Source organism: Aquabacterium fontiphilum (assembly GCF_009909205.1).
GTDB lineage: Bacteria > Pseudomonadota > Gammaproteobacteria > Burkholderiales > Burkholderiaceae_C > Aquabacterium > Aquabacterium fontiphilum.
On the sequence record NZ_JAAAPN010000003.1, the window covers coordinates 169,040 to 356,194 of the forward strand.

The 187,155-nt window shown below is 64.5% G+C and carries 174 protein-coding genes and 1 tRNA gene (1 of these 175 running past the window's edge); 97 read left to right on the forward strand and 78 right to left on the reverse strand.

Annotation, left to right across the window (positions count from 1 at the left end):
- The 11 genes from GTZ97_RS04555 to GTZ97_RS04605 form a co-directional block, all read left to right on the forward strand.
- On the forward strand, positions 1-303 hold the end of the coding sequence (locus GTZ97_RS04555; protein ID WP_161649337.1) for a hypothetical protein. It extends 447 nt beyond the left edge of the window; 303 of the gene's 750 nt are visible here — the last part of the coding sequence; its start codon lies beyond the left edge, outside the window; its stop codon occupies positions 301-303.
- Positions 304-354: 51 nt separating this feature from the next.
- Positions 355-1,434 (forward strand): AI-2E family transporter, encoded by a 1,080-nt coding sequence (locus tag GTZ97_RS04560; protein WP_161649338.1) that lies wholly within the window; start codon positions 355-357, stop codon positions 1,432-1,434.
- A gap of 18 nt (positions 1,435-1,452) precedes the next feature.
- The gene (gene hda, locus GTZ97_RS04565) at positions 1,453-2,232 is read left to right on the forward strand and encodes a DnaA regulatory inactivator Hda (protein WP_236651014.1); all 780 of its coding nucleotides are present in this window, start codon (positions 1,453-1,455) and stop codon (positions 2,230-2,232) included.
- Positions 2,229-2,897, forward strand: a complete 669-nt coding sequence (locus tag GTZ97_RS04570; protein WP_161649339.1) for a histidinol-phosphatase — start codon at positions 2,229-2,231, stop codon at positions 2,895-2,897. Before hda ends, GTZ97_RS04570 begins: the two co-directional genes overlap by 4 nt.
- Complete coding sequence (pcnB, locus tag GTZ97_RS04575) at positions 2,894-4,483, forward strand: polynucleotide adenylyltransferase PcnB (protein WP_161649340.1); 1,590 nt, start codon at positions 2,894-2,896, stop codon at positions 4,481-4,483. The genes GTZ97_RS04570 and pcnB overlap by 4 nt, the downstream gene beginning before the upstream one ends.
- 8 nt (positions 4,484-4,491) lie before the next feature.
- Positions 4,492-5,010: a 2-amino-4-hydroxy-6-hydroxymethyldihydropteridine diphosphokinase gene (gene folK, locus GTZ97_RS04580; RefSeq protein ID WP_236651015.1), complete on the forward strand. Its 519-nt coding sequence runs from the start codon at positions 4,492-4,494 to the stop codon at positions 5,008-5,010.
- Between the two features lie 277 nt (positions 5,011-5,287).
- Positions 5,288-5,500, forward strand: a complete 213-nt coding sequence (gene rpsU / locus GTZ97_RS04585; protein ID WP_161649341.1) for a 30S ribosomal protein S21 — start codon at positions 5,288-5,290, stop codon at positions 5,498-5,500.
- Positions 5,501-5,614: 114 nt separating this feature from the next.
- A complete protein-coding gene (locus GTZ97_RS04590; RefSeq protein ID WP_161649342.1) occupies positions 5,615-6,061 on the forward strand; it encodes a GatB/YqeY domain-containing protein in 447 nt (148 codons plus the stop codon).
- Between the two features lie 70 nt (positions 6,062-6,131).
- The gene (locus GTZ97_RS04595; RefSeq protein WP_161649343.1) at positions 6,132-6,485 is read left to right on the forward strand and encodes a protein tyrosine phosphatase family protein; all 354 of its coding nucleotides are present in this window, start codon (positions 6,132-6,134) and stop codon (positions 6,483-6,485) included.
- Between the two features lie 29 nt (positions 6,486-6,514).
- Positions 6,515-7,045 (forward strand): TRAP transporter small permease subunit, encoded by a 531-nt coding sequence (locus GTZ97_RS04600; protein WP_161649344.1) that lies wholly within the window; start codon positions 6,515-6,517, stop codon positions 7,043-7,045.
- Positions 7,046-7,050: 5 nt separating this feature from the next.
- Complete coding sequence (locus tag GTZ97_RS04605) at positions 7,051-8,544, forward strand: TRAP transporter large permease (protein WP_236651016.1); 1,494 nt, start codon at positions 7,051-7,053, stop codon at positions 8,542-8,544.
- A 49-nt stretch (positions 8,545-8,593) separates the two neighbouring features.
- Here the strand turns inward: GTZ97_RS04605 and GTZ97_RS04610 are convergent, their stop codons facing one another.
- From GTZ97_RS04610 to pmbA, 3 genes are all read right to left on the reverse strand, one after another.
- Positions 8,594-9,058 (reverse strand): YbaN family protein, encoded by a 465-nt coding sequence (locus tag GTZ97_RS04610; protein ID WP_161649347.1) that lies wholly within the window; start codon positions 9,056-9,058, stop codon positions 8,594-8,596.
- A gap of 204 nt (positions 9,059-9,262) precedes the next feature.
- On the reverse strand, positions 9,263-10,345 hold the full coding sequence (locus GTZ97_RS04615; protein WP_161649348.1) for a TRAP transporter substrate-binding protein: 1,083 nt from the start codon (positions 10,343-10,345) through the stop codon (positions 9,263-9,265).
- 104 nt (positions 10,346-10,449) lie between these two features.
- On the reverse strand, positions 10,450-11,862 hold the full coding sequence (gene pmbA / locus GTZ97_RS04620) for a metalloprotease PmbA (protein WP_161649350.1): 1,413 nt from the start codon (positions 11,860-11,862) through the stop codon (positions 10,450-10,452).
- Between the two features lie 63 nt (positions 11,863-11,925).
- Here pmbA and yjgA point away from each other — a divergent pair, with 63 nt between their 5' ends.
- The 4 genes from yjgA (at position 11,926) to GTZ97_RS04640 (ending at position 15,215) form a co-directional block, all read left to right on the forward strand.
- Positions 11,926-12,534 carry a ribosome biogenesis factor YjgA gene (gene yjgA, locus GTZ97_RS04625; protein WP_161649352.1) on the forward strand — a complete coding sequence of 203 codons (609 nt, stop codon included), beginning with the start codon at positions 11,926-11,928 and terminating at the stop codon, positions 12,532-12,534.
- Positions 12,531-13,136, forward strand: a complete 606-nt coding sequence (gene mog, locus GTZ97_RS04630) for a molybdopterin adenylyltransferase (RefSeq protein WP_161649353.1) — start codon at positions 12,531-12,533, stop codon at positions 13,134-13,136. The genes yjgA and mog overlap by 4 nt, the downstream gene beginning before the upstream one ends.
- Positions 13,137-13,312: 176 nt before the next feature.
- A complete protein-coding gene (locus GTZ97_RS04635; protein WP_161649354.1) occupies positions 13,313-14,398 on the forward strand; it encodes a phosphotransferase family protein in 1,086 nt (361 codons plus the stop codon).
- A 34-nt stretch (positions 14,399-14,432) separates the two neighbouring features.
- Positions 14,433-15,215, forward strand: coding sequence for an SDR family oxidoreductase (locus tag GTZ97_RS04640; RefSeq protein WP_161649356.1), 783 nt, complete (start codon positions 14,433-14,435; stop codon positions 15,213-15,215).
- Positions 15,216-15,316: 101 nt separating this feature from the next.
- On the opposite strand, the gene cysE is transcribed toward GTZ97_RS04640, so the two are convergent.
- Both cysE and GTZ97_RS04650 read right to left on the reverse strand, forming a co-directional pair.
- Positions 15,317-16,117, reverse strand: coding sequence for a serine O-acetyltransferase (gene cysE, locus GTZ97_RS04645; protein WP_161649357.1), 801 nt, complete (start codon positions 16,115-16,117; stop codon positions 15,317-15,319).
- Positions 16,118-16,218: 101 nt separating this feature from the next.
- The gene (locus GTZ97_RS04650; protein WP_161649359.1) at positions 16,219-16,992 is read right to left on the reverse strand and encodes an RNA methyltransferase; all 774 of its coding nucleotides are present in this window, start codon (positions 16,990-16,992) and stop codon (positions 16,219-16,221) included.
- Between the two features lie 178 nt (positions 16,993-17,170).
- On the opposite strand from GTZ97_RS04650, the gene GTZ97_RS04655 reads away from it, so the two are divergent.
- The 3 genes from GTZ97_RS04655 to GTZ97_RS04665 are packed head-to-tail and all read left to right on the forward strand — an operon-like array spanning position 17,171 to position 21,707.
- On the forward strand, positions 17,171-18,157 hold the full coding sequence (locus tag GTZ97_RS04655; RefSeq protein ID WP_161649360.1) for an inositol monophosphatase family protein: 987 nt from the start codon (positions 17,171-17,173) through the stop codon (positions 18,155-18,157).
- Positions 18,158-18,207: 50 nt separating this feature from the next.
- A complete protein-coding gene (mutS, locus tag GTZ97_RS04660; RefSeq protein ID WP_236651017.1) occupies positions 18,208-20,886 on the forward strand; it encodes a DNA mismatch repair protein MutS in 2,679 nt (892 codons plus the stop codon).
- The gene (locus tag GTZ97_RS04665) at positions 20,883-21,707 is read left to right on the forward strand and encodes a proteasome-type protease (protein ID WP_161649362.1); all 825 of its coding nucleotides are present in this window, start codon (positions 20,883-20,885) and stop codon (positions 21,705-21,707) included. Before mutS ends, GTZ97_RS04665 begins: the two co-directional genes overlap by 4 nt.
- Here GTZ97_RS04665 and GTZ97_RS04670 read toward each other — a convergent pair whose 3' ends face one another.
- Both GTZ97_RS04670 and GTZ97_RS04675 read right to left on the reverse strand, forming a co-directional pair.
- Entirely contained in the window at positions 21,708-22,946 is a 1,239-nt protein-coding gene (locus GTZ97_RS04670) for an MFS transporter (protein ID WP_201748162.1), read from the reverse strand. It abuts the gene before it with no gap.
- A 40-nt stretch (positions 22,947-22,986) separates the two neighbouring features.
- A complete protein-coding gene (locus GTZ97_RS04675; RefSeq protein ID WP_161649365.1) occupies positions 22,987-23,718 on the reverse strand; it encodes a lysophospholipid acyltransferase family protein in 732 nt (243 codons plus the stop codon).
- Positions 23,719-23,920: 202 nt separating this feature from the next.
- Here GTZ97_RS04675 and pyrG point away from each other — a divergent pair, with 202 nt between their 5' ends.
- The 7 genes from pyrG to GTZ97_RS04710 all read left to right on the forward strand — a co-directional run bounded on the left by pyrG (position 23,921) and on the right by GTZ97_RS04710 (position 30,258).
- The gene (pyrG, locus tag GTZ97_RS04680) at positions 23,921-25,576 is read left to right on the forward strand and encodes a CTP synthase (protein ID WP_161649367.1); all 1,656 of its coding nucleotides are present in this window, start codon (positions 23,921-23,923) and stop codon (positions 25,574-25,576) included.
- A gap of 43 nt (positions 25,577-25,619) precedes the next feature.
- The gene (gene kdsA, locus GTZ97_RS04685) at positions 25,620-26,474 is read left to right on the forward strand and encodes a 3-deoxy-8-phosphooctulonate synthase (protein WP_161649368.1); all 855 of its coding nucleotides are present in this window, start codon (positions 25,620-25,622) and stop codon (positions 26,472-26,474) included.
- Between the two features lie 33 nt (positions 26,475-26,507).
- Positions 26,508-27,791, forward strand: a complete 1,284-nt coding sequence (gene eno / locus GTZ97_RS04690; RefSeq protein ID WP_161649369.1) for a phosphopyruvate hydratase — start codon at positions 26,508-26,510, stop codon at positions 27,789-27,791.
- A 110-nt stretch (positions 27,792-27,901) separates the two neighbouring features.
- Entirely contained in the window at positions 27,902-28,231 is a 330-nt protein-coding gene (ftsB, locus tag GTZ97_RS04695; protein ID WP_161649371.1) for a cell division protein FtsB, read from the forward strand.
- Between the two features lie 14 nt (positions 28,232-28,245).
- A complete protein-coding gene (gene pnuC / locus GTZ97_RS04700) occupies positions 28,246-28,875 on the forward strand; it encodes a nicotinamide riboside transporter PnuC (protein WP_161649373.1) in 630 nt (209 codons plus the stop codon).
- A 1-nt stretch (position 28,876) separates the two neighbouring features.
- Positions 28,877-29,521 carry an AAA family ATPase gene (locus tag GTZ97_RS04705; RefSeq protein ID WP_161649375.1) on the forward strand — a complete coding sequence of 215 codons (645 nt, stop codon included), beginning with the start codon at positions 28,877-28,879 and terminating at the stop codon, positions 29,519-29,521.
- Positions 29,518-30,258: a pseudouridine synthase gene (locus tag GTZ97_RS04710; RefSeq protein ID WP_161649376.1), complete on the forward strand. Its 741-nt coding sequence runs from the start codon at positions 29,518-29,520 to the stop codon at positions 30,256-30,258. Before GTZ97_RS04705 ends, GTZ97_RS04710 begins: the two co-directional genes overlap by 4 nt.
- On the opposite strand, the gene hslO is transcribed toward GTZ97_RS04710, so the two are convergent.
- On the reverse strand, positions 30,250-31,230 hold the full coding sequence (gene hslO / locus GTZ97_RS04715) for an Hsp33 family molecular chaperone HslO (protein WP_161649378.1): 981 nt from the start codon (positions 31,228-31,230) through the stop codon (positions 30,250-30,252). The genes GTZ97_RS04710 and hslO overlap by 9 nt on opposite strands.
- Positions 31,223-31,771: a gamma carbonic anhydrase family protein gene (locus GTZ97_RS04720; protein WP_161649379.1), complete on the reverse strand. Its 549-nt coding sequence runs from the start codon at positions 31,769-31,771 to the stop codon at positions 31,223-31,225. The genes hslO and GTZ97_RS04720 overlap by 8 nt, the downstream gene beginning before the upstream one ends.
- Positions 31,772-31,933: 162 nt before the next feature.
- On the opposite strand from GTZ97_RS04720, the gene yaaA reads away from it, so the two are divergent.
- Complete coding sequence (yaaA, locus tag GTZ97_RS04725) at positions 31,934-32,710, forward strand: peroxide stress protein YaaA (RefSeq protein WP_161649381.1); 777 nt, start codon at positions 31,934-31,936, stop codon at positions 32,708-32,710.
- 49 nt (positions 32,711-32,759) lie between these two features.
- Here yaaA and GTZ97_RS04730 read toward each other — a convergent pair whose 3' ends face one another.
- Complete coding sequence (locus GTZ97_RS04730) at positions 32,760-34,139, reverse strand: DEAD/DEAH box helicase (protein ID WP_161649383.1); 1,380 nt, start codon at positions 34,137-34,139, stop codon at positions 32,760-32,762.
- Positions 34,140-34,412: 273 nt separating this feature from the next.
- On the opposite strand from GTZ97_RS04730, the gene dnaX reads away from it, so the two are divergent.
- From dnaX to recR, 3 genes are all read left to right on the forward strand, one after another.
- Entirely contained in the window at positions 34,413-36,212 is a 1,800-nt protein-coding gene (gene dnaX / locus GTZ97_RS04735) for a DNA polymerase III subunit gamma/tau (RefSeq protein ID WP_161649385.1), read from the forward strand.
- A 64-nt stretch (positions 36,213-36,276) separates the two neighbouring features.
- Positions 36,277-36,603 (forward strand): YbaB/EbfC family nucleoid-associated protein, encoded by a 327-nt coding sequence (locus GTZ97_RS04740; protein WP_161649387.1) that lies wholly within the window; start codon positions 36,277-36,279, stop codon positions 36,601-36,603.
- A gap of 19 nt (positions 36,604-36,622) precedes the next feature.
- A complete protein-coding gene (recR, locus tag GTZ97_RS04745; RefSeq protein ID WP_161649389.1) occupies positions 36,623-37,210 on the forward strand; it encodes a recombination mediator RecR in 588 nt (195 codons plus the stop codon).
- A gap of 16 nt (positions 37,211-37,226) precedes the next feature.
- Here the strand turns inward: recR and GTZ97_RS04750 are convergent, their stop codons facing one another.
- Both GTZ97_RS04750 and gloB read right to left on the reverse strand, forming a co-directional pair.
- The gene (locus GTZ97_RS04750; protein ID WP_236651018.1) at positions 37,227-38,942 is read right to left on the reverse strand and encodes a transglycosylase SLT domain-containing protein; all 1,716 of its coding nucleotides are present in this window, start codon (positions 38,940-38,942) and stop codon (positions 37,227-37,229) included.
- Positions 38,942-39,721, reverse strand: a complete 780-nt coding sequence (gloB, locus tag GTZ97_RS04755) for a hydroxyacylglutathione hydrolase (RefSeq protein WP_161649390.1) — start codon at positions 39,719-39,721, stop codon at positions 38,942-38,944. The genes GTZ97_RS04750 and gloB overlap by 1 nt, the downstream gene beginning before the upstream one ends.
- Between gloB and GTZ97_RS04760 the strand changes: the two genes are divergently transcribed.
- Complete coding sequence (locus GTZ97_RS04760; RefSeq protein WP_161649392.1) at positions 39,720-40,502, forward strand: class I SAM-dependent methyltransferase; 783 nt, start codon at positions 39,720-39,722, stop codon at positions 40,500-40,502. The two genes, gloB and GTZ97_RS04760, sit on opposite strands and share 2 nt — an antisense overlap.
- A gap of 41 nt (positions 40,503-40,543) precedes the next feature.
- The gene (gene rnhA, locus GTZ97_RS04765; RefSeq protein WP_161649558.1) at positions 40,544-40,984 is read left to right on the forward strand and encodes a ribonuclease HI; all 441 of its coding nucleotides are present in this window, start codon (positions 40,544-40,546) and stop codon (positions 40,982-40,984) included.
- Here rnhA and GTZ97_RS04770 read toward each other — a convergent pair.
- The 16 genes from GTZ97_RS04770 to queF all read right to left on the reverse strand — a co-directional run bounded on the left by GTZ97_RS04770 (position 40,971) and on the right by queF (position 56,396).
- Positions 40,971-41,516, reverse strand: coding sequence for a GNAT family N-acetyltransferase (locus GTZ97_RS04770; protein ID WP_161649394.1), 546 nt, complete (start codon positions 41,514-41,516; stop codon positions 40,971-40,973). The genes rnhA and GTZ97_RS04770 overlap by 14 nt on opposite strands.
- Positions 41,503-42,153 carry a molybdenum cofactor guanylyltransferase gene (gene mobA / locus GTZ97_RS04775; RefSeq protein ID WP_161649396.1) on the reverse strand — a complete coding sequence of 217 codons (651 nt, stop codon included), beginning with the start codon at positions 42,151-42,153 and terminating at the stop codon, positions 41,503-41,505. Before mobA ends, GTZ97_RS04770 begins: the two co-directional genes overlap by 14 nt.
- Positions 42,146-43,324, reverse strand: a complete 1,179-nt coding sequence (gene moaA, locus GTZ97_RS04780; protein ID WP_407926727.1) for a GTP 3',8-cyclase MoaA — start codon at positions 43,322-43,324, stop codon at positions 42,146-42,148. The genes mobA and moaA overlap by 8 nt, the downstream gene beginning before the upstream one ends.
- Before the next feature lie 98 nt (positions 43,325-43,422).
- Positions 43,423-44,238: a C40 family peptidase gene (locus GTZ97_RS16460; RefSeq protein WP_407926728.1), complete on the reverse strand. Its 816-nt coding sequence runs from the start codon at positions 44,236-44,238 to the stop codon at positions 43,423-43,425.
- Between the two features lie 87 nt (positions 44,239-44,325).
- Positions 44,326-44,748, reverse strand: coding sequence for an organic hydroperoxide resistance protein (locus GTZ97_RS04790; RefSeq protein ID WP_161649397.1), 423 nt, complete (start codon positions 44,746-44,748; stop codon positions 44,326-44,328).
- Positions 44,749-44,847: 99 nt separating this feature from the next.
- A complete protein-coding gene (locus tag GTZ97_RS04795; RefSeq protein WP_161649399.1) occupies positions 44,848-45,330 on the reverse strand; it encodes a MarR family winged helix-turn-helix transcriptional regulator in 483 nt (160 codons plus the stop codon).
- 46 nt (positions 45,331-45,376) lie between these two features.
- Positions 45,377-47,407, reverse strand: a complete 2,031-nt coding sequence (locus tag GTZ97_RS04800; protein WP_161649400.1) for an ABC-F family ATP-binding cassette domain-containing protein — start codon at positions 47,405-47,407, stop codon at positions 45,377-45,379.
- Positions 47,408-47,443: 36 nt separating this feature from the next.
- Positions 47,444-48,325, reverse strand: a complete 882-nt coding sequence (gene prmB, locus GTZ97_RS04805; RefSeq protein ID WP_161649401.1) for a 50S ribosomal protein L3 N(5)-glutamine methyltransferase — start codon at positions 48,323-48,325, stop codon at positions 47,444-47,446.
- Positions 48,322-49,470 (reverse strand): succinyl-diaminopimelate desuccinylase, encoded by a 1,149-nt coding sequence (gene dapE, locus GTZ97_RS04810; RefSeq protein ID WP_161649403.1) that lies wholly within the window; start codon positions 49,468-49,470, stop codon positions 48,322-48,324. The genes prmB and dapE overlap by 4 nt, the downstream gene beginning before the upstream one ends.
- A gap of 3 nt (positions 49,471-49,473) precedes the next feature.
- Positions 49,474-50,652 (reverse strand): PilT/PilU family type 4a pilus ATPase, encoded by a 1,179-nt coding sequence (locus GTZ97_RS04815; protein ID WP_161649405.1) that lies wholly within the window; start codon positions 50,650-50,652, stop codon positions 49,474-49,476.
- A 48-nt stretch (positions 50,653-50,700) separates the two neighbouring features.
- On the reverse strand, positions 50,701-51,525 hold the full coding sequence (dapD, locus tag GTZ97_RS04820; RefSeq protein ID WP_161649407.1) for a 2,3,4,5-tetrahydropyridine-2,6-dicarboxylate N-succinyltransferase: 825 nt from the start codon (positions 51,523-51,525) through the stop codon (positions 50,701-50,703).
- 47 nt (positions 51,526-51,572) lie between these two features.
- Complete coding sequence (dapC, locus tag GTZ97_RS04825) at positions 51,573-52,799, reverse strand: succinyldiaminopimelate transaminase (RefSeq protein ID WP_161649408.1); 1,227 nt, start codon at positions 52,797-52,799, stop codon at positions 51,573-51,575.
- Positions 52,800-52,848: 49 nt separating this feature from the next.
- Entirely contained in the window at positions 52,849-54,045 is a 1,197-nt protein-coding gene (locus GTZ97_RS04830) for a GGDEF domain-containing protein (protein ID WP_161649409.1), read from the reverse strand.
- The gene (locus GTZ97_RS04835; RefSeq protein WP_161649411.1) at positions 54,042-55,211 is read right to left on the reverse strand and encodes a GGDEF domain-containing protein; all 1,170 of its coding nucleotides are present in this window, start codon (positions 55,209-55,211) and stop codon (positions 54,042-54,044) included. Before GTZ97_RS04835 ends, GTZ97_RS04830 begins: the two co-directional genes overlap by 4 nt.
- Before the next feature lie 108 nt (positions 55,212-55,319).
- On the reverse strand, positions 55,320-55,970 hold the full coding sequence (locus GTZ97_RS04840; RefSeq protein ID WP_161649412.1) for an energy-coupling factor ABC transporter permease: 651 nt from the start codon (positions 55,968-55,970) through the stop codon (positions 55,320-55,322).
- Between the two features lie 3 nt (positions 55,971-55,973).
- Positions 55,974-56,396, reverse strand: coding sequence for a preQ(1) synthase (queF, locus tag GTZ97_RS04845; protein WP_330863553.1), 423 nt, complete (start codon positions 56,394-56,396; stop codon positions 55,974-55,976).
- Positions 56,397-56,701: 305 nt separating this feature from the next.
- On the opposite strand from queF, the gene smc reads away from it, so the two are divergent.
- The 4 genes from smc (at position 56,702) to GTZ97_RS04865 (ending at position 64,078) form a co-directional block, all read left to right on the forward strand.
- Positions 56,702-60,217: a chromosome segregation protein SMC gene (gene smc / locus GTZ97_RS04850; RefSeq protein ID WP_161649415.1), complete on the forward strand. Its 3,516-nt coding sequence runs from the start codon at positions 56,702-56,704 to the stop codon at positions 60,215-60,217.
- 13 nt (positions 60,218-60,230) lie between these two features.
- Positions 60,231-61,292: a cell division protein ZipA C-terminal FtsZ-binding domain-containing protein gene (locus GTZ97_RS04855; RefSeq protein WP_161649417.1), complete on the forward strand. Its 1,062-nt coding sequence runs from the start codon at positions 60,231-60,233 to the stop codon at positions 61,290-61,292.
- 6 nt (positions 61,293-61,298) lie between these two features.
- The gene (gene ligA / locus GTZ97_RS04860) at positions 61,299-63,386 is read left to right on the forward strand and encodes an NAD-dependent DNA ligase LigA (protein ID WP_161649419.1); all 2,088 of its coding nucleotides are present in this window, start codon (positions 61,299-61,301) and stop codon (positions 63,384-63,386) included.
- Positions 63,387-63,466: 80 nt separating this feature from the next.
- On the forward strand, positions 63,467-64,078 hold the full coding sequence (locus GTZ97_RS04865; protein WP_161649420.1) for a MarC family protein: 612 nt from the start codon (positions 63,467-63,469) through the stop codon (positions 64,076-64,078).
- A 23-nt stretch (positions 64,079-64,101) separates the two neighbouring features.
- On the opposite strand, the gene GTZ97_RS04870 is transcribed toward GTZ97_RS04865, so the two are convergent.
- From GTZ97_RS04870 to GTZ97_RS04880, 3 genes are read right to left on the reverse strand one after another with little or no spacing between them, the layout of a single operon-like run.
- Entirely contained in the window at positions 64,102-64,503 is a 402-nt protein-coding gene (locus GTZ97_RS04870; RefSeq protein WP_161649423.1) for a DUF2237 family protein, read from the reverse strand.
- Positions 64,504-64,556: 53 nt separating this feature from the next.
- Positions 64,557-65,471, reverse strand: coding sequence for an SPFH domain-containing protein (locus GTZ97_RS04875; protein WP_161649424.1), 915 nt, complete (start codon positions 65,469-65,471; stop codon positions 64,557-64,559).
- A gap of 3 nt (positions 65,472-65,474) precedes the next feature.
- Complete coding sequence (locus tag GTZ97_RS04880; RefSeq protein WP_161649426.1) at positions 65,475-65,915, reverse strand: NfeD family protein; 441 nt, start codon at positions 65,913-65,915, stop codon at positions 65,475-65,477.
- Between the two features lie 206 nt (positions 65,916-66,121).
- Between GTZ97_RS04880 and GTZ97_RS04885 the strand changes: the two genes are divergently transcribed.
- Positions 66,122-68,395, forward strand: coding sequence for an arginine/lysine/ornithine decarboxylase (locus GTZ97_RS04885; protein WP_161649427.1), 2,274 nt, complete (start codon positions 66,122-66,124; stop codon positions 68,393-68,395).
- Between the two features lie 45 nt (positions 68,396-68,440).
- On the opposite strand, the gene GTZ97_RS04890 is transcribed toward GTZ97_RS04885, so the two are convergent.
- The 8 genes from GTZ97_RS04890 to GTZ97_RS04925 all read right to left on the reverse strand — a co-directional run bounded on the left by GTZ97_RS04890 (position 68,441) and on the right by GTZ97_RS04925 (position 78,232).
- Positions 68,441-69,064: a sensor histidine kinase gene (locus GTZ97_RS04890; protein ID WP_161649429.1), complete on the reverse strand. Its 624-nt coding sequence runs from the start codon at positions 69,062-69,064 to the stop codon at positions 68,441-68,443.
- A gap of 1 nt (position 69,065) precedes the next feature.
- The gene (locus GTZ97_RS04895) at positions 69,066-70,709 is read right to left on the reverse strand and encodes a tetratricopeptide repeat protein (RefSeq protein WP_161649431.1); all 1,644 of its coding nucleotides are present in this window, start codon (positions 70,707-70,709) and stop codon (positions 69,066-69,068) included.
- Positions 70,710-70,910: 201 nt separating this feature from the next.
- Complete coding sequence (gene dnaJ / locus GTZ97_RS04900; RefSeq protein WP_161649432.1) at positions 70,911-72,050, reverse strand: molecular chaperone DnaJ; 1,140 nt, start codon at positions 72,048-72,050, stop codon at positions 70,911-70,913.
- Positions 72,051-72,153: 103 nt separating this feature from the next.
- Entirely contained in the window at positions 72,154-74,091 is a 1,938-nt protein-coding gene (gene dnaK / locus GTZ97_RS04905; RefSeq protein ID WP_161649434.1) for a molecular chaperone DnaK, read from the reverse strand.
- A 127-nt stretch (positions 74,092-74,218) separates the two neighbouring features.
- The gene (grpE, locus tag GTZ97_RS04910; protein WP_161649435.1) at positions 74,219-74,758 is read right to left on the reverse strand and encodes a nucleotide exchange factor GrpE; all 540 of its coding nucleotides are present in this window, start codon (positions 74,756-74,758) and stop codon (positions 74,219-74,221) included.
- A gap of 107 nt (positions 74,759-74,865) precedes the next feature.
- Positions 74,866-75,297, reverse strand: coding sequence for an RNA-binding S4 domain-containing protein (locus GTZ97_RS04915; protein WP_161649437.1), 432 nt, complete (start codon positions 75,295-75,297; stop codon positions 74,866-74,868).
- Positions 75,298-75,374: 77 nt separating this feature from the next.
- A complete protein-coding gene (gene mnmC / locus GTZ97_RS04920; RefSeq protein WP_161649438.1) occupies positions 75,375-77,483 on the reverse strand; it encodes a bifunctional tRNA (5-methylaminomethyl-2-thiouridine)(34)-methyltransferase MnmC2/FAD-dependent 5-carboxymethylaminomethyl-2-thiouridine(34) oxidoreductase MnmC1 in 2,109 nt (702 codons plus the stop codon).
- Positions 77,450-78,232: a 3-hydroxybutyrate dehydrogenase gene (locus GTZ97_RS04925; RefSeq protein WP_161649440.1), complete on the reverse strand. Its 783-nt coding sequence runs from the start codon at positions 78,230-78,232 to the stop codon at positions 77,450-77,452. Before GTZ97_RS04925 ends, mnmC begins: the two co-directional genes overlap by 34 nt.
- Before the next feature lie 120 nt (positions 78,233-78,352).
- Between GTZ97_RS04925 and GTZ97_RS04930 the strand changes: the two genes are divergently transcribed.
- The 4 genes from GTZ97_RS04930 to phaR all read left to right on the forward strand — a co-directional run bounded on the left by GTZ97_RS04930 (position 78,353) and on the right by phaR (position 82,365).
- Positions 78,353-79,267 (forward strand): alpha/beta fold hydrolase, encoded by a 915-nt coding sequence (locus GTZ97_RS04930; RefSeq protein ID WP_161649561.1) that lies wholly within the window; start codon positions 78,353-78,355, stop codon positions 79,265-79,267.
- Entirely contained in the window at positions 79,264-81,567 is a 2,304-nt protein-coding gene (locus tag GTZ97_RS04935; protein WP_161649442.1) for a RelA/SpoT family protein, read from the forward strand. Before GTZ97_RS04930 ends, GTZ97_RS04935 begins: the two co-directional genes overlap by 4 nt.
- A gap of 20 nt (positions 81,568-81,587) precedes the next feature.
- A tRNA-Val gene (locus GTZ97_RS04940) sits at positions 81,588-81,664 on the forward strand.
- Between the two features lie 92 nt (positions 81,665-81,756).
- Positions 81,757-82,365 carry a polyhydroxyalkanoate synthesis repressor PhaR gene (gene phaR, locus GTZ97_RS04945; RefSeq protein ID WP_161649444.1) on the forward strand — a complete coding sequence of 203 codons (609 nt, stop codon included), beginning with the start codon at positions 81,757-81,759 and terminating at the stop codon, positions 82,363-82,365.
- Between the two features lie 27 nt (positions 82,366-82,392).
- On the opposite strand, the gene GTZ97_RS04950 is transcribed toward phaR, so the two are convergent.
- Positions 82,393-83,058, reverse strand: a complete 666-nt coding sequence (locus tag GTZ97_RS04950; protein WP_161649562.1) for an arylesterase — start codon at positions 83,056-83,058, stop codon at positions 82,393-82,395.
- 25 nt (positions 83,059-83,083) lie between these two features.
- Between GTZ97_RS04950 and GTZ97_RS04955 the strand changes: the two genes are divergently transcribed.
- On the forward strand, positions 83,084-83,791 hold the full coding sequence (locus GTZ97_RS04955; RefSeq protein ID WP_161649446.1) for an ABC transporter ATP-binding protein: 708 nt from the start codon (positions 83,084-83,086) through the stop codon (positions 83,789-83,791).
- A gap of 9 nt (positions 83,792-83,800) precedes the next feature.
- Positions 83,801-84,547: a 23S rRNA (guanosine(2251)-2'-O)-methyltransferase RlmB gene (gene rlmB, locus GTZ97_RS04960; protein ID WP_161649448.1), complete on the forward strand. Its 747-nt coding sequence runs from the start codon at positions 83,801-83,803 to the stop codon at positions 84,545-84,547.
- Here the strand turns inward: rlmB and GTZ97_RS04965 are convergent.
- The 5 genes from GTZ97_RS04965 to bfr form a co-directional block, all read right to left on the reverse strand.
- Positions 84,520-85,674: an MFS transporter gene (locus GTZ97_RS04965; protein WP_161649450.1), complete on the reverse strand. Its 1,155-nt coding sequence runs from the start codon at positions 85,672-85,674 to the stop codon at positions 84,520-84,522. The genes rlmB and GTZ97_RS04965 overlap by 28 nt on opposite strands.
- A gap of 46 nt (positions 85,675-85,720) precedes the next feature.
- Positions 85,721-86,728 carry a D-2-hydroxyacid dehydrogenase family protein gene (locus GTZ97_RS04970; RefSeq protein ID WP_161649452.1) on the reverse strand — a complete coding sequence of 336 codons (1,008 nt, stop codon included), beginning with the start codon at positions 86,726-86,728 and terminating at the stop codon, positions 85,721-85,723.
- An 87-nt stretch (positions 86,729-86,815) separates the two neighbouring features.
- Positions 86,816-87,223: a hypothetical protein gene (locus GTZ97_RS04975; protein ID WP_161649453.1), complete on the reverse strand. Its 408-nt coding sequence runs from the start codon at positions 87,221-87,223 to the stop codon at positions 86,816-86,818.
- A gap of 178 nt (positions 87,224-87,401) precedes the next feature.
- Positions 87,402-87,623: a (2Fe-2S)-binding protein gene (locus GTZ97_RS04980; RefSeq protein ID WP_161649455.1), complete on the reverse strand. Its 222-nt coding sequence runs from the start codon at positions 87,621-87,623 to the stop codon at positions 87,402-87,404.
- 120 nt (positions 87,624-87,743) lie between these two features.
- A complete protein-coding gene (bfr, locus tag GTZ97_RS04985; RefSeq protein ID WP_161649456.1) occupies positions 87,744-88,220 on the reverse strand; it encodes a bacterioferritin in 477 nt (158 codons plus the stop codon).
- Positions 88,221-88,505: 285 nt separating this feature from the next.
- Here bfr and carA point away from each other — a divergent pair, with 285 nt between their 5' ends.
- From carA to GTZ97_RS05005, 4 genes are all read left to right on the forward strand, one after another.
- Positions 88,506-89,699, forward strand: a complete 1,194-nt coding sequence (gene carA / locus GTZ97_RS04990) for a glutamine-hydrolyzing carbamoyl-phosphate synthase small subunit (RefSeq protein WP_161649458.1) — start codon at positions 88,506-88,508, stop codon at positions 89,697-89,699.
- Complete coding sequence (gene carB, locus GTZ97_RS04995; RefSeq protein ID WP_161649460.1) at positions 89,692-92,967, forward strand: carbamoyl-phosphate synthase large subunit; 3,276 nt, start codon at positions 89,692-89,694, stop codon at positions 92,965-92,967. Before carA ends, carB begins: the two co-directional genes overlap by 8 nt.
- Positions 92,968-93,106: 139 nt before the next feature.
- A complete protein-coding gene (gene greA, locus GTZ97_RS05000) occupies positions 93,107-93,583 on the forward strand; it encodes a transcription elongation factor GreA (RefSeq protein ID WP_161649462.1) in 477 nt (158 codons plus the stop codon).
- A 9-nt stretch (positions 93,584-93,592) separates the two neighbouring features.
- On the forward strand, positions 93,593-94,036 hold the full coding sequence (locus GTZ97_RS05005; RefSeq protein WP_161649464.1) for a DUF4149 domain-containing protein: 444 nt from the start codon (positions 93,593-93,595) through the stop codon (positions 94,034-94,036).
- A gap of 11 nt (positions 94,037-94,047) precedes the next feature.
- On the opposite strand, the gene GTZ97_RS05010 is transcribed toward GTZ97_RS05005, so the two are convergent.
- Entirely contained in the window at positions 94,048-94,518 is a 471-nt protein-coding gene (locus tag GTZ97_RS05010; protein ID WP_161649466.1) for a YhbY family RNA-binding protein, read from the reverse strand.
- 17 nt (positions 94,519-94,535) lie between these two features.
- Here GTZ97_RS05010 and GTZ97_RS05015 point away from each other — a divergent pair, with 17 nt between their 5' ends.
- The 4 genes from GTZ97_RS05015 (at position 94,536) to glmM (ending at position 99,639) form a co-directional block, all read left to right on the forward strand.
- Positions 94,536-95,231, forward strand: a complete 696-nt coding sequence (locus GTZ97_RS05015) for an RlmE family RNA methyltransferase (protein ID WP_161649468.1) — start codon at positions 94,536-94,538, stop codon at positions 95,229-95,231.
- A gap of 185 nt (positions 95,232-95,416) precedes the next feature.
- The gene (gene ftsH, locus GTZ97_RS05020; RefSeq protein ID WP_161649470.1) at positions 95,417-97,327 is read left to right on the forward strand and encodes an ATP-dependent zinc metalloprotease FtsH; all 1,911 of its coding nucleotides are present in this window, start codon (positions 95,417-95,419) and stop codon (positions 97,325-97,327) included.
- Between the two features lie 61 nt (positions 97,328-97,388).
- Positions 97,389-98,249 (forward strand): dihydropteroate synthase, encoded by an 861-nt coding sequence (gene folP, locus GTZ97_RS05025; RefSeq protein ID WP_161649472.1) that lies wholly within the window; start codon positions 97,389-97,391, stop codon positions 98,247-98,249.
- A 52-nt stretch (positions 98,250-98,301) separates the two neighbouring features.
- Positions 98,302-99,639: a phosphoglucosamine mutase gene (gene glmM / locus GTZ97_RS05030; RefSeq protein WP_161649474.1), complete on the forward strand. Its 1,338-nt coding sequence runs from the start codon at positions 98,302-98,304 to the stop codon at positions 99,637-99,639.
- 34 nt (positions 99,640-99,673) lie between these two features.
- On the opposite strand, the gene GTZ97_RS05035 is transcribed toward glmM, so the two are convergent.
- Positions 99,674-100,186 carry a fasciclin domain-containing protein gene (locus GTZ97_RS05035; RefSeq protein WP_161649476.1) on the reverse strand — a complete coding sequence of 171 codons (513 nt, stop codon included), beginning with the start codon at positions 100,184-100,186 and terminating at the stop codon, positions 99,674-99,676.
- Positions 100,187-100,436: 250 nt separating this feature from the next.
- Between GTZ97_RS05035 and pstS the strand changes: the two genes are divergently transcribed.
- The 7 genes from pstS (at position 100,437) to phoR (ending at position 107,123) form a co-directional block, all read left to right on the forward strand.
- Complete coding sequence (gene pstS, locus GTZ97_RS05040; protein WP_161649478.1) at positions 100,437-101,474, forward strand: phosphate ABC transporter substrate-binding protein PstS; 1,038 nt, start codon at positions 100,437-100,439, stop codon at positions 101,472-101,474.
- Between the two features lie 185 nt (positions 101,475-101,659).
- Positions 101,660-102,619 (forward strand): phosphate ABC transporter permease PstC, encoded by a 960-nt coding sequence (pstC, locus tag GTZ97_RS05045; protein ID WP_236651041.1) that lies wholly within the window; start codon positions 101,660-101,662, stop codon positions 102,617-102,619.
- Positions 102,616-103,473: a phosphate ABC transporter permease PstA gene (pstA, locus tag GTZ97_RS05050; protein WP_161649480.1), complete on the forward strand. Its 858-nt coding sequence runs from the start codon at positions 102,616-102,618 to the stop codon at positions 103,471-103,473. Before pstC ends, pstA begins: the two co-directional genes overlap by 4 nt.
- Positions 103,474-103,511: 38 nt before the next feature.
- Entirely contained in the window at positions 103,512-104,297 is a 786-nt protein-coding gene (pstB, locus tag GTZ97_RS05055) for a phosphate ABC transporter ATP-binding protein PstB (RefSeq protein ID WP_161649482.1), read from the forward strand.
- A gap of 42 nt (positions 104,298-104,339) precedes the next feature.
- Positions 104,340-105,047, forward strand: a complete 708-nt coding sequence (gene phoU, locus GTZ97_RS05060) for a phosphate signaling complex protein PhoU (protein WP_161649484.1) — start codon at positions 104,340-104,342, stop codon at positions 105,045-105,047.
- An 18-nt stretch (positions 105,048-105,065) separates the two neighbouring features.
- Complete coding sequence (gene phoB, locus GTZ97_RS05065) at positions 105,066-105,767, forward strand: phosphate regulon transcriptional regulator PhoB (RefSeq protein WP_161649485.1); 702 nt, start codon at positions 105,066-105,068, stop codon at positions 105,765-105,767.
- A 12-nt stretch (positions 105,768-105,779) separates the two neighbouring features.
- Positions 105,780-107,123, forward strand: coding sequence for a phosphate regulon sensor histidine kinase PhoR (phoR, locus tag GTZ97_RS05070; protein ID WP_330863549.1), 1,344 nt, complete (start codon positions 105,780-105,782; stop codon positions 107,121-107,123).
- Position 107,124: 1 nt separating this feature from the next.
- Here phoR and GTZ97_RS05075 read toward each other — a convergent pair whose 3' ends face one another.
- The 4 genes from GTZ97_RS05075 to trxA form a co-directional block, all read right to left on the reverse strand.
- Positions 107,125-108,816 carry a hypothetical protein gene (locus GTZ97_RS05075; RefSeq protein ID WP_161649486.1) on the reverse strand — a complete coding sequence of 564 codons (1,692 nt, stop codon included), beginning with the start codon at positions 108,814-108,816 and terminating at the stop codon, positions 107,125-107,127.
- Positions 108,817-108,927: 111 nt separating this feature from the next.
- Positions 108,928-109,185, reverse strand: a complete 258-nt coding sequence (locus tag GTZ97_RS05080) for a type B 50S ribosomal protein L31 (protein ID WP_161649487.1) — start codon at positions 109,183-109,185, stop codon at positions 108,928-108,930.
- A gap of 93 nt (positions 109,186-109,278) precedes the next feature.
- Positions 109,279-110,550: a transcription termination factor Rho gene (rho, locus tag GTZ97_RS05085; protein ID WP_161649488.1), complete on the reverse strand. Its 1,272-nt coding sequence runs from the start codon at positions 110,548-110,550 to the stop codon at positions 109,279-109,281.
- Positions 110,551-110,808: 258 nt separating this feature from the next.
- Positions 110,809-111,138 (reverse strand): thioredoxin TrxA, encoded by a 330-nt coding sequence (gene trxA, locus GTZ97_RS05090; RefSeq protein WP_161649489.1) that lies wholly within the window; start codon positions 111,136-111,138, stop codon positions 110,809-110,811.
- Positions 111,139-111,260: 122 nt separating this feature from the next.
- Here trxA and GTZ97_RS05095 point away from each other — a divergent pair, with 122 nt between their 5' ends.
- The 3 genes from GTZ97_RS05095 to GTZ97_RS05105 all read left to right on the forward strand — a co-directional run bounded on the left by GTZ97_RS05095 (position 111,261) and on the right by GTZ97_RS05105 (position 119,516).
- A complete protein-coding gene (locus GTZ97_RS05095) occupies positions 111,261-114,194 on the forward strand; it encodes a PD-(D/E)XK nuclease family protein (protein ID WP_161649490.1) in 2,934 nt (977 codons plus the stop codon).
- The gene (locus GTZ97_RS05100) at positions 114,191-117,550 is read left to right on the forward strand and encodes a UvrD-helicase domain-containing protein (RefSeq protein WP_161649491.1); all 3,360 of its coding nucleotides are present in this window, start codon (positions 114,191-114,193) and stop codon (positions 117,548-117,550) included. Before GTZ97_RS05095 ends, GTZ97_RS05100 begins: the two co-directional genes overlap by 4 nt.
- Positions 117,551-117,686: 136 nt before the next feature.
- Entirely contained in the window at positions 117,687-119,516 is a 1,830-nt protein-coding gene (locus tag GTZ97_RS05105; protein WP_161649492.1) for a serine/threonine protein kinase, read from the forward strand.
- On the opposite strand, the gene GTZ97_RS05110 is transcribed toward GTZ97_RS05105, so the two are convergent.
- Complete coding sequence (locus tag GTZ97_RS05110; protein WP_161649493.1) at positions 119,506-120,540, reverse strand: quinone-dependent dihydroorotate dehydrogenase; 1,035 nt, start codon at positions 120,538-120,540, stop codon at positions 119,506-119,508. The genes GTZ97_RS05105 and GTZ97_RS05110 overlap by 11 nt on opposite strands.
- Positions 120,541-120,691: 151 nt before the next feature.
- On the opposite strand from GTZ97_RS05110, the gene GTZ97_RS05115 reads away from it, so the two are divergent.
- Positions 120,692-123,025 (forward strand): Tex family protein, encoded by a 2,334-nt coding sequence (locus GTZ97_RS05115; protein WP_161649565.1) that lies wholly within the window; start codon positions 120,692-120,694, stop codon positions 123,023-123,025.
- A 23-nt stretch (positions 123,026-123,048) separates the two neighbouring features.
- Here GTZ97_RS05115 and GTZ97_RS05120 read toward each other — a convergent pair whose 3' ends face one another.
- Positions 123,049-123,441, reverse strand: a complete 393-nt coding sequence (locus tag GTZ97_RS05120; protein ID WP_161649494.1) for a hypothetical protein — start codon at positions 123,439-123,441, stop codon at positions 123,049-123,051.
- 68 nt (positions 123,442-123,509) lie between these two features.
- Here GTZ97_RS05120 and GTZ97_RS05125 point away from each other — a divergent pair, with 68 nt between their 5' ends.
- On the forward strand, positions 123,510-124,031 hold the full coding sequence (locus tag GTZ97_RS05125) for a hypothetical protein (protein WP_161649495.1): 522 nt from the start codon (positions 123,510-123,512) through the stop codon (positions 124,029-124,031).
- Positions 124,032-124,061: 30 nt separating this feature from the next.
- On the opposite strand, the gene GTZ97_RS05130 is transcribed toward GTZ97_RS05125, so the two are convergent.
- A complete protein-coding gene (locus GTZ97_RS05130) occupies positions 124,062-126,413 on the reverse strand; it encodes a heavy metal translocating P-type ATPase (RefSeq protein ID WP_161649496.1) in 2,352 nt (783 codons plus the stop codon).
- Between the two features lie 93 nt (positions 126,414-126,506).
- Between GTZ97_RS05130 and GTZ97_RS05135 the strand changes: the two genes are divergently transcribed.
- A complete protein-coding gene (locus GTZ97_RS05135; RefSeq protein ID WP_161649497.1) occupies positions 126,507-127,577 on the forward strand; it encodes a patatin-like phospholipase family protein in 1,071 nt (356 codons plus the stop codon).
- A gap of 31 nt (positions 127,578-127,608) precedes the next feature.
- Positions 127,609-128,949: a polyamine export protein PaeA gene (gene paeA / locus GTZ97_RS05140; RefSeq protein ID WP_161649498.1), complete on the forward strand. Its 1,341-nt coding sequence runs from the start codon at positions 127,609-127,611 to the stop codon at positions 128,947-128,949.
- Here paeA and gbd read toward each other — a convergent pair.
- Positions 128,919-130,055, reverse strand: a complete 1,137-nt coding sequence (gene gbd / locus GTZ97_RS05145) for a 4-hydroxybutyrate dehydrogenase (RefSeq protein ID WP_161649499.1) — start codon at positions 130,053-130,055, stop codon at positions 128,919-128,921. The two genes, paeA and gbd, sit on opposite strands and share 31 nt — an antisense overlap.
- 213 nt (positions 130,056-130,268) lie before the next feature.
- Between gbd and GTZ97_RS05150 the strand changes: the two genes are divergently transcribed.
- From GTZ97_RS05150 to GTZ97_RS05175, 6 genes are all read left to right on the forward strand, one after another.
- The gene (locus GTZ97_RS05150) at positions 130,269-131,051 is read left to right on the forward strand and encodes a TetR/AcrR family transcriptional regulator (RefSeq protein WP_161649500.1); all 783 of its coding nucleotides are present in this window, start codon (positions 130,269-130,271) and stop codon (positions 131,049-131,051) included.
- A 101-nt stretch (positions 131,052-131,152) separates the two neighbouring features.
- The gene (locus GTZ97_RS05155) at positions 131,153-132,562 is read left to right on the forward strand and encodes a 3-oxoacyl-ACP reductase (RefSeq protein ID WP_161649501.1); all 1,410 of its coding nucleotides are present in this window, start codon (positions 131,153-131,155) and stop codon (positions 132,560-132,562) included.
- 16 nt (positions 132,563-132,578) lie between these two features.
- Positions 132,579-133,439 (forward strand): MaoC family dehydratase, encoded by an 861-nt coding sequence (locus GTZ97_RS05160; protein ID WP_161649502.1) that lies wholly within the window; start codon positions 132,579-132,581, stop codon positions 133,437-133,439.
- Between the two features lie 33 nt (positions 133,440-133,472).
- Positions 133,473-134,762 (forward strand): acetyl-CoA C-acetyltransferase, encoded by a 1,290-nt coding sequence (locus GTZ97_RS05165; RefSeq protein ID WP_161649503.1) that lies wholly within the window; start codon positions 133,473-133,475, stop codon positions 134,760-134,762.
- Positions 134,763-134,872: 110 nt separating this feature from the next.
- Positions 134,873-136,615: an AMP-binding protein gene (locus GTZ97_RS05170; protein WP_161649504.1), complete on the forward strand. Its 1,743-nt coding sequence runs from the start codon at positions 134,873-134,875 to the stop codon at positions 136,613-136,615.
- A 30-nt stretch (positions 136,616-136,645) separates the two neighbouring features.
- On the forward strand, positions 136,646-137,497 hold the full coding sequence (locus GTZ97_RS05175) for a YbgC/FadM family acyl-CoA thioesterase (RefSeq protein WP_161649505.1): 852 nt from the start codon (positions 136,646-136,648) through the stop codon (positions 137,495-137,497).
- Here the strand turns inward: GTZ97_RS05175 and GTZ97_RS05180 are convergent.
- The 3 genes from GTZ97_RS05180 to ygfZ all read right to left on the reverse strand — a co-directional run bounded on the left by GTZ97_RS05180 (position 137,487) and on the right by ygfZ (position 139,912).
- Positions 137,487-138,476 (reverse strand): NRDE family protein, encoded by a 990-nt coding sequence (locus GTZ97_RS05180; RefSeq protein ID WP_161649506.1) that lies wholly within the window; start codon positions 138,474-138,476, stop codon positions 137,487-137,489. The genes GTZ97_RS05175 and GTZ97_RS05180 overlap by 11 nt on opposite strands.
- 39 nt (positions 138,477-138,515) lie before the next feature.
- Positions 138,516-138,878 carry a DUF4936 family protein gene (locus tag GTZ97_RS05185; protein WP_161649507.1) on the reverse strand — a complete coding sequence of 121 codons (363 nt, stop codon included), beginning with the start codon at positions 138,876-138,878 and terminating at the stop codon, positions 138,516-138,518.
- A 101-nt stretch (positions 138,879-138,979) separates the two neighbouring features.
- Positions 138,980-139,912 (reverse strand): CAF17-like 4Fe-4S cluster assembly/insertion protein YgfZ, encoded by a 933-nt coding sequence (ygfZ, locus tag GTZ97_RS05190; RefSeq protein WP_161649508.1) that lies wholly within the window; start codon positions 139,910-139,912, stop codon positions 138,980-138,982.
- 39 nt (positions 139,913-139,951) lie between these two features.
- Here ygfZ and mltG point away from each other — a divergent pair, with 39 nt between their 5' ends.
- The 6 genes from mltG (at position 139,952) to GTZ97_RS05220 (ending at position 144,395) form a co-directional block, all read left to right on the forward strand.
- Positions 139,952-140,998, forward strand: coding sequence for an endolytic transglycosylase MltG (mltG, locus tag GTZ97_RS05195; RefSeq protein ID WP_201748163.1), 1,047 nt, complete (start codon positions 139,952-139,954; stop codon positions 140,996-140,998).
- Entirely contained in the window at positions 140,995-141,618 is a 624-nt protein-coding gene (gene tmk / locus GTZ97_RS05200) for a dTMP kinase (protein ID WP_161649509.1), read from the forward strand. The genes mltG and tmk overlap by 4 nt, the downstream gene beginning before the upstream one ends.
- Positions 141,615-142,655, forward strand: coding sequence for a DNA polymerase III delta subunit-related protein (locus GTZ97_RS05205; RefSeq protein ID WP_161649510.1), 1,041 nt, complete (start codon positions 141,615-141,617; stop codon positions 142,653-142,655). Before tmk ends, GTZ97_RS05205 begins: the two co-directional genes overlap by 4 nt.
- Before the next feature lie 107 nt (positions 142,656-142,762).
- The gene (locus GTZ97_RS05210; protein ID WP_161649567.1) at positions 142,763-143,191 is read left to right on the forward strand and encodes a PilZ domain-containing protein; all 429 of its coding nucleotides are present in this window, start codon (positions 142,763-142,765) and stop codon (positions 143,189-143,191) included.
- A gap of 59 nt (positions 143,192-143,250) precedes the next feature.
- Entirely contained in the window at positions 143,251-144,036 is a 786-nt protein-coding gene (locus GTZ97_RS05215) for a TatD family hydrolase (RefSeq protein WP_161649511.1), read from the forward strand.
- Positions 144,037-144,173: 137 nt separating this feature from the next.
- On the forward strand, positions 144,174-144,395 hold the full coding sequence (locus GTZ97_RS05220) for a hypothetical protein (protein WP_161649512.1): 222 nt from the start codon (positions 144,174-144,176) through the stop codon (positions 144,393-144,395).
- 106 nt (positions 144,396-144,501) lie between these two features.
- On the opposite strand, the gene GTZ97_RS05225 is transcribed toward GTZ97_RS05220, so the two are convergent.
- Genes GTZ97_RS05225 through mtnP form a run of 4 tightly spaced genes read right to left on the reverse strand, consistent with a single transcriptional unit; the run spans position 144,502 to position 148,352 of the window.
- Positions 144,502-145,536, reverse strand: coding sequence for an amino acid ABC transporter permease (locus GTZ97_RS05225; RefSeq protein ID WP_161649513.1), 1,035 nt, complete (start codon positions 145,534-145,536; stop codon positions 144,502-144,504).
- Positions 145,533-146,390 (reverse strand): ABC transporter permease subunit, encoded by an 858-nt coding sequence (locus tag GTZ97_RS05230; RefSeq protein ID WP_161649514.1) that lies wholly within the window; start codon positions 146,388-146,390, stop codon positions 145,533-145,535. The genes GTZ97_RS05225 and GTZ97_RS05230 overlap by 4 nt, the downstream gene beginning before the upstream one ends.
- Positions 146,391-146,401: 11 nt before the next feature.
- On the reverse strand, positions 146,402-147,463 hold the full coding sequence (locus GTZ97_RS05235; RefSeq protein WP_161649515.1) for an amino acid ABC transporter substrate-binding protein: 1,062 nt from the start codon (positions 147,461-147,463) through the stop codon (positions 146,402-146,404).
- Positions 147,464-147,482: 19 nt separating this feature from the next.
- Positions 147,483-148,352, reverse strand: a complete 870-nt coding sequence (gene mtnP / locus GTZ97_RS05240) for an S-methyl-5'-thioadenosine phosphorylase (RefSeq protein WP_161649516.1) — start codon at positions 148,350-148,352, stop codon at positions 147,483-147,485.
- Between the two features lie 128 nt (positions 148,353-148,480).
- On the opposite strand from mtnP, the gene GTZ97_RS05245 reads away from it, so the two are divergent.
- Entirely contained in the window at positions 148,481-148,660 is a 180-nt protein-coding gene (locus GTZ97_RS05245; RefSeq protein ID WP_161649517.1) for a DUF6496 domain-containing protein, read from the forward strand.
- A gap of 17 nt (positions 148,661-148,677) precedes the next feature.
- Here the strand turns inward: GTZ97_RS05245 and GTZ97_RS05250 are convergent, their stop codons facing one another.
- Positions 148,678-148,887, reverse strand: a complete 210-nt coding sequence (locus GTZ97_RS05250) for a DUF3606 domain-containing protein (protein WP_161649518.1) — start codon at positions 148,885-148,887, stop codon at positions 148,678-148,680.
- Positions 148,888-149,097: 210 nt separating this feature from the next.
- Between GTZ97_RS05250 and GTZ97_RS05255 the strand changes: the two genes are divergently transcribed.
- The 7 genes from GTZ97_RS05255 to GTZ97_RS05285 all read left to right on the forward strand — a co-directional run bounded on the left by GTZ97_RS05255 (position 149,098) and on the right by GTZ97_RS05285 (position 158,445).
- Positions 149,098-149,607 (forward strand): ferritin-like domain-containing protein, encoded by a 510-nt coding sequence (locus GTZ97_RS05255; RefSeq protein ID WP_161649519.1) that lies wholly within the window; start codon positions 149,098-149,100, stop codon positions 149,605-149,607.
- Positions 149,608-149,959: 352 nt separating this feature from the next.
- Positions 149,960-150,850 (forward strand): hypothetical protein, encoded by an 891-nt coding sequence (locus GTZ97_RS05260; RefSeq protein ID WP_161649520.1) that lies wholly within the window; start codon positions 149,960-149,962, stop codon positions 150,848-150,850.
- A gap of 397 nt (positions 150,851-151,247) precedes the next feature.
- Positions 151,248-151,679: a MerR family transcriptional regulator gene (locus GTZ97_RS05265; protein ID WP_161649521.1), complete on the forward strand. Its 432-nt coding sequence runs from the start codon at positions 151,248-151,250 to the stop codon at positions 151,677-151,679.
- On the forward strand, positions 151,676-152,092 hold the full coding sequence (locus GTZ97_RS05270; protein WP_161649522.1) for a hypothetical protein: 417 nt from the start codon (positions 151,676-151,678) through the stop codon (positions 152,090-152,092). Before GTZ97_RS05265 ends, GTZ97_RS05270 begins: the two co-directional genes overlap by 4 nt.
- 182 nt (positions 152,093-152,274) lie before the next feature.
- On the forward strand, positions 152,275-153,603 hold the full coding sequence (locus GTZ97_RS05275) for a TolC family protein (protein ID WP_236651022.1): 1,329 nt from the start codon (positions 152,275-152,277) through the stop codon (positions 153,601-153,603).
- Positions 153,604-153,616: 13 nt separating this feature from the next.
- Positions 153,617-155,287 (forward strand): efflux RND transporter periplasmic adaptor subunit, encoded by a 1,671-nt coding sequence (locus GTZ97_RS05280; RefSeq protein ID WP_161649523.1) that lies wholly within the window; start codon positions 153,617-153,619, stop codon positions 155,285-155,287.
- Complete coding sequence (locus tag GTZ97_RS05285; RefSeq protein WP_161649524.1) at positions 155,284-158,445, forward strand: efflux RND transporter permease subunit; 3,162 nt, start codon at positions 155,284-155,286, stop codon at positions 158,443-158,445. Before GTZ97_RS05280 ends, GTZ97_RS05285 begins: the two co-directional genes overlap by 4 nt.
- Positions 158,446-158,459: 14 nt before the next feature.
- Here GTZ97_RS05285 and GTZ97_RS05290 read toward each other — a convergent pair whose 3' ends face one another.
- The 7 genes from GTZ97_RS05290 to GTZ97_RS05320 all read right to left on the reverse strand — a co-directional run bounded on the left by GTZ97_RS05290 (position 158,460) and on the right by GTZ97_RS05320 (position 164,214).
- Positions 158,460-158,714: a heavy-metal-associated domain-containing protein gene (locus tag GTZ97_RS05290; RefSeq protein WP_161649525.1), complete on the reverse strand. Its 255-nt coding sequence runs from the start codon at positions 158,712-158,714 to the stop codon at positions 158,460-158,462.
- A gap of 217 nt (positions 158,715-158,931) precedes the next feature.
- Entirely contained in the window at positions 158,932-159,894 is a 963-nt protein-coding gene (locus GTZ97_RS05295) for an IS5-like element ISBmu20 family transposase (protein ID WP_161649526.1), read from the reverse strand.
- Between the two features lie 90 nt (positions 159,895-159,984).
- Positions 159,985-160,326, reverse strand: coding sequence for a copper-binding protein (locus GTZ97_RS05300; RefSeq protein ID WP_133611068.1), 342 nt, complete (start codon positions 160,324-160,326; stop codon positions 159,985-159,987).
- Between the two features lie 8 nt (positions 160,327-160,334).
- Positions 160,335-160,823 carry a DUF411 domain-containing protein gene (locus GTZ97_RS05305; protein WP_125244137.1) on the reverse strand — a complete coding sequence of 163 codons (489 nt, stop codon included), beginning with the start codon at positions 160,821-160,823 and terminating at the stop codon, positions 160,335-160,337.
- Between the two features lie 2 nt (positions 160,824-160,825).
- On the reverse strand, positions 160,826-161,329 hold the full coding sequence (locus GTZ97_RS05310; RefSeq protein ID WP_236651023.1) for a cupredoxin domain-containing protein: 504 nt from the start codon (positions 161,327-161,329) through the stop codon (positions 160,826-160,828).
- 27 nt (positions 161,330-161,356) lie between these two features.
- On the reverse strand, positions 161,357-162,769 hold the full coding sequence (locus tag GTZ97_RS05315) for a multicopper oxidase family protein (RefSeq protein WP_161649527.1): 1,413 nt from the start codon (positions 162,767-162,769) through the stop codon (positions 161,357-161,359).
- A 14-nt stretch (positions 162,770-162,783) separates the two neighbouring features.
- Positions 162,784-164,214, reverse strand: a complete 1,431-nt coding sequence (locus GTZ97_RS05320) for a TolC family protein (RefSeq protein WP_161649528.1) — start codon at positions 164,212-164,214, stop codon at positions 162,784-162,786.
- Between the two features lie 476 nt (positions 164,215-164,690).
- Between GTZ97_RS05320 and GTZ97_RS05325 the strand changes: the two genes are divergently transcribed.
- The 10 genes from GTZ97_RS05325 (at position 164,691) to GTZ97_RS05370 (ending at position 177,368) form a co-directional block, all read left to right on the forward strand.
- Positions 164,691-165,380 (forward strand): heavy metal response regulator transcription factor, encoded by a 690-nt coding sequence (locus GTZ97_RS05325; protein WP_058089017.1) that lies wholly within the window; start codon positions 164,691-164,693, stop codon positions 165,378-165,380.
- Complete coding sequence (locus tag GTZ97_RS05330; protein ID WP_171010168.1) at positions 165,377-166,792, forward strand: heavy metal sensor histidine kinase; 1,416 nt, start codon at positions 165,377-165,379, stop codon at positions 166,790-166,792. The genes GTZ97_RS05325 and GTZ97_RS05330 overlap by 4 nt, the downstream gene beginning before the upstream one ends.
- Before the next feature lie 210 nt (positions 166,793-167,002).
- The gene (locus tag GTZ97_RS05335) at positions 167,003-167,356 is read left to right on the forward strand and encodes a hypothetical protein (protein ID WP_137839878.1); all 354 of its coding nucleotides are present in this window, start codon (positions 167,003-167,005) and stop codon (positions 167,354-167,356) included.
- Positions 167,357-167,472: 116 nt separating this feature from the next.
- Complete coding sequence (locus GTZ97_RS05340; protein ID WP_407638773.1) at positions 167,473-167,667, forward strand: DUF2933 domain-containing protein; 195 nt, start codon at positions 167,473-167,475, stop codon at positions 167,665-167,667.
- Between the two features lie 100 nt (positions 167,668-167,767).
- Positions 167,768-170,128, forward strand: coding sequence for a heavy metal translocating P-type ATPase (locus GTZ97_RS05345; RefSeq protein WP_330863550.1), 2,361 nt, complete (start codon positions 167,768-167,770; stop codon positions 170,126-170,128).
- Between the two features lie 798 nt (positions 170,129-170,926).
- The gene (locus GTZ97_RS05350) at positions 170,927-172,099 is read left to right on the forward strand and encodes a TolC family protein (RefSeq protein ID WP_161649529.1); all 1,173 of its coding nucleotides are present in this window, start codon (positions 170,927-170,929) and stop codon (positions 172,097-172,099) included.
- 30 nt (positions 172,100-172,129) lie between these two features.
- Entirely contained in the window at positions 172,130-172,684 is a 555-nt protein-coding gene (locus GTZ97_RS05355; RefSeq protein WP_161649530.1) for a hypothetical protein, read from the forward strand.
- Entirely contained in the window at positions 172,681-173,814 is a 1,134-nt protein-coding gene (locus tag GTZ97_RS05360) for an efflux RND transporter periplasmic adaptor subunit (RefSeq protein ID WP_161649531.1), read from the forward strand. The genes GTZ97_RS05355 and GTZ97_RS05360 overlap by 4 nt, the downstream gene beginning before the upstream one ends.
- A 14-nt stretch (positions 173,815-173,828) precedes the next feature.
- A complete protein-coding gene (locus tag GTZ97_RS05365) occupies positions 173,829-176,948 on the forward strand; it encodes an efflux RND transporter permease subunit (protein ID WP_161649532.1) in 3,120 nt (1,039 codons plus the stop codon).
- A 30-nt stretch (positions 176,949-176,978) separates the two neighbouring features.
- Positions 176,979-177,368: a hypothetical protein gene (locus GTZ97_RS05370; RefSeq protein WP_161649533.1), complete on the forward strand. Its 390-nt coding sequence runs from the start codon at positions 176,979-176,981 to the stop codon at positions 177,366-177,368.
- Between the two features lie 44 nt (positions 177,369-177,412).
- Here GTZ97_RS05370 and GTZ97_RS05375 read toward each other — a convergent pair whose 3' ends face one another.
- From GTZ97_RS05375 to GTZ97_RS05385, 3 genes are all read right to left on the reverse strand, one after another.
- Positions 177,413-177,784 (reverse strand): hypothetical protein, encoded by a 372-nt coding sequence (locus tag GTZ97_RS05375; RefSeq protein ID WP_161649534.1) that lies wholly within the window; start codon positions 177,782-177,784, stop codon positions 177,413-177,415.
- Positions 177,785-177,898: 114 nt separating this feature from the next.
- Complete coding sequence (locus tag GTZ97_RS05380) at positions 177,899-178,228, reverse strand: hypothetical protein (protein ID WP_161649535.1); 330 nt, start codon at positions 178,226-178,228, stop codon at positions 177,899-177,901.
- A 73-nt stretch (positions 178,229-178,301) separates the two neighbouring features.
- The gene (locus GTZ97_RS05385) at positions 178,302-180,545 is read right to left on the reverse strand and encodes a heavy metal translocating P-type ATPase (RefSeq protein WP_161649536.1); all 2,244 of its coding nucleotides are present in this window, start codon (positions 180,543-180,545) and stop codon (positions 178,302-178,304) included.
- A gap of 78 nt (positions 180,546-180,623) precedes the next feature.
- Between GTZ97_RS05385 and cadR the strand changes: the two genes are divergently transcribed.
- Positions 180,624-181,076 carry a Cd(II)/Pb(II)-responsive transcriptional regulator gene (gene cadR / locus GTZ97_RS05390; RefSeq protein ID WP_161649537.1) on the forward strand — a complete coding sequence of 151 codons (453 nt, stop codon included), beginning with the start codon at positions 180,624-180,626 and terminating at the stop codon, positions 181,074-181,076.
- 216 nt (positions 181,077-181,292) lie between these two features.
- Here cadR and GTZ97_RS05395 read toward each other — a convergent pair whose 3' ends face one another.
- The gene (locus GTZ97_RS05395; RefSeq protein WP_161649538.1) at positions 181,293-181,955 is read right to left on the reverse strand and encodes a hypothetical protein; all 663 of its coding nucleotides are present in this window, start codon (positions 181,953-181,955) and stop codon (positions 181,293-181,295) included.
- Positions 181,956-182,050: 95 nt separating this feature from the next.
- Between GTZ97_RS05395 and GTZ97_RS05400 the strand changes: the two genes are divergently transcribed.
- Positions 182,051-182,419, forward strand: coding sequence for a hypothetical protein (locus GTZ97_RS05400; RefSeq protein ID WP_161649539.1), 369 nt, complete (start codon positions 182,051-182,053; stop codon positions 182,417-182,419).
- A 127-nt stretch (positions 182,420-182,546) separates the two neighbouring features.
- Here GTZ97_RS05400 and GTZ97_RS05405 read toward each other — a convergent pair whose 3' ends face one another.
- On the reverse strand, positions 182,547-182,846 hold the full coding sequence (locus GTZ97_RS05405; RefSeq protein ID WP_330863551.1) for a helix-turn-helix domain-containing protein: 300 nt from the start codon (positions 182,844-182,846) through the stop codon (positions 182,547-182,549).
- Between the two features lie 95 nt (positions 182,847-182,941).
- Between GTZ97_RS05405 and GTZ97_RS05410 the strand changes: the two genes are divergently transcribed.
- Positions 182,942-183,355: a hypothetical protein gene (locus GTZ97_RS05410; RefSeq protein ID WP_161649540.1), complete on the forward strand. Its 414-nt coding sequence runs from the start codon at positions 182,942-182,944 to the stop codon at positions 183,353-183,355.
- 38 nt (positions 183,356-183,393) lie between these two features.
- Here GTZ97_RS05410 and GTZ97_RS05415 read toward each other — a convergent pair whose 3' ends face one another.
- The 3 genes from GTZ97_RS05415 to GTZ97_RS05425 form a co-directional block, all read right to left on the reverse strand.
- The gene (locus GTZ97_RS05415) at positions 183,394-183,855 is read right to left on the reverse strand and encodes a hypothetical protein (RefSeq protein ID WP_161649541.1); all 462 of its coding nucleotides are present in this window, start codon (positions 183,853-183,855) and stop codon (positions 183,394-183,396) included.
- The gene (locus tag GTZ97_RS05420; RefSeq protein ID WP_161649542.1) at positions 183,845-186,127 is read right to left on the reverse strand and encodes a hypothetical protein; all 2,283 of its coding nucleotides are present in this window, start codon (positions 186,125-186,127) and stop codon (positions 183,845-183,847) included. The genes GTZ97_RS05415 and GTZ97_RS05420 overlap by 11 nt, the downstream gene beginning before the upstream one ends.
- On the reverse strand, positions 186,120-187,155 hold a 1,036-nt coding region (locus GTZ97_RS05425), incomplete at its 5' end, for a site-specific integrase (protein WP_236651024.1). The genes GTZ97_RS05425 and GTZ97_RS05420, both read right to left, overlap by 8 nt.

Consider the following 187,155-nt stretch of genomic DNA (forward strand, 5'->3'; position numbering starts at 1 on the left):
GGCGAGATCGGCATGGGCGAAGCCATGCTGCTGCAGACCGCATTGCTGGTCGACATCGAGCCCGATGAGCAGGCCCGCAAACAGCGCCTGGAGCGGCTCCAGGCCGAGCTCGCCGAGGCTGCACCCAAGCCGGACGCCGAACAGCAGGCCCGCGAGGCGGCCTTGCTGGCTGAGTACAAGCGCCGCGAGGCGGCCATTGTGGCCGACTACCAGGCGCGTCCCGAGAGCCAGCGCAACCACGCGCAGCTCGAAGAGGCGCTTGAGGCTGCGCGTCGGTCGGTTTATGGAACGGGCCGCCCCTGAGGCCGACACCTGCGTGTGCGGGCCCGGTGGGGCCGATAGAATCGGTCCCACATGAGTTCACGATTCATCCGATCCATGGGCTGGAAGCCCGCGGCCGTGCTGGCATTGATGCTGGTACTGGTCTGGTACCACGCGGCAGTCCTGGCGCCGTTCATTCTGGCCACCGTGCTGGCCTATGTGCTGCGCCCCCTGGTGGTCCGGCTGGTAGCTTGGCGTATGCCGTTGCCGCTGGCCATCACGCTGTGCCTGCTGATGGTTGCCGTTCTTGGCGCCACGCTCGTCGTGCTGCTCGTGCCCATCGTCTCCGAGTTGGTGCCGCTGCTGCGCAATCGCCTGCCAGATCTGGCGGTGCAGATCTGGCGTGACGTCATGCCATGGTTCGCCCAATGGGGCATCCACGTCCCGGAAAGTGTCGACGAATGGCGCACTGAACTCACCAACCTGTTGCAGAACCATGTGCCGCAATGGAGCGGTGCGTTGTGGCGCTCTCTGGTGGTGGGGGGCAGCAACCTGATCATGCTGGTGGGCCTGGCGGTGCTGGTGCCGATGCTGGCGTTCTACTTCATGCTGGATTGGCCTCATCTCACGGAGCGCGCCCGCATGTTGCTGCCTGTTCGCTGGCGCCATGCCCTTGACGGACTGGTGGGCGAGATCGATGAATTGATGGGGCAGTACCTGCGCGGTCAGCTCATCGTGATGCTGATCCTGGCGGTGTATTACAGCGTGGGTCTCGGGTTGGCGGGCTTTTCGCTTGCCTTGCCCATCGGCGTGTTCACCGGGCTGGCCGTGTGCATTCCCTACGTCGGCTTCGGCCTGGGGCTTGTGCTGGCGCTGCTGGCCGGCGTGGTGCAGTTCGCGCCGACCGAGGCCGGCTGGGTCTACCCCATCGCGGTCATCACCGTGATCTACGGGATCGGCCAGGCCGTCGAAAGCTTCTTCCTGACCCCCCGTCTGGTGGGCGAGCGCATCGGGCTGCATCCGCTGGGCGTGATCCTGGCACTGATGCTGTTCGGGCAATGGCTGGGTTTCTGGGGCTTGCTGATCGCCTTGCCTTGTACCGCGTTGTTCACGATCCTGGCGCGTCATGCCGTGCGGGTCTGGCAAGGCAGCCGCTACTACTTGAGCGACTGATTCGTGTCCTCGATGACCATGGCGATGGCCCCCGACGCGCCTGCTGATCGTCCCGTGACCATCTGGGCAGGTGCCCCCGCGCCCGCCATGCGGCAACTGCCGCTGGACCTGGGCCCGGAGCGCCCCCAGACCCTGTCGAGCTATGTGGCTGGCAGCAACGGCGACGCCGTGAGCTGGCTGACCGCCTGGCCCCCGGCCGGTCAGGCACCGTCTCCCGTCTATCTCTGGGGGGCCGAAGGCAGTGGCAAGACACATCTGCTGCGCGCCTTGCTCGCCCGGGCCCTTGCACAGGGCTGGGGCGCCATCTGGCTGGCGCCGGGCAGCTGTCAGATGTGGGACGGCCACGCGCCTGAAGCGCCTACGCTGGCGCTGATGGACGACTGCGGTGCGCTGCACCCTGACGAGCAGCATCTGGCCTTCAACCTGTTCATCGAATCGGCCGGATCGGCCTCTCGCGCGGCCGAAGAGGGCGGGCCCTTGCACGTGGCTGCAGCGGGCCATGCCCCGCCTGTCGATCTGCCGGTGCGCGACGACCTGCGTACGCGCCTGGGCTGGGGGTGGGTGTTTCACCTTGCGCCGCTGGATGAAGCGGGGGTGCGGCAGGTGTTGGCTCAGGAGGCCGAGCGCCGCGGGCTGGGCTTGCCCGATGAAGTGCTCAATTACCTGTTCGCGCGTCACAGCCGGGACCTGAGCGCGCTCATGCGCCTGCTGGATCAGCTGGACGCCTATGCCCTGTCTGCTCATCGGCCGGTCACCGTGCCGCTGGTGCGTCAGGTGTTGTCTCTGGAGACCCCATGAATCTGTGTCTGTTCGATCTGGATCACACCCTCTTGCCGCTGGATTCGGACCACGAATTCGGCGAGTTCATCATTCGGCAAGGGCTGGTCGACCCCGACGACTACCGCCGTCGCAACGACGGCTTCTACCAGCAGTACTGCGACGGTACCCTGGTGCTGGATGAGTACATTGCCTTTACCACCAGCGTGTGGCGCGAACTCGATGTCGCCGCGCAGCAGGCGCTGCAGCAGGCGTTCATGGAAGAGGTGATCCTGCCGGCCATTCAGCCTCAGGCGCGTGAGCTGGTCGAGCGCCACCGCATGGACGGTGACCTGCTGGCCATCGTCACCGCTACGAACGAGTTCGTGACGCAGCCCATCGCCGATGCGTTCGATGTGCCGCATCTGCTGGCCGTGCGACTGGCACGGGATCCGCACGGCCGCGTCACAGGCTCGATCGACGGTGTTCCGTCGTTCAGAGAAGGCAAAATCACGCGTGTGGAACAATGGCTGGCTGGCCTGGGCCGGCAGTGGTCCGATTTCGAGCGGATCAGCTTCTACAGCGATTCCCCCAACGACCTGCCTTTGCTGGAGCGCGCCAGCCACCCGGTCGCCACCAACCCCAGCCCCTCGCTGGAAGCCGTGGCGCAAGAGCGCGGCTGGCCGATCCTTCGTTTGTTTGCATGATCAAAACCCTCATCAACAAGATCCTGGGCAAGGGCCCCGCGGCCATGCGCAGCGGCGCCGCGACGGGCGCCCGCGCCGCACGCGCGCCGCGCATCCCCGTCGGCAAGCGTGTGGATGTGCCGCAGAGCGAGCACGGCATTGACCCGAACCTGCTGGATGACCGCGCCCGCAGGGTGGTCGAGACCCTGCAGGAGGCCGGCTACGAGGCCTACATCGTGGGCGGCGCCGTGCGCGACCTCATCCTCGGGCATCGTCCCAAGGATTTCGACGTGGCCACCAACGCCACGCCCGAGCAGGTCAAGGCCTTGTTCCGTCGGGCGTTCATCATCGGCCGGCGCTTCCGCATCGTGCATGTGGTCTATGGCCGGGGGCGTGAGCACGAGGTCATTGAAGTCTCGACCTTCCGCGCCTACCTCGACCCCAATGCGGCCGAGCAGGTGGCGGGCAACGAAAAGACCTCCAAGCGCGAACTCGCCGACAAGTCGCATGTGGTGGACGCCAGCGGCCGCGTGCTGCGCGACAACGTCTGGGGTCCGCAGGACCAGGACGCAGCCCGCCGCGATTTCACCGTCAACGCGATGTACTACGACCCGCACACGGGCGTGGTCGTTGACTACCACGGCGGCATCAAGGATGCGAAGAAGCGCGTGCTGCGCATGATCGGCGATCCGGCCACGCGTTACCGCGAGGATCCGGTGCGCATCATCCGCGTCGTGCGTTTTGCAGCCAAGCTGGGCTTCGACATCGACCCGCGTACCCGCGAGCCCATTCGTGAGATGGCCGCCCTGCTGGAGAACGTGCCGCAGTCGCGCCTGTTCGACGAAATGGTCAAGTTGCTGCAGACTGGTCATGCACAGGCCTCGTTGGCCGAGTTGCGCAAGCAGGGGCTCGACCGGGGTGTGTTCCCGATTCTGGATGCCGTGTTCGACGAGTCGCGCCGCCATCCGGGGCGAGACCGCTTCGTGCAGCTCGCGCTGGCCGACACCGACCGCCGTGTGGCAGAAGACAAGCCGGTGGCTCCCAGCTTTCTGCTGGCCTGCCTGCTGTGGCACGACGTGTTGGCGCACTGGCAGCGCTACCAGGCGCAGGGCGAGCCCGCCTTCCCGGCGCTGCAGTCGGCCATCGATGAGGTGTTCAATGCCCGCGTCGGCGACATTTCGGGCCGAGGCAAGCTCGGCGCCGACATGCGCGAGATCTGGTCCATGCAGCCCCGTTTCGACCGACGTGTCGGCAACGGGCCGTTCACCCTGGTCGAGCAGCCGCGGTTCCGAGCCGGCTTCGACTTTCTGCGTTTGCGGGCGCAGGCAGGCGAGGCCGAGACGGCGCTGGCCGACTGGTGGGAGCGGTTTTCGCTCGCTGATGACGGCGAGCGACGCCAGTTGTTGCAAGAGGCGCGCGAGCAGGAGGCGATGCGTCGAGTGGGGCGCGCCCAGGGGGGAGGCCATCCGGGCGCCTCAGAGGCTGAGGGCGAAGGCGGGGCACTCGCGCCGGCACGCAAGCGACGCCGCCGTCGGCGCAAGCCTTCCGGCGAAGGCGGGCGGGGCGATGCGGGCGGTGGAGACGCCGCGGGCGGCGACGGCGAATGATGGTGGGCATGCCGTCCTGGCAAGGTTATGTGGGCCTGGGGGGCAACCTGGGCGACGTGCGCCAGGCACTGGCTGATGCCGTGCGTGCGCTGGCGCAGACGCCCGGCGTGCAGGTCGATGCGGTCTCCAGCCTTTACCAGACGCGCCCCGTGGACGCTGGCGGGCCGGATTACCTCAATGCCGTGGTGGCCGTGACGGCGACGCTGGGACCGCAGGAGTTGCTGTCGGTGCTGCAAGGGCTGGAGCAGGGCGCAGCCCGTACACGGCCTTTCCGCCATGCGCCGCGCACGCTGGACGCGGACCTGCTGTGGTATGGCGGGCTGCATTGCGATACCGTCAGGCTGACCTTGCCGCACCCACGGATGTTGCGGCGGGCTTTTGTGCTGTGCCCGCTGGCCGAGGTGCTGGCTGCACTGGGACGTGATCCCGCGCGCGATTTGCCGGATCTGGCGTGGCCAGACGATGCGCTGTGCCAATCGCTGGCGGGAGAGCAGGGCATTTTTCGCTTGGGCCCGCTGGAGTATTGAACAATATCGGGGTATAATCGCGGGCTTTGTTGGTTGGGCTTGTTGCATGAACGCATGCACCGCCTGCCGGCAGGCCGGATGCAGCCGGCTTTCGGGCACATTTTCTGCCACGGGCAGTTCGGGCCGTTTTCCTCCGCGGAAACGGAAAACGGGCTGAACCCCGCACCACCCTCACGGGATGAGGGTGCACGGCAAGACTGTGAGGGAAGCGGTCGCAACGGTCCGTCCAGGCCATGCTCAAGCCCGTTGAATGCATTCACATTGAAAGCGAAACCGAATGACGACCATCCGTGTCAAGGAAAACGAGCCGTTTGACGTGGCCCTGCGCCGCTTCAAGCGCACCATCGAGAAGCTGGGTCTGCTGACCGAACTGCGCGCTCGCGAGTTCTACGAAAAGCCCACTGCCGAGCGCAAGCGCAAGAAGGCTGCCGCCGTCAAGCGCCACTACAAGCGCGTGCGCAGCATGCAACTGCCCAAGAAGATGTACTGATCGGCGGTTGCCGGGCGGGCAGGCCAGTTTGGCCCCTGCTTGACACCTTGAGCCCGCGCGGGGACGCCCATGCGGGCTTTTGCTTTTTCACGAGCCCTTTTCATTGTTTCGACCATGAGCCTCAAAGACCGCATCACCGAAGACATGAAGGCCGCCATGCGCGCCAAGGAAACCGAACGCCTGGGCGCCATCCGCATGCTGCTGGCTGCCATGAAGCAAAAGGAAGTCGATGAACGCATCACGCTTGATGACGCGGCCGTGGTGTCGGTGGTCGACAAGCTCATCAAGCAGCGCAAGGACGCGGCCCAGCAATACGAGGCTGCCGCCCGGGCGGATCTGGCCGACAAGGAGAAAGCCGAGATCGCTGTGCTGGAAGCCTACCTGCCCGTGCGCCTGAGCGCCGAGGAGATCCAGGCAGCCGTGCAAGCCATCGTGACCGAGCTGGGCGCCAGCGGTCCTGGCGACATGGGCAAGGTCATGGGCGTGGTCAAGCAGCGTCTGGCAGGCCAGGCCGACATGGGGCTGGTTTCCGCTGCCGTCAAGGCGACGCTGGCTGGCTGACACGACGCATCGGGCTGATACGCTACCTCTGATCGCCAACCACTCCGCCACTTCACTTTCTGGAGCCGCCATGAGCCAATCCGTGACCCTGCAACCCATTGCCGAAGACGTCTACGCCGCTCCGCAGCTGACCCCGGAGGCCATGGCAGCCGTGGCCGAGGCCGGCTTCAAGTCGGTGATGAACAACCGTCCCGATCTCGAAGGCGGCCCTGACCAGCCGCGCAGCGCAGATGTCGAAGCCGCCGCGGTGGCTGCCGGCCTGGCCTATGCCCACCTTCCGGTTCAGGGCGGATACCAGTCGCCCGAAGAGATTGCGCAGTGCGCTGCTTTGCTCAAGACCTTACCGCGCCCCCTGCTGATGTTCTGCCGCAGCGGAGCCCGCTCGACCAAGCTCTACATGCAGGCCGTCTCGCTTGAGGACTGAGTGGCGATGGCCACGGTGACAAGGCAGGCATGCAGCACTACATTCGTTTGATGGATGCGCTGGCCCGGCTGGGCGGGCTTGGGGCAGCGTGGGCCCTGCTGCTGGCTTGCCTCATCAGCGCGGGCGTGGCTGTGGCGCGCTATGCCTTCAGCGTAGGCTCGAATGCCTGGCTTGAGATCCAGTGGTATCTGTTCGGCATGGCAGTGTTCCTCGGTGCGCCTTTGCTGCTCAAGCTCAACGAACATGTGCGGGTCGACGTGCTTTATGGCGGGCGATCGGCTCGCACCAAGGCCTGGATCGACGCGCTGGGCCTGCTGTGCGTGCTGATCCCGCTGTGCGCCATCGTGGCCTGGTTGTCGTGGCCGGTTGCCTGGGATGCTTACCTGCAGCGTGAGATGTCGCCCAGCGCCGGAGGCTTGATCCGGTGGCCCATCAAGGCCGCCATCCCCCTGGGCTTTGCATGGCTGGCGCTTCATGGGCTGGCCGAACTGTTTCGGCGCGTGGTTTTTCTGCGTGGCGACGGTGAGCTGAATCTGAATTACGAGAGGCCCATGCAATGAGCGGCATGGAGATGCTGGCGCCCGTCATGTTCGCCAGCCTGGTGCTGGCCATGCTGGTGGGCTTTCCGGTGGCTTTCACGCTGGGCGGCCTGGGTCTGGGCTTTGGCTTCTATGCCGTCTCGCAGGGCTACTTTCCCGAGGCCTTCATGGCCAACCTGCCGCTGCGGCTGTTCGGCATCCTCTCCAACGAGCTGCTGCTGTCCATCCCTTTCTTCACATTCATGGGAGCCATCCTTGAGCGTTGCGGTCTGGCTGAAGACCTGCTCGAGGGCACCGCCCACTTGTTCGGGCGATTTCCGGGCGGCATCGCCTTTGCCGTGATCGTGGTGGGCGCTATCCTGGGTGCCATCACCGGCACGGTGGCGGCCAGCGTCATCGCGATGGGCGTGATTGCCCTGCCGGTGATGATGCGTGCGGGCTACAACATGCGGTTTGCCTCGGGCGTGATCGCTGCCTCTGGCACCATCACCCAGGTCATTCCGCCGTCGCTGGTGCTGATCATCCTGGCTGACCAACTGGGTCGTTCGGTCGGCGACATGTATCTCGGCGCCATCGGTCCATCGCTGCTTCAGATCGCCATCTTCCTGGGCTTTACCTTGCTGGTGGCCCTGATGCGCCCGCAGTGGGTGCCGCCGTTGCCGGAGTCCGCGCGCACGCAGCGCGGCTGGCCGCTGATGCGCCGCGTGCTGTGGGGCATGCTGCCTTCGATGGCGTTGATTTTTCTGGTGCTGGGCACGCTCTTCATGGGCTTGGCCACCCCGACCGAGGCGGGCGCCATGGGCGCTGTGGGCGCCATGGTCCTGGCGGCCCTGCACCGGCGCCTGAACACGACGCTGATCTGGCAAGCCATGCAGTCCACCATGCGGGTCACGGTCATGGTGATCTTCATCCTGCTGGGCTCGAGCGTCTTCTCACTGGTGTTCCAGGGGGTGGACGGCCACGTCTGGATCGAGGACATGCTGGGCGACCTGCCCGGTGGCCCGGTGGGCTTCCTGATCGCGGTAAACCTGTTCATCTTCTTCCTGGCGTTCTTTCTCGATTTCTTCGAGATCGCCTTCATCGTCGTGCCGCTGCTGGCCCCGGTCGCGCAGGCCCTGGGCATCGATCTGGTCTGGTTCGGCGTGCTGCTGTGCGTCAACATGCAGACCAGCTTCATGCACCCGCCGTTCGGTTTTGCGCTGTTCTACCTGCGTGGGGTGGCCGACCAGATTCACAAGAGCGGAGCGATTTCGCAGCCGATTGCCTCGCGGGATATTTACCTGGGCGCCATCCCCTGGCTGGCCATGCAGCTGCTGCTGGTGGCGGTGCTGATCTTCTGGCCCGAGTCGGTGACCTACTGGCTCGACAAGGAGGCAGCGGTCAATGTGGACGATGTCACGATCGACATGCAGATCGAGGACATGGGTGGGGACCCGCTCTCGCTGCCCACAGAGCCTGGTGAGGATGGGACGGAGGCTGCCCCTGGCGGCACGTCGGATGGCGCGCTTGACGTCAGGTGAGCGTCAGGTGAGCGCCAGGTAAGCGTTGGGCGAATGTCCGGGGTGAATGTCAGGCCGCTTCGGGCTCTGCCCGCGTGGCCAGATACAGCGACAGCACGGCGAGTCCGCCCACGATGCCCCACAGCAGGGGGCGCGGGCCGAGCATCACGGCTGTGACGGCCGCGCTGCCGGCAATGCCGGCAATCGCAGCCAATTTGCCTTTGCGGCTGATCTGGCGCTTTTCTACCCACAGGCGCAGCGTCGGGCCGAAGCGGGGATGGGCCAGCAGGCGGTTGCGCATACGCGGGTCGCCCTTACCGTAGGCCCACAAGCCCAGCAGCAGGAAGACCGTGGTGGGCATGACCGGCAGGAAGGCGTTGATGACGCCGATGCCGAAGAAGAGGGCGCCGAGGCTGCGCCAGGTCTGCTGCAGGGCGCGCTCGCCCCAGTCCCGGCCACCCATGCGGGCCACGGCGGGACGGATCCCATGCGGGCGGCGGACCGCCCGTTGTGTGCTCAAGGATGCTGAGGCCATGTGCTGCGCTCCAGATAAGCGGCTGAACCCATGATGACACCGTTCAGCCCATGTCGTCACCGTGATCGACCCTGATGTGCCCGGGCTTGAGCCCGATGCACCTCCCGGGGCGTTGCAACCGTGACGTTCTCACTGTAAGCGCGCCTGGCGAGGCCGTCCAATACGGCCTGCCTGTGGCGCTCATGGCCACAGGCTATCGCGCGGTCAGAGCTTGGCTGCCTGCATGTAGCGGTCGTAGGTGGCCTCTGTGAAGCGGAACCACATGTTCTGGTCGGCGCGGAACTTGGCGTAATCGGTATACACCTTGCGCCAGGCCGGATTCTTCTCGTTGAGCTCGGCGTAGATGTCCATCGAGGCTTTGAAGGCCGCATCCAGCACCGGTTTGGGGAACTGCACCAGCTGGGTCTTGGCCGCCACGAGCTGCTTGAGCGCGATGGGGTTGCGGGCATCGTAGCGGGCCTGCATCTCGACATGGGCCTGCGAGGCGGCGACCTCGATCATGGCCTTGTACTCGGCGCTGAGCGCGTTGTAGGCCTTGCTGTTGATGAAGAAGTCCAGCTGCGGACCGCCTTCCCACCAGCCGGGGAAGTGGTAGAACGGCGCCACCTTGTGGAAGCCCAGCTTCTGGTCATCGTAGGGGCCCACCCACTCGGCCGCGTCGATCGTGCCTTTTTCGAGCGCCTGGTAAATCTCGCCGCCCGGCAGGTTCTGCGGGACGGCGCCCAGTCGCTCGATCACCTTGCCGGCAAAGCCGCCAATGCGGATCTTCAGCCCCTTCATGTCGGCCAGGCTTTTGACGGGCTTGCGGTACCAGCCGCCCATCTGCGCGCCGGTGTTGCCGCCTGGGAAGTTCACGATGTTGTACTTGGCGTAGAACTCGCGCATCAGTTTGAGGCCGTTGCCTTCGTACATCCAGGCCGACATCTGGCGCGAGTTGAGACCAAACGGGATGGTGCACCCGATGGCGAAGGTCTCGTCCTTGCCGACGAAGTAGTAGGGGGCGGTGTGCGCCATCTCGACGCTGCCCGACTGCACGCCATCCACCACGCCGAACGGGGGCATCAGCTCGCCACCGGCATGCACCGAGATCTGGAACTTGCCGCCTGACATCTCGGAGACCTTCTGCGCGAACACGTCGGCTGCGCCGAAGATGGTGTCCAGCGACTTGGGAAAGCTCGAGGCCAGGCGCCAGCGCAGTTGAGTCTGTGCATGGACGATGGCGGGTGCGGTACCGGCGGCCAGCACACCGGCGATGCCAGCGTGGTGAAGAAAGGAACGGCGTTCCATAGGGGGCTCCTGAAAATCGGTCTGCGATGCGCAGGATTCTAGGGAGCGCCGTCATGGGTCCACCTCCTGCAGGGGGCGGACTTACCCGGGGGCGGGGCCGTTCGTCAGTGACCGGCCACCTTCATGCGCTCGATCAGCATCGAGCCCACGGTCTTGCTGCCGTAGGTGTAGGCGTCGGCGCCGATGGCCACGATCTGCTGGAACATCTCGCGCAGGTGCCCAGCGATGGTGATCTCGTGTACCGGGTACTGGATCACGCCGTTTTCGACCCAGTAGCCGGCCGCGCCGCGCGAGTAGTCGCCCGTCACATAGTTCACGCCCTGGCCCATCAGTTCGGTCACGAACAGTCCCGTTCCCAAGCGCTTGAGCATGGCGTCCAGGTCGTCGCCGGGTTGCGTGAGCTGGCTGCTCATGAAGAGGTTTTGCGAGCCGCCCGCGTTGCCGGTGGTCTGCATGCCGAGCTTGCGTGCGGAGTAGCTCGACAGGAAGTAGCCCTGCACCACACCGTTGCGCACCACGCGGCGCTTGCGCGTCACGACCCCTTCGTCATCGAAGGGCGCGCTGCCTTTACCCTTGGGGATGTGCGGGTCTTCGACGATGTCGACGTGCTTGGGGAAAATGGGCTCACCGAGGCTGTCCAGCAGGAAGCTGGCCTTGCGGTACAGCGCGCCACCACTGGTGGCCTGCACATAGGCGCCGAGCAGGCCGGCGGCCAGCGTGTTCTCGAACAGTACCGGTACCTCGCAGGTGGCGATCTTGCGTGACTTCAGGCGCGACAGCGCCCGCTCGGCGGCATAGCGGCCCACCGCTTCGGGCGAGGCCATGTCACGGGCATCGCGCTCGGAGGTGTACCAGAAGTCGCGTTGCATGTCGCGCCCGCGACCGGCGATGGGCGAGACCGACAGCGAATGCCGTGAGCTCGCGTAGCCGCCACGGAAGCCGGCGGTGTTGCCGGCAAAGAAGTGCGATTGTTGTGCCGAGACACCTGCGCCTTCGGAGTTGGTGATGCGGCCGTCGACCGACATCGCCGCCCCTTCACACCGGCGGGCCAGTTCGGCTGCACCTTCGGCATCGATGGCCCAGGGGTGGAAGAGGTCCAGATCGCGTTTGGCCGCGCGCCCCGTGGCCAGATCGGTCGGGTCGGGCAGGCCGGCGGCCGGGTCTTCGGCGGTGTAGCGCGCGATGTCGTAGGCCGCGCGCACCGTCTGCGCCAGCGCCTCGGAAGAGAAATCGGAGGTGGTGGCGTTGCCGCGACGCTGGCCGACGTAGACCGTCACGCCAATGGTCTTGTCGCGGTTGCGCTCGACGTTTTCGAGTTTGCCCTTGCGCACCGAAACCGACAGACCCATGCCTTCAGAGACTTCGGCCGCCGCGTCGGTGGCCCCCAGCTTGCGTGCCAGCGTCAATGCGTCCTCGACCAGTTGCTGGAAGGCGTCCTGGCTGTAGGCAAAGCCGTGGGAGGGCCCGGTATTGGCTGTGCGGGGGGCGGTGGGGCGTGTCGACTTGTGTGCGGGCATGGGGTGCGGCAAGGCGGGTGGAGCGGCTGAATGCCGCACTGGGCCTCGTATCATAGCGAGGACATGAACGCACACCTTCACGACCACGACGGGCGGGACGCACTGGACGACGCCGAAGACGGCAGCCAAGGGCGCCCCAGCCGCAGCGCACTCAAGCGCGCCAGCCATGAACTGCAGGCCCTGGGCGAACAATTGCTCGGCCTGCCAGACAGTCACCTGAACGATCTGACGATGCCGGATCGCCTGCGCGAGGCCATTGCCGACTGCAAGAAGATGAAGGCCGGCGAGGGCCGCCGCCGCCAAATGCAGTTCATTGGCAAGCTGATGCGCGATGTCGACCCTGAGCCGCTGCGTGAGGCTGTAGCCGTCTTCCAGCTTGGCCACGCCCGCAATGCGCTGGCGCTGCACCAGGCCGAGCGTTGGCGCGCGGATCTGTTGGCCGAAGAGCGCTCGGGGCTTGATCGGTGGCTGGCCGAGCACCCGGACACCGACGTGCAGCGCCTGCGCACGCTGATCCGCAACGCCCGCAAGGATGCGGCAGCCGCACCCGAGCAGCGCAGCGGCCGCGCCTTCCGCGAGTTGTTTCAGTTCATCAAATCGGCGCTGGCTGACGCTGACGCGCAGGCGCAAGCTGCCTCGCAGCGCGGGGCGGATGACGAGGGTGCGCCATGACGGTTGCCTCGGGCTTGGATGCCGTGCGCATCGGCGTGGTCTCCGTCAGCGACCGCGCGAGCACGGGCGTCTACGAAGACAAGGGGCTGCCGGCACTGCAGGACTGGCTGGGGCGGGCCATTCGTAACCCGATCAGCTGGGTGCCGCGCCTGATTGCCGATGAGCGGGCCTTGATCGCCGACACCCTGCGCGAGCTGGTGGACGATGCCGACTGCCATCTGGTGCTGACCACTGGGGGCACCGGCCCGGCGCCACGCGATGTCACGCCCGAGGCCACGTTGGATGTGGCCGACAAAGAGATGCCTGGCTTTGGCGAGCAGATGCGCCAGATCAGCCTGCGCTTTGTGCCGACCGCCATCCTGTCACGCCAGACAGCGGTGATCCGCAAGCAGGCACTCATCCTGAACCTGCCCGGGCAGCCGAAGTCCATCGCGGAAACGCTCGAAGGCCTGCGGGATGCTGAGGGCCGCAGCATCGTCCCGGGCATTTTCGCTGCCGTGCCGTATTGCATCGACCTGATCGGCGGGCCTTATATCGAGACCGATCCGCGCGTGTGTGAGGCGTTTCGGCCAAAGTCGGCTCGGCGGGTTGTGCAGGCGTGAGCGTCGGGGAGCGTCGGGCGGGTCATTCGCTGAATGCATCAGCCTGCATGCAGATAATGCAGTTGATTCATCTGCGGCGGGTTTCTACACTAGTTCGCTGACGCGGGGTCGGTTCGATGCGCTCGGATGCGCGGGGCCGGTCGTGCGGTTTCGCCCAACAGAGGAGACCATCGCCGATGAGCGACAAGCACAACGAACAACTGATCGACCAGGCCGGCCAGGTACGCACTGGCGAAGAGGTGGATGCCGCCAAGGTGACGGCCTACCTGCAGACCCAGGGGATGCAGCTTGAAGGCCTCCCCGAAGTGCAGCAGTTTCCAGGCGGGGCATCGAACCTGACCTACCTGCTGCGCTATGCCAACATCGATCTGATCTTGCGCCGGCCGCCCTTCGGGCACATCGCCAAGTCGGCCCACGACGTGGTGCGCGAGGCGCAGATCATGCAAAAGCTCAAGCCGGTGTACCCCACGGTGCCGGTGATCCACGCCATCTGCGAAGACACCGAGGTGATCGGTGCGCCGTTCTATGTGATGGAGCGGCTGGTAGGCTACATCCCGCGCCAGAACCTCTCGCCTGAGCTGGGGCTGGACGAGGCGAAAACGCGGCAGCTGTGCCTGAACGTGCTGGACACGCTGGTCGAGTTGCACAAGCTGGATCCGGCCCGAGCAGGACTGGACACCCTCGGCAAGGGTGAGGGCTACGTGGCCCGGCAGGTTGAAGGCTGGACGAAGCGCTATCGCGCGGCGCGCACGGATGACGTGGGCGATTTCGAACAGGTCATGGCCTGGCTGGCCGAGAAGCAGCCCAAGCAGGAAGTGGCCATCCGCCTGATCCACAACGACTTCCGTTTCGACAATGTCGTGCTGGATCCGAACGATCCGCTGAAGGTCATCGGCGTGCTGGACTGGGAAATGGCGACGCTGGGCGATCCGCTGATGGATCTGGGCAGCTCGCTGGCCTACTGGGTGCAGGCCGACGACGACATGTTCATGAAGGGCTCACGGCGTCAGCCCACCAACGCCAAGGGCATGCTGACCCGCGACGAGGTGATCCGCTACTACGCCGAGAAGACCGGTTTCAGCGTCGACAACTTCGATTTCTACACGGTCTATGGCCTCTTCCGCCTGGCCGGCATCGCGCAGCAGATCTACAAGCGCTTCAAGGAGGGCAACGCCCGCAACCCGGCGTTCGCCACCTTCGGCCCGTTTGTCAGCTACCTGGAGCAGCGCTGCCTGGGCATCATCGCCCAGTCCAAGCTCTGATCACGCCGCTCACCCTCGCTCGTTTATCTGCACCATGACCACCCCGTTTAACCTCAAGAACCCGTTTGACCTGACCGGCAAGGTCGCCCTCGTCACTGGCTCCAGCCGCGGCATCGGCGAGGCCATTGCGCGCCTGCTGGCCGCACAGGGCGCGCACGTGATCATCTCCAGCCGCAAGGCCGAGCCCTGCGAGGCCGTGGCGGCTTCCATCCGTGAGGCCGGCGGCAAAGCGTCTGTATTGGCCTGTCACATTGGCGAGATGGAGCAGATCGATGCCACCTTCGCGGCGATTGAAAAAGAGTTCGGTCGGCTGGACATCCTGGTCAACAACGCCGCGGCCAATCCGTACTTCGGTCACATCACCGATACCGATGTGGGCGCTTTCCAGAAGACGGTGGACGTCAACATCCGCGGCTACTTCTTCATGTGTTCGCGCGGCGCCAAGCTGATGGCCAAGAACGGCGGCGGCTCGATCGTGAACGTGGCATCGGTCAACGGCATCATCCCTGGCATGCTGCAGGGCATCTACTCCATCACCAAGGCGGCCGTGATCTCCATGACGCACGCCTTTGCGAAGGAGTGCGCGCCGATGAAAGTGCGGGTGAACGCGCTGCTACCGGGCGCCACGGACACGAAGTTCGCCTCGGCGCTGACCAGCAACGAGATGATCCTCAAGACCGTGCTCGCCCACGTGCCGATGAACCGCGTGGCCGATCCGTCGGAGATGGCGGGCGCGGCGCTGTACCTGGTCTCGGACGCCGCCAGCTACACCACGGGCACCTGCCTGAACGTGGACGGCGGCTACTTGTTGGCCTGACACAGTCGCGCGCAGACAGCACAAAGCCCGCATGTGCGGGCTTTGTCGTCAGGGCTGCCGAGGCCATCGGGTTGTCGGGCCCAGCGTCGCGCTGGCGGTATTCATTTTACGAGCCGGTTGAGCTCGTCGGCGTTGAAGGTTTCGGTCTTCTGGGCGTCCTGCGGCATGCAGTCGCGCCCGAGGTCGCTCTGGGCGCAGGCGGCGAGCTTCTCGACCGCCTGCCACAACAGGGCGATTTGGTGCTCGTGGCCCGCCGTGTTGTCGATGATGCCCCGAAGGGCCTGGGACAGTGGGTCATCGCCTTCGGTCACGCCGTAAGCCGAAAAGCCCATGCGGGCCGCCACCGCCTCGCGCTCGGCCTGCTTTTCGTCGAGCACCTGCTGCTTGGCCACGATGATGCGCGCCGGGTTGCCCACGGCCGTGGCCCCTTCGGGCACCGGCTTGGTGACGACGGCGTTGGAGCCGACCCGTGCGCCATCACCCACGGTGAACCCGCCCAGCACCTGGGCATTGGCCCCGACGATCACACCCTTGCCGAGCGTGGGATGGCGCTTGGCGCCTTTCGACAGCGAGGTGCCGCCCAGCGTGACGCCCTGGTAGATCGTGCAGTCGTCGCCGATCTCTGCGGTTTCGCCCACGACCACGCCCATGCCGTGGTCGATGAACACCCGGCGGCCGACGCGGGCCCCTGGGTGAATTTCAATGCCGGTGAAAAAGCGCGACCAGTGCGACACCCAGCGACCCAGCCATTTGAAGCCATGCGTCCAGCACCAATGCGCGAAGCGATGCATCGTCAGCGCGTGCAGACCTGGATAGCAGGTCAACACCTCCCAGGATGTGCGCGCAGCGGGGTCGCGGTCCAGGATGCAGGCGATGTCTTCTCTCAGACGGGCAAAGAGCATGGCGCGGGGCAGGGCGTTCTTGTGTTCAGCACTTCAGTGTAGCGGGCCCGCAAAGGGCGCAGACGCAGGCGGGTTGCGTGGCGCAGGCCGGTGCTGGCGTTTCAACGGCTTCGATTGGCCTGGATGGCACGGGCCATGCCTCGCAGGATGTGCACTTCCTCTTGACGCAACTCGGCGCGGTTGAGCAACTGGTTCAGGCGCGGCATCAGCTTCTTGGGGCTGTCCGGGTCCAGAAAGCCGATCTTCACCAAGGTGTCTTGCCAGTGGGCGAGCACGCCCTGGATGGCCTGGGCATCGGCCAGACTGGCGTCGGGCGTACGGGGTTCGACGGGGAAGCCCCCGAGGGCCTGCCGCCATTCGTAGGCCAAAACCTGCACGGCCTGCGCGAGGTTCAGTGAGCCGTAATCCGGGGCGGTCGGGATGCTGATCACGGCGTGGCAACGGTAAACGTCTTCATTGGCCATGCCGTGGCGCTCGCTGCCGAACACGAAGCCCAGACGATGGCACGGCTCGGCCTGGGCCAGTCGGGCCAGGCCTTCCCTCGGCGTGAGCGTGGGTGGGCCGAAGTCGCGCGGGGTCATGGCCGTGGCCAGGGCGAAAGTCACGCCGTCGAGCGCGGCCTCCAGCGTATCCACCACGCGCGCTCGTACGAGGATGTCTGCCGCCCCGCTGGCCATGGCCACGGTTTCTTCCTGCGTAAGCACGTCCGCAAAGCGCGGGCGCACCAGCACCAGATCTGAAAATCCCATGACCTTCATGGCCCGCGCGACCGCGCCCACATTGCCCGGGTGGCTGGTGTCGATCAGGATGAAGCGGGTCGGGTCTGGTTTCGGGTTCAAGTTCTGGCGGTTTGGCAGATCGGTCACGTCAGGCATGCGTGCATGGGGGTGCACAGCGCGGCCCCCGTTGGATACAATGCGCGATTCTCGCTCTTTGTTCACTGCTGCGCCCGTTTGTCCGCCGGTTTAGACGCCGGGTGGCCGTTCGTTTTTGTCCGTTGCGCCCGCATCGCGTCGGGGGCTGCGGCGTTTTGTTCTGGTTCGAAGGTTTCTCATGTCTCAAACCCTGCACCCCATGCTCAACATCGCCATCAAGGCGGCTCGTGCCGCGGGGGCGATCATCAACCGGGCGTCGCTGGACATCGAGCGTCTCACGGTCACCGCCAAGTCGCACAACGACTTCGTCACCGAGGTGGACCGTGCAGCTGAAGAAGCCATCATCGCCACCATTCTTGAGGCCTATCCTGGCCACGGCATCCTGGCCGAAGAGTCTGGGCGCGCCCAAGGCGCCAAGCACAGCGATTACGTCTGGATCATCGATCCGCTGGACGGCACCACCAACTTCATCCACGGCTTCCCGGTCTACGCGGTGTCGATCGCGCTGACCTTCCGTGGTCAGGTGCAGCAGGCGGTGGTCTATGACCCCACCCGCAACGATCTGTTCTATGCCTCGAAGGGCAAGGGCGCTTTCCTCAATGACCGCCGCATCCGTGTCTCCAAGCGCACGCGCATGCTGGAAGCGCTGATCGGCACGGGGTTCCCCTTCCGCAAGGGCGACAACTTCCAGCGCTACATGCGCATGTTTGAAGACGTGATGGTGCAGTGCGCCGGCCTGCGCCGCCCGGGCGCGGCCTCGCTCGACCTGTGTTACGTGGCGGCCGGCTACTACGACGGTTTCTTCGAAACCGGCTTGAGCCCCTGGGATGTGGCCGCGGGCGCGCTAATCATCACCGAGGCTGGTGGCCTGGTCGGCAACTTCACCGGCGAGCCGGACTACCTTTACCAGCGCGAGATCGTGGCCGGTACGCCGCGCATCTATGGCCAGCTGGTCAAGACGCTGGCGCCCTACACCCGGGTGATCAAGGAAGATGACGCGCCCGCAGCCGAGGACGAGGCCGTGACGCCCGAGGCGGCCCTGCAGCAGGCGGCCGAAGCAGCTGAGTCAGTCGAACCGGCCGCAGCGCCCGCCCGCCGTGTGCTCAAGGCCAAGGCTGCACCGGCTGCAGACGCCGACACCCGCGGCGACGACGCCCCGTTCTGACCGACGCGGGCCGTCCAGGCCCGTGCCCCACGTTCTCCTGACCGTCGCAGATGGACTTCAGCGCGCACACGCCGATGATGCAGCAGTACCTGCGCATCAAGGCCGAGTACCCGGATACCCTCGTGTTCTACCGCATGGGGGATTTCTATGAGCTGTTCTTCGACGATGCCCGCAAGGCCAATCGGCTGATCGACATCACCTTGACGGTGCGCGGCCAGTCGGCTGGAGAGCCGGTCGTGATGGCCGGCGTGCCGGTGCATGCGGTCGAGACCTATCTGGGCAAGCTGATCCGGCTGGGCGAGTCGGTCGCCATCTGCGAACAGGTGGGTGAGGTCGGGGCCAGCAAGGGCCCGGTCGAGCGCAAAGTGGTGCGGGTGGTCACGCCTGGCACCTTGACCGACAGCGAGCTGCTGTCCGAGCGCGCTGACGCGCTGCTGCTGGCCGTGGTGCTGGGCAAGCGCGGTCGCGCGGCCGATGCGGTCGCGCCCTGCGGCCTGGCCTGGCTGGGCCTGTCCAGCGGTCGGCTGGGTGTGACCGAATGCAGTGAGCGCGAGCTGGGCGGCTGGCTGGCCCGCTTGCAGCCGGCCGAGGTGCTGTTCGACCGTGAGCGCACGCCTCAGGCCCTGCAAGGCCTGCTGTCGGCATCGCGGCAGGGAGTGGCCCTGACGCCTCGGCCCGGCTGGCAGTTCGATGCCGGCCTGGGTCTGCGCAAACTATGCGAGCAACTGGGCGTGGCCTCGCTGCAGGGCTATGGCGCGCAAGAGTTGGCGCTGGCCCACGCGGCCGGCGCAGCGCTGCTGAGCTACGCCGAGCACACGCAAGGGCGGGCGCTGGCTCACGTGAGCAGCCTGGAGGTGCCCCGGGCGAGCGAATTGCTGGAGCTGCCGCCCGCCACGCTGCGCAACCTGGAGCTGACCCAGACCCTGCGCGGCGAAGACGCGCCCACGCTGCTGTCGCTGCTCGACACCTGCCGCACCGGCATGGGCAGCCGCACCTTGCGGCAGTGGCTGACCCAGCCGCCGCGCGACCGTGCGCTGGCTACTGCCCGCCACGATGCTCTGGCGGCTTTGCTGGCGCCCGCGTCGCTGGATGAAGGGGCTGATGCACTGCGCGAGGCCCTGCGCGAAGTCAGCGATGTGGAGCGCATCACCGCCCGCATCGCATTGCGCCAGGTGCGCCCGCGCGAGCTGGCAGGCCTGCGCGACACGCTGACCAAACTGCCCGATCTGGCCCGGCGCGTGCCGCAAGGTGCCGAGCTGCTGGCCCAACTGCACACTGCACTTCATCCCGACGCCGCCATCGGCGAGCGCCTGGCCGCTACGCTGCTGGAGACACCGGCGGTGCTGCTGCGCGACGGTGGCGTGATCGCCACCGGCTTCGACCCCGATCTGGACGAGTTGCGCGCCATTTCGCAGAACTGCGACGCCTTTTTGCTGGATCTTGAGGCCCGCGAGCGCGCGCGCACCGGCATCGGCAACCTGCGTGTGCAGTTCAACAAGGTGCATGGCTTCTACATCGAGGTCACGCAGGGGCAGGTCGACAAGGTGCCGCTGGACTACCAGCGCCGTCAGACACTCAAGAACGCCGAGCGCTTCATCACGCCCGAGCTGAAGGCGTTCGAAGACAAGGCCCTGTCGGCACAAGAGCGCGCGCTGGCGCGCGAGAAGCTGCTGTACGAACAGCTGATCGACTTTCTGCAAGCGCATCTGGCTGTGTTGGGGCGACTGGCCCGCGCATTGGCCAGCCTGGACGCGCTGGCCGCGCTGGCCGAACGTGCAGCGACGCTGGGCTGGAGCCGCCCGGTGTTCTGCAGCCACCCGTGCATCGAGATCGATCGCGGCCGCCACCCCGTGGTCGAGGCGCGCCTGCAGGAAACCGGCGCAGGCAGCTTCATTCCGAACGATTGCCGCCTGGACGCCAATCGCCGCATGCTCATCGTCACCGGCCCCAACATGGGCGGTAAATCGACCTTCATGCGTCAGGTGGCGCTGATCGCGCTGCTGGCGGCCATGGGCTCGTACGTGCCGGCAGCGGCGTGCCGCCTCGGCCCTATCGACGCCATCCACACCCGCATCGGCGCGGCCGACGACCTGGCCAATGCCCAGTCCACCTTCATGATGGAGATGACCGAGGCGGCCGCCATCGTCCACACCGCCACCGAGCATTCGCTGGTGTTGATGGACGAGATCGGCCGGGGTACCTCGACCTTTGATGGCCTGGCCCTGGCTGGCGCCATCGCCAGCCATCTGCACGACCGCAACCGCTCCTTCACGCTGTTCGCGACCCATTACTTCGAGCTGACGCGCCTGCCCGAAAAGCACCCTCGCGCGCTCAACATGCACGTCGGCGTGGCCGAGTCGGGCGACGACATCGTCTTCCTGCACGAGTTGCAGCACGGCCCCGCCAGCCGCAGCTATGGCGTGCAGGTGGCGCGGCTTGCAGGCATGCCGCATGCCCTGATCCGTCAGGCCCGCATGACGCTGGAGTCGCTCGAAGCGCAGCAGCGCCAGTCGGACCAGCAGATCGACCTGTTTGCCCAGATCGATGCGCCCGTGGTGGCGCCGCTGGATGATGGCCTGCCCGCCGCGCCATCTGGCGGCTTGGGAGACGGCATGACGCCGGCCGAGGCCCGCACCCTGTCGTTGCTCGACAGCATCGATCCGGATACCCTGACCCCACGCGAAGCGCTGGACGCGCTGTACAAACTCAAATCGGTGATCTCATCATGACCTACTGCGTCGCCATGCGGCTCAATGCCGGGCTCGTGTTCCTGTCCGACTCCCGCACCAATGCGGGCATGGACCAGATCAGCACCTTCCGCAAGATGACGGTCTACGAGAAGGAAGGCGACCGGGTCCTGGTGCTGCTGTCAGCCGGCAACCTGGCCATCACCCAGGCGGTCAAGCAGCTGCTGAGCAGTGAAACCATCGAGGGCTCGGACGGCGAACCGTGCACGATCTGGACGGCCAACAGCATGTTCGATGTGGCGCGCATCGTGGGCAGTTGCGTGCGCAAGGTGCACGCGCGCGACGCCGATGCACTCAAGCGCCACGGCATCGATTTCAACTGCAGCCTCATCATCGGCGGTCAAATTGATGGCGAGACCATGCGCCTTTTCAACGTCTACGCCGCAGGCAACTTCGTCGAGGCCGGTATCGACGGGGTGTGCTACTTCCAGATCGGCGAGTCGAAGTACGGCAAGCCGGTGATCGACCGCGTCGTGACGCCTCAGACGCCGCTGCAGGAAGCGGCCAAGTGCGCATTGATCTCCATGGATTCGACGCTCAAGTCCAACCTGTCGGTAGGGTTGCCGCTGGACTTGATGGTCTACGAGGCCGGCTCGCTGAAGGTGGACAAGCTCATCCACATCGACGAATCGAACGCGTATTTCCGCATGATTCGCACGACGTGGGGGCAGCGCCTGCGCCAGGTGTTTGATTCGATTCCAGAGCCGACCTGGTCGGGCGAGCAGCCCGATCTTGCTGCCGGGGCGCCCGCCCAGCCGCAGGCCATGAACCCGCTGAGCAAGATCAGTGCGCCAAACGCCTGATCAGCCGCGCCAGGCCTGCGCAATGCGTGGGTGAATGGGATGGCGGTCCAGCCATCCCACCAGCACCAGGCAACCCAGGGCGGACGACACCGCCGCCAGCGTGAAGGTGGGCAGGTAGCCGAAGGCATCGGCCACCACGCCGCCCACCAGATTGGCCAGCCCGCTGACCAGCGAGGTCATGCAGGCCAGCAGGGTGAAATCAGTGCCGGCGTGGGCAGGGTCGGCTGCGTCCATCATCAAGGTGAACAGCGCCACGGTGGCCATGGTGCCAAAGATGCCTTCGAGCACCGTCGCGGCCCACAGGGCGTTCATCCCACCCCAGCCCGCTGCCGCGGCCACATAGCAGGTGAAGGCCAGCGCCTGTGTGAGCCCGCTGAATAGCAGGGCTGTCCGGCGCCCCAGGCGAAAGGCCAGCCAGCCGCCTGCGAAGGCCCCGACCAAGCTGGCGCCCGAGCCGACCACGCCCTTCATCATCGCGATTGTTTCCTTGCTGATGTCCTGGTCACGCATGAAGGGCCCGGTCAGCGAGCCGAGCAACTGGTCGCCGAAGCGATAGGCCAGGATCAGCACGGCGAAGGTGAGCATGCCGGGGGTCAGCGCGCGTTCCAGCCAGGCCCAACTCAGCGCCATCCCGCGCGGGCGCGCCTGAGGGGCGAGGGCGCGCACGGGCTCTGGCGGATACCATGCCGGCACGGCCAGCAGCGCCAGCAGGCCTGCCATGCACAGAAACATGGTTTCCCAGTTGGTGCGCGCGAACACCCACAGCAGCACGCCGCCGCCCAGGATCATGCCCAGACGGAACCCCCCTACCTGCAGCCCGTTGGCCAGCCCCCGTTCGCGCACATCGAGCAGACGCACGGCCAGCCCGTCGGTGATCACGTCCTGAGAGGCGGCCAGCAGGTTGAACAGCAGCACGGCCGCAAACAGCATGTTTGTCTGAGACGACAGAGACAGCTGCGACAGCACCAGCGCCATCACGCACGACGAGCCGAGGAACAGGCGGAGCCACATGCGCCGGCTGCCGTGATGGTCGAGCACCGGCGCCCACATGAACTTGAGCGCCCAGGGCAGGGCCAGAAACTGCAAGAGGCTGATGGCGGTGAGTGACCAACCGGCATCGCGCATCAGCACGGGCAGCGCCAGCGTGAAAAAACCGAACGGCAGCCCTTGGGCCATGTAGAGCGCGCCCAGCAGGCTGACCTGTCTCGCGCGGGGCAGGGGCGTGTGAGGCGACGGCATGCCGGGCATCATGTCATGCGTCGGTCGCGCCCGTGGTGCCTCACGCCTGGGCGGCCTGCACGGCCTGCCGATCCAGTTCGGCGATGCACTCGGCCATGCTGGCGTGGCACGAGGCCATCAGCGCGGGCATGTCCTGCAGGGTGAGCCCCGTGGTCGGGATGGGGGGCAGGGCGCGCAGGTAGATCGTGCCGCTGTGCCAGCGGTTGAGTTTCCAGTGGTTCACGTACTGGCTGCCGCAGATCGGCACGATGGGCACGCCTGCATTGATGGCCATCTGGAAGGCGCCCTTCTTGAACGGGGCCAGGCCGCGACCGTGGCTGCGCGTGCCTTCTGCAAACACCCAGATCGACAGGTCGCGCTCGTGCATGGTCTGCGTCAGGCTGGTCATCGCGCGCTTGGCGGCGTGGGCGTTGCCACGGTCGAGCAGCACGTTGCCGGCCAGCCAGTAAATCTGCCCGAACAACGGCAGCCACTTCAGGCTTTTCTTGCCCAGGCTGACGGTGCGAGCCGGCACGACGCAACCGAATACGAACAGGTCGTAGTTGGACAGGTGGTTACCGACAATGACCGCCGGTCGCGCATGGTCTCGCAACAAGGCTGTATCGGTCACCACACGCACGCCCAGGATCTTCAGCGCAGGCAGGGCGTAGACACGGGCACACAAACGGGTGTTGTCGGGGTTGAATGGGCGACACAGCCCGATCATCAGGTTGATCAGGCTGGCAACAACAAAATGCACGCTCAGCAGCAGCATGCGCACGGCGAACAGCACGGGCACTCCACGGGACGGGGGCAGGGAAGGATCACCACGGTGCAGGTTTGCGAACCTGTCTGGGTTTCTGTCTGAATGCGGCCGCGATCATACGGCCGACCAGGGCAGATCGCACACGCCGGCACACCCTTTCATCCCGGTCAGCGCCTATAATGCCGATTTACCACCGCAGCGCCCGCTTCCCAGCGGGCGCTTTTGCGCAATGACCAAGTTTGTCTTCGTCACGGGCGGTGTGGTGTCCTCGCTGGGCAAGGGCATCGCCGCCGCCTCTTTGGCCGCCATCCTCGAGTCGCGCGGCCTCAAAGTCACCCTCATCAAGCTCGATCCGTACATCAACGTGGATCCGGGCACGATGTCGCCGTTTCAGCACGGCGAGGTCTTCGTGACCGACGATGGCGCCGAAACCGACCTCGATCTGGGCCACTACGAACGCTTCATCACCACGCGGATGAAGAAGGCCAACAACTTCACCACGGGCCAGATCTACAAGAGCGTGCTCGAGAAGGAGCGCCGGGGTGATTACCTGGGCAAGACCGTCCAGGTGATCCCGCACATCACCAACGAGATCCAGGATTTCGTGCGCCGTGGCGCCGGCATCGGCACGGCCGATGCGGTGGACGTGGCCATCGTGGAGATCGGCGGCACGGTGGGCGACATCGAATCGCTGCCCTTCATGGAGGCGGCGCGTCAGATGAGCCTCAAGCTGGGGCCCACCAACACGGCCTTTGTTCACCTGACCTATGTGCCCTACATCGCGGCCGCGGGTGAGCTCAAGACCAAGCCCACGCAGCACACGGTGCAGAAGCTGCGCGAAATCGGCATCCAGGCCGACGCGCTGCTGTGCCGCGCCGACCGCGCCATTCCGGACGATGAGCGCAGCAAGATCTCGCTGTTCACCAACGTGCCCGAGTCTGGCGTGATCTCGGTGTGGGATGCCGACACCATCTACAAGGTGCCGCGCATGCTGCACGAGCAGCATCTCGACGACCTCATCTGCACCAAGCTGCAGCTGCAGACCAAGCCGGCCGACCTGTCGCGCTGGGACAACCTGGTCTATGAAGTCGAGAACCCCAAGGGTGCGGTCACCATCGCCATGTGCGGCAAGTACACCGACCTGTCGGATTCGTACAAGTCGCTCAACGAGGCGCTGCGCCACGCGGGCATCCACAACCACGTGCGCGTCAACATCGAGTACGTTGACTCCGAGACGCTGACGCCCGAGACGGTCGACCAGCTTGCGCAGTTCGACGCCATCCTGGTGCCGGGCGGCTTCGGCAAGCGTGGTGTGGAAGGCAAGATCTGCGCGGCCCAGTACGCCCGAGAGCATGGCATCCCCTACCTGGGCATCTGCCTGGGCATGCAGGTGGCCACCATCGAGTACGCCCGCCACAAGGCCGGCCTGGAAGGTGCCAACTCGACCGAGTTTGACCCCCAGACTGCACACCCGGTGATCGCCCTGATCGACGAATGGCTGGATGCCGATGGCACGGTCCAAAAGCGCGATGCCAGCTCTGACCTTGGGGGCACCATGCGCCTGGGCGCCCAGAGCTCGGACGTCAAGCCCGGCACCATCGCCCACGAGATTTATGGCCCGGTCGTGACCGAGCGCCACCGTCACCGCTACGAGGCCAACGAGCGTTACCTCGACAGGCTGCAGGAAGCCGGTCTGGTGATCTCGGCCATCACACAGCGCGAGAAGCTCACTGAAATGGTCGAGCTGCCCAAGTCGGCTCACCCCTGGTATGTCGGCGTGCAGTTCCACCCCGAGTTCAAGTCCACGCCGTGGGACGGCCACCCGCTGTTCAAGGCGTACATCAAGGCGGCGGTGGACCACCATGCCGCACGCGCCAAGGCCTGAAGCGGCCTGGGCAGCGAACGAAACGGCCCCGAAAGGAAACGCCATGAAACTCTGCGGCTTTGACGTTGGCCTCAACCATCCCTTCTTCCTGATTGCAGGCCCCTGTGTGGTCGAGTCGGAGCAGTTGCAGATGGACACCGCTGGGCACCTGAAAGAGGTCACCTCGGCACTGGGCATTCCCTTCATCTTCAAGTCGAGCTACGACAAGGCCAACCGGTCGTCGGGCGCCTCGTTCCGAGGCCCGGGCATGGAAAAGGGCCTGGCGATCCTCGAGAAGGTGCGCGCCACGCTGGGCGTGCCCATCCTGACCGATGTGCACACCGAGGCTGAAATCCCGGAGGTGGCCAGCGTGGTCGATGTGCTGCAGACGCCCGCCTTCCTGTGCCGTCAGACGGATTTCATCCGTGCTGTGGCCCAGTGCGGCAAGCCGGTCAACATCAAGAAAGGCCAGTTCCTGGCGCCCGGTGACATGAAGAACGTCATCGACAAGGCCCGTGCCGCTGCGCGCGAAAAAGGCCTGGACGACGACGTCTTCATGGCTTGCGAGCGCGGCGTGAGCTTTGGCTACAACAACCTGGTCTCGGACATGCGTTCGCTGGCCATCATGCGTGACACCGGCGCGCCGGTCGTCTTCGACGCCACCCACAGCGTGCAGCTGCCCGGCGGGCAAGGCACCAGCTCGGGCGGTCAGCGCGAGTTCGTGCCCGTGCTGTCGCGTGCGGCCGTGGCGGTGGGCATCTCCGGTCTGTTCATGGAAACCCATCCCGACCCGGCCTGCGCGCTGAGCGACGGCCCCAACGCCGTGCCGCTCAAGCACATGAAGGCCCTGCTTGAGACGCTGGTCGAGCTGGATCGCATCACCAAGAAGAACGGCTTCCTCGAGTCGTCCTTCAACTGATTTTCAAACCATCCAACCTTTGAGGAAACCCAGATGAGCGCCATCGTAGACATCATCGGCCGCGAAGTGATCGACAGCCGAGGCAACCCCACCGTCGAGTGCGACGTGCTGCTGGAAAGCGGCGTGATGGGCCGCGCCGCCGTGCCTTCGGGCGCCTCCACCGGTTCGCGCGAAGCCATCGAGCTGCGCGACGGCGACAAGAGCCGTTACCTGGGCAAGGGCGTGCTGAAGGCTGTCGAGCACATCAACACCGAGATCTGCGAGGCCGTGCTGGGCCTGGATGCTGCTGAACAGGCCTTCCTGGACAAGACCCTGATCGACTTGGACGGCACCGAAAACAAAAGCCGCCTGGGCGCCAACGCCATGCTGGCCGTGTCGATGGCGGTGGCCCGTGCTGCCGCTGAAGAAGCCGGCCTGCCGCTGTACCGTTACTTCGGTGGCATGGGCGCCGTGCAGATGCCCGTGCCCATGATGAACGTCATCAACGGTGGCGCACACGCCAATAACAACCTCGACTTGCAGGAGTTCATGATCCTGCCGGTGGGCGCGCCCAACTTCCGCGAAGCCATCCGCTACGGCGCGGAGGTGTTCCATGCGCTGAAGAAGATCATCCACGACAAGGGCATGAGCACCGCCGTGGGCGACGAAGGTGGCTTTGCGCCCTCTGTGGCCAGCCATGAGGCCGCCATCCAGCTGATTCTGGAAGCCATCGAGAAGGCCGGTTACGTGGCCGGCGAGCAGATCGCCCTGGGCCTGGACTGTGCTGCCTCCGAGTTCTACAAGGACGGCAAGTACCACCTCGAAGGCGAAGGCCTGGTGCTGACCGCCGAGCAGTGGACCGACATGTTGGCCACCTGGTGCGACAAGTATCCGATCATCTCGATCGAAGACGGCATGCACGAAGGCGACTGGGCCGGCTGGGCCCACCTGACCGAGCGCCTGGGCAAGAAGGTGCAGCTGGTGGGTGACGACCTGTTTGTCACCAACACCAAGATCCTGAAGGAAGGCATCGACAAGGGCATCGCCAACTCGATCCTCATCAAGATCAACCAGATCGGCACCCTGACCGAGACGTTTGCTGCCATCGAAATGGCCAAGCGCGCCGGCTATACCGCTGTGATCTCGCACCGCTCGGGCGAAACCGAAGACAACACCATCGCCGACATCGCCGTGGGCCTGAACGCTGGCCAGATCAAGACCGGCTCGATGAGCCGCTCGGACCGCATCAGCAAGTACAACCAGCTGCTGCGCATCGAAGAAGACCTGGGCAACGTGGCCGTCTACCCCGGCCGCAGCGCGTTCTACAACCTGCGCTGATGCCACTCGGTCGGGCCGGCTGCTTGCTTGCCTGACAGACACACTTGAACGGAGCCCGCGAGGGCTCCGTTTTTGCTTGGGCGACTCGGCAGCTGAGTGATAATCCCGCCATGCGTGTTGCCACCCTGATCCTCCTGGCCTTGCTGGCCGTGGTGCATGCCGAGCTGTGGTTCGGCAAGGGTGGCCTGCCGCGTGTGTGGTCGCTGGGTGAGCAGGTCACGGCCCTCCAGCAGGCCAACGAAGCGGCCAGCCTGCGCAACGACCAATTGGCCGCCGAGGTGCGCGACCTCAAAGAGGGCCTGGAGATGGTGGAAGAGCGCGCGCGGCTCGAGCTGGGCATGCTCAAGCCCGATGAGCTGTATGTGCACCTCAGCCGCGAAGCGGCCCAGGCTGCATCGGTGTCGCAGCCCGCTGCAACAGGGCAGGTCACGACGCCTTGAGCTGGGCCGAGATCATGAGCCTGGCGGCACCTGCCTTGCAGCCCGCCATGAGCCTGTGGGGCGCCGATCTCACGTGGCTCGAATTGGTGGCGGTTGTGCTGTCGCTGGTCATGGTGGCGCTCAACCTGCGTGTGAATCCCTGGGCGTGGCCATTCGCGATCGCCGCGTCGATGCTCTATGCCATCCTGTTTGCCCATTACCGGTTGTATGGCGAATCGGCGCTACAGGGGCTGTTCATCATGGTCTCGCTGTGGGGCTGGTGGCAGTGGCTGCGTGGCACCGATGCCCATCACAGGCCCTTGGTGGTGCGCGTGCTGTCCCGGCAGGGGGTGGCGGGCATCTTGTTGGCCTGGGCTGTCTTGTGGGTGGCTATCGGCCTGCTACTGGACCACATCACCGATTCCGACGTGCCGTACTGGGATGCCTGGCCGACAGCCGGCAGCGTGGTGGGGCAGTACCTTCTGGCCCGCAAATGGGTCGAGAACTGGCCGGTGTGGCTGGCCGTCAACCTGATCAGCGTGGGCCTGTTTGCCTACAAGGGCATGTGGCTGACGGTGGTGCTCTACGGCATGTTTGCCGTGTTGTCGGTCTGGGGCTGGCGTGCCTGGTGGCAACTGGCCGCGGATGCGGCCGGGAGGCGCTGAGATGTCCGGCCTGGTCATTGCCCTGCTGGGCGCTGAAAGCACAGGCAAGACCACGCTGGCTGGTGAGCTGGTGGCGGCGCTGAGCGCCAGGGGGCACGACGCTGTCATGGTGCCCGAGGTGCTGCGCCAGTTCTGTGATGAGCAGGGGCGCACCCCATTTGCGCACGAGCAGGCGGCGATCGCGGCGCAGCAGGCGCATCACATGGCCGAGGCTGCTGCTCGCCACGCGCTGGTGGTTGCCGATACCAGTCCGGTGATGACGGCGGTGTATTCCGACTTGCTGTTTGCCGATGACGGCCTGTACGCCTCTGCTGTTGCGCAACATGCCCGCGAAGTGGCGTTTACCTTGCTAACGGGGCTGGATCTGCCCTGGGTGGCCGATGGGCTGCAACGCGATGGGCCGCATGTGCGCGAGCCGGTGGACACGCGCCTGCGCGCGGTGCTGGCCGACGCGGGTGTGCCGCATGCGGTGGTCTATGGTCAAGGGCCTGCACGGCTGGCGCATGCGCTGCAGTGCATCGAGCACCTGCTGGATGCCCCGGCGCGCGCCGCCCGCCAAAGCGGGGCGACCCGATGGCGCTGGTTCTGCGAGAACTGCGATGACGGCGAGTGCGAGCAGCACTGGCTGGGCGGTGGGCGGCGATGACGCTGCCTGTGTTGTGGCGCGACGAGCACCTGGTCGTCATCCACAAACCGCCAGGCTGGCTGGTGCACCGCACCGGGTTGGATGCCCATGAGCAGCGCATCGTGATGCCGGTCTTGCGAGACCAGTTGGTGCAGCATGTCTTCCCGGTGCATCGCCTGGACAAGGGCACGTCGGGCGTGTTGCTGCTGGCGTTGTCGCCTGCGGTGGCGGCCTCGCTGGTGCACGCCTTCACGCGGCGGCAGGTGGCCAAGCGCTACGTGGCCATGGTGCGTGGGTGGCCGTCGCCACAACTGGTGATCGACCACGCGCTGCGCCCGGACGATGCGCCGCCCGATGCCGTGGCACAGCCGGCACGCACGGTGTGCCATCGGCTCGCCACCTGGCAGCTGCCCGTGCCGGTCGATCGCTACCCGACCACGCGCGTGGCCCTGATGGAGGCGTGGCCTCAGACGGGGCGCCGTCACCAGATCCGGCGTCACCTCAAGCATCTGGCGCATCCCATCATCGGTGACGCCACGCATGGCAAGGGCGCACACAACCGCTGGTGGGCCGAGCGCCTGGGATGCAACCGCCTGTGGCTGCATGCGGCCACGCTGAGCCTGCCGCACCCCGTGACCGGCCAGCGTATGCACTGGGCCTCTCCGCCCTCCGATGCCGTGCTCAACCCGGACTGGGCTGCCTTGCTCGCGCAGGGCGACTGGCAGCGTCAGGCTGCCTCGCCCGGCGCCTCACTGTAGCTGGTCTGAGCCGGGTGCTGCGTCGGCACCGGTGAACAACTCTTCGGCGTCAATGGCGTCGAAGTGGTAGTGCTGGCCGCAGAAGTCGCAGCCGATCTCGACACGGCCCTGCTCGGCCACGATGTCGTCGATCTCTTCCTTGCCCAGGCTGCGCAGCATGTCGGCCACCCGCTCGCGCGAGCAGGTGCAGGCGAAGTTCGGGCCGTTGGCACCTTGCAGCGGGTCGAAGCGGCGCACGTCTTCTTCCCAGAACAGCCGGTGCAGGATGGTGTTGGCATCCAGCGTGAGCAGTTCGTCGCGCTTGAGCGTGGCCGCCAGCATGGCGATGCGGTTGTAGTGCTCGTTGAGTCCGATCGCGTCTTCGTTGCGGGCACCACCGGCGAGGTTGCCATGGCCTTCGACCGGGATGCGCTGGATCAGCAGGCCTGCGGCGACTTCGTCGTTGGCCGCCAGAACCAGCTTGGTGTCAAGCTGTTCAGACTGCAGCATGTAGTGCTCCAGCACCGCGCTGAGGTCGTGCAGCGGCTCGCGGTGGTCGCCGTGCAGCGGCACCACACCTTGATAAGGCGTCTGGCCCGGCAGCCTGTCTTTCGGGTCGAGCGTGATGGCGCAGCGGCCTTGGCCGTGCACGTTGACCATCACCTCCAGCGGCAGGTGGCCGGTGTCGGTGGCGGGCAGCTCGCCCACCAGCTTGGCTGTTGAGCGAAAGCTCAGGTTGGGCTGCACCTCGGTGACGGCCAGCTTCACCGGGCCATCGCCGAAGATCTGCAGCACGACGGCGCCGTTGAACTTGATGTTGGCCTGCATCAGCACGCCGGCTGCGCTCATCTCGCCGATCAGTTGGCGCACCGGTGCATCGAAGCTGCCGCTGCCTTCGCGGCGCCGCAGCAGCTCCTGCCAGCTGTCAGTCAGGCGCACCAGCATGCCCCGTACGGGCAGGCCTTCGAACAGAAACTTGTGCAGTTCACTCATGGGGGGTCTTTCCCGGTGCGTCGATGCGCACCATGTCGGTCTTGTATTCGGCCGATTTCTGAACATACAGGCCGGTGCCGAGTTTCATGCGCAGGATGTCGGCCTCGTTGAGGGGGCGCACAGCCTTGGCGGGGGAGCCCATGATCAGCATGCCGTCTTCAAACACCTTGCCTTCGGTCACGAGGGCGCCGGCGGCCACCAGGCAGTTCTTGCCGATGCGCGCACCGTTGAGCACCACGGCCTGGATGCCGATCAGCGAGCCGTCGCCGATGGTGCAGCCATGCAGCATGGCCTGATGGCCCACGGTCACATCCTCGCCGATCGTGAGTGGGTAGCCGATGTCGGTGTGCAGCACGGACGATTCCTGCACGTTCGAGCGCGCGCCAATCGTGATGGGCTCGTTGTCCCCGCGCAGCGTCACGTGCGACCACACGCTGGTCTGCTCCTTGAGGATGACCTGACCGATGACGTCGGCCGACTCAGCCACGAAGGCGCTGGGGTGGACATCGGGCTGTTTGTCCTTGATGCGATACAGGGCCATGGGTGTTCGGGCGGTCGCCGGAGGTGAGGGGAGTCACGATTTTAGGAGCAGCGGCGCCGGCTTGCCCACGCCCGTACCTTGGTTGAGCATCCTGCTGGCTTCCGCCCGGGCTGTCGGGCACTATGATCGAAGGCTTGTCAGTCGTCTGCGTTCTGTGTTGCCATGCTGTTCCTGCTGTCGCCCGCCAAAAGTCTCGATTACGACACCCCGCCTTCGACCGACCGCCACACGTTGCCGGCATTTGTGCATGAGTCTGCCGCGCTGATCGAGGTGTTGCGACCTTACACCCCGGCGCAGATTGCATCGTTGATGGACTTGAGCGACGCGCTGGCCACGCTGAACGTGGCGCGCTATGCCGCGTGGGAGCCTCGCTTCAACGCCGCCAACAGCAAGCAGGCTGTGCTGGCGTTCAATGGCGACGTGTACGAAGGGCTCGATGCTGCCACGCTGAAACAGAAAGAGCTCGATTGGGCGCAAGACCATGTCTGCATCCTCAGCGGGCTGTATGGCGTGCTGCGCCCGCTGGACTGGATGCAACCCTATCGCCTGGAAATGGGCACCCGCCTGGCGAACCCGCGTGGCAAGGACCTTTACGCCTGGTGGGGCGACACGCTGGCCGAGTACCTCAACGCGCGGCTGGCCGAGCAGGGTGACGACGTGATCGTCAACCTGGCCTCACAAGAGTACTTCAAGGCGGTCAAGCGCAAGGCGCTCAAGGCCCGAGTGGTCGAGTGCGTCTTCGAAGACTGGAAGGCCGGGCAGTGGAAGGTCATCAGCTTCCACGCCAAGCGCGCACGTGGGCTGATGGCGCGCTTTGCCATTCAGCACCGGGCGAGGCGACCGCAGGATCTGCTGGCATTTGACGTCGAAGGCTATGCGCACGACGCGGCCGCATCGACACCAGACCGACTGGTCTTCCGCCGCAAGCTGGCGGCCTGAGCGGGTGCGTGCGGGCCGATGGCGGCCCGCTGCACGTGCGCGTTGGCGCTCAGCGACCGCCGCGTGCGCGCGCAGGGCGACCCGCGTCACCCTGCGAGGGGCGCCCTGAGCCGCCGCCGCGTGGCCGTTGGCCCCCAGCGGGCCCGGCGCCTTGGGCGGCACGAGCACCACCTCGGTGGCCGTTCCCTTGGCCCTGACCGCGGCTTTGCCCCGCGGCGTGGCCATTGCCCTGGCCCGGGCGTGGCGAGCCATTGAGCACGCGACGGCCCAACTGGATCGGCTCCGCCTTCGCATGGGGGTCGGGCTCGAAGCCCGGCACCACCTCGCGCGGCAGCGGGCGCTTGATGAGGCGCTCGATGTCAGCCAGAAAGCCCTCTTCGTCGACGCACACCAGCGACACGGCCTCCCCTTCGGCACCTGCGCGGCCCGTACGGCCAATGCGGTGCACATAGTCCTCGGGGACGTTGGGCAACTCGAAGTTGACCACGTGAGGCAACTGATCGATGTCGATGCCACGCGCCGCGATGTCGGTGGCCACCAGCACGCGCAAGGTCCCGGCCTTGAACTCGGCGAGTGCGCGGGTGCGGGCGCTCTGGCTCTTGTTGCCATGGATGGCCATGGCGCTCACATCTTGCTTCTCGAGGTATTCGACCAGGCGGTTGGCGCCGTGCTTCATGCGGGTGAACACGAGCACCTGGTGCCAGTCCTGGCTCTGAATGAGATGGGTCAGCAGCTCACGCTTGCGGTCGCGGTCGACCGGGTGCACCTTCTGGCTGATGGTGTCTGCCGTGGCGTTGCGGCGGGCCACCTCGATGACGCGGGGCGAGCGCAGCAGGCGCTCAGCCAGTGCCTTGATCTCGTCGGAAAACGTGGCCGAGAAGAGCAGGCTTTGTTTGTTCGGCGGCAGGATGGCCAGCACCTTGCGGATGTCATGGATGAAACCCATGTCCAGCATGCGATCCGCTTCGTCCAGCACGAAATGCGTCACGTGCTTGAGGTCGATCTCGCCTTGCTGATGCAGGTCAAGCAGGCGACCAGGGGTGGCCACCAGGATGTCGACGCCGCGTCGCAGGGCGTCGATCTGCGGGTTCATGCCCACACCACCGAAAATCACCAGTGATTTCAGCGGCAGGTACTTGCCGTACAGGCGCACGCATTCTTCAACCTGTGCGGCCAGTTCGCGCGTGGGGGTCAGGATCAGACCACGGATGACGCGAGGGTGCCGCGGGGGCTCAGCGCTCAGTTGGTGCAGCAGCGGCAGGGTGAAGCCGGCGGTCTTGCCGGTGCCGGTCTGCGCGCCGGCGAGGAGGTCGCCACCCGAGAGGACGGCGGGAATGGCTTGCGCCTGGATGGGGGTCGGCGCTGTGTAACCCGCTTCCGCGACTGCCTTGAGCAGCGGCGCGGACAGCCCTAAATCTTCAAACGACATAAATGGCCCAGGAGAGGTTGTTCGGCGACTGCGCCTGCCCCTTCCGGGCCAGAAGGAGGGCAGGCCAACCGACGCATGGTGCGAGGGTGCAAGCGCTTGTGGCGTTGCACGAGCCGTTACGCACCGTGAAATTGTAGGACTCGGGCCCGATACCCCCCCAGTGGTACACCAGCAAGTGAGGGGTCAGTTCGTGAGTGCGATTGTATCTGGATGTAAATACGCTGCGCGACCGTTGCCACCCAGACACGGGGGCGCGCGCCTAGAATGCCGGCCATGACGTCGACGGTTCTCGCCCGCAAGTACCGCCCCCATGGTTTTGAGGCCATGGTCGGGCAGGAGCATGTTGTCCAGGCGCTGCGCAATGCGCTGATGCAGGGGCGTCTGCACCATGCCTACCTGTTTACCGGCACGCGGGGCGTGGGCAAGACCACGGTCTCGCGCATCCTGGCCAAAGCGCTCAACTGCGTGGGCCCTCAGGGAGACGGCGGCATCACGGCCGAACCCTGTGGCGTGTGCCAGGCGTGCCGTGACATCGATGCCGGGCGTTTTGTCGATTACGTCGAACTGGATGCGGCGTCCAACCGTGGTGTCGAAGAGATCTCCCAGTTGCTGGAGCAGGCGGTTTACAAGCCGGTGGCCGGGCGCTTCAAGGTCTACATGATCGACGAAGTGCACATGCTGTCGACCACGGCCTTCAACGCCATGCTCAAGACGCTGGAGGAGCCGCCGGATTACCTGAAGTTCGTGCTGGCCACGACCGATCCGCAGAAGGTGCCTGTCACCGTGCTGTCGCGCTGCCTGCAGTTCAACCTGCGGCCCATGCCGCCTGATACGGTTCAGGCGCATCTTGCGCGTGTGCTTGATGCGGAGCAGATTCCTTACGACGGGGCGTCGTTGCGGCTGCTGGGTCGTGCTGCGCGCGGCTCGATGCGTGATGCACTGTCGCTGACTGATCAGGCCATTGCATTTGGCTGCGGCCGGCTGGACGAGCCCGTGGTACGCCAGATGATTGGGGCGGTCGATCGCCAGCACATCACCGAGTTGCTCGACGCAGTGGCGCAGGCCGATGGCGCAGCCGTGGTACGCGGTGTGGCAGGCCTGCGCCGTGCGGGCATCTCGGCGTCAGGCACGCTCGAGGAGCTGGCCACGGCCCTTCAGACCATGGCCGTGTGGCAACTCGCTCCGGGCGCGGCCGATGGGGATCAGCCTGACGAGGCCGCCTGGCGAGACCTCGCTGCGCGCTTTGCCCCCGACGAGACGCAGTTGTTCTACAGCCTGTGTCTTCAGGCCCGGGCAGAATTGGCCCTCGCGCCCGATGAATACGGGGCGCTGCAGATGACGTTGTTGCGCGTGCTGGCTTTCCGGCCAGGCGGGCTGCCCGCGCAGCCTGGTGGAGGCGATCCGCCCCCAAAAGCGCCGGGCTCGGGGGCCCGCCGGATCGCCCCTGAGCCCGCCGCACCCTCGGCAGACTCACAGCCCGTCGCAACCCTGCGCGCAACGCCCCGACCGGAGGCTTCGCCTCCTCCATGGGTGGACGCAGGGCCGATGTCTGAACCCGAGCCGGTCAGCGAGCCGGTACGCGAACCCTTGGCTGCGCCGCACCTTGCGTCGCAGACCGCCCATCCCACCGTGGCTACCGCGGCTGCCGTGGTCGCACATCCTGCACCCTCATCGCCTCTGGGCGACGCCTGGGCGGCGTTGGTGCGTGACATGGTTCAAGCCGGCCTGATCGGGGCCCTGGTGCGCGAAACGGCCATGCAGTCTCACTGCACGGCGCATGAGGTCCAGGCCGGCGTCAGCCACTGGCAACTCTGCGTGGCGCGCGAGAGCCTCTGTACCGATGCCCATCGTGAGCGGCTGGAGCATGCCATGACGCAAGCCCTAGGCCAGCCTGTTCGGCTGTCGCTGGTCAAAGGTGAGGCGTCGGACACGCCGGCCTTGCGGGAACAGGCCGAGCGCGCACGTCGTCAGGCCGCAGCCGAGCAACTGATCCAGGAAGACGTCACCGTGCGCAAGCTGCTGTCGACGTATCCGGGGGCACGCATCGTGCCCGACTCCATCCGGCCGCTGTGATCACGGCCGTGATACACCCTGTCTCGATGGACAATGTCGTTTTGTGATTGAAAGGATGCCCGTCATGCTCAAAGGACAACTTGCCGGCCTGATGAAACAGGCCCAACAGATGCAGGACAACCTCAAGAAGGCCCAGGACGAGTTGGCCAACGTCGAGGTGGAAGGCCAGTCCGGTGCGGGCCTCGTGAAGGTGGTCATGACCTGCAAGAACGACGTCAAGCGCGTCACCATCGACCCCAGCCTGCTGGCCGATGACAAGGACATGCTGGAAGACCTCGTCGCCGCTGCGTTCAACGATGCCGTGCGCCGTGCCGAGGCCACCAGCCAGGAGCGCATGGGCAAGCTCACCGCTGGCCTGCCCCTGCCGCCCGGCATGAAGTTCCCGTTCTGACGCACTGTCGCGACCGGTCATGCACGACTCAGCCGTAGACGCCCTGGTGCAGGCCTTGCGCTGCCTGCCAGGCGTCGGGCAGAAGTCGGCGCAGCGCATGGCTTATCACCTGCTGCAGCACGACCGCACCGGCGCTTTGCGTCTGGCCGAGGCGCTCGGAACCGCGATGGCCGACGTGCGGCATTGCGAGCGGTGTCACACCTTCAGCAGTGAGCCGCTGTGCCTGATCTGTCAGGATGACAGCAGGGATCACGAACAGCTGTGTGTGGTGGAGACACCTGCGGATCTGGCCGCCATGGAGCGCACGGGCAGCTACCGCGGCCAGTACTTCGTGCTGCTGGGGCGTCTGAGCCCGCTGGATGGCCATGGTGTCAAGGACATCGGTCTGCAGACCCTGATGCAGCGCGTGGCCGACCCCCAGCTCAAAGAGGTGGTGCTGGCCACCAGCTTCACGGCGGAAGGCGAGGTGACGGCTCAAGCCATCACCGAGTCCTTGCGCGCGCGCGGCTTGCGCGTCACGCGGCTGGCCCGCGGCGTGCCTGTGGGCAGCGAGCTCGAGTACGTCGATCTGGGCACCATCGCCCACGCCTTCATGGACCGGCGCTGAGCCCTTGCCAGCCTGCTCAGCGTGCGCTGGCCACGCGCACCTTGCCGTTGCGCGCTTTCTTGGTTTGGGCTGCCGCCACCTTGGCGCGGGCCTCGCCGCGCTTGGCAGCTTTGGCGACCACGCGTTTGCTGCCCTTCGCCTGGCTCACGCGGGTGTCACTCGACTTGCGGCTCTTGGCGACAGCACGGCTGCTGTCACGAGACGGCACATAGAGCACCACGCGCTCGCCCTTGTCAAAGCGGCCGTTGACGCGAATCTTGTTCCATTCCGCCAGTTGCTGGGGTGTCACGCCGTGGCGTCTGGCCAATGCGCGCACGCTGTCGTTGGCGCGGGCGCGCACGACCTTGCGCTTGAGCGGCGGTGCGTCGGGCGCCAGTGCAATGGCCGCCGTGTCGGCCACCTCGGCCGACACGTCCTCCACCCGGTGGCCAGCACGGGGTACCAGCAGGGTTGAGCCGGCCTTCACCAGCATGCGCGGCGGGATGCGGTTGATGTCGCGCAGCTCGGATTCGCTCAGACCGGCATGCCGCGCGGCATCGGCCATCTTCATGGTGCGGGGCACCTGCCAGGCTGTCCACGTTGCCAGCTGACCCTTGTGACCCTTCAGGTTGTGTACGAACTGGTTGGCGTTGTCATACGGCAGCAGCACCTGCGGCGTGCCGGCAGCCAGGATGACCGGCTTGTTCATCGAGGGGTTCAGCGCCCGGAACTCGTCGGCCGACAGGCCTGCCAGTCGTGCAGCCAGGGTGACGTCGATGTCGCGCTCGATGGGGACGGCCAGGAAGTAGGGGTGGTTCTCGATCGGGGTCAGCGTCAGGCTGAAACGCTCGGGCTGCGCCACGATGTTGCGCACCGCGTAAAGCTTGGGCACGTAGTGGCGCGTCTCAGCCGGCATCGTGAGGCTGAGGTAGTCCGTGGGCAAGCCCTGTTGTGCGTTGCGCCGGATGGCGCGTTGGACATTGCCTTCGCCCCAGTTGTAGGCGGCCAGGGCCAGATGCCAGTCGCCAAACATGCGGTGCAGGCGCTGGAGGTAGGACAAGGCCGCACGGGTCGAAGCGAGCACATCGCGCCGGTCGTCGCGGAAGAGGTTTTGCCTCAGCGCGAAGTCCTTGCCTGTGGCGGGCATGAACTGCCACATGCCCGACGCGCGCGCCGACGACATGGCCTGTGGGTTGAAGGCGCTCTCGATGAAGGGCAGCAGGGCCAGCTCGCTGGGCATGCCACGGCGCTCGACCTCTTCGACGATGTGATAGAGGTAGCGGTTGGCGCGCTGCGTCATGCGCTGCACGTATTCGGGTCGACTGGCATACCAGCGTTCGTGATCGGCCACCAGTTCGGTGTCGAGTGCCGGCATGGCGTAACCCGCGCGAATGCGCTCCCACAAATCCTGGTTGGCGCGGGCATCAGCCAAGTCCACCGGCTTGAGCGGATCCAGCGGGTCGACTGGCTTGACCTCGATGTTGGCGTCGTTGACCGGCGTGGCACGGGCCGCGATCGACGCGGCCCCCAGATCCACACGCAGGCCGGAGGCGGGGTCCTCCCGTGTCAGCGGTGCAGCCACGGCTTGGCGCGTGGCCGTCACGATGGGCGCAGGCCGGCTGGGCGCCGCCTGGCGCGAGGTGTCGGGCGACGGGGTCATGAGGCTGCCACAGCCGGACAGCGCCAGCGCCGCCCCCAGAAGCGACAGGCGTCGGACCACAGGGTGCAGCGTAGAGGAGATGAAGACTTGCATCAGAACGTGTTCTTCCATTCGCGCAGGGCACGAAAGACCGACAGGGGCTGGTCATCGTGTGCGCCGTGCGCCAGGGCCGACGTCACCACCGCACCAACGCGACAGCGCAGGAACGGGTTGACGCGACGCTCCAGCGCCACCGTGGTGGGCAGGGTCGGTTGACCCTGGGCGCGGCGTTTGCTGCAGTGGGCCACGTAGGCCGCGAGATCGGGGTTGTCGGGTTCGACCGCCTGCGCAAAACGCAGGTTGCCGAGCGTGTATTCATGGGCGGCGCACAGCCGCGTGGATTCGGGCAATGCGGCGAGCCGCGTGAGGCTGTCATGCAGCTGGGCCATGGTGCCATCAAACACCCGCCCGCAGCCGCCTGAAAACAGTGTATCGCCGACGAACGCGATCGGGTCGATATCGTCGCCCCCCATGCCACCGGTCAGCAGGTAAGTGATGTGTCCGCGCGTGTGACCTGGGGTGTCCATCACGGTGATGGGCATGTTCTGCCAGGAGAACGTGTCACGCTCCGTGTGGCGGACATCCAGCCCGTCGATTGCCTCGCCCGCAGGACCGTGCACGGTGGCGCCATGGTGGCGCAGCGCACCGAGGCCGCCGACGTGATCGCCGTGATGGTGGGTCACTAGAATGGTGGTCAGGCGCAGGTTCCTGTCGCGCAGGGCCTGTTCAACCGGGGCAGCCTCTCCCGGATCCACGACGAGCGCTTCGCGGCCGTCGTGCATCATCCAGACATAGTTGTCCGAGAAGGCGGGAAGGGCGATCAGTTGTTTCATGACCCACGTTGACCCCATTATAGATTTGCACCCATGGTTGGCGTGGCCGCCGGGCCAGGCCTTGCTGGAGTGGGAGCAACAGCAGCTTGACCGCCTGGTGGCCGACATGTTTGGCTTCCATGCGGTGCAGCTGGGTCTGCCCGAGTTGGTGGGCTTGCGCGCCAACCGCATGCCCCACCGCTGGCTGGCTGTGGATCCAAGCTATGGGGCCTGGCAACCGCCGGCCGCCCCGCCTGCCGATGTGCCGTTGTCGCTGCGTTGCGAGTTCGGGGCGTTGCCGTTTCCGTCGCAGTCGGTGGACCTGGTGGTGCTGCCTCATGCGTTGGAGCTGGTGGCTGACCCGCACGATACGCTGCGCGAGGTGGAGCGCGTTCTGGTGCCTGAGGGCAGGGTGGTGATCGCGGGATTCAACCCGGCCAGCCTGTGGGGACTGCGGCATCGTCTGGCGCGTCTGGGACAATCGCCGGCTCCGGTATTGCCGCAGGGCGAGTTCCTGGCCTACTGGCGCTTGCGTGACTGGTTGCGCTTGCTTGACCTGGAGGTGGAAGCGGGCTGCTTCGGCTGCTACCGGCCGATGGTACGCAGCGAGCGCACCTGGCAGCGCCTGCAGTGGATGGAGCATGCCGGCGACCGCTGGTGGCCGGTGCTGGGCGCGGTCTACCTGGTGGTGGCGGTCAAGCGCACGCGTGGCATGCGCCTGGTGGGCAAGGTGCGTCGCACGCGGGTGGCGCCTGCGCGCCAGGCGGCGGTCGTGCAGAGAGAACAGACAACGGGCGGCTGATGCCGTCCACAACGTAGAAGGACGCCATGAGCGACAAGGCCATGCCATCGGTCGAGATGTACACCGATGGTGCCTGCAAGGGCAACCCCGGTCGGGGTGGATGGGGCGTGTGGATGATCAGTGGGCCGCATCAGCGCGAGATGTGCGGCGGCGAACTGGTGACCACCAACAACCGGATGGAACTGACGGCGGTGATCGAGGCGCTGGCGACGCTCAAGCGCCCCTGCCGCGTCGTGATCCACACCGACAGCGAATACGTGCGCAAGGGCATCACCGAGTGGATCACGTCGTGGAAACGCCGCGGCTGGAAGACGGCAGACAACAAGCCCGTGAAGAACGTGGACCTGTGGCAGCGCCTTGAAACGCTGGCAGCGGCCCATCAGGTGGAGTGGCGGTGGGTCAGAGGGCACTCGGGCGACCCGGGTAACGAGCGCGCCGATGCGTTGGCCAACCAGGGCGCGGCCAACCTCAGAGGATCATGACCATCGTCAGCTTGTCGTGATAGCGCACCTGGCCGGGGCCATCGACCAGCTTGACGGCATGCGGCACCACGCCACAGGCCTGAAAACCTGCACGTTCGTACAGGCGGATGGCTGATTTGCTGGCCGTGCTCACGCGCAGGGTGATCAACTCCAGGCCCATCGCCTGACGTGCTTGTGCCAGCGCGGCGTTGAGAAGCTGGATGCCAATGCCGCGGCCAGTGTGCTGGGGCGCCACCATCATCGAATTGAGTTCGGCGCTGTGACGCAATTTGGTGAGCGACTGGCGTTCCACGCCGACCATGCCCACCAGTTCACGTCCATCCCAGGCGCCCAGCAAAAAGGTGCCACCCAGCGTCTCTGTCAGGCCCAGGCGCCCCAGGTAGCTCTCGGGCGGGCGGGCGCGCTCGCTTTCGATGTCGGAGTCGAATGCCTCGGGGTACAGGCGCAATGCCTCATCGCGCAGCCGTTTGTAGGCACTCAGGTCAGCGGGCGCAAGCCGGGCAATGCGCACGGATGACTCAGTCACGACCATGAGGTGTCTCCAGGGTATTGATGTTGATGAAGCCTGCGTCATCTGCAAGGGCCACGGTCTCCCAGCGCAGCGAGCGTACCCACTGTCCGATTTTCCGTTCGCCGTTTGCGAAAACCCGCTCAGTGTGCGGGCAAACCCGGGTATTGATCAAGGCACAAAGCCAGTGATGACGCGCATCCTGGGGGGGGCTGCCTGTGACAGGCAGCACGACATCCGCATCTGTCGCCAGGGCTTTTTGCATCATGAGATGTAGCAGGCCGGCCGGCAGGGCGGGTGTGTCGCACGGATTCACCCAGACCCACGGGCTTGCGCTGTGGCGCAGCGCCGTCAGCACGCCCGCCAGGGGCCCGCTGCGCGCGGGCAGATCCGGATCGTCTGCCCGCACATGCGAGGGGGCGGGCGCAGGGCGACCGTGTCGCGCGCAAGCCGAACGCAATTCGTCCGAATAGGCATCGATGTGGCGGTTCGCCACGATCTGAGCCGAACCGGCCTGCGGCAGCATGGCATCCAGCACCCAGCTCACCAGTGGGCGACTCTGAAAATGGACCAGTCCCTTGTCGCGCCCGCCCATGCGTCGGCCCTCGCCACCCGCCAGGATCCAGGCGGCCACGTCGGGATAACGGACGGGTTCAGCCACCGATGTAGCTCATTTCGACACGCGGCCCCGCTGCGTGCGTGGGGAGCGGACTGCCCGTGGCCTCGCCTCGAAGGGCCGAATAGCGGTCGTCTCGCTGTGCCCACAAGGCCTGCACATGCGCCGCAATCTGAGCGTCGTCGATCGCATCATCGCGCAGCAGCTGGCGCAGATCGCGCCCGGCGGTGGCGAACAGGCACGTGTAGAGCCGCCCTTCGGTCGACAGCCGCAGGCGCGTGCAGTCACCACAGAAGGCGCGCGTGACGCTGGAGATGAAGCCCACTTCGCCCCCACCGTCCGCATAGCGCCAACGCTGCGCCGTGTCGCTGGCCACCGCGTCTGTGACCGGCACCAGCGGGTGGGCAGAGGCAATGCGCGCCCGGACGGCCTCAGATGGCAGTACCTCGTCCATGCACCACCGGTTGGTCTGCCCCACATCCATGTACTCGATGAAGCGCAGTGCGATGCCGCTGCCGCGGAAATGCGCGGCCATGGGCAGGATCTGGTCGTCATTGACGCCTTTGCGCACCACCATGTTGACCTTGATGGGGCCGAGCCCTGCTGCCTGCGCAGCGGCGATGCCGTCGAGCACGTGCTGGACGGTGTGCTCTGTGTCGGCCATGCGCTGGAAGGTCGTCTCATCCAGGGCGTCCAGGCTCACGGTGATGCGTTGCAGCCCAGCCGCACGCAGGCGTTGGGCCATTCGCGGCAGCAGCACACCGTTGGTGGTCATGGCCAGGTCGGGTGGGGTGCCCTCGCGGGTGCGCAGGGCCGCCAGCATGCCCACAAGTTCGTCTACGCCGCGGCGCAACAGCGGTTCGCCGCCCGTCAGGCGAATCTTGCGCACGCCGAGTTGCAGCAGCACCCGCGCAGCCCGCGTGATCTCTTCAAAACTGAGCAGGGCCGGCTGGGGTAGAAACGCGTGGTGCTTGTCAAAGACCTCGCGCGGCATGCAGTAGCCACAGCGAAAGTTGCAGCGGTCGGTGACCGATATGCGCACGTCACGCAGCGGGCGGTCCCATCGGTCGGACACCGCCATTTCGGATCGATCGGCCAGATCGGCTGTGTTAGCTGGCGTGTCCGGCGCCAGGGGTGGCCAGGGCAGCATGGCCGGGCCCACGGGGCGGATGGCGATGGGAGCGGTGGATGAAGCGGTGCGGCGGCTGGGCGGCATGACCCGCGCATTGTGGCGCGGAAATGCGGTGTCCGAGAGTGGGTGTCCGTGCAACCAGCGGGGACATGACCGCCAGCCGCCGGAGCGGCCCCGTCGTTTCAGCGCCCCGACTGTGCGGTGCTGACCATCCCGCTGACGCTGGGTGCACGTCGTGCACCGTCGTATCGGCTCTGCCAGTAAGCCATGCGCATGTCTTCGACGCGCACTTTGCCACCGGCTCGTGGCGAATGGATGAACTTGCCGTCACCGATGTAGATGCCGACGTGAGAGAAGGTCCGGCGCAGGGTGTTGAAGAACACCAGATCGCCTGGCTTGAGCTCGTCTCGCTGCACGGCCACAAGGCCGGGTGCATGGGCCTGTTCCACCGCGCGACGGGGCAGCAGCAGGCCCACACTGTTCTCGAACACGTGGCGGGTGAAGCCGCTGCAATCAAAGCCCTCTGCCGCGGAGTCGCCGCCTCGACGGTATGGCACACCCAGGAAGTCCATGGCTGACATCACCAGATCGGCAGCCAGGTCGGAGGCGCGCTCCTTGACCTGCTGGGCCAGGTTGTTGACCGGCTGGGCAGAGGGGAGCAGGCCGCGGTCGCTGAGCAGGCGCAACACAGGGTCGCTGCTGTCGAGCGAGGCTGGCGGCTGGGCGCCTGCGATGGCCGGTGTGGCACCTGTGCCAGGACCAGCGAGAGGTGATGCCTGGGGAACGGGCGTGCGCGTCGATGCCGACAGGTCCGCAATCGGATCAGTCGAAGGCACTGCGACGGCGGGCGACGCATGGGCCGCACCCTGGGGAGCAGCGTGAACCGGGGTCAGACCGCTCAGCAGGGCTGCCAGCAGGGCAGCCGCCGTGGTGCAGGCCCGCAAACCGCCGAGGCGGGGGGCGTGCACACCCGAGCGGTGGCGGGTGTCAAAACGCATGGGTCGCAAGGTTAGGGGCATTGGCCGCCCGCGTCAACCTTGCGACATCCGGGGATCCACCAAGGAAGAGGCGCCCCGACGCGTGAATCACTTCACATTCAGCGTGACACTGATGTTGCCGCGGGTGGCGTTCGAGTAGGGACAGACTTGGTGGGCCGCGGCCACGAGCGCCTCGGCTTCGTCGCGGGGCAGGCCGGGCAGGGTGATGTCCATCTTGACTTCGATACCGAAGCCGGCCGGGATGGGGCCGATGCCCACAGCGGCGTCGATGGCGGTACCCGCCGGCAGATGTTTCTTCTGCTGGCCTGCGACAAAGCCCATGGCCCCCAGGAAGCAGGCGGCGTAGCCGGCCGCAAACAACTGCTCGGGATTGGTTCCTTGGCCATTGCCACCCATTTCCTTGGGGCGGGCCAGCGCGACGTCCAGCAGTTTGTCGGACGAGACGGCGCGGCCATCACGGCCGCCTGTGGCGGTGGCATGGGCGGTATAGAGGACCTGTTGCAGCGACATGGGATGGGCTCCAGATGAGAATGAATTGTGTGCAATCAGTTTGTGTGCAAAGTATTTATTGCGCACTTCGTTGCCGTCATAACCTTTCAACAGAGAAGGTTAATCGGTGGACTCTGGGTCGTGGTCCAGCGCCGCCAGTTCGGCCTGTAACGACATCAGCTGTGCGCGTAGCGCCAGCAACTCCTTGGGTGACCGATTGAGCCCGCACGCCACCTTTGCCGGGATGCCCAGGGCCCGCGCCTTGAGCGTCCGGCCGGCCTCCGTCAGGCTGATGCGCACGCGCCGTTCGTCGCCGGCATCGCGATGGCGGCTCACCAGCCCGGCCTGCTCCAGGCGCTTGAGCAGCGGTGTCAAAGTGCCCGAATCAAGGTGCAGGCGCGCGCCCAGCTCATGGACGGCGGGCGCATCCTGCTCCCACAGCACCAGCATCACCAGGTACTGCGGGTAGGTGAGCCCCAGCGGGGCGAGCAGCGGCTTGTAGTGCCGCGTCATGGCCAGCGACGCCGTGTAAAGCGCAAAGCACAGTTGTTGATCCAGCCGCAGCAGGGGGGCGTCAGTGGTGCAGGGGCGGACGTCGCTCATGCGGCCATGGTAGTGCGGAAGCACCGCCTTTGCTGGTGGCTGTGGGTCACGCCTGGTCGCGTTCCTGGCCGTGTTCCAACTGCTCGATGCTGTCCGTCAACTCAAGCCAGCGGGACTCGAGTGTCTCGGTCTCCTCGCCCAGGGCCTTGAGCCGTTTGCCTTGCTCGGCGCGCGCCGACGCGCTCACATCGGGCGCGCTCAGCGCGTTCATCAGATCAGCCTGTTCCTGCGCCAGTGCGGCCAGACGCTCATCGATGCGCTTGAGCTCGTTTTTCAGCGGACGGGTCTGTTCGGCCAGCCGTTGACGGGCTTGTGCGGCGGCCTTGCGGTCTTCCCGTCGGTTGCCGCCGGCCGCCTCACCACTGGCCGCGCTTGACCCTGCGGCCGGCGCGTTCGCGACGCCTTGGCCCGCACCGGGTGTACTGCCCTGCGGGTCGCGTGCCGCGCGTGCGGCCGCGGCCGCGGCCTTGGCCTGGTCGAGCAGCCACTTCTGGTAGTCGTCCAGGTCGCCATCAAAGGTGCTGACACCACCGCGCGTGACCAGCCAGAACTCGTCACACACCTCGCGCAGCAGCGCGCGGTCGTGGCTGACCAGCATCACGGTGCCCTCGAACTCGTTGAGCGCGATGCTCAGCGCCTCACGCGTGGTCAGGTCGAGATGGTTGGTGGGTTCGTCGAGCAGCAAGAGGTTGGGGCGCTGCCACACGACCAGGGCCAGCACCAACCGGGCCTTCTCGCCCCCGCTGAACTGGCCAACCGGCTGCATGACCATGTCGCCCGTGAAGCGGAAACGGCCCAGGAAGTCGCGCAGCTCTTGCTCGCGCGCCTGCGGGCTCACGGTCTTGGCCAGGCGAATCATGTGCGCCAGCGGGCCTTCTTCGGGGCGCAGCACGTCCAGCTCTTGCTGGGCAAAGTAGCCGATGCTCAGGCCCTTGCCCTCGGTCACGGTACCGGCCACAGCCTGCAGCATATGAGCCAGCGTTTTGACGAGGGTGGATTTGCCCTGGCCGTTGGCGCCAAGGATGCCGATGCGCTGGCCGGGCAGCACCGAGCGGGTCACGCCGCGCACGATGGTGATGGGCTCGCTGCCGTCGACCGGGTAGCCGCAGTGCAGGTCTTTCATGACCAGCATGGGGTTGGGCAGGCTGGCCGGTTCGGGGAAGCTGAACTCGAAGTCGCTGGCCGTGAGCACCGGCGCGAGCTTTTCCATGCGCTCCAGCGCCTTGACGCGGCTTTGCGCCTGGCGCGCCTTGGTGGCCTTGGCCTTGAAGCGATCGATGAACTTCTGCAGGTGGGCGATGCGGTCTTGCTGCTTCTCGTAAGCGGCCTGGTGCTGACTCAGGCGCTCGGCACGCATCGCCTCGAAGGCGGTATAGCCCCCCGTGTAGCGGGTGAGCTTGCCTTCGTCGAGGTGCAGGGTGACCTTGGTGATGGCGTCGAGAAACTCGCGGTCGTGGCTGATGATGATCAGCGTGCCTTCGTAGCGTTGCAGCCAGCTCTCCAGCCAGACCAGGGCGTCCAGATCCAGGTGGTTGGTGGGCTCGTCGAGCAGCAGCAGTTGCGCCGGGCACATCAGCGCCCGGGCGAGCTGCAGGCGCATGCGCCAGCCGCCCGAAAAGCTGTTGACGGGCGCCGTGGTCTGATCGAGCTGAAAGCCCAGGCCCAACAACAGGGCCTGCGCGCGGGCGGGGGCATCGAAATCGCCAGCGTCGGCCAGGGCCATGTGGGCTTCAGCGATGGCGTGGCCGTCGTTGGCCGCCTCGGCTTGCGCCAGCGCCTCGCGGGCAGCCATCAGGCGGGTGTCGCCCTGCAGCACGAACTCGGTGGCGGGCTCGTCGGTTTCGGGCATGTTCTGCGCGACCTCGGCCATGCCGCCAGGCTGCAGCCAGCTCGACGGGATCTCGACATCGCCCGCATCGGGGTGGAGCCGGCCCGCCAGCAGCGAAAACAGCGAGGACTTGCCCGCGCCATTGCGGCCGATCAGGCCGACCTTTTCGCCGGCGTGTAGCGTGGCGCTCGCGCCGTCGAGCACGGCCTTGGTGCCGCGCAGCAGCGTGACGTTCTTCAGGGTGATCATGAAAGCTCAGTGGGCGCGCGGTAGGAGGACGCGCATTCAGTCTGCCAGCAGCAGGGCGTCGCGCGTCACCAGCAGAAGCTGGTCATCGCCCGCGGACGTGGGCAGCCAGGTCACGGCCAGGTCTGGGAAGGCACGCTCGAAGTTCGCTCGTTCGTTGCCGATCTCCAGCACCAGCGCGGCGTCGTCGCTCATGAAGCGGTCTGGGTCGGCGCGCAGGGTGGTGAACAACGCGCGCGTGAAATCCATGCCGTCTTCGCCGGATGCCAAGGCCAGCTCGGGCTCGGCGCGGTACTCCGCGGGCAGCCTGGCCATCGAGTCGGCGTTGACGTAGGGCGGGTTGCACAGGATCAGGTCGTAAGGGCCGTTGACGCCGCTCAGGCCATCGCTTTGCAGCAACGTGATGCGGTCTTGCAGGCCATGCTGGTCCACGTTGATGCGGGCCACGGCCAGCGCGTCGGGGCTGATGTCCGCGCCGTCGACGGTGACATCGGGGTAGGCCATGGCGGCCAGCACGGCCAGGCTGCCGTTGCCGGTGCACAGGTCCAGGACGCGGTGGGTGTGCTCGCTCAGCCACGCGTCGATGCTCCCGTCGGCCAGCACCTCGGCAATGAAGGATCGCGGCACGATGGCGCGTTCATCGACGTAGAAGGGCACGCCTTGCAGCCAGGCCTGTTTCGTCAGGTAGGCGGCGGGCTTGCGGGTGGCGATGCGTTCGTCGATCAGGGCTTCGGCCTGCGTGCGCTCTTCGTCGCTCACCGCACGCTGCTCGTTTTCATCGAGCGAGTCGATGGGCAGACCCAGTCGCCACATCACCAGCCAGGCCGCCTCGTCGAAGGCGTTGGTGGTGCCGTGGCCATAGCCAACCTGGGCGGCGTCCAGTCGCGCGGCGGCGCGCTCGATCAGCTCGATGAGGGTCACGCCAGCAGCCTTTCCAGGGTGCCGAGGTAGATGTCCTTCAGGGGCTCGATGTCTGCCACGCGCACGTGCTCATCGATCTTGTGGATGCTGGCGTTGACCGGGCCGAACTCGACCACCTGTGGGCACATCTGGGCGATGAAGCGGCCGTCGGATGTGCCGCCTGTGGTGGACAGCTCGGTGGTGACGCCGGTGACCTGCTCGATGGCGGCCGAGATGGCGTCGACCAGCGGGCCCTTGCGGGTCAGAAAGGGGCGGCCGCCCAGCGTCCAGTCGATGTGGAAGTCCAGCCCGTGCTGGCGCAGCACGTCTTCCAGGCGCTTTTGCAGCCCTTCGGGGGTGGACTCGGTCGAAAAACGGAAATTGAAATCGACCACCACCTCACCGGGGATGACGTTGTTGGCGCCGGTGCCCGCGTGGATGTTGGAGCATTGCCAGGTGGTCGGCGGGAAGTGGTCGTTTCCCTGGTCCCACACGATGGTGACGAGCTCGGCCAGCGCCGGTGCGAGCAGGTGGATCGGGTTCTTTGCCAGATGGGGGTAGGCGATGTGGCCTTGCACGCCCTTGACGCGCAGCTTGCCCGAGAGCGAGCCGCGGCGGCCGTTCTTGATCATGTCGCCCACCTGCTTGACCGAGGTGGGCTCGCCCACGATGCAGGCGTCCAGGCGCTGGCCCTGCTGCTGCAGCCATTCGCAGACCTTGACGGTGCCATCCACCGAAGGGCCTTCTTCATCGCTGGTGATGAGGAAGGCGATGCTGCCGGCGTGGTCGGGGTGGCGGGCCACGAAGGCCTCAGTCGCCACGACCATGGCGGCCAGCGAGGTTTTCATGTCGGCGGCGCCGCGGCCGTAGAGCAGGCCATCGCGGTATGTGGGCACGAAAGGCGGGGACGACCACTGGTCGAGCGGCCCGGTGGGCACCACGTCGGTGTGGCCGGCGAACGCCAGCACAGGCGCAGCGGCATCCCGGCCGCGTTTGATCGCCCACAGGTTGGTGACAGGCGCATCTTGCGGGCCGAAGACCAGCGTGTGGCATTCGAATCCCAGCGGGCGCAGGCGTTCTGCCATGAGATCCTGGCAGCCCCCGTCCAGCGGGGTCACGGACGCTCGGGCGATCAGGGCTTCGGTCAGTCGAACGGTGTCGGTCATGGGTCAGCGGCCGTAGCTGTTGCTGTCGCTCGGGTTCACTTCCAGCGTGATGTCTGTGAACGAGGGGCCATCGTCGGCTGCCTCGGGCTTGGCCACCAGCTTGGAACGCGTGGTCGACTCGTTCTGCATGCGCCACATCAGGTTGGTGGGCGAATCGGCGTGGATCAGACCTTCGTCGCGGCTCACCAGCCCTTCGTTGATCAGGCGCGCAATGTCGGCTTCATAGGTCTGAGATCCCTCGGCCAGCGATTTGTCCATGGCTTCCTTGACGCCCGTGAAGTCGCCCTTCTCGATCAGCTCGCCCACCAGCTGGGTGTTGAGCAGTACCTCGACAGCGGGCACCCGCCCGCCGGTCGTGGACTTCAGCAGGCGTTGGGAGACGATCGCCTTGAGGCCCGAGGCCAAGTCGCTCAGCAGGGCGGGGCGCGCCTCGGGGGTGTAGAACGACAGGATCCGGCCCAGCGCATGGTGGCTGTTGTTGGCGTGCAGTGTCGACAACACCAGGTGGCCCGACAGCGCATAGGACAACGCCGCCGTCATGGTTTCGCGGTCGCGGATTTCACCGATCAGGATGCAGTCGGGCGCCTGACGCAGCGCGTTTTTCAGGCCCACCTGCAATGACTGGGTGTCGCGCCCCACCTCGCGCTGGTTGACGATGGATTTCTTGTTCGAAAACAGGAACTCAAGCGGGTCTTCGATGGTGAGGATGTGGCCCGTCATGCGCTGGTTGCGGTGCTCCAGCATGGCGGCGAGCGTGGTGCTCTTGCCCGCGCCAGTGGCCCCCACGACAAGGATCAGGCCCCGCTTTTGCAGCACCAGATCGCTCAGCACAGGCGGCACGTTGAGCGATTCCAGCGGCGGGATGTCCGACGGGATGTAGCGGAAGACCGCCGCCACCGAGCCGCGCTGCTTGAAGGCGCTCAGACGGTAGATGCCCACACCCGGGATGGTGATCCCGAGGTTGAGCTCGCCGGTTTCGTCGAGCTCTTCCATCTGCGTGGGCGACACCAGCTCGGACAGCAGCTGGCGCGGCTGAGACGGCGTCAGCGGCTGGTCGGTGAGCTGCAGCAGCTGGCCGCTGATCTTGATGAGGATGGGTGTGCGGGCCGAGAGAAAGACGTCAGACGCTTTCTTTTCGGCCATCAGGCGCAGGATGCGCTCCAGGTTGCCACCACCACTCATCGCGATCTCCCGGTTTGTCTGCTGTGTGAAGGGCTTTGCCGGCAGCGATCAGGCGCCGCGCAGCAGGTCGTTGATGCTGGTCTTCGAGCGTGTCTGCGCGTCCACGCGCTTGACGATCACGGCGCAGTACAGCGAATACTTGCCGTCAGCCGAAGGCAGGTTGCCCGAGACCACGACCGAGCCGGCAGGGATGCGGCCGTAGGTGACCTCGCCAGTGGCGCGGTCGTAGATCTTGGTCGACTGGCCGATGTACACGCCCATCGAGATCACCGAGTTCTCTTCGACGATCACGCCTTCGACCACCTCGGAACGGGCGCCGATGAAGCAGTTGTCTTCGATGATGGTGGGGTTGGCCTGCAGCGGCTCCAGCACGCCGCCGATGCCCACGCCACCCGACAGGTGCACGTTCTTGCCAATCTGGGCGCACGAGCCCACGGTGGCCCAGGTGTCGACCATGGTGCCTTCATCGACGTAGGCGCCGATGTTCACGTACGACGGCATCAGGATCACGTTCTTGGCCTGGAACGAACCGCGGCGTGCCACAGCGGGCGGCACCACGCGCACACCGGTTTCGGCCAGCTGGCTGGCCGACATGCCGGCGTACTTGGTGGGCACCTTGTCGTAGAACTGCAGGGCGCCATCGCCCATGGGCACGTTGTCATTGAGCCGGAAGCTCAGCAGCACGGCCTTTTTGACCCACTGGTGGGTTTCCCACTGACCGTTGATCTTCTCGGCCACGCGCAGCTTGCCGGTGTCGAGCTGGTCGATGATGTGGTTGACGGCATCGCGCACTTCGGCCGGCGCGCTGGCGGCCGACAGCGAGGTACGTTGTTCCCAGGCGTTGTCGATGATGGTCTGAAGGGCTTGCGTCATGGTGTGATACGTCGGGTAAGCAATGGGATGAGCCGGGGCGCAGCGTGTCAGCTGCGCTCGGCGATGAACTGGCGGATGCGCTGGGCGGCTTCGACGCACTCGTCGACGCCTGCCACCAGCGCCATGCGGATCCGGCCGGCGCCCGGGTTGACGCCATGCGCTTCACGCGCAAGGTAGCTGCCGGGCAGAACCGCCACATTGTATTGAGCCAGGAGTTCGCGGGCGAACCATTCGTCGCTTCCTCCACCCAGGTGTGCCGGCACCTTGGCCCACAGGTAGAAGCTGGCATCGGGCAGGGCCACATCCATGACCTCGGCCAGCAGGGGAGTGACGCGCTCGAACTTCTCGCGGTAGAGGCGGCGGTTTTCCACCACGTGCGCCTCGTCGTTCCAGGCGGCCACGCTGGCGCGCTGAACGGCCGGGCTCATCGCGCTGCCATGGTAGGTGCGGTACAGCAGAAAGGCCTTCATGATGGCCGCGTCCCCGGCCACGAAACCGGAACGCAGGCCGGGTACATTCGAGCGCTTCGACAGGCTGGTCAGCGCGATCAGGTTGCGGAAGTCTGTTCGGCCCAGTTGAACGGCAGCCTGAAGGCCGCCCAGCGGTGCGGCGTCGGGGCCCTCGCGGAAGTAGATCTCGCTGTAGCACTCGTCCGAGGCGATCACGAAGCCATGCCGGTCGCTGAGCGCGAACAGGCGCTCCCACTCGGACAGCGGCATCACGGCCCCCGTCGGGTTGCCGGGCGAGCAGACGTACAGCAGCTGGGTGGTGGCCCAGGTGGCCTCGGGGATGCTGGACCAGTCGGCTGCAAAGTTCCGGGCCGGGTCGGAGTTGGCAAACGCCACACGTGCGCCCGCCAGGATCGCCGCGCCTTCGTAGATCTGATAGAACGGATTGGGGCAGACCACCGTCGGGCCACCCGCGTCGCGGTGCTGGCTGGGGTCAATGACGGTCTGGGCCAGCGCGAACAGGGCTTCGCGCGAGCCATTGACTGGCAGGATCTGGGTGGCTGGGTCGACCGCAATGTCGTAGCGCCGATGGAGCCAGCGCGCGCAGGCTTCGCGCAAGGCGGGCTCGCCTGCCGTGGCCGGATAGGCCGCGAGTCCGTCAAGCGCATTCGTCAGCGCAGACTGAATGAACGCCGGCGTGGCGTGTTTGGGCTCGCCGATGCCCAGGCTGATGGGCTTCAAAGCCGGATTGGGTACCACATCGGCGGTCAGCTTGCGCAGGCGCTCGAAGGGGTAGGGCTGGAGATGGGACAGCAGCGGATTCATGGCGAGATTATCGCCGTGCATGGCATGCCGCGGCAGCGGCGCCGCCGGTTCACGGGCCTTCCCGTACCAGCGTGATGGCGTCGGTCTGAGGGGGCGGAGCGATTTCGCAGCGGTTGCGCCCCCCTTGCTTGGCGGCGTACAGCGCCTGATCGGCGCGCTCCAGCGTGCGGTTGAGCGTCAGGGGCAGGTCATGCACGGCGATCCCGGCCGAGAACGTCACCCGCAGCGTTGGCACACTGGTGCTGGCGCTGCAGCGTGCCAGTGCCTCACGCAGCCGTTCCAGGGCCACGTGCGCTTTCTGGGCGCCCGTGTTGGGCAGCAGAAACAGAAACTCTTCGCCGCCCCAGCGGCCCAGACAGTCGGTTTCGCGCAGCACCATGCTGGCCGCTGAGGCAAAGGCCTGCAGTGCCTGGTCGCCCACACGGTGCCCGTGCACGTCATTGACGCGCTTGAAGTGATCCAGGTCGATCAGCGCCACGGTGAACTTTTCGCCATAGCGCTCGTAGCGCTTGATGCTGTGCTCCAGCCGCTCCTGCATGTGGCGACGGTTGTACAGGCCGGTCAGGGCATCACGCGTGGCGAGCTGCTGGACCTGGGTGAGCGCCTCACGCAGCGCCCGGCGCTGCTCGGCCATGCGGTTGCGCCAGCTGGCAATCTGGTAGGCCGAGTAAATGAGCGCCGGCAGCGTGCCCATCATCAGCTCGAACCGAATCAGCTCCAGCGCGGGCGGGTAGTAATCTGGCTCGAGGCTGGACAGCACCCCCATGGCTGCGCCCAGCAGCAGCATGGCAGCCACCCCGATGATCACCGAGTGCTTGGGCGTGTGGGTGTACATGCCGAACACCATGACCAACGCCAGCAACACCAGCACCACGCCACGATCGTCCGGGCCCACGGCGGTGTAGGCAAAAGCGATGGCCAGCAGCGCGAAGATGATCTGCGGGATCATGAGCGTGGGGTCGCTGAAGCGGCGACTCCAGCCACACCGCACCAGGCCATAGAACACGGCGTAGGCCGGCATCGATGTCCAGGTGAGGAGTGTGGGCGCGAAGGGCCGCATCAGACCGATGCTGGCTGCGTGGTAGGCCGCGCTGCAACAGACGGCGTACATCAGCGCGCACAACAAGATGGCAGCCGTGCGGGCACGCGTGGCGCGATCAGGGCCGAAGATGCTGGTGGTCAGCCTGCCCATGGCCTCCACAATGGGGTCGGGCGAGCTGCCACCTTGCCATGCGGTGTCGCTCATGCGCTTCCCTCCACAACGATCGAAACCGGCTGTGCTGTAGGCGGACCGGAAGCATCCTGGTGAATGCAGCAGCGGTTGCGGCCCTGCTGCTTGGCTTCATACAGTGCGCGGTCCGCACGCTCGACCAGCTGTTCCAGGGTCTCATCGGGGCGTGCCTGGGCCAGGCCAGCCGAGAAGGTGGTCCTAAGCCGGTTTTGTTCCAGCGGGACGCTGTCGGCCATGGCCTGTCGCAGCCGGTCGATGGCCGACAGCGCGTCCTGGGCGGTCACCTGCGGCAGCAGGCAGAGAAACTCTTCGCCGCCCCAGCGCGCCATGCGATCAACCTCGCGCAGCCGCGACCCGCTGAGCCGTGCAAAGGTCTTGAGCACCTCGTCGCCCACATGGTGGCCGTGTGTGTCGTTGATGTGTTTGAAGTGGTCCAGGTCGATCAGGGCGACGGTCAGGGGCTGCCCATGGCGCTGCGCCAGCTTCAGTTCGGCCTCCAGCAGGTCGGTCATCACGCGGCGGTTCATCAGGCCGGTCAGCATGTCCTGGGTGGCCATCTGCTGCAGGGTCTGCAGCGTCTGAGTCAGCTCTTCGGCCTGAGAGCCGATGCGCATGCGGATGTCGCTCACCCACTTGGCAACCAGAGACAGCATCAGCAGGGTGGCCCCGCCGACGATCAAATGGGTGAGCCCCTGGCTCCAGGGGTAGCGCTGGGGATCCTGCCAGCTCAGCCAGCCCACGGCGAGCGCGAAGATCGACACCGTGTACAGCCCCAGCGCGAGCACGTGCGCGGGCTTGAGCCGGAACATGGACACCACGATGGCCTGCGCGATGAGGATCATCACATTGCCCCGGCTTTCGCCGATCTGGGTGTAGGCCACCACGCACAGCCCCACCGAGATGACCGCATGGGGCAGGGTCAGGACCGGATCGGCCAGGTGCTGTGTGCGACCGCTGCGCACCGCCAGATACATGCTGCCGAAGATGGCGATGCTGGCCCAGGACAGCATTTGCGCCAGCCCCGGCGGGATGATGTCGAGATACTGAGAGTGCCAGATCACCCCCAGGCAAACAGCGTACAACTGCAGCGTCAGCAGCACGAACACCACGTGGCGGCGCAAGCGCGGCTCGCGGCCCAAAATGAGCACAGCCAGGGGGGACAGCCAGGGGGGAAGGGTCATCTGAGTGAACGTGCCTTTGGGTCACTATCGGCCAGATGGTGGACAAGCTGTAGCGAGTTGTCGTCCTCGATTCCCAGGGTTTGCCGCGGTCTCGCCGCGGTGAGGCGGTCAGGTTGCGCGGTCGGGTGGCGGCAGGTAGCGCGCGTCCGAATACGTGAGCAGCCATTGCGGCTTGAACGCGACAAAGATCGCCGTCAGCATGCCGGTGCTGATGGCTTCACCCCATCCCAGCAGCCAGTGGGCCAGGAGCCACTCGTCGTCGCCCAGGCTGAGTGGCTTGCGGCCGGCCAGCCAGGCCAGCACGCCCATGAATGTGACGGACAGCGCGGTGGTGAAAAAGCCGCGACCCAGGATGTAGACGAACAGGTGATGGGGCAGCCACCGGCGAATGGCCAGACCCAGCGCAAGCGCGAATGTGCCGGGCAAGACGCCGAGCCAGACCACGTGCGCCACCCAGGGGCCCCACTGGGGTAGGGTGCCTTGCGACAGCCCTTCAGACAGCAGTGACACCAGCGGCAGCGTCCACATGGCCAGCGGCCAGCCGAACATCAACACCAGCAGGCAGGCGCCGGACAGGTGCAAGCTGAAGCCGCTGGGCATGAGGTGTTGCGTCCACCAGGCAAAGGGCAACAGGATCAGGGCGGCCAGCCAGGGACTTTGCAGCGGTGCGTGGCGCAACGGCAGCCACGGCTTGAAGGCCAGCGCGAGCAACAGCGTGCCGGCCAGCACGCCATGCTCGAGCCAGCCCAGGGGGGACATGGCTCAGCCCAGCAACCCGGTTTCGGCGCCGAGCTGCGGCAGATCCACGCGGGGGGCCGGCTTCCAACCCTTCTTGCGGTGCTCGACCACCACGTTGGTGTAGATGCCGCCGCGCACATACCACTTGGCCGTGATGCGCAGGTAGCGCGGCTTGATGGCCTTGACGATGTCGCTGAGGATGTCGTTGGTGACCTTTTCGTGGAATGCGCCCTCGTTGCGGTAGCTCCACATGTACATCTTCAGGCTCTTGAGCTCGACGCACAGCTTGTCGGCGATGCAGTCGATCGTGAAGTGCGCGAAGTCGGGCTGCTTCGTCAGCGGACAGAAGCAGGTGAACTCGGGCACCTGGAACTGGATGACGTAGTCGCGCTCGGGGGCCGGATTCGGGAACACATCGAGCTGACGCGAGGGCACCGAGGGCGGCACCGCCGGTTTTTCACGCTCGCCGACTGTCAGGGCCCCAGAGGTCGCCTCGGCACGGGGCTTGCGGGTGCGGGCAGGTTGCGCGGGAGAGGGGCGGGCGGGTGCGGTCTTGGCCATGGTGAAAAAACACTGCGTTGTCGCCCGGGCGCGCTGACGGCTTCGGGCAAAAACGCAATGCTATCATCCCCCGCGCATTCAGAAGGCAAATCAGGCCGGTCTCGCGGCTGAATAAGCTAGACAAATCAACAACTTAGCGGGTGGTCGGAGCAGGCGTCCCGCCCCCAGGAACCCACCGGACACGCAGCAGCATGCGCCTGACGTCGATCAAGCTCTCCGGCTTCAAGTCGTTTGCCGAGCCCACCCATTTCCAGCTGCCCGGGCAACTGGTGGGCGTGGTGGGGCCGAACGGGTGCGGCAAGTCCAACATCATGGACGCCGTGCGCTGGGTGCTCGGCGAATCGAAGGCGTCGGAGTTGCGTGGCGAGTCCATGCAGGACGTGATCTTCAACGGCTCGACCAACCGCAAGCCGGCCAGCCGCTCCAGCGTGGAACTCGTCTTCTCGAATGAAGAAGGGCGGGCCGGCGGCCAGTGGAACCAGTTCAGCGAGATCGCCGTGAAGCGGGTGCTGACCCGCGATGGCACCTCCAGCTACTTCATCAACAACCAGCCGGTGCGCCGTCGCGACGTGCAGGATGTGTTCCTGGGCACCGGTCTGGGGCCGCGCGCCTACGCCATCATCGGGCAAGGCACGATCAGCCGCATCATCGAGTCCAAGCCCGAAGAACTGCGCCTGTTCCTGGAGGAAGCCGCTGGCGTGTCCAAGTACAAGGAGCGCCGCCGCGAGACGGAAAACCGCCTGAAGGACACGCGTGAAAACCTCACGCGGGTGGAAGACATCCTGCGCGAGCTGAACAACAACCTGGACCGGCTCGAAAAGCAGGCCGAGGTGGCGGCCCGCTACCACACCCTGCAGGAGCAGGGCACCCTGAAGCTGCACCAGTTGTGGTTCCTCAAGCACCGAGACGCCGCGCAGGAAGAAAGCCGCGTGAAGCTGGCCGTGCTCGAGGCCACCAACGCACTCGAAGGCCGCATGGCCGAGTTGCGGTCCGTTGAAGCCCAGCTGGAGCAGGTGCGGCAGGATCACTATGCAGCCAGCGACGCCTTGCACGCAGCGCAGGGCGAGCTGGCCCAGGCCAGTCTGGAGGTCAGCCGGCTGGAAGAACGTATCCGCTACGTGGTCGAAGGCCGTCAGCGCGTGGTGCAACGGCTCGACGAGTTGCGGGCGCAGAACGCCCAGTGGGCCGACCGCCGGCAACAGGCCGAGCAAGAGCTCGAGACCCTGGCGGAACGCATGGCGGCCGCCGAAGAGCAGGCCGAGATTCTGGCTGCACAGGCCGAAGAGCTGGCCGGCAACCTGCCTGCGATGGAAGACGCCGTGCGCGCCGCCACCCAGCGGGCGAACGACCAGCGGGGCGCGGTCAACCAGGTGCAGCAACAGATTCAGGTGCTCGCGGCCGAGTCGCGCAGCATCGACGAACAGTCTCGTCAGCTGGGCCTGCGCCGTGAACGCCTGCAGGCCGAGCGCCAGGGCCTGGCGGCACCCGACGACCACAAGCTCAACGAGCTGCGCCAGCAACTGGCTGCCTGCGAGGAAGAGCAGGCGGTGCGTGACGCGCAGTTGCAGACGCTGTCTGACACCGTGCCCGAGCTCGATGAGGCGCGCCAGGCCGCCCAGGGCGAAGCCACGGCCCAGCAGGCGCGCATGGCCGAACTGAGTGCCCGGCTTGACGCGCTGCGGGCGTTGCAGGACAAGGTGCAGACCGAAGGCAAGCTCAAGCCCTGGCTGGCCAAGCACGGGCTGGACGGGCTCCAGGGCCTTTGGCAGCGCCTGCACATCGAAACCGGCTGGGAAACCGCCCTTGAAGCTGCCCTGCGCGAGCGCCTGTCTGCGCTGGAGGTGGGGCGGGTGGAAACCGTCCGGGCCTTTGAGCTGGATGCCCCGCCAGCCAAGCTGGCCTTCTACAGCGCACCCCAGGCGCCCATTGCGAACACCCATGCCACTTTGCCCCGCCTGTCGGATCTGGTGCGCGTGCAGGAGCCGGGCCTCAAGGCCCTGCTGAACGACTGGCTTGAAGGCGTCTACACCGCAGCCGATCTGCAGGCGGCCCTGGCCGCGCGTGGGCAGCTGACCCATGGCGAGGTCATCCTCACGCGCGCTGGCCACAGCGTCAGCCAGTTTGCGGTGAGCTTTTACGCTCCTGATTCCGAGCAGGCCGGCATGCTGGCCCGCGCACAGGAAATCGAGAACCTCGACAAGCAGGTGCGCGCCCAGTCCCTGATGGTGGACCAGGCTCGCGCGGCGGCCGTGCGCAGCGAGGCCGCCTATACCGAGGCCGCACAGCGACTGGCCACGGCCCGTCGCGATGCGGCTGAGTCGCAGCAGCGCACGCACCAGCTTCAGGTCGAGGTGCTGCGCATGACGCAGCAGGCTGAACAGACCCACGGCCGTCGGGCGCAGATCGACGGCGAGATGGCCGAACTCGACGCCATGCTCGACGAACTCCAGGAGCGCCGCGCCACGGGCGAAGCACGCTTCGAAGAGCTGGACATCAGCCTGGGCGAGACCCAGGAGCGCCACGCCACGCTCGAAGAAGCCGTGATCGAGGCGGAGCGTCGCCTGCAGCAGGCCCGCGAGCAGGCCCGTGCGCTGGAGCGGCAGGCACAGGAAGCGCAGTTCGGCGCCCGCAGCATGGCGGCTCGCCGTGGCGAGCTGCAGCGCGCCATCGAGACCGCACTGCAACAGATCGAAGCCAACGAGGCCTCGATGGGCCAACTGCAACAGGAACAAAGCCAACTGGACGACGCCTCGGCACAGGCCGGGCTGGACGAGGCCCTGGCGGTTCGGCTCGCCAAAGAGGGCGCGCTGTCGCAGGCCCGGCAGCACTACGAAGCGTTGGCGACCCAGCTGCGTCAGGCCGATGAGCAGCGCATGGGCTTCGAGCGCAGCCTCCAACCGTTGCGTGACCAGATCACGCGTTTGCAGCTTGAAGAGCAGGCGGCTGCGTTGGGTGGCGCGCAGTACATGGAGCAGCTCGCCGCCGCCGAGGTGGATCTGGCCGTGCTGGCCGAAGGCATCGAGCGCGAGGGCGTGAAGCTCTATGGCTTACAAAGCGAGATCGACCGCATCCAGCGCGAGATCGCCGCGTTGGGGGCCGTCAACCTGGCGGCGCTGGAAGAGCTCAGCTCAGCCCGCGAGCGCAAGGGCTTTCTGGATGCCCAGATGGCCGACCTGCTGGACGCCATCCAGACCCTGGAAGACGCCATCCACAAGATCGACCTGGAAACGCGCGACCTGCTGGGCTCGACCTTCAACACCGTCAACGAGCATTTCGGCCGCATGTTCCCGAGCCTGTTTGGCGGGGGCAGCGCCAAGCTGGTGATGACGGGCGACGAGATCCTGGACGCGGGTGTGCAGGTCATGGCCCACCCGCCCGGCAAGAAAAACAGCACGATCCACCTGTTGTCTGGCGGCGAGAAGGCGCTCACCGCCATCGCGCTCGTGTTTGCCATCTTCCATCTCAATCCGGCGCCGTTCTGCCTGCTCGACGAGGTCGATGCGCCGCTGGACGACGCCAACACCGAACGCTACGCACGCCTGGTGCGCAGCATGTCTGCCCACACGCAGTTCCTGTTCATCTCGCACAACAAGATCGCCATGGAAATGGCCGACCAGCTGGTGGGCGTGACCATGCAGGAGCAGGGCGTGTCCCGCATTGTGGCCGTGGACATGGAAGCGGCGCTGGGCATGGCCCACGCAGCCTGAGGACCCTGAACCAATGACCGATTCGCTGACGCTTTATCTGGGTTTGCTGGGGGCAGCCGTGTTGCTGCTGGTGCTGGTACACGGTTGGTGGCAGGCGCGCCGCACGGCGGCCCGCCAGCCCAAGCGGGTTCCCATGGAGCCGGTCGACCCCTTGGCCGCGAGCCTGGACGACATCCCGACCCAACCCATGGATGCGCCTGGCGGTGACGCGCGGGACGGCATGCCCGGCGGCGCGCCGCCGGTGCGGCGTGGTGGCGTACGGCTGGATCCGCTGGTCGACGCCATCGCTGTGCTCACACTGGAGTCGCCGCTCAGCGGTGACCACATCCTGCTGCACGTGCCGCCTACCCGCCGTGCAGGCAGCAAGCCCATGCTGATTGAAGCGCAGCGCGTGGACGGTGGCGAATGGGAGCCGCCTCAGGCCGGCGTGCTGTACCGCGAGCTCCAGGCAGGCGTCCTGATGGCCAATCGCACGGGCAGCCTCAACGAGATCGAATACTCCGAGTTCGTGCAGAAGGTGCAGACGATGGCCGATGCACTGGGCGCGGCAGTGGAGTTCCCTGACATGCTCGACATCGTGGGTCGGGCCAAGGAACTTGACGCCTTTGCTGGCGCCCACGATGCCCAACTCGCGCTGCGCCTGCGCGCCCGCGGCAGCGCGTGGTCGGTCGGCTATGTGCAGCAGCAGGCGGCTCGCCACGGCTTTGTTCCTGGCGCCCTGCCGGGCCGGCTGGTGCTGCCTGCCACCGAAGACGGCGCCCCGCCTGTGCTGACATTGCAATACGACGCCCAGGCCGCGTTTGCCGAAGACCCGGAAGAGGCGACGGTGCGCGAGCTGGTGCTGGCCTTTGACGTGCCGCAGACCGGGCAAGAGCACCAGCCCTTCAAGGCCTGGTGCGCAGCGGGCGAGGTGCTGTCGATGGCGCTGGATGCTGGCATGACCGATGACCAGGGCCATCCGTTCACGCCGGCTGCCTTTGCCTCGATCGAGGCCGAGCTGGAGCGCCTGTACGCCGCCCTGTCTGCGCGCGACCTGGCCGCTGGCGCTGCCACCACCCGTCGACTGTTCAGCTGAGGGCGCATGGCCCAGTCCGACCTTTTTGGGGCCGAAGCGGACTCCGCAGGGCAGCCGGTGGACCCGGCGCAGGCCGCTGCAGCGCTGCGGGCCGAGCTCAACGAGCATGCCCACCGCTACTACGTGCTGGATGCGCCCATCATCCCCGATGCCGAGTACGACCGGCTGTTCCAGGCCTTGCAGGCGCTGGAGCACAGCCATCCCGAGTTGATCACGCCGGATTCGCCCACGCAGCGCGTGCTGGGCAAGGTCTTGCCTGGCTTCGAGCCGGTGCGCCATGCCGCGCCCATGCTGTCGATCCGCACCGAGACCGACACCGAGGCGAGCGGGGCGCTGGCCTTCGACGGCCGGGTGCGCCGGGAGCTCGGCCTGACCGAGGCCGATCCGCCCGTGGACTATGCGGCCGAACTCAAGTTCGACGGCCTGGCCATCAACCTGCGCTACGAAGCCGGCGTGCTGGTGCGCGCAGCCACCCGGGGCGACGGTGAGGTCGGCGAAGACGTAACGCAGAACATCCGGACCATCGGGCAGATCCCGCTGCGGCTCAAGGGCTGCGATGCGCCTGTGCTCGAGGTGCGTGGCGAGGTGTACATGCGCCGCGACGATTTCGAGTCGCTCAACGAGCGTCAGCGCCAACGGGGTGACAAGACCTTTGTGAACCCGCGCAACGCTGCCGCCGGTGCCGTGCGCCAGCTGGATCCGGCGATCGCGGCCCAACGGCCGCTGCGCTTCTTTGCCTATGGTCTGGGCGAGACACAGGGCTGGGACGTGCCCCCCACGCATGCCGGCGTGCTCGATGCCCTGTCGGCCATGGGCTTTCCGGTCTGCCAGCACCGCACGGTCGCGCATGGCGCGACCGAACTGGTCGCGTTTCACGAGCGCATTGGAGCGCAGCGCGATGGCCTGCCTTACGACATCGATGGCGTCGTCTACAAGGTCAACCGCCGCGACCTGCAGGCGCAACTGGGCTTCGTCACGCGCGAGCCCCGATGGGCCGTGGCCCATAAATACCCGGCGCAGGAGCAGGTCACGCAGGTAGAGGGCATCGACGTGCAGGTGGGACGCACGGGCAAGCTGACCCCGGTGGCCCGGCTCAAGCCGGTGTTCGTGGGGGGGGTGACCGTCACCAACGCCACGCTGCACAACCTGTTCGAGCTGCGCCGCAAGCAGGTGAGGGTGGGCGACACCGTCATCGTGCGGCGGGCCGGCGACGTGATCCCGGAAGTGGTGGGCCGTGTGCCCGGTCCGCGGCCGGCCTATGTGCCGAACTTCCACATGCCTTCAGGCTGCCCCGTGTGCGGCAGCACGGTGGTGCGCGAGCGCGGCGAGGTGGACCACCGCTGCAGCGGCGGCCTGTTCTGTGCGGCCCAGCGCAAGCAGGCACTGCTGCACTTCGCGCAGCGCCGCGCCATGGACATCGAGGGCCTGGGCGACAAGCTGGTGGACCAGCTCGTGCAGGGCGGCCTGGTGCGCACGCTGCCCGAGTTGTACAAACTCGGTGTAGCCCGTCTGGCCGTGCTGGACCGCATGGCTGACAAGAGCGCAGCCAATGTGGTGGCCGCGCTGGAGAAGAGCAAGACCACGACCTTGCCACGCTTTCTGTTCGGCCTGGGCATCCGCCATGTGGGCGAGACCACGGCCAAGGACCTGGCCCGGCATTTTGGCAGCATGGACCGGATCATGGATGCCACCGAGGCCCAGTTGCTGGAGGTCAAGGACGTGGGGCCGGTGGTGGCCCAGAGCATCCGCACCTTCTTCGACCAGCCGCACAACCGCGAAGTGGTGGAGCAGCTGCGCGCCGCTGGCGTTACCTGGCCCGAGCATGAGCCTGCCGCGCTGGCCGATGCGGCCAGTCTGCCATTGAGCGGCAAGACCTTGGTGCTGACCGGCACCCTGCCGACGCTCAGCCGTGAGGACGCCAAGGCCCTGATCGAGGCCGCAGGCGGCAAAGTGGCCGGCTCGGTGTCGCGCAAGACGCACTACGTGGTGGCTGGCAGCGAAGCCGGCAGCAAGCTGGACAAGGCGCAGGAGTTGGGCATCCCGGTGCTGGACGAGGCCGGTCTGCAGGCGCTGCTGAGCCACACCGCGGGCTGACGCGGCATTTGCCACGCGCAGGCGCACACCTGCGCTCACAAGGGCTTGGCGCGGCGCACACGTCCGCCCACAATCAGGTCATGACACACGACACCGTGTCCGCCTTTGTGCTGTTGCTGCTGGTGCTCGATCCCTTCGGCACCCTGCCGGTGTTCATGTCGGTGATGTCGAGCGTGCCGCCACGCCGCCGGGTGTGGGTGGCGCTGCGTGAATCCGGTGTGGCGCTGGCCGTGCTCATGCTGTTCATGCTCGGTGGCGAGGCGTTCTTGCGGTTGTTGCGCCTGTCCGAGCGTTCGCTGGAAGTGGCGGGCGGCGTGATCCTGCTGCTGATCGCGATCCGCATCATCTTTGGTTCGGGTCAGCGGCTGTTTGACGAGGTGCGCGCCGACGCGGGGCAGCGCGAGCCGCTTGTCTTTCCGGTGGCCGTGCCCCTGCTGGCCGGTCCTTCTGCCATGGCCACGGTGATGTTGCTGGCTTCGCGTCAGCCCGCGCAACTGGCCAACTGGGTGTTGGCGCTGGTGGCAGCCATGGCCGTTTGCGCCGTGGTGCTCATGGCCAGTGACCGGCTCAACCGCTGGCTGGGCGAATCGGTTGTGTCGGCCATCGAGAAGCTGATGGGGCTGATTCTGTGTGCCGTGGCGGTCGAGATGATCCTGGCAGGCCTGACGCGCTACTTCGGCTTTGCCACCTGATGCTGTCCGAAACTGGCGCGCGCTCAGTCGGGCGTGTCCTCTGACGGGGCCCCCACCGCGAACGACTGCAGCAGCTCCAGCGGAATGGTTTCAAGTGCGGCTTCGTGGGTTGCCTCGAGCACCACGGGGGGCGCCACTCCGGCCCGCCATGCTTCCAGCCAGCGCGCCGCACACAGGCACCACCGGTCGCCCGGCCTGAGCCCGGCAAAGCGCCATTCGGGGCGTGGGGTGATCAAGTCGTTGCCGCGGCTCAGCGAGAAACTCAGAAATTCCTGCGTGACCCGGGCGCAGACCACGTGGCGGCCGTCGTCCTCGGGGCGCGTGCGGCAGCAGCCATCGCGGAAATAGCCGGTCAGGGGCGCGTAAGAACAGGCGCGCAGCGGGCCGCCGAGCACGTTGCGACCCGGAGTGAGCTCGATCGACATCTACAACTGGCCAGACGGCAGGAACGAAGGGAAGGGCGAATGGAAGCGGGGCGTCAGGCCTTGGGGGTGCCGCGCTGCACCAGGGTCATGGCGGTGCCGATCAGGCCAGACAGATCGCTCATGTTACTGGGAACAATGAGGGTGTTGTTCTTCTGGGCCAGTTGCGCGAAGGCGTCCACCGCGCGCTCGGCCACCTTGAGGCTCACCGCGTCCTGGCCGCCCGGCGACTGGATGGCGGCCGCCACCTTGCGCAGCGCGTCCGCCGTGGCCTCGGCCAATGCCGTGATCGCGGCGGCCTCACCCTGGGCCTTGTTGATCTCGGCCTGCTTCTCGCCCTCGGAGCGGGCAATGAAGGCCTCGCGTTCGCCGGTGGCGATGTTGATCTGCTCCTGGCGGCGGCCTTCGGAGGCGGCAATCAAGGCGCGCTTCTCGCGCTCGGCCGTGATCTGGGCCTGCATGGCGCGCAGAATCTCGGCCGGGGGCGTCAGATCCTTGATTTCGTAGCGCAACACCTTCACGCCCCAGCTCGAGGCCGCTTCGTCAAGCGCGGCCACCACGGCGGCGTTGATCAGCTCACGTTCCTCGAAGGTCTTGTCCAGCTCCATGCGACCGATCACGCTGCGCAGCGTGGTTTGGGCCAACTGGGTGATGGCCGAGATGTAGTCGGACGAGCCGTAGCTGGCGCGCATCGGATCGGTCACCTGGAAATAGAGGATGCCGTCGACCTGCAGCTGTGTGTTGTCCTTGGTGATGCAGACCTGGCTGGGCACGTCCAGCGGGATCTCCTTGAGCGAGTGCTTATAGGCCAGCCGATCGACGAAGGGCACGATGATGTTGAGGCCCGGGGTCAGCGTGGCGTGGTACTTGCCCAGCCGTTCGACCACCCAGGCATTCTGTTGAGGCACCACCTTGAGCGATTTCGCCACGAAGATGACCGCGATGACCAGCAGGATGATGGCGATTTCCATGGATCAGATCCTTTCGATGATGAGGTGATTGGACTCGACCGCGACGATGCGGTGCGGGCCAGTGACCGGCTGGCTGCCGGGCGCGGGCAGGGCCGTCCAGTCTGAGCCCCGGTAGTGCACGCGTGTGCGCCCGTCCTCGCCCCACGCGGTCACCATGACGGTGGCACCGACGTCCAGGTGATCCGGATCGCCGGCAGGCGCCGTAGCCCCGGCGGGAGCGGTGTGATCCAGCCGCTTCTGTCGGATGCGGTGCCAATACCAGACGGCGCCCCCGCCCACGACGGCCGCTGCCGTGATCTGCCAGGGCAAGGACAGACCCAGCCACGCCGCCGCGCCGCCAAAGGTGGCGCCCAGGGCCAGCATCAGCAGGTAGAACGATCCCGACACCAGTTCGAGCGCCACGAGGACGCCAACCAGAATCCACCAGACAAGCGAGTCAGACATGATGCACAGCAGGGCAGACGATGCGGTCTAGTGTAGGGCCAGGGCGGCGCGGCGTCGTCAGATGTGCCTCCTTCTCTTGGGGGTGGGCCTTGATGCCTGACAGGACAAAACTTCACGCAAAAACCCTACACTTCGCGTCTCGCTTGCGCGCGGGTCGCCCGTGCGTTGTCTTTGCTGCCTGAATCCTGCTGCCTGAAGGGTCGCCCATGCTGCGTTTCCATTTCCCCATCGTCATCATTGACGAGGATTTCCGCTCCGAGAACACCTCGGGCCTGGGCATTCGCGCCCTGGCCGATGCCATTCAGAAGGAAGGCTTCGAGGTGCTGGGCGTGACCAGCTATGGCGATCTGGCCCAGTTCGCCCAGCAGCAAAGCCGCGCCAGTGCCTTCATCCTGTCGATCGACGACGAAGAGTTCACACATGGACCGGAACTGGATCCGGCCGTGGTCAATCTGCGCAAGTTCATTGAAGAAATCCGCTTCAAGAACAACAATATCCCGATCTACCTGTACGGCGAGACGCGCACCTCGGAGCACATTCCGAACGACATCCTGCGCGAGCTGCACGGCTTCATCCACATGTTCGAGGACACGCCCGAGTTCGTGGCACGTCACATCATCCGTGAGGCCAAAAGCTACCTCGACGGTCTCGCGCCGCCGTTCTTCAAGGCGCTGATGGACTACGCGCAGGACGGCTCGTACTCGTGGCACTGCCCGGGTCACTCGGGCGGCGTGGCCTTTCTGAAGAGCCCGGTGGGCCAGATGTTCCACCAGTTCTTCGGCGAAAACATGCTGCGCGCCGACGTGTGCAACGCCGTGGAAGAGCTCGGCCAACTGCTCGACCACACCGGCCCGGTGTACGAGTCGGAAAAGAACGCCGCCCGCATCTTCAATGCGGATCACTGCTTCTTCGTCACCAACGGCACGTCGACCTCCAACAAGATGGTCTGGCACCACACCGTGGCGCCGGGCGATGTGGTCGTGGTCGACCGCAACTGCCACAAGTCCATCCTGCACTCGATCATCATGACGGGTGCCATCCCCGTCTTTCTGACGCCCACGCGCAACCACTTCGGCATCATCGGGCCCATCCCGAAGAGCGAGTTCGAGCCAGCCACCATCCGCAAGAAGATCGCCGCCAACCCGCTGCTCAAGGGGGTGGACGCGAAAAAGGTCAAGCCGCGCATCCTGACGCTGACACAGAGCACCTACGACGGCGTGCTCTACAACACCGAAACCATCAAGGCCACGCTGGACGGCTGGATCGACAACCTCCACTTCGACGAGGCCTGGCTGCCGCATGCGGCTTTCCACAAGTTCTACGGCATGTACCACGCCATGGGCAAGGGCCGCGGCCGTCCCAAGCAGGCGGTGGTTTACTCCACGCAGTCCACGCACAAGCTGCTGGCCGGCATCTCGCAGGCCTCCCACGTGCTGGTGCAGGATTCACAGAACGTGCAACTGGATCGCAACCTCTTCAACGAGGCTTACCTGATGCACACCTCGACCTCGCCGCAGTACGCGATCATCGCCAGCTGTGACGTGGCTGCGGCCATGATGGAGCCGCCCGGCGGCACCGCGCTGGTGGAAGAGAGCATCAAAGAGGCGCTGGACTTCCGCCGCGCCATGCGCAAGGTCGAGAAAGAGTACGGCAAGGACTGGTGGTTCAAGGTCTGGGGCCCGGACAAGATCGCCGCCGACGACATCGGCAAGCCGTCGGACTGGGTGCTCAAGGCCAACGAGAAGTGGCACGGCTTCGGCAACCTGGCCGACGGGTTCAACATGCTCGACCCCATCAAGTCGACCATCATCACCCCGGGCCTGGATGTGTCGGGCAAGTTTGCCAAGGCCGGCATCCCTGCGGCCATCGTGACGAAGTACCTCGCCGAACACGGCGTGGTGGTCGAAAAGACCGGCCTGTACAGCTTCTTCATCATGTTCACCATCGGCATCACCAAGGGCCGCTGGAACACGATGCTGACCGCGCTGCAGCAGTTCAAGGACGACTACGACAAAAACCAGCCCATCTGGCGCGTGCTGCCCGAGTTCTGCCGCAAGCATCCGCGCTATGAGCGCATGGGCCTGCGTGACCTGTGCCAGAGCGTACATGAGGCCTACGCCAAGGGCGACATCGCCCGCCTGACAACCGAGGTTTACTTGTCGGGCCTGGAGCCGGCCATGAAGCCATCGGATGCCTACGCCTGCATCGCACGGCGCCAGACCGAACGCGTTGACATCGAGGCGCTGGAAGGCCGCATCACCACGTCGCTGCTGACGCCGTATCCGCCGGGCATTCCGCTGTTGATCCCGGGCGAGCGCTTCAACAAGAAGATTGTCGACTTCCTGAAGTTCACGCAGGTGTTCAACGCAGCCTTCCCCGGATTCGCCACGGACGTGCACGGCCTGGTGGCCGAAGAACGCCCCGACGGCTCACTGCGCTACTACGTGGACTGCGTCAAGCAGGACGCTGTGGGCAACTGAGGGGAGGGTGCGCCGGGCGGCGCGTCCACCAGCAGCGGCGCTGGCTCAGGGCAGCATCAATGTGAACAGGGTGCCTCGCTCGGGCGATGAGGTCAGAGACGTGCTCCCCACTCGCGCTCCATTGCGATGCGCATGGGCCACGGCTTCGGCGAGCGCCGTGCCCAGCCCGGTGGCGTGATGTCGCCCTGGATCGGTGGCGCCCAGGCCCGCGCCATCGTCGTGCACCGTCCAGACAAGCCAGCCATCGACCGCGCGGACCTGTACCTTCACCTCGCGGTTGGCGAAGCGGATGGCGTTGTGGATGGCCGCGTCCAGGGCCAGTTGCACCAGCCGACGGTCGAAGTACCAGAAGGGCGGCGTGTCCGGGTGGGGGACGAGCTCGATGCGGATCGGGCTGTCCTCGGCCTGCAGCTTGAGGTACCAGATGCGTGTCAGTGCTTCCAGCAGGTCATGGGGGCACTCATCCTCGCTCATGACGCGTAGACCGTCGCGCTCGGCGCCATAGAGGGTCAGAAACTGGATGAACTGACGTCGCAGGTCCGTGCAATGAATGTGCGCCCGTTGTGCCAGCACCGGCGTGGGCTCGTCAATGAGTTGCGCGAGTTCAGACTCCAGCCCGCCCAGGGCGTTCTTCAGGTCGTGCGCGATGAGGGCGAGCGCTTCACTCATGTCAGTTCTGCATGGAGGCTTGCTCAAGCATCCCGATGGTTTCGCGGAAGTAGCGGCGCATGGTGTTGACGCGGTCGTGGCCGGGCAGCAGTTTGTCGAGGCGGGTCAGGTAGGTGCGCACGCGCTCGATGCGGGCGGAATCCAGGTCTTTCTTGAGACGCAAGGCCATACAGTTGATCTGAGCGGCCTGGAGCAGCACGCCGGTGTTCTCCGGATACTCCTTCACCGCGGCTTCGATCGTCGTGACCGCCTCGTCGACGCGGCTATCGCGTAGCATGCGTCGTGCATCGGCTACCTTCTTTTGCAGGTCGGCCGCAGCAGATTCGATGACGGCCTCGATTTTGTCTTCGTGGCCCGTGTCGCGCAGTGCCTTGCTGATCATCTGCTTGATGCGCAGGTTCTCGTGGTCTGCGCTGATGGCGGTGCCGAGCAGCTTGAGTCCGGCGTCCTCGTTGCCCGTCATGATCTCTGCCTTGGCGAGCGCAACGGTGGCAAAGTCGGCCTTGCCCTTGCGCAGTGTCTCTCGTGCGCGGGCCATGGTCTTGGCGGCCTGTTCGGGCTGGCCACCCACGACCTCGGCCTGTGCCTGGATGGCCAGGGCCACGCTGTCGAAGGCAGGGTTGTTGCGGAAGCTGGTCTGGCCTTCGTTGAGCACCTTCATGGCGTCGACCGGGGCGCCGATGTCGACCAACGTCTGTGCCAGCAGCAGGTTGTCCTGAGGTTGTGCCACCACCGAGCCCTTGCTCGCCTTGGTGGCCTTGCTCAACGCGTCACGCGCGGTGTCGAGGTCGCCGTTGCGATAGGCGCTTTCGCCCAGTAGACGTTGACGACGTGCCGAGGGCACGACCAGCGCGGCATCGCGCAGAATCCACATGGCGCCTTCCGGGTCCCCGGTGGCTTCCATGGATTCGGCAATCACGTCGTAGGCGGCGACCGTTTTTTCGCCTTCACGGGATTCGATGATGTCGCGCGCGAGCTGTTTGGCTTCTTCGAATTCGCCCGCAGCCTTGTGCGCGCGTGCCAGGCCGAGTCGTGCCCAGGTCAGGTCGTTGCGCAACTCCAGCGCCGCGCGGTAGACGGCCTTGGCCTCTTCGTGCCGACCCAGCTTGAGCAACACGCTGCCCTTGGTCTGCAGCGCGCTCATGTACCAGCGGTTCTTGCGCGCCAGCACGGCGTCGCATTCAGTCAGGGCGCCAGGCAAGTCGTCCTTGCTCAGGCGCGTGTGCACGGCCAGCAGCGCGTCGCGCTTGTCGAGCATGGCCTTGAGGCGCTCTTCGATGTCGGTTGCGGTGATCGGTTTGAGCAGGTAGGCGTCAGGGTGCTGCTCGGTAGCAGCCGCCACGGACGCATAGCTGCTCTCGGCCGTGATCATGAAGAACAGGGTGTCAGGCGGCAGCAGCTTTTGCTCGCGCGCGTACTCGAACAACTGCTGACCGTCGGTCTTGCTGTTGAGGTTGTAGTCGCACAAGATCAGGTTGTAGCGCTTGCTGCGCAGGTTGCGCAAGGCATCGTCCGGTGTCGAGACGGCTTCGACCTTCGAGATACCCAGCAGGGCCAGGTGACCACGAAGCGTGCTTTGCTGCACCGCCATGTCATCGATGATGAGTGCGGTGAGATTGGAGTACGGGGTCACGGTGGTGGCCATGGCGTTACCGGGAAAGGGTCAAGGGGGCGTCGGGCTGACTGCGCGTGGTCGAACTGCCTGTGATCCGTTCTTCGGACGGAAACGCCCCAAACTTGAGCGGCGCTTGCCGCATCATGAATCGCGGGCCGTGAGTTTCATCCAAAGAAAAAGGCGCCGGTGGGGCGCCTTTTCTGTCTGGTTGGGCTCAGCTCTCCGTGGGGCTCACTTGAAGATGTTCTTGACCCGGTCGGTCCAGCTCTTCGTGTGGGGAGAGTGTTTTTCGCCGCCCTTGCGGAATGACTCATCCAGCTCTTTGAGCAGCTTGCGCTGGTGCTCGGTGAGCTTGACGGGGGTCTCCACGACGATGTGGCAATACAGGTCGCCTGGGTAGCTGGAGCGCAGCCCCTTGATGCCCTTGCCACGAAGCCGGAAGGTTTTGCCGTGCTGGGTGCCCTCGGGAATGTCGATCTCGGCCTTGCCGCCCAGGGTCGGCACCTCGATGCTGCCGCCCAGCGCTGCTGTGGTGAGCGGCACCGGTACCGAGCAATGCAGATCGTCGCCGTCGCGCTCGAAGATATCGTGCGGCTTGATGCGGATCTCGATGTAAAGGTCGCCCGGCGGGCCGCCATTGGTGCCCGGCTCGCCATTGCCGGCTGAGCGGATGCGCATCCCTTCGTTGATGCCGGCCGGGATCTTGACCTCCAGCGTCTTGGTTTTCTTGACGCGACCCTGACCGTGACAGGTGGTGCATGGCTCGGGAATGATCTTGCCCGTGCCCTGGCAATGCGGGCAGGTCTGCTGAACGCTGAAGAAGCCCTGGCGCATGTGCACCGTGCCCGAGCCATTGCAGGTCGGGCAGGTCTTGGGCTGGGTGCCGGGTTTGGCGCCGCTGCCATGACAGGCCCCGCACTCTTCCCAGGCCGGGATGCGGATTTGCGTGTCCTTGCCGACGGCGGCCTCCTCGAGCGTGATCTCCATCGCGTACGACAGGTCGCTGCCGCGGTAGACCTGGGGGCCACCGCCGCCGCGACGGCCGCCACCCTGGCCGAACAGGTCGCCGAAAATGTCGCCGAACGCGTCGGCAAAGCCGCCATAGCCTTCGGCGCCACCGCGGCCGCCGCCCACGTTCGGGTCGACCCCGGCATGGCCGAACTGGTCGTAAGCCGCGCGCTTCTTGGCGTCCGAGAGCATCTCGTAGGCCTCTTTGACCTCCTTGAACTTCTCTTCTGCCTCTTTGGCCTTGTCCCCCTGATTGCGGTCAGGGTGGTACTTCATGGCCAGCTTGCGGTAGGCCTTCTTGATGTCGTCGTCCGAGGCGCCTTTGGCGATGCCAAGCACCTCGTAGTAATCGCGTTTTGCCATGATGTGAGGTTTTCAGGGGCTGCTGAAAGCCAGAAGAGGCACAGGGTGTGAGGCAGGAGTCTCACACGGCCTGTGCCTCAGGGGGCGTTCACCGGTTCAGGCGTCAGTCTTTCTTGACTTCCTTGAACTCGGCGTCGACCACGTTGTCGTCGGCCGGCTTGCTGCTGGCAGCGGCTTCGGGGCCGGCTTCCGCGGCACCGGCGGCGCCCTGGGCGGCCTGCATGTCGGCGTACATCTTCTCGCCCAGCTTCTGGCTGGCGGTCATCAGGACATTGGTCTTGGCCTCGATGTCGTCCTTGTCTTCGCCCTTGAGCGCTTCTTCGACATCCTTGATCGCGGCTTCGATCTTGTCCTTCTCGCCCGCATCCAGCTTGTCGCCGTACTCGGTCAGCGACTTGCGCACGCTGTGCACGAGGGCGTCGCCCTGGTTCTTGGCCTGCACCAGCTCCAGCTTCTTCTTGTCTTCGGCCGCGTTCAACTCCGCGTCCTTCACCATCTTCTGGATCTCTTCCTCGGACAGACCCGAGTTGGCCTTGATGGTGATCTTGTTTTCCTTGCCGGTGCCCTTGTCCTTGGCGCTCACGTGCAGGATGCCGTTGGCGTCAATGTCGAAGGCCACCTCGATCTGGGGCACGCCACGCGGTGCGGGCGGGATGCCTTCGAGGTTGAACTCGCCGAGCATCTTGTTGCCCGAGGCCATCTCGCGCTCACCCTGGAACACCTTGATGGTCACGGCCGGCTGGTTGTCGTCGGCGGTCGAGAAGGTCTGCGCGAACTTCGTCGGGATCGTGGTGTTCTTGCTGATCATCTTGGTCATGACACCGCCCAGGGTTTCGATGCCCAGAGACAGCGGGGTCACGTCCAGCAGCAGCACGTCAGTGCGGTCGCCCGAGAGCACCTGGCCCTGCACGGCGGCGCCCACGGCCACGGCCTCATCGGGGTTGACGTCCTTACGGGGCTCCTTGCCGAAGAACTCCTTGACCTTCTCCTGCACCTTGGGCATGCGGGTCATGCCGCCGACCAGGATCACGTCGTCGATGTCACCCACGGCCACGCCGGCGTCCTTGATGGCAGTGCGGCAGGGGGCGATGGTGCGCTCGATCAGCTCTTCGACCAGGCTTTCCAGCTTGGCGCGGGTCAGCTTGATGTTCAGGTGCTTCGGGCCCGTGGCATCGGCCGTGATGTAGGGCAGGTTGACATCGGTCTGCGACGAGTTCGACAGCTCGATCTTGGCCTTCTCGGCGGCTTCCTTCAGGCGCTGCAGGGCCAGCACGTCCTTGGTCAGGTCGACGCCTTGCTCTTTCTTGAACTCGGCAATGATGTAGTCGATGATGCGCTGGTCGAAGTCTTCGCCGCCCAGGAAGGTGTCGCCGTTGGTCGACAGCACTTCGAACTGCTTCTCGCCGTCCACATCGGCAATCTCGATGATGGACACGTCGAACGTGCCGCCGCCGAGGTCATACACGGCGATCTTGCGGTCGCCCTTGCCGGTCTTGTCCAGGCCGAAGGCCAGGGCCGCGGCCGTGGGCTCGTTGATGATGCGCTTGACTTCCAGGCCGGCGATGCGGCCGGCGTCCTTGGTAGCCTGACGCTGGGCGTCGTTGAAGTAGGCGGGCACCGTGATGACGGCCTCGGTGACTTCTTCACCCAGGTAGTCTTCGGCGGTTTTCTTCATCTTGCGCAGCACTTCGGCCGACACCTGTGGGGGTGCCAGCTTCTTGCCGCGCACTTCCACCCAGGCGTCGCCGTTGTCGGCGGCCGTGATGGTGTAGGGCATCAGGTCGATGTCCTTCTGGACTTCCTTTTCGGTGAACTTGCGGCCGATCAGGCGCTTCACCGCGTACAGCGTGTTCTTGGGGTTGGTGACCGCCTGGCGCTTGGCTGAGGCGCCCACCAGGATCTCGCCGTCTTCCTGATACGCGATGATCGACGGCGTGGTGCGCGCGCCCTCGCTGTTCTCGATGACCTTGGTGGTGTTGCCTTCCATGATGGCCACGCACGAGTTCGTGGTGCCCAGGTCGATGCCGATGATCTTGCCCATGTTGGTGTGCTCCTAGGGAATCTGAATCTGTGTATCTGGAAGCGCTTGCGGCTTCCGCTTGTTGTCGATATGTGTCTGCCGGCAGGATTTTCAAGCCCCTGCTGGCGTCATGTGATCAATCAGGCGCTCATTTCGGCGCGGCCACCGTCACCAGCGCAGGGCGCAGCACGCGTTCGGCAATCAGGTAGCCCTTCTGCAGCACCCCCACGACGGTGTTGGCCTCCTGGTCGGCCGGCACCATGCTGATGGCCTGGTGGACGTTGGGATCGAACTTCTCGCCGGCGGCCGGGTTGATCTCAAGCACCTTGTTGCGCTCGAGCGCCGAAATCAGCTGGCGCAGCGTGGCGTGCACACCTTCGAGCACCGTCTCGGCCGAAGCGTCGGGCTGGGCAGCGTGGGTGGCGATGGCGGCCTCCAGGCTGTCGCGCACGGGCAGCAGGCTTTCGGCAAACGACTCCACCGCGAACTTGCGCGCCTTGCTGATCTCTTCCTCGGCCCGGCGGCGGATGTTCTCGGCCTCCGCCTTGGCCCGCAGGTAGGCGTCCGACACTTCCGTGTGCTTGGCCTGAAGTTCGGCCAGCTGCTGCTCGACCGACGCGGCTGGTGCGGTAGCGGCTTCCGGCGCGCCGGCGCCCTGTTGCTCTGGGGTGGGAGAGGTGTCGCTCATCGTTGGTGTTCTGGGATGGTTTGCGAAAACCCTGGGCATGTCAGGGCGCCCGGAAGGATTTCAAGCCCCCGGTCCACGAAAAAAACAGGAGATTTGTAACAGATGCCTCAATCGAGGCTGGCTGACCAGCGCTGCCAGTCGCCAAGGGTGCGGCGGTCTCGCTTGGTGGGGCGCCCGTGGGCAATGGATTCGGCCGGTTCGGCGGCCAGCTTGCGGGCCTCCTGGTGGGCGTCGCGTCGCGCCACGCTGTCAGCGGTTTCTTCATACAGCCGCTGGGCCTGCGGCGCGGGGCCCCGCACGGTGCTCAATGCCTGCACGATCACCGTTCGCACCAGCGCACCTTGGCGGATGTCCACCCGGTCGCCCGCCTTCAACTCGCGCGAGGCCTTGGCCACTTGCTCGTTCACCTGGATGCGGCCCTTGTCGATCTCGTCGGCCGCCAGGCCGCGCGTCTTGTAGAAGCGGGCCGCCCAAAGCCATTTGTCCAGGCGCAGGCGCTCCGTCTGGCCGGGGAGCGGGGGCAGGGTGTCGTCGGGCATGGCAGGGTCGGTCGCGGATTTTGTTGTCGCTCAGGAAACGGCGGGCGGTGCGGCTGCCCGTATTGTGCGGCGGCGCATCAGCCCTGTTGGCGGTGCTGCCTTGCCAGAAAGCGCGCCGGATCGAGCGCATCACGCAAACTGGCCTCGACCGGACATGCACTGCCGGTGACCCAGTGGGCCAGCAGCTCGCCCGCCAGGGTCGACCAGGTGATGCCGCGTGAGCCCAGCCCCGACAACACGTACAGCCCGCCTCGGGCGTTCCGCTCGCGCGGGATGAGGCGAACCTGATCGCGGCGGGCTCGACTCGCAAGCCGGCTCAGCCGGTTGTCCGACCAGGGCAGGGCACCCACCAGGGGCAAGCGGTCTGGCGTCGTGGCGCGCCAGCCCACCCGACCGTGCAGGCCATGGGGCAGCAGATCATGCGCCAGGGGATCGCCCGCCCCATCTGATGACACGGCGCCCAGCCGCACTGCTTGCTGCAGGTTGTGGCGATGGTCCGCCTCGCGCACAGCCGGGTCGGCGTCATGGTGTTGGGTGGTGGCCCCGAACAGCAGGGTGTGCGCGTCCAAGCCGAGCGCGTAGCCGCTGCCGGCCACCGGCACGGCAGGCTGGCGCTGCCCGGGCAGCTGGCTGCCCCAACTCACCTGACCGCGCACGGGCAACACGGGGGGGGCCGCGCAGGCGTGCGCTTCGGGCAGACCGACGATCAGGCCTGGCAGGGTGTGGGCGCAGGCCAGCACCACCGTGGGCGCCTGCGCCAGCGGCTGCCCGGCCATATCGCAGATCACCCACTCGCCCGCTTCGGTGCGCCTCAGGCTGGCAGCTTCTGCTTCTCCGCGCCATTGAAGGGCGGCGCCATCGCAGCCGGCGGATCTGGCCTGGTCCAGAAACCAGGCGGCCAGGCCGGCCGGGTGCACCCAGCCCGCCTGATGAAAGAACCAGCCCCCGCTGGGCACGGGGATGCCGGTGCGGGCGACGGCTTCGCCTTGATCCAGCCATTGAACATGGTCGGGTGGCAGGCCCAGGCGAGTCAGCAGGGCGCCCGCATCTGCGGCGTTCTGCCTCGCGTCCAGGCGCAACAGCCCCTGGCCGCTACCCGCCACACCATCGCGCACCGCTTGCTGGACCACTGTCCATGTGGCCAACGCGGCGGCGCGGTGCGCGCGGGCATGGATGCCGTCTTCGTTGTGTAGCACGCTGTGAAACAGCCCGCCAGGGTTGCCAGACGCTTCGCTGGCGGGGGCAACGTGGCGATCCAGCAGTGTGACCGCCCAGCCTTGCCGGCACAGCGCCCAGGCTGCGGCACAGCCGGCCAGCCCGGCCCCCACAATCACCGCGCGCCGCGCATCGGCGTGGGGTGCGGGCCACAGCCCGCCTGGCGCCGGCTCGGGTACATGCCGGGGACGGAACGCCGCGCGCACCATGTCGCGCTTGCCCGCAAAACCGGGCGCCCGCGCGACCACGAAGCCAGCCTGGGCCAAACCGTCGCGCACCGGGCGGGCGCTCGACCAGGTGGCCGCGGTGGCGCCCGGCGCGGCGAGCCGGTTCAAGCGCGCCAGCCTGTCAGGCTGCCACATCTCAGGGTTCTTGGCCGGCGCGAAGCCGTCGAGATAGAAGGCGTCCACCGCTGCCATCAGACCGGGCAGCAACTCAGCCACGTCGCCCAGCCCCAGCATCAGGATCACGGCCTGTCCCGGTCGACTGGGATCGGCGAAACGCCGCTGATGCCAGCCGGGGGTCAACACAGGCCAGGCGTCCGCCAGGCGCGCACCCAGTTCGGCCCGCCGGCCGGCATCCGGGTCGTCGGCCGGCAGGCCGGAGATGGCATGCACCTGCCGCAGGTCGGCCTGCGTCAATGGGTGCTTCTCAACGGAGATGAAGACGAGCTGGTCACAGCGTGCCGGGTCGTCCAGCCATGCGGCCCACGTCGCCAGAAAGTTGTTGCCCAGACCGAAACCGGTCTCCAGGACGGTGAAGCGCGGCTGGCCTTGCCAACGCGCCGGCAAGCCGTTGCCGCCCAGGAACACATGGCGAGCCTGTGGCCAGGCGCCGGCAGCCGCGTGGTAGACGTCGTCATACAACGGCGAGTAGGGTACGTCAGGCGCATGGCCGCTCGGGCTGGCCCCGAGCGTGGCGGTGGACAGCGGGCCGGTCACTGAGCCAGCCAGCCGCCATCCACGTTCCATGCTGCGCCGCGCACGTTGTCGGCCGCGGGCGAGCACAAGAACACCGCCAGTTCACCCAGTTGTGCCGGCGTCACGAACTGCAGCGAGGGCTGCTTCTCGCCCAGCAGGCCTTTCTGCGCCTCGTCCAGCGAGACGCCTTCGCGCTCGGCCTTGGCGTCGATCTGCTTTTGCACCAGCGGCGTCAGCACCCAGCCGGGGCAGATGGCATTGACCGTCACGCCAGTGGTGGCCGTCTCGAGCGCCACGGCCTTGGTCAGGCCGACCAGCCCGTGTTTGGCCGCCACATAAGCCGATTTGCCGGCCGAAGCCACCAGCCCATGGGCCGAGGCCAGGTTGATGATGCGGCCCCAGTTGCGCGCGCGCATGCCAGGCATGGCCAGACGGGTGGTGTGGAAGGCTGAGCTCAGGTTGATGGCAATCACCGCGTCCCATTTCTCGACCGGGAACTGTTCCACCGGCGCCACATGCTGGATGCCGGCGTTGTTCACGAGGATGTCTACGCCGCCGAACTCGCGCTCGGCATAGGCAAACATCGCCTCGATCTCGGCCGGCTTGCTCATGTCCGCGCCGTGGTAGCCCGCACGCACGCCGTGGGCCTGGCCAGCTGCCAGGATGGCGGCCTGCGGCCCTTCGGCATCGCCAAAGCCGTTGAGAATGACATTGGCCCCCTGCGCGGCGAGCTTTTCGGCGATGCCCAGGCCGATCCCGCTGGTGGATCCGGTCACGAGCGCGGTTTTTCCTTTCAACATCCAGGGCCTCCAGTTGGCAATAAGCAAGACAATGTGGGTGAGTCCATTATCTGTCTGCTCCGGGCCATGACCAACCTGTCCAGCATCCCTTCCCAGTCCATGTCATCAGAAGCCGACGGCCTGACGCAGCCCCGCCTGCGTGAAGTCACCTGCCCGGGCGCCAGCCGCACCGATCCCGCCACGCACCGCATGGCTTATTGGTCGTGGGGTGACGAGCGCAATCCGCGCGTGCTGATCTGTGTACACGGCCTGAGCCGGCAGGGGCGCGATTTCGATCACCTGGCCCGCACCCTGGCTAGGCATTACCACGTGGTCTGCCCGGATGTGGTCGGGCGTGGCCACTCGGATTGGCTGGCTGACCCCAAGGGCTATCAGGTTTTCGGCTATGTCGGCGACATGGTCGCGCTGGTGCAGCGTCTGAAAGCCGAACGGGGCCAGTCCGAACCGCTGGAAACTGACTGGGTCGGCACCTCGATGGGCGGTCTGATCGGTTTGGCGTTTTCCACTTTGCCGCCAGAGGTGTCGGGCGCTCGCATGCGACGCTTCGTGCTCAACGACGTGGGGCCACGCCTGCGCCACGAGGCCATCGTGCGCATTGGCGAATACCTCGGGCAGCCGATGCGGTTCGATGACGAGGCGCAGGCCGCGGCCTACCTGCGCAGCATCTCGCTCGGCTTTGGCCCCCACAGCGATGAAGACTGGCTTGCGCTGTCGCGGCCGCTCCTGCGTCCCGCTGCCGAGGGCGGGGGGCTGATCCTGCATTACGACCCCGCCATCGCCGAGCCGTTCAAGACCATGAACGCCGACAGCGCCGCCAGCGGCGAAGCCATGTTGTGGCAGGTGTACGACGCCTTGCGTTGCGAGGTGCTGCTGCTGCGCGGCGCCGATTCCGACCTGCTTGATCGCGACACGGCGGTGGCCATGAGCGAGCGTGGGCCACGCGCGCAATTGGTCGAGTTCGCCGGGGTGGGCCATGCTCCCACGCTGGTTGCCCCGGATCAGATCGACGTGGTCAGCCGCTTTTTGCTTGCATGAAAACGGGTTCGCTCCAGCCCGGCAAGGACGGGGGCGGCCACGCCGCCATCGTCGAGCTGACGGATACCTGGCGCACAGGGCAGTCCGATGAGGCTGCGCTCGACGAGGCGCGTGCGCTGTTGGCGCGCGCCCGTGCGTTCGCCGAGCCCCTGCTGACGGGGCAGCGCTTCGACACCGGCGAGCCCGCACTGGAACATGCCGATGGCGTCAGTGCCATTCTGCAAGGCATCGGTGCCTCGCCTGCGCTGCGCGCGGCTGCCTACCTGGTCTACGCCAGCGAGTACCTTGCCCAGCCCGAGGAGGTGATCGAGCGCGCGTTTGGCGAAGCCTCGGCTCGCCTGGTGGCTCACACGCGCGCGCTGGTCCAGGTGCAGCGCAATGCCCGTGACGCCTGGCAGGACCAGGTCGACGGCCCCTTGCCGGCCGAGCAGGTCGAGCGCATCCGCAAGATGCTGCTGGCCTTCTCGCGCGACCTCCGCGTGGTGCTCATGCGGCTGGCCTCGCGGCTGCAGACCTTGCGGCATTTCGCGCAGTCGCGCCTGGCCTGCCCCAAGGCGCTGGCTCGCGAATCGCTGCAGGTCTTCGCACCGCTGGCCAACCGGCTGGGCATCTGGCAGATCAAGTGGGAACTGGAGGACCTGTCCTTCCGCTTCCTGATGCCCGACACCTACCGCAGCATCGCGCGCGCGCTCGATGAAAAGCGGCTGGAGCGCGAGCAGCACATCGAGCAGATCCGCACCCAGGTGCAGCAGGCCCTCAACGAGGCGGGCATCGGGGCGCTGGTGCAGGGGCGCCCGAAACACCTCTACAGCATCTGGAAGAAGATGCAGGGCAAGAACCTGCCGATCGACAAGGTGTTCGACATCCGCGCGCTGCGGGTGATCGTGGCCGATGTGCCGGCCTGTTATGCCGCGCTCAGCCGAGTGCACGAACTCTGGCACGCCATGCCAGAGGAGTTCTCCGACTACATCGCCAAGCCCAAGGCCAATGGGTATCAGTCGCTGCACACGGTGGTACGTGATGAACTGGGTCGCTCGATCGAAATCCAGATCCGCACCCAGGCCATGCACGAGCATGCCGAAAGTGGCGTGGCTGCCCACTGGGCGTACAAGGAGGCTGGCACCAAGGGCTATGCGGGCGTACAGGCAGCGGGCGACTTCGAAAGCCGTGTCGCCGAGGCGCGCAAGACGGTGCTGCGCCAGTTGCTGGCATGGGAGCGTGATCTCGCCGCGGCCGACGATGCGCACAACGGCGGTGTGGGCGGGCAGGGCGGCGAGCCACACCGTGGGCTGTTTGATGACCGCATCTATGTGTTCACCCCCGGGGGCGACATCATCGACCTGCCGGCCGACGCCACACCGGTCGACTTCGCTTACACGCTGCACACCAACCTGGGACACCGCTGTCGAGGCGCCCGCGTCGACGGGGCCATGGTGCCGCTGAACACGCCACTCAAGAGCGGTCAGACGGTCGAGATCGTCTCGGCCAAGGAAGGTGGCCCGTCGATGGACTGGCTCAACACCGAGTTGGGCTACCTGCGCAGCCAGCGCGCCCGCGCCAAGGTGCGCGCCTGGTTCAACGCCATGGCCCAGCAGGCCACCATCGCCCGTGGCCGCGAAGCGGTCGAAAAACTGCTGCAGCGCGAGGGCAAGACTGCCACCAAGCTCGATGACCTGGCGGCCAACCTCGGTTTTCGCAGCGCCGATGCTCTGTTCGAGGTCGTGGGCAAGGACGAGTATTCATTGCGCAACATCGAGCAGGTGCTGCGCCCGGCCGAGCCCGAGCAGGATCCGGATGCCTTCATCGCCCAGCGCCTGTCGCGTGGTGAGGCGCAAGTGCCCAGCGGCGATGGTCGCGGCGTGCTGGTCGTGGGCATGGATTCGCTGCTGACCCAGCTCGCACGGTGTTGCAAGCCCGCGCCACCCGACCCCATTGGCGGCTACGTGACGCGCGGCAAGGGCGTGGCCGTTCACCGGCTGGATTGCCCCAACTTCCGGCAGATGAGCTACCGCGACGGTGAACGCATCATCCCTGTGGCCTGGGGCCGACAGGCCACGCACGAATCGGCCCACTACGCCGTGGATGTGCTGGTGGAGGCGCACGATCGCTCGGGCCTGTTGCGAGACGTGTGCGACGTGCTGGCCCAGGGCAAGACCCATGTCCTGTCCATGCACAGCCAGACCACGCGTGACCGCGTCACCATCACGCTCACCGTGCAGACGGCCGATACGGCGCGCCTGGCATCACTGTTGGCCAAAGTGTCGCAAATCAGCGGCGTTTTGCGAGCACGTCGAAAATGATGCTATAGTCATGGTCTTCCAGGCGCGTAGCTCAGCTGGTTAGAGCACCACCTTGACATGGTGGGGGTCGTTGGTTCGAGTCCAATCGCGCCTACCAAACGGTAGAGAAGCCCGGTTCAACGAAAGTTGCACCGGGCTTTTTCCTTGGTGGCTCCCATACAATGCGTCCGAACAGACGAGGAGTCATGGATGAGCACTGCCCCCCGCCAGCGACGCGCTGCCACGGCCGACCCCTCCCCCGCGCATGATGCGCCCGAGGGGGACGCGCCCGCAGCCGATGCGCCACCAGGCGGCGCTGAATTCGGCGCAGTGCGCGTCATCAAGAAGTATCCCAACCGCCGTCTGTATGACACACGCACCAGCAGCTACATCACGCTGGCCGAGGTCAAGGATCGCGTCATGGCGTGCGAGCAGTTCGTCGTGATCGACGCCAAGACCGGCGAAGACCTCACGCGCAGCATCCTGCTGCAGATCATTCTGGAAGAGGAAACGGTCGGGATGCCGATGTTCTCGACCCAGTCGCTGGCGCAGATCATCCGCTTCTACGGCCACACCATGCAGGGCATGATGGGCAACTATCTGGATCGCAACATCCAGTCCTTCATCGACCTGCAATCCCGCCTCGCCGAAACTTCGGTCAAGAACCTGCAGCACAACCCGATGCAAAGCCTCATGGGCGGCTATCTGGAGCAGTCGCAAAAACTCTTCCAGCAGATGCAAGAGCAGATGACCAAACAGGCCGAGACCCTGATGGGCAACCTGGGCACAGGCCTGGGCGGCACCAAACGCGAAGACTGAAGGCGCTGGCGCAGCGCAGGTCGCTGCTCAGCTGCCCAATGCGGCCCGCAGAACGGGCCAGACGTTTTCCAGCATCACCGGATGCGCGCGGGCCAGCGGGTGGATGCCATCGGGCTGGAACCAGTCTCGGGCGTCGGCGCGATCTGCCACGCCCTGCAGCAGGAAGGGTACCAACGGTGCGCCCGTGCGTTCGGACACCCGCTGATACACGCGGGCAAAGTCCTCTGCGTAGCGACGACCATAGTTCGGTGGCAGTTGCATGCCCACCAGAATCGGCCTGGCACCGGCTTCCTTGGCCAGCGTCACCATCGCAGACAGGTTGTCCTCGGTCGTCTTCAGCGACCAGCCACGCAGCGCGTCATTGCCACCCAGTTCGATCAGCACATGGGTGGGCTTGTGGGTCTGCAAGAGGGCCGGCAGGCGGGTGCGTCCGCCCGCTGTGGTTTCGCCGCTGATGCTGCCATTGATGACGGTCGCGCCCGGGCGCTGCTGTCGAAGCCGCTGCTCCAGCAAGGCCACCCAGCCCGTGCCGCGGGCAATGCCGTACTCTGCAGACAGGCTGTCGCCCAGCACCAGAATGCGCGCACCGGGCGTGGCTGTGGCCACCCTGGCCACCGCGGGACCAGCCACCAGCAGGCCGCAATAACCCAGCAGCGTGAGACCCAAGCGCCGTCGCGTACAGTCGCAAGCCATCGCCTTCATCACTTTCGTTTGCCTCATGTCCATCGACACCGTGCCTGCCCGATCCGCTACCGCCTCCGACCTGGCCCTGGATGTACAGGGCGTCAGCAAGGTGGTGTCCGATTCAGGTGGCCCGCTGACCATTCTGCATGAGGTCGGCCTGCAGGTGCCCCGTGGTCAAACCTTGGCCATCGTGGGGGCATCCGGCTCGGGCAAGAGTACGCTGCTGTCCTTGATGGCGGGGCTGGACGTGCCCACCACTGGGCGCGTCGTGCTGTGTGGGCAATCGCTGTTCGAGCTGGACGAGGATGCGCGTGCGGCCCATCGGGCGAGGCATGTGGGTTTCGTGTTCCAGAACTTCCAGCTGATCGGTCACCTGAGCGCGCTGGAAAACGTGATGTTGCCGCTCGAGTTGCTGGGTGACCGTCAGGCGCGCAGCAAGGCGCAGGACATGCTGGCGCGTGTGGGGCTGGCCGAGCGCCTGGGCCACAAACCCGTGCTGTTGTCAGGCGGTGAGCAACAGCGCGTGGCGCTGGCGCGCGCCTTTGTGGTGGGGCCTGAGATCCTGATGGCCGATGAGCCGACCGGCAGTCTGGACCATGCCACCGGTGCGTCGGTCATGGATCTGATGTTCGCGCTCAACCGCGAGCAGGGCACGACGCTGGTTCTCGTGACGCATGACCTCCAGATCGCCGCGCGCTGCGAGCGCACGGTGCGCATCCAGGCCGGCCGCCTCAGCGGTTAGGATGCCGGGATGAGTCTGAAACCCCTGTTCGGCTTCCATGCCGTCACCGTGCGGCTGAAGGTCGCACCCGAGTCCATTCGCGAGCTGCATGTCGACGCCACCCGGCGCGATCAGCGCATGAAGCAGTTCCTGGCGCGCGCCGAAGAAGCGGGCGTCGCTGTCATCGCCAGCGACGACGAGCGCCTCAGCAAACTCTGCGGGACCCACCGTCACCAGGGCGTGGTGGCCCGCGTGACCGCGCTCAGCCAGGCCCGATCGTTGGACGACCTGCTGGATGAACTGGCCGAGCCACCCCTGCTGCTCGTGCTCGACGGCATCACCGATCCGCACAACCTGGGCGCCTGCCTGCGCGTGGCCGATGGCGCCGGGGCACATGCCGTCATCGCACCCAAGGACCATGCCGTAGGCATCAACGCCACGGTGGCCAAGGTGGCCAGCGGCGCGGCTGAAACCATGCCTTATTTCATGGTGACCAACCTGGCGCGCACGCTGGGTGAACTGAAAGAGCGCGACATCTGGGTGGTCGGCACATCCGACGATGCGCCCCAGAGCCTGTACGAGGGCAACTACGTGACGCCGACGGCGCTGGTCCTGGGTGCTGAGGGCACGGGCATGCGCCAGCTCACGCGCAAGCATTGTGATGCCCTGATCAGCATCCCCATGCTCGGCGCCGTCGAGAGCCTCAACGTCTCGGTGGCCAGCGGCGTATGCCTCTATGAGGCGCGGCGTCAACGCCTGGCGGATAACCGGGACTGAGCCCGCATGGCCCAGGCGCTGAGCGCCAGGGCCACCACCATCCAGCCCAGCCCCAGCCAGTGCAGTTCGCTGTAATCGTGGTGGGTGAGGATCCAGCTGCCACCCGATGCGCCCACGGCATGGCCCAGGTAGATGGCCGAGGTGTTGAGCGCCATCAGGGCGGGGGCCAGGCGCGGCGACAGGCCGCCCAGACGGGCTTGTTGCCCCGAGTTGGTGGCAAAGCCGCTCAGCGCCCACGGCACGAGCACGATTGCCAGCCCGACCAAGGTGGTGGCCAGCGGCCACATCACCAGGCTCACGGCCATCATGGCCAGCGTGAACGTGACGGCCTGCGCGGCACCCAGGCCATCGACCACTCGGTTGAGCACCAAGTTACCGGCCAAGGCCAGCCCGCCAAACCAGGCGAACATCAGGCTGATCTGCTCGGGAGAGGCATCAAAGACGTTGCGGTAGTAGGGGGCAGCGTAGGCCAGCAAGGTGAACTGCCCGGCGCTTTGGCAGGCGGTCACGGCGATCAGCGCCACCAGCAGGGGCGAGCGCGCCACCTTGCCCCATGAGCGCATGGACAGTGCAGGGGGCTTGAGGCCATGTGGCACGGTGCGCCACACCAGCCAGGCCGCAGCCAGCGAGCCCGCGGCCACAAGCAGCATCGCCACCCGCCAGCCCATGCGCTCACCCACCCAGGCGGCCAGCGGCATGCCGGCCACCGAGGCGATCGACCACCCCATGAACACGAAGGTGATGTGCCGACCGCGATGAGCCGGGGTGCTCATGAAACCGATGGTGGCTGCCGCTTGCGGCGTGAACACCGCAGCCGACAGCACGGTCAGCGCCCGCACGGGCCACAGCCAGTCGTAATCGGGCGCCGCGGCGCTCAGCGCATGGCCGATGGCGTACCAGACCATGGCCCAGCTGAGCAGCCGTCGACGATCCATGCGGGCCACCAGCGTGGCCAGAACCGGGGCGCCCACGCCCATCATCACGGCGGCAATCGCCAGCAGTTCGCCCGCCTTGGCCACCGAAATCGACAGCGAAGCCGTCAGGTCATTGAGCGTGCCGCCCACGACCATCACGCCGCAGCCGATCATGAAGTTGCCCACGAGCAGCGACCACGACGTGGCGCGCATGCCCTCCCGGCTCAGACTGCGTTCGGCCTCCACTGCTTGGTCCCGCTCAGCGCTGTACTTTCAACGCCTCGGGGTTGACGATGTTGGTCGGATTGCCGGCCAGGTAGGCCAACAGGTTGTCAAAGGCCTGGCTGAACAGGGCTTCGTAGTTGCCTTGCTCCACAAAACCGATATGCGGCGTGCAGACGGCATTTTCGATGCGGAGCAACGGATGCCCCTGCAGAATCGGTTCGCTTTCGAACACATCGACGGCGGCCATGCCAGGCCGGCCCCGATTCAGTGCGGCCACGAGGGCGCCTTCCTCAATGAGCTCGGCGCGGGAGGTGTTGACCAGCAAGGCCGTGGGTTTCATGCGGCTGAGGTCATCAAGTTTCACGATGCCGCGTGTGTCGTCCGTCAGCCGCAGATGCAGGCTGAGCACATCGGCAGCTGCGAAGAAGGCGTCGCGCGAGGGCGCCGCAATGAGGCCATCCTGCTGGGCCTGTGCGCGCGAGGCTTCGCTGCCCCAGACCACCACGTGCATGCCGAACGCGCGACCGTAACCCGCCACCAGCTTGCCGATACGGCCATAACCCCAGACGCCCAGCGTCTTGCCCTGCAGCGTCATGCCCAGACCGAAATTGGTGGGCATCGACGCAGACTTCAGTCCTGCCTGTTGCCAGGCGCCATGCTTGAGGTTGCCGATGTACTGGGGAAGTCGGCGCATGGACGCCATCACCAGTGCCCAGGTCAACTCGGCGGTGGCCACGGCATCGGCCGTGCCTTCGGCCACGGCAATGCCCAGTCGGGTGCAGGCGTCCAGGTCGATGTGAGAGCCGACCGGTCCGGTCTGGCAGATGAGGCGCAGCTTGGGCAGCTTCTCAAGCAAGGCGCGCGGGAAATGGGTGCGCTCGCGGATCAGCACCAGGGCTTCGGCGTCTCTCAGACGCACGGCCAGCTGGCCGATGCCCTTGACGGTGTTGGTGAAGACCTTGGCAGACAGGCCATCCAACTTGGCTGCGCACGGAAGCTTGCGGACGGCGTCTTGGTAGTCGTCCAGGATGATGATGTTCATGGCAGATCGCGGTTCAGCCTGCCATTGTGCTACGGGCGCATTGTCCCTTCGCGTAGCTTTGTAAAGTGCGACGGAAAAGTACCTTGCTTACCAGCTCGTCACACGCGCGTGGCGAGGCTCGCCTTGCTTGAACGAGCGAACCGGGAAGTGGGCATCGAGGCTGTCGACGCGGGCCTGGGCCTCGATCTGCCCCCGGTGCACGGCAATGGCCTTGAACACATCTGCGCGTAGGTGCCACAGTTCGCGCAAGGAGCGCGCGCACTCGATGCGGTCGCGCACCTGGTTGGCGCGGGCGGATTGCAGATCCCACAGCGCATTGCGGAATTCGGCGCGCACGCGGTTCAGGGCACTCAGCGGGGGCGCGGGCGGCGTGGGGTCTTCGAGATCCCAGAGCCATTGCCAGGTGCGGCTGACCCAGCGCTTCCAGGCCGGCTCGCTGCGCCAGAACAGGGCCGGCGGGGCGGTTTCCTGCCGTCGAAAGTCAGAAGACGGCATGACGTCCATCGCGGACGTCTGGGTCTGGAAGCCCGAAAAATCGTCTCGCCGTGATTCGTCAGAGAAAAACCTCGCCATGGTGCCCTCGCTCACCGGCCGCAGCGTGCGACCGTGGGAGGTTTATCGGCGAGAAAGGGGGGCGGCTTGAGGGGGAGAAGCGCGGTCAGCTACGGTCTGATCAGGCCATCGCCGGCATGGCGATGCCGACCCAGTCGCCCACAGTCGCGCGGCGCTGTTGAGATTTTGCGTCGTGGAAAACCTCGCGGGCACAGCTCTCACAGCAGCCGCAGCAGGTCGCCACTCCGGTGTCGGCCTGCAAGCTCTCAAAAGACGCACATCCCTGCTGCACATGGCGAGAGATGTCCTTGTCCGAGACGCGGTGGCAGACGCAAACAATCATGAGAGGCACTCCGGCGGTGAAGTGGATGCATTATCGAATAAGAATAATTCGCATGCAATACCCCGAAGCGAGTGCCCCCGACTCCGGCAGGGGCGGGAGGCGGCCTGCCGGCTGAGCGCTTTACTCGGGCGTCCCCATGATCGACTGCAGGTAGTTCTGCGCGCCGACCTTGCCGATCAGGTCGATCTGCGTCTCCAGAAAATCGATGTGTTCCTCGGTGTCGTCAAGGATGTGCTGCAGCAGGTCGCGGGAGACGTAATCCCGCACCGATTCGCAATAGGCAATGCCGTCCTTGATGGTGGCCTGCGCGGCCGTTTCCAGCTTCAGGTCGCATGCCAGCAGTTCGGGCACCGACTCGCCGATCAAGAGCTTGCCGAGATCCTGCAGGTTGGGTAGCCCGTCGAGCGCGAAAATGCGCTCCATCAGGCGGTCTGCATGCTTCATCTCACCGATGGACTCCTCATACTCCTTCTTGGCCAGCTTGTCGAAGCCCCAGTGCTTCAGCATGCGGTAGTGCAGGAAGTACTGGTTGGTGGCCGTCAGCTCGTTCTTGAGCTGGGCGTTCAGGTGCTCGATGACTTTCGGGTCGCCTTTCATGGGGAATCCTTTCTGGGGGTGGGGCCCTGCGCCATTGTGGGGCATTTCGACGGAATCGCCTGCAGGTGACAGTGGCGTGACTGGCCATCATGGCGGATCGGTTATACTCCTAAGGTTTACCCGCAACCACCCCCCGCCTAGCGAAACCCCGACCGTTTCCTGTACCGGAATCGTATCTGTCACGTCTGTACGACGGCTGCTCACGCCTCGCAGCGGAGCAGCGCGATCCACGGCAGACGTCGTCAGGGCAGAGCTGGGCGCGCACTACAAACGGAGAAAGAACCCGTGCTGCCCGTACTGCCCAAAGCTCTTCTGGCCCTTGCAGACGGCACGGTCTTCGTAGGCACCTCGATCGGCGCAGCCGGTCAGACAGTTGGTGAAGTGGTGTTCAACACCTCGCTCACCGGCTACCAGGAAATCCTCACCGACCCGAGCTATGCCCGGCAGATCGTCACCCTGACGTATCCGCACATTGGCAACTATGGCGTCAACGACCAGGATATCGAGGCCCCGAAGATCCATGCCGCAGGTCTCATCATCAAGGACCTGCCGATCCTCACGTCCAACTTCCGCGCCAGCCGCACGCTGTCCCAGTACCTGCAGGCCGAAGGCACGGTGGGCATTGCCGACATCGACACCCGCAAGCTCACCCGCCTGCTGCGCACCAAGGGCGCCCAGAACGGCGTCATCATCGCCCTGAACCCCGGCGAAGCAGTCACCGACGCGCTGAAGGCCGAAGCGGTGGCCAAGGCCAAGGCTGCGCCCAGCATGGCCGGCCAGGATCTGGCCCAGGTTGTCAGCCGCACCGACGTCGGTGAGTGGACGGAAACCGAGTGGCGCCTCAGCCAGCCTGCCTTGGACGGCAAGCCCGGTTTTGGCAAGCTGACCGCGCCGACGTACCACGTCGTGGCCTATGACTTCGGCGTCAAGCGCAACATTCTGCGCATGCTGGCTGAGCGTGGTTGCAAGATCACCCTGGTGCCAGCGAAGACGTCTGCTGCCGAGGTGCTGAAGCACCAGCCCGATGGCATCTTCCTGTCCAACGGCCCCGGGGACCCCGAGCCGTGCGACTACGCCATCGCCGCGGCCAAGGAGCTGATCGAAACCGGCATCCCGACCTTCGGCATTTGCCTGGGTCACCAGATCATGGCCCTGGCGTCGGGCGCCAAGACCTACAAAATGCCCTTTGGCCACCACGGCGGCAACCACCCCGTCAAGGATCTGGACACCGGCCGCGTCAGCATCACCAGCCAGAACCACGGTTTTGCGGTGGACGAGAAGACGCTGCCTGCCAACCTGCGCGCCACGCACATCTCGCTGTTCGACGGCACGCTGCAAGGTCTGGCCCGTACCGACAAACCCGCTTTCTGCTTCCAGGGCCACCCCGAGGCCTCACCCGGACCGCATGACATCGCCTATCTGTTCGATCGTTTCACGGATCTCATGGCTGCGCGGCTGACGGAGAAGAACAATGCCTAAGCGCACAGACATCAAGAGCATCCTCATCATTGGCGCCGGCCCGATCATCATCGGCCAGGCCTGCGAATTCGACTACTCCGGTGCCCAGGCCTGCAAGGCCTTGCGCGAAGAGGGCTACAAGGTCATCCTGGTCAACAGCAACCCGGCGACCATCATGACGGACCCCAACACGGCGGACGTCACGTACATTGAGCCCATCACCTGGCAGGTGGTCGAGCGCATCATCGCCAAGGAGCGTCCCGACGCGATCCTGCCGACCATGGGCGGCCAGACCGCACTGAACTGCGCGCTCGACCTGCACCGCCACGGCGTGCTCGACAAGTACAAGGTCGAGATGATCGGTGCCAACGAGCACGCGATCGAGAAGGCCGAAGACCGCCAGAAGTTCAAGGAAGCCATGACCTCCATCGGTCTGGATTCGGCGAAGTCGGGCATCGCCCACTCGATGGAAGAGGCCTGGGCCGTGCAGAAGCGCATCACCGCCGAGATCGGTGGTTCGGGCTTCCCCATGGTGATCCGGCCCAGCTTCACGCTGGGTGGCACGGGCGGCGGCATCGCCTACAACCCCGAAGAGTTCGAAGAGATCTGCAAGCGCGGTCTGGATCTGTCGCCCACCAACGAACTGCTGATCGAAGAGTCGCTGATTGGTTGGAAGGAGTACGAGATGGAAGTGGTCCGCGACAAGGCGGACAACTGCATCATCGTGTGCTCGATCGAGAACCTCGACCCGATGGGCATCCACACCGGTGACTCCATCACCGTGGCCCCGGCTCAAACGCTCACCGACCGCGAGTACCAGCTGCTGCGCAACGCCTCGATCGCCATCCTGCGCGAAATCGGCGTGGAGACCGGCGGCTCGAACGTGCAGTTCTCGATCAATCCCGAGAACGGTCGCATGATCGTGATCGAGATGAACCCGCGTGTGTCGCGCTCGTCGGCGCTGGCCTCCAAGGCCACGGGCTTTCCGATCGCCAAGATCGCGGCCAAGCTGTCGGTCGGCTACACGCTCGATGAACTCAAGAACGACATCACCGGCGGCGCCACCCCGGCTTCGTTTGAGCCCTCGATCGACTACGTGGTCACCAAGATCCCGCGTTTTGCCTTCGAGAAGTTCCCCGCTGCCGATAGCCGCCTGACCACGCAGATGAAGTCCGTGGGCGAGGTGATGGCCATGGGCCGCACCTTCCAGGAGTCCTTCCAGAAGGCCTTGCGCGGCCTGGAAACCGGCATCGACGGCCTGACCGAGATCAGCAACGACCGCGAAGAGATCCTGCAGGAAATCGGCGAGCCGGGTCCCGAGCGCATCCGCTTCCTGGGTGACGCCTTCCGCATCGGCCTGAGCCTCGACGAGATCTTCGAAGAAACCAAGATCGACCCCTGGTTCCTCGCCCAGATCGAAGACATCGTGCGCACCGAAGCCGACGTCAAGGCCCGCAAGCTGGAATCCCTGAGTGCTGAGGAGCTGCGCTATCTGAAGAAGAAGGGCTTCTCCGACCGCCGCCTGGCCAAGCTGATGGGCACCGATCAGCACGCCGTGCGCAAGGCCCGTCACGCCCTGGGCGTGCGCCCGGTCTACAAGCGCGTGGACACCTGCGCGGCCGAGTTCGCCACGCAGACCGCCTACATGTACTCGTGCTACGAGAACGAAGGCGGTGAGTGCGAGGCCGAGCCCACCGACAAGAAGAAGATCATGGTGCTGGGCGGTGGCCCGAACCGCATCGGTCAGGGCATCGAGTTCGACTATTGCTGCGTCCACGCGGCGCTGGCCATGCGCGAAGACGGCTACGAGACCATCATGGTCAACTGCAACCCGGAGACCGTCTCGACCGACTACGACACCTCCGACCGCCTGTACTTCGAGCCCGTGACGCTGGAAGACGTGCTCGAGATCGTGGACAAGGAAAAGCCGGTTGGCGTGATCGTGCAGTACGGTGGCCAGACGCCGCTCAAGCTCGCGCTCGACCTCGAAGCCAACGGCGTGCCCATCATCGGCACCACGCCGGACAGCATCGACATCGCCGAAGACCGCGAGCGCTTCCAGGCCCTGCTGCACAAGCTGGGCCTGAAGCAGCCGCCCAACCGCACGGCCCGCAACGAAGAAGACGCCATCAAGCTGGCCAACGAGATCGGCTACCCGCTGGTGGTGCGTCCTTCCTACGTGCTGGGTGGTCGTGCCATGGAGATCGTCCACGGCGACAAGGACCTCGAGCGCTACATGCGCGAAGCCGTGCGCGTCTCCGAGAAGTCGCCCGTGCTGCTCGACCGCTTCCTGAACGACGCTGTCGAAGTCGACGTGGACTGCATCGCCGATGGCGAAGCCACGATGATCGGCGGCATCATGGAGCACATCGAACAAGCTGGCGTGCACTCCGGTGACTCGGCCTGTTCGCTGCCCCCGTACACCCTGAGCGTCGAACTGCAAGACGAGCTTCGTCGCCAGACCGCGCTGATGGCCAAGGCCCTGAACGTGGTCGGCCTGATGAACGTCCAGTTCGCCATCCAGGGCGACGTGACCAAGGGCCTGAATGACGCCACCGTCTACGTGCTGGAAGTGAACCCGCGTGCCTCGCGCACCGTGCCCTATGTGTCCAAGGCGACCGGCCAGCCCCTGGCCAAGATCGCCGCACGCTGTATGGCTGGCCAGAAGCTGTCTACGCAGAAGTCGCCCGACGGCAAGGCCCCGCGCGAAGTCGTTCCGCCTTACTTCACCGTCAAGGAAGCCGTCTTCCCGTTCAACAAGTTCCCGGGCGTCGATCCGGTGCTTGGCCCTGAAATGCGTTCGACTGGCGAGGTCATGGGCGTGGGCGAGACCTTTGGCGAAGCCATGCTGAAGTCGCAGCTGGGCGCCGGCTCGCGCCTGCCGACCAAGGGCACGGTGTGCATCTCGGTCAAGGACGGTGACAAGCAACGTGCCGTGGCCGTGGCCAAGGACCTGGTTGCCCTGGGTTTCAACGTTGTGGCCACCAAGGGCACCGCAGCCGCCATCGCGGCAGCCGGTGTGCCGGTCAAGCCGGTGAACAAGGTCAAGGATGGTCGCCCGCACATCGCCGACGCCATCAAGGCCGGTGAAATCCAGCTGGTGTTCACCACCGTGGACGAAACCCGCACGGCCATTGCTGACTCGCGCAGCATCCGCCAGGCGGCACTCGCCAACCGCGTCACCTACTACACCACCATGGCTGGCTGCGAGGCCGCCGTCGAGGCGCTCAAGCACCAGGACGACCTGGTGGTGTACTCGGTGCAGGAACTGCACGCCAAACTGCACTAAACTCCGCATCAACAAGCGGAGTGCCTCGGCCCTCCGCTGCTGCGAACATGAGGGCCGCGCCCGGCCACCGTCCGATCAGACGGCTTACCGGGTGCGGCTCTCGTCCATTCACGAGAACCTTTTCAAGCGAGACAAAGCCATGTCGACCATTCCTCTGACCAAGCGCGGCGCCGAGATGCTCAAGGAAGAACTGCATCGCCTCAAGCATGTCGAGCGTCCGGCCGTGGTCAACGCCATTGCCGAGGCGCGTGCGCAAGGCGATCTGTCCGAGAACGCCGAGTACGACGCGGCCAAGGACAAGCAAGGCTTCATAGAAGGCCGCATCATGGAGATTGAAGGCAAGCTGGCGGCGGCCCAGATCATCGATCCTTCCTCGCTCGACGCAGGCGGTCGCGTGGTCTTCGGTGCCACTGTCGACCTGGAAGACGAAGACAGCGGCGAGGCTGCGACTTACCAGATCGTTGGCGAAGACGAGGCCGACATCAAGAAGGGCCTGATCTCCATCAACTCACCCATCGCGCGCGCTCTGATTGGTAAGGAAGCCGGTGACGTCGCCTCGGTCCAGGCGCCCGGCGGGGTGCGCAATTACGAGGTCATGGCGGTTCGCTACGTCTGAGGCGGCGCCATGAGCCAACTGAAGCGGCTTCAAGCCTGGCTGGCCGGCTTGTGGGCGGGCAGCGTGCTCGCCGTCGGCGGCATTGCTGCCCCCAGCCTGTTTGCCGTACTGGAGCGGGCCCAGGCCGGTGCCGGGGCAGGGCGCATCTTCGCCATCGAAGCCAACGTGAGCCTGGCCTTGGCCATCCTGCTGTTCCTGCTGGAGCGCAGGCGCGTCCGGGACGCAGTCGAATCCGGTCAGTCGCAGTCAGCGATGTCGCTGAGCCTTTTGCTGGTGCTCGCCGCCTTGTTCCTGACCATTTTTGGGCAGCATGTGCTGCATCCAATGATCGAGGCAGCCAAAGCCGGCCAGGCCACAGCCCTGTCGTTCGGTGCCTTGCATGGCATCTCTGCAGCGCTTTACTGGGTCAAGGCGGCGGTGGTGCTGACCCTGGCCTGGCGTCTGACGGCGTGAGAGGCGGCGTCTCAGTCGCCTTTCTTCTTGCTTTCCATGCGCTTCTTGGCGCGCTTGATCAGGCCACCCGGGGTCACGCGCTGGTTACCCAACACCTTGACCTTCTTGATCTCCGGTCGCCCGCTGCCATTCTTCGAGAACTTGAGGATCTTGACTTCCCGAGGAGCGGCGCCGCCCTTGTCGCGCTCGCTAGCGGTAATCTTCTCGGGGATCGGGCGCCACAACACCAGCAGCTTGCCAATGTGCTGGATGGGAGCCGCATCCAGTTGGTCGCAAAGTTGGGTAAAGATGGCCTCGCGCTGTGCGCGGTCGTCTCCTAGCACGCGGACCTTGATCAGGCCATGGGCCTTCAGGGCGGCATCGGTTTCCTTGACGACGGCGGGCGTCAAACCGTCGCCGCCGATCATGACGACGGGATCCAGATGGTGCGCATCAGCGCGGTGGGCACGGCGCTCCGCCGTGGTCAGTTCAATTGCAGGCATCCCTCTATTATCGAGCCATGAAAGTCAAAACGAAAAGCAAAAAGGTCAACAAGGCCTGGTTGAACGACCATGTCACGGACCCGTACGTGCGGCTGGCACAGAAAGAAGGCTTTCGTTCGCGTGCGGCTTACAAGCTCAAGGAAATCGACGAGACACTCCAGCTGATCCGGCCAGGTCAGTTGGTGGTTGACCTGGGCGCAGCACCTGGCGCCTGGAGCCAGTATGTGCGGCGCAAGTTTGCGCCCAAGGAGGCCGGCGCGGGCGGCGCAGCCACCGGGGCGCTCAACGGCACCATCATTGCGCTCGACTTGCTGGAGTTCGAGCCGATCGAAGGCGTGCAGTTCATCCAGGGTGATTTTCGTGAGGCAGAGGTGCTCGCGCAACTCGAGGCGGCCGTCGGTGGGCGGCCCGTTGATGTGGTCATTTCCGACATGGCGCCCAATCTCAGCGGCATTGCGTCACACGATGCGGCTCGGATCGCCGATCTGGTCGAGTTGGCCATCGACTTTTCGCAGCAGCATCTGAGGAAGGACGGAGCCCTGGTCTGCAAGGTGTTCCATGGCAGTGGCTACAGCCAGTTGGTCGAGTTGTTTCGGGCCCATTTCAGGGTGAGCAAGGCGATCAAGCCCAAGGCTTCGCGCGACCGATCGTCTGAGACGTTTCTGGTGGGCATCGGCCTCAAAACCGCGACAGCAGGAACCGCGTCAGGATGACGTCGAGAAATCCGGTGCTTCAAAGGGGATTGGGCGACGCCACGCGGGGCTTGACTGCACTAGAATGATCCCCACATACCGCGAAAACCAGGTCGTTTGGTGCCGGGTTTTTCGAATCTGCATGCGGTGTGGGGATGCATCCAGCATCAGCCGCAAGCAGGTGAGTTTGGGTTGAAGGAGACGCGGTGAACAATCAATGGTTCTCGAAGATTGCCGTCTGGTTGGTGGTGGCACTGGTGTTGTTCACCGTGTTCAAGCAGTTCGACCGGGCGCATGTGGGCACGGGCCAGATGGCCTATTCGGACTTCCTGGAGGAAGTCCGTGCGAAACGCATCAAGAGCGTGACGCTCCAGGAAAGCCCCAGCGGAACCGAAATCGTTGCCATTACGACGGATGACCGCCGCGTGCGCAGCAACGCCACCTACCTCGATCGTGGCTTGGTGGGCGACCTGATCAACAACGGCGTGAAGTTTGACGTCAAGCCGCGTGAAGAGCCGTCGCTGCTGATGAGCCTGCTGGTGTCATGGGGACCGATGCTGCTGCTGATCGGCGTGTGGATTTACTTCATGCGTCAGATGCAGGGTGGCGGCAAGGGCGGGGCGTTCAGCTTTGGCAAGAGCCGCGCGCGCATGCTCGATGAAAACAACAACTCCATCACTTTCGCCGACGTGGCGGGTTGCGATGAAGCCAAGGAAGAGGTCAAGGAACTCGTCGACTTTCTGCGCGACCCTCAGAAGTTTCAGAAGCTAGGTGGCCGCATTCCGCGTGGCGTGTTGATGGTCGGCCCCCCGGGTACCGGCAAGACGCTGCTGGCCAAGTCGATTGCCGGCGAGGCCAAGGTGCCTTTCTTCACGATCTCGGGTTCCGATTTCGTCGAGATGTTCGTTGGCGTGGGCGCAGCGCGTGTGCGCGACATGTTCGAGCAGGCCAAGAAGAACGCCCCGTGCATCATCTTCATCGATGAAATTGACGCGGTCGGCCGCCATCGCGGCGCTGGCTTGGGTGGCGGCAACGACGAGCGCGAGCAGACGCTCAACCAGATGCTGGTCGAGATGGATGGTTTCGAAACCAATCTGGGCGTCATCGTGATTGCCGCGACCAACCGCCCCGACATCCTGGATCCCGCCCTGCTGCGTCCTGGCCGTTTCGACCGTCAGGTCTACGTGACGCTGCCCGACGTGCGTGGCCGTGAGCAGATCCTGAACGTTCACATCCGCAAGGTGCCTGTGGGTCAGGACGTGCGTGCCGACATTCTGGCCCGTGGTACGCCTGGCTTCTCTGGTGCGGATCTGGCCAATCTGGTCAACGAAGCGGCGCTGTTCGCCGCTCGTCGCAACGCCCGCGTGGTCGAGATGGTGGACTTCGAGAAGGCCAAGGACAAGATCATGATGGGCCCCGAGCGCAAGTCCATGGTCATGCCTGAGGAAGAGCGCAAGAACACCGCCTATCACGAGGCCGGTCACGCCCTGGTTGCCCGTCTGCTGCCCAAGACCGATCCGGTCCACAAGGTCACCATCATCCCGCGTGGCCGGGCGTTGGGTGTGACCATGCAGTTGCCGGAAGGTGATCGCTACAGCATGGACAAGGAGCGCATGCTCAACACCATCTCGGTCCTGTTCGGTGGCCGCATCGCCGAAGAGGTGTTCATGAACCAAATGACCACCGGGGCGTCGAACGACTTCGAGCGGGCCACGGCCATCGCCCGTGACATGGTCACACGCTATGGCATGACCGAAGAGCTCGGCCCGATGGTTTATGCGGACAACGAAGGCGAAGTCTTCCTGGGTCGGTCGATCACCAAGACCACCAACATGTCCGAAGAGACCATGCAGAAGGTGGACAAGCAGATCCGCAAGATCATCGACGACCAGTACGCCACTGCGCGCAAGCTCATCGAGGACAACCAGGACAAGATGCACGCGATGGCCAAGGCGCTGCTGGAGTGGGAAACCATTGACGCCGAGCAGATCGAAGACATCATGTCCGGCCGTGATCCGCGTCCTCCCAAGGATTGGACGCCGCCTAGCAACCGCCCCAGCGGTGGTGGTGGCAACCAGCCTTCGGTGAGCACCGATGGGGCTCCGGCTGCTGTCTGAGTCAGCTACGCCAATCGCGAAACGGGGCCCAGGCCCCGTTTCTTTTTGGGACCTCCACGATATGACCTTGCAAGCCTTGCCAGCCGGCGCCACGCGCGTCTGGCAGACGACCGGCCACGCCATCGACCTGCAGCAGGTGCGGGTCATGGGCATCGTCAACGTCACGCCCGACTCCTTCTCAGACGGCGGGCAGCATGCCCAGGCGGCCGCTGCCGTGGCGCATTGCGAAGCCCTGCTCAAGGAGGGGGCTCACATTCTGGACATCGGGGGTGAGTCCACCCGTCCTGGTGCGCCAAGCGTGTCGGCAGACGAGGAATGGGCCCGCGTGGCACCGGTTCTCTCGGCGGCGCTCTCGATGGGGGTGCCGGTATCGATCGACACCTGGAAGCCCGAAGTCATGCAACGGGCCCTGGACGTTGGCGTGGACATCGTCAACGACGTGCGGGCGTTGCAGGCGCCTGGTGCGTTGGCTACTGTGGCGACCCACGGGCGCTGCGGGGTGTGCCTCATGCACATGCAGGGGATGCCGGCGACGATGCAGGTGGCGCCGAACTACGCTGACGTGGTCGATGAGGTGGCGAACTTCCTGCGCGGGCGCCGCGACGTGGTGGAAGCCGCCGGCGTCGCCCGCGATCGCATCGTGCTGGACCCGGGCATCGGCTTTGGCAAGACGGTAGACCACAACCTGGCTCTGCTGCAGCAGCAGGCCAGGCTGCACGAACTGGATTGCCCGCTTCTGGTGGGTTGGTCACGGAAATCCACCTTGGGCGCCATCACCGGGCGCCCGGTTAGTGAGCGCCTCGTGCCCAGTGTGGCCGCCGCATTGGCCAGCGTGCACCGTGGCGCGCGCATCGTCCGCGTGCACGACGTGGCCGCCACAGTGGATGCGCTGGCCGTGTGGCGTGCCGCCGGGCTGGTCTGACACTTTCGGGGCTTTTTGGCCCGACAATCGCGCCCACGGAGACCGAAACCACATGAGCAGACAGTACTTTGGCACCGATGGCATCCGCGGCACGGTCGGATGCAACCCCATTACCCCCGACTTCGTGTTGCGTCTGGGCCATGCCGTGGGGCAGGTGTTGCGGCAGAGCGAGCCCCGTCCAACGGTGCTGATTGGCAAGGACACGCGTGTGTCGGGCTACATGCTCGAGTCGGCCCTGGAAGCGGGTTTTGCCTCTGCGGGCGCGGATGTGGTGCTCACGGGACCGTTGCCCACCCCGGGTGTGGCCTACATGACGCGCGCGCTGCGTCTCAGCCTTGGCGTGGTGATCAGTGCTTCACACAACCCCTACCAGGACAACGGCATCAAGTTCTTCTCGGCGGACGGTGAGAAGCTGCCCGACACGTGGGAGCTGGCGGTGGAGTCCGCGCTGACTGCATCCCCGAAATGGGTGGATTCCCATAGCCTGGGCAAGGCGCGTCGACTGGAAGATGCCCGCGGCCGCTACATCGAGTTTTGCAAGAGCACGTTTGCGCCGCACCTCTCGCTCAAAGGGCTCAAACTGGTGGTGGACGCCGCCCATGGCGCCGGGTACCAGGTTGCCCCTCATGTCTTCCACGAACTTGGCGCCGAGGTGGTGCCGGTGGGTTGTGCTCCGGATGGTTTCAACATCAACGAGGGGGTCGGGGCGACCCACCCCGAGGCGTTGCAGGCCGCGGTGCGGGTCCACGGTGCCGACTATGGCATTGCGTTGGATGGCGATGCCGACCGTCTGCAGATGGTCGATGCCAGTGGCCGACTGTTCAACGGAGACGAACTCTTGTATGTGATGGCGGCTGATCGGCTGGCACAAGGCGAAGCCGTGCCGGGGGTGGTCGGTACGCTGATGACCAATATGGCGGTGGAGCTGGCGCTTCACCAGCAGGGCGTAGGCTTTGTGCGCGCGAAGGTGGGCGATCGCTACGTGCTGGAGGAGCTCAATCGGCTCGGCTGGGTGCTGGGCGGTGAGGGTTCCGGCCACTTGCTGGCGCTGGATCGCCACACCACGGGTGATGGCATCGTCAGCGCGCTGCAGGTCCTGCAGGCCGTGGTGCGTGCGCGACGCAGCTTGGCCGATTGGCTGGAGGGTGTGTCGCTGTTTCCACAGAAGCTGATCAATGTACGCCTGCCGCAGGGCTTTGATTGGCAGGCGCACGCACCGCTGGCTGCTGCCCGTGAAGCGGTGGAAACCGAGTTGAGCGGGCGGGGCCGCGTCCTGATCCGCGCCTCGGGCACCGAGCCCGTGCTGCGCGTCATGGTGGAAGCACAACGGGCGCAGGATGCTGAATCCTGCGCCCGTCGCCTGGCTGACAGCCTCCCCGCTGCCGCCTGATGCTGCCGCCGGCACGCGCCGCGGCAGCTCCCCCTTACTTCTTGGCAGGCGGCACCATCACGGTGTCGATCACGTGAATGATGCCGTTGCCGGTGGTGATGTCGGCACGTTGCACCATGCCATCTTCCACAGTGATGAAATCGCCCGCTTTGGAGATGCCGATCTTGGTGCCGGCCGCGGTGGTCACCGTCACGTTCTCCTTGATGCTGTCCTTGCTGTGGAGGCCCGGCACCACATGGTGCTGCAGCACGGTCTTGAGCTGCTGGGGGTCTTTGGACAGCGTGTCCAGTGTCGCAGCCGGCAGGGCCTTGAAGGCTTCGTCGTTCGGCGCAAACACCGTGACAGGGCCTTGAGCCTGCAGCGTCTCAGTCAGGCCGGCCTGCTGCACCAGCTTGTAGAACGTGCTCAGGTCGGCCTGCTGGCTGGCTGCAGCCACCACATTGGCGGGCGGCGTGGCCGGCGTGGTGGATGCGCAGCCGGTCAGGGCGATCAGCGCAGCGGCCATGGCGGCAGTCAGGGTATGTTGCGGGATACGGCGAAAGGTCATGGGTTCTCCTGTAAAAGCTCCCGGACAGAATGGAGCATGGCGAGAAGATAAAAATGTCATGTGACAAATGGGTGACGGTCAGATGACAATTCACTGTTGGGCGCACACGCAGTCGCCCGGCTCGAGTGCACCAGAGAGGTGCGCGCTTCCATGACACACGCATTGTTTTCTGTCATATTCGCGTCACAAACGCTTCTTACAGTCCGGCCTGTTCCCAATTGGTCTGTCTGAAGACGAGAAAGGCGTTCACATGATCCTCAAGATGATCCGCACTGCCGCTGCTGCTGCCACTTTCGCAGCCCTGACTGGTGCCGTGATGGCTCAGAGCGTGACCGGGGCTGGTGCCACGTTCCCGGCTCCCCTGTATTCCAAGTGGGCTGCTGGCTACAACGCTGAAACGGGCGTGCGCATCAACTACCAGTCGGTGGGTTCCGGTGCCGGCCTGCGCCAGATCCGTGGCAAGACCGTCGACTTCGGGGCTTCCGACATGCCGCTGAAGGACGACGAACTGGCCAAGGATGGCCTGATGCAGTTCCCGACGGTGATCGGCGGCGTGGTGCCCGTGGTCAACATCAGGGGCGTTCAGCCGGGTCAGCTGCGCCTGACGGGTGAAGTTCTGGGCAACATCTACCTCGGCAAGATCACTCGCTGGAATGACCCCGCCATCACGGCGCTGAACCCGGGCGTTGCGCTGCCGGATGCAGCCATCGCGCCGGTCCGCCGCGCCGACGGCTCTGGCACCACCTTCATCTTCACCAACTACCTGTCCAAGGTGAACGCGGAGTGGAAGTCCAGGGTGGGCGAAGGCACCGCCGTGAACTGGCCGGCCGGTGCCGGCGGTAAGGGCAACGAGGGCGTTTCCGCTTTCGTGATGCGTCTGCCGAACTCGATCGGCTACGTTGAATACGCCTACGCCAAGCAAAACCGCATGTCGCACGTGCAGATGCGCAACGCGGCTGGCGCGTTCGTTCAGCCCAGCGATGACTCCTTCAAGGCCGCAGCGTCGGGCGCCGACTGGAACAAGTCGTTCTATCAGATCCTGACGAATCAGCCGGATCGTGGTGCATGGCCCATCACCGGTGCAACGTTCATCATGATGCACCTCAAGCAGGACAAGCCGCAGCAGGCCATCGAGTCGCTGAAGTTCTTCGACTGGGCTTTCAACAAGGGCGACAAGGCTGCTGAGGAGCTGGTTTATGTGCCGCTGCCCCCCAGCGTGAAGGATCTGGTCCGCAAGGAGTGGACCAAGATCACCGACGCCTCGGGTAAGGCCATCTCCATCAAGTGATCCACGTGGATCGCTGATCAGACCGGGCACTTGGACGCCGAGTGCCCGGTTTCTTGTTGTAGCGCCTCAAGCAGTCACAGCTTCATGCAAACCGCTCGCCACGATGACGGAGGTCTTGAATGACCGCGATTCTTCCCGCCGGCATGGATGATGCCGGCTCTCGTCCAGACGATCTTCGCCGTCCCATGACCAATCCCCCAGAACGCCGCGTCTCCGCCCCATGGGCGGATGCTCTGTTTGCCTTGCTGGCCCGAGGCGCCGCCATCCTGACCCTGTTGCTGCTGTTTGCGATCATTGCGTCGCTGGTCGTCGGCGCGTGGCCCTCCATCCAGGAGTACGGCATCAGCTTCCTGTGGCGCAGTGAATGGGATCCCGTGCAGGACCAGTACGGTGGCCTTGTGATGATCTACGGCACGCTGATGACGTCGTTCATCGCTCTGTTGATCGCCGTGCCAGTGAGTTTCGGCATTGCCCTGTTTCTGACTGAGTTGTCGCCTTCGTGGCTCAAGCGCCCCCTGGGCATTGCCATCGAGTTGCTGGCGGCGGTTCCGTCGATCGTGTACGGCATGTGGGGCCTGCTCGTGTTTGGCCCCATCCTGTCAACCTATGTGCAGCAGCCGCTGCAGGCAGCCACCGAAGGCATTCCGTATCTGTCCGCGCTGTTTTCCGGCCCTCCGGTGGGCATCGGTATCCTGTCGGCCGGCATCATCCTGGCGATCATGATCATCCCGTTCATCGCTTCCGTGATGCGGGACGTGTTCGAAGTCACGCCCCCGCTGCTGAAGGAGTCGGCCTACGGCCTGGGTTCGACCACCTGGGAGGTGGTCTGGAAGGTCGTGCTGCCCTACACCAAGACGGGTGTGGTCGGCGGCATCATGCTGGGTTTGGGGCGTGCGCTGGGTGAAACCATGGCCGTCACGTTCGTGATCGGCAACATGAACCAGCTTGACAGCCTGTCGCTGTTCGAGGCGGCCAACAGCATCACCTCGGCGCTGGCCAACGAGTTTGCCGAAGCGAACGTGGGCCTGCACCAGGCCTCGCTGATCTACCTCGGCCTCGTGCTGTTCTTCATCACCTTTGTCGTGCTGGCGTTCTCCAAGATCCTGCTGGCGCGCCTCAAGAAGTCGGAAGGAGCGCGTTCATGAGCGCCGAACTGCAACTGCAGCGTGCGCGGATGCACGCGTCGCGCAAGCGCGTCAACATCATCGCGCTGACCCTGTCGCTGGCGGCCATGGCTTTCGGTCTGGTCTGGCTGGTTTGGATTTTGTTCGAGACGGTCCGGCTCGGCATCGATGGCCTGACGATGGCCACCTTTACCCAAATGACGCCTGCGCCGATGGAGGAGGGCGGTCTGGCCAACGCCATCATGGGTTCGCTCATCATGGTGGGGCTGGCCACGGCCATCGGCACGCCCGTTGGCATGCTGGCTGGCATCTACCTGGCGGAGTATGGTCAGCAAGGGTGGCTGGGCAGCCTGACGCGCTTCATCAACGACATCCTGTTGTCGGCCCCTTCGATCGTGATTGGTCTGTTCATTTATTCGGTGGTGGTGGCCCGCACGCTCACCTTCTCCGGCTGGGCCGGCGTGCTGGCCCTGGCCCTCATCGTGGTGCCGGTGGTGATCCGCACGACCGAGAACATGCTGATGCTGATCCCCAATGCGCTGCGTGAAGCCGCTTATGCGCTGGGCACGCCGAAGTGGAAGGTCATCCTGACCATCACGCTGAAGTCCGCCCGGGCTGGTGTGATCACGGGCATCCTGCTTGCTCTGGCGCGCATCGCCGGCGAAACGGCGCCGTTGCTGTTCACCGCGCTGTCCAACCAATTCTGGAACACCGACCTGGGCTCGCCGATGGCCAGCCTGCCGGTGACCATCTTCAAGTTTGCGATGAGCCCGTTCGAGAACTGGCAGAAACTGGCCTGGGCCGGTGTCTTCCTGATCACGCTGGGTGTGCTGACGCTCAACATCATCGCTCGTACCCTGTTCCGCCAGCGCTGATGGCGCGGCACGCACCTTACTGACGGAGATCCAAAATCATGGATGCCAAGGTTCAAAACGCCACCCCTGCAAAGGCCAAGCTGTCTGTTCGTGACCTGAACTTCTACTACGGCAAGTTCCACGCGCTCAAGAACGTCAACATGGAGCTGCCCGAGAACAAGGTCACGGCCTTTATCGGGCCGTCTGGCTGCGGTAAGTCCACACTGTTGCGCACTTTCAACCGCATGTTCGAGCTGTATCCTGAACAGCGTGCCGAAGGCCAGATCCTGCTGGATGGCCAGGACATCCTGACATCGCGGGAGGATGTGTCGCTGATCCGCGCCCGCGTGGGCATGGTCTTTCAGAAACCGACGCCCTTCCCGATGTCCATCTACGAGAACATCGCCTTTGGCGTGCGCCTGTTCGAGAAGCTGTCTCGTTCGGAGATGGACGAGCGCGTGGAGTGGGCGCTGAAGAAGGCTGCGCTGTGGAACGAAGTCAAGGACAAGCTCAACCAGAGCGGCTCTGGCCTGTCCGGGGGGCAGCAGCAGCGTCTGTGTATTGCCCGGGGCATCGCGATCAAGCCCGAGGTGTTGCTGCTCGACGAACCCTGTTCGGCCCTGGACCCGATTTCCACCGGCAAGATCGAAGAGCTCATCCACGAGCTCAAGAACGACTACACCGTGTTGATCGTGACGCACAACATGCAGCAGGCTGCCCGTTGTTCCGATTTCACGGCCTACATGTACCTGGGCGAGTTGATCGAGTTCGGTGCCACTACCGATATCTTCATGAAGCCCAAGCGCACCGAGACCGAAGACTACATCACCGGCCGTTTCGGTTGATGAGCTGGCCAACCCATACCAACACAGAAGACGGAGCAGCCCATGTCCGACAAGCACCTCTCCAGCCAGTTTGATGCCGAGCTCAGCGGCGTGTCCACACGCGTGCTGGAAATGGGCGGTCTGGTCGAGTCCCAGATCGCGCAGGCCATTTATTCACTGACGCATTTCAGCGGCGATGTGGCCACCCAGGTTCTGCAGACGGAAGCCCGCGTGAACCTGCTGGAGATGGAGATCGACGCCGATCTGTCGACCATCATCGCGCGCCGTCAGCCGACGGCACGTGATCTGCGACTGCTGATCGCCATCTCCAAGACGATCGGCAACCTCGAACGGGTGGGCGACGAGGCCGCGCGCATCGCGCGGACGGTGCAGCGCCTGATCAACACCGGCGTGTCAACGCGGCTGCGCCTGCCGGTGAGCGATGTCTCGTTCGAGGCTTCCCTGGCCACCGCCTCACTGCGTCGCTCGCTGGATGCATTTGCGCGCCTGGACACCCAGGCTGCACTCGAAGTGATCAAGGGCGACAACGAGATCGACGCCGAGTTTGACGGCCTGATGCGCAAGCTCATTACCTACATGATGGAAGACCCTCGCACCATTTCGGCCTCCATCGATCTGGTGTTCGTGGCCAAGGCGATCGAGCGCGTGGGTGACCACGCCAAGAACCTTGCCGAGCAGGTGATCTACATCGTCAAGGGCGCCGACGTTCGGCACAACACCCCCGAAGACGTCGAGTCCATCATCAAGTAAGCCCGTCGGGAGCCAAGCATGAGCCGAGTGCTCGTTGTCGAAGACGAGATGGCGATCGCCGAGCTGATCGCCCTGAACCTGCGTCACGCAGGCTTTGACGTGACCGTGTGCCATGACGCCGAGCGCGCCCAGACCGAGGTGGACCGTGTGCTGCCCGATCTGGTGCTGCTGGACTGGATGCTCCCTGGGCAATCCGGTCTGGCCATGGCCAAGCGTTGGCGCTCGCTGCAGCGCACGCGCGATCTGCCCATCATCATGTTGACGGCTCGTGCAGAAGAAGTGGACAAGGTGGCCGGGCTCGATGCCGGCGCCGACGATTACCTGACCAAGCCCTTTTCGACACACGAACTGATGGCCCGGGTACGCGCCGTGTTGCGCCGCAAGGCACCTCAGGCGCTGGATTCGGCTGTCGAGGTGGCTGGCTTGCGCCTGGACCCGGGTACACGCCGCGTCACGCGGGGTGAGCAGGAGGTCAAGATCGGGCCCACCGAGTTCAAGCTCCTGCATTTCTTCATGACCCATCCGGAGCGGGTGCACAGTCGCGCCCAGTTGCTCGATCGCGTCTGGGGTGACCACGTGTTCATCGAGGAACGCACGGTGGATGTACACGTCAAGCGCTTGCGCGAGGCGCTGCAGCCCGTGCAGCGGGCGCAGCTTATTGAAACAGTGCGGGGGGCTGGCTATCGGCTCACGCAGAACGTCAGCGACGCTGTAGCCTGACCGCCCCGACTTGTGATCGTTGAATCCAATTCTTCGTGGCTGCTGTCGCGCGTGGGTGCGCGCCTGCTGTCTGCGCTGGCCGGCGGGCTGGCCGGATGGGGGCTTGGGGAGTGGCTGGGCTATCCCACCACACTCGCATTCGCGGGCGCCGGCGTGGCGGTCCTGACGCTGTCGGTGGCCGACACCCTCAAGGGAAACGAACTCCTGGACTGGCTGCGCAATCCAGACGCTGACCCGCCAGAGCTGCCCGGTCTGTGGGGCGAGGTGGCACACCGCATCCGGCGCCTCGTGATCCAGCGCAACCAAGCCGTCACCCACGAGCGCGCACGGCTGGATCAGTTCCTGTCAGCCATCGAGGTTTCGCCCAATGGCGTGATGCTGCTTGACGAGACGGACCACATCGTGTGGCTGAGTTCGGTGGCAGCAGACCATTTCGGCCTGAATGCCCGTACAGACCTGCAGCAGCGAGTGACCAACCTCGTTCGCTACCCCAGCTTTGTCCAGTATCTGGCAGCGGGCGACTACCGTGAGCCGGTGAAGTGCGTGGTGGCGCGTGGCGCGCTGACGCACATGCAGGTTCACGTTCGCGTTTACGGCGAGGGCATGAAGCTGGTCGTGTCGCAGGACATCTCCGAGCGCGAACGGGCCGACACCATGCGTCGTGACTTCGTGGCCAACGTGTCGCACGAGATCCGCACGCCCCTGACCGTGCTCAGTGGCTTCATCGAGACCATGGCCACGCTGTCATTGACCGAGGTCGAGCGCAAGCGCGTGATCGAACTCATGACGCAGCAGGCTGCCCGCATGCAGACGCTGGTGGCCGATCTGCTGACGCTGGCGCAGATTGAAGGCAGCCCCCGGCCCGCTTCCGACCGCTGGATGTCGCTGGAGGCCATGCTGCGTCGCATAGAAAGCGACGGTCTGGCCCTGTCTGCGGGGCGCCACCGACTGGCTTTCCACATCACCGACGCAGTCGGGCTGTCCTTGTCCGGTGTGGAGACGGAATGGCTCAGCGCCATGGGCAATCTTGTGTCCAATGCCATTCGGTACACGCCCGAGGGCGGGGCAGTAGAGGTCAGCTGGGTGAGCCGTGCGGATGGAGGCGGCGAGTTCCGTGTCAAAGACACGGGTATTGGCATTGCGCCCGAGCATTTGCCGCGCCTGACCGAGCGCTTCTATCGCGTGGACGGCAGCCGCTCGCGGGACACGGGGGGGACCGGCTTGGGGCTGTCCATCGTCAAGCACGTCATCCAGCGCCACGGCGGTGAGCTGAAGGTCACCAGTGAGCCTGGCAAGGGTTCGGTGTTCAGTCTGACGGTGCCACCCACGCGGGTGCGCAGTGCTGAAGCAGACTGATTCAGTCAGCCCGCCGGTACAGCACCAGCTTTTCCGAGTTGCGTGTACGCTGGTTGTAGACACCAACCTTGTGCCAGCCTGCAAACTCGCGGCTGCGGGCATCGGCTGTCAGGCGCTGAACCATCCAGTCGCACGCAAAACCTTCGTTGCGCATCAGCGGACGGCCGTCGACCTTGTGTTGCCCGAAGTAGGCCACCGCCGTCAGCATGGCTGGCGGCACGTCAGGGGCGCACACCGCCACGCCGTCTGGCAACTGTGTGCGTACCCGGTCCATCAGCAAGCGATGGCTGCGCCCTTGGTCCAGCAGGGGCAGCAGCAGCGTCATGAACAGCAGCCAACTGAGCGTCACGCCACCTGCAGGCAGCACCAGGCTTTTCCACATGGCGTGGCTGCGTCGGGCGGTTCGCCAACGCACCAGCGCCAGCCAAGCCAGCGTGCCTGCAATGGCCAACAGGAGCGCCAGCAGTGAAAAATCGGCCTCGTAGCCGGGTACCCGTTTCGACAGGTTGGCGGCCAGTCTGGCCGGCTGGCCCAGGTGCATTGCGCTGTAAGCCAGCCAGATCGCCAAGGCTGCCACGCTGAAGAACAACACCGAGAACCAGTCGATGGCGGCCCCCAATCCGCGCAGCAGGATCGGCAAAGCAAACGCGGCCAGCACTGCCAGTGCAGGCAGGGCCATCAGCAAGGCTTGCTGGTCGGCACCCATCACAAAAGCTGCGATCATGACCAGTACACCGACCAGCAGGGGCGCCGCAATGTGCCGCCGCAGCAGTTGACGCCGCCAGTGCCACAGCGTCAGCAAAGCCAGCGGCAGGGTGGGCCAGGTAAACCAGATCATCAACTCGGCAAACGCGCCCCAGGCGGGTGTGCGCGAGACCTTCCACTCCCAGCCTGGCTGTCCCAACGCGATCATGCCCAAGGTGAGGGCGGCCGCCAGCGCCATGCCCAGTACGATGCGCACCATCTGGGCACCTCGGTGGGGATGGCTGGAGCGCCAGCAGATCAGCAAGCCGACGCCACCGAGGAACTGCGCCAGAGCAGGGCTGCCGCTGCCCGCCAGCACGGGAAGGCTGATCAGCGCTGCCCAGCCGGCTTGGCGTGGATGTTGATCGAGGGCGGCCAATCCGTATAGGAAACCGGTGGCGCCCGCGAGCTGCAGCAATTCCGGTGTGGTTTCGTGTCCGAGTTGCAGCAGGCCGAGGCTGGCAATGAGCGCCAGCAAGGCACCGTCGGCCGTGGCGCGGGCGTAGTCTCGGGGCGCGGCCTCGCCGCCAAAGGCCAGCGGCAACGGGCGTGCCGCGTCGGTATGGGCCAAATGGTAGGCGGCGTACCAGGTCAGCGCCAGCACCGCACCCAGCACCGCGGCAAAAGCCAGGCGGGCGGCCAGCGCTGGGTCCAGCCAAGGATCGAGTGCGGTGATGAAGGCCGCCCCCAGCCAATAGGGCAGCAGGCCGCCGGAGTCTGGTGCGATGCCGCCGATATTGGGACTCAACCACGATGACTGGCCCTGCGCCAGGCTCCACATCTGGCCGAACGACGCGATGTCATGGTTCTTCCAGGGGTCGCGCCCGACGATGCCCGGCAGCACGTACGCCGCACACAGCAGCCACAGTGCCCAGCGCGGCAACGGTTGGGCGGATTTCCGGGTGACCAGTGCAGGGGAGGCAGCGTGATGCAGAGAGTCCTGGGGCATGGAGGCGTGGTCAGGCGGGCGCGCCAATGGCAGCGAAAAGAAAAAGGGCAGCCTTGGCTGCCCTTGTCGTCCAGGTTTGCCGCACCCCGCGCAGGCGGGGCGCGCCACAGATCACTTGCGGAACTGGGCAAACTTGTTGCGGAACTTCTCGACGCGGCCACCCAGGGTGTCCACGCTCTTTTGCTGACCCGTGTAGAAGGCGTGCGATTCAGACGAGGTTTCCAGCTTGAACAGGGGCACTTCGCGGCCGTCTTCCAGCTTGATGGTTTCCTTCGTGGGGGCGCACGAGCGGGTCACGAACTTGAAGCCGTTGGACTGATCCACGAAGCAGACGTCGCGGTAGTTGGGGTGAATACCTTCTTTGGGCATGGCGAAAACCTCTTGCTGTGTGCAACATCGGGAGCCACCAGGCCCCATGCCTGGCACTTTCCGACAGCCGGAAAACCGAAGATTATATGCGAATCAACCGCCTCGGCGCATCATGTCGAAGAAGTCGTGGTTGTTCTTCGTCGACTTCATCTTGTCCAGCACGAACTCCATCGCCTCGATTTCGTCCATGGGATACAACAGTTTGCGCAGGATCCAGCTCTTTTGCAGGATCTCGGGCTTGAGCAGCAGTTCCTCGCGGCGCGTGCCGGACTTGTTGATCAGGATCGAGGGGTAGACGCGCTTTTCGGCCATGCGACGATCCAGGTGGATTTCGCAGTTGCCGGTGCCCTTGAACTCTTCGTAGATCACTTCGTCCATGCGGCTGCCGGTGTCGACCAGGGCCGTGCCGATGATGGTCAGCGAGCCGCCTTCTTCCACATTGCGGGCCGCACCGAAGAAGCGTTTGGGGCGTTGCAGCGCGTTGGCGTCCACACCACCGGTCAGCACCTTGCCGGAACTGGGCAGCACGTTGTTGTAGGCGCGGGCCAGACGGGTGATCGAATCCAGCAGGATGACCACGTCCTTCTTCAGTTCGACCAGGCGCTTGGCGCGCTCGATCACCATCTCAGCCACTTGCACGTGGCGCTGGGCTGGCTCGTCGAAGGTGGAGCTGATGACCTCGCCGCGCACGGTGCGCTGCATCTCGGTCACTTCCTCTGGGCGCTCATCGACGAGCAGCACGATCAGGTGCACATCAGGGTGATTGGCCACCAGCGCATGCGCCAGGTTCTTCATCATCACCGTCTTGCCGCTTTTGGGCGGGGCCACGAGCAGGGCGCGCTGGCCTTTGCCAATGGGCGCGATCAGGTCGATGATGCGGCTGGTGATGTTGTCGTCATGCTTGCCGCTGGCGCCTTCGCGTTCGAGCTTGAACTGCTCTTCAGGGAAGAGGGGCGTCAGGTTCTCGAACATCAGCTTGTTCTTGCTGACTTCGGGGGGCAGGCCGTTGACGCGGTCGACCTTGACCAGGGCAAAGTAGCGCTCGCCGTCCTTGGGCACGCGCACTTCGCCTTCGATCATGTCGCCGGTGTGCAGGTTGAAGCGGCGCACCTGGCTGGGCGACAGGTAGATGTCGTCCGTGCTGGCCAGGAAACTGGTGTCCAGCGAGCGCAGGAAGCCGAAGCCGTCAGGCAGGACCTCCAGGACGCCGTCGCCGAAGACCTGCTCGCCTGCCTTGGCGCGCTTCTTCATGATGGCGAACATCAGCTCCTGCTTGCGCATGCGGGCGACGTTCTCGATTTCGAGGGCTTCGGCCATCTCCACAAGCTTGGAGATGTGCAACGCCTTCAGTTCGGAAAGATGCATGGATGGTGACCCTGCTGAACAAACTGCACCGTCTGTGCATACCAGCAAACCTGTCGAAGGCTGGCCGGCATGACGTGCGTTGAACTGTCTTGGGGGAGGGGAACGGCCTGGAGGCCGCCGCACCGTGTGCGGCACGCGATCAGGAGCGTTGTGTCTGACCGCGTCACGAGCCTCCAGGTTGCAGGAGGCTGACGGGGCCGCAGGTCGCTTTAAAGACAACCTGCGCCCGCATTATAGGCGCATAAAGACGCCGGCTCGTCAGAGCGTGCCGTCGATGAAGGCCGTCAGCTGGGCCTTGGACAGGGCGCCGACCTTCGTGGCGGCCAGCTGGCCATTCTTGAAGATCATCAGGGTGGGGATGCCGCGGATCCCGAACTTGGCAGGAACCTCGCGGTTCTGGTCCACATTCATCTTGGCAACGGCCAGCTTGCCTTCGTAATCCTTGGCGACTTCGTCCAGGATGGGGGCGATCATCTTGCATGGGCCACACCACTCGGCCCAATAATCGACCAGCACGGGCTGGGCGGATTGCAGGACGTCGGCTTCGAAAGAGGCGTCGGTGATGTGCTTGATCAGTTCGCTGCTCATGGAAAATCCTTCTGGGGCTGGCGGCCCGCCCGGCGTTGTTCGGGCTTGTCCGCTGGCGAGAGTGGGAAGATTCTGACACAGAAGATGCGGCCGACCGCGGCCATCACAAGAGACCGTATTCAATGACCTCGATAGACGCAGCCTTTGCCGGCGCGGCGCAAACCCCCGCCGAGGACATGGGCAAAGGCTGGGCGGTTCGCCCGTGGTCCTGGCCCAGGCGCAACGACGCGCGGGCTCAGTGGGCAGCCTGGTCGCGGGAGGCCGCAGCCGCGCTGGCCGAGCGGGGGCTGCCGGCGCGCGAGGCGCTGGTGGTGGTGCCGGTAGGTGCGCTGGTTCCCGTGGCGCGTTCGGCCTGGGCGGCTGCTGTGGGAGGGTGGCTGCCCCGGATCGATACCGTGGCGGGCTTGATGGCCGACGTGGCCTGGGAGCATGTGCCACGCACCATACGTGGATGGCCCCAGGTCGCCATGGATCCGATGCTGGACACTCTCCAGGCCGGGCGGCTGCTGGCCCAGGTGGACTGGGCTCGAGAGTGGGCGCAGGCTGATCCGCGGGCGCACGAACACGCAGTCGAGCAAGCTGTGGGGCTGGTGCACACCTGGTTGCGGCGGTTGCAAGGTTGTGCACCCGACGCGCGAGGCGAACTCGCAGCCCGCTGGCGGCAGGCGTTTCCGGGTGGTGCCCAGGCGGGTGCCCCTGGCTGGCGCGAACAGCGCCTGACCGCATGGTCGCTGGACTGGGCGCTGGCCTGCGCTGAGCAGGGCTTTGCCAGCGACGCGCTGTTTGCATGGCGGCCGTCCGCCTGGCTGGTCGTGACGGCGGGCACCACTGTGGCGCCGGGCAGCGAGGGAGCCGTGACGCAGGCGCTGTTGCGCCACGCCCACGCTGGCGGCCACCCGGTCTGGTGGTGGGCGGCGGAACCCGCGGTCGCCGCACACGCACAGCTTGCGGATCCGGTCGGTGAGGGGGCGCTGCGCTTGAGCGCCTGTGCCGATGCGGAAGACGAGGCTCAGGCGTGCGCAGCGCATCTGTTGGCCCGGGTTGCCGAGGGCAGGGCACAGGCGGCTGCCGGACGCGTGCCCGATCCTGCGGCGCTGATCGCGTTGGATCGCAGCCTGATTCGCCGGGTGCGGGCCCTGCTGGACGAGCATGGGGTGGTGCAGGCCGATGAAACCGGCTGGAAGCTGTCGACCACGCGGGCTGCTGCTGCCGTGACGCGTCTGGTGGCTGCGGCCAATCCGAGGGCGAGCACGGACGAACTGCTGGACTGGCTCAAGTCGGGTTGGGTGGATCTTGCGCGGGTGGCGTCGGCAGACGGTGCCTGGAGCCGTGAGCGGGGCCGGCGTGCGGTTGGTTTGCTCGAGGCATGGTGCCGCCGTCACAGGCTCATGGGGGCGTGGCAACTGGTGGCCGTTGTGCCCGCGGAGGCCGGCGAGCTGCCCGACCGGGTCTTGCCTCGGCTGCCGGACGGCAGGCAAGCCATGCCGGAGGACGCGCAAACGCTCTGGCAATGGGCCCGCAGCGAACTGGTGGCGCTCCAGAAGTGTTGGCAGCGCGGCGCTGTGCCGTTGCAGCGCTGGTTGGCGGTGCTGCAGGAGGCGCTGGTAGGTACGGGTGCGTGGGGGGCGCTGCAGGCTGATCCTGCTGGCGACTGCCTGTGTCGCACGCTGCGTCTGAGTGAGGGCGCTGTCGATCCGGCCGAGGGCTGGGCCCAACTGGCGCGGCAGACCCGTCTGGACGGCGGCGCGTTCATGCGCTGGCTGGCTGCGGCGATGGAGCGTGTGGTCTATCGGCCCCCCGCACCGTCCACACCTGCAGAGGTGGTGGTGACCACGCTGGCGCGGGCGGTACTGCGACCGTTCTCGATGGTGGTGATGCCAGGTGCGGATGAGCGGCATCTGGGTGCCTTGCCCGTTGCCGACGGGTGGCTGAGTGCGCGCGATCTGGCGCGACTGGATCTTGCTGCGCCTGCGATCTTGCATGCGGCACAGTGGGAAGCCTTTTCGCTGGTGATGACCCAGGCCGACGTGGTCGCCCTGTATCGCCGTGCCGACGGCGCGGAAGGCCGCGAGCCCAGCGCGTGGCTCATGCGGTGGGCTCTTGTCTACCAGCAGCCTTGGCTGCCGGCGCGCGATGCTCGGGTGGCCACAGCCATCGCGCCCAGACCAACGCTGCGCCCCGCACCTCGGCTGAACGCTCAGTCGGCGGCCGGGGCGCAGCCGCCGTTGCCCGACAGGGTGTCGGCCACGACCTACGAGGCGCTGCGACAGTGCCCCTATCGCTTCTACGCGCGGGCCATTCTGGCTTTGCGCGAACACGATGAACTGGAAGAAGGGCTGGATGCTTCGGACTACGGTAGTTGGCTACACGAAGTGCTGCGCAGTTACCACGCCGAGCGCGAAGCGCAACTGGCGTTGCGGACGCCCGACGAGGAGGTGGCAGCCTGGCTGTCTGCGGCAGAGCGTGTGGCGCGCGAGCACGGCATGGATCGGGACGGGCAGCGTCCGTACTTCCGGCCGTTTCTGGCCAGCCTGCCCAACCTTGCGAGAGCCTATGTGGCCTGGCTGATGACACACGAGGGCGGCGGGTGGCGCCTGCGACACAGCGAGTGGCCCGTGCAGTTGACGGTGCCCACCAGTGCCGATGAATCCGTGACCCTGGAGGGGCGTCTAGACCGGCTCGATGTGCGGCACGGTGCAGATGGCGCGGAACGGTTTGTGCTGGACTACAAGACAGGCAGCCTCAGCCGGCTCAAGCAGGCGGTGCAGCAGCCCCTGGAAGACACGCAGCTGGTGTTCTACGCTTTGCTCGGCGGGGCGGATGACCCGGTGCAGGCAGCCTATCTCCATCTGGCGCCCGACACGGTGACGCCGGTCGCTCATCCTGATGTGCGCGAGCATGCTGATGTGTTGTTGAGTGGGTTGACAAATGACTGGCAGCGTCTGCGCGAGGGCGCCCCCATGCCAGCTTTGGGCGAGGGCGGCCTGTGCGAGCGCTGTGAGGCGCGCGGGCTGTGCCGCAAGGATCACTGGGCACCGGAGCCTTCGACACCATGAGCCAGGCTGCATACATCGCCAACGGCCAGACTGTGCCGGCCGAGCGCTTTTATGAACTGGCCTGCGATCCGGCCCGCAGTGTCGTGGTCGAGGCATGCGCTGGCGCAGGCAAGACCTGGATGCTGGTCTCACGTATCTTGCGTGCCTTGCTTGATGGCACCGCGCCCCAGCAGATCCTCGCCATCACGTTCACCCGCAAAGCGGCAGGCGAGATGCGCGAGCGGCTGTATGGCTGGCTGAACGCTTTTGTGGCGCTCGACGATGTGGCGCTGGGCAACGAGCTGCGCATCCGCGGCGTGGCGGCTGAGCGCGTGCCCGAACTCGCGGACCGGCTGAGAACGGTTCACCGCGCGTGGCTGACCGAGGGGCAGGGGGTCGACATTCACACCATCCATGGTTGGTTCTCGCGCCTCGTGAAAGCGGCGCCCTTGGATGTGCTGGCCGAGCTGGGACTGCCGCCAGAGTTGCAGCTGATCGAGGACATCGGCGACATATGGGACGAGCTGTGGGGGCGGTTTCTGCGGCGCGTGGACGCATGCGCCGAGCAGCCCGAGGTCGCAGCGTTTGCGTCATCGTTCGATGTGATGGTGCAGGAAGCCGGGAGCCACAATCTGGCCGCCTGGCTGCAGCGGGCCGTGGCGCAGCGCATGGAGCTGATCCTGGCGCACCAGGCGGGGACGTTGCTGGACGGCGTGCCTGACGCGGCGACCTGGGACGACGCCTGGGCCGGCTGGGCGGTGCCTGAAGAGGCCGCTTGCGACCCCCGGCTGGTGGCCCGATTTCAGCAACTGGCCGCCGCCCTGGGTGCCATCGACAAGAAGAAGCCCCAGGCGGCTGCTGAGGCCATGACCGATGCGCTGTTGCTGGCCGATCCACGCGCGCGTGCCGAGGCGCTGTGCAAGGCGCTGCTGACGGCCAGCGGTGAACCCCGCAAGCAACTGGGCGACGTCGATGTGCTTCCAGACCTTGGCTGGGCGCAGGACTGGCTGATGCGTCTGCAGCAGGCCATGGACCAGCAGGATGCGCACGCCTGGCACACGCACATGGTGTTGCTGTGTCAGCTGATGTTCGAGGAGTATGGCCGTTTCAAGCGCGAACGTGGATTGGCCGACATGAACGATCTGGAGCTGGGCGCAGCGCGGCTGCTGGCCGATCCGGTCCTGTCCGGGTGGGTACAGGAGCGGCTGGATGCCAGGGTGCGCCATGTGCTGATGGATGAGTTCCAGGACACCAGCCCGCTGCAGTGGCAGGCCTTGCGGGCGTGGCTGGAGGGCTATGCTGGCGCCGGAGGTGGGCGCAGCGGGCAGGCGCCTGTGCGCGTCTTCCTCGTGGGCGATCCCAAGCAGAGCATCTACCGCTTCAGGCGCGCAGAGCCTCGCGTCTTCCAAGCGGCGCGGCAGTTCGTCGTCGAGGCTTTTGCAGGCGAGTTGCTCGCGTGTGATCACACCCGTCGCAATGCGCCCGAGGTGATCGAGCTGCTCAACGAGGCCATGTCTGCAGCCGCTCAGGCGGGCATGTTTCCTGACTTTCGCCCCCACACCACTGCATCAAGCGACATTGGCGCGGTGCACGTGATGGCAGACGTCTTGCGACCCGAGAAGCTGCAAGCCGATGCCAACAGCTGGCGCGATGCGCTCACCACGCCGCGTGAGCAGCCCCAGGCCACCGCAAAGGAAGCCGAGGCGTGGCAGGTGGCTCGCGCGGTGGCCTGGCTGGTGACACAGGAGGGCATTCCGGCAGAGGAGGTGTTTGTACTGGCGCGCCGCCGTGCGCCGTTGATGATGGTGGCAGCCGCGCTGGACGAGCTCGGTGTGCCGCATCTCGCCCCGGACGACACCCTGCTTGTGGACACCCCCGAGGTGCGAGACCTGGTGGCACTGCTGGACGTGCTTGTCTCTCCGCAACACGACCTGTCACTGGCGCAGGTATTGCGCAGCCCCCTCTTTGGCGCGCAGGACGAAGACCTGATGCGCCTGTCTGCGGCTTGCCGTCTCATCGGAACGGGCACGACGTGGTGGGAGGCGCTGATGTCCCTGGCCGCCAGTGCCCCGGTGGAAGAGTTGGCCGAAGACGATGTGCTGCGGCAGGCCGGCGCGCAGCTCGCCCGTTGGGCTGCGCTGGCCGAGGTGCTTCCGCCACACGACCTGCTGTCGCGCATCGTGCACGACAGCGCCTTGAGGCAGCGCGTGCTGGCTGCGGTGCCGCCAAGCCAGCGTCAGCAGGCGGTTTTTCACATCGACGCATTGCTGACTCAGGCGCTGGCGATGGACGCTGGCCGTGATGCCACGCCCTATCGCTGGGTCAGGGCGCTCAAGCGCTTGCCCGTCAAGCTGCCGCCGCGCACGCAGCACGGCGCTGTCCAGCTGTTGACCATCCATGGTGCCAAAGGGCTGGAGGCACGGGTGGTGTTCCTGATCGATACCGACCCGGCCCCAACGCGCGCCGACAGCTACAGCCTGCTGATCGACTGGCCTCCGGAGCAGGGGAGGCCGGCGAAGGTGGCGTTCGTTCGCTCCGAGCGCAAGCCGCCGCCGAGTCTCACAGCCCTTTTTGCGGCAGAGGCGCTGGCTGCGCAGCGCGAAGAGATGAATGCGCTGTATGTGGCGATCACCCGGGCCAAGGAGCGGCTGGTGATCAGCCGATCTCCGGGGCGTCTGACGCGCGACGATTCCTGGTGGCGGCGGCTCACGGCGTGCGGGCCGCTGCAGGAAGCCGTGCCCTGGCAGCCCGAAGCGCTGCTTGCGGCCGACTGCGCGCCGGACCGTGCGGCCGAGGCGCAGCCTGTCACGGTGCGGTGCCTGCCTGCTTTGCGATGGCCCGCGGCATCGGCCAAGCTCTCCGGCGAGGGAGAGACGCAGGCCCAGCCAGATGCGCGTTCGGATGTGCAGCGTTTGGGCGAGACCGTCCACCGGGCGCTGGAGTGGCTGACGCGGCTGCCCGCCGCGCGGCGCACCCCGGAACGGGTGGTTCGTGCCGTCACCCACGCCGTGGCCGAGGTGGGGCTGGCGGCCTCCTGGGTCGCGCAGGCTGAGCAGCAGGTCCGCACCATTCTGACGAGCGGGCAAGCGGGCCCCTTGCTCACGCCGGAGAGGGTGCTGTGGGCCGGTAACGAGGTGCCGCTTCAGCATGAGGGGCAGCTGTTGCGCATCGACCGTCTTGTGGCGGTGCCGCACGGGGAGGGCCGGTTGTGGTGGGTGATCGACTACAAGCTGGGTCACCGGCCGGAAGGTGATGCGCAGTACCTGCGTCAGATGCAGCGTTATGTGGCCGCGGTGCGCGCGCTGCAGCCGGGTGAGCCGGTGGCCGCCGCCTTTGTCACCGGACAGGGAGAGTGGGTGCCAGTGGCACAGCCGTGAAATAAGGCCCGGAAAACCCATGTTTGAAGGCCATTGGCTGCGGCTTGCATGGTGTGCAATGACACAGTAACAAAGGGTTGCCAGTCGGGCAGCCCCTTGCGTTTGACACGAGGATCGTCTCCCCTTGCCGCACGCCATGGCTGCCTCCCCGCCGACCACCGCGCAGAACACCCGCATGATCGGGCGCTTCGAGCTGCGCCAGATGCTGGGCCGTAGCCACGCGTCCAGCGCCTGGCTTGCATTCGATCCGCGCGCGCAGCAGGAGATGTTGCTGTGCGTGCCGCGCGCCCTGCCCAGCACCAACGCCGAGCGCGACGCATGGACGCAGGATGTGCTGTCGGCCACTCGCCTGAAGCATCCGCGCCTGGCCGAGGTGGCCGAAATCGGCGTCCATGAGGGCTGGCCCTTCGTGGCTTGCGCCCGTCAGGGTGTGACGCTGGCTGAACGCGTCTCGTCCGGCACACCCCTGACGCCCATGGAAGTGGCCGCTTTGGTTGTGGACGTGCTGGAAGGGCTGGCCTACGCGCACGACGCCGGTGTAGCGCACCGCGACATCGGCCTGCACACCGTGGTGGTCGATCAGGCTGGTCACGCCCAGGTTGCTGCCTTCGGGGTGGGGCTGGAACAGCTGGCGCCCAACCAGGTGTCCAGACCCGCCCGCAACCGCCAGGAAGCCCGCGAAGCTGCCGAACGCGACGTGCTGACTGTGGGCCTGCTGATGTACCGCCTGCTGGCCAACCACCCGGCGTTGGACGAAGCGGACTTTGGTCGTGCTGCTCGCCGCGTGGGCCCGGAGATCGTGCGCTTGCCGTGGACCACGCCGCATCCCGTGCCTGACACGCTGCGCGCCATCGTGAACCGCGCTACCGACCGACAGCATCGGCAGCGTTATCTGAACGCCCGCACGTTGCTCAGCGCGCTGCAGGGCTGGATCAAGACCAACTCGCAGGAAGCAGGCGGGCCGCTGCTGCTGTTGCTGGATAGACTGGACGCGGTCGGCGTGTTGCCGGCCCGCCAGGGGGCCGAGCGCGCGATGATCGCCTCGCTTTCCCAGGAAACGCTGCGCGTGGACGACTTCGTGGATGTCGTGGTGCGCAACCCGGCGCTGGTCTGGGAGATGCTCCGTTCGGTGAACGTGGCGGCCTTCCGCACACGCAGCGCGGATGAGGGCACGACCACGCTGTCGCGCGCGGTGATGTTGCTGGGGCAGGATGGCATTCGCCGCGTGGCGGCGGGCGTTCGGGCCTGGCCCGGTGTGCTGACCGCCCAGTTCTCCAGGTCAGAAGAGGGGGGGCTGGCAGCGATCGACGCGCTTGAGCGCGAGCTTCGGCTGTGCTGTCTCGCCGGGCACGTCGCCCGTCTGATGGCGCCGTTCTCGATCCACGACGAAGAAGCGGCGGCAGCGGCAATGTCTCAGCGCCTCGGCTGGCTGCTGGTGCTGTATCACTTCCCTGAGGAGTCGGCGCAGATCAGCCGGCTCATGCAGCCTGCCCCGCCGTCGGAAACGGGGGGAGCGTCCAACCCGGGCATGAGTCTGGACGCGGCGGCCAGCGCCGTCCTTGGCGTGAACCTGGATGACCTGTCTGCTGCGGTGATGCGCCACTGGGGATTTCATGAGCGGCTGATCCAGGCGGCACGCCCGCTCAGCCGTAGCAGTCCGGTGCGCAATCCGACCACGCCTGAAGAGACCCTGAGGGTGGTGGCCAGCCTGGGCAATGAGTTGGCGCTGACGACCACGTTGCAACACGATCGTCAGCCCTCGGCCGTGCACCAGACCTATCTGAGGTATGTACGTCCGTTGCAGCTGACGCCGAAAGAATGCACCCTGACGCTTGATCATGCCATTCGGTTGCTCGATGGCCGGCCGACCGATCCGGCCGTGACCGCGCAACGCGCCGCCGCCCGGGCCGCAGCGGCCGCCGCAGCAGCGGCTCAGCAGGATACGTCGAGCTCGGTCAGCGGCTGAGCGCCTGCGCGCACTCGCGCACCAGATCGGGCCCCTTGTAGATGAGGCCGGTGTAGATCTGAACCAGATCGGCGCCCGCATCGCGCTTGGCGCGTGCATCGGCCCCGCTCATCACGCCGCCCACGCCGATGATGGGGTAGCGCGGGCCCAGCGCCGCGCGCAGCAGGCGGATCACCTGGTTGCTGGCCTCAAACACCGGCGCGCCGCTCAGGCCACCCGTTTCCTCGGCGTGCGGCAGCCCCTGGACCGCCTCACGCGAGATCGTGGTGTTGGTGGCGATCACGCCGTCGATGCCGTTCTTCTCAAGCGTGGCGGCAATGACTCCGACCTGGGCCTCGTCGAGATCGGGCGCGATCTTCACGAACATGGGCACGGTTCGGCCGTGGCGGCCGATCAACTGCTGGCGTCGCTCCTGCAGCTGGCCGAGCAAGGCGTCCAGTGCCTCATCGCTTTGCAGCGCACGCAGGTTCTTGGTGTTGGGCGAGGAGATGTTGACCGTGATGTAGTCGGCGTGCGGGTACACGCCTTCCAGGCAGATCAGGTAGTCGTCCACCGCCTGCTCGATGGGCGTGGCGGCGTTCTTGCCGATGTTCAGCCCCAGGATGCCGCCGTTGGCCCGAAACCGCGCTTGCTTGACGTTGGTCAGAAAGCTGTCCAGCCCTTCGTTGTTGAAGCCCAGGCGGTTGATCAAGGCGTTGGCCTGTGGCAGTCGGAACATGCGAGGCTTGGGGTTGCCGGGTTGGCCCTTGGGGGTCACGGTGCCCACCTCCACGAACCCGAAGCCCATGGCACCCAGACCATCGATCACGCGGCCGTTCTTGTCCAGGCCAGCGGCCATGCCGATGCGGTTGGGAAAGCGCAGCCCTGCGACCTCGACCGGGTCATCCACCCGTCGCGCGCCCCACAAGCAGGCCAGCGGCGTGTTCTGGAACTGGGCAAGCGCACCGATGGTGAGGTCGTGGGCCGTCTCGGGGTCCATGCTGAACAGGACGGACTTGGGCAGGGCGTAGGGAACGAGGGCCATCTTCCAGGGTGAAGGCAGTACAAATCGAACCCAGTATTGTCCCTCATCGGCGGCGACGCAGACTGAGGCGGGAAGCGGCGACCCGTGTGGCAAACTGCGCCCCCACTTTGTTTGCGACTGAAGACGGGGTTCTCGCTTGGACAAGATCCTGATGCAAATTGCGGCCGAGCTGAAAGTTCGGCCTGCGCAAGTCAACGCAGCGGTTGAGCTGCTGGATGGGGGCGCCACGGTGCCTTTCATTGCCCGTTACCGCAAAGAGGCCACCGATGGCCTGGACGACGCGCAACTGCGTGAGCTGGAGGTGCGTCTGGGCTATCTGCGCGAGCTGGAAGATCGCCGCGCGGCCGTGCTGAAAAGCATCGACGAGCAGGGCAAGCTGACGCCCGACCTGCGCGCGGCCATCGAGGCCGCCCCGACCAAGCAGGAACTGGAAGACCTCTACCTGCCGTACAAGCCCAAGCGCCGCACCAAGGGCATGATCGCCCGTGAGGCGGGTCTGGAGCCCTTGGCCGACAAGCTCTTCGCCGATCCGTCACTGGATCCTCAGGCGGAAGCCGCCGCCTTCATCAACGCAGAGGGTGGCTTTGCCGATGCCTTGGCCGTGCTGGATGGCGTGCGCGACATCCTGTCGGAGCGCTGGGCCGAAGATGCGGCCCTCGTGGGCAAGATGCGCGACTGGCTGTGGGACGAAGGCCTGTTCAAGTCCAAGCTGATGGACGGCAAGGACGAGCACAACCCGGACGTGGCCAAGTTTCGCGATTACTTCGACTACGACGAGCCGATCCGCACCGTGCCGTCACACCGGGCTCTGGCGGTGTTTCGAGGACGGGCGCAGGAAATCCTGGACGCCAAGCTGGTGCTGGATGAAGAGGTGGTGCCGGGGCAGCCCACGCTGGCCGAAGGCCGCATCGCGCACCACCTGAGCTGGCGCCACGCCAAACGGCCAGCAGACGAGCTGATTCGCAAGACGATCGCATGGACCTGGAAGGTCAAGCTGTCGCTGAGCCTGGAGCGCGACCTGTTTGCCCGCCTGCGCGAGCAGGCCGAAGCCACGGCCATCAAGGTTTTTGCCGAGAACCTGCGCGATCTGCTGCTGGCTGCACCTGCTGGGAAGCGCGTGGTGATGGGGCTGGACCCGGGCATCCGCACCGGTGTGAAGGTGGCCGTGGTGAGCGACACCGGCAAGGTGCTGGACACCCACACCGTCTACCCGCACGAGCCCAAGCGCGATTGGGAAGGCAGCATCCACACCCTGGGCCGTCTGTGCGCCCAGCATGGCGTGAACCTGATTGCCATCGGCAACGGCACGGCCAGCCGCGAAACCGACAAGCTCGCGGGCGACCTGATCAAGCGCATCCAGCAGATGGCCCCGGGCACGCCCATCGAAAAGGTGGTGGTGAGCGAGGCCGGCGCGTCGGTGTATTCCGCCTCTGAGTTTGCCAGCAAGGAGCTGCCGGAGCTGGACGTGAGCCTGCGGGGCGCCGTGTCGATTGCCCGCCGGCTGCAAGACCCGCTGGCCGAGCTGGTGAAGATCGATCCCAAGAGCATTGGCGTGGGGCAGTACCAGCACGATGTCAATCAGAGCGAATTGGCCCGCACGCTGGATGCCGTGGTGGAAGACTGCGTGAACTCGGTGGGCGTGGACCTCAACACGGCCTCCGCGCCGCTGCTGGCGCGGGTGTCGGGCCTGAGCGCGGCCGTGGCCAACAGCATCGTGCGCTGGCGCGACGCCAACGGCGCCTTCCGCAACCGCAAGCAGCTGATGGACGTGGCCGGGTTGGGTGCCAAGACCTTCGAGCAGGCGGCGGGCTTTTTGCGCATCCGTGATGGCGACAACCCGCTGGATTTGAGCGGCGTGCACCCCGAGACCTACCCCGTGGTCGAGAAGATGATTGCCGCCACCGGCAAGCCCGTCAACGAGCTGATCGGCCGCAGCGATGTCCTGCGCACGCTCAAGCCCGAGGCCTTTGCAGATGAGCGCTTTGGTGCCATCACCGTCAAGGACATCATCGCCGAGTTGGAGAAGCCGGGCCGCGACCCCCGCCCGGACTTCAAGGTGGCCCGCTTCAATGATGGGGTGGAAGACATCAAGGACCTGAAGGAAGGCATGGTGCTGGAGGGCACCGTGAGCAACGTCGCCCAGTTTGGTGCCTTTGTGGACCTGGGCGTGCACCAGGACGGCCTGGTCCACGTGAGCCAGCTGGCCAACAAGTTCGTGAGCGACGCCCGTGAGGTGGTCAAGACCGGCGACATCGTCAAGGTGAAGGTGCTGGAAGTGGACTTGGCCCGTAAACGCATCTCGCTGACCATGAAGATGGACGCGCCCACGGGTGCCAAGGCCGCCGGGGCGGGGCGCGACAACAGCTTCCGGCCAGCGGCCCGCAGTGAACGGCCTAGCACGGGCGGGCGCGGCGGTGCGGCTCAGCCAGCGCAGGGGCAGTCGGCCATGGCGGCGGCGTTTGCCAAGCTACATGGCAAGCGATGAGCGGGCGCTAAGCCACCCAGTGGTCACTGCACCCACTTGCCACCCTGGGCCTCGCATCCGGCCTTGCTTGCCTTGAGCAGTTCGGCATCGCGCTTGTAGTAGGAGAAGTTCATGCCGCCACCCATGGCGTTCTGACAGCGCGCCTGCGGGGCTGCGGGGCACGATGCCATGTAGGTGATCTTGGCTTTGTAGCGCGCATCGTTGAAGGGGTTGCCCATCCACTGGCACGCCTCCTTGAACTGTGCCGGGGGCATGCTGCGGTTCTCTGCACAGTCGTTGATCACGACACGTTGTCCGGCCATGGTGAAGTCGCCTTCCAGCAGGCAGGCTTTCTCGCTCGCCGCGGCCCCGCCGTGCATCACGAGCAGCGTTGACACCACGGCAATTCGGCAAACAGTTGGGCGCAGCAAGGGCATGAGATCCTCCAGAGTGTGTATGGTTGAAGCATACAGTGGGCGAACCAACGACAGCTTCAGGGGAAATGATGAACGATGCAAGCTCTGCCATGGCCGTTTGTCTGTTCAGTCCGGATCACACGACCGCGTTGGCCACGGTCGCGGCCACCTTGGTTGCCGCTGCGGCACTTTATTTTGCCCGCTGGTATTACGTGTCCGAGCAGATGGGGCGGTTGCATAACCGCTTGCTCGAGCTCAACAAGATGGCAGTCGAGCACCCGCAGGTCGCCAAGGACTTCTTCGATCTCCAGCATGCTCCCGTGCAGGGCTACTTTTCGGGCGCCGCGAAGCGGGGGCGGCGGCTGTACGCGCTCAGGGGCTATGTGCTGTTCCGGCTGAACGTGTATGAAGAAGCGTTCTGCGCTACCCAGGGGCCGTATGCCAGCGGGACCTCGCGCGGCAAGGCATGGCAGCACTACATCAAGAAGAGTTTCGATCACCCCTTGATCCAGGAAATGTTTGCCCAGACGGCCGATCAGTTCGACGAAGATTTTGTGCGCTTCATTGAGCGCAATGAACTGCCTGGTGGCGACCTGTATCGCCCCGACTAGGGCCGGTGGTCGGCAGGCAGCTGCGCGACTTCAACGCCGCGCCTCTCGCAGCAAGCGCATCCCGTTGGCCACCACCAGCAGGCTGGCGCCCACATCCGCAAACACCGCCATCCACAGTGTGGCGACACCGGCCAGTGACAGGGCCATGAACACAGCCTTGATGCCCAGGGCCAGCACGATGTTCTGCACCAGCACGCGGTGTGTGGCGTGGCTCAGACGGATGAAGCGCGCGATCTTGCGCGGGTCGTCGTCCATGATGGCGACATCGGCGGTTTCGAGGGCGGTGGCGGTGCCCGCGGCGCCCATGGCCAGACCGATGTCGGCGCGGGCCAGCGCGGGGGCGTCGTTCACCCCGTCGCCCACCATGGCCACTTCGCCGTGCTCGGCTTGCAGGGCTTCCACGGCGCGCAACTTGTCTTCGGGCATCAAGGGGCCGCGCGCATCGTCGATGCCGATCTGGGCCGCGATGTGACGTGCGGTCTGGGCGTTGTCCCCGGTGAGCATCACGGGCTTGACACCCAGCGACTTCAGTTGCGTCACGGCATCGCGGCTTTCCGGGCGCACAGCATCAGACACGGCCAGCAAACCGAGCACGCTGCGTTCATCCACGAGTGCGAACACCGTCTTGCCTTCATCGGCCAGCGCCTGCATGCGCGCCCGGGTGGGCGCATCGTCCAGACCCCGAGCAGCCAGCAGACCGAGGTTGCCCAATGCCACGGCACGGTCGCCCCCATCCGTCTTCGCCACGGCGGCCACGCCCTGGCCAGGCAGGCTCCTGAAACCGCTGATCGGCCACAGCGGCTGACCAGCCGCCGCGGGCTGGCTGCGCCACGCCGCCACCACGGCGCGGGCCACGGGGTGGGTGCTCTGTGCATCCAGTGAGGCCGCCAGGCGCAAGACAGACTCAATCGGGTAATCCGGGCGTCCCTCCACGTCGCTGAGCATCGGGCGCCCCTGGGTGAGCGTGCCGGTCTTGTCGAGCGCCACGGCGCGAATCCGTCGCCCCCCCTCCAGGAACACGCCGCCTTTGACCAAAATGCCCAGGCGGGCCGCGGCGGCCAGGCCAGACACCACGGTCACCGGCGTGGACACAACCAGCGCGCAGGGGCATGCGATCACCAGCATCACCAGTGCCTGGTAGAGCCAGTCCTGCCAAGGCGCATCCGTCAGTACCGGGCCCAGCACGGCCACGCCCACCGCCACCGCCACCACGGCCGGTGTGTACACCTGCGCAAACCGGTCCACAAAACGCTGGGTCGGCGCGCGTTGTGACTGTGCCTGCTGAATGGCGTCGGCCATGCGGGCCATCGTGCTGTGCGCGGCGGTGGCCGTGACGCTGGCCTCCACCAGACCGTCTGCCACCACGGTCCCGGCGTACAGCGGGTCACCTGGCTGTTTGTCCACGGGCAGGCTTTCGCCCGTGATGGGCGCCTGATCTACCGCAGCGGTGCCCGCCGTCACGCGGGCATCCAGGGGCACGCGTTCGCCGGCGCGCACGCGGATCGTCTGTCCGATCTGAACGGCTTGCGCAGGGCGCTCTGCCCACACATCGGCCGCCACACCCACCCCGTCAGGGGGCGAAGCCGTCTTGACCCACGCAGTCTCTGGCGCGTAGGCCGCCAGCGACGCGACCGCCTTGCGGGCGCGTTCAAGCGACAGCGCCTCGATGGCTTCGGCCAGCGCAAACAGAAAGACCACCATGGCCGCCTCGGCCCACTGGCCGATCACCATCGCCCCAACAACGGCCAGCGTCATCAGAAAGTAGATGTTGAGCGTGAAGTGCCGCAGCGCGATCCAACCCTTGCGCAGTGTCGGCCCGCCGGCCAGGCCCAATGACAGCAGCGCCAGCACCACCACCGGCACGCCCGATTCATCGCCTGTCTGCCAGGCCACGACCTCGGCCGCCGCTGCGCACAGGCCTGCGGCGCCGAGGGCGAACCGGGTCCGGCTGCTCAGCGCAGGCGGAGGCGGCTCAGGTCGTGCCCCCGCCTCCAGCAGGCGAGGCGCCATGCCCAGCTCGGTGAGGGCCTGCTCCAGTTCGCCCGTGTCGCTCAGGCGGTGGTACACGGTCAACTCCCTGGCCAGCAGGTTGAAATCCAGCCGCACGACGCCGGTCATGGGCTCCAACCGGTTGCGGATCAGCCGCTCTTCGGTGGGGCAGTCCATCTGGTCGATCCGATAGCGAGCCGAGGCAGCGTCTGCAGGTGGTGCGCCGGGAGCTGACAGGCCCCTGCCCACCAGGTCCTGCGGCGTACAACAGTCATCGTGACCGGTATGACCGTCATGCGCGTGAGTGGGCGTGGCAGCCGGCGGAGGCGCCGGTATCGGGGCGCCGACGGCGCGGATGGGGATGACCTTGCGGGTGGGGCGCGGTTCACTCATGGGCGGAGGGGAGCCATCGGGCGCGTGGCCTTGCACAATCACACGCCACATTGGACACCGATTTGACGCAGCCTGCTGAGCTATCCTCACTGCATGAAGGCTTTGCACATCCACGCGGGCGAACGCGCCCGCCAGCACATTGCGCGCCAAGGGCTGACGCCAGACGATGTGCGACTCGTGCCTGCGGCAGCAGGGGGGCCGAAAGGCCTGATGCTGACGCACTTGGACCAGCATCTGTTCGGTGAGTGGCTGCCGCGGTCGCAGCACACCGTGCACCTGGTGGGCGCGTCGATTGGCGCTTGGCGCATGGCGACTGCGGCCATGCCCGATGCGGCCGCGGCGTTCGCTGCCCTGGCCCATGGCTACATCCACCAGCACATCGAGCCCGAGCCGGGGCGCCGGTTTCCGTCGGCCGCCCGGATCACCGCAGGCTTCACCCAAACCTTGCAGGATTTCTTCGGCGATGCGGTACCGGCGCTGCTTGCGCACAACCGCTTCAAGCTGCACGTGTTGACGTCGCGCGGCCGGCAGGTGCTGCATCGTGGTACGCCAGCACGCACTGCCCTGGGCTTTGCCGGGCTGGCCCTGAGCAACACGCTGAGCCGCAAGGCAGTGGGCGCCTTTCTGGAGCGCACGGTCTTCTCCGCCGATGGCGGCGCGCTGCCCGTGCCCCTGAACGACCTGCCCACCCGCCACGTGGCGCTCACGGCCGACAACTTCATGCCCGCCATGCTGGCCTCATGCAGCATCCCCTTCATGCTGGAAGCGGTGCAGGCCATCCCCGGGGCACCAGCCGGTGCGCATTGGGACGGCGGGCTGGTGGACTACCACTTCCACTGGCCTTACGCCTCGATGAAGGAAGGGCTGGTGCTGTATCCCCACTTTCAGCGCCAGGTCGTGCCAGGCTGGCTGGACAAGGGCTTGCGCTGGCGCCACCGGCCGACCCCCTGGCTGGACAACCTCGTCGTGCTGGCGCCCAACCCGGCCTGGGTGCGCACGCTGCCGCGCGGCAAGCTACCGGATCGCACAGATTTCAAGCAGCTTGCCCCCGCCGAGCGCATGGCGGTGTGGACCGAAGCGGTAGGGCGCTCGCGCCAGTTGGCCGATGAGTGGCAAAGCTGGCTGGCCCGCGGTTGCCCGGCCGACGAGTTGCAGCCGCTGTGAGGAATAAGCAGCAACTGGCTACACTGATGGCATGGATTCAGCCAACAGCCTGTTCCTGATTGCGGCCCTGATTGCGGCCAGCGCATTCTTTTCGATCACCGAGCTCTCTGTGGCGGCCGCGCGGCGCATCCGCCTGCGCCAGATGGCCGACCAGGGCGATGCACGTGCGTTGCGCGTGATGGCCGTGCAGGATGAGCCAGGCGACTTCTTCACTGCCATCCAGATTGGTGTCAACGTGGTCGCCATCTTGGGCGGCGTGGTCGGGGAGGGGGCCTTTGCACCGCTGGTCATGCAGTGGCTGCCTGGCTGGCTCGTGCCCGCTCAGCATGCGGCCTCGGTGGCCAGCGTCGTGTCTTTCGTGCTGGTCACCAGTCTGTTCGTGCTGCTGGCCGATCTGTTTCCGAAGCGCCTGGGCATGACTGCGCCGGAACAGATTGCGGTGCGCGTGGTCGGGCCCATGTTTGCTTTCCTCGGATTGACACGGCCCATCGTCTGGTTCTTCAAGCGGCTGACCGATACGCTGTTTCGCGGCCTCGGGTTGCCAGAGCGACGAGACGATGCGATCACCCCTGACGACATCCTGGCCATGGCCCAGGCGGGGGCAGAGTCCGGCGCCATCAATACGCCCGAGCATCACGTCATCGAGAACGTGATCGAGCTGGACACCCGTGTGGTTAGCAGCGCCATGACCCCGCGCGACCGGATCGTCTACCTGCTGCGTGATGACACCGAGGCGCTGATTCGTGCCCGCATCGACCAGAGCCCGCATTCGACCTACCTGGTTTGCGACGGCGACATCGACCACGTGGTGGGTTATGTCGATGCCAAGTACTTGCTCAGCCGTGTCATCAACAACCAGCCCATCGATCTACAGGCCGAAGGTCTGATCAAGAAGGTGCTGAGCGTGCCTGACCGCCTCACCCTGTCAGAGATGCTCACCCAGTTCCGCCAGGCCTACGAAGACTTCGCAGTCATCGTCAACGAGTACAGCCTGGTGGTGGGCATCATCACGCTCAACGATGTGATGAACACCGTGATGGGCAGCCTGGTGGCGCCTTTGGATGAAGACCTCATCGTGCAGCGCGATGCCGATTCGTGGCTGATCGACGGCGTCACGCCCATCCCCGACGTGCTGCGCGCGCTTGATCTCGACAGCCTGCCCCACGAAGACGAATACGAAACCCTGGCAGGCTTCCTGATGGTGATGCTCAGGCGCATCCCGCGCCGCACTGACAGCGTCACCTACGGCGGTTACCGCTTCGAGGTCATCGACGTGGACAACTACAAGATCGACCAGGTGATGGTGACGCGGCAGCCAGCAGCTGCCGCGTCAACCGGCGATCACATCGACGCGGACAGCAGCGCGCGGTAATCGTCGGCCGTGGCGATGCGCGGGTTGGTCTTGTGGCAGTGATCGGCCAGGGCGCCGGTGATCACGCGGTCGAACCAATCGGTCTGAACGCCCAACTCGCCCAGCCCTTTGGGCAGACCCAGTTGCGCATTCAGATCGCGGATGGCAGCGGGAATGTCGCCGCCGGATGACAGCCCCATGACGCGCGCCATGCGGTCAAGGCGACGCTCTTTCTGGATGGACTCGGCCTCGGCGTTGAAGGCCACCACCGCGGGCAGGAACATGGCGTTGAGCGTGCCGTGGTGCAGTTTGGGATTCACGCCGCCCAGGCTGTGGCTCAGGCTGTGGACGGCACCCAGGCCTTTTTGAAAGGCCATGGCGCCCTGCATCGAAGCGCTCATCATGTTGAGTCGGGCCTCCCGGTCGCTGCCGTCGCGGGTGGCGCGCACGATGTGATGCCAGGCACGCTCCAGGCCGTCCAGCGCGATGCCGTCCGCCGGCGGGTTGAACGCCGGTGCCATGAAGGTCTCCATACAGTGGGCGATGGCGTCCATGCCGGTGGCGGCCGTCAGCGCGGGGGGCAGTCCCAGCGTGAGTTCCGGATCACAGATGGCGGCCTTGGGCATCAGGTTCCAGGAGTGGAAGCCCAGCTTGCGCCCATCGTCCACGATCACGATGGCGCCCCGCGCCACTTCGCTGCCGGTGCCCGCCGTGGTCGGCACCGCGATCACCGGCGCGGCCTGGGCGGTGATGCGAGGCGAGCCGCCCTCGATGGTGGCGTAGGTCTTCAGTGGCCCGGGGTGGGTGGCCATGATGGCCAGGCCCTTGGCCAGGTCGATGCTGGAGCCGCCGCCCACGGCGATCAGGCCATCGCATCGGCCAGCCTCCCAGACCGCCAGCGCGGCGCGCACAGACGCCTCCGTCGGGTTGGGCGGCGTCTGGTCGAACACCGTGACGGGGACATCCTTGAGCGCATCCAGCGCTTTCTGCAGCACCCCTGCGGCGCGCACGCCCGCATCGGTCACGATCAACGGGCGCTGAATGCCGATGCGCGCGCATTCGTCTGCCAGCAGCCGGATGGCGCCGTATTCGAACTGGATCTGTGTCAGGTAGAGGATGGTGGCCATGGTGTCTCGCTCAGGTGTGGTTGTCGGGCTGCGTTGACCGCGTCACAACACACTGTAGCAATGCGGCGCCAGGGCGGAGCGACCCCCGCGATTGCGGGTATACCCATTTTTGTCGACGGTCTGTCGTGTCACGACGCCGACTCTGGCATACCATACGCACCCGTTACATGAAACGGGCGTTTGAAACGTTCGTACTGCGGAGCGTGCATTTCCATGGCCAGCGCAGCCCCCCGGCTTTCACCTGCAGATACCAAGACCCGCATCCTCGACGCAGCCGAGACGCTGTTCGTCCAGGGCGGGTTCGAATCCATGTCCATGCGGCAGATCACCAGCGCCGCAGGGGTGAACCTGGCTGCCGCCAACTATCACTTCGGCAGCAAGGACGCGCTGATCCAGGCCGTGCTGGCGCGACAACTCGACCCACTCAACGATCACCGCATCGCCATGCTCGATGTGCTGGAGCGCCACCTTGGCGCCAAACTGCGCTGCGAACACGTGCTGGTGGCCATGTTCCTGCCGGCGGTGCGCATGGGCCGCGGCACCAGCGAGTCGGCCCGCCGCTACCTGCATTTCCTCGGGCGGGCGTACACGGACCCGTCGCCAGTGGTGCGCGAATTCATCGACACGCATTACGTGCAGACGCTGGCGCGCTTTTTCTTTGCCTTTCAGCGCACGCTGCCCGATCTGGCGCGTGAAGACCTGGGCTTTCGACTGAACTTTGCCATGGGCGCCCTGGCGGGCATCCTGGCCGGCGGCAACACGCAGCGCCTGATCCGCGAGTTCACGCAGGGGCAGGGCGACCACGAGGCCATGATCTTGTCGCGCTTGGTTTCCCTGATGGTTGCTGCGCTGCGCGCACCGCTGCCGGGGCCGAGTGAAACCAATCTGATCGACGAAATCGTGCACCTGCCCGGGCTCGCCAGCCTGGGACTGCCCCCCGATGTTCCCCCCGCGTCTGCGCCTGAACCGGCGCAGGCGGCCTCGCTTCAGAACTGAGGTGAGTGCTGTTTCGCCGCGACACCGGTAGGTATCGCATCCGACCCACCTGGCCGATCGACACTGTTCACGTTCACGGCCCTGTACCTTGAAAGACACGCATGAAAGACGGTTACCTGGACTTTGCCAACTCGCCCATGGGCGCCAAGCTCGTCAATGCGCTGGGGTTGCCCAAGCCCATGCAACTGGAGCGTTACAAGGCCGGTCAGCCTGTTGTGCGCGGTACCGTGCTGGTGGGCGGTGGCGGTGAGCCGCAGTTGCTGTCGCAGCTTGCGGCCTTTTTCAAGGACATCGGCGCGCAGACGCTGGCCCACGAGCGCCTGCCGCAGTGGGTGTCGGTGGCCAACCAGGCGGGCCTGACCACGGGCCGCTGGGGTGGCAATGGTCAACCCGGCGAGAAGGTCAAGGCCCTGGTATTCGACGCCACAGGCCTGGAAGACAGCACGCAGAGCGATGCGCTGTACTGGTTCTTCCACGACGCCGCTCGTTCGTTGCTGCCCTGTGGCCGCGTGGTGGTGATCGGCCGCCCGCCCGAAGACTGCGCCTCGCACCGCAAGGCAACCGTCCAGCGTTCGCTCGAGGGCCTGACCCGCTCGCTGGGCAAGGAACTCAAGAAGGGCGCCACGGCCCAACTCGTCTACGTGGCCGAGGGCGCCGAGGGCGAGATGGAGTCGACGCTGCGCTTCCTGTTGTCGCCACGCTCGGCCTACGTGTCGGCCCAGGTGATCCGCATTGGCCGCCCCGTGGGCGAGGTCGTGAAGCCGGCTGACTGGGGTCAGGCCCTGGCCGGCAAGAAGGTTCTGGTGACCGGTGCCTCGCGTGGCATCGGCGAGGCCATCGCCGAGGTGGTGGTGCGCGAGGGCGGGCAGGTGATCTGCCTGGACGTGCCCCAAGCCCAGGCCCCGCTCGAAGCGGTGGCCAAGCGCCTGGGCGGCAAGGCGATCGCGCTGGACATCGGCGCGCCCGACGCCCCGGCCAAACTCATCGAGGCTGCCAAGGCCGATGGCGGCTGGGACGTGCTGGTGCACAACGCCGGCATCACCCGCGACAAGACGATTGCCAACATGAAGGAGCACCTGTGGCAGCTGACGGTCAACGTCAACCTGTCCACCCAGGAGCGCATCAATGAAGCCATGGTCGAGAGTGGCGCGCTCAAGGCTGGCGGCCGCATCGTCTGCGTCTCGTCGATCTCGGGCATCGCCGGCAACATGGGCCAGACCAACTACGCCGTCTCCAAGGCCGGCGTGATCGGCATGGTGCAGAGCACCGCGCCCATCTACGCGCAAAAGGGCATCACCATCAACGCGGTGGCGCCTGGCTTCATCGAGACCCAGATGACGGCCGCCATCCCGTTCGCCATCCGCGAGGCCGGTCGCCGCATGAACTCCATGAGCCAGGGCGGCCAGCCCGTGGACGTGGCCGAGGCCATCTGCTGGTTCGCCAGCCCCGCCTCCAGCGGCCTGACGGGCAACGTCATCCGCGTGTGTGGTCAGAGCCTGATCGGCGCCTGAGCAGAGCGCAGCAGTCATGAAGACGATCGTCGTCAACAAGCTGCCCGGCGCCATCTCCTTGAGCCTGGGCGCCCTGCGCTCGAGCAGCAAGAAGAACGTCGCCGTCGACGCCTTGCCCGCTGTGACCTATGTGCGGCCCAAGGTGAAGGTGGATGCACGCCACGTGGCGGCATATTCGCGTGTGTGCGGCTTCACCCCTGCCCACGGCGTGCCGCTGACCTACCTGTTCACCCAGGCCTTCCCGCTGGCCATGATGCTGTTCGGCAGCAAGGCCTGCCCATGGCCCGCCATGGGCATCGTCCACCTGTCGAACCACATCCGCCAGCATGCGCGCATCTCGGCGGGTGACGAGTTGCGCATCGAGCTGACCACCGGCGCCTTGTTCGCCCATGACAAGGGCCAGGTCTTCATGCTGCACTTCCGCGCTTTCCGGGGCGAGCAGCTCGTCTGGGAAAACGACATGACAGCGCTGCGCATGGGCGTGCGCAACCCGCGTGGGCCGAAGTACGAAAGCCAGCTCGGGGATGCTGGCGTGCTGTCGCACCAGGCTGATTTCTTCGCAGCCGGGGGCATCGGGCGCCGCTATGGTCGCGTCTCGGGCGACATCAACCCGATCCACCTGACCGCGATCACGGCCAAGTTGCTTGGCTTTCGCAAAGCCATTGCCCATGGCATGTGGACCAAGGCCCGCGCGCTGGCCACGCTGATGCCGCGTGAAGCCATCGAGCGTGCCGAAGCGGTGGTTGATTTCAAGACGCCGCTCTTCCTGCCCGCTCGCGCATCCATGTGGACGACCCGTGCCGATCATGGCGCGCTGTTCGAGGTGCGCAACGCCAAGGGCGACAAACCCCATCTGCGCGGCCGCGTGCAGTACTGACCCACAAGATCTCAGCATTCAGAAGGATTCAACATGAACACTGTCCGTCGCGTCGCCATCATCGGGGGCAACCGCATTCCTTTCGCCCGCTCCAACACCGTCTACTCGCATGTCTCCAACCAGGACATGCTGACGGCCACCCTGCAGGGTCTGGTCGACCGCTTCAACCTGCATGGCAAGCGCCTGGGCGACGTGGCCGCCGGCGCCGTGATGAAGCACAGCCGTGACTTCAATCTGGTGCGCGAGTCGGTGCTGTCGACCACCCTGGCGCCCGAAACCCCGGCCTTCGACCTGCAGCAGGCTTGCGGCACCGGCCTGGAGGCCGTGATGCTGGTGGCCAACAAGATCGCGCTGGGTCACATCGAATCGGGCATCGGCGGCGGTGTGGACACCACGTCGGATGCGCCCATCGGCGTCAACGAGAAGATGCGCAAGATCCTGCTCGAAGCCAACCGCGGCAAGAGCACGGGCGAGCAGCTCAAGACGCTGGCCAAGATCCGCCCCTCGATGCTGGTCAAGCCCGCCATCCCGAAGAACGGCGAACCGCGAACCGGCTACTCCATGGGCGAGCACGCTGAGTTGATGGCACGCGAGTGGGGCATCCCCCGCGAAGAGCAAGACCAGCTTGCCTTCCTGTCGCACCAGAACCTGGCCCGCGCCTACAAGGATGGCTTCTTCGCTGACCTGATGACGCCGTTCAAGGGCGTCAGCAAGGACAACAACCTGCGCGAAGGCCTGACCATCGAGAAGCTGCGCTCGCTCAAGCCCTGCTTCGACAAGAAGATCGCGCCTGGCCAGGGCACGCTGACCCCGGGCAACTCGACCCCGCTGACCGATGGCGCCTCGGCCGTGCTGCTGGGCAGCGAGGAGTGGGCCAAGGCCAACAACCTGCCGGTGCAGGCCTACATCACGTTCAGCGAAGTGGCCGCCGTCGACTTCTTCAACAAGAAGGAAGGCCTGCTGATGGCGCCGGCCTACGCCGTGCCGCGCATGCTCGAACGCGCGGGCCTGACCCTGCAGGACTTCGATTTCTACGAGATCCATGAAGCGTTTGCGGCTCAGGTGCTGTGCACGCTGAAGGCCTGGGAAGACCCCAAGTACTGCAAGGAGCGTCTGGGTCTGGACAAGCCGCTGGGCTCGATCGACCGCAGCAAGCTCAACGTCAACGGCTCGTCGCTGGCCGCTGGCCATCCGTTCGCGGCCACCGGCGGCCGCATCGTGGCCTCGCTGGCGAAGATGCTGGCGCAAAAGGGCTCGGGCCGTGGCCTGATTTCCATCTGCGCGGCAGGCGGACAAGGCGTTGTGGCCATTCTGGAACGCTGAGCTCGGCGTTGCTAGACTGACAGTTGAACGAAGAAGGGGGCATTTGCCCCCTTTTGACGGTTGAACAAGCTGCCCGCAGCAGGACACGGCGCAGCACACGAGGAGACACCATGACGCAGACCGCCACCGCCCACGCCAACCCCCGCCCGTCGATCGTCAACCCGGACGGAACCACCAACCGCATCTGGTTGTCGTCGTATGTGGAAGGGGTGGTGCATGACATCGATGTCAACAAGTACCGCTCCCTGACCCAGTACTTCGACGAATGCATGGCCAAGTTCCGCGACCGCCCTGGCTTCGTCAGCATCGGCACCGAGCTGATGAATTCGCGGCTTGAGCGGCTGGTCAAGGAGTTCGCCGGCTGGCTGCAGAGCCAGGGCGTCAAGAAGGGCGATCGGGTGGCCATCATGCTGCCCAATACCTTCCAGTACCCGGTGTGTCTGTTCGCCGTGCTGCGCATCGGCGCCATCGTGGTCAACGTCAACCCGCTGTACACGGCGCGCGAGCTGAACCACCAACTCAAGGATTCCGGGGCAGAAACCATCATCGTGATGGAGAACTTCGCCAAGACGCTGCAAGAAGCGCTGCCGGGCACCAACGTCAAGCGCATTGTGCTCACGCAGATCGGTGACCTGCTGTCTGACAGCGTCATCAACGCCAAGGGTCGCCTGCTGAACTTCGTGATCCGCAAGGTGCAGAAGATGGTGCCCGAGTACAAGTTGCCCGGCGCAATCTGGATTCGCGACGCGCTCAAGGCCGGCAGCAAGGTGAAGGTCAAGGACGCCGAGGTGCACCCGGATGACCTTGCTTTCCTGCAATACACCGGCGGCACGACTGGGGTGTCGAAGGGCGCCATGCTGACGCACCGCAACGTGCTGACGAACTGCCAGCAGGCGCTGGCTTTTGCTGAAGGCCAGCTCACCGGCGACACCGAAACCGTGGTCACGCCGCTGCCGCTGTACCACATCTTCTCGTTGACGGTGAACTGCCTGATCTTCATGGCGCTCGGTGGCCGCAACATCCTGATTGCCAACCCGCGCGACACCAAGCGCGTGATGATGATCCTGAAGAACGAGAACTTCAGCGGCATCACCTGCGTGAACACGCTGTATGCCTCGTTCCTGGACGACCCCGAGTTCCGTAAGCGCAACTTCTCGAACCTGAAGCTGGCGGTGTCCGGTGGCATGGCGCTGCAGCGCAGCATTGCCGAGCGCTGGAAGGAAGTCACGGGCAACTCGATCGTCGAAGGCTATGGCCTGACCGAGTGCTCGCCCATCGTCACCCAGGCCCCTGTGGATCTGAAGAAGCCGCAGCCCGCCTTCACGGGCTCGATCGGCGTGCCCGTGCCCTCGACCGAGGTGCGCATCCGTCGCGAAGATGGCTCCTGGGCCGAAATCGACGAGCCGGGCGAACTGGTCGTGCGTGGCCCGCAGGTCATGAAGGGCTACTGGAATCGCCCCGAAGAAACCGCCAAGGTCATCGACCCGGAGGGCTGGCTGGCCACGGGCGACATTGCCGTGATGGACGAGAAGGGCTTCCTCAAGATCGTGGACCGCAAGAAGGACATGATCCTGGTCTCGGGCTTCAACGTCTATCCGAACGAGATCGAGGATGTCGTGGCCATGCACCCCGATGTCAAGGAAGTGGCCGCCGTGGGCGTGCCCGATGAGGTGGCGGGCGAGCGCGTGAAGGTCATCATCGTGCCGCGCAGCCCGAGCCTCACCAAAGAGTCGGTGCTGGAGCATTGCCGCAAGTACCTGACGGGCTACAAGATTCCGCGCGTGATCGAGTTCCGGGACACCGAGTTGCCCAAGACGCCGGTGGGCAAGATCCTGCGCCGCGAGCTGCGCTGAGTGCGGTGTAGCGGGTGCATACTCAAGGGCATGCACCCCCGCTTTCAACACCGCTTGCGCGTCCGCTGGGCCGAGGTGGACGCACAGAAGGTGGTCTTCAACGGCCACTACCTGACCTACCTCGACGTCGCCGCCACCGAATACTGGCGCCATGTGGGCCTGCCGTATCCGGATGCCTGGGCCCGGCTGGGCTGCGATGTCTACGTACGGCGCAACACGCTCGAATACCACGCACCCGCCCAGCTTGATGACTGGTTGAGCATCGGCGTGCGTTGCGCCCGCATGGGCAACTCGTCACTGACATTGAACTGGGAAGCCCGGCGAGATGGCCAGTTGCTGGTCAGCGGCGAGGTGGTCTATGTCTGCGTGAGTCTGAACGACGGGCGGCCATGCACCGTCCCGGCGTCGGCACGCGCCCAGCTCGATGCATACGAGGCCACACAGCCGTGCTGGCTGACCCACCTGGGCGACTGGCGGGCCCTGGGCGAGCAGGCTGCCGCCGTGCGGCGAGCGGTGTTCATCGAGGAGCAAGGCATTGCCGAATCCGAGGAATGGGACGATGACGATGCGCGCGCCCACCATGTTGTCGTGACGAATCTGGACGGATGGGCGGCGGCCACCGGGCGGCTCATTCCGGACGAGACGCCTGGACGCGCGCGCATCGGGCGCATGGCGGTGATGCGCTGCGCGCGGGGCGTGGGCCTGGGTCGCAAGGTGCTGGAGGCGCTGGTCGACCAGGCCCGTGCGATCGGCCGACCGCAATTGAGCCTGCACGCGCAGTGCAGTGCCCAGGCGCTGTATGAATCGGCGGGCTTTCAGCCGGTGGGCGAGGTGTTCGACGAGGTCGGCATCCCGCACCGCAAGATGGTGCTCACGCTTTGACCATCTTCAACACCGGCGCCTTGATGAGGTTGCGTGCGCGAGTGCGCTTCATCGGGGGCAGCACGTGGTTGTCCTGCTCTGACACCTCGGAACTCTCGAACACCTCTTCGGTGCGCAAGGCCGGTGGCGGCAGCGTGGCCTGAAGACGTGCCACATCGGCTTGTGCCATCGTGTGGCGCGGCGGCCAGTTCTTCAAGGTCACACGGCGTAGCAGCGCCACGCCGCCCTTGGCGCTGAAGGTGCGTTCATACACGTGGGTGACCAGTCGCTTGTGCTGGCGCTCGGTGATGATGACCGTGGAGCAGCGGGTGCCGTAGGTGCCGTCCGGGGTGCGGATGAAGCACGACGACAGCATGCGCTCCCACTCCATGGGCACACCGGTGTGCGGCAGGTGGGCGTCAGCGGCCTGCTCTGGGTTGGACAGGGCGTCGAGCAGCACATCGGCCATGCGCTCGACATCCTGCTCGGGGCTGAGCGCCGATTTAAGCCGCGCCTTGAGCTGCTGGACCTTGGGCCAGGGCGTGTTCAGCGCCGCGTTCGACAGCCCGAAGATGCCTTTCTGAAGCCGTTCGGGGTAGAGCTGCCGGTTGTTGAGCCAGAAGCATTCACCCTGTGCGAAATCCAGCGCGATCATGTTGAAGCCGTTGTAGCCCGACATGGCCAGGCGTGGCCACAGCGTGGCCATGCCGACATCTCCTTTGAGCCATTGCGGCACGATCTGTCCACGCGAGGGGGCTTGTGGATCGATGTCCAGGGGATTGCGAATGTTGGTGACCAGTCCCAGCCGACCTTCGGCCGTCAGGCCCAGCCAGGTGCCGCCTGCAGAAAGGTCTCGGCCGCCAAGAATGGCGGGGCCGCCTTCCTCGGGCTGCCACCAGGTCAACCGGGCTGCTGGGCGGTCAAAAAACTCGTCTCGGTTGGCCGCCAGAACAAAGGGAAAGCGGCTGTGCTGATCAAGGGCAAAGGCGGCAAGGCACATCGGTCGACTCCGGTACGGCAGGCGTCAGGCGGCGGTGAATCAGGCTTCAAAAGAAGCGGTCGAGGCGGTCGAACAGTCAGTGAATCGCTCGATGTGGCGCTCGCCGATCCACTGCAATGGCAGCCTGTCCACCTCGGCCAGCAGATCGGCCTCAAATGCACCACCGATGCCCTCGGGGTGCTCGTAGACCTCCATCCAGGTAGCGGGCGCATCGGCTTTCACGTCGTCCGATCGCCGCATCAGCCGGGCCACCAGACCCGGCCAGCGCGCGCGCATCCCGTGCTGCATGGCTTGCACCGCCTCCAGCCAAGCCTGCTGGTGAGCAGCGGGCACCCGGTAGTACACAAACAGCGCCGGGCGCCCCTCAGCGGTAGCCCCGTCCTTCAACCGTTGACCATCCATGGCGTCAGACTAGCCCAAATTGTGCTGTGCAACAGGCGCCGCCAACGCACAACCGGGCTTTGCAGGGCGAAATGCCGTTAACGATTCGACGAGCCCGCCCGTCATGCATCCGCCGACGTGACGTCGTAGGGCAGGGGCAGCAAGGTAAGCGCTGGCCCTGCGTCGCCGCCGAGGTGCAGCGCCGCATCGCTGGCTTGGAGCTTCAGCTCGATCAGCGCCAGCACCGAGCCGTCGCCTGACTCGGGTGAGGCGGCCGCGTTGACCACCATGCCGGCCGGCTGGCCCGGATCGGCCGCGCTGTATACCTCCTGGCCGGCCTGCATGGGGGTGTGGCCGCGCGCGAGAAACAGCCGGCGCTTGAGCGTGCCGCGGTACTGGCTGCGCGCGACCACCTCTTGGCCTGGGTAGCAGCCCTTTCGGAAGTTGACGCCGCCCAGCACCTCATAGTTCACCATCTGCGGCACGAACTGGTCAGCCGTGGCGGCCGTGATGTGTGGCACGCCGGTGAGCACCTGCAGCCAGGCCCACTGCGCCGCATCCAGCGTCGGGCCTGTGGCCAGACGCGTTGCGGCAACGCCCGCAGGCAGCAGGGCGCAGCCCAGCGCTGAACCCGTTGCGGTGCGGTGCTGACCGGGCAGCGGCACGAAGCCTTCTGGCGCATGGCCGCCATGCGTGTCCGGCCATGCAGCGCCCACGACCGACAGCTCGTCGCTGGCGTCGCGCAGCTTGCACTGCGCCCGCAGCACGAACATCGTCAGGCGCTTGAGCGTGCTGGGCAACAAGCTACGGTCGAGCACAAGCCAGAAACGCTCGGCGTCGGCACGCCAGACCCACAGGCTGGCCAGCATCCGCCCCTTGGGCGAGCAATAGGCCGCCAGCGCGGGCTGGCTCACGGGCAGTTGCACGATGTCCTGGCTGAGCTGGCCATGCAGAAAGGTGGCCGCATCCGCGCCGGTGGCTACGATCACGCCCAGATGGCCGAGCGCACAGCTGCCTTGCCAGGCAGTGGTATCCGAGAGGAGGGTGGTGTCCATGTGCTGATTATGATGACGGGTGTGAAGTCCGATCTCCTCATGCCCCGTTTGCCCCTGACCCCGCCTCGACAAACCGGTGGCGCGCTGCGCAGCGCGCTCATGCTGCTCATGGGGGTGGCGCTGATGCTGGCTGGCCTGGCGGCCTGGTGGGTTACGCGGCCCTTGCCGCTGCGCGGTGGTGTAGCCGTCGAGTTCTCTGTCGAGCAAGGCAGCACCCCGAGGGATGTGGCCCGTGGCTGGGTAGAGGCGGGTGTGGAGGACTCTGACTGGCTGTTGTTCCAGTGGTTCCGCGTGTCCGGGCAGGCGCGGCAGATCCGTGCGGGCAGCTATGAATTGCCTCCAGGCAGCTCGGCCCGCGACCTGCTGCGCATGATGGTGCGCGGCGATGAGCGGCTGGCCACGGTACGTTTGATCGAGGGCTGGACGTTTGCGCAATGGCGCGCCGAGCTGGCGAGGGCAGACGGGCTGAAGCCCACAACGTCCGGGCTGTCTGCTGAAGAGATCATGGTGTTGCTCGAGCGGCCCGGTGTGGCGGCAGAAGGGCGCTTTTTCCCCGACACCTACGCGTACGCAAAAGGCTCGACCGATCTGGCCGTGATGCGGCGGGCGCTGCATGCCATGGAGCATCGGCTGGAGGAGGCCTGGCAGCAGCGCCAAGCCAACGTGCCACTCGCCAGCATGGAGCAGGCGCTGATACTGGCGTCAATTGTTGAAAAGGAAACCGGGCAGGCAGATGACCGTGCATTGGTGGCCGGGGTGTTTGCGAACCGGCTGCGCATCGGCATGCGTCTGCAGACCGATCCCACCGTGATCTACGGCTTGGGTGAACGTTTCGACGGCAACCTTCGCAAGATCGATTTGCAGACCGACACGCCGTACAACACCTACACTCGCGCCGGCCTGCCGCCCACGCCAATCGCCATGCCCGGCAAGGCGTCTTTGCTGGCCGCCGTGAGGCCGGCCGACACGCGGGCGCTGTACTTCGTCGCCCGAGGCGACGGCAGCAGCGTCTTCAGCAACACGCTGGACGAGCACAATCGCGCCGTCAACCGCTATCAGCGTCAGCTCAGAAGCAGCACACCATGAACCAGGGCAAAGGACGTTTCGTCACCGTCGAAGGCATCGACGGGGCAGGCAAAACCACGCACCTGCGCACCATCGAGCAGGCCTGGCGTGAGGCCGGACACGAGGTGGTGTGCACGCGCGAGCCCGGCGGCACGCCTGTGGCTGAATCCTTGCGCGAAATGGTGCTGCACCAGCCCATGGACCCGCTCACCGAATCGCTGCTGGTGTTCGCGGCCCGCCGTGACCACCTGGGGCAGGTGATCGAGCCGGCGCTGGCGCGGGGCGCCTGGGTGCTGTGCGACCGCTTCACCGACGCCACCTTTGCCTACCAGGGCGGTGGCCGTGGGTTTGACGAGGCCGTCCTGAGCCAATTGGAGCAATGGGTGCAGCAAGGTCGTCAGCCGGACGTGACCATCCTCTTCGATCTACCTCCAGCTGTCGCAGCGGCTCGCTTGCGCGACGCGCGCGCACCAGACCGTTTTGAGGCTCAGGATGTCGCCTTTTTCGAGCGTGTGCGTCAGGGCTACCTGCGCCGGCAGGCTGCCGACCCCGGTCGGTTCGTCGTGGTACAGGCCGATCGCACACCCGACGAGGTGGGCGCGGCCTTGCTGGCCGCCTTGCGTGAGCGGGGGGTGGCATGAGCGCCACCACCGCACTGGCGCCCTGGTTGTTGGGCCCGCTCCAGCAGGCGCTCGACCAGGTGCGGGGTCATGCCCTGCTGGTCCATGGGCAACCGGGTGTCGGGCAATTTGACTTCGGTTTGGCGCTGGCCTCTGCCTGGTTGTGCGAGGCGCAGGACGGCCAAGGCGCGCCGCTCAGGCCCGCGTGTGGCCGCTGCACGGCCTGCCACCTCATCCAGGCGAGGGCGCACCCGGACCTCATGGTCCTCCTGCCCGAGGCGCTGGAGGCCGCGCTGGGCTGGTCGGCGGCGTCGGACGACGATGGCAAGTCCGAGCCGGCCGGCAAAGGACGCAAGCCCAGCCAAGAGATCAAGGTCGAGGCTGTGCGGCGCGCGGTGGCCTTTTCTCAGCACACCTCGTCGCGCGGTCGAGCCAAGGTGATCCTGATCCATCCCGCTGGGCGCATGAACACCGTGTCAAGCAACACGCTGCTCAAGACGCTGGAAGAGCCTCCTGGCGCGGTGCGCTTCATCCTGTCGGCCGTGGGCTCGGTCGATGGCATCCTGCCCACCATCCGCAGCCGCTGCCAGATGTGGCATCTGGCCTTGCCCGACGCGGAGCCGGCGGTGCGCTGGTTGTGTGCACAGGCCGAGGGGCTGTCGGAGGGGGATGCGGCCCTGCTGCTGGCTGCCGCCGGCGGCGAACCCGGCACGGCGCTGGACAGGTTGACGCAAGGCCTGACCGCTTCAAGCTGGCGCGGGCTGCCTGCTCAGGTGGCGCAAGGGCAGGCCGGCGCGATGGCGCAATGGCCGTTGCCCCTCGTGATCGAGACACTGCAGAAGCTCTGTCTGGATCTCTCTGCCGTGTCGGTGGGTGGACAGCCGCATTACTTCGAGGCCGCGAGCCTGCCTGCGCCGCCACCGCTTGCCCGGCTGCTGGCTTGGCACAAGCAGCTGCAACAGGTGGCCCGACATGCCGAGCATCCTTGGCACGCCACCTTGCGGCTGGAAAGCCTGCTTGACCAAGCTGCACTGGCTCTTCGGCGGCGCGCGGCCTGAGGTGTATGGGAATGTAAACGCCCCCCGGACTGGGGGCTAGTTCACACCCTAACGGGGGGGCACCGCGTTACACTGCGCCCACGATGAGTGACTTTCAGACCACCGCCATGCCGTCCGCGTTCGCGGGTGCGGCGCCCGGCAAGCTGTCTTCCGGCCTGGGCGGATCAGCAGGTGCATTGCCCGCTTCTGGCAGCGCGGCGCGTCCGAGCGTCATTCAACTTGTCTTCCGCGAAAAGGGCGCGCTGTATGCTGCCTACATTCCGGCTTTCACCGATGGCGGGCTGTTCGTGCCCACCACCCGTGAGTACCGGCTCGGCGATGACATCTATCTGCTGCTGTCCTTACCCGAAGACCCCCAGCGCCACCCCGTGGCAGGCAAGATTGCCTGGATCACCCCGGCCAACGCGTCTGCGGGCCGCACGCAAGGTGTGGGGGTGCGCTTTCCGGCGGATGAAAAATCGCGTCTGTTGCGCTTGAAGATCGAGCAGATCCTCGGCACGAACATTTCCTCAAGCAAGCCCACTCAAACGCTTTGAGGCAAGATGGCGGCTTTTGCCCGCCGTTGCCCGGTGAGCGCTGACTGTTTGCTTGCGCCATGTTCGTTGATTCTCATTGCCACCTGGACTTTCCCGACTACACCGGGCGACTGGATGCCGTGCAGGCCGAAATGGCCGAGGCGGGTGTCGACCGTGCGCTGTGCATCAGCACCACGCTCGAGCGCTTTCCGGACGTGCACGCGCTGGCCATGGCCCACGATAACCTCTGGGCCACCGTCGGCGTTCATCCCGACAATGAGGGCGTTCAGGAGCCCACTGTCGAGGACCTGGTGCGGCTGGCCGCTTTGCCGCGTGTCGTGGGCATCGGCGAAACCGGGCTGGACTACTACCGCCTAGAAGGCCGCACAGTCGCCGACATGGCCTGGCAGCGCGATCGCTTTGCCGTCCACATCCAGGCGGCCCGGCTGACCGGCTTGCCGCTGGTGGTGCACACCCGCTCATCGGCCGAAGACACCGTGGCCGTGCTGCGCAGCGAAGGGCAGGGCACGGTGCGCGGCGTGTTCCACTGCTTTACCGAGTCGGAGGCCGTGGCGCGCCAGGCGCTGGACATGGGCTTCTACATTTCGTTTTCAGGCATCCTGACTTTCAAGAACGCCCAGGCCTTGCGCGACGTGGCGCGCTTCGTGCCGCTGGAGCGTTGCCTGATCGAGACCGACAGCCCTTATCTGGCGCCCGTGCCCCATCGGGGCAAGACCAACAGCCCGGCCTATGTGGCCCATGTGGCGCGCCAGCTGGCCGAGCTCAAAGGGGTGAACCCGGAGGAGGTGGGCCGTGTCACCTCACGCAACTTCGAGGATTTGTTCTCACGCGTGTGTGCACACTGAGGGTTTGCACACCCTGGCTGCGAGGGCCGTGTCAGACAATTTCTGACAGGCGGTTTGGTTGTTCGGCGACTACCGCCGATGTTCGGTGAAGCCTACAGTTGGCTCATCGACATGAACGCCACACACCGGAGGCCCGTATGCAAAAGCAGAGTCTGTACGCCAACCCGTTTGCCCTGATGATGGACCCGCAAGCGGTGGTGGATGCCATGGAGCGCTCCGAGCGCCTCAACCGTCTGCAAAGCCGCGTGTGCCGTCCGCTGGACAAGCCCCTGATTCCGCATGTGCACGGCGACCGCCAGGCCTTCGACGAGGCCGTGGATGCTGCTGCGGATGAAGTGGCCGAAGCCGATCCCGTTTGATTGCGGGCCGCGTGCCCGTTGTTGTCCTGTCTTTCTCCCGCTTACTCTTTTGCTTGCGGCAAGAGCGTGTTGAGGCCCGCCAATTGGCGGGCTCTTTTTTGGGCGCTCAGGGTGCAAGCCAGTGGCGCTCGAGGCGGCGTCCCCCGGTTGACAACGCCAGACACATCAGCGCGTAGATCAGCCCGACAAACAGATACGCTTCGAAGTAGTAGGGCCGCCAGATCGGATCACCCGACAATGCCAGAGAGAGGCTGCCTGTGAGCTCGTGCAGCCCAACCACCACGACCAGCGAGGTGTCCTTGAGCAGGCCGATGGCATGCCCCGTGAGGGCGGGCAGCACCACGCGAAACGCTTGCGGCAGCACGATGCGCCGCTCGATGCCCCAGCGGCCCAAGCCCAGCACCTTGCCGGCCTCTGACTGCTCGACCGGAATGGTCTGCAGGCCGCCGCGCATGATCTCTGCCAGGTAGGCTGAAGCAAACAATACGAGCGCCACGCCGGCTCGCACCAGCACGGACGGGGTGTATGCATGTGGCAGGATCAGTGGCAGCACGAACACGGCCGCAAACAGCAGTGTGACCAGTGGTACGCCGCGCACGACCTCGATGATGAACGTGGCGAGCAAGCCGGGCATGCCGCCCCGGTGTCGGGCCAGGGCGAGGCCCACGCCGATCGGCACCGACAACCACCAGCTCCCCAAGAACAACAGCAGGGTGAGCGGCAGCCCGCCCCAGTCGACGCTGGGCACCACAGCGAGGCCGAGCACGCCCCCATGCAACAGCGCAGCGCTGAGGGGCAGCCACACCAGACCGGCCACTGCCCAGCAGCGAAGGCGCAGGCGCGCCGGTGAGCACACCCATGTCAGCAGCATCAGCGCTGACAGGCCCAGCATGGTCAGAGGGCGCCAATGTGCCTCGGCCGGGAAGTGGCCCAACAGCATGGGCACACCCTTCTCGGCCACCACGCCCCAGCAGGCGCCACGGGACGCGGCCTGCGCGGAGGCCCGGCATGCATCCGCGTCCGCCTGCCAGACTGCGTGCTGAACGCCCCAAGCCCATAGCTGCCACGCCAGCCATGCGACCAGCAGCCAGCCCGTCGCGGTGGTCAGCCATGCGATCAGTCGCCGCGCCCCTGCGTTCATGCGGCGGCTCCCTTGAGCGCGTGGCGTCGGTTGAACCAGTTCATCAGCCCGGCTGCCAGCAGCGACAGGGCCAGGTAGATCGTCATCATGATGCTCACGCATGCAAGCACCTGTCCGGTCTGGTTGATCGTGGTGTTGCTGACCGAGACAAGATCGGGATAACCAATGGCCACGGCCAGAGATGAGTTCTTGATGAGGTTGAGATACTGGTTGGTGGCGGCGGGCACCACGGTGCGCCAGGCCTGAGGCAGCAGCACGCGTGTGATCTGCTGCCAGCGTGAGGCGCCCAGTGTATCGGCGGCCTCCAGCAACGAGGCGGGCACGGCATCGAGCCCGGCGCGGATCACCTCGGCCAGGAAGGCACTGGTGTAGACGCTCAACGCAGCGAGCAGGGCCAAAAACTCGGGGCTCACCGCAGCGCCCCCGCTCACGTTGAACGGGCCCTGCTCGGGGATGGACCAGTGCAGGCCTGCGGCATCCCATTGCGGCCAGGGGATCGCCAGCCCGCCCTTGCTCAACCAGATGCCCGGGCCCAGTGACAGCGCCTCGACGCTGTCGGGCAGCACCTCGATGACCAGGAAGTACCAGATCAGCAACTGCAGCAGCAGCGGCACATTGCGCACCACCTCGATGTAGACCACGGCCATGCCGCGCCACGCGCCGCGCCCATGTCGCCGAAGCAAGGCCACCGCCAAGGCGAGCAGCGTGCAAAGGATCAAGCCGGGCAAGGCCACCCTCAAGGTGTTGCCCAGACCGACGAGCAGCGCACGCCACAGCGGCTGGCTGGCGTCGAAGGCGAGCAGTCCGGTCTCGCCGATGTCAAAGCCCGCGGGCTGCCACAGAAACTCCCACATGCCGGGGCGTGTCAGCGGAAGGGGGGAGGGTAAAGCAGGCCGCCATCACGCCACAGGCGGTTGAGCCCGCGCTCCAGCTTGAGCGGTGACTGGCCTCCGACGTTGCGCTCGAACACCTCGCCGTAGTGGCCCACCGCCTGGATGGCGCGCATGGCCCACTGCGCGTCAAGCCCGAGGTGGCGGCCCAGGTCTTCACCCTTACCCAGCAGGCGCTGTACCGCGGGATCGCTGCTGCGCGCGGCGAGTTCCGCGGCCTTGGCGCGGGTAATGCCCAGCTCTTCTGCCTCGATCAGCGCGAACACCGTCCACTTGACGATGGCCGTCCATTCGTCATCGCCCCGGCGCACCATGGGGCCCAGCGGCTCTTTCGAGATCAGGTCGGGCAGGATCAGGTAGTCGTCCGGTTTGGGCGCCTCACGGTTGCGCACACTGGCCAGGGCCGATGCGTCCGCTGTGTAGGCCTGGCAGCGCCCAGAGAACAGCGCCTTGAATGCCGCCTCGTAGCTTTCGAACACGACGGGCTTGATGTTGAGTTGATGTTGCCGCGAAAAATCGGCCAGGTTGCGCTCTGTGGTGGTTCCGGCCTGGACACACACCTGGGCGCCTTTGAGGTCGGTGGCGCGTTGCACCTTGAACCGACGCGGCACCAAAAAGCCCTGACCATCGAAGTAGGTCACCGTGGTGAAGTGAAAACCAAGCGAGGCATCGCGGCTGAGCGTCCACGAGGTGTTGCGCGACAACAGATCCACCTGGCCGCCTTGCAGCCCGACAAAGCGCTGCTGTGCGTTGAGCGGCACGAAGCGCACCTTCTCCGGGTCGCGCAGCACAGCCGCCGCCACCGCACGGCAGACGTCCACGTCCAGGCCATGCCAGCGGCCCTTTGAGTCCGGCGCGGAGAAACCGGCCACGCCGGTGCTCACGCCACAGAGCAGTTGGCCTCGTTTGCGTACGGCGTCCAGCACCGGCCCCGCGCTGGCCTCGGCAGCAAAGACCAAGGCCAGCGCAGCGGCAGCTGCGACCCGGACCGCCGCGGCGGGGCGCAGGCGAGGAGGGAGGGGTGAGCGTAGGGGCATGGCGACGGGCTCCCGTGGATCAGCAGCTGTCATGGCGGAACACACCCAACCGCGCCCGCACCGGCTCGGCCATGGCCTCCCAGGGGGTGATGAGCGCCTGCGACAAGGCGTGGTGTGCGGGGCTGTCGGGACGCTCCTGCGCCAGCAGGCGAACCGCTTCGCGTGCCACCGCCTGGCCGCGGGCGGCGTTGGCCAGCAGATTGGCAATGGCCTGGTCCGCGGTGACGGGGCCTTCTTGCGGATGCCAGCAGTCGTAGTCCGTCACCATGGCCAGGGTCGCGTAGGCAATCTGCGCTTCACGGGCAAGCTTGGCTTCGGGCATGTTCGTCATGCCGATGATGCTGGCTCCCATGGACTGGTACCAATGAGACTCGGCGAGGCTGGAGAACTGCGGCCCTTCGATGCACACATAGGTGCCACCCTGGTGCAGCTGGACGCCGGGCGCGTGCGACGCCACGGCGCGGGCCAGGGCGCCCGCCACCAATGGGCACACAGGCTGAGCCATGGACACGTGCGCCACAGCGCCGTCGCCAAAGAAAGTGCTTTGCCGATTGCGGGTGAGGTCGATGAACTGATCGGGCAGCACCATGTCGAGCGGCGCGATGTCGGCCTTGAGCGAGCCCACGGCCGACATCGAGATCAGGTAACGCACACCCATCTGGCGCAAGGCGTGGATGTTGGCGCGGTAGGGCACTTCACCGGGCAGATAACGGTGGCCGCGGCCATGTCGCGCCAGAAACACGACCGGAACCCCATCCAGGCGTCCGCTGACCAGCACGTCCGAAGGCCGGCCGTAAGGCGTGTCGATCGCGTGTTCACAGATGTCCTGCAGGCCTTCCATTTGATAAAGGCCGCTGCCGCCAATGAGGCCGATGGCAATGGGTTGCATGTGGGGCTGTCCTTCTGATCACCGACGCTGCGCATCGGACTGCCGCATTGTGCCCCGCAGCAAGCAAGATGCGGGCACACCGTGTGCCGTTGCGAAGGCGGGAAGACCCTCGCACGAAAGGAAGCACCATGGCCAAGTACGGCAAGAAAGCATCAGAAGAAGTCGGCGAAGCCCTTCACGAGCTCAAGGAGGGCAAGCTGCGCAGCGGCGCCAAAGGCAAGCGCGTGACCAGCCGCAAGCAGGCCATCGCCATCGGCCTGTCGAAAGCACGTAAGGCGGGCGGCAAGGTGCCGCCCCCCAAACACTGAACCATGGAGCCTGGTGGTCAGCCCTGGCGCGCCACGCGCTCGGAGTTGGTGGTGGTGCGGCTGCCCTTGAGGTGCAGTTCGACGTCTTCGGGGTGGTTGCCGACGGCCCTGACAGCCTCACGAACCTGCTCCGGGCTGGCGTCGAATTTGTCTGACCAACGCTGAAGTTCGGCGGGATTGTCGACATCGATGCGGGCGGCAGGCGATTCGTTGGATGGCGAGATCATGCGTGGACTCCTTGGATGGGTGGTAGGTGACCGGGCATACCGGTGATGCCTGCTGGCGGCAACCGGCATGCCCGGTTGGCAGTGAAGCGCTCGCGCGGGCGAGCGCCCCATACAGCGCACGTGGCGGGGAACACCCCTTGCTGTCTCGATGTAGCTGGGGCCGGCCGCGAACGGCCGCCCGTTGTCCAACCCACACCGAAAGGAGCCGAAATGGCTAACGACCGCGAAGAGATGTTGATGACCTGGCTGCGCGACGCGCACGCCATGGAAGAGCAGGCGGAGCAAATGCTGAGCACGACGGCCGAGCGCATTGAGCACTACCCGAGCTTCAAGCAGAAGCTGGAGGCGCACTTGCGGGAAACGCAGCGCCAACGCGATGTGATTCGTGCCTGCATCGAACGCCGCGGTGGCGACACCTCCACCATCAAGGATCTCGCCGGCAAGATGATGGCCATGGGCCAAGGCCTCAGCGGGCTGTTTGTGGCCGACGAAGTGGTAAAGGCCGCGATGGCTTCTTATACCTTCGAGCACTTCGAGATCGCCTCTTATCGCTCGCTGATTGCGGCGGCCGAGGCTGTTGGCGACGTGGAGACGGCGCGGGTTTGCCGTGAAATTTTGGTGGAAGAAGAAGCCATGGCGGCCTGGATGGCAGCAGAGCTGCCAACAATCACCTCGCAATATCTGCAGCGGCTGGCGATGGATGTGGAGGCGAAGCATTGAGTCTTTTAAGCGCCGACGTCTTGCCTGCGCAGGTAAGGTCGGCGAGACTCCTCCGCAATCGCCGTTTGCGGTGGAGTCTTGAAGTTGGTGGGAGTTTTTGCCATGAGGTTGCATTTGCCTTTCCTCCTATGAGGAAACGATTGATCAGAAATGCAACTTAATATCAAGTCTCAGCGCGAGTATTTTTGACTTTTCACGCGCACTGCATGGCGGTCTCGGTCCGTGGAAAGGCTATTGACATCACCTCGGACTTGCGCAACATTTCCCCGCAGGTGTCCGTGTGCTGGTCTGAGATGTCGCGCAGATGCGGTACATGGATGCCCCTTAATCATTCTTTATGCACGGGGGTTTCATGACTTTGCGCAATGCTTTCAAGCCTCATCGGCTTGCGTTCACGACGGCTCTGATTATGGCGCCTTTTGGCGTCTCCGCATCAGGGTTCGATGTCTACCGTACGACAAATGATCACACGCTCGAAGTTCGAGTAAACCTGACAAATGCGTCAAGGGAGTACTGGAATTATCCAGAATATGTCGAAGATGAATCAGATTCCAGACGCAGGCGTGTGCGGCAGCTTCAGTCCAATCATGATTTCAATTTGGGACCCGTTGGTGATTGGTCAAACGAGATTAATCTGAGTGGCGCGTTGTCGATTTCTGGTAATTCGGTTTCGACCAGCGCGAATTCAAAAGTCAAGTCAGAGGTTTCGAATGCAATGGTGCGGCATCGCACTGACTTGTCTTACGTATGGGAAAGGGATACGGACTGGAATGATACAGCGTTCGCTCGCGCAACCGCATCATTCACGGGATTCGTCAACATCTCGGCGCCACAAAATGTTCTGATTGAGGCGTATGTTACCGGTGAGATGAGCGGCTTCCCGGGTCTCGCTGCAAGCATTGTTGATTATCGCGGGGAAGCACTTTGGGGAATTAACTGGCCCTTGAATGCTGACGGGTATTACGAGCGCCAGCCCGGCGCAGAGTACATCGTCGACGGAGACGTTCATATCCTTCGTATTCGGAAGGTTTTGACTCTTGCGCCCGGAGAGTATGAATTTTATTCCACCGCCGTGAGTGGCTATAGCTTGCATTTTGGCGGCTTTCCGTACGACAGCGCCGGGACAACGTCATTCAGCATCACGGCTGTTCCGGAAACCGAGTCTGTGGCCTTGACGGTCGCCGGATTACTGGTGATGGGTGTCGTATGGCGCGCGGGTCGGTCTGGCGCGGTTAGCAGTTGAGTGCAGGACACGGCGCATCAGTGCATGAAGTGGTGGGCGCGCGTTCAACGACGTGCGCGCGCCGTGTCACAGAGCACCGGATTGGCCTCCCCAGCAATCTAACTTGTTCACGAGAACAGGTAGTTGGGGCTTTGTGTTGTGATTGGCCGCTCGAATGAAGTTCTATTCTATTGACTGAATATCCGTTGTGAATTCAACAAGCAGCTGGTATTGCGTTTGATTCGCAACGATGGAGCGGATCCCTGTTGTGATTCAAGACGCAAGGAGTTTGAGTGTTGCGTTTAGCTTTCGACTTTCAGGATCTCGCCATAGAGGACTCGGGCGCGCTACCTCAGCCTTTCATGCACTGAGATTAAACTTTGTTCCAAAGTACAGACTTTCTGTAAAGCCGTTCCACATGCCCACCCACGCCTTCACCGTTCGCAAGCTCGCCGACACCGCAGGGGTCGGGGTGGAAGCGGTGCGCTTTTACCAGCGGCGCGGGCTGTTGCGTGAGCCTGCCCGTGAGGGCAATGGCTTTCGGCAGTACGACGAGGGTGACGTGCGGCGCCTGCGTTTCATCAAGCGCGCACAAGAGTTGGGCTTCTCCCTCGATGACGTGGCCTCGCTGGTGTCTTTGAGCGCCGAGACCGATCAGGTTCGCGTGCGGGAGATCACCCAGCAACGTGTGCTGGACATCCGTCAGCGAGCCACACAACTGGAAGCCATGGCCGTTGCCCTAGAAGGCTTGGTCACTTGTTGCCAGAAGTCGGCCAAGGGCGATCACTGCCCCATCATCGCGGCCCTGGTGGATCACGCCCCTCGACCCGCAGGGCTGGTGGCCGCATGACCATGCTCCGCGCGCTCAAGCATTGGATTTGCCGACTGATGGTCGGCGTGATCCTGTTCGCGCAGATGAGCGTGGCGGCCTACGCCTGCCCCAGCAACGTCTTCTCCGGCAATGCCCCCGCCGACGCCATCACAGCGATGGGCGCCATGGTGGATTGTGAGCAGATGGGCGAAGGCTTGGGCAAGCATCTGGACCAAGCCAACCCTGGCCTGTGCGCCGAGCATTGCCACCCCACCCAACAAAGCGATCACACCCAGGTGCCTACCGTGCCTGCGGCGCTGTTGATCGCGCTGTACACCGTCGCCCTGACGGTGGACGCCACAAGGCCGGATGGCCTGGCGCCGACTGCGGACAGCCGCCTTCATGCGGCGCCACCACCGCTGTCCATACTGCACTGCTGCTTCCGAATTTGACACGCCGAGTGACGCGGCGCTGAAAGGCCTGACGGCCGCTTCAGCGCCTGGTCGCGCAGGTTGCTGGCCAATGCAGGCGCGTGGCGTTCTGCCTTGCCTGCCCTGTCCCGCGCACGCCTACGCCATGGGCTTCATTCGGAGGTGTCATGTTTCCCCATTTTTCGCTCCTATCACGCAGGAGCATGCAACTGGTCGATCTCGGTCATCCCATCTGCATGAGCATGCTCATGCGCATTCGCACGTGCTTCCAAGGTGTCGCCGTTCTGGTGGCCCTCAGCCTCGCATCCTTCCACGCCCATGCCGGGGATGTCCTGACGTTTGAACAGGCTCTCAGGCTTTCCCAGGCGCGCTCACAACAACTGGTGGCCCAGAACCACGCCACGGCGGCTGCCCGCGACATGGTGGTTTCGGCCGCACAGCAGCCCGATCCCGTCCTCAAACTGGGCATCAACAACCTGCCCATCAGCGGACCTGATCGCTTCAGTGTCACCCGCGATTTCATGACCATGCGCTCGGTGGGCCTCATGCAGGAGTTCACCCGTCAAGACAAACGCCTTGCACGGTCCATGCGCTTTGAGCGGGAAGCCCAGGCCAGCGAGGCCAGCCGGGCCCAGGCGCTGGCTCAATTGCAACGTGACACGGCCATGGCCTGGCTGGATCTCTACTACCAGGAACGCATGCTGGCCCTGGTCAAGGCCCAGCGCGATGAAATCCGCCTGCAAGTGGAGGCGACTGAGGTCGCCTATCGAGGGGGCAGAGGATCGCAAACTGAAGTGCTCGCTGCCCGCGCAGCGCTTGCTCAGGTGGATGACCGCATCGACCAGGCCATGCGTGAAGTGAGCACAGCGCAGACCGCGCTGCGCCGGTGGACAGGTCGTGCAGCCGACACGCCCCTGGGCGATGCGCCCGACACCCGCCATGTTCCCTCGCACCTGAACGATCTGGAAAGCACCCTGACCGCGCACCCTGACATCACCGTCCTGATCCGGCAGGAAGAGATGGCCCAGGCCGACGCAGACCTGGCCCGAGCCAACAAACAAGCCGACTGGGGTGTGGAGCTGATGCTCAGTCAACGTGGGCCCGGCTATTCCAAGATGGCCTCTGTCAATGTCTCTGTTCCCTTGCAATGGGATCAAAAGAGCCGTCAAGACCGCGACCTGGCTGCCAAGTTGGCCACCGTTGAGCAGATGCGCGCCCAGCGCGAAGAAGCCACACGGGAGCACCTTTCCCAGGTCACGGCGATGCTCCAGACTTGGCAGAGCAGCCGGGATCGACTGCGTCGCTACGACAGCGTCTTGATCCCCCTGGCAGCCGAGCGAACCCAGGCCGCTTTGACCGCCTACCGAGGCGGCAGCGGCACGCTGGCCTCCGTGCTGGAGGCTCGCCGCATGGCCTTGGACACCCAGATGGACCGGCTTCGACTCGACATGGAAGTAGCTCGCATCTGGGCGCAGCTCAACTACCTGATTCCGGTGGAACACGACTTGACCATGCCCGTTCTTGACCGCTGACACGGAGCCTCACATGAAACTCAAAAATCTGGTGATCGCCATGATTGCCGCCACAGCACTGAGTGCCGCCTCGTATGGCCTGTACGCGTTGGGCATGCAAAGAGGCATGGGCATGAGCGCCGACGCAGATCAGCACCCCGCTCAGCCCGCCGCTGAAGCAAACGCCACCCAAGCCCTGCCGCACAGCGTGGCCGAGGGTGAAGACGCCACCCGGCGCCACATCGCCGATGGCCTCAAGGCTGGCGACATGGACCCAGTCACCGGCAAGAAGATCTTGTACTACCACGACCCCATGGTGCCGGGCAACAAGTTTGACAAGCCCGCGAAGTCGCCATTCATGGACATGATGCTGGTGCCCGTCTACGCAGACAGCGATGGCGACCAGGGCAAGGTCACTGTGAGCCCACGCATCCAGCAGAACCTGGGCGTGCGCACCGCAGAGGTCACCGAGGGGGTGCTGTCACCCCAAGTTTCTGCCGTGGGCAGCATCGCCTACAACGAACGCGACCAGGTTGTCCTGCAAGCGCGGGCGGCAGGGTTTGTCGAGAGGCTGCATGTGCGCGCCACATTGGATGCGGTCAAACAAGGTCACCCCCTGGCCGATCTCTACGTGCCGGACTGGGTGGCGGCACAAGAAGAGTTCTTGTCTGTTCGCCGCATGCAGGGCCACGACCTAGGCAGCTTGGTCGATGGCGCTCGCCAGCGCATGCGTCAGGTCGGCATGAGCGAGGATCAGATCAAGCGCGTCGAGCAAACCGGCAAGACCCAGCCGCGCATCACTTTGGCGGCACCCATCAACGGCGTGCTCAGTGAGTTGATGGTGCGCGAAGGCATGTCCGTCATGCCAGGGGCCACCTTGTTGCGCATCAACGGCGTGTCCACGGTTTGGGCCAACGCCGAAGTGCCGGAGAGTCAGGTCGCACAACTGCGCCCAGGCACCAGGGTTCAGGCGCGCAGCCCGGCTGTACCCGGCACCACCTTTGAAGGCACTGTTCAGGCTCTGGTGCCAGAGGTCAACCCTGGCACCCGCACCCTCAAGGCCCGCGTTCAATTGAACAACCCAGGCATGCGCCTGGTGCCGGGCATGAGCGTGACCATGCAGTTCATGGACATGCGTGCCGACAAGTCCTTGTTGATCCCCACAGAGGCCGTCATCCAGACGGGCACGCGCACCGTGGTGATGCTGGCCGAAGACAAAGGGCGGTTCCGCCCGGTCGAGATCGAGGCAGGCATCGAGAGTGATGGGCAAACCGAGGTCAAGCGCGGCCTGGATGTGGGCCAGCGTGTGGTGGTGTCATCGCAGTTCCTGATCGATTCCGAAGCCAGCCTCAAGGGTGTTGAGGCGCGGCTCAATGGCGCACCGGCACCGACCATGGACAACACCGCGCCCAGACACGAAGGTCAGGGCAAGGTGGAAGCCCTGGCAGACGAGGCCATCACCTTGTCGCACGGGCCGATTGCCTCACTCAAGTGGGGCTCTATGACGATGGATTTCAAGGTGCCGCTCAAGGGCGGGCTGCCCCGCCATCTGGAGGTGGGTGACCCGGTGAGCTTTGAGTTCTACATGGATGCCGACGGCATGCCGCAGTTGACCCGACTGTCGCACCTGGCACCCGAGCCCCAGCCTGCACCCGAGGTGCCCCATCACACCCATGGCCCGGCCAAGCAAGGGAGCAAGCCATGATCGCCCGCCTGATCCGTTGGTCCATCACCAATCGCTTTCTGGTGCTGCTGGCCACCTTGATGCTCAGTGCATGGGGGGTGTATTCGGTTGCGAGAACGCCGCTGGACGCCTTGCCCGACCTGTCTGATGTGCAAGTCATCATCCGCACGACCTACCCAGGCCAGGCGCCGCGCATTGTGGAGAACCAGGTCACCTACCCGCTGACCACGACCATGCTGTCGGTGCCTGGCGCCAAGACGGTGCGGGGGTACTCCTTCTTCGGCGACTCTTATGTCTACGTGCTGTTCGAGGACGGCACCGATCTGTACTGGGCCCGCTCACGTGTGCTGGAGTACCTGAACCAGGTTCAGTCGCGTTTGCCTGCCAGCGCCAAGGCGTCGCTGGGGCCCGACGCCACGGGTGTGGGCTGGATTTACCAATACGCCCTGGTGGACCGTGGAGGCACACAGGATGCGGGTCAGTTGCGTGCCTTGCAGGACTGGTTCTTGAAGTACGAACTCAAGACCGTGCCCAATGTGGCGGAAGTGGCCTCTGTAGGCGGCATGGTGCGCCAGTACCAAGTGGTGCTGGACCCCGACAAACTGGCCACCTACGGCATCCCGCACACCCAGGTGGTCGAGGCCATCCAGAAGGCCAACCAGGAGGCGGGCGGTTCGGTGCTGGAGTTGGGCGAAGCCGAGTACATGGTGCGCGCCTCTGGCTACCTGCAATCGCTGGACGATTTCCGACAAGTGCCCTTGGTTACCACCGACGCAGGCGTATCAGTGCGCCTGGGGGATGTGGCCCGCATCCAAATGGGACCCGAGATGCGCCGGGGCATTGGTGAATTGGACGGTGAGGGGGAAGCCGCCGGTGGCGTGATCGTGATGCGCTCAGGCAAGAACGCGTTGGAGACGATTGCTGCGGTGAAGGCCAAGCTCAAGACCCTGCAAGCCAGTTTGCCCAAGGGGGTGGAGATCGTGCCGGTGTACGACCGATCCACCCTCATCGAGCGTGCGGTGGAGAACCTCTCGCACAAACTGCTCGAAGAGTTTGCCGTGGTGGCCGTGGTGTGCTTTGTCTTCCTGTTTCACCTGCGCTCGGCCCTGGTGGCCATCATCTCGCTGCCCCTGGGCATCCTGGCAGCTTTCATCGTCATGCACCACCAAGGCGTGAACGCCAACATCATGTCGCTGGGTGGCATCGCCATTGCCATCGGCGCCATGGTGGACGCAGCCGTGGTGATGATCGAGAACGCCCACAAACACCTGGAACACTGGGAGCAGGCCCATCCCGATCAAACGCTGGAAGGTGCCGAGCGCTGGAAGGTCATCGGCGACTCGGCGGCCGAGGTCGGGCCCGCGCTGTTTTTCTCGCTGTTGATCATCACGCTGTCCTTTGTGCCGGTGTTCACGCTGGAGGCGCAAGAGGGGCGGCTGTTCTCGCCGCTGGCCTTCACCAAAACCTACGCCATGGCGGCGGCAGCGGGCTTGTCGGTCACGCTGATCCCCGTGCTGATGGGCTACCTGATCCGTGGCCGCATCCCCAGCGAGCAGAGCAACCCGCTCAACCGACTCCTGATTGCCATCTACCGCCCGCTGCTCAATGCGGTCTTGCAAGGCCCCAAGCGCACGCTGGCGGTGGCCACCGTGTTGCTGTTGCTCAGCTTGTGGCCCTTGCAGCACATTGGCGGTGAGTTCATGCCCAAGCTGGACGAGGGCGACCTGCTCTACATGCCAACGGCCCTGCCAGGCTTGTCCGCAGGCAAGGCCGCCGAGCTGCTTCAGCAAACCGACCGTTTGATCAAGACTGTGCCCGAAGTGGCCAGTGTGTATGGCAAGGCAGGCCGCGCCGAAACCGCGACCGACCCGGCGCCCATGGAGATGTTCGAGACCACCATCCAGTTCAAACCAAAAGACCAATGGCGCCCGGGCATGACGCAAGACAGGCTGGTTGAAGAGCTGGACCGCATTGTCAAAGTGCCCGGCCTGGCCAACATCTGGGTGCCCCCCATCCGCAACCGCATCGACATGCTGGCCACCGGCATCAAGAGCCCCGTGGGCGTCAAGGTGGCGGGCACCGACCTGGCCACCATCGACCGACTCACGGGTGAGATCGAGCGGGCGCTCAAGGATGTGCCCGGTGTCAGCAGCGCCTTGGCCGAACGCCTGACAGGTGGCCGGTATGTGGACGTCAACATCCGCCGCGATGCCGCCGCGCGCTTTGGCATGAACATCGCCGATGTGCAGTCGGTCATCAGCTCGGCAGTGGGCGGCGAGAACATCGGCGAAACGGTGGAAGGCTTGCAGCGCTTTCCGATCAACCTGCGCTACCCACGCGAAACACGTGATTCGCTGGAAAAACTGCGCACCTTGCCCATCGTGAACGAGCGTGGACAGCGCCTGGTCTTGTCCGATGTGGCCGACATCCGCGTGACCGATGGCCCGCCCATGCTGCGCAGCGAGAACGCCCGCCTGTCAGGCTGGGTGTATGTGGACATCCGGGGGCGGGATCTGCGATCAGCGGTGCAGGACATGCAAAAGGCTGTCGCGGCCAAGGTCAAACTGCCGCCTGGCTACTCGGTGTCCTGGTCAGGCCAGTTCGAGTTCCTGGAGCGGGCCACGGCCAAGCTCAAGGTGGTGGTGCCGTTCACGCTGCTGATCATCTTCGTGTTGCTGTACCTGACATTCGGCGCGTTTGACGAAGCCTTGCTGATCATGGCCACGCTGCCCTTTGCCCTGGTGGGGGGCATCTGGTTGCTCTACCTGTTGGGTTACAACCTGTCGGTGGCCGGGGCAGTCGGGTTCATTGCATTGGCTGGCGTGTCCGCCGAGTTCGGCGTGATCATGCTGCTCTACCTCAAGCAGGCTTGGGGTGAGCGCATCGACAAGGGCCAGGTCAGTGTCGATGACCTGCTGGACGCCATCCGTGACGGTGCCGTGCTGCGCGTGCGCCCCAAGGCCATGACGGTGGCAGTGATCCTCGCGGGCTTGCTGCCGATCATGTGGGGTGCAGGCACGGGCTCCGAGGTCATGCAGCGCATTGCTGCACCCATGGTCGGGGGCATGATCACGGCGCCACTGCTGTCGATGTTCGTGATTCCAGCTGCGTACCTGCTGATTCGCCGCAGCAAAAAGGCAAGGCGCGCCACGCAAGCGCCTCACATGAAACATGCCTGAAGGCTGTCACGCCATCACCCACAACAACAGCCACCTCGACTGGCCTTCTCGGGTTTGAGCGGCCCATTTGTCACCACCACAGGGGTGTAGCCAGCCTCCTTGATTGCGTCGCGAAGTTCATCTGCATCCGCCTCTGTGGGTTCGATCTGGACTTGGTGCGACTGCAACTCGATCCGTACGGTGGCCTCTTTATCGACGGCCCGCACCGCCTTGGTGATGGTGCTGACGCAATGGCCGCAAGTCATGTCCTTGACTTCAAAAGTGATCATCAGAAACTCCGATTGGTTTGGGGTGGATTCACTTTCAAGCTTCCTACAGCAGGAAGGTCAAGCACCTGTTTTCAATAACCCCGCAGTTAAGGAAGGTCTGCACAAATGAGCGCTGACCGTGGTTGGGTGCACTGACATGACCAGATTGGCGGTTGAACGCTCTCCCGGCAGGTGTTTTGGGCACGTTTCGCGCCCATTTCCCATGCGCTGGACGCACTCATGCCAAGCTCCCCGTCAAACGCTTGCGCACCATCCACAAATTGGCCAGCGCAAACAGCGTGTGCAACTGCGCCGTGTTCTTGGCCAGGCCGCGGTAGCGCACCTTCACATGACCGAACTGGCGCTTGATGACGCGGAACGGGTGCTCCACCTTTGCGCGGATGCTGGCCTTGATGCGCTCGACCTGATCGGTCAAAGCATCCATGGGATCAGCCTTGTCCAGCAGCTTGCGCAAGCCCGGGCGCATGGCCACATGCCACTGCACATCGTCTTTTGCGTCTGGCCGTTTGTGTGCGCCTTGGTAGCCAGCATCAGCGAAGACATCCGTCTCTTGCCCATGCAGCAAACTGTTGGCTTCGACCACATCGTTGACGTTGCCCGATGTGCCGCGCACGGTGTGCACCAGGCCGGAATCGGCGTCCACGCCAATGTGCGCCTTCATGCCGAAGAACCACTGCTGGCCCTTCTTGCTTTGGTGCATCTCCGGGTCTCGTTCACCGCTGGCGTTCTTGGTCGAGCTCGGCGCCGAGATCAGCGTGGCATCGACCACCGTGCCACTGCGCAGCATCAGGCCTTTGGCACCCAGCAGCAGATTGACCGTTGCGAGGATCCGCTCGGCCAGCTTGTGCTTCTCCAGCACATGGCGGAAGCGCAAGATGGTGCTCTCGTCGGGCAGTCGGTCATCCCAGCCGCCGAGGCCGGCGAAGTCGCGAAACAGGGGCATGTCGTGCAGCGCTTCTTCCATGGCCGGGTCGCTCAGCGTGAACCACTGCTGCATGAAGTGGATGCGCAGCAGCGACTCCACCGGGAACGGCGGGCGGCCGCGTTTGCCTTCGGGCATGAATGGCGCGATCTGCGCCACCAGGTCGGACCACGGCACCACCCGGTCCATCTCGTCGAGGAACTCCCGGCGGCGCGTGCGCTTCGTCGATGTTCCCAATCCAAGGCTGCTCTGCTTCATGGGCTCAATGGTCTCAGGCAATCAGGCCGGCGCCAAGCACGTGTCCGGGCGATTTATGCAGACCTTCCCTAACGTGATTTAACACTTTCGTCAAGGCGCATTTTTAATTTCCGTCACGATCATCTTCCCACCCTCGCTGAGGACCATGAATTTCACCTGATCACCAGGCTTGAGATTGGACAAGATGCTCTTGTCTTTGGCGGTAAACACCATGGTCATGCCTGGCATGTCCAGGTGCTTGATGTCACCATGCTTGATGGTGACTTTGCCGTTGGTCTGATCAATTTTCTTGATCTCGCCGTCGGTCATTGCGGGAGCCTGCGCGGACTCCATCTTCGAATGGTCCATGGCAGCTTGAGCGAATGAAGCAAGTGGAGAAGCGATGCCGATGGCACAAGCCGATACGGCTAAAAATTTAGCAATGACGTTCATTGTTGACCTCATGAATAAGAGTTAAAAACCAGAACCGATCCGTCTTTGCGGATCAGCAGCACTTGGTATGGATCGCGGTGACCATCAAAGTCAGGCCCATCCATCCCAGGAGATCCGACAGGCATGCCAGGCACAGCCAAACCCAGGGCATGTGGCCTGTCTTTGAGCAACCGGCGGATATCGCGCGCAGGGACGTGCCCCTCGATCACATAGCCGGACACCACAGCCGTGTGACAGGATGCCTGCCGCTCCGGCATCCCAAGGGTGGCACGCGCGGCCTTGTTGCCCTCATCCACCACGGTGACGACGAAGCCATTGTGCTCAAGGTGCGAGACCCACAGCTTGCAACAGCCGCAGTTGGGATCTTTCCACACCTTGATTGGTGTTCGCTCCGCAGTCTCTGAGGCCGCCCAAATCGTCGGCGTACATGCCAATGACAAGGCCGCCATCAGCACTTTGCGCCTAGAGCGCAATGGAGACACAGATTGGTCTCGCATGATCATTTCTTCGAAACCTGGACCTTGCCCTTCATGCCCGCCTCGTAGTGACCAGGAATCAAGCACGCGAAATTCACTGTCCCGGCTTTAGTGAACTGCCAGACGATTTCACCTTGCTGCCCAGGCGCAATGGTCACCTTGTTGGGCTCGTCGTGCTCCATGTTCGGGAACTTCTTCATCAGCTCCAAATGCTCCAAAAGTTCCTTTTCGGTCCCCAGGTTCATCTCGTGCTTGATCTGGCCTGCGTTTCTGACGACGAAGCGCACTGTTTCGCCCTGCTTGACTTGAATCGATGCAGGTTCAAATCGCATCTTGTCGCTCATCGAAACCTTGATCGTTCTGGTGACTTTCGATGCCCGACCAGGCTTGCCGATGGCGGTTTCTTCAGCGGCCTGGGTTCCTGCACCATGGTCATGCGCATGGTCTCCCCCAGCAAATGCGGAAGCGGACAGCGTCAAGCAAGTTGCAGCAATGAAGTGGGTGGCGAATCGACGTTTGTTCATCATGAAAAATCCGTATCAAGAGGTTGAGAATCAGTGATCGCTGTGAGACGTCGGCTTGCGGGCTCGCACCTCGACAGCCTTGTCAGGCTTCTTGGCCCGGGGCATAGATTGCCCACCTTCAGACTTGAATCTGGCAGGCTCACTCAAGGGGCCGGTATATTCATGTGCCACGGTGCCTGCAGGATGCTTAAACCAACCAGGGTCCTTGTAGTCGCCATGCTTTTGGTTCTTGCGAACCTTGACGACACTGAACATGCCGCCCATCTCGACCGAGCCAAAAGGCCCTTCGCCAGTCATCATGGGTACCGTGTTGTCAGGTATCGGCATTTCCATCTCGGTCATGTCGGCCATCCCACGCTCGCCCATGACCATGTACTCAGGCAAAAGGCCCTTGATCTTTTTGGCAACGCCACGGTGATCCACACCAATCAGATTTGGAACGTCATGCCCCATGGCGTTCATGGTGTGATGGCTCTTGTGGCAGTGAAAAGCCCAGTCCCCCTCCTCATCGGCCAAAAACTCGATCTGCCGCATTTGCCCAACGGCAACGTCGGTGGTCACCTCGTACCAGCGAGTGCTCTTCGGCGTCGGACCACCATCGGTGCCTGTCACCAAGAATTCATGTCCATGCAAATGGATGGGGTGGTTCGTCATCGTGAGATTGCCAACCCGGATGCGCACTTTGTCGTTGAGTCGAACGTTGAGCGAGTCGACCCCGGGAAAGATGCGGCTGTTCCACGCCCACAGATTGAAGTCAAGCATGGTCATCGTCTTGGGGGTGTAACTGCCCGGATCGATGTCAAAAGCATTGAGCAAGAAGCAGAAGTCTCTGTTGACCTCATCGATCAACGGGTGCTTGTTCTTCGGGTGCGTGACCCAAAACCCCATCATGCCCATGGCCATCTGTGTCATTTCGTCGGCATGGGGGTGATACATGAACGTTCCTGGACGACGTGCCACGAACTCGTAAACGTAGGTCTTCCCCACAGGAATGGCGGGCTGATTCAAACCGGCCACACCGTCCATGCCGTTGGGCAGCCGCTGTCCATGCCAATGGATGCTCGTGTGCTCAGGCAACCGATTGGTGACATAAAGCCGAACACGGTCGCCTTCAACCACCTCAATGGTGGGCCCCGGGCTTTGCCCGTTGTACCCCCACAGGTGTGCCTTGAAGCCTGGCGCCATCTCTCTCACCACGGGCTCGGCAACCAAATGGAACTCCTTGACGCCTTGGTTCATCCGCCAAGGCAAAGTCCAGCCATTCAAGGTCACCACAGGGTTGTAAGAACGCCCTGTTTCAGGAACGAGAGGAGCCATGGTGTCCGAACTGGTCTGAATCACCGGCTCAGGCAAAGCGGCCATCGCCACGCGACTGACGGCACTGGCTGCCACGGCGCCACCAGCAATGCCAGCCATCCTGAAAAAATCTCTTCTTGACGACATCTTTGTTCCTTTGATCAATGACCGCCACCGGCGCTGGGAGCTGCGCCGCCGACGGACAAGGTGGTACTGGTGGGGCGCCCGATCAGAGATGCCTGCATCGCGGCGTCGGCCAACCAGAACTGTTGTTCAGCATCGATGGCGGCAATCACAGTTTCCACTTGATCCCGGTAGTCGGCCAGCAACTCGAATACACCGATGAGCATGCCGTTGTAGCGAAGCTGGTTCTCATCCGAGATGACCTTGCGCAAAGGCAGAACCTCGTCTCTGTAATGCCTGGCGACGTCGTAAGCAGCTCGATAAGCCGAATAGCTCTCTCGCAGGTTGGAGCCTGCTGAGCGTATGACGGCCTCAAGCTGATTGGCCGCAGCCAAAGTACGCGCATTGAAGGCGTCGCGCTGCATACCGCCCCAGTCAAAAATTGGCAGTCGCAAGGCCAACTCATAACCTCTGGCAGTGGAACTTGTTCCCGCTGCGTTATCAAATTTGGTGTTCCTGCGGGCGGTCAACTCGATGTCGGTAAACGAGTTCACCAGTTCAAGACCCTGAGCCTTGGCATACGCATCGAAATTGCTCTGGGCCAAGCGAATATCCAGTCGAGATTGAGACGCCTGCGCACTGAATGCCTTCGGATTCACCGGTTCCTTGGGTAAGTCGGGGAGACGATCTGGAAGCCTCAGTTGATCGACTTGGGCATCGTTCAAACCAAGCAGACGTACCAACTCCTCTCTGGCCGCCGTGTTCAGATGGCTTACAGAGGCCAACCGGGTTGCTGCGTCGGCATAAAAGGCCTGTTGCCTGGCGCGCGAAACTCGGTTGAAGTTGCCGACCGCTTGCATACGCTGCGCCAGTTCTGCGCTTGCTTGGGATGCCTCATAGACCTGTTCGGCATACTTGAGCGTCTGTTGAGCGGCCACAGCACGGACCCAAGCCTGGCGGACCAAGGTCACCTGATCCACGACGTCTGCTGCCAGCTTCACCTGTGCTTGATCGATTCGTCGGCTGGCGGCACTTTGTCGCCAAGGTAAAGAGATGAGGTCAAGCAAACCAAAGGACAATGCGCGCCCCAACTCCAGCTCATCGCCAGCGCGCAAGCGCTCAAAACTGAACACCGGATTGGCGATGCGGCCTGACTGAGCCGTCTGAGCTGCTTCAGCCCAACTCTGCGCCAGCAGGGCTTGCATGGAAGGACTATTGACCAACGCCAACTCCACTGCTTGCGACTGGCTCAAAGGCTTTTCCAACAGAGAGTGGGCTCGTCCGCGGAGTTTTGTCTTTTCAGAATCGTTCGTCGCCAGCGACAGATTCCCCTGCGTGAAGCCCGAGGTTTCGTCGTTGATGCGCTTGACCGATTGACCAATGTCGATGCTCGCACAACCCGAGAGAACACCCAAACCGATCGCAGCGACACCCGCTCTCAGCGGTACTCGATTGAACAGCCTTTTCATCGACGGCTCTCCCCATGACCTGCGTGCGGATCATCGCGTTCAGACTCGCTGCTCGGTTTGATGTTGGGACCACCACGCGACTCTCGTGCGTAAGCTCGCCAACCACCAATGCGACCGACCAAGTCGTTGGACTCTTTCCAGGCCGCGAGAACCGGATCGGAAAAGCCCTGGTAGCTGCCAATAGGGGATCGGTAGGTCACCATGAATTCAGGTGGCGCGATTGGTTCAGCACTGGCAGGCTGCTGGGCTTGGGTCAGCCCCCCCATGGCTAACAGCACCAGACCCAGTGCGGGGCGAACAACATAGGACGATTGGGCCAATAGCATGTCTTCCTCTTGGCAAGCTGTGATTTCAAGCTGCCATTGTGCTCAGGTCAGCCTGTCGAGAACATGTTTCGCAGATGACAGTTTTGTCATCTGCGAAACGCACGTCAGAATGGCGGCAAACTCATGCGCTGGCAGGAACTGGAGATCACCGTGCGCATCTTGATCGTAGAAGACGAACCAAAGACCGGGGAGTACCTGCGCCAAGGGCTCAGCGAAGCAGGGTTTGTTGTCGATCTGGCGACCAACGGCCCCGACGGGATTCACCTCGCCAAACACGGTGCGCACGATCTGGTGATCCTGGACGTCATGCTGCCAGGTCTCAACGGGTGGCAAGTGCTGAGCACCTTGCGTCAGCAAGGCCTGGAAATGCCTGTCTTATTTTTGACAGCCCGCGATCAAGTCGAGGATCGTGTCAAAGGGCTGGAGTTGGGCGCCGATGATTACCTCATCAAACCGTTCTCGTTCGCGGAGTTGCTGGCGCGGGTTCGAATCATCCTGCGCAGGGGGCGGCAGCATGGTGACGGCCCAACGTTGTGCGTTGCTGATCTTGAGATGGATCTCTTGCGACGACGCGTGACCAGAGGTGGCGTGAGGATCGACTTGACGGCCAAAGAGTTCGGTCTTCTGGAGCTACTGATGCGGCGACAAGGTGAGGTGCTGCCGCGTTCTCTCATCGCATCGCAAGTGTGGGACATGAACTTCGACAGCGATACCAACGTGATCGAGGTGGCCATTCGACGCCTGAGGGTCAAAATCGACGAAGGCCAAAACATGAAGTTGATTCAAACAGTACGAGGAATGGGGTACGTTCTCGAAGAGCCTGGAAGGTCTGCTCAGTGAAGATCGAACGACTGAAGGCGTTGTCACTGACCGCTCGCTTGACATTGTTCTTCACCTTGACGTCCGTGTGCATTGTGCTGGGCTTGGGCAGCCTGCTTATGTACGCTGCAGACCAGCATTTCATCGATTTGGACCGCTTCACCCTCAGTGACAAGCAACTCCTCATCAAGGACATCCTAACGAAGTCGCGCTCTCAAGATGACGCCCGCAAAAGATTGAGCGAGGCCTTGAATCACCACCACGGCATGTACATCTCTGCCAAAGGCATTGACGGATCAACACTCTACAGTTCAGATCGGTTTTCTCCGCCTGGGCAAGTGGCGCCTGGGTTGAGCCAGCCTGACGAGCAGGTGATTCAAAGGTGGCAGAGTCAAGGGCGGGAATACCGGGCGCTTCGCATGCAGCAAAGCCCTGGATACGACCCCACCAACGCCCTTGACGTTGTTGTGGCCATTGACACGAAACACCACGACGAATTCATCGCCCAACTCGGCCGAACCTTGGCGATTTACACGGTACTTGCGATGATCGCCAGCGGCATGTTCAGTTGGTTTGCTGCCCACCAGGGTCTTGCTCCGTTGAGGGCGATGAAATCGCGTGCTGCGACAGTTTCCGGGAGGCAACTTGACGAGCGGATGCCTGTCGGCTCAGTTCCCATTGAGATGGCCGATCTGGCAAAGGAACTCAACAGCATGTTGGACAGGCTGCAAAGTGATTTTCAGCGTTTGTCAGATTTCTCCTCTGATCTGGCGCATGAACTGCGCACACCTATCAGCAACTTGATGACACAAACACAGGTTGTCCTGTCATCGCAACGTGACACGGAGACCTATCGAGATACCCTGGCATCTAACGTCGAGGAGTTTCAGCGCTTGGCCAGAATGGTGTCAGACATGCTTTTTCTGGCCAAGACTGAACGCAGCTTTGCCATACCTCAAAAGGAGCATTTTCAAGCGTCATCAGAAATCCAGAAACTCGTAGAGTTTTACGATGCCGTCGCGGAAGAAAAATTTATCCGCATCAACGTTGTGGGCGATGACCTGATCACAGGTGACAGGCTGATGTTCAGGAGGGCCGTCAGCAATCTGCTGTCAAATGCCCTTCGCCACACACCGAGCAGCGGAGACGTTTGCATCTCCGTGCGAAAAGCAGAGCCCTATATCGAGGTGGCTGTTGCCAATTCGGGCGAAGACATCGACCCCAAGGTTTTACCAAGGTTGTTCGATCGATTCTTCCGTGCAGACCCCGCTCGGGCTCACCCATCCAGCGACGGCGCAGGGCTGGGACTGTCCATCACGCGCGCCATTGTCGAAGCCCACAGCGGAAAAGTCGCCGTCACCTCAGAGCACGGGCGCACCTGCTTCACGCTGAGTTTCCCGGTGGGCGACAGGGCGAACCCGACCCACGCCTGACATGCTCATTCTGTTGTGGAATTGGCATCCAGGCACCCGGTGCCGCGCAATGCGCGCCCTCTGCCATTGATCTAGATCAAGCTGGCTGGCGTTAATGGCCTCAATGACACCAAGATAACAAACCTGTAATCTCTGACTCACCTGCATGAAAGGTGCTGCCACTAAGCTGAACTCACCACAACCGTTCGCCTAGCGAATACTGGAGTCAGCATGATCGTCAATCAACGCAACTTCTCTGCCGCAGCCCTGGTTTTTTTGGCACTGAACGGAATGGCCTTTGCACAATCAAAGGCAGAAGATCACTCGGCACATCACCCTGCGGCGTCGGCATCCGCGTCAGTTGTTGCCCCAAGCGCATCGACTTCGTCGGCCATGAGCGAGTCAATGGGCATGCACGCCCACATGGAAAAGCACCACGCCGAAATCCAGCGAATCATGAAGATCCGAGACTTCAAGAAGCGCCAGGAAGCCATGAATGAGCACATGAAAGCCATGAAGGAAAGCGGCTGTCCAATGATGAAGGACGGCATGGGCATGGGCCCGGCATCCGGTACGAAAAAGTGATTTCCACGTAAACACTCGCAATACACGGAGCGCAAATGACAAACGCACACACCCATCACCAAAGCAGCACTGGACGCCCATCGTTTCTGAGGTCCCCGCTCGGCGTAGCGTTGATCATGGTCGGCGCCATTCTGGCGTTCTTCGTATTGCGAGAGCACTGGTCGCATGTCGTGGGTAAGCTGCCCTATCTGTTGCTATTGGCATGCCCACTGATGCACCTGTTCGGGCATGGACATGGCGGTCACGGAGGGCAAAAGCACGGGTCTGACACGCCACAGAAATCGGCAGATTCTGGCAAGACAACCCGATGAAGTGCATACAACGTGAGTTTGGAGCGGCCTACGAGGCCCATGCTTTCATCACACCAAGGTTCCTGCCGCGCTTTTTCCAATCACCGCTGGAGAGTTGCCCGTGAATGAAAATCACAGCCATCACCACTCACCAAGCGATAGCACCGCATTGCTTGACGACGAAGTCAAGGATCCAGTTTGTGGCATGACGATCAGGCAGCAATCGGCACTGACCGAGAGCTACGCAGGCAAGATGTTCTTCTTCTGTAGCGAACGCTGCAAAGCCAAATTCCTCTCAAGCCCAGATCGGTTCGTCTTGCCAAACGAGGCGCAGCAGGCTGAAGCAACACCTCCTCAGTTACCAGCCTCGGAGCAACTCACAGGCGCCACCTATACCTGCCCCATGCACCCGGAGGTTCGTCAGGACCACCCGGGAAACTGCCCCAAGTGCGGCATGACGCTGGAGCCCTTGCTTCCCATCCTGGATGACGACAACCCTGAATTGCGTGACTTTCAGCAGCGCTTTTGGTGGACGCTTCCACTAACTGCCGTCGTATTCGTGCTGGCAATGTTCGGACACAACCTGGGGCTGATGGACATGACCGTCCAAAGCTGGGTGGAACTGATCCTGGCCACACCCATCGTGCTATGGGGCGGTTGGCCCTTCTTCTATCGGGGCTGGCTATCGGTGGTGCATCGCAGCCCCAACATGTGGACACTGATCGGCCTGGGCACTGGTGCGGCGTACTGGTACAGCGTCGTGGCCACCGCTGCGCCACAGGTCTTTCCTGCTTCTTTCATGGCGATGGGGCGTGTGGCGGTTTACTTTGAAGCCGCTGCCGTGATCATTTCTCTGACGCTGCTTGGACAGGTGCTTGAACTGAAAGCGCGCTCTCAAACGTCAGCTGCCATCAAGTCGCTCCTGGGTTTGGCGCCCAAGACAGCCAGGAGGCTAAAGCCTGACGGAACCGAAGAAGATGTACCGTTGTCCCATGTCCACGTGGGAGACCGCTTGCGCGTAAGGCCCGGAGAGAAGGTTCCTGTGGACGGCGTCGTGGAGGAAGGCACGAGTGCCGTGGACGAATCCATGCTGACTGGTGAGCCCATTCCCGTGAGCAAACGATTAGGCGACAAGGTAATAGGCGCGACGCTCAATACCAACGGTGCGCTGATCATGCGCTCGGAGCGAGTTGGATCGGAGACCATGCTGTCGCAGATCGTGCAATTGGTGGCCCTGGCGCAGCGCTCCAAGGCCCCCATGCAACGCATGGCCGATGTCGTAGCCGGTTACTTCGTGATGGCCGTGATCAGCATTGCCCTCTTGACATTCTTTGGCTGGGGATTCTTCGGGCCTGATCCGAGCTGGGTGTACGGCCTGATCAACGCGGTATCTGTGCTGATCATCGCCTGCCCTTGTGCGCTGGGCTTGGCCACGCCCATGTCCATCATGGTAGCCACCGGAAAGGGAGCCACGCAAGGTGTGTTGTTCAGGGATGCTGCGGCCATCGAACGCATGCGTCAGGTCAATGCATTGATCGTGGACAAGACGGGTACGCTCACAGAAGGCAAGCCAGCCTACGACCGCGCAGTGGCAGCGCCTGGCTGGGACGCCACCGAAGTATTGAGGTTGGCAGCAAGCCTCGATCAAGGTAGCGAGCATCCACTTGCCGATGCCATCGTTCGAGCGGCTCGTGAACAGGGCCTGCTCTTGGACAAGCCGATCAATTTTGAATCTGGCACAGGCATTGGCGTACAAGGGGAGGTAGATGGTCATCGCTTGGCGCTGGGCAACACCACCCTCATGCAACAGATCGGGGCTCCCGTAGAGAAACTTGTTCCGCAGGCAGAAGCGTTGCGCGCGGAGGGCGCCAGCGTCATGTACCTGGCTGTCAATGGCCAGATTGCCGGCTTACTGGCTGTCTCTGACCCCATCAAATCAAGCACTCCTGAGGCACTGACCGTCCTTAGGGAGGCAGGTATCCGAATAGTGATGGCCACAGGCGACGGACAGACCACAGCAAAAGCGGTCGGCGCACGGCTGGGTATCGATGAGGTTCATGGCGAGGTCAAGCCCGCAGACAAACTCTTGCTGGTCGAGCGCCTGCAGAAAGAGGGGTGCGTGGTGGCCATGGCGGGCGACGGTATCAACGATGCACCCGCGCTCGCTCGCGCGGATGTGGGTGTCGCGATGGGAACGGGTACAGATGTGGCCATGAACAGCGCCCAGATCACCCTGGTCAAAGGCGACCTTAGAGGGATTGCCACGGCGCGCATGCTATCCATGGCGACCGTGGCCAACATGAAGCAAAACCTGGCTTTCGCGTTCGTTTACAACGCCTTGGGCATTCCCATCGCAGCGGGTTTGCTGTATCCCCTGACCGGGTGGCTGCTGTCCCCATTGATTGCGGCTCTGGCCATGAGCCTGAGCTCCGTGTCGGTGATCGGCAATGCCTTGCGACTGCAGCGATTCAAGAAGAACTGACAGGGGCTTGCCATGTCCGAGCCATGAGGATTCATCCGCCCCATCTTAGCTCTGGCGAGGTCTGACAAACCTGCCAAGCACCATCCTTACCCTGATACACTTTGACCAATGCGTCGCTGGATTGCCATTTTCTTGCTGTGTTGGTTGCCTTTGCAGTCCCTCTGGGCGGCAGCGGCACCCTATTGCCAGCACGAACATTCGCCCCAGACAACGCATCTTGGGCACCACCAGCATGAGCACAGCGAACTGAGTGTTGGTGACTTCCCGTCACCCGATGGTCAAACATCCAACGCCGACCACGCCGACTGCCACGCTTGCCATGGTCACTGCGCAGCGTTGCCCCAATTTAAGAGCCTCACCCAGGTTGGCACGCCCAATCGTGGCCTGATGCTCGCTGAAGATGCCAGGGTGCCCGCTGCACCTGTGGCCTTGCCCGACCGCCCCAACTGGTCAAACCTCGCCTGAGCGGCGAGGTGCTGCCCCGGGGTTCGCGCCCCACAACCAGCCTGTCTTATCGCGTGTGATTGACGCATTGGTGCCATGCCATTTGTGCGGCCCTTTTCGCCTTCAACGCCGTGAACCTGACCCTCGCCGATTCCTTCCACCTGTGGATTTTTCCCGGAGAAGAATCGGATGCATTTCCGTCATCAAACAAGAATCTCAGCGCTGGCCATGGTGGCCTCGCTGTTCTGTCTGTCGCCCCTTCAAGCTCAAACAACAGGGGCTCAGGCACCTGTCATCTCAAAGAGCGAAGCTCAACACCTCACCGCTGCGCCCTCCAAACTGACGCTTTCAACCTTGTTGGAAGCAGCGTGGTCGCGTCAGCCTGAGGCGCAGTCCTACACCGAACGCCTGCGTGCAGCGGAATCATTGAGGGCCGCCAACAGCGGCTGGATGGCCGATGCGCCCGCCATGCTGCTGCAAGGCAAGACCGACCGCCCAGGCTCGGGCGCAGGCAGTCGCGAAGTGGAGGTGGGTGTGGCACTGCCCTTGTGGCTGCCTGGTCAGAGCCAGCGCGCCATTGCACTCAGCGATGCCCAGATCCTGGCGCTGCAAGGCAGTTTGAAGGCCCAGCGTCTTCAGCTCGCTGGCCTGGTTCGCGAAAGCTGGTGGCAATTGCAGCGCACGCAAACCGAGTTGGCGTTGGCCCAAACCAGGGTGGCCAATGCCCAGCAAATTGCCCACGACGTGGCCCGCCGCGTCAAAGCAGGTGATCTGGCCCGCGCGGATCAGCACCAGGCGCAAGTCGCCGTGGCACAGGCCGAGTCGGCAGTTGCTGAGGCGCAGGGTGCCTATGAGGCATCTCTGCATGAACTCAGGGGCCTGACCGGATGGCTTGACTTTTCTCCTGACAACCTTACGGCGGTATCGGAGGGTGACGTTTCATCTCCACTGCCTGCATTGGATGCCGTCGAATCGGATTCCCCAGCAGACAACCAGCACCCACTGGTGGCGCAGGCCATGGCCCAACAAGCCATGGCCAGTGCGCAAGCGGATCTGGCCGCCTCGTCTAGGCGCGCCAGTCCAGAGCTCACGGTGTTGACCACACGCAGCAAAGGTCAAGCAGGCGACCCGTATCAGCAGAGCATCACCGTCGGGCTGAGGTTCCCGTTTGGCGCGGGCGCGCGAGCCGATGCCAGACAGGCCGAAGCCTTGGCTGCGGCGCAGGAAGCACAAGCCTTGACGTCGCAGGTACGGACACGCCTCAAAGCCCAAGCGGCTTCGGCGCAGGCACGCCTGCAAAGTGCCCATGCGCAATGGCTGGCAACGCAACGCCAGGCGCAACTTGCGCAGGAGAGTAAAAACTTCTTCGACAAGTCATTCCGCTTGGGTGAAACCGATTTGCCCACCCGCTTGCGTATCGAACAGGAAGCCGTTCAGGCGCAAAAAGCACTCAGCCGCGCACGCATTGACGTGTCCGCAGCCTGGTCTGCCTGGTGGCAAGCCATGGGCGAGTTGCCCAAGCCATGACCACCTCCGAATTGCAAAGGTAACCCTCACATGAAACACATTCAAACCCTCCGTGCCTGGGCAGCAGCCCTCGGCCTGAGCACCATGACGGCTTTGGCCCTGGCCGGTGAAGGCCACGACCATGGCGAGGCGCCGAGCGCCGCCGCCGAGCCGACTCTGGCCCGCTTCGAAGCAACGTCGGATCAGTTCGAGCTGGTCGGCGTGCTTGACGGACGCATGCTGACGCTCTACCTGGATCAAGCTGCTGACAACAGCCCCGTCAAAGGCGCCAGCCTGGAACTCGAATTCGCAGGCAAGGTATTGCCCGTCAAACAAACCGAAGAAGGCACATTCGAAGCCACCCTGGCTGCTGAGCCTCAAGAAGGTGAGTACCCGGTGAGTGCCACCGTGGTGGCAGGCCAGGTATCCGATCTGCTGGCGGCCGAGTTGGATGTGCACGAAGCCGCACACACCGATGCCGCAGAAAGCCGCACATGGCCCATGAGCAACTGGCTCAAGTGGGCGCTGCCCGGGCTTGTGGTGGTGGCCGGTGGTCTTTTCTTGATTCAGCGCAACAAGCGCACACGCATGGGAGGTGCGGCATGAGCACGTCAATGATCTCCAAGACCCTGGCCTCGTGCCTGGCCTCTTGCCTGGTGTTTGGCGCCGCGCTCAGCCCCACCCTCGCTCACGCGGGTGAAGGACATGACCATGGCGATGCCCCGCCTGCGGCAACTGGCAATGGCCCCAAGCGCCAACCCGATGGCAGTGTGTTCCTGCCCAAACCTGCGCAACGGCAGTGGCAGCTGCGCACCTTGGCTGTCATCGATGGTGATTTGCCTCGCGCGTATGAGCTGTCAGGCAAAGTGTCGATGGACCCCAATGCAGGAGGCAAAGTACAAGCCTCCCTGGCGGGCCGTTTACAAGCAGGGCCCAAAGGCTTGCCCAGCCTGGGGCAGCAGGTCAGCCAAGGTGAGGTTCTGGCCTATGTGGTGCCCACAGCGGGCGCCATCGAGCGCAGCAACCAGGTCGCGCAGCAAGCAGAGTTGAAAGCCGCCCGGGCATTGGCGGCCAAGCGCTTGGCACGTCTTCAGGAACTGTCCGACACGGTGCCAGCCAAAGAGATTGAAGCGGTGCAAAGTGAGTTGGCCAGCCTGAGCGATCGGCTCTCGGCCATCTCGGGTGGACTGGGGGGGCGTGACACGCTCGTGGCGCCGGTATCCGGCGTGATAGCTTCGACACAGGCCGTGGCTGGCCAGGTGGTGGATGCCCGCGAACTGGTCTTCGAGGTCGTTGACCCACAGCGCCTGCGCATCGAGGCGCTGGCGTATGACATGGCTCAAGCTCAGAACGTGTCAGGCGCGACCGTGAACCTCGGGGGGCAGAGCGTGCCGCTCAAGTTCATCGGCGGCGCCAAAAGCCTGCGTGATCAGGCGCTGCCACTGGTCTTTGCAGCAACAGGGCAGGCGCTGTCTCAACTGGCTGTGGGTCAACCGCTGAAGGTCTACGTGCAATCTGCCTTGACGGTCAAAGGCCAAGCTGTCCCGTCCGCGGCGGTGCTCAAGAACCCATCGAACCAAAACATCGTCTGGGTCAAGCAATCGCCCGAGCGCTTCACACCTCGCGTGATCACCTTCGAGCCGCTGGATGGCGCCTCGGTGGCCGTCACGTCTGGCTTGAAGGCTGGTGAGCGCGTGGTCACGCAAGGCGCCAGCTTGCTCAACCAAATTCGCTGAAAGGGCCACACACCATGTTCAAGTGGCTACTCGAAAGCAGCCTGGCCAACCGGCTGCTCGTGCTCATCGCTGCGGCGGTGCTGATGGCCTACGGGGCCTTCACGCTCACCCGCACGCCGGTGGATGTGTTTCCTGACCTCAACAAACCCACCGTCACCATCATGACGGAGGCTGGCGGCATGGCCGCCGAAGAGGTGGAGCAATTGATCACCTTCCCGCTGGAGACCACGATGAATGGGCTCCCGGGTGTGGAGAGCGTGCGCTCGACCTCCAGTGCGGGCCTGTCCTTCATCTACGTCACCTTTGACTGGAGCACGGAGATCTTCCGAGCCAGGCAGATGGTGTCGGAGCGCTTGACCTCCATGGAGGAGGGCTTGCCCGAGGGCATCACGCCGAGGATGGGCCCTATCAGTTCCATCATGGGCGAGATCATGCAGGTCGCCATTCCCATTGAAGCCGCCAAGATGTCGCCCATGGCGGTGCGCGAATATGCCGACTGGGTGCTCAGGCCTCGGCTGATGGCCATCCCAGGTGTCGCACAGGTCATCCCGATTGGCGGTGAGGTTCGCCAGTTTCAGGTGCAACCCAACACAGTCCGCATGGCTGAACTGGACATCACGCATGAGCAACTGGAAGGCGCGCTGAGGGGTTTCTCGTCCAACAGTTCGGGGGGCTTTCTGGAGCTCAACGGGCGCGAATACCTGATCCGTCATCTGGGGCGCACCTCGCGTCTGGACGACCTGAAAAACCTGGCCCTGACGGCGCGCAATGGCCAGGCGATTCGCCTGCGTCAAATCGCCGACGTGAGCTTCGCCCCCGCGCTCAAGCGTGGTGATGCAGGTTTTGAGGGCAAACCTGCCGTCATCCTGGGCATTCAGAAGCAGCCGACCGCAGACACCATTGGTTTGACCCGGACCATCGAGGCGGCCCTGGGCGAGATGAAGACCTCCCTGCCTGCGGGCATGGAGGCGCCCCGTGTCACCTTCCGCCAGGCCAGTTTCATCGAAGCCTCGGTGACCACGCTACAGGGCAAGCTCATGGGTGCATCCGTCTTCGTGGCGGTCATCTTGTTCGTTTTTCTGGGCACGCTGCGCCCCACCATCATTGCGCTGACCGCCATCCCGGTGTCCATCTTTGTCACAGCGCTGGTCTTCAGTTACTTTGGTCTGTCGATCAACACAATGACGCTGGGCGGACTGGCCATTGCCATTGGCGGCTTGGTGGATGACGCGGTGGTGGACGTCGAGAACGTGCTGCGCCGCCTCAAGCTGGAGCGCCAAAAGCCCGAGGCGGAGCGCATGCCCATGCTGGAGGTGGTCAAGCTCGCCTCGATGGAGGTGCGCTCGGGCATCCTGTACGCAACGGCCATCATCGTCCTGGTGTTCCTGCCCTTGTTTGCACTGCCCGGCATCGAGGGGCGCTTGTTCGTGCCCCTGGGCATTGCGTTCATCGTCTCGACCCTGGCGTCGCTGCTGGTCTCGGTCACGGTGACGCCGGTTCTGGCCTCCTACCTGCTGCCACGCATGAAAAGCCTGGACCACGACGACACCCGTGTCCTGGCCTGGCTGAAAGCGCGCTACCGCAAGGCCTTGCAGGCCGTGCTGATGGCGCCGAAGTCGGCATTGATGGCCGGTGGGGTGGCGGCGGTGTTGTCGGCTGTGGCGGTGCCTTTCTTTGCCACCACCTTTCTGCCGCCGTTCAATGAGGGCACCTTGCTGATTGGCTTGCGCTTGAACCCCGGGGTGACCTTGGCAGAGTCTTCCGTCATGGCGCGACAAGCCGAGGTGCTGGTGCGCGAGGTGCCAGAGGTCACGCATGTGGGCCGTCGCAGCGGCCGCGCAGAACTGGATGAACACGCAGAAGGTGTGCACGTCAGTGAGCTGGATGTCGGCCTGGTGCCAGCATCCGAGCTCACACGCAGCATGGACGAGGTCAAAGCCGACATCCGTTCGCGCCTGTCGATGCTGCCTGCGGCCATTGCGATCGGGCAGCCGATTTCGCACCGCATCGACCACATGCTCTCGGGGGTGCGCTCTCAAATCGCCATCAAGCTGTTTGGTGAAGACCTGGACACCTTGAGGGGACAGGCTGACGCGTTGCGCAGCAAGTTGGCGCAAGTGCCCGGCCTGGCAGACCTGGAGATTGAAAAGCAGGTGCTCGCGCCGCAAATCAAGGTGCGGGTGGATTACGACGCAGCGGCGCAGTACGGCGTGCCAACACCTCAGATCCTGGCGGTACTCCAAAGCCTGGTGGAGGGAGAAAAGGTCACCCAGGTGGTGGAAGGCAGCCGTCGCTTTGCCCTGGTGGTTCGCCTGCCAGAGAGCGCCCGCACCTTGCAGGGGCTGGGTCAGATCATGCTGGAGACGCCGACCGGGCGGATTCCCCTGTCCAAGATCGCCACGATCGAAGACAGCGATGGCCCCAACCAGATCAGCCGCGACGATGGCAAACGCCGCATCGTCTTGTCTGCCAACGCGCAAGGGCGAGCCTTGTCAGACGTGGTCGCCGACATCCGCAAGGTGGTGGCCAGCACGCCTTTGCCCGAAGGCTACTTCGTGACCTTGGGCGGCCAGTTCCAGGCACAGGAAGAGGCTAGCCGGCTGGTGGGTTTGCTCTCCCTGGTCTCGCTGGTGCTGATGTTTGTGGTGCTCTACACCCGCTACAAATCAGCCATCCTGTCCGCGTTGATCATGGCCAACATCCCGCTGGCTCTGGTGGGTGCGGTGCTGGGCCTGTGGCTGGCGGGGCAACCCTTGTCGGTGGCGGCCTTGATCGGCTTCATCACCTTGGCGGGCATCTCGGTGCGCAACGGCATCCTCAAGGTCAGCCATTACCTGAACCTGATGCGGCTGGAAGGCGAGCGGTTTGACCACGCAATGATCTTGCGCGGCTCGATGGAGCGGCTCAGCCCGGTGCTGATGACAGCCCTCGTGACCGCCTTTGCGTTGGCGCCGCTGTTGTTCGAGGCCGAGCGGCCTGGCACCGAAATCCTGCACCCGGTGGCGGTGGTGATCTTCTCAGGTTTGATCAGCTCGACCCTGCTGGACACCTTCCTGACCCCCGTCATGTTCTGGCTGTTTGGAAGGCGCGATGCCGAGCGCCTGCTCGGTGACAAGAGCGCCGAAGTTTTCTGATTCATTCACCCTCACTGAAAGGACATTCACATGCGCATTCACCACATCATTGCTTCCTCCCTGCTGGCCTTGGCCTGTAGCGCACAAGCTGGCGGCGAACACAACCACGGCCATGAACATCAGTCCCTTCATGGAGGCATCGTGACCGAGGCGAAGGACATGGACTTCGAGTTGGTGGCCAAGCCCGATCAAATTGCCTTGCACGTGAGGGATCACGGCAAACCGGCCAGCGCCAAGGGCGCCACAGCCAAGTTGACCTTGCTCAATGGTACTGAGAAGACGTCGGTGACCTTGTCACCGGCAGGGGACGCCCACCTGCAAGCCAAGGGCAGCTTTGCGATCAAGAGCGGCACCAAGGTGGTGGCGCTGGTGACGCTGGCAGGCAAAAAGCCAATCAACGTCCGGTTCGCGATCAAGTAATACGGAAAAGGCCTGTTGAAAACCTATTCAACAGGCCAGTCAGATCAATCCAGCATCTTTCTTTGATCGACCCGCTTCAAAGGTTTCTGGCAATCGGTGATGTTGATAGACACCCAGTCCCCGACTTCCAGATTCATGGCGTTCGGAACGGCAACGACACGCTTTGCCCTCAAATTCGGGTTGCCTCCGTAACTGTAGGACGCAACGGCATAGCGGGCATAGGGCGCTTCGGCGCCCAGCTCTGTCCGGCAGTCTTCGGCAACTCGTTGCATCATGGTTTTGGCTTGACCAATTTCTAGGACTTGTGATCTGCGCCATCCCTCCCGATACCCATAGGGCTCGTAGTCAAGCGTAGAGCACGCGGTTGTCAGCAATGAAATGCCTGTGAGCACACAGGTCAACGTAAATTTGTTCATGATCGGCTCCTGATGAAACACACAACGGGGTGGGTTCGACGAGCCGGAAGCTGAATGATGTGCGCCTGATGGCGTGTCATCTCAATGACAATTCATCCGAACGGTCCCGTCGAATCAGAGGGAGTCGATCCAGTTGGGGCGCTCGATCCGTGGCGGATCGGATGTTGGATGAAGGAGGGTTTCCGAGGCAAAAAACTGCCGCTCAGCCGTTGAGCTTGACCAAACATCAAAACCCACGGGAAGCAGATGAGCGCTGCACAGGTGACCAGAGCAGCCACAATCGTTCTCGGCCTTCTGGGTGCTCTTGGTCGGATGCTTGCCAGTATCCGCGCCGTCTTGGTGTGAATGCACGTGATGACCAAAATGCTGGGCACCGGGAGCTTGCTCATCCTGGCAGTACGTGGCCGCCACAGCCCAACTCAATTGGAGTGGCAGCACGATCATCAGAAAAACGGCAATCAGGCGGCGTATGGTCCCTATTATATCGACTTGATCTCCGAGGCAATGAAGTGTTTCCTCAGGGGCTCGTCCGAGCCCGCAACAGGCGCAAGCCGTTGGCCACGACCAGCAAACTGGCCCCCATGTCGGCAAACACAGCCATCCACATGGAAGCCTGCCCAAACACCGCCAGCACAAGAAACACCGCTTTGATGCCCAGTGCCAGGGAAATGTTTTGCCACAGCACAGCATGGGTCAAACGAGACAAACGAATCAACTCAGGAATGCGGCGCAAGTCATCGTTCATGATGACCACATCGGCAGCCTCCATGGCCGTGTCGGTGCCTGCGCCGCCCATCGCAATGCCGATGTCCGCCTTGGCCAACGCAGGCGCGTCATTGATGCCGTCGCCGGTCATGGCGCTCAGCCCGTGCTCCGCCCGCAAGCGCTCGATGGCCAGCAACTTGCCTTCGGGCAGAAGGTTTCCTCGGGCGTCGTCGATACCTGCCTGCTTGGCAATTGTTTGAGCGGTTGCGCTGTTGTCCCCCGTGAGCATGACCGGGCGCACGCCAAGCGCCTTGAGTTCAGCGACAGCTTGGCGCGACGACTCTTTGATGGTGTCGGCCACAGCGAACAACGCCAACACACCTTGATCGCTTGCGAGCAGGGTCACGCTGCGTCCTGCATGCTCTTGCGCCAGAAGTTTGGCTTCCAGTTCGGGACTGCACTGCCCTCGCTCTTCGATCAAGCGGTGGTTGCCCAGCACATAGGCCGTGGCTTGACGACGCCCCCGTACGCCTCGCCCCGGCAGCGCCTCGAAGCTTTCAAACTCCCAGGGCGCCGCCGCCAGGCCTTGGGCAATGGCTCGCGAGACTGGGTGATCTGATCGGGATGCCAAGCCAGAGGCCAACTGGGCGATGGCATCTCGATCACCCTGCAGGGCCTCCCACACCACCAACTTCGGCTTGCCTTCTGTGATGGTGCCCGTTTTGTCCAGCGCGATCACACGCAGATTGCGCGCATCTTCCAGGTAAGCCCCCCCCTTGATCAGGATTCCTCGGCGAGCTGCGGCAGCCAGTGCGCTGACCACGGTTACCGGCGTCGAAATCACCAAGGCGCACGGGCAGGCGATGACCAGCAGCACCAGCGCTTTGTAGAGCGCCTGCATCCAACCCCAGCCCATCAGCCATGGTGTCAACACAGCGACCGCCACGGCAATCACAAACACGGCTGGTGTGTACAAAGCCGCAAAGCGATCAACAAATCGCTGGGTGGCCGCGCGCGTGCCTTGAGCCTCTTCGACCGCATGGATGATGCGTGCAAGGGTCGTGTTCGACGCAGACGCCGTCACCTTGAAGACAATCTCGCCAGTTTCGTTGATGGTGCCAGCAAACACCGAGTCTCCAGCTTCCTTGTCGACCGGGATGCTTTCTCCTGTGACGGGTGCCTGGTTGATCGCGCTGTTGCCCTGAGTCACGGTGCCATCCAACGGCACACGCTCGCCTGGCCGTATGCGAACCAGACTGCCCAGTTCAACCTGCTCGACAGGCACCACCGACCACTGTCCATCTACCTGTTGCACCATCGCCTGATGCGGTGCCAGATCCAGCAAGCCTTTGATGGCGTTGCGTGCCCGATCAACCGACCGTGCCTCGATCAACTCCGCGATGGCGTAAAGGGCCATCACCATGGCTGCTTCGGGCCATTGACCAATGACGAACGCACCGGAAACGGCCACGGTCATCAAGGCGTTGATGTTGAGCTTGCCTTGGCGCAAAGCCCACAAGCCTTTGCGGTAGGTGCCCAGACCAGCCAGCGCGATGGCACCTGCTGCGACCGCAAGACCGATCGCCTTGAACAAGGCAGTATCAGGCGCGAAAAAGCCGATGCACTCCGCTGCAATGGCCAGGCCCAAAGCCCAGATCAGCCTAGACCAACCCTCACTTCCACTGTGCTCATCATGGGCATTGTGTTCGTTAGGTGTTTTGGCCTGCGGTGCAGGCAGAGGTTGGGGATCAAACCCCGCTTTGCGAATGGCTTGCAGTGCCTGGCGCAACGCCTGCTCCGTGGCCTGGATGCCCAGCGTCCGAGCGCTCAGTTGAAACCTAAGTGCCCTGATGCCTGGGATGGCATCCACAGCGCGGCGGATTTCCGCTTCCTCTGAGGAACAGTCCATGGAGGCGATGCGGAACATGGTCCACCCAGCGTCCGGGGGGTTGGGCGAGATCACCGCCGCAGTGGATGCCCCCGTGCATCCGCAACTGTGATTCTCGCAAGCTGAGGGGCTGGTGGTTTCGGGCGATGTGGTACGTGGCGTGGTCATGACCGCATTTGAAACCCTGAAGTAGGTACAGAGTCAAGCGATAACATGGGCATATCTGCGCACCAACAGGAACCCGCCATGAAAATAGGTGACTTGTCAGCCCAGTCTGGCACCCCTGTGGAAACGATTCGCTTCTACGAGCGCGAAGGCCTGCTCCCAAAGCCTTCGCGCACCACCAGCAACTACCGCATCTATGGAGGGCCCCACGTCGAGCGCCTGGCCTTCATTCGCCACTGCCGATCACTGGACATGGCCCTGGATGAAATTCGGGCTCTGCTGGCGCTCCAAGCAGCCCCCAACGAAAGTTGTGAGGCCGTGAACAACGTGCTGGATGAGCATATCGAACATGTGGCCCAACGGATTCGAGAGCTGACCGCCTTGAAAAAACAACTGGTGGCCCTGCGGGGGCAATGTGCTCAGGCAAAAGACGTGGCGCATTGCGGCATCTTGAGTGGGCTTGGCCAGGGGGAGACTCTTGAGCAGCCAACAGCTCGACAACATGTCTCAGCAAGCCACGGCAAACGCCGTTGAAGACCTTTACTGCATGGCTTGAACCATGATCAAGGAAAACGCGTGAGGCACGTGTAGTCGGCTGATCGATAAGAGGCAGAGCAGTAGGCCTGCTTCAAACCTGACCTTGAAGGTGACTCGATGATAACGGCGGCGCCCAGCGTCCTCCCTGCGCAGCCTGTTGAACCGAGGGGTAACCCTTATCGGAAGGCGGGAGTTTTTGCACCGAAACCGAGATCACCCCGGGAAGAAGTTGGTCGTGTCTCCCGGGGTCAGCAGTGGTATAGACCAGCCCCCGGAGACAGGGTTGCGGTGCCAAATCACATTGGCGGCATCAAGTCCTTTGGCAAACGCCAGTTCTTCCGTACCCAACTTTCCATACTGCGGATAGAGACTGTTGGCGAACTTGACAGCGCCTTCCTTCACGACCCGTATCGGGCCAAACGTGAACGGATCATCTTCCTCGTAGATCAACTCAGAGTGTTCGTAGTAGGCCATCGCGATCTTGTCGGCCAAGTCCTTCACCGCTTCCTCAGCATTGCTGCGCACCTGGACGCGAACGTCAAACTTCGGGTGATTGGTGTTGATGATTTTTCCGGCCTGAGGTGCGCGTGACCGCACCGCCAATGACAACAGCCAACGAAGTCGAACGGGGTTGGTGTGTCCTCCGACGCTACACGGTGGCCGATGTGGTGAGCCGATTGGGGCCGCACCCACAGACTTTACAAGTGGATCAAGGAGGCCATGCAGCCGGCTAAAGGGCGCCATGGCCAGCTGCCCCAAGCAAAAGAGTTGCGTCGACTGAAGGCCGAACTCAAGCGCGTGACCAAGCCGCTCCCTGGGCATGCCAACTAGGCTTCCGAGCCATCCACGGTTCATCCAGTGCTTCAGAGCATCCATCCAACGCCACAATCAAACAAGGTCGCATTGGGACAGTTCGATGATGAGCGCCTGTGAGAATCAAAAACTTGACCCGTGGCTCTTCGGGAGCAGTCATGCTCTTGCAAGACAACCAGTCGTTCGGGGAGACTGTTCCAGCAAATATTGCTGGCTGGATCATTAGCACCATGACCAAATCTGAAGAAAAGCTGCTCTACGCTGAAGCACTCTCAAGCTACCGCGAATTATTTGGAAGCATGGACAGTGCTGCACGGTCGCTTTGGTTTTTCACGATGGACAAGGCCGAGATCCTTAGCTTTCCAGTGTCGGCAGGTCAGGATCCAAAAGAGGCTAGCATCCGCCACGGGGTCAAGTTGGCTGCAATGGCAGACGCCCTGGAATCACTGCTGGGACCTGGATCGATGGCCGACGAAGTGCTAGACCTTCGGCGTATGGCAAAGCAGCAGGGGTATCGCGTCAACTAACTTGATGCCGGGAGTTCTTCAGCGCCTACCGATCTGCCAGGCGGACCGGTAGGCGAGACGAGCGGCTCAACCCGAGTGGTTAGTTGGACGCGAACGTTCGCGCGCATTTCACTCTGAGCGAGAGCCGCTACTTGGTCTTCTGCAAGGACTTCTCGACCTTGCTGATAAGTTCTCCGGCGGGTATCTGGAGCCCACCTGCAATGCGTAGGATCAACGCGAGTGAAGGTTGTCGCTCGCCGCGTTCCAATTTGCCGAAATAAGAACGGTCCACGTTCGCGATCAACGCGAACTGATCCTGGGCCACCCCGAGCTTCACTCTTTCATCTCGCACAACCGCACCAAAAGCAGCGGCCGCCTTCGGTTCGAAGGAGGTGGCGCGCTTGCTTGTGGCCTGGATGGCCGGTTTCGGCGGTCGGGACTGTTGCACGCCGCAAGGTTGCCAATTGTGCTATGTTCTTGGCCACGGCATATATGCCTCTCACCGTTGTCCTTGCTGCGCAAACCACAGGAGAAACTCGCTCCATGCCAAAACGCGTCGGTGTTCTTCCACCCACAGATCTCGACAAGCTGGCTAAGGAGGTATTGCAGGACCAACCTGCCGATGCAGCTCTGCCTTGCAACCTGTCTGATCAATGGCTCGACCTCATCAGCAGAGACCTTGACGTATGTTTCGGAGATCTAGATGCCGACAGCGAGACACCGTCTACGTCACACATGGCGGCACCGCTCGCCTTGATCGTTCACTTGCTGTTTGGAAAGCAGGGCGGCGAGGGCGTAAAGGTCGCCTTCGAGGAGCTTGGACAGTACCTGAGCGATTTTCGTATTGAGGTTGCATTGGAACAGGTAACCCGCCGGACGAATGTCTCAGCAAACCGGGCCACGGTGCAAACGATATTCACCAAGCGCACGGTCGAGTTCGCGCACCTGGTCGATTGATGCCGCCAGGATGGCCTGCTGCACTCCGGATCATGTGGCTACTTTTTGTTCAGGCTGAGCACGTTCGCCGGAACGGGCAGGGCGCCTTGGCTATGAAGGCGATCCCGGATCTCTGCATGAGCTTCGTAGAACTTCAATAGCTTGGCCGTTCCCCCGATCTCAGCGACAGCTTGAATCATGGCCAGGTGGCTGGCGATTCTTGCAGCTTCGTTGGCTTCCAGGTGTTGAATGCGTGCTTCTAACGCTTGCAGCTTCTCCGCCGCTACAGTCGTTCCTGTCTTCTTCACAGATGCGGCGATTCGGCGAATCTCTTGCTGCTTCTGGATTGCTTCATCCAACAAAGCCTTCCGAATGACATGCCTGGTGATGTCCGAAGCACTGTTCAGCGAAGGATGTAGACGCACAACGCCCCGAGCCGTGATGTCTTCATCACGGTCAAGCATCATCTGCAAGACTTGCCGCAGCTCATCATGCGAAGGGTCCTTTGCTTTACGCGCCATGAAGAACACTCTCACGTGTAGCAGGACGGGACAGATCCTGGCCGTCAGGGAAGGGGGCTTGGCCGGGGAGGGCGGCCATCAGCTTCTCCACCCCTGCGATCCTGACGGAGGCATGCTCAATCTGATTTGCTCTACCGACTGAGCCCTCCGGCCGAGCTAATGCATGTTCTAGTGCGACCTTCAATCGACCATGCAAGGTCAAGATGTTCTTCTGGTGCTCGGGCAGATTCGTCGCTGACAAATGGCGGCAACCCGTGAAGCACTCCAGGTGCTTAGGGCAGGGGTCTACCGTGAATGAATTCAGGCAGGTGCCATATGGCGTGGCGTGGAAACCATCAGCTTCTGCGGCAAGGAATTGCAACGCCGCCGCGTCCCCTTCATCCGCTTGGATGCGCTTGAACTCCCGAACGATTGGGCCATTCGCGCGACCGACCTGGATCATCTTCGCGACGGTGGCAGCCTTGCTCTCGCCGATCATCAGTTCCCACTCCTCGGGCAGCGAGACTTGATCCAGTTCTTCGGCCAGACTCCGGTGATCGTATTCATAGCTTTGGGCCACGCTCCGGCGGTTGAACCGCTTCGTAATGATGGTGTCCGCTACCCCGAGCCGGAAGAGTTCTGTGTTTTGCAGATGTCGGAACGAATGGGATTTGATGCTGAGAGCGCGATCTTCCTCGGTTCGCCCATAGATGGCGAACAATGATCTGTCCCTCTGAGAGTCAGCCCCAAGCGCAACCTGAAGCAAAGCTGAGTCCGCGATCCCAACGGAAAACGTCAAATTGGGGTCAAGCACAGTCTGACCACGGCCAGCCCCCACCGCTCTCTTCGGCATGAGAAACAGCATCTGCCAAGGTGCGATCGATTCGCCGTTGTCCAATGTCAGAGGCGTTAGATCAGATAGTTTGGTTGGAAGATGCTCTTTGACATAGGCCTCGACTTCACCCACCCGAAGGTACGTGCGTTGAACTCCTCGGGCCGTCACTCTGCTTCCATCCGCCGCGAGGGGCACGAGACCATCCTTCCGGCGCTCTGGTGAGAAGTATCGACTGATCGCCACGGTCAACGTCGAGGCTGGACGCTGCAGATGTGCCAGCTCAAGAAGTAGTGCAGCATCGAACGTCTCAGCGTAACGAGCAAGGCACTGTTCAACCCCATAGGGAAGGGGGGCGCGGGCCCAAACCGCGTTCCCTGTGAGCCGGACATACATCTCCACCGAGTCGACGAGCTCCTCTTCCGAGTACATGGGAAAGATGCGGCCAGTTTCGTACTGCGCTCGAAGCGTGGCACGAAGAGGCGCCGTCAATCGCTCGACTTCTTTCAGTGTCGACTCCAGCTCGTCCCTGAAAAGCAGCGGGACAAACTGGGTGGACTCATACAGCCTGACGCTGTCCTGCTTCTCGGCAAAGTGCCGAATCATCAACGCTTCCGATACGCCTCCAATTTCACCGGCTGGGCGGCCTTCTTTGGTGACGTAACCTCGTGTGCGCTTCCAGTCCAAGGGGAGGGCAGCCACCTCGTTGATTCGAAGGCCCGTCATCAAAAGCACCTTGATCATCGCGAACCGAAGCGCATCATTCAAAGTCTTCGGGCGCTCGGTGAATACGATGCGGATGATCTCCCAGAATGCCTTGCGCTCAGGTAGCTTCTCTTCGGCCTTACGTTCGGACAGTGTCTTCTGTTGCTTGGCGGCTCTTTCTGCGAACTTGGCGCGCCCTTTCCGATTGGCGATGGGCCGTGCCACCAAAGCTGACAAGGGGCAGGCATCGAACAGGTGAAGCGGATCTATCAAGCTTCCAACGATCCCGCGCAACACAATGGACCGCCCACCAGATGGTTGGTCCTCATCAGAAAATGCGCACGCAAGTTGAACATCCTCAGCCGTGATGTCCCACGGCTCCTTTGATGATGTCGTAGCGAGAAATCGAAGCGCGCTGCATGCGGCAGCCACATGGCTGACGCTTTTGTGTCGGACAAGGATGTGCTCGACAGTAAAAGCTTTGATCAGATCCTGCCAAGCTGCCGAAACAGGTTGCGGATCAAACGACATCGCCGAAGACCTCCGCAACGCCATCCGGTTGTGAGCTTCTTCCACTGTGCTAAATGTTCTGAGCACGGCAGGCGATGGCTTGCCATCATTCGCCATCGCGCGCAAGTTCCAGGCCGAGCCCTTCAATGCGACGCCCGCATTGTCAAGTGGAATGGCCCAGTTCAGGCCCGCCGCTACCGCCACACGCTTGCATTGCTCGATGAAGTTGATGAAGTTCTCATTCATTGACGAGGCCCCCAGATCTCTCTCCTTGCCCATCAAGCTCAGCGATCACAGCTTGCACTTCTGATAGCGACCTCTGCAGTTGCAGATACGCAGGCGACTTGATCTCGCCATGACCGATGTCTTTGAATTGAACCACCACGCTTCTGAACTCCTGCAGCACTTGCTCGTGGATACCAACATCGTTGACCGGCATGAACTTTGGACACCCGTAGCAGGCCATCACTGGGTTGTTGGGGCATGCGGGCTGCCCAGTTGTGCAGCCGCCGATGCCAGCGATAGGAATGCCATGAGGCACGCCAGCAACCTGCTCCTCGCCGCGCAGTCTAAGAAGCTCTTCCGGCTCAATGAACTTTGCCTTCGCAACCTTGGCCACGGCTTGGTACGTTGGCGATGCCGCAAGCGCCTGGTTCACCAGTTCAGCATGGTTTGCCGAGGCCTGAAAGTAAACCAGGCCAGTGCGCAGCACAGAATGTCCTAATGCAGACGCCAGCTCTTCTTGGCTCGCGCCTGAGTCCACCAACCTCTGCGCCATGGAATGCCTGAGGTCATATGCGGTGATCCCAGCGCCTGGCAGTATGCTGTCCAACTGCCTGATTAGTGCAGCCGCCAGCTCTTGGCTTGACTGAAAGCCGAAGAAGTAAGAATCTCCGTCGTCTTCGCGTTGATGCACTTCAAGCGCGGCAAACAAGCTTGCCCACTCTCTCTTAACCTTCCTGGTCAGGGGCATACCGGACACCGCTTTATCACGCTGCTTGATCATGCGAAACACCAAGTGCACGATCCAGCTGCCGTCCTCCTCACTGCGTCGGACTGTACTGTCGCGCTTCCGCAGCATTCCAAGCTGCTTCGGACGCATTCCGAACTGATATGAGCAGGCCACCAGGCACGCCATCTGAGTAGCTGTCAACGTCGGTTTAAAACTGACCCACTTTCCGATGTTGTCGTCGGAGTAAAAGTGACCCACCTGGGCGCTCATCACATCAGTTGTTCCTGGCCTTGATCTGGCCCGCTTTGCGCTTGTCCTTGAG

Bases quoted from the DNA above. Each gene is read 5' to 3' on its own strand.
- pcnB (WP_161649340.1), top strand. From the start codon at position 2,894: ATGATCAAAACCCTCATCAACAAGATCCTGGGCAAGGGCCCCGCGGCC.
- GTZ97_RS05280 (WP_161649523.1), top strand. From the start codon at position 153,617: ATGAAACTCAAAAATCTGGTGATCGCCATGATTGCCGCCACAGCACTG.
- GTZ97_RS04795 (WP_161649399.1), bottom strand. From the start codon at position 45,330: ATGAGCGACGTCCGCCCCTGCACCACTGACGCCCCCCTGCTGCGGCTG.
- GTZ97_RS05235 (WP_161649515.1), bottom strand. From the start codon at position 147,463: ATGCCCCTACGCTCACCCCTCCCTCCTCGCCTGCGCCCCGCCGCGGCG.
- GTZ97_RS05395 (WP_161649538.1), bottom strand. From the start codon at position 181,955: ATGGATGCTCTGAAGCACTGGATGAACCGTGGATGGCTCGGAAGCCTA.
- GTZ97_RS04655 (WP_161649360.1), top strand. From the start codon at position 17,171: ATGTCTCAAACCCTGCACCCCATGCTCAACATCGCCATCAAGGCGGCT.
- GTZ97_RS05150 (WP_161649500.1), top strand. From the start codon at position 130,269: ATGGCCAGCGCAGCCCCCCGGCTTTCACCTGCAGATACCAAGACCCGC.
- tmk (WP_161649509.1), top strand. From the start codon at position 140,995: ATGAACCAGGGCAAAGGACGTTTCGTCACCGTCGAAGGCATCGACGGG.
- GTZ97_RS04885 (WP_161649427.1), top strand. From the start codon at position 66,122: ATGCTGCGTTTCCATTTCCCCATCGTCATCATTGACGAGGATTTCCGC.
- GTZ97_RS05120 (WP_161649494.1), bottom strand. From the start codon at position 123,441: ATGCCCTTGCTGCGCCCAACTGTTTGCCGAATTGCCGTGGTGTCAACG.
- pyrG (WP_161649367.1), top strand. From the start codon at position 23,921: ATGACCAAGTTTGTCTTCGTCACGGGCGGTGTGGTGTCCTCGCTGGGC.
- GTZ97_RS05125 (WP_161649495.1), top strand. From the start codon at position 123,510: ATGAACGATGCAAGCTCTGCCATGGCCGTTTGTCTGTTCAGTCCGGAT.
- GTZ97_RS05420 (WP_161649542.1), bottom strand. From the start codon at position 186,127: ATGAATGAGAACTTCATCAACTTCATCGAGCAATGCAAGCGTGTGGCG.
- GTZ97_RS05005 (WP_161649464.1), top strand. From the start codon at position 93,593: ATGAGCCAACTGAAGCGGCTTCAAGCCTGGCTGGCCGGCTTGTGGGCG.
- GTZ97_RS04870 (WP_161649423.1), bottom strand. From the start codon at position 64,503: ATGTCGATCGAGCTCACTCCGGGTCGCAACGTGCTCGGCGGCCCGCTG.
- GTZ97_RS05225 (WP_161649513.1), bottom strand. From the start codon at position 145,536: ATGAACGCAGGGGCGCGGCGACTGATCGCATGGCTGACCACCGCGACG.
- GTZ97_RS05155 (WP_161649501.1), top strand. From the start codon at position 131,153: ATGAAAGACGGTTACCTGGACTTTGCCAACTCGCCCATGGGCGCCAAG.
- GTZ97_RS04610 (WP_161649347.1), bottom strand. From the start codon at position 9,058: ATGGCCTCAGCATCCTTGAGCACACAACGGGCGGTCCGCCGCCCGCAT.
- GTZ97_RS04915 (WP_161649437.1), bottom strand. From the start codon at position 75,297: ATGCCCGACGACACCCTGCCCCCGCTCCCCGGCCAGACGGAGCGCCTG.
- GTZ97_RS05010 (WP_161649466.1), bottom strand. From the start codon at position 94,518: ATGCCTGCAATTGAACTGACCACGGCGGAGCGCCGTGCCCACCGCGCT.
- GTZ97_RS04740 (WP_161649387.1), top strand. From the start codon at position 36,277: ATGCTCAAAGGACAACTTGCCGGCCTGATGAAACAGGCCCAACAGATG.
- GTZ97_RS04895 (WP_161649431.1), bottom strand. From the start codon at position 70,709: ATGGCCACCACCGTGACCCCGTACTCCAATCTCACCGCACTCATCATC.
- dnaJ (WP_161649432.1), bottom strand. From the start codon at position 72,050: ATGGCAAAACGCGATTACTACGAGGTGCTTGGCATCGCCAAAGGCGCC.
- GTZ97_RS05220 (WP_161649512.1), top strand. From the start codon at position 144,174: ATGCAAAAGCAGAGTCTGTACGCCAACCCGTTTGCCCTGATGATGGAC.
- GTZ97_RS05230 (WP_161649514.1), bottom strand. From the start codon at position 146,390: ATGTGGGAGTTTCTGTGGCAGCCCGCGGGCTTTGACATCGGCGAGACC.
- GTZ97_RS04925 (WP_161649440.1), bottom strand. From the start codon at position 78,232: ATGTTGAAAGGAAAAACCGCGCTCGTGACCGGATCCACCAGCGGGATC.
- GTZ97_RS05335 (WP_137839878.1), top strand. From the start codon at position 167,003: ATGATCGTCAATCAACGCAACTTCTCTGCCGCAGCCCTGGTTTTTTTG.
- mog (WP_161649353.1), top strand. From the start codon at position 12,531: ATGACGGTTGCCTCGGGCTTGGATGCCGTGCGCATCGGCGTGGTCTCC.
- GTZ97_RS04800 (WP_161649400.1), bottom strand. From the start codon at position 47,407: ATGATCACCCTGAAGAACGTCACGCTGCTGCGCGGCACCAAGGCCGTG.
- GTZ97_RS04865 (WP_161649420.1), top strand. From the start codon at position 63,467: ATGACACACGACACCGTGTCCGCCTTTGTGCTGTTGCTGCTGGTGCTC.
- GTZ97_RS05135 (WP_161649497.1), top strand. From the start codon at position 126,507: ATGAAGGCTTTGCACATCCACGCGGGCGAACGCGCCCGCCAGCACATT.
- GTZ97_RS05305 (WP_125244137.1), bottom strand. From the start codon at position 160,823: ATGCGAGACCAATCTGTGTCTCCATTGCGCTCTAGGCGCAAAGTGCTG.
- GTZ97_RS04970 (WP_161649452.1), bottom strand. From the start codon at position 86,728: ATGAACATCATCATCCTGGACGACTACCAAGACGCCGTCCGCAAGCTT.
- smc (WP_161649415.1), top strand. From the start codon at position 56,702: ATGCGCCTGACGTCGATCAAGCTCTCCGGCTTCAAGTCGTTTGCCGAG.
- GTZ97_RS04975 (WP_161649453.1), bottom strand. From the start codon at position 87,223: ATGCCGTCTTCTGACTTTCGACGGCAGGAAACCGCCCCGCCGGCCCTG.
- dapD (WP_161649407.1), bottom strand. From the start codon at position 51,525: ATGACGCAAGCCCTTCAGACCATCATCGACAACGCCTGGGAACAACGT.
- GTZ97_RS05080 (WP_161649487.1), bottom strand. From the start codon at position 109,185: ATGCCCAAAGAAGGTATTCACCCCAACTACCGCGACGTCTGCTTCGTG.
- yaaA (WP_161649381.1), top strand. From the start codon at position 31,934: ATGCTGTTCCTGCTGTCGCCCGCCAAAAGTCTCGATTACGACACCCCG.
- GTZ97_RS05265 (WP_161649521.1), top strand. From the start codon at position 151,248: ATGCCCACCCACGCCTTCACCGTTCGCAAGCTCGCCGACACCGCAGGG.
- GTZ97_RS05215 (WP_161649511.1), top strand. From the start codon at position 143,251: ATGTTCGTTGATTCTCATTGCCACCTGGACTTTCCCGACTACACCGGG.
- pstB (WP_161649482.1), top strand. From the start codon at position 103,512: ATGGATGCCAAGGTTCAAAACGCCACCCCTGCAAAGGCCAAGCTGTCT.
- GTZ97_RS05315 (WP_161649527.1), bottom strand. From the start codon at position 162,769: ATGTCGTCAAGAAGAGATTTTTTCAGGATGGCTGGCATTGCTGGTGGC.
- gloB (WP_161649390.1), bottom strand. From the start codon at position 39,721: ATGAAACAACTGATCGCCCTTCCCGCCTTCTCGGACAACTATGTCTGG.
- GTZ97_RS04710 (WP_161649376.1), top strand. From the start codon at position 29,518: ATGACGCTGCCTGTGTTGTGGCGCGACGAGCACCTGGTCGTCATCCAC.
- moaA (WP_407926727.1), bottom strand. From the start codon at position 43,324: ATGCCGCCCAGCCGCCGCACCGCTTCATCCACCGCTCCCATCGCCATC.
- GTZ97_RS04830 (WP_161649409.1), bottom strand. From the start codon at position 54,045: ATGAGCGACACCGCATGGCAAGGTGGCAGCTCGCCCGACCCCATTGTG.
- GTZ97_RS05075 (WP_161649486.1), bottom strand. From the start codon at position 108,816: ATGCCCCAGGACTCTCTGCATCACGCTGCCTCCCCTGCACTGGTCACC.
- yjgA (WP_161649352.1), top strand. From the start codon at position 11,926: ATGAACGCACACCTTCACGACCACGACGGGCGGGACGCACTGGACGAC.
- GTZ97_RS04760 (WP_161649392.1), top strand. From the start codon at position 39,720: ATGACCCACGTTGACCCCATTATAGATTTGCACCCATGGTTGGCGTGG.
- GTZ97_RS05165 (WP_161649503.1), top strand. From the start codon at position 133,473: ATGAACACTGTCCGTCGCGTCGCCATCATCGGGGGCAACCGCATTCCT.
- mutS (WP_236651017.1), top strand. From the start codon at position 18,208: ATGGACTTCAGCGCGCACACGCCGATGATGCAGCAGTACCTGCGCATC.
- GTZ97_RS04570 (WP_161649339.1), top strand. From the start codon at position 2,229: ATGAATCTGTGTCTGTTCGATCTGGATCACACCCTCTTGCCGCTGGAT.
- pstS (WP_161649478.1), top strand. From the start codon at position 100,437: ATGATCCTCAAGATGATCCGCACTGCCGCTGCTGCTGCCACTTTCGCA.
- rpsU (WP_161649341.1), top strand. From the start codon at position 5,288: ATGACGACCATCCGTGTCAAGGAAAACGAGCCGTTTGACGTGGCCCTG.
- GTZ97_RS04955 (WP_161649446.1), top strand. From the start codon at position 83,084: ATGTCCATCGACACCGTGCCTGCCCGATCCGCTACCGCCTCCGACCTG.
- recR (WP_161649389.1), top strand. From the start codon at position 36,623: ATGCACGACTCAGCCGTAGACGCCCTGGTGCAGGCCTTGCGCTGCCTG.
- GTZ97_RS05250 (WP_161649518.1), bottom strand. From the start codon at position 148,887: ATGATCTCGCCATCCAACGAATCGCCTGCCGCCCGCATCGATGTCGAC.
- GTZ97_RS04665 (WP_161649362.1), top strand. From the start codon at position 20,883: ATGACCTACTGCGTCGCCATGCGGCTCAATGCCGGGCTCGTGTTCCTG.
- mtnP (WP_161649516.1), bottom strand. From the start codon at position 148,352: ATGCAACCCATTGCCATCGGCCTCATTGGCGGCAGCGGCCTTTATCAA.
- GTZ97_RS04890 (WP_161649429.1), bottom strand. From the start codon at position 69,064: ATGAGTGAAGCGCTCGCCCTCATCGCGCACGACCTGAAGAACGCCCTG.
- phaR (WP_161649444.1), top strand. From the start codon at position 81,757: ATGAGCACTGCCCCCCGCCAGCGACGCGCTGCCACGGCCGACCCCTCC.
- GTZ97_RS05310 (WP_236651023.1), bottom strand. From the start codon at position 161,329: ATGATGAACAAACGTCGATTCGCCACCCACTTCATTGCTGCAACTTGC.
- GTZ97_RS04705 (WP_161649375.1), top strand. From the start codon at position 28,877: ATGTCCGGCCTGGTCATTGCCCTGCTGGGCGCTGAAAGCACAGGCAAG.
- GTZ97_RS05260 (WP_161649520.1), top strand. From the start codon at position 149,960: ATGACTTTGCGCAATGCTTTCAAGCCTCATCGGCTTGCGTTCACGACG.
- GTZ97_RS04600 (WP_161649344.1), top strand. From the start codon at position 6,515: ATGCAGCACTACATTCGTTTGATGGATGCGCTGGCCCGGCTGGGCGGG.
- GTZ97_RS05110 (WP_161649493.1), bottom strand. From the start codon at position 120,540: ATGGCCCTCGTTCCCTACGCCCTGCCCAAGTCCGTCCTGTTCAGCATG.
- GTZ97_RS04720 (WP_161649379.1), bottom strand. From the start codon at position 31,771: ATGGCCCTGTATCGCATCAAGGACAAACAGCCCGATGTCCACCCCAGC.
- mnmC (WP_161649438.1), bottom strand. From the start codon at position 77,483: ATGGAACGTGGATGGCGGCTGGCTGGCTCAGTGACCGGCCCGCTGTCC.
- GTZ97_RS04965 (WP_161649450.1), bottom strand. From the start codon at position 85,674: ATGCGCGCCACGTCGTGGTCGCTGCTCGTGGGCAACTTCATGATCGGC.
- GTZ97_RS05130 (WP_161649496.1), bottom strand. From the start codon at position 126,413: ATGAGTGAACCGCGCCCCACCCGCAAGGTCATCCCCATCCGCGCCGTC.
- GTZ97_RS05175 (WP_161649505.1), top strand. From the start codon at position 136,646: ATGCACCCCCGCTTTCAACACCGCTTGCGCGTCCGCTGGGCCGAGGTG.
- rlmB (WP_161649448.1), top strand. From the start codon at position 83,801: ATGAGTCTGAAACCCCTGTTCGGCTTCCATGCCGTCACCGTGCGGCTG.
- GTZ97_RS05300 (WP_133611068.1), bottom strand. From the start codon at position 160,326: ATGAACGTCATTGCTAAATTTTTAGCCGTATCGGCTTGTGCCATCGGC.
- GTZ97_RS04635 (WP_161649354.1), top strand. From the start codon at position 13,313: ATGAGCGACAAGCACAACGAACAACTGATCGACCAGGCCGGCCAGGTA.
- GTZ97_RS04790 (WP_161649397.1), bottom strand. From the start codon at position 44,748: ATGTCGCTGCAACAGGTCCTCTATACCGCCCATGCCACCGCCACAGGC.
- dapE (WP_161649403.1), bottom strand. From the start codon at position 49,470: ATGACCGACACCGTTCGACTGACCGAAGCCCTGATCGCCCGAGCGTCC.
- GTZ97_RS05410 (WP_161649540.1), top strand. From the start codon at position 182,942: ATGCCAAAACGCGTCGGTGTTCTTCCACCCACAGATCTCGACAAGCTG.
- GTZ97_RS05035 (WP_161649476.1), bottom strand. From the start codon at position 100,186: ATGACCTTTCGCCGTATCCCGCAACATACCCTGACTGCCGCCATGGCC.
- GTZ97_RS04770 (WP_161649394.1), bottom strand. From the start codon at position 41,516: ATGGTCGTGACTGAGTCATCCGTGCGCATTGCCCGGCTTGCGCCCGCT.
- GTZ97_RS05295 (WP_161649526.1), bottom strand. From the start codon at position 159,894: ATGAAGCAGAGCAGCCTTGGATTGGGAACATCGACGAAGCGCACGCGC.
- phoB (WP_161649485.1), top strand. From the start codon at position 105,066: ATGAGCCGAGTGCTCGTTGTCGAAGACGAGATGGCGATCGCCGAGCTG.
- GTZ97_RS04880 (WP_161649426.1), bottom strand. From the start codon at position 65,915: ATGTCTGACTCGCTTGTCTGGTGGATTCTGGTTGGCGTCCTCGTGGCG.
- mltG (WP_201748163.1), top strand. From the start codon at position 139,952: ATGCCCCGTTTGCCCCTGACCCCGCCTCGACAAACCGGTGGCGCGCTG.
- GTZ97_RS05105 (WP_161649492.1), top strand. From the start codon at position 117,687: ATGGCTGCCTCCCCGCCGACCACCGCGCAGAACACCCGCATGATCGGG.
- GTZ97_RS05270 (WP_161649522.1), top strand. From the start codon at position 151,676: ATGACCATGCTCCGCGCGCTCAAGCATTGGATTTGCCGACTGATGGTC.
- rho (WP_161649488.1), bottom strand. From the start codon at position 110,550: ATGCATCTTTCCGAACTGAAGGCGTTGCACATCTCCAAGCTTGTGGAG.
- GTZ97_RS16460 (WP_407926728.1), bottom strand. From the start codon at position 44,238: ATGCGTTTTGACACCCGCCACCGCTCGGGTGTGCACGCCCCCCGCCTC.
- pnuC (WP_161649373.1), top strand. From the start codon at position 28,246: ATGAGCCTGGCGGCACCTGCCTTGCAGCCCGCCATGAGCCTGTGGGGC.
- GTZ97_RS05365 (WP_161649532.1), top strand. From the start codon at position 173,829: ATGTTCAAGTGGCTACTCGAAAGCAGCCTGGCCAACCGGCTGCTCGTG.
- GTZ97_RS04670 (WP_201748162.1), bottom strand. From the start codon at position 22,946: ATGCCGTCGCCTCACACGCCCCTGCCCCGCGCGAGACAGGTCAGCCTG.
- GTZ97_RS04855 (WP_161649417.1), top strand. From the start codon at position 60,231: ATGACCGATTCGCTGACGCTTTATCTGGGTTTGCTGGGGGCAGCCGTG.
- GTZ97_RS05100 (WP_161649491.1), top strand. From the start codon at position 114,191: ATGAGCCAGGCTGCATACATCGCCAACGGCCAGACTGTGCCGGCCGAG.
- eno (WP_161649369.1), top strand. From the start codon at position 26,508: ATGAGCGCCATCGTAGACATCATCGGCCGCGAAGTGATCGACAGCCGA.
- GTZ97_RS05320 (WP_161649528.1), bottom strand. From the start codon at position 164,214: ATGAAAAGGCTGTTCAATCGAGTACCGCTGAGAGCGGGTGTCGCTGCG.
- GTZ97_RS05115 (WP_161649565.1), top strand. From the start codon at position 120,692: ATGCAAATTGCGGCCGAGCTGAAAGTTCGGCCTGCGCAAGTCAACGCA.
- dapC (WP_161649408.1), bottom strand. From the start codon at position 52,799: ATGAATCCGCTGCTGTCCCATCTCCAGCCCTACCCCTTCGAGCGCCTG.
- GTZ97_RS04980 (WP_161649455.1), bottom strand. From the start codon at position 87,623: ATGATTGTTTGCGTCTGCCACCGCGTCTCGGACAAGGACATCTCTCGC.
- folP (WP_161649472.1), top strand. From the start codon at position 97,389: ATGACCTTGCAAGCCTTGCCAGCCGGCGCCACGCGCGTCTGGCAGACG.
- GTZ97_RS05385 (WP_161649536.1), bottom strand. From the start codon at position 180,545: ATGACCACGCCACGTACCACATCGCCCGAAACCACCAGCCCCTCAGCT.
- hslO (WP_161649378.1), bottom strand. From the start codon at position 31,230: ATGAGTGAACTGCACAAGTTTCTGTTCGAAGGCCTGCCCGTACGGGGC.
- GTZ97_RS05255 (WP_161649519.1), top strand. From the start codon at position 149,098: ATGGCTAACGACCGCGAAGAGATGTTGATGACCTGGCTGCGCGACGCG.
- hda (WP_236651014.1), top strand. From the start codon at position 1,453: ATGGCGATGGCCCCCGACGCGCCTGCTGATCGTCCCGTGACCATCTGG.
- GTZ97_RS04650 (WP_161649359.1), bottom strand. From the start codon at position 16,992: ATGCCTGACGTGACCGATCTGCCAAACCGCCAGAACTTGAACCCGAAA.
- GTZ97_RS04605 (WP_236651016.1), top strand. From the start codon at position 7,051: ATGGAGATGCTGGCGCCCGTCATGTTCGCCAGCCTGGTGCTGGCCATG.
- GTZ97_RS04950 (WP_161649562.1), bottom strand. From the start codon at position 83,058: ATGGCTTGCGACTGTACGCGACGGCGCTTGGGTCTCACGCTGCTGGGT.
- GTZ97_RS04875 (WP_161649424.1), bottom strand. From the start codon at position 65,471: ATGGAAATCGCCATCATCCTGCTGGTCATCGCGGTCATCTTCGTGGCG.
- glmM (WP_161649474.1), top strand. From the start codon at position 98,302: ATGAGCAGACAGTACTTTGGCACCGATGGCATCCGCGGCACGGTCGGA.
- GTZ97_RS04590 (WP_161649342.1), top strand. From the start codon at position 5,615: ATGAGCCTCAAAGACCGCATCACCGAAGACATGAAGGCCGCCATGCGC.
- GTZ97_RS05285 (WP_161649524.1), top strand. From the start codon at position 155,284: ATGATCGCCCGCCTGATCCGTTGGTCCATCACCAATCGCTTTCTGGTG.
- GTZ97_RS04560 (WP_161649338.1), top strand. From the start codon at position 355: ATGAGTTCACGATTCATCCGATCCATGGGCTGGAAGCCCGCGGCCGTG.
- dnaX (WP_161649385.1), top strand. From the start codon at position 34,413: ATGACGTCGACGGTTCTCGCCCGCAAGTACCGCCCCCATGGTTTTGAG.
- ftsB (WP_161649371.1), top strand. From the start codon at position 27,902: ATGCGTGTTGCCACCCTGATCCTCCTGGCCTTGCTGGCCGTGGTGCAT.
- GTZ97_RS04835 (WP_161649411.1), bottom strand. From the start codon at position 55,211: ATGACCCTTCCCCCCTGGCTGTCCCCCCTGGCTGTGCTCATTTTGGGC.
- greA (WP_161649462.1), top strand. From the start codon at position 93,107: ATGTCGACCATTCCTCTGACCAAGCGCGGCGCCGAGATGCTCAAGGAA.
- grpE (WP_161649435.1), bottom strand. From the start codon at position 74,758: ATGAGCGACACCTCTCCCACCCCAGAGCAACAGGGCGCCGGCGCGCCG.
- ygfZ (WP_161649508.1), bottom strand. From the start codon at position 139,912: ATGGACACCACCCTCCTCTCGGATACCACTGCCTGGCAAGGCAGCTGT.
- GTZ97_RS05400 (WP_161649539.1), top strand. From the start codon at position 182,051: ATGCTCTTGCAAGACAACCAGTCGTTCGGGGAGACTGTTCCAGCAAAT.
- GTZ97_RS05370 (WP_161649533.1), top strand. From the start codon at position 176,979: ATGCGCATTCACCACATCATTGCTTCCTCCCTGCTGGCCTTGGCCTGT.
- gbd (WP_161649499.1), bottom strand. From the start codon at position 130,055: ATGGCCACCATCCTCTACCTGACACAGATCCAGTTCGAATACGGCGCC.
- GTZ97_RS05340 (WP_407638773.1), top strand. From the start codon at position 167,473: ATGGTCGGCGCCATTCTGGCGTTCTTCGTATTGCGAGAGCACTGGTCG.
- GTZ97_RS04815 (WP_161649405.1), bottom strand. From the start codon at position 50,652: ATGAGTGGTGGTGGCAACCTGGAGCGCATCCTGCGCCTGATGGCCGAA.
- GTZ97_RS05380 (WP_161649535.1), bottom strand. From the start codon at position 178,228: ATGATCGTGCTGCCACTCCAATTGAGTTGGGCTGTGGCGGCCACGTAC.
- GTZ97_RS04840 (WP_161649412.1), bottom strand. From the start codon at position 55,970: ATGTCCCCCCTGGGCTGGCTCGAGCATGGCGTGCTGGCCGGCACGCTG.
- GTZ97_RS05205 (WP_161649510.1), top strand. From the start codon at position 141,615: ATGAGCGCCACCACCGCACTGGCGCCCTGGTTGTTGGGCCCGCTCCAG.
- bfr (WP_161649456.1), bottom strand. From the start codon at position 88,220: ATGAAAGGCGACCCGAAAGTCATCGAGCACCTGAACGCCCAGCTCAAG.
- cadR (WP_161649537.1), top strand. From the start codon at position 180,624: ATGAAAATAGGTGACTTGTCAGCCCAGTCTGGCACCCCTGTGGAAACG.
- GTZ97_RS05095 (WP_161649490.1), top strand. From the start codon at position 111,261: ATGACCTCGATAGACGCAGCCTTTGCCGGCGCGGCGCAAACCCCCGCC.
- GTZ97_RS04935 (WP_161649442.1), top strand. From the start codon at position 79,264: ATGAAAACGGGTTCGCTCCAGCCCGGCAAGGACGGGGGCGGCCACGCC.
- GTZ97_RS05210 (WP_161649567.1), top strand. From the start codon at position 142,763: ATGCCGTCCGCGTTCGCGGGTGCGGCGCCCGGCAAGCTGTCTTCCGGC.
- GTZ97_RS04615 (WP_161649348.1), bottom strand. From the start codon at position 10,345: ATGGAACGCCGTTCCTTTCTTCACCACGCTGGCATCGCCGGTGTGCTG.
- dnaK (WP_161649434.1), bottom strand. From the start codon at position 74,091: ATGGGCAAGATCATCGGCATCGACCTGGGCACCACGAACTCGTGCGTG.
- GTZ97_RS04750 (WP_236651018.1), bottom strand. From the start codon at position 38,942: ATGCAAGTCTTCATCTCCTCTACGCTGCACCCTGTGGTCCGACGCCTG.
- GTZ97_RS05160 (WP_161649502.1), top strand. From the start codon at position 132,579: ATGAAGACGATCGTCGTCAACAAGCTGCCCGGCGCCATCTCCTTGAGC.
- GTZ97_RS05375 (WP_161649534.1), bottom strand. From the start codon at position 177,784: ATGAACAAATTTACGTTGACCTGTGTGCTCACAGGCATTTCATTGCTG.
- GTZ97_RS05185 (WP_161649507.1), bottom strand. From the start codon at position 138,878: ATGGATGGTCAACGGTTGAAGGACGGGGCTACCGCTGAGGGGCGCCCG.
- kdsA (WP_161649368.1), top strand. From the start codon at position 25,620: ATGAAACTCTGCGGCTTTGACGTTGGCCTCAACCATCCCTTCTTCCTG.
- GTZ97_RS05415 (WP_161649541.1), bottom strand. From the start codon at position 183,855: ATGGCGCGTAAAGCAAAGGACCCTTCGCATGATGAGCTGCGGCAAGTC.
- GTZ97_RS05290 (WP_161649525.1), bottom strand. From the start codon at position 158,714: ATGATCACTTTTGAAGTCAAGGACATGACTTGCGGCCATTGCGTCAGC.
- GTZ97_RS04730 (WP_161649383.1), bottom strand. From the start codon at position 34,139: ATGTCGTTTGAAGATTTAGGGCTGTCCGCGCCGCTGCTCAAGGCAGTC.
- GTZ97_RS05170 (WP_161649504.1), top strand. From the start codon at position 134,873: ATGACGCAGACCGCCACCGCCCACGCCAACCCCCGCCCGTCGATCGTC.
- pmbA (WP_161649350.1), bottom strand. From the start codon at position 11,862: ATGCCCGCACACAAGTCGACACGCCCCACCGCCCCCCGCACAGCCAAT.
- GTZ97_RS05355 (WP_161649530.1), top strand. From the start codon at position 172,130: ATGAAACACATTCAAACCCTCCGTGCCTGGGCAGCAGCCCTCGGCCTG.
- cysE (WP_161649357.1), bottom strand. From the start codon at position 16,117: ATGCTCTTTGCCCGTCTGAGAGAAGACATCGCCTGCATCCTGGACCGC.
- paeA (WP_161649498.1), top strand. From the start codon at position 127,609: ATGGATTCAGCCAACAGCCTGTTCCTGATTGCGGCCCTGATTGCGGCC.
- pstA (WP_161649480.1), top strand. From the start codon at position 102,616: ATGAGCGCCGAACTGCAACTGCAGCGTGCGCGGATGCACGCGTCGCGC.
- GTZ97_RS05180 (WP_161649506.1), bottom strand. From the start codon at position 138,476: ATGTGCCTTGCCGCCTTTGCCCTTGATCAGCACAGCCGCTTTCCCTTT.
- rnhA (WP_161649558.1), top strand. From the start codon at position 40,544: ATGCCATCGGTCGAGATGTACACCGATGGTGCCTGCAAGGGCAACCCC.
- GTZ97_RS04640 (WP_161649356.1), top strand. From the start codon at position 14,433: ATGACCACCCCGTTTAACCTCAAGAACCCGTTTGACCTGACCGGCAAG.
- ligA (WP_161649419.1), top strand. From the start codon at position 61,299: ATGGCCCAGTCCGACCTTTTTGGGGCCGAAGCGGACTCCGCAGGGCAG.
- GTZ97_RS05275 (WP_236651022.1), top strand. From the start codon at position 152,275: ATGCAACTGGTCGATCTCGGTCATCCCATCTGCATGAGCATGCTCATG.
- folK (WP_236651015.1), top strand. From the start codon at position 4,492: ATGCCGTCCTGGCAAGGTTATGTGGGCCTGGGGGGCAACCTGGGCGAC.
- GTZ97_RS05245 (WP_161649517.1), top strand. From the start codon at position 148,481: ATGGCCAAGTACGGCAAGAAAGCATCAGAAGAAGTCGGCGAAGCCCTT.
- trxA (WP_161649489.1), bottom strand. From the start codon at position 111,138: ATGAGCAGCGAACTGATCAAGCACATCACCGACGCCTCTTTCGAAGCC.
- carB (WP_161649460.1), top strand. From the start codon at position 89,692: ATGCCTAAGCGCACAGACATCAAGAGCATCCTCATCATTGGCGCCGGC.
- pstC (WP_236651041.1), top strand. From the start codon at position 101,660: ATGACCAATCCCCCAGAACGCCGCGTCTCCGCCCCATGGGCGGATGCT.
- GTZ97_RS05015 (WP_161649468.1), top strand. From the start codon at position 94,536: ATGAAAGTCAAAACGAAAAGCAAAAAGGTCAACAAGGCCTGGTTGAAC.
- GTZ97_RS04595 (WP_161649343.1), top strand. From the start codon at position 6,132: ATGAGCCAATCCGTGACCCTGCAACCCATTGCCGAAGACGTCTACGCC.
- phoU (WP_161649484.1), top strand. From the start codon at position 104,340: ATGTCCGACAAGCACCTCTCCAGCCAGTTTGATGCCGAGCTCAGCGGC.
- GTZ97_RS05360 (WP_161649531.1), top strand. From the start codon at position 172,681: ATGAGCACGTCAATGATCTCCAAGACCCTGGCCTCGTGCCTGGCCTCT.